At 41.5% G+C, this 230,686-nt stretch carries 207 protein-coding genes, 1 tRNA gene, 1 other RNA gene and 1 pseudogene (1 of these 210 running past the window's edge); 53 read left to right on the plus strand and 157 right to left on the minus strand.

Going from position 1 to position 230,686, the window contains the following annotated elements; translation table 11 throughout:
- A protein-coding gene (locus HG263_RS14320; protein WP_171626773.1) for a hypothetical protein crosses the window boundary here: on the minus strand, positions 1-303 show its 5' portion. Its footprint begins 1,056 nt before the window's first position; 303 of the gene's 1,359 nt are visible here — the first part of the coding sequence; its start codon is at positions 301-303; the stop codon falls past the left edge of the window.
- Positions 304-665: 362 nt separating this feature from the next.
- Here HG263_RS14320 and HG263_RS14325 point away from each other — a divergent pair, with 362 nt between their 5' ends.
- From HG263_RS14325 to HG263_RS14340, 4 genes are all read left to right on the plus strand, one after another.
- Positions 666-923 carry a helix-turn-helix domain-containing protein gene (locus HG263_RS14325; RefSeq protein WP_171626774.1) on the plus strand — a complete coding sequence of 86 codons (258 nt, stop codon included), beginning with the start codon at positions 666-668 and terminating at the stop codon, positions 921-923.
- Positions 920-1,219 (plus strand): hypothetical protein, encoded by a 300-nt coding sequence (locus HG263_RS14330; RefSeq protein ID WP_171626775.1) that lies wholly within the window; start codon positions 920-922, stop codon positions 1,217-1,219. The genes HG263_RS14325 and HG263_RS14330 overlap by 4 nt, the downstream gene beginning before the upstream one ends.
- Before the next feature lie 3 nt (positions 1,220-1,222).
- Positions 1,223-1,822: a hypothetical protein gene (locus tag HG263_RS14335; protein WP_171626776.1), complete on the plus strand. Its 600-nt coding sequence runs from the start codon at positions 1,223-1,225 to the stop codon at positions 1,820-1,822.
- 545 nt (positions 1,823-2,367) lie between these two features.
- Complete coding sequence (locus tag HG263_RS14340) at positions 2,368-2,637, plus strand: helix-turn-helix transcriptional regulator (protein ID WP_171626777.1); 270 nt, start codon at positions 2,368-2,370, stop codon at positions 2,635-2,637.
- A gap of 160 nt (positions 2,638-2,797) precedes the next feature.
- Here the strand turns inward: HG263_RS14340 and parC are convergent, their stop codons facing one another.
- Genes parC through nudF form a run of 7 tightly spaced genes read right to left on the minus strand, consistent with a single transcriptional unit; the run spans position 2,798 to position 10,551 of the window.
- Positions 2,798-5,101 carry a DNA topoisomerase IV subunit A gene (gene parC, locus HG263_RS14345; RefSeq protein ID WP_171626778.1) on the minus strand — a complete coding sequence of 768 codons (2,304 nt, stop codon included), beginning with the start codon at positions 5,099-5,101 and terminating at the stop codon, positions 2,798-2,800.
- 8 nt (positions 5,102-5,109) lie between these two features.
- Positions 5,110-6,213 carry a PQQ-dependent sugar dehydrogenase gene (locus HG263_RS14350; protein ID WP_171626779.1) on the minus strand — a complete coding sequence of 368 codons (1,104 nt, stop codon included), beginning with the start codon at positions 6,211-6,213 and terminating at the stop codon, positions 5,110-5,112.
- A 4-nt stretch (positions 6,214-6,217) separates the two neighbouring features.
- A complete protein-coding gene (parE, locus tag HG263_RS14355; RefSeq protein WP_171626780.1) occupies positions 6,218-8,113 on the minus strand; it encodes a DNA topoisomerase IV subunit B in 1,896 nt (631 codons plus the stop codon).
- Positions 8,114-8,145: 32 nt separating this feature from the next.
- Entirely contained in the window at positions 8,146-8,712 is a 567-nt protein-coding gene (locus HG263_RS14360) for a YqiA/YcfP family alpha/beta fold hydrolase (RefSeq protein WP_171626781.1), read from the minus strand.
- Entirely contained in the window at positions 8,697-9,470 is a 774-nt protein-coding gene (locus HG263_RS14365) for a metallophosphoesterase (protein WP_171626782.1), read from the minus strand. The genes HG263_RS14360 and HG263_RS14365 overlap by 16 nt, the downstream gene beginning before the upstream one ends.
- On the minus strand, positions 9,457-9,912 hold the full coding sequence (locus HG263_RS14370) for a DUF1249 domain-containing protein (RefSeq protein ID WP_439331993.1): 456 nt from the start codon (positions 9,910-9,912) through the stop codon (positions 9,457-9,459). The genes HG263_RS14365 and HG263_RS14370 overlap by 14 nt, the downstream gene beginning before the upstream one ends.
- 21 nt (positions 9,913-9,933) lie before the next feature.
- Entirely contained in the window at positions 9,934-10,551 is a 618-nt protein-coding gene (nudF, locus tag HG263_RS14375; protein WP_171626783.1) for an ADP-ribose diphosphatase, read from the minus strand.
- Between the two features lie 221 nt (positions 10,552-10,772).
- Between nudF and tolC the strand changes: the two genes are divergently transcribed.
- From tolC to HG263_RS14390, 3 genes are all read left to right on the plus strand, one after another.
- A complete protein-coding gene (gene tolC / locus HG263_RS14380; RefSeq protein WP_171626784.1) occupies positions 10,773-12,122 on the plus strand; it encodes an outer membrane channel protein TolC in 1,350 nt (449 codons plus the stop codon).
- A gap of 105 nt (positions 12,123-12,227) precedes the next feature.
- A complete protein-coding gene (gene lpxL / locus HG263_RS14385; protein WP_171626966.1) occupies positions 12,228-13,154 on the plus strand; it encodes an LpxL/LpxP family Kdo(2)-lipid IV(A) lauroyl/palmitoleoyl acyltransferase in 927 nt (308 codons plus the stop codon).
- A gap of 14 nt (positions 13,155-13,168) precedes the next feature.
- The gene (locus HG263_RS14390) at positions 13,169-13,840 is read left to right on the plus strand and encodes a TcpQ domain-containing protein (RefSeq protein ID WP_171626785.1); all 672 of its coding nucleotides are present in this window, start codon (positions 13,169-13,171) and stop codon (positions 13,838-13,840) included.
- Positions 13,841-13,900: 60 nt separating this feature from the next.
- Here HG263_RS14390 and glnE read toward each other — a convergent pair whose 3' ends face one another.
- Positions 13,901-16,705 carry a bifunctional [glutamate--ammonia ligase]-adenylyl-L-tyrosine phosphorylase/[glutamate--ammonia-ligase] adenylyltransferase gene (gene glnE / locus HG263_RS14395; RefSeq protein WP_171626786.1) on the minus strand — a complete coding sequence of 935 codons (2,805 nt, stop codon included), beginning with the start codon at positions 16,703-16,705 and terminating at the stop codon, positions 13,901-13,903.
- Between the two features lie 81 nt (positions 16,706-16,786).
- On the opposite strand from glnE, the gene HG263_RS14400 reads away from it, so the two are divergent.
- The 6 genes from HG263_RS14400 (at position 16,787) to ruvX (ending at position 21,065) form a co-directional block, all read left to right on the plus strand.
- A complete protein-coding gene (locus HG263_RS14400; RefSeq protein ID WP_171626787.1) occupies positions 16,787-17,680 on the plus strand; it encodes a DUF350 domain-containing protein in 894 nt (297 codons plus the stop codon).
- A 30-nt stretch (positions 17,681-17,710) separates the two neighbouring features.
- On the plus strand, positions 17,711-18,184 hold the full coding sequence (locus tag HG263_RS14405) for a hypothetical protein (RefSeq protein WP_171626788.1): 474 nt from the start codon (positions 17,711-17,713) through the stop codon (positions 18,182-18,184).
- A 104-nt stretch (positions 18,185-18,288) separates the two neighbouring features.
- Positions 18,289-19,023 (plus strand): 16S rRNA (uracil(1498)-N(3))-methyltransferase, encoded by a 735-nt coding sequence (gene rsmE, locus HG263_RS14410; RefSeq protein ID WP_171626789.1) that lies wholly within the window; start codon positions 18,289-18,291, stop codon positions 19,021-19,023.
- 50 nt (positions 19,024-19,073) lie between these two features.
- Entirely contained in the window at positions 19,074-20,030 is a 957-nt protein-coding gene (gene gshB, locus HG263_RS14415) for a glutathione synthase (RefSeq protein ID WP_171626790.1), read from the plus strand.
- Positions 20,031-20,052: 22 nt separating this feature from the next.
- On the plus strand, positions 20,053-20,610 hold the full coding sequence (locus HG263_RS14420) for a YqgE/AlgH family protein (protein WP_171626791.1): 558 nt from the start codon (positions 20,053-20,055) through the stop codon (positions 20,608-20,610).
- An 8-nt stretch (positions 20,611-20,618) separates the two neighbouring features.
- Complete coding sequence (ruvX, locus tag HG263_RS14425) at positions 20,619-21,065, plus strand: Holliday junction resolvase RuvX (protein ID WP_171626792.1); 447 nt, start codon at positions 20,619-20,621, stop codon at positions 21,063-21,065.
- 1 nt (position 21,066) lies between these two features.
- Here the strand turns inward: ruvX and HG263_RS14430 are convergent, their stop codons facing one another.
- The 3 genes from HG263_RS14430 to HG263_RS14440 are packed head-to-tail and all read right to left on the minus strand — an operon-like array spanning position 21,067 to position 24,097.
- A complete protein-coding gene (locus HG263_RS14430) occupies positions 21,067-21,945 on the minus strand; it encodes a hypothetical protein (RefSeq protein WP_246239976.1) in 879 nt (292 codons plus the stop codon).
- The gene (locus HG263_RS14435; protein WP_171626793.1) at positions 21,926-23,041 is read right to left on the minus strand and encodes a PilT/PilU family type 4a pilus ATPase; all 1,116 of its coding nucleotides are present in this window, start codon (positions 23,039-23,041) and stop codon (positions 21,926-21,928) included. The genes HG263_RS14430 and HG263_RS14435 overlap by 20 nt, the downstream gene beginning before the upstream one ends.
- A 12-nt stretch (positions 23,042-23,053) precedes the next feature.
- Entirely contained in the window at positions 23,054-24,097 is a 1,044-nt protein-coding gene (locus tag HG263_RS14440; protein WP_171626794.1) for a type IV pilus twitching motility protein PilT, read from the minus strand.
- Between the two features lie 30 nt (positions 24,098-24,127).
- Between HG263_RS14440 and HG263_RS14445 the strand changes: the two genes are divergently transcribed.
- From HG263_RS14445 to HG263_RS14475, 7 genes are all read left to right on the plus strand, one after another.
- Positions 24,128-24,823, plus strand: coding sequence for a YggS family pyridoxal phosphate-dependent enzyme (locus HG263_RS14445; protein ID WP_171626795.1), 696 nt, complete (start codon positions 24,128-24,130; stop codon positions 24,821-24,823).
- A gap of 14 nt (positions 24,824-24,837) precedes the next feature.
- On the plus strand, positions 24,838-25,659 hold the full coding sequence (proC, locus tag HG263_RS14450; protein WP_171626796.1) for a pyrroline-5-carboxylate reductase: 822 nt from the start codon (positions 24,838-24,840) through the stop codon (positions 25,657-25,659).
- A 10-nt stretch (positions 25,660-25,669) separates the two neighbouring features.
- Positions 25,670-26,203: a YggT family protein gene (locus HG263_RS14455; protein ID WP_171626797.1), complete on the plus strand. Its 534-nt coding sequence runs from the start codon at positions 25,670-25,672 to the stop codon at positions 26,201-26,203.
- 12 nt (positions 26,204-26,215) lie between these two features.
- Positions 26,216-26,653 (plus strand): DUF4426 domain-containing protein, encoded by a 438-nt coding sequence (locus tag HG263_RS14460; protein WP_439331995.1) that lies wholly within the window; start codon positions 26,216-26,218, stop codon positions 26,651-26,653.
- 6 nt (positions 26,654-26,659) lie between these two features.
- Positions 26,660-27,253, plus strand: coding sequence for an XTP/dITP diphosphatase (locus tag HG263_RS14465; RefSeq protein ID WP_171626799.1), 594 nt, complete (start codon positions 26,660-26,662; stop codon positions 27,251-27,253).
- Entirely contained in the window at positions 27,250-28,386 is a 1,137-nt protein-coding gene (hemW, locus tag HG263_RS14470) for a radical SAM family heme chaperone HemW (RefSeq protein WP_171626800.1), read from the plus strand. Before HG263_RS14465 ends, hemW begins: the two co-directional genes overlap by 4 nt.
- 79 nt (positions 28,387-28,465) lie before the next feature.
- Positions 28,466-30,295, plus strand: coding sequence for a DUF885 domain-containing protein (locus HG263_RS14475; protein WP_171626801.1), 1,830 nt, complete (start codon positions 28,466-28,468; stop codon positions 30,293-30,295).
- 88 nt (positions 30,296-30,383) lie between these two features.
- On the opposite strand, the gene HG263_RS14480 is transcribed toward HG263_RS14475, so the two are convergent.
- Positions 30,384-31,829, minus strand: coding sequence for a sensor histidine kinase (locus HG263_RS14480; RefSeq protein ID WP_171626802.1), 1,446 nt, complete (start codon positions 31,827-31,829; stop codon positions 30,384-30,386).
- A 198-nt stretch (positions 31,830-32,027) separates the two neighbouring features.
- Here HG263_RS14480 and HG263_RS14485 point away from each other — a divergent pair, with 198 nt between their 5' ends.
- Entirely contained in the window at positions 32,028-33,074 is a 1,047-nt protein-coding gene (locus tag HG263_RS14485; RefSeq protein ID WP_171626803.1) for a TRAP transporter substrate-binding protein, read from the plus strand.
- Positions 33,075-33,135: 61 nt separating this feature from the next.
- Here HG263_RS14485 and HG263_RS14490 read toward each other — a convergent pair whose 3' ends face one another.
- On the minus strand, positions 33,136-35,316 hold the full coding sequence (locus tag HG263_RS14490; protein WP_171626804.1) for a YgiQ family radical SAM protein: 2,181 nt from the start codon (positions 35,314-35,316) through the stop codon (positions 33,136-33,138).
- Between the two features lie 177 nt (positions 35,317-35,493).
- Positions 35,494-37,698, minus strand: a complete 2,205-nt coding sequence (locus tag HG263_RS14495; protein WP_171626805.1) for a bifunctional diguanylate cyclase/phosphodiesterase — start codon at positions 37,696-37,698, stop codon at positions 35,494-35,496.
- A gap of 247 nt (positions 37,699-37,945) precedes the next feature.
- Between HG263_RS14495 and HG263_RS14500 the strand changes: the two genes are divergently transcribed.
- Entirely contained in the window at positions 37,946-38,419 is a 474-nt protein-coding gene (locus HG263_RS14500; RefSeq protein ID WP_171626806.1) for an SRPBCC family protein, read from the plus strand.
- On the plus strand, positions 38,416-39,294 hold the full coding sequence (locus tag HG263_RS14505) for a TIGR03899 family protein (protein WP_171626807.1): 879 nt from the start codon (positions 38,416-38,418) through the stop codon (positions 39,292-39,294). Before HG263_RS14500 ends, HG263_RS14505 begins: the two co-directional genes overlap by 4 nt.
- 51 nt (positions 39,295-39,345) lie before the next feature.
- Here the strand turns inward: HG263_RS14505 and HG263_RS14510 are convergent, their stop codons facing one another.
- From HG263_RS14510 to dusA, 7 genes are all read right to left on the minus strand, one after another.
- The gene (locus HG263_RS14510) at positions 39,346-40,107 is read right to left on the minus strand and encodes a TIGR04219 family outer membrane beta-barrel protein (protein WP_171626808.1); all 762 of its coding nucleotides are present in this window, start codon (positions 40,105-40,107) and stop codon (positions 39,346-39,348) included.
- A gap of 3 nt (positions 40,108-40,110) precedes the next feature.
- Positions 40,111-41,097: a DUF2333 family protein gene (locus HG263_RS14515; protein ID WP_171626809.1), complete on the minus strand. Its 987-nt coding sequence runs from the start codon at positions 41,095-41,097 to the stop codon at positions 40,111-40,113.
- A gap of 8 nt (positions 41,098-41,105) precedes the next feature.
- Entirely contained in the window at positions 41,106-41,615 is a 510-nt protein-coding gene (locus HG263_RS14520) for a copper chaperone PCu(A)C (RefSeq protein ID WP_171626810.1), read from the minus strand.
- Between the two features lie 85 nt (positions 41,616-41,700).
- Positions 41,701-42,024: a hypothetical protein gene (locus HG263_RS14525; protein ID WP_171626811.1), complete on the minus strand. Its 324-nt coding sequence runs from the start codon at positions 42,022-42,024 to the stop codon at positions 41,701-41,703.
- Between the two features lie 14 nt (positions 42,025-42,038).
- Complete coding sequence (locus HG263_RS14530) at positions 42,039-42,242, minus strand: PspC domain-containing protein (RefSeq protein ID WP_171626812.1); 204 nt, start codon at positions 42,240-42,242, stop codon at positions 42,039-42,041.
- A 10-nt stretch (positions 42,243-42,252) separates the two neighbouring features.
- On the minus strand, positions 42,253-42,930 hold the full coding sequence (locus tag HG263_RS14535) for a PspA/IM30 family protein (RefSeq protein WP_171626813.1): 678 nt from the start codon (positions 42,928-42,930) through the stop codon (positions 42,253-42,255).
- Between the two features lie 212 nt (positions 42,931-43,142).
- Positions 43,143-44,120 carry a tRNA dihydrouridine(20/20a) synthase DusA gene (gene dusA, locus HG263_RS14540; protein ID WP_171626814.1) on the minus strand — a complete coding sequence of 326 codons (978 nt, stop codon included), beginning with the start codon at positions 44,118-44,120 and terminating at the stop codon, positions 43,143-43,145.
- A 182-nt stretch (positions 44,121-44,302) separates the two neighbouring features.
- Here dusA and HG263_RS14545 point away from each other — a divergent pair, with 182 nt between their 5' ends.
- On the plus strand, positions 44,303-44,980 hold the full coding sequence (locus HG263_RS14545) for a site-specific integrase (protein ID WP_171626815.1): 678 nt from the start codon (positions 44,303-44,305) through the stop codon (positions 44,978-44,980).
- Between the two features lie 148 nt (positions 44,981-45,128).
- Here the strand turns inward: HG263_RS14545 and HG263_RS14550 are convergent, their stop codons facing one another.
- The 40 genes from HG263_RS14550 to HG263_RS14745 form a co-directional block, all read right to left on the minus strand.
- A complete protein-coding gene (locus HG263_RS14550) occupies positions 45,129-46,748 on the minus strand; it encodes a hypothetical protein (protein ID WP_171626816.1) in 1,620 nt (539 codons plus the stop codon).
- Positions 46,749-47,156: 408 nt separating this feature from the next.
- A complete protein-coding gene (locus HG263_RS14555) occupies positions 47,157-49,268 on the minus strand; it encodes a YjbH domain-containing protein (protein ID WP_171626817.1) in 2,112 nt (703 codons plus the stop codon).
- Between the two features lie 212 nt (positions 49,269-49,480).
- Complete coding sequence (locus HG263_RS14560) at positions 49,481-51,442, minus strand: polysaccharide biosynthesis protein (protein WP_171626818.1); 1,962 nt, start codon at positions 51,440-51,442, stop codon at positions 49,481-49,483.
- 140 nt (positions 51,443-51,582) lie between these two features.
- On the minus strand, positions 51,583-52,137 hold the full coding sequence (locus HG263_RS14565; RefSeq protein WP_171626819.1) for a sugar transferase: 555 nt from the start codon (positions 52,135-52,137) through the stop codon (positions 51,583-51,585).
- A gap of 30 nt (positions 52,138-52,167) precedes the next feature.
- Positions 52,168-52,986: an NAD-dependent epimerase/dehydratase family protein gene (locus tag HG263_RS14570; RefSeq protein WP_171626820.1), complete on the minus strand. Its 819-nt coding sequence runs from the start codon at positions 52,984-52,986 to the stop codon at positions 52,168-52,170.
- A 3-nt stretch (positions 52,987-52,989) separates the two neighbouring features.
- Positions 52,990-53,808 carry a glycosyltransferase gene (locus HG263_RS14575; protein ID WP_171626821.1) on the minus strand — a complete coding sequence of 273 codons (819 nt, stop codon included), beginning with the start codon at positions 53,806-53,808 and terminating at the stop codon, positions 52,990-52,992.
- A gap of 178 nt (positions 53,809-53,986) precedes the next feature.
- Positions 53,987-55,192, minus strand: a complete 1,206-nt coding sequence (locus HG263_RS14580; protein WP_171626822.1) for an O-antigen ligase family protein — start codon at positions 55,190-55,192, stop codon at positions 53,987-53,989.
- 3 nt (positions 55,193-55,195) lie between these two features.
- Positions 55,196-56,410, minus strand: coding sequence for a glycosyltransferase family protein (locus tag HG263_RS14585; protein ID WP_171626823.1), 1,215 nt, complete (start codon positions 56,408-56,410; stop codon positions 55,196-55,198).
- Positions 56,407-57,093, minus strand: coding sequence for an acylneuraminate cytidylyltransferase family protein (locus tag HG263_RS14590; protein ID WP_171626824.1), 687 nt, complete (start codon positions 57,091-57,093; stop codon positions 56,407-56,409). The genes HG263_RS14585 and HG263_RS14590 overlap by 4 nt, the downstream gene beginning before the upstream one ends.
- A 2-nt stretch (positions 57,094-57,095) precedes the next feature.
- Entirely contained in the window at positions 57,096-58,250 is a 1,155-nt protein-coding gene (gene neuC / locus HG263_RS14595; RefSeq protein ID WP_171626825.1) for a UDP-N-acetylglucosamine 2-epimerase, read from the minus strand.
- Positions 58,247-59,251: an N-acetylneuraminate synthase family protein gene (locus HG263_RS14600; RefSeq protein ID WP_171626826.1), complete on the minus strand. Its 1,005-nt coding sequence runs from the start codon at positions 59,249-59,251 to the stop codon at positions 58,247-58,249. Before HG263_RS14600 ends, neuC (HG263_RS14595) begins: the two co-directional genes overlap by 4 nt.
- Positions 59,248-60,675 carry a lipopolysaccharide biosynthesis protein gene (locus HG263_RS14605; RefSeq protein ID WP_171626827.1) on the minus strand — a complete coding sequence of 476 codons (1,428 nt, stop codon included), beginning with the start codon at positions 60,673-60,675 and terminating at the stop codon, positions 59,248-59,250. The genes HG263_RS14600 and HG263_RS14605 overlap by 4 nt, the downstream gene beginning before the upstream one ends.
- Positions 60,676-60,772: 97 nt before the next feature.
- Positions 60,773-62,113 (minus strand): polysialyltransferase family glycosyltransferase, encoded by a 1,341-nt coding sequence (locus HG263_RS14610; RefSeq protein ID WP_171626828.1) that lies wholly within the window; start codon positions 62,111-62,113, stop codon positions 60,773-60,775.
- A gap of 154 nt (positions 62,114-62,267) precedes the next feature.
- Positions 62,268-63,038, minus strand: coding sequence for an oxidoreductase (locus HG263_RS14615; RefSeq protein ID WP_171626829.1), 771 nt, complete (start codon positions 63,036-63,038; stop codon positions 62,268-62,270).
- Entirely contained in the window at positions 63,028-63,726 is a 699-nt protein-coding gene (locus tag HG263_RS14620; protein ID WP_171626830.1) for an acylneuraminate cytidylyltransferase family protein, read from the minus strand. The genes HG263_RS14615 and HG263_RS14620 overlap by 11 nt, the downstream gene beginning before the upstream one ends.
- A 12-nt stretch (positions 63,727-63,738) precedes the next feature.
- Positions 63,739-64,734 (minus strand): Gfo/Idh/MocA family protein, encoded by a 996-nt coding sequence (locus tag HG263_RS14625; protein WP_171626831.1) that lies wholly within the window; start codon positions 64,732-64,734, stop codon positions 63,739-63,741.
- Positions 64,734-65,828, minus strand: a complete 1,095-nt coding sequence (locus HG263_RS14630; RefSeq protein ID WP_439331994.1) for a nucleotidyltransferase family protein — start codon at positions 65,826-65,828, stop codon at positions 64,734-64,736. Before HG263_RS14630 ends, HG263_RS14625 begins: the two co-directional genes overlap by 1 nt.
- Positions 65,785-66,438 (minus strand): acetyltransferase, encoded by a 654-nt coding sequence (locus tag HG263_RS14635; RefSeq protein ID WP_171626832.1) that lies wholly within the window; start codon positions 66,436-66,438, stop codon positions 65,785-65,787. Before HG263_RS14635 ends, HG263_RS14630 begins: the two co-directional genes overlap by 44 nt.
- On the minus strand, positions 66,431-67,501 hold the full coding sequence (neuB, locus tag HG263_RS14640) for an N-acetylneuraminate synthase (protein WP_171626833.1): 1,071 nt from the start codon (positions 67,499-67,501) through the stop codon (positions 66,431-66,433). Before neuB ends, HG263_RS14635 begins: the two co-directional genes overlap by 8 nt.
- Entirely contained in the window at positions 67,501-68,169 is a 669-nt protein-coding gene (locus HG263_RS14645; RefSeq protein WP_171626834.1) for a PIG-L family deacetylase, read from the minus strand. The genes neuB and HG263_RS14645 overlap by 1 nt, the downstream gene beginning before the upstream one ends.
- The gene (locus HG263_RS14650; RefSeq protein ID WP_171626835.1) at positions 68,166-69,053 is read right to left on the minus strand and encodes a formyltransferase family protein; all 888 of its coding nucleotides are present in this window, start codon (positions 69,051-69,053) and stop codon (positions 68,166-68,168) included. Before HG263_RS14650 ends, HG263_RS14645 begins: the two co-directional genes overlap by 4 nt.
- 11 nt (positions 69,054-69,064) lie before the next feature.
- Positions 69,065-70,222: a UDP-N-acetylglucosamine 2-epimerase gene (gene neuC, locus HG263_RS14655; protein ID WP_128728734.1), complete on the minus strand. Its 1,158-nt coding sequence runs from the start codon at positions 70,220-70,222 to the stop codon at positions 69,065-69,067.
- Complete coding sequence (locus HG263_RS14660) at positions 70,219-71,370, minus strand: LegC family aminotransferase (protein ID WP_171626836.1); 1,152 nt, start codon at positions 71,368-71,370, stop codon at positions 70,219-70,221. The genes neuC (HG263_RS14655) and HG263_RS14660 overlap by 4 nt, the downstream gene beginning before the upstream one ends.
- Positions 71,371-71,379: 9 nt before the next feature.
- Positions 71,380-72,570, minus strand: coding sequence for a UDP-N-acetylglucosamine 4,6-dehydratase (locus tag HG263_RS14665; protein ID WP_171626837.1), 1,191 nt, complete (start codon positions 72,568-72,570; stop codon positions 71,380-71,382).
- Positions 72,571-73,833 carry a UDP-N-acetyl-D-mannosamine dehydrogenase gene (gene wecC / locus HG263_RS14670; RefSeq protein WP_171626838.1) on the minus strand — a complete coding sequence of 421 codons (1,263 nt, stop codon included), beginning with the start codon at positions 73,831-73,833 and terminating at the stop codon, positions 72,571-72,573. It lies immediately after the preceding gene.
- Between the two features lie 44 nt (positions 73,834-73,877).
- On the minus strand, positions 73,878-74,993 hold the full coding sequence (wecB, locus tag HG263_RS14675; RefSeq protein ID WP_171626839.1) for a non-hydrolyzing UDP-N-acetylglucosamine 2-epimerase: 1,116 nt from the start codon (positions 74,991-74,993) through the stop codon (positions 73,878-73,880).
- A gap of 335 nt (positions 74,994-75,328) precedes the next feature.
- Positions 75,329-77,563, minus strand: a complete 2,235-nt coding sequence (locus HG263_RS14680) for a polysaccharide biosynthesis tyrosine autokinase (RefSeq protein WP_171626840.1) — start codon at positions 77,561-77,563, stop codon at positions 75,329-75,331.
- A gap of 14 nt (positions 77,564-77,577) precedes the next feature.
- Positions 77,578-78,012 (minus strand): low molecular weight protein-tyrosine-phosphatase, encoded by a 435-nt coding sequence (locus tag HG263_RS14685; RefSeq protein WP_171626841.1) that lies wholly within the window; start codon positions 78,010-78,012, stop codon positions 77,578-77,580.
- Between the two features lie 11 nt (positions 78,013-78,023).
- A complete protein-coding gene (locus HG263_RS14690) occupies positions 78,024-79,139 on the minus strand; it encodes a polysaccharide export protein (protein WP_171626842.1) in 1,116 nt (371 codons plus the stop codon).
- Positions 79,140-79,655: 516 nt separating this feature from the next.
- Positions 79,656-80,135 (minus strand): transcription/translation regulatory transformer protein RfaH, encoded by a 480-nt coding sequence (gene rfaH / locus HG263_RS14695; protein WP_171626843.1) that lies wholly within the window; start codon positions 80,133-80,135, stop codon positions 79,656-79,658.
- A 109-nt stretch (positions 80,136-80,244) separates the two neighbouring features.
- Positions 80,245-81,681, minus strand: coding sequence for a phosphomannomutase (locus tag HG263_RS14700; protein WP_171626844.1), 1,437 nt, complete (start codon positions 81,679-81,681; stop codon positions 80,245-80,247).
- A gap of 25 nt (positions 81,682-81,706) precedes the next feature.
- The gene (locus HG263_RS14705) at positions 81,707-83,125 is read right to left on the minus strand and encodes a mannose-1-phosphate guanylyltransferase/mannose-6-phosphate isomerase (RefSeq protein ID WP_171626845.1); all 1,419 of its coding nucleotides are present in this window, start codon (positions 83,123-83,125) and stop codon (positions 81,707-81,709) included.
- A gap of 26 nt (positions 83,126-83,151) precedes the next feature.
- Positions 83,152-83,862, minus strand: a complete 711-nt coding sequence (locus HG263_RS14710) for a WecB/TagA/CpsF family glycosyltransferase (RefSeq protein WP_171626846.1) — start codon at positions 83,860-83,862, stop codon at positions 83,152-83,154.
- Positions 83,863-84,014: 152 nt separating this feature from the next.
- Positions 84,015-85,181, minus strand: coding sequence for a nucleotide sugar dehydrogenase (locus tag HG263_RS14715; protein ID WP_171626847.1), 1,167 nt, complete (start codon positions 85,179-85,181; stop codon positions 84,015-84,017).
- The gene (locus tag HG263_RS22705; protein ID WP_171626848.1) at positions 85,178-86,275 is read right to left on the minus strand and encodes a glycosyltransferase; all 1,098 of its coding nucleotides are present in this window, start codon (positions 86,273-86,275) and stop codon (positions 85,178-85,180) included. Before HG263_RS22705 ends, HG263_RS14715 begins: the two co-directional genes overlap by 4 nt.
- Position 86,276: 1 nt before the next feature.
- Positions 86,277-87,155, minus strand: a complete 879-nt coding sequence (locus HG263_RS14725; RefSeq protein WP_171626849.1) for a glycosyltransferase — start codon at positions 87,153-87,155, stop codon at positions 86,277-86,279.
- Positions 87,152-88,429, minus strand: coding sequence for an O-antigen ligase family protein (locus HG263_RS14730; RefSeq protein WP_171626850.1), 1,278 nt, complete (start codon positions 88,427-88,429; stop codon positions 87,152-87,154). Before HG263_RS14730 ends, HG263_RS14725 begins: the two co-directional genes overlap by 4 nt.
- Positions 88,429-88,974 (minus strand): acyltransferase, encoded by a 546-nt coding sequence (locus tag HG263_RS22605; protein ID WP_171626851.1) that lies wholly within the window; start codon positions 88,972-88,974, stop codon positions 88,429-88,431. The genes HG263_RS14730 and HG263_RS22605 overlap by 1 nt, the downstream gene beginning before the upstream one ends.
- Complete coding sequence (locus HG263_RS14740) at positions 88,967-90,169, minus strand: glycosyltransferase family 4 protein (protein WP_171626852.1); 1,203 nt, start codon at positions 90,167-90,169, stop codon at positions 88,967-88,969. The genes HG263_RS22605 and HG263_RS14740 overlap by 8 nt, the downstream gene beginning before the upstream one ends.
- Positions 90,166-91,092 (minus strand): GumC domain-containing protein, encoded by a 927-nt coding sequence (locus tag HG263_RS14745; RefSeq protein ID WP_171626853.1) that lies wholly within the window; start codon positions 91,090-91,092, stop codon positions 90,166-90,168. Before HG263_RS14745 ends, HG263_RS14740 begins: the two co-directional genes overlap by 4 nt.
- A gap of 375 nt (positions 91,093-91,467) precedes the next feature.
- On the opposite strand from HG263_RS14745, the gene wecA (HG263_RS14750) reads away from it, so the two are divergent.
- On the plus strand, positions 91,468-92,562 hold the full coding sequence (wecA, locus tag HG263_RS14750) for a UDP-N-acetylglucosamine--undecaprenyl-phosphate N-acetylglucosaminephosphotransferase (RefSeq protein ID WP_343044000.1): 1,095 nt from the start codon (positions 91,468-91,470) through the stop codon (positions 92,560-92,562).
- Positions 92,563-92,640: 78 nt separating this feature from the next.
- On the opposite strand, the gene HG263_RS14755 is transcribed toward wecA (HG263_RS14750), so the two are convergent.
- From HG263_RS14755 to wecA (HG263_RS14765), 3 genes are read right to left on the minus strand one after another with little or no spacing between them, the layout of a single operon-like run.
- Positions 92,641-93,789 (minus strand): glycosyltransferase family 4 protein, encoded by a 1,149-nt coding sequence (locus tag HG263_RS14755; protein WP_281358291.1) that lies wholly within the window; start codon positions 93,787-93,789, stop codon positions 92,641-92,643.
- Positions 93,764-95,041, minus strand: a complete 1,278-nt coding sequence (locus HG263_RS14760) for an oligosaccharide flippase family protein (RefSeq protein ID WP_171626856.1) — start codon at positions 95,039-95,041, stop codon at positions 93,764-93,766. Before HG263_RS14760 ends, HG263_RS14755 begins: the two co-directional genes overlap by 26 nt.
- A gap of 54 nt (positions 95,042-95,095) precedes the next feature.
- A complete protein-coding gene (gene wecA, locus HG263_RS14765) occupies positions 95,096-96,190 on the minus strand; it encodes a UDP-N-acetylglucosamine--undecaprenyl-phosphate N-acetylglucosaminephosphotransferase (protein ID WP_343043996.1) in 1,095 nt (364 codons plus the stop codon).
- A 313-nt stretch (positions 96,191-96,503) separates the two neighbouring features.
- Between wecA (HG263_RS14765) and HG263_RS14770 the strand changes: the two genes are divergently transcribed.
- Together HG263_RS14770 and HG263_RS14775 are read left to right on the plus strand one after the other, a co-directional pair.
- Positions 96,504-97,385, plus strand: coding sequence for a sulfotransferase family 2 domain-containing protein (locus HG263_RS14770; RefSeq protein WP_171626857.1), 882 nt, complete (start codon positions 96,504-96,506; stop codon positions 97,383-97,385).
- Complete coding sequence (locus tag HG263_RS14775; protein ID WP_171626858.1) at positions 97,382-98,656, plus strand: oligosaccharide flippase family protein; 1,275 nt, start codon at positions 97,382-97,384, stop codon at positions 98,654-98,656. The genes HG263_RS14770 and HG263_RS14775 overlap by 4 nt, the downstream gene beginning before the upstream one ends.
- On the opposite strand, the gene HG263_RS14780 is transcribed toward HG263_RS14775, so the two are convergent.
- The 19 genes and pseudogenes from HG263_RS14780 to HG263_RS14865 form a co-directional block, all read right to left on the minus strand.
- Positions 98,646-99,194: a hypothetical protein gene (locus tag HG263_RS14780; RefSeq protein ID WP_171626859.1), complete on the minus strand. Its 549-nt coding sequence runs from the start codon at positions 99,192-99,194 to the stop codon at positions 98,646-98,648. The two genes, HG263_RS14775 and HG263_RS14780, sit on opposite strands and share 11 nt — an antisense overlap.
- 112 nt (positions 99,195-99,306) lie before the next feature.
- Positions 99,307-100,716, minus strand: coding sequence for a Slr4 family S-layer protein (locus HG263_RS14785; RefSeq protein WP_171626860.1), 1,410 nt, complete (start codon positions 100,714-100,716; stop codon positions 99,307-99,309).
- A 301-nt stretch (positions 100,717-101,017) separates the two neighbouring features.
- Positions 101,018-103,111, minus strand: coding sequence for a secretin GspD/PilQ domain-containing protein (locus tag HG263_RS14790; protein WP_171626861.1), 2,094 nt, complete (start codon positions 103,109-103,111; stop codon positions 101,018-101,020).
- Positions 103,095-103,577: a hypothetical protein gene (locus HG263_RS14795; RefSeq protein ID WP_171626862.1), complete on the minus strand. Its 483-nt coding sequence runs from the start codon at positions 103,575-103,577 to the stop codon at positions 103,095-103,097. Before HG263_RS14795 ends, HG263_RS14790 begins: the two co-directional genes overlap by 17 nt.
- Entirely contained in the window at positions 103,577-104,128 is a 552-nt protein-coding gene (locus HG263_RS14800) for a hypothetical protein (protein WP_171626863.1), read from the minus strand. Before HG263_RS14800 ends, HG263_RS14795 begins: the two co-directional genes overlap by 1 nt.
- Complete coding sequence (locus HG263_RS14805; protein ID WP_171626864.1) at positions 104,125-105,219, minus strand: hypothetical protein; 1,095 nt, start codon at positions 105,217-105,219, stop codon at positions 104,125-104,127. Before HG263_RS14805 ends, HG263_RS14800 begins: the two co-directional genes overlap by 4 nt.
- A gap of 2 nt (positions 105,220-105,221) precedes the next feature.
- A complete protein-coding gene (locus tag HG263_RS14810) occupies positions 105,222-106,079 on the minus strand; it encodes a type II secretion system protein GspK (protein ID WP_171626865.1) in 858 nt (285 codons plus the stop codon).
- 38 nt (positions 106,080-106,117) lie between these two features.
- Positions 106,118-106,669, minus strand: a complete 552-nt coding sequence (locus HG263_RS14815; protein ID WP_246239977.1) for a hypothetical protein — start codon at positions 106,667-106,669, stop codon at positions 106,118-106,120.
- Between the two features lie 84 nt (positions 106,670-106,753).
- A pseudogene (locus tag HG263_RS22765) lies at positions 106,754-106,831 on the minus strand (prepilin-type N-terminal cleavage/methylation domain-containing protein); the annotation flags it as partial.
- A complete protein-coding gene (locus HG263_RS14820; RefSeq protein ID WP_171626867.1) occupies positions 106,822-107,238 on the minus strand; it encodes a prepilin-type N-terminal cleavage/methylation domain-containing protein in 417 nt (138 codons plus the stop codon). The pseudogene HG263_RS22765 and the gene HG263_RS14820, both read right to left, overlap by 10 nt.
- Positions 107,231-107,641 carry a type II secretion system protein gene (locus tag HG263_RS14825; RefSeq protein ID WP_171626868.1) on the minus strand — a complete coding sequence of 137 codons (411 nt, stop codon included), beginning with the start codon at positions 107,639-107,641 and terminating at the stop codon, positions 107,231-107,233. The genes HG263_RS14820 and HG263_RS14825 overlap by 8 nt, the downstream gene beginning before the upstream one ends.
- Entirely contained in the window at positions 107,625-108,824 is a 1,200-nt protein-coding gene (locus HG263_RS14830) for a type II secretion system F family protein (protein ID WP_171626869.1), read from the minus strand. Before HG263_RS14830 ends, HG263_RS14825 begins: the two co-directional genes overlap by 17 nt.
- Positions 108,824-110,482 carry a GspE/PulE family protein gene (locus HG263_RS14835; RefSeq protein ID WP_171626970.1) on the minus strand — a complete coding sequence of 553 codons (1,659 nt, stop codon included), beginning with the start codon at positions 110,480-110,482 and terminating at the stop codon, positions 108,824-108,826. Before HG263_RS14835 ends, HG263_RS14830 begins: the two co-directional genes overlap by 1 nt.
- Complete coding sequence (gene gspG, locus HG263_RS14840) at positions 110,482-110,877, minus strand: type II secretion system major pseudopilin GspG (RefSeq protein ID WP_171626870.1); 396 nt, start codon at positions 110,875-110,877, stop codon at positions 110,482-110,484. Before gspG (HG263_RS14840) ends, HG263_RS14835 begins: the two co-directional genes overlap by 1 nt.
- A gap of 50 nt (positions 110,878-110,927) precedes the next feature.
- Entirely contained in the window at positions 110,928-112,097 is a 1,170-nt protein-coding gene (locus HG263_RS14845) for a polysaccharide pyruvyl transferase family protein (protein ID WP_171626871.1), read from the minus strand.
- A complete protein-coding gene (locus tag HG263_RS14850) occupies positions 112,090-113,139 on the minus strand; it encodes a nitroreductase family protein (protein WP_171626872.1) in 1,050 nt (349 codons plus the stop codon). The genes HG263_RS14845 and HG263_RS14850 overlap by 8 nt, the downstream gene beginning before the upstream one ends.
- Positions 113,140-113,198: 59 nt before the next feature.
- Positions 113,199-115,868, minus strand: a complete 2,670-nt coding sequence (locus tag HG263_RS14855; RefSeq protein WP_343043997.1) for an SLBB domain-containing protein — start codon at positions 115,866-115,868, stop codon at positions 113,199-113,201.
- A gap of 108 nt (positions 115,869-115,976) precedes the next feature.
- Positions 115,977-116,762 (minus strand): DUF481 domain-containing protein, encoded by a 786-nt coding sequence (locus tag HG263_RS14860; RefSeq protein ID WP_171626873.1) that lies wholly within the window; start codon positions 116,760-116,762, stop codon positions 115,977-115,979.
- A 21-nt stretch (positions 116,763-116,783) separates the two neighbouring features.
- Positions 116,784-117,599, minus strand: a complete 816-nt coding sequence (locus HG263_RS14865; RefSeq protein ID WP_171626874.1) for a mechanosensitive ion channel family protein — start codon at positions 117,597-117,599, stop codon at positions 116,784-116,786.
- Between the two features lie 181 nt (positions 117,600-117,780).
- Here HG263_RS14865 and HG263_RS14870 point away from each other — a divergent pair.
- Positions 117,781-117,856: transfer RNA gene (locus HG263_RS14870), tRNA-His, on the plus strand.
- 181 nt (positions 117,857-118,037) lie between these two features.
- Here the strand turns inward: HG263_RS14870 and nagP are convergent.
- The 5 genes from nagP to secA form a co-directional block, all read right to left on the minus strand.
- Positions 118,038-119,339 carry an N-acetylglucosamine MFS transporter NagP gene (nagP, locus tag HG263_RS14875; RefSeq protein ID WP_171626875.1) on the minus strand — a complete coding sequence of 434 codons (1,302 nt, stop codon included), beginning with the start codon at positions 119,337-119,339 and terminating at the stop codon, positions 118,038-118,040.
- A gap of 236 nt (positions 119,340-119,575) precedes the next feature.
- Complete coding sequence (locus HG263_RS14880; protein WP_171626876.1) at positions 119,576-122,158, minus strand: beta-N-acetylhexosaminidase; 2,583 nt, start codon at positions 122,156-122,158, stop codon at positions 119,576-119,578.
- Between the two features lie 209 nt (positions 122,159-122,367).
- Complete coding sequence (locus tag HG263_RS14885) at positions 122,368-124,434, minus strand: M13 family metallopeptidase (protein ID WP_171626877.1); 2,067 nt, start codon at positions 124,432-124,434, stop codon at positions 122,368-122,370.
- A gap of 113 nt (positions 124,435-124,547) precedes the next feature.
- Positions 124,548-124,943 carry an 8-oxo-dGTP diphosphatase MutT gene (gene mutT / locus HG263_RS14890; RefSeq protein WP_171626878.1) on the minus strand — a complete coding sequence of 132 codons (396 nt, stop codon included), beginning with the start codon at positions 124,941-124,943 and terminating at the stop codon, positions 124,548-124,550.
- 65 nt (positions 124,944-125,008) lie between these two features.
- Entirely contained in the window at positions 125,009-127,717 is a 2,709-nt protein-coding gene (gene secA, locus HG263_RS14895) for a preprotein translocase subunit SecA (protein ID WP_171626879.1), read from the minus strand.
- Positions 127,718-128,082: 365 nt separating this feature from the next.
- On the opposite strand from secA, the gene HG263_RS14900 reads away from it, so the two are divergent.
- Positions 128,083-128,616 (plus strand): DUF721 domain-containing protein, encoded by a 534-nt coding sequence (locus HG263_RS14900; RefSeq protein WP_246239978.1) that lies wholly within the window; start codon positions 128,083-128,085, stop codon positions 128,614-128,616.
- A gap of 28 nt (positions 128,617-128,644) precedes the next feature.
- Here HG263_RS14900 and lpxC read toward each other — a convergent pair whose 3' ends face one another.
- From lpxC to mraZ, 16 genes are all read right to left on the minus strand, one after another.
- Positions 128,645-129,556, minus strand: coding sequence for a UDP-3-O-acyl-N-acetylglucosamine deacetylase (lpxC, locus tag HG263_RS14905; protein WP_171626880.1), 912 nt, complete (start codon positions 129,554-129,556; stop codon positions 128,645-128,647).
- Between the two features lie 85 nt (positions 129,557-129,641).
- Positions 129,642-130,886, minus strand: coding sequence for a cell division protein FtsZ (gene ftsZ / locus HG263_RS14910; RefSeq protein WP_171626881.1), 1,245 nt, complete (start codon positions 130,884-130,886; stop codon positions 129,642-129,644).
- A 21-nt stretch (positions 130,887-130,907) separates the two neighbouring features.
- Positions 130,908-132,140 (minus strand): cell division protein FtsA, encoded by a 1,233-nt coding sequence (gene ftsA / locus HG263_RS14915; protein ID WP_171626882.1) that lies wholly within the window; start codon positions 132,138-132,140, stop codon positions 130,908-130,910.
- Complete coding sequence (locus HG263_RS14920) at positions 132,137-132,916, minus strand: cell division protein FtsQ/DivIB (RefSeq protein WP_171626883.1); 780 nt, start codon at positions 132,914-132,916, stop codon at positions 132,137-132,139. Before HG263_RS14920 ends, ftsA begins: the two co-directional genes overlap by 4 nt.
- Before the next feature lies 1 nt (position 132,917).
- Positions 132,918-133,826 carry a D-alanine--D-alanine ligase gene (locus HG263_RS14925; protein WP_171626884.1) on the minus strand — a complete coding sequence of 303 codons (909 nt, stop codon included), beginning with the start codon at positions 133,824-133,826 and terminating at the stop codon, positions 132,918-132,920.
- Positions 133,823-135,232: a UDP-N-acetylmuramate--L-alanine ligase gene (gene murC / locus HG263_RS14930; RefSeq protein WP_171626973.1), complete on the minus strand. Its 1,410-nt coding sequence runs from the start codon at positions 135,230-135,232 to the stop codon at positions 133,823-133,825. The genes HG263_RS14925 and murC overlap by 4 nt, the downstream gene beginning before the upstream one ends.
- Positions 135,233-135,283: 51 nt before the next feature.
- Positions 135,284-136,354 carry an undecaprenyldiphospho-muramoylpentapeptide beta-N-acetylglucosaminyltransferase gene (gene murG, locus HG263_RS14935; protein WP_171626885.1) on the minus strand — a complete coding sequence of 357 codons (1,071 nt, stop codon included), beginning with the start codon at positions 136,352-136,354 and terminating at the stop codon, positions 135,284-135,286.
- Positions 136,351-137,538, minus strand: a complete 1,188-nt coding sequence (ftsW, locus tag HG263_RS14940) for a cell division protein FtsW (RefSeq protein WP_171626886.1) — start codon at positions 137,536-137,538, stop codon at positions 136,351-136,353. Before ftsW ends, murG begins: the two co-directional genes overlap by 4 nt.
- Positions 137,532-138,860 carry a UDP-N-acetylmuramoyl-L-alanine--D-glutamate ligase gene (gene murD / locus HG263_RS14945; protein ID WP_171626887.1) on the minus strand — a complete coding sequence of 443 codons (1,329 nt, stop codon included), beginning with the start codon at positions 138,858-138,860 and terminating at the stop codon, positions 137,532-137,534. Before murD ends, ftsW begins: the two co-directional genes overlap by 7 nt.
- Positions 138,860-139,942 (minus strand): phospho-N-acetylmuramoyl-pentapeptide-transferase, encoded by a 1,083-nt coding sequence (mraY, locus tag HG263_RS14950; protein ID WP_171626888.1) that lies wholly within the window; start codon positions 139,940-139,942, stop codon positions 138,860-138,862. The genes murD and mraY overlap by 1 nt, the downstream gene beginning before the upstream one ends.
- On the minus strand, positions 139,936-141,327 hold the full coding sequence (locus HG263_RS14955) for a UDP-N-acetylmuramoyl-tripeptide--D-alanyl-D-alanine ligase (RefSeq protein WP_171626889.1): 1,392 nt from the start codon (positions 141,325-141,327) through the stop codon (positions 139,936-139,938). The genes mraY and HG263_RS14955 overlap by 7 nt, the downstream gene beginning before the upstream one ends.
- Positions 141,324-142,790 carry a UDP-N-acetylmuramoyl-L-alanyl-D-glutamate--2,6-diaminopimelate ligase gene (locus HG263_RS14960; RefSeq protein WP_171626890.1) on the minus strand — a complete coding sequence of 489 codons (1,467 nt, stop codon included), beginning with the start codon at positions 142,788-142,790 and terminating at the stop codon, positions 141,324-141,326. Before HG263_RS14960 ends, HG263_RS14955 begins: the two co-directional genes overlap by 4 nt.
- Complete coding sequence (locus tag HG263_RS14965; protein WP_171626891.1) at positions 142,780-144,591, minus strand: peptidoglycan D,D-transpeptidase FtsI family protein; 1,812 nt, start codon at positions 144,589-144,591, stop codon at positions 142,780-142,782. Before HG263_RS14965 ends, HG263_RS14960 begins: the two co-directional genes overlap by 11 nt.
- Positions 144,588-144,911 carry a cell division protein FtsL gene (gene ftsL / locus HG263_RS14970; protein ID WP_171626892.1) on the minus strand — a complete coding sequence of 108 codons (324 nt, stop codon included), beginning with the start codon at positions 144,909-144,911 and terminating at the stop codon, positions 144,588-144,590. Before ftsL ends, HG263_RS14965 begins: the two co-directional genes overlap by 4 nt.
- Positions 144,911-145,846: a 16S rRNA (cytosine(1402)-N(4))-methyltransferase RsmH gene (gene rsmH / locus HG263_RS14975; RefSeq protein ID WP_171626893.1), complete on the minus strand. Its 936-nt coding sequence runs from the start codon at positions 145,844-145,846 to the stop codon at positions 144,911-144,913. Before rsmH ends, ftsL begins: the two co-directional genes overlap by 1 nt.
- Before the next feature lie 24 nt (positions 145,847-145,870).
- A complete protein-coding gene (gene mraZ / locus HG263_RS14980) occupies positions 145,871-146,329 on the minus strand; it encodes a division/cell wall cluster transcriptional repressor MraZ (protein ID WP_171626894.1) in 459 nt (152 codons plus the stop codon).
- A 399-nt stretch (positions 146,330-146,728) separates the two neighbouring features.
- On the opposite strand from mraZ, the gene HG263_RS14985 reads away from it, so the two are divergent.
- A complete protein-coding gene (locus HG263_RS14985; RefSeq protein ID WP_343043998.1) occupies positions 146,729-149,776 on the plus strand; it encodes a bifunctional diguanylate cyclase/phosphodiesterase in 3,048 nt (1,015 codons plus the stop codon).
- Positions 149,777-149,851: 75 nt separating this feature from the next.
- On the opposite strand, the gene HG263_RS14990 is transcribed toward HG263_RS14985, so the two are convergent.
- From HG263_RS14990 to HG263_RS15000, 3 genes are all read right to left on the minus strand, one after another.
- On the minus strand, positions 149,852-151,510 hold the full coding sequence (locus tag HG263_RS14990; protein ID WP_171626895.1) for an alkaline phosphatase: 1,659 nt from the start codon (positions 151,508-151,510) through the stop codon (positions 149,852-149,854).
- Positions 151,511-151,735: 225 nt separating this feature from the next.
- Positions 151,736-152,938 carry a cation:proton antiporter gene (locus tag HG263_RS14995; protein ID WP_171626896.1) on the minus strand — a complete coding sequence of 401 codons (1,203 nt, stop codon included), beginning with the start codon at positions 152,936-152,938 and terminating at the stop codon, positions 151,736-151,738.
- Positions 152,939-153,040: 102 nt separating this feature from the next.
- Complete coding sequence (locus tag HG263_RS15000) at positions 153,041-154,420, minus strand: DEAD/DEAH box helicase (protein ID WP_171626897.1); 1,380 nt, start codon at positions 154,418-154,420, stop codon at positions 153,041-153,043.
- 310 nt (positions 154,421-154,730) lie between these two features.
- On the opposite strand from HG263_RS15000, the gene HG263_RS15005 reads away from it, so the two are divergent.
- Positions 154,731-157,277, plus strand: coding sequence for an Ig-like domain-containing protein (locus HG263_RS15005; RefSeq protein ID WP_171626898.1), 2,547 nt, complete (start codon positions 154,731-154,733; stop codon positions 157,275-157,277).
- A 107-nt stretch (positions 157,278-157,384) separates the two neighbouring features.
- On the opposite strand, the gene HG263_RS15010 is transcribed toward HG263_RS15005, so the two are convergent.
- The 4 genes from HG263_RS15010 to rsmI all read right to left on the minus strand — a co-directional run bounded on the left by HG263_RS15010 (position 157,385) and on the right by rsmI (position 161,995).
- Positions 157,385-158,857, minus strand: a complete 1,473-nt coding sequence (locus HG263_RS15010; protein ID WP_171626899.1) for a serine hydrolase domain-containing protein — start codon at positions 158,855-158,857, stop codon at positions 157,385-157,387.
- 265 nt (positions 158,858-159,122) lie between these two features.
- Entirely contained in the window at positions 159,123-160,526 is a 1,404-nt protein-coding gene (locus HG263_RS15015) for an MBL fold metallo-hydrolase RNA specificity domain-containing protein (protein WP_171626900.1), read from the minus strand.
- 214 nt (positions 160,527-160,740) lie between these two features.
- Positions 160,741-161,092: RNase P RNA component class A (gene rnpB, locus HG263_RS15020), an RNA gene on the minus strand.
- A gap of 42 nt (positions 161,093-161,134) precedes the next feature.
- Complete coding sequence (gene rsmI, locus HG263_RS15025) at positions 161,135-161,995, minus strand: 16S rRNA (cytidine(1402)-2'-O)-methyltransferase (protein WP_171626901.1); 861 nt, start codon at positions 161,993-161,995, stop codon at positions 161,135-161,137.
- Positions 161,996-162,057: 62 nt separating this feature from the next.
- Between rsmI and HG263_RS15030 the strand changes: the two genes are divergently transcribed.
- From HG263_RS15030 to dolP, 4 genes are read left to right on the plus strand one after another with little or no spacing between them, the layout of a single operon-like run.
- Positions 162,058-163,944, plus strand: coding sequence for a penicillin-binding protein activator (locus tag HG263_RS15030; RefSeq protein WP_171626902.1), 1,887 nt, complete (start codon positions 162,058-162,060; stop codon positions 163,942-163,944).
- Positions 163,945-163,956: 12 nt separating this feature from the next.
- Entirely contained in the window at positions 163,957-164,322 is a 366-nt protein-coding gene (locus tag HG263_RS15035; protein ID WP_171626903.1) for a YraN family protein, read from the plus strand.
- A gap of 1 nt (position 164,323) precedes the next feature.
- Positions 164,324-164,911, plus strand: a complete 588-nt coding sequence (locus tag HG263_RS15040; protein ID WP_171626904.1) for an SIS domain-containing protein — start codon at positions 164,324-164,326, stop codon at positions 164,909-164,911.
- 2 nt (positions 164,912-164,913) lie between these two features.
- A complete protein-coding gene (dolP, locus tag HG263_RS15045; protein ID WP_171626905.1) occupies positions 164,914-165,480 on the plus strand; it encodes a division/outer membrane stress-associated lipid-binding lipoprotein in 567 nt (188 codons plus the stop codon).
- A gap of 71 nt (positions 165,481-165,551) precedes the next feature.
- Here the strand turns inward: dolP and HG263_RS15050 are convergent, their stop codons facing one another.
- From HG263_RS15050 to zapE, 8 genes are all read right to left on the minus strand, one after another.
- Positions 165,552-165,968, minus strand: coding sequence for a ClpXP protease specificity-enhancing factor (locus HG263_RS15050; RefSeq protein WP_171626906.1), 417 nt, complete (start codon positions 165,966-165,968; stop codon positions 165,552-165,554).
- Positions 165,968-166,594 (minus strand): stringent starvation protein SspA, encoded by a 627-nt coding sequence (sspA, locus tag HG263_RS15055; RefSeq protein ID WP_171626907.1) that lies wholly within the window; start codon positions 166,592-166,594, stop codon positions 165,968-165,970. The genes HG263_RS15050 and sspA overlap by 1 nt, the downstream gene beginning before the upstream one ends.
- Before the next feature lie 98 nt (positions 166,595-166,692).
- The gene (locus HG263_RS15060) at positions 166,693-167,430 is read right to left on the minus strand and encodes a cytochrome c1 (RefSeq protein WP_171626908.1); all 738 of its coding nucleotides are present in this window, start codon (positions 167,428-167,430) and stop codon (positions 166,693-166,695) included.
- A complete protein-coding gene (locus tag HG263_RS15065) occupies positions 167,427-168,692 on the minus strand; it encodes a cytochrome b (protein ID WP_171626909.1) in 1,266 nt (421 codons plus the stop codon). Before HG263_RS15065 ends, HG263_RS15060 begins: the two co-directional genes overlap by 4 nt.
- The gene (petA, locus tag HG263_RS15070; RefSeq protein ID WP_171626910.1) at positions 168,692-169,282 is read right to left on the minus strand and encodes a ubiquinol-cytochrome c reductase iron-sulfur subunit; all 591 of its coding nucleotides are present in this window, start codon (positions 169,280-169,282) and stop codon (positions 168,692-168,694) included. The genes HG263_RS15065 and petA overlap by 1 nt, the downstream gene beginning before the upstream one ends.
- 517 nt (positions 169,283-169,799) lie before the next feature.
- A complete protein-coding gene (rpsI, locus tag HG263_RS15075; protein WP_171626911.1) occupies positions 169,800-170,189 on the minus strand; it encodes a 30S ribosomal protein S9 in 390 nt (129 codons plus the stop codon).
- 11 nt (positions 170,190-170,200) lie between these two features.
- Positions 170,201-170,629, minus strand: a complete 429-nt coding sequence (gene rplM / locus HG263_RS15080; RefSeq protein WP_152084769.1) for a 50S ribosomal protein L13 — start codon at positions 170,627-170,629, stop codon at positions 170,201-170,203.
- Between the two features lie 261 nt (positions 170,630-170,890).
- Complete coding sequence (gene zapE / locus HG263_RS15085) at positions 170,891-171,979, minus strand: cell division protein ZapE (RefSeq protein WP_171626912.1); 1,089 nt, start codon at positions 171,977-171,979, stop codon at positions 170,891-170,893.
- A gap of 155 nt (positions 171,980-172,134) precedes the next feature.
- Here zapE and HG263_RS15090 point away from each other — a divergent pair, with 155 nt between their 5' ends.
- The 3 genes from HG263_RS15090 (at position 172,135) to HG263_RS15100 (ending at position 175,253) form a co-directional block, all read left to right on the plus strand.
- Positions 172,135-172,593, plus strand: coding sequence for a Z-ring associated ZapG family protein (locus tag HG263_RS15090; RefSeq protein ID WP_171626913.1), 459 nt, complete (start codon positions 172,135-172,137; stop codon positions 172,591-172,593).
- 125 nt (positions 172,594-172,718) lie between these two features.
- On the plus strand, positions 172,719-174,071 hold the full coding sequence (locus HG263_RS15095) for a DegQ family serine endoprotease (protein ID WP_171626914.1): 1,353 nt from the start codon (positions 172,719-172,721) through the stop codon (positions 174,069-174,071).
- A gap of 96 nt (positions 174,072-174,167) precedes the next feature.
- The gene (locus tag HG263_RS15100) at positions 174,168-175,253 is read left to right on the plus strand and encodes a trypsin-like peptidase domain-containing protein (protein ID WP_171626915.1); all 1,086 of its coding nucleotides are present in this window, start codon (positions 174,168-174,170) and stop codon (positions 175,251-175,253) included.
- 62 nt (positions 175,254-175,315) lie between these two features.
- Here HG263_RS15100 and HG263_RS15105 read toward each other — a convergent pair whose 3' ends face one another.
- The 4 genes from HG263_RS15105 to ccoG all read right to left on the minus strand — a co-directional run bounded on the left by HG263_RS15105 (position 175,316) and on the right by ccoG (position 179,079).
- Positions 175,316-175,948, minus strand: coding sequence for a thiol:disulfide interchange protein DsbA/DsbL (locus HG263_RS15105; RefSeq protein WP_171626916.1), 633 nt, complete (start codon positions 175,946-175,948; stop codon positions 175,316-175,318).
- Between the two features lie 15 nt (positions 175,949-175,963).
- Positions 175,964-176,596, minus strand: coding sequence for a thiol:disulfide interchange protein DsbA/DsbL (locus HG263_RS15110; protein ID WP_171626917.1), 633 nt, complete (start codon positions 176,594-176,596; stop codon positions 175,964-175,966).
- A 16-nt stretch (positions 176,597-176,612) separates the two neighbouring features.
- The gene (locus HG263_RS15115; RefSeq protein WP_171626918.1) at positions 176,613-177,587 is read right to left on the minus strand and encodes a serine/threonine protein kinase; all 975 of its coding nucleotides are present in this window, start codon (positions 177,585-177,587) and stop codon (positions 176,613-176,615) included.
- 64 nt (positions 177,588-177,651) lie between these two features.
- Positions 177,652-179,079, minus strand: a complete 1,428-nt coding sequence (ccoG, locus tag HG263_RS15120) for a cytochrome c oxidase accessory protein CcoG (RefSeq protein ID WP_171626919.1) — start codon at positions 179,077-179,079, stop codon at positions 177,652-177,654.
- Positions 179,080-179,318: 239 nt separating this feature from the next.
- Here ccoG and HG263_RS15125 point away from each other — a divergent pair, with 239 nt between their 5' ends.
- Together HG263_RS15125 and HG263_RS15130 are read left to right on the plus strand one after the other, a co-directional pair.
- On the plus strand, positions 179,319-179,678 hold the full coding sequence (locus HG263_RS15125) for a hypothetical protein (protein ID WP_171626920.1): 360 nt from the start codon (positions 179,319-179,321) through the stop codon (positions 179,676-179,678).
- The gene (locus tag HG263_RS15130; protein ID WP_171626921.1) at positions 179,678-179,881 is read left to right on the plus strand and encodes a hypothetical protein; all 204 of its coding nucleotides are present in this window, start codon (positions 179,678-179,680) and stop codon (positions 179,879-179,881) included. Before HG263_RS15125 ends, HG263_RS15130 begins: the two co-directional genes overlap by 1 nt.
- On the opposite strand, the gene HG263_RS15135 is transcribed toward HG263_RS15130, so the two are convergent.
- The 13 genes from HG263_RS15135 to gspC form a co-directional block, all read right to left on the minus strand.
- On the minus strand, positions 179,878-180,465 hold the full coding sequence (locus tag HG263_RS15135; protein ID WP_171626922.1) for a UPF0149 family protein: 588 nt from the start codon (positions 180,463-180,465) through the stop codon (positions 179,878-179,880). The two genes, HG263_RS15130 and HG263_RS15135, sit on opposite strands and share 4 nt — an antisense overlap.
- A gap of 8 nt (positions 180,466-180,473) precedes the next feature.
- Complete coding sequence (locus tag HG263_RS15140) at positions 180,474-181,232, minus strand: type II secretion system protein N (protein ID WP_171626923.1); 759 nt, start codon at positions 181,230-181,232, stop codon at positions 180,474-180,476.
- 1 nt (position 181,233) lies between these two features.
- Positions 181,234-181,710: a type II secretion system protein M gene (locus HG263_RS15145; protein ID WP_171626924.1), complete on the minus strand. Its 477-nt coding sequence runs from the start codon at positions 181,708-181,710 to the stop codon at positions 181,234-181,236.
- Entirely contained in the window at positions 181,707-182,915 is a 1,209-nt protein-coding gene (gene gspL / locus HG263_RS15150) for a type II secretion system protein GspL (protein ID WP_171626925.1), read from the minus strand. Before gspL ends, HG263_RS15145 begins: the two co-directional genes overlap by 4 nt.
- Positions 182,912-183,895: a type II secretion system minor pseudopilin GspK gene (gene gspK / locus HG263_RS15155; RefSeq protein WP_171626926.1), complete on the minus strand. Its 984-nt coding sequence runs from the start codon at positions 183,893-183,895 to the stop codon at positions 182,912-182,914. The genes gspL and gspK overlap by 4 nt, the downstream gene beginning before the upstream one ends.
- Positions 183,892-184,584, minus strand: coding sequence for a type II secretion system minor pseudopilin GspJ (gene gspJ / locus HG263_RS15160; RefSeq protein WP_171626927.1), 693 nt, complete (start codon positions 184,582-184,584; stop codon positions 183,892-183,894). The genes gspK and gspJ overlap by 4 nt, the downstream gene beginning before the upstream one ends.
- Positions 184,584-184,958, minus strand: a complete 375-nt coding sequence (gene gspI, locus HG263_RS15165; protein ID WP_171626975.1) for a type II secretion system minor pseudopilin GspI — start codon at positions 184,956-184,958, stop codon at positions 184,584-184,586. The genes gspJ and gspI overlap by 1 nt, the downstream gene beginning before the upstream one ends.
- 2 nt (positions 184,959-184,960) lie before the next feature.
- On the minus strand, positions 184,961-185,554 hold the full coding sequence (locus tag HG263_RS15170; RefSeq protein WP_171626928.1) for a prepilin-type N-terminal cleavage/methylation domain-containing protein: 594 nt from the start codon (positions 185,552-185,554) through the stop codon (positions 184,961-184,963).
- A gap of 13 nt (positions 185,555-185,567) precedes the next feature.
- Entirely contained in the window at positions 185,568-185,987 is a 420-nt protein-coding gene (gspG, locus tag HG263_RS15175) for a type II secretion system major pseudopilin GspG (protein ID WP_171626929.1), read from the minus strand.
- A 66-nt stretch (positions 185,988-186,053) separates the two neighbouring features.
- Entirely contained in the window at positions 186,054-187,280 is a 1,227-nt protein-coding gene (gspF, locus tag HG263_RS15180; RefSeq protein WP_171626930.1) for a type II secretion system inner membrane protein GspF, read from the minus strand.
- 2 nt (positions 187,281-187,282) lie between these two features.
- The gene (gspE, locus tag HG263_RS15185; RefSeq protein ID WP_281358297.1) at positions 187,283-188,794 is read right to left on the minus strand and encodes a type II secretion system ATPase GspE; all 1,512 of its coding nucleotides are present in this window, start codon (positions 188,792-188,794) and stop codon (positions 187,283-187,285) included.
- A gap of 55 nt (positions 188,795-188,849) precedes the next feature.
- A complete protein-coding gene (gene gspD / locus HG263_RS15190) occupies positions 188,850-190,916 on the minus strand; it encodes a type II secretion system secretin GspD (RefSeq protein ID WP_171626931.1) in 2,067 nt (688 codons plus the stop codon).
- Positions 190,917-190,943: 27 nt separating this feature from the next.
- Positions 190,944-191,831: a type II secretion system protein GspC gene (gspC, locus tag HG263_RS15195; protein ID WP_171626932.1), complete on the minus strand. Its 888-nt coding sequence runs from the start codon at positions 191,829-191,831 to the stop codon at positions 190,944-190,946.
- Positions 191,832-192,041: 210 nt separating this feature from the next.
- Here gspC and hslR point away from each other — a divergent pair, with 210 nt between their 5' ends.
- The 5 genes from hslR to hemN all read left to right on the plus strand — a co-directional run bounded on the left by hslR (position 192,042) and on the right by hemN (position 198,883).
- Positions 192,042-192,452 (plus strand): ribosome-associated heat shock protein Hsp15, encoded by a 411-nt coding sequence (hslR, locus tag HG263_RS15200; RefSeq protein WP_171626933.1) that lies wholly within the window; start codon positions 192,042-192,044, stop codon positions 192,450-192,452.
- Between the two features lie 10 nt (positions 192,453-192,462).
- Complete coding sequence (gene hslO / locus HG263_RS15205) at positions 192,463-193,308, plus strand: Hsp33 family molecular chaperone HslO (RefSeq protein ID WP_171626934.1); 846 nt, start codon at positions 192,463-192,465, stop codon at positions 193,306-193,308.
- Between the two features lie 261 nt (positions 193,309-193,569).
- Positions 193,570-195,108 (plus strand): phosphoenolpyruvate carboxykinase, encoded by a 1,539-nt coding sequence (locus HG263_RS15210; protein ID WP_171626935.1) that lies wholly within the window; start codon positions 193,570-193,572, stop codon positions 195,106-195,108.
- Positions 195,109-195,362: 254 nt separating this feature from the next.
- Entirely contained in the window at positions 195,363-197,393 is a 2,031-nt protein-coding gene (locus HG263_RS15215; RefSeq protein WP_171626936.1) for a methyl-accepting chemotaxis protein, read from the plus strand.
- Positions 197,394-197,512: 119 nt separating this feature from the next.
- Positions 197,513-198,883 carry an oxygen-independent coproporphyrinogen III oxidase gene (hemN, locus tag HG263_RS15220; RefSeq protein ID WP_171626977.1) on the plus strand — a complete coding sequence of 457 codons (1,371 nt, stop codon included), beginning with the start codon at positions 197,513-197,515 and terminating at the stop codon, positions 198,881-198,883.
- A 134-nt stretch (positions 198,884-199,017) separates the two neighbouring features.
- Here the strand turns inward: hemN and HG263_RS15225 are convergent, their stop codons facing one another.
- On the minus strand, positions 199,018-199,470 hold the full coding sequence (locus HG263_RS15225) for a tellurite resistance TerB family protein (protein WP_171626937.1): 453 nt from the start codon (positions 199,468-199,470) through the stop codon (positions 199,018-199,020).
- Between the two features lie 63 nt (positions 199,471-199,533).
- Between HG263_RS15225 and HG263_RS15230 the strand changes: the two genes are divergently transcribed.
- The gene (locus HG263_RS15230) at positions 199,534-199,911 is read left to right on the plus strand and encodes a hypothetical protein (RefSeq protein WP_246239979.1); all 378 of its coding nucleotides are present in this window, start codon (positions 199,534-199,536) and stop codon (positions 199,909-199,911) included.
- 236 nt (positions 199,912-200,147) lie between these two features.
- On the opposite strand, the gene HG263_RS15235 is transcribed toward HG263_RS15230, so the two are convergent.
- The 13 genes from HG263_RS15235 to fabR all read right to left on the minus strand — a co-directional run bounded on the left by HG263_RS15235 (position 200,148) and on the right by fabR (position 217,570).
- On the minus strand, positions 200,148-200,564 hold the full coding sequence (locus tag HG263_RS15235; RefSeq protein ID WP_171626938.1) for a globin family protein: 417 nt from the start codon (positions 200,562-200,564) through the stop codon (positions 200,148-200,150).
- Positions 200,565-200,702: 138 nt separating this feature from the next.
- Positions 200,703-201,296, minus strand: coding sequence for a hypothetical protein (locus tag HG263_RS15240; RefSeq protein WP_171626939.1), 594 nt, complete (start codon positions 201,294-201,296; stop codon positions 200,703-200,705).
- A 109-nt stretch (positions 201,297-201,405) separates the two neighbouring features.
- Entirely contained in the window at positions 201,406-202,005 is a 600-nt protein-coding gene (gene leuD / locus HG263_RS15245; protein ID WP_171626940.1) for a 3-isopropylmalate dehydratase small subunit, read from the minus strand.
- Complete coding sequence (leuC, locus tag HG263_RS15250; protein ID WP_171626941.1) at positions 202,005-203,405, minus strand: 3-isopropylmalate dehydratase large subunit; 1,401 nt, start codon at positions 203,403-203,405, stop codon at positions 202,005-202,007. Before leuC ends, leuD begins: the two co-directional genes overlap by 1 nt.
- 55 nt (positions 203,406-203,460) lie before the next feature.
- Positions 203,461-204,537, minus strand: coding sequence for a 3-isopropylmalate dehydrogenase (gene leuB / locus HG263_RS15255; RefSeq protein WP_171626942.1), 1,077 nt, complete (start codon positions 204,535-204,537; stop codon positions 203,461-203,463).
- The gene (gene leuA / locus HG263_RS15260) at positions 204,534-206,081 is read right to left on the minus strand and encodes a 2-isopropylmalate synthase (protein WP_171626943.1); all 1,548 of its coding nucleotides are present in this window, start codon (positions 206,079-206,081) and stop codon (positions 204,534-204,536) included. Before leuA ends, leuB begins: the two co-directional genes overlap by 4 nt.
- 403 nt (positions 206,082-206,484) lie before the next feature.
- Positions 206,485-207,537, minus strand: coding sequence for a hypothetical protein (locus tag HG263_RS15265; RefSeq protein ID WP_171626944.1), 1,053 nt, complete (start codon positions 207,535-207,537; stop codon positions 206,485-206,487).
- 65 nt (positions 207,538-207,602) lie between these two features.
- Positions 207,603-209,084: an internalin gene (locus HG263_RS15270; RefSeq protein WP_171626945.1), complete on the minus strand. Its 1,482-nt coding sequence runs from the start codon at positions 209,082-209,084 to the stop codon at positions 207,603-207,605.
- A 10-nt stretch (positions 209,085-209,094) separates the two neighbouring features.
- Complete coding sequence (locus tag HG263_RS15275; RefSeq protein WP_171626946.1) at positions 209,095-209,940, minus strand: GEVED domain-containing protein; 846 nt, start codon at positions 209,938-209,940, stop codon at positions 209,095-209,097.
- A gap of 10 nt (positions 209,941-209,950) precedes the next feature.
- Entirely contained in the window at positions 209,951-211,186 is a 1,236-nt protein-coding gene (locus HG263_RS15280) for a hypothetical protein (RefSeq protein ID WP_171626947.1), read from the minus strand.
- A 38-nt stretch (positions 211,187-211,224) separates the two neighbouring features.
- Positions 211,225-213,207, minus strand: a complete 1,983-nt coding sequence (locus HG263_RS15285) for a Hint domain-containing protein (protein WP_171626948.1) — start codon at positions 213,205-213,207, stop codon at positions 211,225-211,227.
- A 107-nt stretch (positions 213,208-213,314) separates the two neighbouring features.
- Positions 213,315-216,590 carry a M4 family metallopeptidase gene (locus tag HG263_RS15290; protein WP_171626949.1) on the minus strand — a complete coding sequence of 1,092 codons (3,276 nt, stop codon included), beginning with the start codon at positions 216,588-216,590 and terminating at the stop codon, positions 213,315-213,317.
- Between the two features lie 377 nt (positions 216,591-216,967).
- Positions 216,968-217,570, minus strand: coding sequence for an HTH-type transcriptional repressor FabR (gene fabR / locus HG263_RS15295; RefSeq protein ID WP_171626950.1), 603 nt, complete (start codon positions 217,568-217,570; stop codon positions 216,968-216,970).
- 108 nt (positions 217,571-217,678) lie between these two features.
- Here fabR and HG263_RS15300 point away from each other — a divergent pair, with 108 nt between their 5' ends.
- Together HG263_RS15300 and sthA are read left to right on the plus strand one after the other, a co-directional pair.
- Positions 217,679-218,824, plus strand: a complete 1,146-nt coding sequence (locus HG263_RS15300; RefSeq protein ID WP_171626951.1) for an acyl-CoA desaturase — start codon at positions 217,679-217,681, stop codon at positions 218,822-218,824.
- A gap of 36 nt (positions 218,825-218,860) precedes the next feature.
- On the plus strand, positions 218,861-220,306 hold the full coding sequence (gene sthA, locus HG263_RS15305; protein WP_343043999.1) for a Si-specific NAD(P)(+) transhydrogenase: 1,446 nt from the start codon (positions 218,861-218,863) through the stop codon (positions 220,304-220,306).
- A 47-nt stretch (positions 220,307-220,353) separates the two neighbouring features.
- On the opposite strand, the gene HG263_RS15310 is transcribed toward sthA, so the two are convergent.
- Together HG263_RS15310 and HG263_RS15315 are read right to left on the minus strand one after the other, a co-directional pair.
- Entirely contained in the window at positions 220,354-221,601 is a 1,248-nt protein-coding gene (locus tag HG263_RS15310) for a hypothetical protein (protein WP_246239980.1), read from the minus strand.
- The gene (locus HG263_RS15315) at positions 221,579-222,217 is read right to left on the minus strand and encodes a methylamine utilization protein (protein WP_171626952.1); all 639 of its coding nucleotides are present in this window, start codon (positions 222,215-222,217) and stop codon (positions 221,579-221,581) included. The genes HG263_RS15310 and HG263_RS15315 overlap by 23 nt, the downstream gene beginning before the upstream one ends.
- 188 nt (positions 222,218-222,405) lie before the next feature.
- Here HG263_RS15315 and HG263_RS15320 point away from each other — a divergent pair, with 188 nt between their 5' ends.
- Together HG263_RS15320 and HG263_RS15325 are read left to right on the plus strand one after the other, a co-directional pair.
- Positions 222,406-224,448 (plus strand): glycoside hydrolase family 97 protein, encoded by a 2,043-nt coding sequence (locus HG263_RS15320; protein WP_171626953.1) that lies wholly within the window; start codon positions 222,406-222,408, stop codon positions 224,446-224,448.
- A 234-nt stretch (positions 224,449-224,682) separates the two neighbouring features.
- Positions 224,683-225,354 carry a LiaF domain-containing protein gene (locus HG263_RS15325; protein WP_171626954.1) on the plus strand — a complete coding sequence of 224 codons (672 nt, stop codon included), beginning with the start codon at positions 224,683-224,685 and terminating at the stop codon, positions 225,352-225,354.
- A gap of 33 nt (positions 225,355-225,387) precedes the next feature.
- Here the strand turns inward: HG263_RS15325 and HG263_RS15330 are convergent, their stop codons facing one another.
- Both HG263_RS15330 and HG263_RS15335 read right to left on the minus strand, forming a co-directional pair.
- Entirely contained in the window at positions 225,388-225,909 is a 522-nt protein-coding gene (locus HG263_RS15330; RefSeq protein WP_171626955.1) for a GNAT family N-acetyltransferase, read from the minus strand.
- A gap of 13 nt (positions 225,910-225,922) precedes the next feature.
- Positions 225,923-226,249, minus strand: a complete 327-nt coding sequence (locus HG263_RS15335; protein WP_171626729.1) for a hypothetical protein — start codon at positions 226,247-226,249, stop codon at positions 225,923-225,925.
- Between the two features lie 34 nt (positions 226,250-226,283).
- On the opposite strand from HG263_RS15335, the gene HG263_RS22435 reads away from it, so the two are divergent.
- Positions 226,284-226,571, plus strand: a complete 288-nt coding sequence (locus HG263_RS22435; RefSeq protein ID WP_343044001.1) for a LysR substrate-binding domain-containing protein — start codon at positions 226,284-226,286, stop codon at positions 226,569-226,571.
- 91 nt (positions 226,572-226,662) lie between these two features.
- Here HG263_RS22435 and HG263_RS15345 read toward each other — a convergent pair whose 3' ends face one another.
- Positions 226,663-227,841: an MFS transporter gene (locus HG263_RS15345; RefSeq protein ID WP_171626956.1), complete on the minus strand. Its 1,179-nt coding sequence runs from the start codon at positions 227,839-227,841 to the stop codon at positions 226,663-226,665.
- Positions 227,842-227,917: 76 nt separating this feature from the next.
- On the opposite strand from HG263_RS15345, the gene HG263_RS15350 reads away from it, so the two are divergent.
- Together HG263_RS15350 and HG263_RS15355 are read left to right on the plus strand one after the other, a co-directional pair.
- Complete coding sequence (locus HG263_RS15350; protein ID WP_171626957.1) at positions 227,918-228,724, plus strand: AraC family transcriptional regulator; 807 nt, start codon at positions 227,918-227,920, stop codon at positions 228,722-228,724.
- A 99-nt stretch (positions 228,725-228,823) separates the two neighbouring features.
- Positions 228,824-229,564, plus strand: coding sequence for a substrate-binding periplasmic protein (locus tag HG263_RS15355; RefSeq protein ID WP_171626958.1), 741 nt, complete (start codon positions 228,824-228,826; stop codon positions 229,562-229,564).
- Positions 229,565-229,636: 72 nt separating this feature from the next.
- Here the strand turns inward: HG263_RS15355 and HG263_RS15360 are convergent, their stop codons facing one another.
- Positions 229,637-230,530, minus strand: coding sequence for a bifunctional GNAT family N-acetyltransferase/hotdog fold thioesterase (locus tag HG263_RS15360; protein WP_171626959.1), 894 nt, complete (start codon positions 230,528-230,530; stop codon positions 229,637-229,639).
- Positions 230,531-230,686 lie beyond the last annotated feature (156 nt).

The following is a 230,686-nucleotide window of genomic DNA, read 5'->3' on the forward strand; positions in this document are numbered from 1 at the left end:
ACTTGGGTCTAAGGCTATCGTTTCTAACTGGGCTTTAGATAAATGCTCAAATTCCCACTTAGCTAAGTCAACCTCTTTGCGACTGAGCTGTGTATGTGTGGCAGCTTTACTTTGTGGCCAAGAAAGCGCTGTTTGATCTACCTGCTCAATAGCGCTTTGTGCCTTGCTCAGCTTTAGCGCTAAAGACGATACCGATGCGTTTGTATCACTTGCCTTAAATTGGCTTGAAACAGATAGAGGCCGCGGAGAGTTTTTTAAGACTGCACCTGTATTTGAGTATCCATTTGCCTGTGTTATATCCATACGCCTCACTCCTTTGTAAAACTAATATCAGTCCTTAACTCACCAAAAAGCAAACTAATTCATTGTTTAGTTGGAAGTTATACTATGTTTCCAATTCAATTCCAAGTTATGTAATTGACCAAGCTTACACCTCTATCTTTTTGAAATTGCGACGACAAACCAGCCTCAATTGTAAATGAAAAGTTGATCTTTTGTTTCTTTTAAAATATCTTGTATCTTGTTACTTCGTAGGGCTGAAATATTTAACTTTCAGCTACTGACAACGCTGACATTTTATTTTTGTATTGATACAGCCGTTCAATTGTTAACATTATATTTTTAGGTGTGGCGCACTCTCCTCATTAAACTAAAAGGACAAGGACGTGATAAATGGTGATGATTTAAGAGCAATGAGGGTTAATGCCGGTATTTCCCAAGAAGCCATGGCTAAAAAACTCAAATGCGATAGAAAAACCATCATTAATTATGAGCTAGGCGTAAGTGATATTCGTTCCAAACAACTTTTCATGTGGCTTGTATATTGTAAGATAGATTCAGGATCGTTATTAAATGAAATAAAACAGATCCGCGATCAGGTTAACGGCAAACAAAAACCAAACTTACAGGATGACGAACAATGACACAGTTAAGCCCTCTTAGTATTTTTAAGCGCATGAATTTATTTATAAAGCCTGAAACTCAAAACATTGATGAGCTCTCTAAAAGTGACTGTGTATGTGCAGGTAATAGCGCAGCAAAGCCCCCAAGAGCGATACCAGCCACCACAGAAGCCATAATTTTTTCTCAGCCGACTAAAATTTCCACCGAATGCTGTATCTTAGTATCTGGTGGTACCGGAGCTTATAAGCCCCCAAGAGTCGCACATGCTGGTAGCAACTTCTTCCCCATAGTGCCTACAGATGTTTCACAAGGATAAATAATGAAACTTTCCAACCTAATTTTGCTCAGTATTGCATCCGTTGCTTTTTTTTACATTCAACTTTGGGATGTTCGCTTTGTTACTCCACTCTATTTATCTCTGTTAGGGATATGCATAGCTTATGGAGCATATACAAAAAATGTTAATATGACTCATATTGCAGGCTTTATTTTCATTTTAACCGCTTTGTCTCCAGTTCTTTTTGAAACAGGATTAATCAACTACCTAACACCTGAAGAAAACAAGCTATTACAAGGTACAATAATCTATGGCGTGCAATTTCTACTTAGTCTTACCACCGTATTCATATTAGTCTTTAGAATTCAGTTATCCCGTTTAATATCAAATTCATCCAACATAGAATTGACTCACTTTGATGGCATTTTCCACTGGTTGTATATCTATACTTCACTTGTATATTTACTGGGCATGCTAGAAAACATCGCTTGGTCTTATTTCGAAATGAAATCTTGGACCCTAATCTACGATAACTTTGAAGGACTAATCTACATTGCATGGGCATTGTGCTGCGGCGCGCTGTTAACCATGATGATTTGCTCACCTAGAGAAAATAATAAAACTGAGGTTAACTCTTTATAATAGGTTACTCTGCAAAAGCGTTAGCTAGGCCCAAGACTCTAAACAGCGGCCGACTTGTTGAGCCTCACTTTTTTGCCTGTAAGAATAAGCTGGGTGGTTATTATAGCTACCCTATTCTTTATTAACGCTAATTGCGTTACACCTTCAGCTAGACCTTCTACTAACTGCGCCTAACAAACCGGTGTCATCGGCTATTTTCTTTATGCACAAACCCAAACGATATTTTTATAAATTTATTTTTCGGATGGGGAGATTTTTTCACACTGAATACCAGATGATGTTAACACCAAGTAAAGAGATGTGGGTAAACCATACAAGGACCCTATTGCATTTGTTTGGAAGATCCTGACCTTCGTCAGGATGACGGTAAAGATTTGTGTAGAAGCTCCTGACAAAAGTCAGGTGGACGGTATGAACACTAAAACAGGGACCACGGTGTTTTGATGGTGTAAGTGATCAAGCTAACGTACAACCCGTTGAGCAAGGGCGTATCACTTGGGTTTGTAGTCCTAGCCATTAATGCGGTTCTACTCTAGGAGAACAATATGAAAAACAATTTAGCAGTTAGAAAAGCACAAGTAGATAAGTTTAAGGGTGAGCTGCAAGTAGGCATACGTACCTTACGCAAAGAGCGCGGGTTAACACAAAAGCAGTTCGGTGCAATTCTTGGTGTCGATCAGGCCACCATAAGCAATTTTGAAAGCGGTAAAACGGTGATGAGTATACTGCAAGCTTACGAGGTGGCATTGGTGTTTGGTAAAGATTTCACGGCACCACGCCTCACGATGTCGAATCAACTCAGTTCGGCTCGCTAATTAACCTAAATTCGGGGTCTACAAGTTGATATGATTAGCTTTGTTATATCCGTTACTGTGAGTTTAATTTTACGATTCTCTTAAGTTTTATTCCAAGATGTTCCGCAAAACAAAACGGCGCTTACTGCGCCGTTTTTATGATTAAAAGCCGCTTTAAGCGCTACTGTTCATTTTGCTCAGGCGCTGCCTCTGCATCTTCAGGTGCGACAGCTTTACTCTCAATCTCGTATTCATCTACACGTTGCAGGCCACGTGGTAGTTTATTGCCTCGTCGACCTCGCTCGCCATAGTAATGTTCTAAATCACTTGGCTTAAGAGTAAGTTTGCGCTTACCTGCGTGCAGGGTAACGGCGCTTCCCTCGGGCACACATGCCAGTACTTTTACAAACTCTTCGCGGGCTTGAACTTTAGCGCTTGGAATCGAAATAATTTTGTTTCCTTTTCCTTTACCAAGTTTAGGTAAATCGCGTAGTGGGAACAGCAGCATACGACCTTCGTTAGAGATTGCCATACACATATCGGTCGCGACATCATTGACCGTAATAGGCGCCATAAGTTGCGCACCTTTTGGCACACTCACAAGCGCCTTACCGTTTTTGTTCTTACTCACTAAATCGTTAAATTCAGTAATAAAACCATAACCACCATCGGTTGCCATCAGATACAGGGTTTTCTCATCCCCCATTACCACGTGCTCAAAAATACACCCAGGCCCTAGATTAAAGCGCCCTGTCATTGGCTCACCTTGGCTGCGGGCAGATGGTAAGCTATGCGCTTCAGTAGCAAAGGCCCGACCCGAGGTATCTAAAAATACCGCAGGTTGATTACTGCGCCCTTTGGCTGACGCCTTGTAGCTGTCACCAGAGCGATAGCTTAAGCCCTCGGCATCAATGTCATGACCTTTGGCGACACGTGCCCATCCTTTGTCAGATAGTACAACCGTTACTGACTCTGATGGGATCAAATCTTTTTCACTTAGCGCTTTGGCTTCAGAACGCTCAATCACCGGTGAACGGCGCTCATCACCATATAACTCTGCGGCTTCTTGAATTTCTTTTTTCATCAGCGTCGACATACGACGCTCTGAGCCTAATGTGAGTTCTAATTTATCACGCTCGATACTGAGTTCATCTTGCTCACCACGAATTTTAACTTCTTCTAATTTGGCTAAGTGACGTAGTTTTAAATCAAGAATCGCTTCAGCTTGCTTATCCGATAGATTAAAGCGCGCCATCAGTTCGTCTTTTGGCTTATCTTCAGTACGGATAATTTCTATTACTTCGTCGATATTTAAAAAGGCAACCATTAAACCTTCTAAAATATGCAAACGCGCCAATACTTTATCTAAACGATATTGCAAACGACGGCGTACCGTTTCGCGGCGGAATATTAACCACTCAGATAAAATCTGAAGTAAGTCTTTCACCTTTGGACGACCATCCAAACCAATCATATTCAGGTTAACGCGATAACTTTTTTCGAGATCGGTGGTGGCAAATAAGTGCGCCATTAATGGCTCAAGCTTCACCCGGTTTGAACGCGGTACAATCACAATACGCGTTGGATTTTCGTGATCCGACTCATCGCGTAAGTCTGCTACCATAGGCAGCTTTTTCGCGGTCATTTGCGCAGCAATTTGCTCCAGCACTTTGGCCCCTGAACACTGGTGCGGTAGGGCTGTGATCACAATATCACCCTGCTCTTCAGTATACACTGCACGCATTTTGATAGAGCCACGGCCTGTGGTGTAAATCTTTTGGATTTCAGATTTAGCCGTGATTATCTCAGCATCTGTTGGATAGTCAGGTGCCTGTACTACTTCTAGCAGTTCTTCTAACGAGGTTTTTGGTTGGTCAAGCAACATGCAACACGCCGTTGCCAACTCTTTTACGTTGTGTGGGGGTATATCGGTCGCCATACCAACCGCTATGCCCGTTACCCCGTTGAGTAAAATATGCGGTAAACGTGATGGTAATACCTTGGGTTCATCCATGGTGCCATCAAAGTTTGGTGTCCAATCTACAGTACCTTGGCCTAGCTCTTTAAGTAACACTTCAGAGAACTTAGACAAACGCGCTTCGGTGTAACGCATTGCAGCAAATGACTTAGGATCGTCAGCTGCCCCCCAGTTACCTTGGCCATCGACCAATGGATAACGGTAAGAGAAAGGTTGCGCCATTAATACCATGGCTTCGTAACAAGCGCTGTCGCCGTGAGGGTGATATTTACCGAGTACGTCACCCACAGTACGGGCTGATTTTTTATATTTAGCGGCGGCCGATAAGCCCAATTCGCTCATGGCATACACGATACGACGCTGTACCGGCTTTAAGCCATCACCAATGTGTGGCAATGCCCGGTCCATGATCACATACATGGAATAATTTAAGTAGGCGTCTTCGGTAAAACGCCCCATCGTTTGTTGTTCAATCCCCTGTAAAGACAAGGTTTGAGGATCAGTCATGTAACACCCTATTTATTGTTATAACGAACGCGATAAATCGCATTCGCAAAATCGTCCGACACTAACAAGCTGCCATCAGCAAGCTCGGCAAATGCAACCGGTCGACCCAAGGTTTGTTCTTTATCTAAAAAGCCACTAATGAAAGGCTCATAGGCGGTGATTTCGCCTTCTTTGATGGTGACCATCATCACTTTGTAGCCCACTTTACTACTGCGATTCCAAGAGCCATGCTCTGCCACTAGCAGTTTATTATGCATATGTTTGGCAAACTGTTTGCCACGATAAAAATGGATACCCAAAGGCGCTACATGGGCCTGTAACGCCAATTTTGGCGCCACATATTTTTGCATGTCTGCAAGGCTCATATCTTTGGCGTACTCTGGGTCTAACACGCTGCCGCCATGCACGTAAGGAAAACCAAAATGTTCGCCATCAACACTCACTCGGTTTATTTCATCGGGTGGAATGTCATCCCCCATCATGTCGCGACCATTATCAGAAAACCACAAAGCGCCACTTTGTGGGTTAATATCAAAGCCAACCGAGTTGCGCACTCCCTGAGCTATGGTGGTGAGCTTTTTAGTTTGTAAATTAAGCGAAAAAATACGACCAAAGCGCTCATTTTCAGCGCATACATTACAAGGCACACCAACAGGTACTAATAATTCGCCTTCGTCGGTAAAGCGAATAAACTTCCAGCCATGATGACGCTCAGTAGGCAGCTCATCAAACACCACTTCAAAACTGGGTTTTGAGAGTTGTTTGTCAACATTTTTAAAACGGATAATGCGGTGTACTTCGGCTACATATAAATCGCCATTATACAAAGCAATGCCAGAGGGCATATTTAACCCTTGCGCTAGTACGATTTTTCTATCTGCAACGCCATCTTGATTGTTATCAATTAACGCATAGAGATTGCCGGCCTTACGTGAACCTGCATACACCACCCCTGATTTAGATACTGCCAACTGCCTTGCATTGTCTACGTTTTTTGCAAAATAGCTGATCTCATACCCTTTAGGTAAGGTTAATCGCTCAAGTAATTCATCAGCAGCAGCACTGAACGTTGAGCAAATTAAACTAGCGGTAAAAAGTGCGTAGCGAAGCATAGAGTTACACCTCAACCTGTGCTTTATCACCATGGTTTTCAAGCCACACTTTACGGTCGCTAGAGCGTTTTTTAGCAAGTAACATATCCATCATTTCCATGGTGTGTTCTTGCTCTTCTAAAGTCAGTTGTACTAAGCGACGCGTGTTTGGGTCCATGGTGGTTTCACGAAGTTGCAGAGGGTTCATTTCACCCAATCCCTTAAAGCGTTGTACATTGACTTTGCCGCGTTTGTTCTCAGCTTCAATTCTATCTAACACGCCTTTTTTCTCATCTTCATCCAAAGCGTAATATACTTCTTTACCCACATCGATTCTAAACAACGGCGGCATGGCTACATACACGTGCCCTTGTTTAACCAAAGTCGGGAAGTGACGAACAAATAGCGCGCACAACAACGTTGCAATGTGCAATCCATCCGAGTCCGCATCAGCAAGAATACAAATTTTGCCATAACGCAGGCCCGATAGGTCGTCGGAGTCTGGGTCAATCCCCAAGGCAACCGAAATATCGTGTACTTCTTGAGACGCAAGGATCTGACCCGATTCAACTTCCCAAGTGTTTAATATCTTGCCTCGCAAAGGCATGATGGCCTGAAACTCACGATCACGCGCTTGTTTAGCCGAGCCGCCTGCAGAGTCACCCTCTACCAAAAACAGCTCTGAGCGCTCAGTTTCACTGCCTGAACAGTCGGTCAGTTTCCCCGGCAACGCAGGGCCTGAGGTTACTTTTTTACGCACTACTTTTTTCGCCGCACGCAGTCGTTTTTGCGCGTTACTGATACACAGCTCAGCCAATAACTCTGCCGTATCTGTGTGTTCATTCAGCCATAAACTAAATGCATCTTTTACGATGCCAGAAACAAAAGTAGCGCATGAGCGCGAAGATAGTTTTTCTTTGGTTTGCCCAGCAAACTGTGGGTCTTGCATTTTTACAGATAATACGTAGCTACATTTATCCCAAATATCATCCGGGGTTAGTTTGATGCCTCTGGGTAATAAATTGCGAAACTCACAAAACTCACGCATTGCTTCAAGTAGGCCTTGTCTTAGGCCATTCACATGCGTACCACCTTGCGCGGTAGGAATTAAGTTAACATAGCTTTCGGTGATTGACTCGCCGCCTTCAGGCAGCCAATGTAGTGCCCAATCAACCCCTTCTGTAGAACCACTAAAGCTACCCGTAAACGGCGCTTTTGGCAGCACTTCGTAACCTTCGGCGCTGTCTTTTAAATAATCTTCAAGTCCCGCTTCGTAATACCACTCTTGCGTTTCTTTGGTTTGTTTGTTGAGAAAACGAATACGCAGGCCTGGGCATAATACCGCTTTGGCTTTTAACACATGATTAAGCTTAGTAAGAGAAAAATTGGCAGAGTCAAAATAACTTGCGTCTGGCCAAAAATGCACTGACGTGCCCGTATTACGCTTGCCTACCGTGCCGGTTACTTCGAGGTCTTGCACTTTATCGCCATGCTCAAATGCCATTTCATACACTTGACCATCACGTTTAACCGTGATCTCCACGCGTTTCGATAACGCGTTAACAACCGAAATACCCACGCCGTGCAAACCACCAGAAAACTGATAGTTTTTGTTCGAAAATTTACCACCTGCGTGAAGCTTAGTGAGGATCAATTCAACCCCAGGTACGCCCTCTTCGGGGTGAATGTCAACGGGCATACCACGACCATCGTCAATTACTTCCAAGGAGTTGTCTTCATGCAAAATCACATCAATTTTAGTTGCATGACCGGCGAGCGCCTCATCCACACTGTTATCAATAACCTCTTGGCCCAAATGGTTTGGTCGAGTGGTGTCAGTGTACATGCCAGGACGACGTTTTACCGGCTCTAAACCATTTAAAACCTCAATGGCTTCGGCGTTATAATTTTGCTCGCTCATAGGTAGATTCTTTTTATTTAATTCGTTCTGTTTTACGTGATTTTAAGAAAATTGACAACCGTGTCAAAGTAACGTTGAAAGTCCATAAAACTATGATCGCCAGCAAAATCTATCCGTTGCTGGCACGCTTGATAATATTGCAGCGCTTGCTGATAAGGGAGAACTTCATCGCCCATTTGCTGCAAAAGCATCAATAATTCTGGTTTTGTTAAATACGCCACATATAACTGTTTTAGCGCATGCACGTGTTCGTGCCCTAAATGATAATGTATCTGCTGGTAAGGATTATACTGCGCTCCCAAATAATCCGCCAATAATTCAAAAGGTCGCACTGCTGGGTTGATCACCACGGCTGGAATATTGTACTGCTGTGATAGATAGGTGGCATAAAAACCACCTAAAGAACTGCCAAGTAACACCGTTTGATCATTGATTAGCGACTCCAACTGCATAATTGCAATGCGCGGATCAAAGTGTAGCCGAGGTGTTATATATTCACACGATAATGGTTGCTGCCCTAACCAAGCACCAAACTGCTGGGCTTTGGCTGATAACTCTGAACTATTAAAACCATGAATATAAATTACCCTTTTAACCATATCACCTCAGTAGCCAATGTGTCGCCATCAATATTAATAAGTCGCCACGCTGGCCCCAAGTCTTGTTGCTGCCAATGCGCTGTTGCTTTAGCAAACTGGATAGATGTTGCTGGTGTGGCAAAAATATCAAGTCCTCTAAAGTGTTGATGGTAGTCATTGTGCACATGGCCATGAAAAAGCGCGATTACACTATCACTTTCTACCAGCATATTGAGTAGCTGAGGGCCATTTTCTAGCATGTGCTTATCTAGATAACCTTGAATAGGTACTGGGTGATGATGGCAAAATACCAAGGCATTTTTTACCGAGCTATTTAAAACGTCCTTTGCGCACGCTAAATGATGTTCGTCACACCATCCTGCGGGCGTTTGCCCTTTTGAATTGAGCAATAAAATATCAACATGCTCGGTATAAAGATGTTTTGCACTGTGTATTTGGCCGTTGCTAATTTGATTAAGCAGCTCGATTTCATCATGATTTCCAGGCATCCAAAACACCGGACAAGTTAAACTCGACTCGCCAATTAACCGTGCAAATAATGAATAAGAAGCCACCGTATGATCTTGAGTCAAATCACCGCCGAATATCACCCCATCCAGTTTCTCTGTGGCAAGCTGCGATAAAACACGACGCAAGTATTGCGCAGTATTCACTTCAAAATAGAGCCCATTGGTATCTGAAAAAAGGTGGCAGTCGGTGATATGCGCAAGCCTCAATGCAGGCTGTTTAAATGCATACTTTTGCTTAAACCAAGCCATTATTTACATCCCAATTAAGCGGCACTTTACCACTTTCAAGACAGGCCATTAACCACTCAGCCAAAAATGCATTCACTTGATATTTTTCATCTTTTTGATGCATTTTAGGATTTGGATAACGATAAGATGGCTTTATACGTTGGTGATAATCATGATGCACCACTTCAGCTACTTTAGCATCGTGATATAAGCGTACTTCAAGGTGTAAACTCGGAAAAAACACACTGCCGTTGGACGTTTGCTTAATCGCGATGTCTGTGGTGTATTTGGCACAGCCTTGCACTTCAATAACATAATGCACATTTGCCAGCTCTATCGCTCTTTGCGCGCCATGTTCTTCAGGCGGCAACAACTTAAGGGCGCGCAGATAATTACGCTCACACAAAGTTATGTACTTAGGTAAGGACTGAACATAATCACGAGCTAGGGCCATATCACTCAAAGTTATACCTCAACTTATTTACTACACCCACTGAGCGAGCACTTTGTCTTTATTAAGTGCTAACCATTGTAAACTAATCACTGTTGCCGCGTTATCAATTTCACCGCTTTGCAAAAAGTCGATTGCTTGCGCATAGGGTATCACATGACTTTTAATATCTTCACCTTCGCTTTCTAAACCAAAAATACCACCCGCTTGCGACAAATCGGCCTTAGCTAAATATAAGTAAAGGCGCTCAGTTGTGCCACCAGGGCTGGATAGGTACGACGTCATGTATTGTAATTCCCCCAGCTCTAGCCCTGCCTCTTCCAAAGCCTCTTTACGTGCCACCTCTTCATATTGCTCGCTGCCCTCAGCCATACCCGCAATGCATTCTAACAACCAAGGAGATGACCTACTCGCCATGGCACCAATACGAATTTGCTCAATGAGCAAGACTGAATCTGTTTTAGGGTCATAGGGCAAAACCGCAACAGCATGGCCTCGCTCTAAAATCTCTCGGCAAATCGTTTGCGACATTCCTCCTGCAAATAAAGCATGGCGAAACTGATAGAGCTGTATTTTAAAAAAACCATTAAAAACGGTCTCGACCGACTCCACTGTTACATTTTGATTATCAAAGCATGTGATTGACGACATTATTTACATCCTAATTTTTTACAGGGGGGGTTTAAATTGTAATCAACTACCCCCATGATAGTGGCTCTGACTATTCTCAAATACCTTTATCATCAGATAAAGGCTTGTATTATATTCTGTTACATTTGTTGGTGATGTTTTACGTTTAAACTTTTTCGTTCTGAAAAAAAACAAGGTAACATGCGTTTAATACAAAAAGTTGTCTAAGGACTGAACGAACGATGAAAAAAAGCTTATTATCTCTGTTAGTTGGCCTATCATGTGCGCTAACTTCTAATCTGTCGCACGCCGAAGATTTACTTCAAGTATACGACATTGCAACTGCAAACGATCCTACTGTGTTAAAAGCAAAAGCACAGGCTGACGCGCAAAAGTTTGCGCAAGAGCAAGCTTTAGGTGTTTTACTTCCGCAACTTGGCTTTGAAGCAGGTTATAGCCAAATAGATGTTGATGGCCATGGCATTGGCAATGAAAGTGATGCAACTGGCTACACATCTTACAGTGCTTTCGAAGATACTTTTAGTCGCTCAATCGCTTTGCAACAAACGATTTTTAATATGTCTTCATGGCAAACTTTAGACATTGCTAAAAAGCAAGCTATGCAAGCGATGACGCAATATGAGCTAACTCAGCAAGAACTCGTAGTACGTATTGCTCAGGGCTACTTTGATGTACTTAGTGCGTTAGATAACCTTGAATTTGTACAAGCCGAAAAACGTGCCATTGAGCGCCAACTAGAGCAAACTAAACAACGCTACGAAGTAGGTCTAACTGCGATCACCGATGTACACGAAGCACAAGCACAGTTTGACCAATCAGTAGCCAATGAAATTGTGGCTAAAAACGACGTTGAAACAGCACGTGAAGCACTACGTACCATCACCGGTAAGTATCACACGAAGCTAGATTCACTCAATACCACAACATTCTCAACCGTATCGCCTAACAAGCAAGCGACTGACTTTGTTACCGTAGCAAAAGAGAAAAACCTTTCTCTTGCGCTGGCAAAGGCGAGCCTTGATATTGCTGAAGATCAAATTGAGTTAGCCAAAGCGGGACATTACCCAACGCTCAATTTGAATGCATCTTATGCTGACTCATTACAAGACTCTAATGGATCATTACTGAAGCCTCGTGGTGATAGAACGAGTGTTAGCCTCACATTAAACGTACCTATCTACTCAGGTGGTCAAACTATGGCGGCAACTGAACAGGCTCGCGCGTTGTATGTGGGTGCAAGCCAAGATTTAGAAGCAAGCATGCGTGAAGTAACGCGCTCGGTTATAACTTCATATAATCAGGTTATGTCTAATGTGGCAACTTACCGTGCATTAGAGCAAGCCGTGGTTTCTGCCGAAAGTGCGTTGCAAGCTACTGAAGCTGGTTTTGAAGTAGGCACACGTACTATCGTGGACGTACTGGTTAGCACGCAAAATCTATATAACGCTAAGCGAAACCTTGCTAACTTACGTTATCAATATGTGCTGTCTTCACTGCGCTTGAAGCAAGCAACAGGCACACTATCTCGTAGCGATTTAGAAGCAATCAACAAGGGCTTAGTGCAAAGCTAACCTTCATCATGCTGATAAATGTAAAAAGCCGGCTTTATGTCGGCTTTTTGTATTTTTAAGCACTTGCGATAAACTAACGCCATTATGTAGTAAGAGATGATGTTTGTGGTAACAGCCCCTACTTTTAAATGGTCGTTTTTAGCGCCTCGTTATTGGTTAACTTGGATTGGTGTCTTGTGTTTATACCTCATATCTTGGTTGCCTCAGCGGATACAGTTTTTCTTGGGAAAATTACTTGGCCGTTTAGTACATAGGTTTGTTAAAAAACGCCGCCACATAGCACAAGTAAATGTGGCTTTGTGTTTTCCGCATTTAAACGAACAACAACGCGCCGACATGGTCTTAAAGAACATGGAAAATACCGGAATAGCAACACTCGAAACCGGCATGGCGTGGTGGTGGCCACAATGGCGAGTAAACAAAGTCATTGGCTCAATTGAGGGCGTAGAGCTAGTAGAAGAGGTTCAACGTCAAGGCAAGGGCGTGCTGCTGCTGGTACCACATATGCTACACTTAGAAATGCTTGGTCGAATATTAGGTTGCAAACAACAAGGTATTGGCTTTTACCGACCACATAATAATCCGCTTATGGAATATTTTATGACCAAGGGACGTTTGCGCTCAAACGAAACCTTGATCACCAAACGCGATGTTAAAGGCCTATTACAAGCACTTAAAAATAAAAAAATGTGCTATTACCTGCCAGATCAAGATTATGGACGTAACCGTTGCGAGTTTACGTCATTTTTTGCTGTACCTGACGCAGCCACAACCACTGGCACGTTGTTATTTTCATCGAGTAAAAATTGTGAAACACTCAGCTTAAGTGGCACAAGAGATGCTAGCGGTAAGTATCATTTAAAAATTTACCCTGCATTAACTGATTTTCCAAGTGAAGATGCAAAGCAGGATGTAACACGTGTAAATCAACGTATGGAGCAATCCATCATGTTGGCGCCAGAGCAGTATATGTGGTTACACAGACGTTTTAAAACTCGGCCCAATGAAAATGCGCCATCTTATTACAGCTAAGTCTATTTATGGTTATGAAAAAAAATAAAAGAAGTCGACCTACGCGCCAAGCAGCGCCACCGCCGCCGCCACCTGTGCGAAGAAAAAAAGCAGCTAAACAAGTGTCTGCGGCTTGGTTTTGGGTCAAACATTTATCATTGGCGTTCATTCTTATTTTGTCTGCGTACTACTTTTTGTTTGGCGCTATGCCAAAAATGAGTGTCAGCACAACCGCAAATGTCGCAGCTCAAGGGTTTTCACAATTTTATGAAAGCTTTCGTAACAGTACCTCAAGCAGAGATACTGAGCGTGCTAAGTTTGTTATTGAGCTTGGCGACCCATCGTTTCGCATTGATGAAGCACTCAAAGATAGAGAGCGAGTTGTAAAAGCATCAAGCCAACGCTGGACAGGCGAATATCAGCCTAGACGTTTCGAGTCCGGTGATACTTTAAAAAGTGTGTTAGCAGACTACGCGCGCAAAGAAAATGTAGAGCTTTTTTGGTATTTAGATAAAGATTATGTTGTAAAACAGAACTTTCGTGTCGACAGTGACTTTTTATCTGCACTGTACCAAGTGGGTCGAGCCATTAACGATGACTTTGAATTTGAGATTTACACCTTTTTCTGTCATCGCCAACGAGCTGCGGTGATCACTGAAAAGCCAACACGTTTTGTTCGTGATAATTGCCGAAAACTAACCAACTAGTTTTTTGCTAGTCGTGACCTTTGAGGTCACGACATTGGCATGTTCAATACAGCTGCCGTGCTAATTTGCTAGCGTTGCCTCAAAGATCTCAGTCACTTTCTCTGTCATTTCCTGTATTTGCTTATCCTTTGCTACACACTTTCCTTGGCGATTTAAACTCTGATTGTGATAAAGCTCACGGAAAAAACAATACGCGTCACTAAGCACAGACTGCTCCAGCTCACTCAATATGCCTAACTTACTTGCACATGCTAAAATGCGCACATTGTCTGTATGCTCGACCATTTCAGGATAACGCTCGGCGTAGTTTAAAACCAGATATTGCACAATAAACTCGATATCCGTCATGCCCCCAAGGCCTTGTTTTAAATCAAACAACTCTGCGCTGTCTTTACTCAGGTGGTTACGCATTTTTTCACGCATTGAGGTCACATCGGTTAATAATTTAACGTGCTCTCTTGGTAGTTTTAAAACGTTAGCGCGTATTTGCATAAACCGCTCACGCATGTCTTGCTGCCCATATACTATCCTTGCCCTAACAATGGCTTGATGTTCCCACGTCCAAGCCTGTTGCAATTGATATTGGTAATAACTTTCTAAATTAATAGCCAATAAACCCGAGTTTCCTTCAGGGCGTAAACGCGTATCGAGTTCATACAAAATGCCTGAAGCGGTTCTGGTGTTAAACAAATGCATTAAACGCTGTGCCAACTTAAGATAGAACTGCCTTGAAGAAATTGCTTTTTCTGCGTCGGTATAACTATCACCATCACGATTGTGGACAAAGACAAGATCTAAATCAGAATCATAGCCAAGCTCCCACCCCCCCGCTTTTCCATAGGCGATCACGGCAAAGCCTTTGGCATCTTCATGACTGCCTTGTGGTTGCCCGTAGCGCGCTGTCATTTGTTGCCACGCCAAATTCACTGACTGTTCGATGATAGCTTCAGCCAATGCGGTTAGATGATCACTGACTTTCATAATGCTAAGCACATTGGTAGCATCAGCCGCGGCAATACGTAATTGATGCGTCTGTTTAAATTGCCTTAACGCTTCCATTTGCTGCTCAAGATCATGCTGCTCTATACGCAAAAAATATTGTCTTATCTCTAGCTTGTACGCATTTAACGGAAGCGGCTTATAAAGCGCTGCGGGGTCTAATAATTCGTCCAGCAGAATAGGGTATTTGGCAATATGCTCGGCAATCCATTGGCTATGTGAGGTTAAAAAGAGTAACTGCTTTAACGCTCCTTGATTTTCATACAAGAGCTCAAGATAAGCCGTTCTGGATACCACGGTTACAATGATGTTTAAAACTCTGATCAGCACATTGCCACTTAAACCGAGCTCTGCTGCTTGTTGTAATAAACAAGGCATTAACTTATCAAGAATATCTGCACCCCGAGCGCCAACTTGGCGTTTCGTCAATGCGCCTTTAAACTCCTTCAGCGCCTCCTTCCAAGGCACGAGTTGTGACTCATCAACTTTACCGAGTAGTTGCTCTGTGTCTCCCTCAAGCCACATATAAGTATATGCTTCATCTGATTGAGTATGCTCTAAAGGTTCATCGCCAATGACTTGGCTAAATTCATCACGAATATTAGTCATCCGTTTTTGCAATATAGCTAAACAATCATCAAAGCTTTTAGCTTTCATTAAGAAGGCTAATCTATCTTGAGATACGCCAATATCGGGCAAAGTTTGCGTTTGCTGATCGTCAAATGCCTGCAAATATTGCTCTATTTTTCTAAGATACAAATAGTTGTCTTGCAATGAGTCAACGATATCAGGCGGGATCACTTCTAGCGCTTTTAATTGCTTTAACGCATTGAGGGTTGAAGGTGTTTGTAAACTGATGTCTCGGCCACCGCGGATCATCTGCAATGCTTGCACAATAAACTCAACTTCTCGAATACCACCAGCACCTAGTTTAATATTATTGACAAGTCCTTTTCTCCTCACTTCTTGGGCTATCATATGCTTCATTTTTCTCAGTGAATCAATCACCGAAAAATCAATGTAGCGTCGATATACAAAAGGCCGTAGCATAGTGTAAAACGCTTGCCAATGCGGGGTTTGCTGCCCAAGTAAACGGGCTTTTAGCATTGCATATCGTTCCCACTCACGTCCTTGGTCTTGATAGTAATCTTCCATCGCCGATAAGCTCATAACCAAAGGCCCACTGTCACCAAAAGGGCGTAAGCGCATATCGACCCTAAATACTTGACCATCAGCGGTAACCTGGTTGAGTGCACAGATCAGTTTTTGCGCGACTTTAGTATAAAAAACTTGAGCTTCAATACTTTTACGCCCTCCCTGTGTTGACACATTGCGCGGATAGCAAAAAATCAAATCGATATCTGATGAAAAGTTTAGTTCTGCACCTCCAAGCTTGCCCATTCCGATAACCATCATCTTCAACGCTTCACCTGATTCATCTAATGGCGTACCACATTGCTTCACTGTTTGTGCAAATGCCCAGCAGTTAGCGGCATCAATCAATCGCTCAGACAGTGCAGAAATATAACGGATGCTGTCTTCGATATCATTGCCCTTGACCAAATCGAGCCACATCACCTTTAACCAATAACGTTGCCTATATTTTCGAAGTCGCCCAAAACAGTCGTGTTCACTTAAAGCGGTTAAATCGTCAGGTAAAGGGTTGGGTATATCTCGATTTTTCATTTGCTCATCGTCAAGCAACCCATCAGCTAGCTCTGGTGATTGCTGCAACACTCGATAAGCAAAATCACTCATCGCCAGCAAACGTAACAATTCAGGCTTTGCAACTTGCTCAGGGTATAAAGTTTGCCAGCGGTCTTGAGCTAGTTGAGCCAAGTTAGTGGGTAAAGCGACATCATGCATAAAAAATCTCCATTGCTATATGGCTCAAAGAGTTGGGAGTCGTTATAGTAACAATATCTAAAATTTACCAGTAGAGCGAATATGACTTATTTGTCGTTGGCTAACATTAACTTTTTTGCTATTTTTTCGGGTTTTGTTGTTATTTGTCTTGTTGTTACTCTTTTGCGCCTACAAGTTCAGTTCCGAGCAAAACAAGCTTTACAAGAAGAGCTGGCCAAACGAGATAACTTTGCGCTGGGTATAAGTTACGCGTCCCAAATTTCAGTGATAGCATTTAGTGTTGCGTATTTTTTTAACGACATAAAATACGCCAGCGCTATTGCGCAGCCGCTGCGCGCTCTATTTGTGTTGTCGCTCATTCTGATGTTTATTTGTTTTGGTCAATATATACATCGAAAATGGATTTTGTATCAGTTCAATGAAGAGCAAGCCATTCTAAAACAAAATATTTGTGCAGCTTTAGTTGACTCAGGCATGCTCATTGCCAACGGTATTTTAGTGCTTGGCTTATACCATTGGGTACACCCACAAGGTATTAGTGACTTGCTTGTGGTTTGCTCGAGTTTTTTACTACTACAGGGGTTATTTGCACTTGATAGTAAGTTTAGAGAAAGTCGTTTTGCCAGGTTTAACCAAGGCGCTTCGCTGCAGCAAAACTTTAGTTTAGACAATATATCCATCGGCATTCGATACGCAGGCAAAACCATAGGCCTAGCCCTTGCTATCTACGCGGGCTTACACAGCGCTCAATATCATGGCGCAATGATAGTCGAGAACCTGTTTTCAGTTGTATTACACTGTGGCCTGATGTGGATATTACTGTATACAGGAAGCTTTGCGCTTTTATATCTATCGTTGCCTAAAGTTGACATTGGCCTTGAAGTTGACCATCAAGATAATATCGGAATTGCTTGCATAGAATTTGCGATTTTCGCATCAATGGGCTATCTACTTATTAATACATTTTCTGTGTAGCTATTGGATAAGGCTACACAAGGTGGAGCCATGTCTCTCAAGCTTGATAACTTTCTTTTAGTTGACAGTAACAAAGAGTTCAGCCGGGATTATGCTGAATATCTAAAAAAGCACTCACACAATAAAGAGAGCCAGTTAATTGCGGCTGGAGATAACACACGTCACCTGCTAAAAATGATGTTTGATAATTTAATTAAGGACTATTGTTATTGCGATTTTGCAAATGAAATCAGTGTTTCTGAGCTATCCACTTACCTTAATGAACATCATAAAGTAAGTGGTGTACTTATTCCTCATGTTGACTACGAGTTAGCAAGTAAAGAGCAACAATTTATTTTTAATTCACTCCATCCCGTGCGCTACCTTTTGAAGCAATCACAAGATGGTACTTTCACGTACAAGAAAATAACCGACAAAGCGAATATCAATCATCTCTCTTGCAGTGGTGCCCTACCCGCTGTTGGAGAAAATATAGAAGCTTCACTGTGCAAATTAGATACATAAAAGCGATTTTATTGCTCAAACCGACCTTCTCTTGCTATTAGAAACTAGACGCTGAGTAAGCAAAACCTTACTATTGCAACATTGCTATTTCTTGTAGGCCAGTTATGCGTATACCTCATATTTACCAATCTTCAGAGCTCACTTTAAACACGCCAGTTACTTTAGACGACGATGCTGCAGGCCATATTGCCCGAGTATTGAGAATGCAAGTTGGTGACAAAGTCTCGCTGTTTAATGGTAAAGGGGGCGAGTACTTAAGTGATATTGTTGAAGTTTCGAAAAAAAAAGTAGTTGTTCAGCCTCTAGAGTTTGTTGCTCATGACTGCGAGTCACCGCTCAAAATTCACCTTGGGCAGGGGATTTCTCGTGGTGATAAAATGGACTTTACTATTCAAAAGTCTGTAGAGCTGGGCATAAGCGAAATCACACCATTATTCACGACGCGCTGCGGTGTTAAACTTTCAGGAGAAAGATTGGCCAAAAAGCATGCGCAGTGGCAAAAAATCGCCATAGCCGCTGCCGAACAATCTGGTCGCAACACCATTACCGTGATACATCCACCTGTAGATATAAGCGCTTGGCTAACACAACCTTCAGATGAGTTAAAATTAACCTTACACCCGCGCGCTGAACATAGTATCAAAACTTTACCAGCCCCTCACAGCGGAGTGCGCTTTATTGTTGGCCCAGAAGGCGGGTTTACTGACGAAGAAATGCAGGCAACCAGTGAACAAGGCTTTATTGATGTGCGTTTAGGTCCACGTGTTCTAAGAACAGAAACAGCCGCGTTGACCGTGTTAAGTGCTTTACAGCTACAGTTTGGTGATTTAGCCCTTTAATTTCCAAAGCACGGCCCCCATAGTTAATAAAAACAGTATAAAGGTGATGCATGACTATAAAATTAGGGATCATTAGCGATCCGATTAATGGGTTCAACATAAAAAAAGACACCGGATTTGCGATGATGATGGCTGCCCAACAGCGTGGCTATGAATTGTATTACATGGAGATAGGTGACCTATTTTTATATCAAGGTAACGCCAAAGCGACTGCAGCAAAAGCCACAGTGTTTGATGATGCAAACCATTGGTATGAACTGGAGCAGAAACAATCCATTGATTTATCTGATTTAGATGTCATCTTAATGCGCAAAGATCCCCCTTTTGATACTGAATATATTTACGCAACCTATATTTTGGAACGTGCTGAGCAAGCTGGCAGCCTTGTTGTAAACAAACCACAGAGTCTGCGAGATGCCAATGAAAAACTATTTACAGCTTGGTTTAGTGAACACACGCCAGACACCCTAGTAACACGTTCGCAAGCGCAAATTAGGGAGTTTTTAGCAAAACATCAAGATATTATCCTTAAACCTCTAGATGGAATGGGCGGAGCATCTATTTTTAGGGTCAAACAAGATGATCCAAATATTGGTGTGATCTGTGAAACACTCACCGAACATGGTCAACGCTTTGCAATGGCACAACAATATATCCCCGAGATAAAGCAAGGCGATAAGCGTGTTTTAGTCGTAGATGGTGAAGTGGTACCTTACTGTTTAGCGCGTATTCCTCAAGGCGGTGAAACGCGTGGTAACCTTGCAGCAGGCGGACGCGGTGAAGCTCGTCCGATTAGTGAGGACGACTTACGTATAGCTCAGGCCGTTGCGCCCACTTTAAAAGAAAAAGGTTTGCTGTTTGTTGGTCTTGATATTATCGGTAACAAACTCACTGAAATAAACGTGACCGCCCCGACATGTGTTAAAGAAATAGAAACAGCATACGATATTTCAATTATGGACATGTTTTATGATGCGATAGAAGCAAAACTCGCCCATACTAAGTAAAACAATTTTGGGGTCTATATATATGCAATCATTAGAAAATCACTTTTTAATTGCAATGCCTAGCTTGCAAGACCCATTTTTTAAGCACACTGTGACTTATATTTGTGAGCACAATGAAGATGGAGCCATGGGGCTGGTGGTTAACCACCCCATTGATGTCACCGTTGGAGAACTATTAGATAAAATAGAAATCGACAACGATAAAAGTACCTCAGCAGCTGCTGAGCAAGTATTTGCTGGCGGACCCGTGCATACCGATAGAGGGTTTGTACTGCATACGCCAAAACTTGGTTACTCCTCTAGCCAAGAGCTTAGCTCTAACATTATGATCACCACCTCTAAAGATGTACTCGCTTCGTTAACTTCAAATGCCCGTCCAGAGTCCTTTCTCATCACCTTGGGCTACGCCGGTTGGGAGCGCGGCCAATTAGAAAAAGAACTGTTGGAGAATTCTTGGTTGGTCATTGAAGCAGACCCTACAATCATATTTAACACACCTCCTGAACAACGCTGGGAAAAAGCCGTGCAAATGCTCGGTATTGATGCGACTCAATTAAGCTCTCAGGCAGGACACGCTTAGAAGTAGTTATGACTAAAAAAGAACCAGCTCGCCCAGGCGAGCGCACTGTAATGGGTTTTGACTTTGGGACCAAAAGTATCGGTATTGCCGTAGGGCAAGAACTCACCGGCACAGCCACCAGTCTAGGTGCAGTTAAAGCCAGAGATGGCATTCCAAATTGGCCAGATATAGCAATACACATTGAACAATGGCAACCAGACTTACTCGTGGTAGGCTTGCCGCTCAACATGGATGGAACAAATCAACAGGTTACATTCTCAGCTAAAAAGTTTGCTAACCGATTGCACAACAACTATCGATTACCAGTTGAAACTCAGGACGAACGTCTCACTACAGCTGATGCAAAAGCAAGACTATTTGAACAAGGCGGCTATAGAAACCTTGGTAAAGGTAATGTTGATAGTATGTCAGCAGTGATCATTCTAGAAAGCTTCTTTGAGAGCTTATGGCAATAATCTAATGGGCAGGTTTAAGAACCTGCATTTTTGACCAGTCTGGTGCAAACCCAGCTTGTTCATATGCACGTTTGATCTGCCCCAAAGCCCTTAATTTAGCAAGACCAATCTGCAAAGCAGCAAAAGCACGCTCCCCATCGGGATGGCGTTTCGAGACAACAAAATGGCGACTGCCATCGAGTAACACCACCCACTTTGGATGGGCAATAAGGTGGATACCTTCCAGTATGTACTCATTCTTTTTATCTGGCATCAATGGCATCAACATAAAATCAACCCACTGCATACTCACCATGCGCGCTTGCGCTATCCACTCATGCTCAATGACATGACTTTTCAAAGGAAGCTTTTGTAGCGTATCCCAATCGGTTCGCCATCGTGGTGTGCTCACAGCACTAAGCTCTTTTAACGCATCAAACCCGGATAATGCTGTAACTTTTGTGTTATCTGGTGAATGGTAAAGCCCGGCGTAATATTCACCTTGACGGATCACTGGATCACTAATGAACAGGGCATGCTGTAATGGTTGCGCATCAGCTAACCAATAGCTGTCAAAGCTAAGTAATAACTTACCTTGCTCAAGTAGCTTGGTGTTTCTAAAATTGACATTGCCTACTTGATATTCAAATGACTTATTAAAACCACCTAATATCAATGCTTTTTGCACCAAAATCATATCAACAACATCACGACGAATATAATCGCTGCTAAAGCTGTCTACCTCCATGACCGTTCGGCCATTCAAAAAACGTAGGTAATCTGCATACACATCATCGCGGATAAACATTTGCACCAGATCTTTTGCTGCAAGATTAAGCGGTGCCAGCAAGCACACGCTCATTAACAAAGCACAAAAAAATCTATTTTTTGTCGAGCCCATCAACTGTAACTCCTTGCAAAAAACCAGCACCTTGTTGCTCATTGTTTTGCAACTTGATCATCAACCTTAAATCATTTGGGGAGTCTGCGTGATGGAGTGCATCTGCATAGTTGATACGTTGCTGCTTGTACAGTTCAAATAGTGCTTGATCAAAGGTCTGCATTCCCATTTCTTTAGATTTTGCCATGGCCTCTTTGATAGATCCCACATCGCCTTTCTTAATTAATTCTGCAACCAACGGAGTATTAAGTAAGATTTCAATGGCAGCCTCTCGCCCTTCACCTTTAGACGAGGGTATAAGTTGTTGCGCCACGATGGCTCGCAAATTGAGTGCCAAATCATACTTTAGCTTGTCATGTTTTTCTTTGGGCACTAAATGCATAATGCGGTCAATCGCTTGGTTAGCATTGTTAGCATGCAAGGTCGCAACACACAAATGCCCTGTTTCTGCAAAGCTTAAAGCATATTCCATGGTTTCTTGAGAGCGAATTTCACCAATCAAAATCACATCTGGCGCTTGGCGTAATGAGCTTTTTAATGCTGATTCAAATGTTTCGGTGTCTATACCTACTTCGCGTTGAGTAATGATGCTTTTTTTGTGTTCATGAACAAATTCAATAGGGTCTTCAATGGTAAGAATATGTCCACGCTGATTTCGATTCCGATAACCCAACAAAGCCGCCAAAGAAGTTGATTTACCAGTACCTGTACCGCCAACAAATAACACCAATCCTCTTTTTGACATAATGACATCGGTTAATACCGACGGTAAGCCAAGTTCTTGAACGTCAGGAATTTGAGTGATGATCCGGCGGATCACCATACCTGCACAATCTCTTTGCCAAAAAGCGGAAACACGAAAACGTCCCAAGGCGGTGACTATCGCAAAATTACATTCCTTGTGTTCATGAAATTGTGTTTTTTGCTTGTCAGTCATAATCGATTCAACTAACGCGAGCGATTTAGCCGCGTCTATCGGATCATCTTCTAGTGGTCGCAGCTCTCCATCAACTTTAGCACTGATAGCCAAACCCGCAGATACGAAAAGATCAGATGCTTGCTTATCAACCATCAGCTGCAAATATTTATCCAACATCTCCAGTACTCCTTAAAAATTCCGCTGATTAAGATCTTCGTGCGCTTTACCGGGAATATCTTGTTGCGATATTACGCCTCTGTTGACCAAGTTGCTGAGGCATTGATCCATTGTCTGCATCCCATGAATGGCGCCGGTTTGGATAGTTGAATACATTTGTGGAATTTTATCTTCACGAATTAGGTTACGGATCGCAGGTGTACCTAACATAATTTCATGCGCGGCGACCCGACCGCCATTAACTTTTCTGACCAATGTTTGCGAAATAACCGCTTGTAATGATTCTGAAAGCATCGAGCGAACCATGTCTTTTTCTTCACCCGGAAACACGTCAATAATACGGTCTACCGTTTTTGGTGCTGATGTAGTGTGCAACGTCCCAAATACCAAATGTCCCGTTTCAGCAGCGGTCATGGCCAAACGTATGGTTTCCAAATCTCGCAATTCGCCCACTAAAATAACATCGGGGTCTTCGCGCAAAGCACTCCTAAGTGCAGCATTAAAACTACGTGTATCTCGATGAACTTCTCTTTGGTTAATCAGGCTTTTTTGATTTTTATGCACAAATTCGATGGGGTCTTCAATGGTCAAAATATGATAGTGTTGCGTGGCATTAATATGATCAACCAAAGCGGCTAAAGTGGTCGACTTACCAGAGCCTGTCGGGCCTGTTACCAACACTAACCCTTTTCTATATTCGGCAATCTTGCGAAAGATATCGGGCGCTCCTAGGTCATCTAAACTAAGCACCGTGGATGGAATGGTACGAAATACCGCTGCAGGGCCACGGTTGGTGTTGAACGCATTGACACGAAAGCGCGCTAAATTAGGGACCTCAAAAGAAAAATCTACCTCAAGATTTTGCTCATAGTCTCTGCGCTGGTTATCATTCATGATATCGTATACCAGATTGTTAACGTCCTTCGCTTCAAGCGCAGGAATATTAACGCGGCGTACGTCGCCATCAACGCGGATCATCGGCGAAACGCCAGACGATAAATGTAAATCGGAGGCTTGGTGTTGCACACTAAAAGCCAATAACTCAGTAATATCCATGTATGACTCCACTACGAGCGTAATAATAATATGGTTACAATAGCAGAACGACTTGACTTGGCCTACGCCCGAGTAGAAAAAGCCGCCCAACAGCGTAAATTTGCACATTCAGATGATCATCCAGTTACTATTTTAGCAGTTTCTAAAACAAAACCTGTTGAACTGATTGAACAAGCCTATCAACACGGACAGCGCCAGTTTGGTGAGTCATATGTGCAAGAAGCGGTAGATAAAATTCTTCACCTGAAAGAGAGAAAAGATATCGAATGGCACTTTATTGGTCCAATTCAATCTAATAAATCACGTTTAGTTGCTGAACACTTCGGTTGGGTGCAAAGTGTCGACAGGCTAAAAATAGCCAGACGTTTAAATGAGCAGCGCCCCAACAACCTAATGCCTTTAAACGTACTGATCCAAGTGAATATCAGTGCCGATGAAAACAAGTCAGGTTGTCGCTTAGAGGAACTTGATGAACTTGCAGACTTTATTCACAACAGCCGTCAACTTAACCTCAGAGGGCTTATGACAATCACCGAACAAACCGATGATAAAAATAAACAATTACAATATTTCCAGCAAATGAAAGCTTGCTTTGATAGACTAAAGGACCAATATCCTCAGCTAGATACCTTGTCGATGGGTATGAGTGGTGATTTAGAGCCAGCGGTAATCGCTGGCGCCACGATGGTACGCATTGGCACTGATATTTTTGGCTCAAGAAAATAAGGTAAGTACTCGCTATGTCTAATAAAACAATTGCATTCATCGGCACTGGCAACATGAGCTATGCAATCATCGGCGGCATGATTAAAAATGGCTTTGCCCCAAAAAGCATTATTGCCACCAACCGCAACCAAGACAAGCTTGCTAAAGTGGCTGCCGACTTCCAAGTACAAACCACCTCAGATAATAATCAAGCACTGCGTGATGCTGATGTGATTGTGTTGTCTGTCAAACCACAAATGATGGCCGAGCTGTGTCAAAGCTTTATTGACTCTGATATCGATTTTAGTGACAAGCTATTTATTTCTGTTGCAGCAGGCATCACGGTTTCTCGATTAAGAGAAATGCTGGGTAAAAAAGTAAAAATGGTGCGTTGCATGCCCAATACACCGTGCCTGTTGGGTAGAGGCGTGTGTGGCTTATATGGTGCAGATATCAGCAGCGATGAGCAAAACTACGTTGAACAAGTATTTTCTGCCACAGGCATTGCAACATGGGTAGAGCAAGAAGCACAAATCAATGACATTATTGCAGTGACGGGTTCCTCCCCTGCTTACTTCTTTTTATTTATGGAAGCAATCGAAGAGAAAGCCAAAGCACTTGGCTTTAGCGATCAGCAAGCGCGCCAATTAGTCCAACAAACAGCGTTAGGTGCAGCTGAAATGGCGGTATCACAAAGCGATATCAGCATTGCTCAGTTACGTGCCAATGTGACTTCTAAAGGTGGAACAACCCATGCTGCGGTTGAGCACTTAAAATCACACAATTTATACTCGACGGTAGCCGGTGCAATGGATGCTTGTATTGCCCGCGCTGAAGAAATGGAAAAAGAACTTTAAAGGTTAATTTATGAACGCCATGCACTTTTTAATTGGGATCGTTTTTGATCTATTTTTAATGGTTGTACTGTTAAGATTTTGGTTACAACTTGTTCGAGCTGATTTTTACAACCCATTAAGTCAAACAGTTGTAAAAGTGACCTCTTTTGCGGTAAACCCGCTTCGAAAAATCATCCCTGGTGCGGGCGGTTTTGACCTTGCGTCTTTATTGCTGGCGTTCATAGTAGGCTTTGCTAAAGTATCCTTACTGATGGTGCTTTTTTACGGCGGTTGGAATCCTCTTGGTGCATTTATCCAAGGAGCTATAACTGTACTGAAAGAAGCATTTTCACTTATATTTTGGATCCTTATCATACGGGCAATTTTAAGTTGGGTTGCTCAAGGTTATAACCCAATCGCAGCCGTATTCGATCAACTCACAGAGCCCATGCTAAGACCAATTCGCAAAGTCATTCCTCCGTTAGGTGGTTTAGACTTATCAATTTTGGTGTTGCTCATCGGCATGCAGTTTTTACAACTGTTGGTGATGGACTTACTCAGTTAGGAGCAATACATGATGAAAAAGTATATCTCACTTGCCTTGCTGGTATTAATGTGTGCGTTTGCACAAGCAAGTACAGAGCAAGGTGGTCAATTTAAAAACTTGGGTCCATGGCAAGTGCATTACATCGCTTTTCCATCGACCTTTATTCAACCAACTATTGCTAAAGCGTATGATTTGGAACGCAGTAACTATAAAGCCGTTGTAAATATTTCAGTGTTAAAAAACAATGCTGAAAAAACTGCACAAAAAGCGGTCTTAACAGGTGAAGCGCGTAACTTAATCGGTAATAAACAAGAGTTGGAATTTAAAGAAGTCGTCGATGGTGACGCCATCTATTACTTAGCGCAAATTGATTTTAGCAACGAAGAAACGTATCGCTTCACCATCAATATTACGCAAGGTAAAAACCAACAAGTGTTAAAGTTTCAGCAAAAATTTTATGTGGATTAACTTAGTATGACCCAACAAATTGTCTTAGCAACGGGTAACCAAGGCAAAGTAAAGGAGCTCGCAAGCATGCTTAGCGAGCTCAATATTGAGGTGTTACCTCAAAGTCAGTTTAATGTGTCAGATGTGCCAGAAACTGGCACCACCTTCGTAGAAAATGCCATTATCAAAGCTCGTCATGCGGCTAAGGTGACAGGGTTGCCTGCAATTGCAGATGACTCAGGCTTAGAAGTAGATGCACTTGGTGGTGCCCCGGGTGTTTACTCTGCTCGATACGCGGGTATTGATGCTAATGATCAAGACAATATCGACAAGTTACTCGAAGCCCTTGAAGGACAGACCAAGCGAACCGCTCGATTTTGGTGTGTACTCGTTTATATGCGCCACGCCGATGACCCAACACCATTGATTTGCCAGGCTAGCTGGGAAGGTGAAATCACGACCCAACAACAAGGCCGAGAAGGCTTTGGTTATGATCCTGTGTTTTTTATAAAAGAACTTAACTGTACCAGTGCCGAATTGTCAAAAGAGCAAAAGAATGCCATCAGTCATAGAGGACAAGCATTAAGCATGCTCGTTAAGCAATTGCAGGACCGTACGTGAAGTTACCGCCGTTAAGTTTATATATTCACGTTCCTTGGTGCGTGCAAAAATGTCCATACTGCGATTTCAATAGCCACAGTTTAAAAGGCAATATTCCTGAACAAGAGTATGTGCAACATTTGCTCAATGATTTAAAAGCCGATCTTCACCTAGTACAAAAAAGAACACTGCACAGCATTTTTATTGGTGGTGGAACCCCCAGTCTGCTCTCAGCAGATGCCTATGATTATTTGCTTAAAGAGATAAATAAGCTCATTGAGTTTGAACATGATATCGAGATCACGCTTGAAGCAAACCCTGGTACTGTAGAAACAGACCGTTTTAAGCACTACGTTAGCGCTGGCATTAATCGCATTTCGATTGGTGTGCAAAGTCTACAGGGCGATAAGCTAAAATCTCTTGGTCGTATTCATGGTGAGCAAGAGGCCATCAATGCAGCACATGAAGCTAAACAAGCAGGTTTAAAATCGTTTAACATGGATCTAATGCACGGTTTACCGGATCAAACCGTAGCTGACGCCTTAAGTGACTTACAACGTGTTATTGACTTAGCGCCCCCCCATATTTCTTGGTATCAGTTGACGATAGAGCCGAATACGCAATTTGCTTCTAAACCACCGGTGCTCCCTGAAGATGAAACATTGTGGGATATTCAAGAACAAGGCCAAGCTATGCTCGCTCAAGCAGGTTACCAGCAGTATGAAATATCCGGCTATGCAAAAACTGACTATCAATGTAAGCACAACTTAAATTATTGGCAGTTTGGCGATTATCTCGGGATTGGCTGTGGTGCTCATGGCAAAATTACTCAGCCAAGTAGCGCATCTATTATCCGTACGGTTAAAGTAAAACACCCTAGAGGGTACATGGATTTAACCAAGCCTTATTTATACGAAAGTTGGCAAGTAGAACCGCAAGATAGGCCCTTTGAATTTGCTATGAATTGCTTTCGTTTACAACAGCCCTGTTTAAAACAAGCGTTCGTTGACTATACAGGCCTTACGCTTGCAGATATTGAAAGCCAGATAAATCAGGCACAAAAAAATGGGCTGTTACTTGATCAAGGTGATTCATGGTTAGTTACAAATAAGGGCCACAGATATTTAAACGACCTGCTACAATTATTCGTTTAGATTAAGTCTATTAATCGCCGACTATCTAACAACTTTAAGACTGAGCCTCAGGCTCCCAAATAACAACAAAGGTAAAACAATGCGTAAACTCACTGTTATTGCTGCAGCTATCAGCGTAGCGTTATTAGGTGGTTGCCAGCAAACTGCTGAAAAACCAGCTCCTACACAACAAGTTCAACAAGTCGAACAAAGTGAAGTAGAAAAAGCCAATGCTTTTTTTGAAGAAGTGTTTATGCGCGGTGTCATGCGTAGCCCCGTTTATCAAACCTATATGGGTATTAAACAAGACTACGATAAGTGGGACGACGAGAGCGAAGCACGTAAACTTGAAGATTTAGAACTGACCAAAAAAGACTTAGCAACTTTAAAAGCCATCGATCGCAATAAATTAGATGCTGCAACCCAAGTTAGCTACGACTTAATGCAGCAGAATTTAGAAAATGAAATTGCCGATTTTAAATGGCGTTACCACAGCTACCCTGTGAACCAAATGTATGGTACACACTCTATGGTACCAGCATTTTTAATCAACCAGCATCAAATCACTGATGTAAAAGACGCTAAAGCGTATATTTCGCGTTTAAATGGTGTACCTAAAGTATTTGATCAACTTATTGATGGTCTAAAGATCAGAGCAGACAAAGGCATTATTGCACCTAAGTTTGTTTTCCCACATGTGATTGAATCAAGCAAAAACATCATCGTTGGTGCGCCGTTTGATAATGGTAAAGATTCTACTTTATTGGCTGACTTTAAACGTAAAGTTGAAAAGCTAAGTATTGATGACAGCGAAAAATCAGCACTGATTGACCAAGCAACTGACGCACTAAAAGTGGCGGTTAAGCCAGCTTATAGCAAGCTTATTAGCTATCTTGCACAGCTAGAGAAACGCGCAGACGACCGTGACGGTGCGTGGAAATTCCCTGATGGTGAAGCGTACTTCAATAATGCGCTTGCTCGTACAACAACCACAGCTTTAACGGCAAAAGAAATTCACGAAATTGGGTTATCTGAAGTTGCTCGCATCCATGATGAAATGCGTGCAATCAAAGATAAGGTTGGCTTTAAAGGTGACTTAAAAGCATTCATGGAATTCATGAAAACCGACAAACAGTTTTACCTGCCAAATACAGATGAAGGCAAAGAGCAATACCTAAGTGAAGCCACTGCACTTATCAATAATATGAAGTCTCGTCTTGATGAGCTATTTATTGTTAAGCCGAAAGCTGACATGATTGTTAAACGCGTTGAAGCATTTAGAGAAAAAGCCGCTGGTAAAGCTTTCTATCAACAACCAGCACCAGATGGCTCTCGTCCAGGTATCTATTATGCAAACCTATACGACATGGAAGCTATGCCAACTTACCAAATGGAAGCACTGGCTTACCACGAAGGTATTCCAGGACACCACATGCAAATTGCAATTGCACAAGAGCTTGAAGGTGTTCCTAAGTTCCGTAAATTTGGTGGTTATACCGCTTATATTGAGGGATGGGGTTTGTATTCTGAGCTCGTGCCTAAAGAAATGGGCCTGTACGAAGACCCTTACTCTGACTTTGGCCGTTTGGCAATGGAACTTTGGCGCGCTTGTCGTCTAGTAGTAGACACTGGTATTCACGCAATGAAATGGACTCGCCAAGAAGGTATTGATTACTACGTAAATAACACACCTAATGCAAAGTCTGATGGCGTGAAAATGGTTGAACGTCACATCGTTATGCCATCTCAAGCAACAGCTTATAAAATCGGTATGTTAAAGATCTTAGAGCTGAGAGAAGCTGCTAGAAAAGAACTGGGTGATAAGTTTGATATTCGCCAGTTCCACGATGTAGTGCTTAAAAATGGTCCTGTGCCATTGAATGTATTAGAGCGCTTTGTTGACGAATGGGTCGCGAGCAAAAAAGCATAATAACTTGATTTTTTCAAAGTTAAAAAGGCTGCTAATCGCAGCCTTTTTTCTTTTAAAAGAAAAATCTACACCGTCTACTGAGCTTGTGTTAGTGCACCTTTGCCTTACGACAAGGGGATGCCAGCTCGAACCGAGTCTTTTCTAATACAATGTGAATACAAGCGCCACCATGCGCTGGGCTTTGGATCTTGAACTCACCATGAAGTTTATCTGTTACCAAGTGATGAATAACACTTAGCCCTAAACCATGCTTTCCAAAGTTTTGTCTAGCGTTTAAAGTGGGTTCAGCCAGTATTGGCAATAACTCGCTATCAATCCCTACCCCATCATCTTTAAAATATAGATGTAGGTAATCATTAATAACCATCGCAGATACAACAATGTGCAACACTTTATCACTGCATTTTGCGTGTTTAATACTATTACTGATGCAGTGATGATATATTTGCTCAAACACGGCAGGCGCACTTTGTAGCTGTAAGTTGTCAGGGATCTCATAACTGACATGGAACTGTTCTTGTACCAGTGCTTGGCTATGACGTGAAAACACCGCCTCAACGAGTTCTTTAAGGTTAAATTCAACTTCAATATCAAACTGATGAAAATTAGATATTTGCTCAAAATCAGCCAAAAGGTCATAAACATTTGCCAGCTCAATATCTAATTGGCTCAATATCTGACGAGATTTGTTGTGTAATTGCACCTGTTGCTCTTCACTAATTTGACCATTAGTTAACTTATTTACGATTGTGGTGAGGCGTTTTTGATGTGTTGCTGCATGCTCAATGATTTGTAGTAAAGATTTTGAAAACCCTTGACTCATACTTCCTAACGTTGCTTCTTGGGCTTCTTCAATAAAACGAGAGTGTACTTCATCTAGCCTTGTTGATAGCACATCAATAAAACTAAGCAACTCAATTAATTGAGGCTCAGCAGCCAAATGACCATAAAAGTGCTCTGGTACTTTGTATGAATGTGAGTTTTTAGCGTTATGTAGTACTTGCGCTGTCAATTCAATACTACGTGTCAAATTTCGATAAAGGCAATATAGTAAAAAGCCCCACAAAATCATCGCCACCAGCAGCAATAACCACCATTTAAAATCATCTTGCCAAGTAGCCACAAGGTTATCAGCCGCCACAGTAGAAAATGTCAACAATAAAGCATTGTGTTGTTGTTGCACCTTATTATTATCAAGCCAAGTATTACTATCCAAGTTTGCTAAAAGTGCGATTTGCTTTTCAAGTTGCGCTAAAAAGATATCATCAAAAGCTAACAGGTTACGGTTTTCTTGCAAAGCGTCTCTAAACTGCTTTAGTGCTTTTGTGTACACTGACAATCCTTCAAGTGAATTAATCGCAGCGGCTCGAGTGTATTGAACATTATGAAACAAATTATGTAAGTGATTTAGACGCTTTTCAGTATTCAAGTTCTGATAAGAAGATGACAATAGCAACCATGTTATAAAAATACATACAACTCCTCCGCCGACAAGCCCCCATTTAAACATTAACTTTGATTGCGAAATTTGCATAAATATACTCTGTACAATAGGTTATGTAACTAAGCTTAGTAAATAAACCGCTTAACACCAATCTGGGCAACATCTCTGCTAAGCTTACATAACTACCTCATTGATGCTGTAAGTAGTATGACCCTAAATAAAGACAAGTATTGCAACAGGATTAATAAAACTCGTCGGACATTTTCAAAAAAATTAGCCTTGCTGGGCATGGGGCTCACATTACCTATGCCTATTTGGGCAAAAGAGCAATGTGATAAACTGCAAGACTCTGAGTTTGATAAATGCAATAACGCCTACGTAAACATGGTGTTTGCTTCACCTTATGACACAAGTCAATGGCGCTCGTCTCCTCACATGCACCAACAACTCAAGAAAAATATTGAACAAGTGAGTGACGGTAAAATCTACTTTGATATATACCACAACGGTATACTCGGTGTTGGAACCGAACTAGCTGCTTTGGTTGCCAGAGGCTCTGTTCACGGGGCACTTGTTTCTGTATCAAATCTAACCCCAATACTAAGCACATTAGATATTTTAAACATCCCATTTTGGTGCTCAGAAAGGCATAACTATCTGAAGCTAATTACTTCGCAAATTTGGCAAACGCACATCATCGACAAAATTCATCGACAAGGTAAACTGCAAATTCTGATGCATTATCTGCCCGGCACACGCACGGTGACATCGACTAAACAATATGGCAAAACGATAAAAACTCCCAACGATATGCGTGATATCGTGTTTCGCATCCCAGCCAGTAAAGGTTTACAGCAATTCTATGACCTCTGTGATACCTCGCCTGTTAGAGTACCTTGGAAAAAAACCGCAACCTTGGCACAAGGGGGACGAATAGAAGCGCTAGACCCTTCTATTGTCGGTTTGTTTAATGGTCCAAATAATCTCAAAGAGCATCTAGGTGTCGTTTCGAGAATCAAAAGTGTACAAGACGGTTGGCTATTCGTTGTAAACCAAAACTGGTTTAATAGCTTACCTACGAAATTAAGGCATGCGTTACATGAAGCAACACAACAAACCTTTGCACAACATCTAGCACAGATCCCTCGTGTGGAGCATTATTGCGAACTTGGTTTAAAACAACTTGGTACTCAAATCTACACGCCTTCAGTTGATGAAATGGCGCAGTGGCATGCCAAAGCGGGCCATCAACACCCTCAATGGCGGCCATTCAAGCAAGCCTTACTGGGAGATGAAGCCTTGTTTGGAAAATTTTTCGATGCAGCGCACCATTAAAAATACAAAAGGGCTCTGCGGCCCTTTTATTTATGTGTTGTTACAAAATCGAAATTTCAGACTATCGAGGCCTTTGTTTATTACCCGCCACTTTTGGTTTGGTGTTAGCCTTTTTAAATTGGCTAAACCCTGTATGGCGAGTCAATGCGGCTCTTCCCCCCTTCCCTTTATGGTGGCCTTTGCGTTTTTCGTCGCGACCTTCATCCGGTACTAAACAATTTGGACCTTTGCCTATTAGATTCGCTTTACCCATATTACGCAAAGCTTCTCTGATCATTGGCCACCCAGATGGGTCATGATAACGTAAAATAGCTTTGTGCAATCGTCTTTGCCTTGCACCTTTGGGAACACTCACATGCTCTTTATTATTTTTAATGTTGCGTAACGAGTTCATCTCTGTGTGATAGATAGTCGTCGCATTAGCCATTGGCGATGGATAAAAGTTTTGCACCTGATCCAACTTAAAATCGTTGGCTTTTAGCCACAATGCCATATTGACCATATCTTCATCCGTGGTCCCCGGATGAGCTGAAATAAAGTAAGGGATCAGATACTGCTTTTTACCGGCTTCTTTAGAGTACTTATCAAATAAGGCTTTAAACTTATCATAAGTACCCATACCTGGTTTCATCATCTTAGACAATGGTCCCTGCTCAGTGTGTTCAGGTGCAATTTTTAAATAACCACCAACATGGTGGGTAACCAACTCTTTGACATATCGAGGGTCTTCAATCGCTAAGTCATAGCGTACACCCGATGCAATGAGAATTTTTTTCACACCTTCCACATCGCGCGCTTTACGATATAGTTCAATCGTTGGCGTATGATCCGTATCCATGTGTTTACAAATATCAGGATAAACACACGATAAACGCCGACACGTACTCTCGGCTTTTTTACTCTTACAACGCAATTTATACATGTTTGCGGTTGGGCCACCTAAGTCAGAAATAACCCCTGTGAAGCCTGGTACTTTATCGCGGATCTGTTCTATTTCTTCGATAATTGACTGTTCTGAGCGGCTTTGAATAATGCGCCCTTCGTGCTCAGTAATAGAACAAAAACTACATCCACCAAAGCAACCTCGCATAATATTGACCGACGTTTTAATCATCTCATAGGCAGGGATCTTGGCATCTCCATAGCTTGGATGGGGTACGCGTTGATATGGCAAACCAAACACGGCGTCCATTTCTTCTGTTTCCAGAGGAAAAGCGGGTGGATTAACCCACACATAACGGTCGCCATGGCGCTGAAACAGCGCTCTGGCACAACCTGGGTTGGTTTCTTGGTGTAAGATCCGAGAAGCATGTGCATAAAGAGGCTTGTTAACACTCACTTGTTCAAATGCGGGTAATTTTACATACACCTTTTCCCAAGGTTTAAGCCTAGGAGGCTGAACAGTTATAGGTTTTGCAGCCTCTTCTGATAGATCTATTCCAGCCTTGGCAAATTCAGACTTGCTACAGCCAACATCATCAGCACCGTAAGGGTTAGGAATTGGGTCTATTTTGCCAACTTTATCAATCGCTGTGGAGTCACTACCCCGCCACTGTGGCAAAGGAGTTTTGCGAATAACCGCTGTACCACGCACATCTTGAATATCTTCAATGCTGTCTCCTTTCGCTATACGGTGCGCAACCTCCACCAGCGGTCTCTCCGCATTACCGTATATCAAGATATCAGCCTTGGCATCAAAGATAATGCTGCGACGCACTTTTTCCTGCCAATAGTCGTAATGCGCGATACGTCGTAAACTGGCTTCAATTCCACCAATTACTAAAGGCACATCTTTGTATGCCTCTCGACAACGTTGGCTGTATACCACAACAGCTCTATCTGGACGTTTACCCCCTATGTTACCCGGCGTATACGCATCATCATGACGCATACGCTTTTCGGCGGTATAGCGATTAATCATTGAGTCCATATTACCAGCGGTCACACCAAAAAATAAATTGGGTCTACCAAGACTCATAAAGGCATCTTTATTTGACCATTCAGGCTGAGCGATAATACCCACTCTAAAACCCTGAGCTTCAAGCACTCGGCCTATCACTGCCATACCAAAACTGGGGTGATCAACGTAGGCATCACCTGTTACTAATACTATGTCACAGCTATCCCAGCCTAATGCATCCATTTCTTCACGGGTGGTTGGTAAAAAAGGTGCCGTGCCATAACACTCGGCCCAATACTTTGGATACGAGAATAATGGACGCTCAGCTTTGAGTGTACTCATAGTGACTGCCTAGAGGATAAAAAAGAGCCGAATTATAGCTCAAATGCATCTGACCACAAACCATAGATTTTAAAGAGTAGCTAACTAACCTGTACTCTGGATGGGCGAGCTTGCTCATTAAGTCACTTTGCGTTGCTTTCAGTTACCATCGCAAGCAGACTAAACTTGCAATGGAAACTAGCTACCTTTTGGTTTATAGGTTTTCAAAAAAGCCATTAACTCATCACTGGGCATAGGTTTAGCGTACATAAAGCCTTGAACTTCGTCACACCCCATTTTTCTGAGAAAATCGCTTTGCTCTTGTGTTTCAACACCTTCTGCAATGGTTTTTCTACCAAGATGACGTGCTAATGAAATCACCAACTCAGCAATCGCACCTGAGTCACTATGAGGAATATCTTTAATAAACGCCCTATCAATTTTTAAACTTGAAAATGGGAGTGTCTGTAAATAACTCAGTGATGAAAAACCAGTACCAAAGTCATCAATTGCCACTTCTACACCAAAATCTTGCAGCTCACGCAATGTTTCTACGACAGCACCGACTTCATCCATCACAACGCTCTCGGTAACTTCTAGCTCAATAAACCTCGGTTCCACGTGGTATTCAAGCAGTGTATCTTTAACACTTTGTGCATAGTTAGGAACTTTAAACTGTGGAACAGAGACATTGACCGCGATACTGATTTCTTTACCCATTGCGGCAAACTTCTTTTGCTGTTCGCAAGCTTGCTCGAGCACCCATTGACCGATCTCGACAATCAAACCGGCATTTTCTGCCAAAGGAACAAAGATCCCCGGAGAAATATAACGACCATTACCCGATGGCCATCGTAATAACGCTTCGCACCCTACCACTTCAAAGGTTTTGAAACATAGCTGCGGCTGAAACCAGACTTCTAACTTTCGATGCTCAAAGTCTTGTCTAAGCTGGCGGATCAACCCCAACTTCCATGCCATTTTTTCTTCAAGATCGGGGGTATAACGCCCAACAACTCGGTTTTCTTGTTTAGCTTGATTTAACGCAATATAGGCTAACTTAAGTGTATCTAGACCATTGCAGGCAAAGTCATCTTGTTCACACACGCCAACTCGAAAGTGAATTGATAGCACATGTTCGTTTACCTGATAAGGCGTCAATAAGCTATCAACAAACATGCGCTCTTCAAAAGAAACTTTTGGTAGCAACATAGCAAACACATCAGCGCCAATACGCGCTAGAAATTCTGCCTGAGGGAATTCTTGTTGCAAACGAGTCATCACTGCAATTAATAGCTGATTGCCAACTTCTTGACCTAAGCCATTATTAATATCTGAAAACTGCGCAATATCTATCAAAACCAGCAATAGGTCGGCCTGTTTTGATTTGTAGTATTTAGCTATTTGTTCGGTAAAGCAGGCGCGATTGGGTAGTTTCGTTAGCGGGTCTTTGTACGCCACATCACGTAACTCATTGAATAATTTTATGTTATCTAAACCAACACTCACATTAGCAAGAAACACTTCCATTGATTGCAACTGTGATTCGGAGGGTTGTATGTCCAATTCTAAATAAATTGCTGCACTGCGATTTTTACCTTTGAGCAAAACCGTCATATCATGCTCTGTATGCTGATGCTCACCGCTATTAAAGCAATTTTGCACCTGCATAATAACGCGTCCATTATCGAGCTGCTCTAACCCTTCACCAAAAGAGTCTTGAAACTGTGTGGTACCGCCAAGCACCGTAACACGCTTATCATTACCAAGCTGACCACTCACAATGCCATTTGGCTCACTGCCTAAAATTTTTGCAAGATGGGTGACTACCGCCAAGCTAAAAGAGCGAATATCACTGTGGCCTAATATGCCTTTACATGCATCTAAAATAGAATTTAGCGCTAAGCTTTGTGCCTCTAACTCACAAATTTGACGATATGAACGCACCGCAGTCATCATCGAAGTAACTAGCTTACTGCGTGTTAATTCCGTTTTCATTTTGTAATCGTTGATATCGTAGTCTCTGATCACTTGCTCTTCAGGAGCATGACCAGGCTGACCCGTACGTAAAATAATACGTACATTGTTATTTTCTAGCTCTTCGCGTACACGCTTAACAACGATTAACCCAGCATCATCGGTTTCCATCACAACATCGAGTAGCATTACACTGATTTCAGGGTTGTGAATAAGCTTTTCGATTGCTTCTGCACCACTATATGCATGATGAAAAAAAAGCGAACGTCCCCAAAACTCAACACCTGATAACGCGAGCGTTGTTACAGAATGGATTTCAGGATCATCATCCACAATAAGAATGTCCCAAGCGGCGCTTGCAACTTCAACTTCTTGCGTATCTTCATCATGATCTAAAAACAAAAAATCATCTTGCTCAGACGCCATTTTTTACCCTTCAATGCAATACACTATTTTGCTTGTTCTAAGCTTAGGTTTACTAAGTCGTTTACCATCATACGAATTGTGATACATTTTTACTACAAGTTATAAATTTCATTCACACACATGAAATATTATAGACGATGTTCAAACACTTGCGTGTAAGATGTCAGCAATATTGCATTAGGAGATATATATTAAAACCCTCATTATTGTAATAAAGGCCTTACTATTAGCCATTCTTTTATTTGTGGTGACGGGCCTGCTGCTACCTCATAAGTATCAATTAAAGCAACAAACCTCCTATTTAACCACTGATCTGAAGCAGTTTTCTGCTTTACTTGATTTAAAGCGCTGGTCTGAACTAATGGTTTGGCAACGCGTAAGCGACCCCCAAAACATTTACTTTTCTACCCCCAGTAATGGCGTTGGCGCTCATGCATTAATAGAGCATCATTTTGGGAAAATCGAGCTGACAATCACCAAACAAACAGAGCAAGAAATGCAGTTTTCCATGCTCTTTGACAATGAGCATAGCGCTAAAGGCCTGTTACGATTTATTCGGCATGACAACGCAACAGTAGTGCTTTGGCAAATGAGTGGGACAATAAACACCCCCCTTCTGGGTGGCTATGCAGCACTCTATGTAGAGTATTATTTAAAACAGATGATGATTTCAGCATTCAATAATTTACAGACTGAACTTAAATTGCGAGCAGCGATATGAGTGTAAAAAATGCCCAGGCCAAAGCAAGCCTTGCAGCCTTGATAGAAGAAAAACTTGGTTTCACTATGGTTAAAAGCCGAGACTTTGGCGCTCGTAGTGGTTCGGATAATAGTTACAGTGCAAAAGGCACCATGCCGATTAGCTACTCGGTTCGCAGCGAAGACAGCATCTTAAAACGCGCGCTAAAACGCCAGCAGCTTAATAAAATACAACGCCAGCAAAACATTGAGCAGATCACGGCAATCGCATTAAGCGTGTGCCCTGATGTGACAAGCCAAGGGCGTCCCGATCCTGATTGGTTAGAGCACTTTATCAATTTAGCCGAGGATATTACCAATCAGAACATGCAAAAACTGTGGGCTAAGATTTTAGTTGGTGAGACCGTTTCTCCTGGTACATTTTCAATAAAAAGCTTGCAGACTCTTAAACAAATGACCCAAAGAGAAGCATCAGCACTGCAAAAATGCGCAGCTTTGTGTGGTTACCTTGAAAAAGAAGACAGTTATTTGATCTTACTCGGTTATTATAAAAAGCCTTCGTTCTTTGACCTACTCAGAAAAGGAAATAAAGAGTCGCTTAACCTGAGCGTTGCTGGCTTAAGCTTTCCGAATATTCTTACTTTGATGGATATTAACTTGATTTATAGAAAAGAAATCGAGTCGGCCAGCTTAAAGCAGGGGCAACCTTTGCAGTTTTCTTTTCATAGTAAAAAGCTCACACTTGTGCCTAAAAGTAATGAGTTGGTGCTCAGTTACTACAAACTAACCCAAACAGGTGATGAGTTAAAAAAGCTAGTTAGCTCGCCAATTAATAAAAAATACAAACATCAGTTGGAGCAAGCTTTAGCTGAGGAGTTTGAGTGCCAGTGGAGTTAAATACGCCTAAAAAAAGCGGCTCTTGCCGCTTTTTTATAAAAACTTCAATATTTAGAAGTGAATTTCAACCCCTGCAAATGGACCTGATGCATCGATATCCGTTGAAATATCATCAACATCATCAAGCTCTAATACCATTGAGCGGAAACCAGCTTTCACCGACACATCCACCGCCATACTACCAATAACTTCCCAAGCTACTCCCACTTGATAGTCTTGAATTTTGCTGTCATCTATTGCCAGCATGCTACCTTCTGCAAACACACTAAAGCCCGTCATTGGTAAGCCCACTTGCGCTTTTAGATAACCAAGCGGTACCAATCCTGAGAAGTCTCGCATTTCAGTCGTTGCAACACCTTGAGCTGTGCCCGTTAACTTAATAGAACCGTCAAACTGCTTAACGTTGATACCAAAATCGAATGACACTAAGTCGTTATCAAAAATTTCATAATACAAGGTGTAGTCAACATGATTGAGATCTGTGACTGTATTAGCTGCCGTACCTACGGTAAAGTTCTTACCGCCAAATTCAAACGTCTCAGATAATGTTGTTGAACCATCCAACTCAAGCTCTGTATAACGAAGCTTGATATTTGGTACAAGTGGGATCGGATGCTCTAGTGCTGCGTAATAGCTAGAGAACGTTTTATCATCAAAGTTGAAGGTTTGAGCATTGCCCTTTTCAGCAAAGCTACCTGAATTATCTGCTTGCCACCCTTGTGCTCCTAAATACAAACCAAGCAACGTGTCTGCTTGAGCAACGGGTGCAAGACAAGCCATCGACAACGCGGCTGCGATACAGTATTTTTTCATTGTTTATCCTTGCGCTAAAAGTTCACTGAGTTCAATAAGAGCGGCATTAGCTCTTGAGATATAGTTTGCCATTACTAACGAGTGATTAGCAACCAACCCAAAGCCACTACCATTTAATATCATCGGGCTCCACACTGTTTCTTGGGTCGCTTCTAACTCACGAATAATTTGCTGTAAACTCACTGCAGCATTCTTTTTTGCCAAAACATCAGCAAAATCGTGCTCTATCGCTTTTAAAAAGTGTAAAAGTGCCCAGCTTGCGCCTCTAGATTCATAAAATACGTCGTCGATTTTCCACCAAGACGTTTTTATTTCACTGTGACTTGGTGCATAGGTTGCTTGGTTAGCAGCACTGTCTCCCGCGAGATCTGTATTCACTCGGTCTTGGCCAACACTGGCACTCAAGCGCTGACTCAAGCTGCCCAAGCGCTTCTCAGCTTCTTTAAGCCACCCTCTTAAATTATCGGCTCTGGCATAAAACTGACTGTCTCTCTCTGAAAGGCTTGCTATTTTTGAGCGGTACTCTTTTAGATAATCAATGCCAGTTTGATATTCACCTTCAGCGCTTGGCCAAGCCCAAGCGGTTGAGCTGATATTAAATTGCGGTTGTGCCATCTTTAGCGCAGTGTGTTCTGTAGATTGAGACTGCGAACGACTGAAGTCTTTACGCATTGATAAAGCCAAGTCTCTCACCATCTCAATTGCCCCGTATTCCCAAGCAGGCATATTATCCATAAAAACACTTGGCGGTAACATGTCATTTGACAAATAGCCACCAGGTTTATTAAGGAGCGTTTCACTGACACTTATCAATGTATTCGTCGTTACATACCCAGTTACTAACTTCTCGTTGTTTTGCGCAGCTTGCTCTGTTGCTCGCGCAACAACATCAAACTTATCGGGTTCTACACTCCAATATACTGCGAGTAAATAACCTAGGAAGATAAAAGCACCCAGCGCTCCAAAAAATTTTCCTATGTGTTGCTGCATAATGGCTCCTAATGATGATTATGTTGTGAGTGATCATGCCCTTTTTGCTTCATATCATCTTGTAAAGAGACAATGTGCAGAGGGGCCGTTACCTGTTCACCGTTAGCAAAATGTAATGTTAGACTAAGTTGCTCACCTTTTTTCAGCGCTTCAGCAGGTTCAAAAGCCATAAGGTGATACCCTCCTGGCTTAAAATCAATGCTGCTATGCGCGGCAATAGCAATCTCATTGACTTGTTGCATTCGCATCATGCCATTTTGATGGACATGTTCATGCATTTCTACTCGGCCTATTTTTGAAATCAATGCGCTTTTTAATACTCGTTGTTTGTCACTGTGATTGGCTAAAGAAAAATATGCTGCTGTCGATGCCGCTGCGGGTAAAAACTGGCGAATTTTGGCGTGACTTAAATGCAGGTTAGAGTGTTGCTCTTGTGCTTGCGGCTGTTCTGAAAATGCTAAACTTGGGATTAAAATAAGCGTAGCACTAACGAGTGCTCCCAGATATTTTGAAAACATAAACTTTCCTTGACTATAGCAATAACTGCTTAAATCATAACATGAATTAAGCAGTTTCGCGTCAATCAATTGTAGTTAAAAATAACTAATAAGCCGACTTAGGCTCCATGACTAACCAGCCAACTCCCACTAATAGTAACAAAGGGAAGATGATAATAATGGAGTTAAATAGTAATGCTAATACTAGCCCAATGAGCATCACCAATATCGCACCAATCAACCCCATTCCTAGTAGAGCAACAACCGCAATAAATGCAATTATGCCAATAAGTACCGTGAACAACTCCATTCCGACCCAGCTTAACTCCATTACAAAGTCTGGAATGCTTAGCCATACCAAAGGAGAGTTAAGCCATGACAATGTAGAACAGATCAACAGTGCTATAAGAACTAAAAATGCGGTTTTCATTGTGCTAACTCCTATTAAGACTTACTCGGTAATGCGGCGTATGAAATACCGTACGCCATGGCAACCATCAACGGGAATTTTAAAAATAACAGTACAGTTAGCACTCGAGTTAACCAAATTGGTATGTCAAAACGATGCGCAATACCGGCACATACACCCGCTAGTTTTTTGTTTCGTAAATCACGAAAACACGCTTTTCTCTCACGATAAATACTCATAACTTGACTCCTAAGCACTCACTTGAGCACTTTTTTGCTGCATTTGCTGTTTTAAGCTCGCCAGTTCAGCGTCTATCTTTTCATCTCGCTCAAACTGTTCAAATTGCTGTATTGTAGAGCTTTGCCCTAAGTCATAACTGTCTACCTGCGCTTCTATGCGCTCTACTTTATGTTCCAACTGCTCAAAACGAGACAATACACCCTCTACGTCTTGGCTGTGCAAAGTGCTACGCGACTTTAATTGTGCATTTACTGTTCGGTGAGCACGCAATAGTTGCTGCTGTTTAGCTTTGAGTGTCTGAATTTTATTCGATAACGTATCAGCATCGGCTTTCAATTTTGTTAACGTTTCATCTAAAGTAGACTTTTGCAGCTCTAATGCCTGCGAAGCCTCGACCAGTTGCTGCTTTTCTTTAAGCGCTGCTTTAGCTAAGTCTTCGCGGTCTTTACTTAATGCATGTTCAGCTTTTTGCTGCCACATATCGATTTGCTTGCGTTGATTTGCTTGACGACGCTCTAATGCTTTTTGCTCACAAATAATTGCCGCTGCCGTGCTGCGACACTCACTGAGCGCATCGTTTAGATCAATGAGTAACTGCGCTGCCAGTTTTTGTGGATCTTCAGCTTTATCTAAAAACGCATTTACTTCAGATTTAATTAAGTCTTCAATTCGGTTAATTAAGGCCATGTTCTGCTCCTTTGCATTGGCGTTGGTTTAACTTGTTATTCCAATCTTTATGCCAAGATTAAAAAAAATTAAAATTCAATAACTTAACAAATAAAACAAACTTAATTGCCATGTTGAAAAGTTGAGCTGTAGCTTAATAGACTAAAAAATGAGGATTTTGACCAATAAAAAAGCCGCATAAAATGCGGCTGTTTTATTGTGTTTAATGAAGGCTACTCAGGCACAAAACTCAGTGCCTTTTCCATGACGCGCAGATCAGCGTCTTTTTTATGGCCATTTTCAGATAAATGACGCCTAAAGCCCCTTGCACCCGGCTGACCTTGAAAAATACCTAACATATGGCGCGCTATGTGCCAAAAGTTAGCCCCTGATGACATCTGCTGCTCAAAGTAATCATACATGCTACGTACAACCTCATGGCGTGTTTGAGTAAATGCCTCATCGCCATAGATAAGTGCATCAACTTGCGAGAGCATAAATGGGTTACTATACGCTTCACGCCCGACCATTACACCGTCGATATGCGCCAGATGGTGTAGGCTTTCATCAAGCGTTTTAACACCACCATTAATACTGATATGTAGTTCAGGGTAGTCTTTTTTCAACTGATAGACTCGCGGATAATCAAGTGGCGGTACTTCACGGTTTTCTTTTGGGCTCAAGCCTTGCAACCAGGCCTTACGTGCATGAATAATAAAATCATCGCAGCCTACTTTAGCTGAAGCTTCAATCAACGCGGTTAAAAACTCATAAGAGTCTTGCTCGTCAATACCAATGCGCGTTTTAACTGTTACAGGAATATCAACCTGCGCTTTCATTGCCTCAACGCAATCAGCCACTAATTGTGGTTCAGCCATTAAACAGGCACCAAAACGGCCATTTTGTACGCGATCAGACGGGCAACCCACATTAAGGTTAATTTCACTATAGCCATGCTCTCCGGCACGCTTTGCACATTCAGCTAAAGCTGTTGGATCTGAGCCGCCTAGCTGCAATGCAACTGGCATTTCATGTTCACCAAAGCTTAAATAATCACCTTTGCCAAACAAAATCGCGCCCGTTGTGATCATCTCTGTATAAAGCACCGCATGCTTAGTCAACTTTCGATGAAAGGTTCTACAATGTTTATCAGTCCAATCGAGCATGGGTGCCACGCTGAAACGGCGAAAATGTGTATTTGCTAAAGTCATGAAGTGATGCCTTTAAGAGATAAAATAAAGTACAAAGCAAGTTTGGCCGCGTAGTATACCCCAATATCAAATTAGCGGCTATGTTGATTAAAGTGAGTAATAAAATACGCCTGAGACTTTATTTAAGCCATAGTAAAAAGATACACTAAGCACTTAAAAGCTAAATAGGTATAACAACAAGCATGAAATCGCATTTAGGCCGACGGGCTTTTTCTGCTATGGAACTACATACGCTTTTTAATGGTTATATCTACTGCGACGAGCGTCAGCCTAGAGAGCAACCCAAGCACTGGCACTTTTGGCTGCCTCTCATTGCCTATTACACGGGCGCCTATAGCGATGAAATAGGTAACCTTCAGCTAACTGACATTATCAAGATTGATGGCGTTCATGGCTTTAGCTTTACCACCCATGGAAAGATTCAACACCGCTTTGTACCAATACACACAGCCCTTTGGCAGGCAGGGTTTGAGCAGTACATTCAATTTGTGAAAAGGGAAAACCAATCTCGGTTGTTATTCGACTTGCCTTCTAAATCAGGTCGCTATAGTGAAAAAGTGAGGATCTGGTTTTCAGGTGAGGGAGAGCGCTTAGGTTATTTGCAAAAGTGTGGCCTACCCAATATAGATCAGCAAGGGCATAAAACAGCCATAAGCAGTTTGCGATTGAACTTTGAGCAGCAAGTTCGTATTGCCGCCATTCAACGCGCTAATAAGCCCGCCTTTCATTATCTTATGGGATTAAAAGATGAGCAGCTCACTCAATCACCCGTTCCAAATTTACTTAAGCAGATTATCGCCCCAATCAGAGTGATAAACAGCAATGTGCATTGGCAAAGATTTATTGAGCGACATAGCTAATCTCCTGCGTAATAGATTACGAAAAAATGCTACTTTTGGCTGCGATTATTTTTCGGGGGGATTACCGGATACTGATTGTATTTTATCAAGTATAAAAAAACGCCACCTAATTAAGGTGGCGTTCTTTCACTTTGACAAGTCAGTGGTATTAACCACCTGTTACAACTCGCGTTTCACACGTTAAGGTAACTGCTTGAGAGATAGGACTCGTAGCTGCACCTGTAGTTGTATTAGTCACAACAGATTGACCACCGCTAGCAACTTGTGCACCACGAACTGTTGTGCGTATCGTATATTCAGCATTAGCTTCTAAACCAGATAATCTGAATGTTGAGTTACCTAAAGAAGCGGCAACTGAAGCAGCCTTACCATTTTTAGCATAAGTTACCACTGAACCAGATAAATCAACAGCAACAGTACCATTTGAAGTATCTGCACAGGTTCCCGCTAATGTAAAGTCAGCATCAAACGTTTGAACTGGGTTGCCTAAAGTAACTGGAATAGAACCACACACATTCACTTCGCCATTTGAGTTGTACCAATCATTACCCGAGTAATCATACACTCTAACATTAGCTGTTGCAGTTGCACTAATACCATATCTTGCAGTTGCGCTGCCAGATATAATCTGCTTTGAATTACCGCGTAAGTAACTACCAATTGAACCATCAGAAGACGTAATTGAAACAGCTAAACCACGAGGAGGCACAGTGCCACTTGTAACGTTAATCGAAACGCCGTTTTGACACACTGGCGCACTCTGGTTCACTGAGAAGAAAGTTAAGTGGTTTGTTTTAAACTGTGCAGCAAACGTACCATCTGCATTTTGCGCGGTTACTGTTGCTTTGTTAGTTTCGCTCTGCCACTCACCTGTGTCTTCATCGTGAGATGCAACATCCAGCACGTCTCCCACTGTTACACCGCTACTTGCTGGTAGCGTTGTGGTTAGTGTAATAGGCTTATTAAATTGCTTAATTTTTGTTGTACCAGCTTGCATATTAACGTTAGTTACACCAACAGGTGTTGCCACTTGCGTAGCGCCAGCGGCATTTAAACCTTCAGGAATAATTGCACCAACACTATTATCATTTGAGTCAGCAGCTAATACGCTTAATGATACATCGCCACCACTTACAGGGGCTCCTGTTGCATCTCTTAGCTCAGTGCTTGCATCAATAGCTACCCCAGTACCGCCTTTACCACTTTCAGTTTTTGCTTCAACTGTTACCTGAGCGGTAGTCACAGCGCCATCAACCGCAACAGCTTCTGTCGTTTCTTTTAAGTTATCACCAGCAATTTTAACTAGGGCAAACTGTAAAGGCACATCCTTAGCACCTTCATCCGCTTCAGCGTCTAGGTCCACAATAAAGCTCTTTGCAGCATAACCTGTTTTCGTTACCACTGCTGTTACTTCACCAGATGCGCCTTCTTTACTTAAAAAAGTAAAGCTGCCTGATGCATCAACAACCACCGAAGTTAAGTCGGCACCGTTAACATCAGTTAAGCTTGTTGCGGCAGCACCATCTACTAAAAATTTAACTGTTGCCTCTTCCAATACATCAGCATTAGCAGAGTCGATAACACTCGCAGCAAACACTTTCGCAGGCTGTTCAGTTACAAGATCTGAAGGAGGCACTACCTCTGTAACTGGTTCCGTAGGCGTTGGTGGTGTAACCTTAACATTATTGTCGTTGTCGCTAAAACAACCCGTTAACGTTAGCGAAGCAGCAATAGAGACTGCCAAGAGAGATTTTTTATTAGCAAGCATGATTAGTCCTTGTTCCATTTTTTCGCAAGAGCCCAAACAACTCCCGCACAGTTTGTAATTCAAAATTATACTATAGGAAACTTTGCATTTATTTCCAATTCTTCCTATTGTTATTTTTCAACGGTGCCAATTTCACCCCACAATGTAGGACTGACCGCTCCATATTCTTTATTGACAATAAAAAACATGTTCGTTGATTTTACCTCACTAACCACTGAGGCTACATCATTATCGCCACCCACAATACTACAAAAGGCATACGCAATAAAATATAGTTAAACAAAAAGTAGGGTAAAGCAGTTGATAAATTATACAAGCACTACTTTAGAAAAACTACCGCAACTTTTAACTTTTCATAAACTTATCTAATATTAAAGTTACGTTACCAACCCTTCAAAACACAGTCGTCTAACGATGAGTCAAGTAAACCTCACGTAAACGTGCCAAATTTGCGTAAATATAGCTACTTGACAGCCTACCTTGATTGAGCAATGTGTTAGTAACATTGATTGGTGTTTCGATTTGTTTTGCTCGACCAATTGTTACATTATTATGAGACTCACCTATACGGGTACTGACACTATGGCGCCAAGCTGCATTGCCTTTGATTTGACCATAGCTTGTAGTTACCATATCTTTACGTGGCGTGAGTGGAATACTGAATGATACCCCTGCTAGCTGTACGTCGGTATCTTGTGCAAACACTGATATGTAGCTGTCTCCAAACCAAAAACGAGCTTCAACCTTTACGCCACTATCGTCATAAAAAAAGCGCCCTGCGGAGGCATGAAAACTGACATCTTTTTCTATCCAATTATAGCGATAAGACAAGGCTTGATAATCTCGGTCTGTATCGTAGTCTTGATACTCTAAGTAGCCAATATCTGCTTTAAATTGGTGGCGACCATTCTCGCTTAGCCAAACTGTTTCATTTTTTATACCAGTAAAATCTTGGTTAAACTCTCTAAAAAAGCCGACATGGGTTTGGTTATAAATACCGTAAGGCAGTGCAAAACTTTGGTATAGCGTGGCTTGAGTTATACCGTCTTTTTCAGCGAGTCGGCCAAACGCTTTTCCCGTTTCATAATCGTCAGTTTTTGCAAGCTCAGATTGAGCGCTAATACTTAAGCCCCCTCCATACCACATGGGTAAGTCTAAATCGGCTTTTACAGCCAGCGAGAAATCATACACGCCAAGTTCTGTTGCTGTACGTTGATTTAATGCAGGCCCTATGGTTAAACGAGGCCTAAAATAAGGGCTATTGGCATTTGGCATACCTACCCAAGACACACTGCCGAGCGGCTCCATTTCGCCGCGGCGTATATCCATATCTGGTGTGGTGCTGGTATTGATAAACTCACGGTAGTTATCTACGTTACCGCGCACAAATAACATTGGCATGCCACGATTTAAAAGCTGAATACTGTATTTTGCATCTGGCTCATCAATGTGCTCTGCAATACGCCCTAACACTAGCCCGATTGCGTCAATGTCATTTCGATTAAATACAAAGTTCTCAAAACTTACAACGATATGGGGCTCTCGGTTAAAGCCAACACTTACCGCCTCAAAACCATCGTCAATTAACGCATTTTTAAGTTCGCGAGTTTGCAAAGTGAGCGACTTGCTAAACTTATCACGCTCAGAGACTTCTTGCTTTGCTTCTTCTAATGGCTTTTGCGCAAGTTCTCGCTGCTTTTGATAATGCGCTTTAAATGCTGCTTCTCGTTTATTATGGTTATCTAAAATAGGCGCAGGTGCAGCTTCTGTTGGATCATTGAGTGTCGCTTGCTCAAACAAAGGCATTGAGAAGTTTAAGCCCCAGTAGGTATCCTTATCAGCATGATCGGTATTGCTGTAAAACCTACTACTTAGCGTTAATGTGCCCGCATCATAAATCCATTCTTTAGGCACAGTTAAACGTAAGCCTGCATTCACTGCATCTGCATCATGCTCAACCTGCAATGCAAACCAGTCTAATGGCTGCCATTCAATACCTGCAAAAGCCCCATCCATTTGCCCTGTAGTGCGATCGCTGACTGCAAAGCCTGCTGAAAACCTAAAATCATTCCACTCTTTTGAACCCGCTAAATAATAAGTTTCGTAGTTGTTTGCCGCACCGCCTAAATCTTTACCGCCGATAGCTAGGTTAAACCAATTTTTAGGGATAAAAGGGAGTTGGTATTTAAGATTAAAAGAAAGGTCTCGCGTTTGACCTTTTTTTTCAAACATATTGTCATGCATTGTGGTCGATGCTATCTGACCACTCACTTCAAGGCCATCATAAACGCCAGCAGAAAAGATGAAGTTATGCCCATCGATATATTCTGCTCCACGTAAATCAAGTTGATTGTTATAGCTAAAATCAACAACACCTTTTTCTAATATTTCAGCATTTGGGGTATTAAAGAGGCCAGTATAACCAGCAAATGAAGAATAGCTTGTAATTTGACTATCTGCTAAAACAGGCGCACTAGCAAGAACAACGCTAACTGCAAAGATCTTATTTATTTTTGACATGTACACAGACCAATTTATAGTTTTAAATTCTTGGTTCAATTGAGATAGAGACAGGCAACTACCTCTACCACTAGAGTTACTAAGCTATCGTACAACTAAGTATAGAAAAACCCAAGCTATTGACCTCTAATAGATACAAAGGCAATTTAGCTTAAGCTTCAATAAACGCATCAGTTGAACCTTTTCACTGTTAAGCTATGGCTCACTAGATGTTAAAGTTTTCTAAAGTTAACAACTTTTTTCTCGTCTTCTTGCGGAGCATTCAGCACCTGATGTTTTTCATTCCACACCAAATCACAAATACCATCTGTAGGATTAAACCCTGTAGGTGCCTCTAACAACAATTTACGGATAAGCTCATGATCAAAGTTGTGACACGCCGTATCCATTGCGTTCATAAAAGATTCCAGCTCTGCCATTGGTAATTTTACTTCATTGGCCGTCATGATCCGCGGGTGTGAAGTCTCTTCAACATTGTCACCTATCAATAACTCTTCATATAACTTTTCACCAGGGCGCAAGCCGGTACATTCAATTTCAATATCACCATGAGGGTTTGACTCTGATTTGACCTCTAAGCCAGAAAGATGCACCATTTTGGTTGCTAAGTCTTTAATCTTAACAGACTCCCCCATATCCAATACAAATACGTCACCGCCCTTACCCATGGCTCCCGCCTGGATCACTAACTGGGCGGCTTCTGGTATGGTCATAAAAAATCGAGTGATATCTTTGTGGGTTAACGTGATTGGGCCACCTTCTTTAATCTGCTTACGGAATAGAGGTACAACTGAACCACTAGAACCAAGCACATTACCAAAACGTACCATGCAAAAACGGGTATTTTTAGACGTTACTTTACTTTCAGCCAAGGCTTGTAACACTAACTCTGCCATACGCTTGGTTGCACCCATTACATTGGTAGGGCGCACCGCTTTATCTGTAGAGATTAATACAAAGGTCTCTACTCCTGCGTTAATAGCGGCTTTAGCTGTGTAATATGTACCAAATACATTATTACGAACACCCTCAACCACATTTTGCTCTACAAGCGGTACATGTTTATAAGCCGCAGCATGATATACGGTATGCACACCAAAGGCTTTCATACAAGTTTCAATACGGTTGACTCGTTGCACCGACCCGATCACTGGTACTATTTCCAACGATACGCCTTTATTCAATGCAAGCTGATTCAGCTCTTTCTCGATGCTATATAAACCAAACTCCGACACTTCAAAAAGCACTAACTTGTTAGGTCCACTTAATATAATTTGCCTACATAGTTCAGAGCCTATAGAGCCACCAGCACCAGTCACCATAACAACTTTGTCTTTGATATTTGCTGCCATCAGCTCTGGTTTAGGTGTTACTGGGTCTCTGCCCAATAGGTCTTCAATTTCAACTTCTTTGATTTCATCCAATTGTGCTTTACCATCGATGACATCAGCCATACCTGGCACTGTCATCACCTCAAGTGGCAGCTTTTCTAACTTAGTGAGTATTTCTTTGCGGCGAGAGCGCGGTACACTAGGCAATGCCAGCAACACCTTTTTAACTCTTTTTTTGTCGATTAAATTATAAATCTCGTTAAAAGGAATAACGGGGATCCCTTGAATAATAGCTCCATGCTTACCACTATCATCATCTAGGTAAGCAGTTACGTAATAATCAGGTCCAGTCGCGAGCGCCGTAGCTAGCTGGCGGCCTGCATCACCAGCACCGTAAATCACTACTGGCGTTTTAGTCACCGCAGATAAACGCCAAATAAGCGCCCTCACCAAAATACGCGAACCACCTAGCGATAACACCATCAACCAGCCGTAAATAATAGGCATAGTGCGGGGAATTGTAGTTTGAGTAAAAAACGCCGCCATGACCAACACCACTGTACTAACAAGGGTACCAAGAACTACCGCCCCAACGGCATTAGCACCAACATAGCGCAGAACAGCACGATAAAGCCCTAAGCGGACAAAAACAAACAAACTTACTGGTAAAAGAATAGCCAATAACAGCCAATTTTTGGTGACAGTTAAAGGAGCAATACTATCGAGCCTAACAATCAGCGCTAACCAAAATGCCGTGACTATAAATACAGAATCTAAAACAAGCGTGAGAAGCCGCTTTTGGTTGCGAGAAGCGCCAAGCAAGGCGCGAAACCAACTATCCATTGTGTTCCCTTTTTATTCCAATCCGAACTAAAACCGCAGACGAACTAAAGCATAGTACATGCTGCAGTATACACAAAAGTAGCAAAAATGTATGAGGAAAATATGAAGAAGCTTGAGTTTAGAACAGAGAATATCTTACACTAATGTCTACCAACTCTATCTCCTGAACCACTACCAGTTACCGTCATTGCTATATATTTAAAATAATTAGCCACAGTCAAAGTATCAATCATTTTCCTATCTGTTGTCGCAAGTAATTCAGGGGTAGACATATCGATTTCATTCACCTGCGCGAGACCAGTGATTCCAGGCCTAACCGAATATATGCCTTTCGCTTCTCTTGCATATGTGAGCTCTTCTTGATTGTAAAGACCTGGGCGCGGACCTACCAAGCTCATTTCACCTTTTAGTACATTCCAAAGTTGTGGAAGTTCGTCTAATTTTGTTTTGCGAAGAAAATGCCCAAATGGTGTAATCGAAGAAGAACTTGCAAGGTGACTTGCAACGGAAGCAGTATCTACTTTCATTGTTCTAAACTTAACTAAAATAAATGGCTTTTTATTTCTACCTACACGCTCTTGAGTAAAGATTGGTGAGCCAGTATCAAATAAACCAATAACATATATCACAACTAAAAAAGGAAAGGTAACTAACAAACCAAATAAGGCGAATAAAAAATCGAGTAAGCGTATCATTTATGAATCCATTAATTTTATTTATATAAGTTATTTGAAGCAACGACGAATACCTTCGTCTAAAGTTATTGGAGGCACCCAATTTAAAGTTTTCTTTGTATGTTCAATATCAACCGTAAGTGATTTAGAAAGCCGCTCTACTTCAGATTTCTTACCAACCAAGCGAGCAAAAAACAGCAGCAATGATACGGGAAATGGAATTAATCTTGGTGTATTACCAGCGGAAGAGATCAGCTCACTTAGAAATTCAGTTGTAGAAACATCCTGATCATCACTTACATAAAAAATTGAGGCTGACGATTCCTGACATTCAACACATAAAATAATCAAATCAATTAAATTATCTACACTAACAAAGCTACGCTTATTATTTATAGAACCTAAAGGGAGTGGTAAATTCTTAGAGGCTATTCTCATAAGTGATGCAAAGTTACCTGGTGCCCCTTTACCATACACGAGAGGTGCACGAATAATAAATAGGTTTACATTATTTGCATTACAAAGTTCTAGTAAGCTATCTTCTGCTTCTTTCTTTGTTTTCGTAGCGATATCATTAGGTAAGATACCAGCCTCTGCCCAAGTTACATTCATTGAGCTGATATATACTATCCTTTTAACACCTGAAGCAATAGCATTCCTAGCAACATTTTTAGTTAAATCAACATTTATGAACTTATACTCACTTTCTGTAAACACTCTGTGTGAAGCACCCACTAAGTGTATTAATGTTTCGCAACCAAAAAAGTTCCAATCATTTTCTGGCTTCCTCAAATCCACTGCTCTAAAATCTTCTGGAAGGTGACTACCTATAAAACCCGTTTTTCCAGTTACGGCTACTTGTTTTCCCATTAATTAACTTCTCATTTTTTTATATATTACGCTAAGTATTTTTCTTGGTAATAACCTTAAAAAAATCCTGGGTAAAAGATATCTACAAAAATCAAAGAAGTTAAAGTATAAAATCTCCTTACATTTTTTAGCAAAAGCAAACTCAAGCTTTAGATAATCAAACCCTTTTCGACGTCCGATAAGATCATTTCCAACTCTCACGTCAACGAAAACATCATGCACATTGGCCATATTTAAGTTTGCCATAATTAACTTAACCCAGAGGTAATAGTCTTCGTGAAATAATACAGACTCATAATTACCAACTGCTAGAATTGATTCTTTGCGCATGCATACCGTAACGTGATTCATCGGGTTTCTATTTTTACCGTAACGAATTATTTCATCCTTAGATATAGGGACTTCTCTGTAGCGCTTTAAATCCCCCGGCACAGAGTAAAATTCCTCTATGCTCGACCCAAAAACATCAACATCAGGATTTTCTTTGATAAATTTTAGAGTTTTTTCTATCCTAGTAGGTCTTGATATATCATCACTATCCATTCTAATAATATATTTTTGAGAACAATGTTTAATCCCCTCTCTTAAAGCTAATCCTAACCCAACATTACATTCCAGTTTAACAAGTACAAATTTAACATTCATGCTTGACAACTTACTACCAATAGCTTCGATCTCTGAAAAGTAATTTTGGTTCAAAGGGCCATCGCACACTAAAACAAATTCTTCAGGTAAAATAGTTTGCTTTACTACACTTTCCACAGCATCTCTAAAGAAAAAGATCTCATCATTCTTATAAACGCTCATTAAAACCGAAAACATGTTTCACTCCCCATGCTATAAAAGTTCAAAACCAAGAAGCCACTGCTTTTAAAGAATACCTGCAAACTCTTTTGTAAGTGCTTAAACTTGTCAGTAAAATCATGCTGTCTCATATTAAAAATGTTACTTTATCCATAATACTGAAAACAGCATTTTGACCTCAATGATAGTTAAATTCTTACTTTTCGATATTGGTTCTTTTTGAAACTAAAGGCAAAAGTAAAGTAAAATAAAAAGACATTCCAATTGTGTAACCATAAAGAGCTGGGGTAAAAAATCCAACAATAAAAAATGCACTTAACAGCCCCATTAACCTCCGATCATAAGCATAGTATTTTTTAACTGCACTAAAAGTTAAAGAAAGCAAAAAAACCAAACCTATGATGCCAATTTCAGCTAACACCTGAATGAAAAAGCTCTCTGTTGAACCATAGAGCAACTGATAGTTTAATAGGCTCTGAGAGCCTCGAGAAAAAACGCCCACCCCATGTCCAAAAATGACTTCTGGGAATTGAATTGCATACTTAAATGAATCTGACCATATAATGAACGCAGAATATGACTCTATATTCTCTAAAATATTGATCATTTCAAACACTCGACCTAAATGCTCTTTAAAAAAAAGCAAGATAGTAAAAAATAAAACCACACTAAAAAATAGCTTTATTATTTTTCTTGGTGACAAATAAGAAAATAAAATGTAAAAGAAAATAAAAACGAAGAACACTTTACTTACAGTCAACACACCAGCAAAGAAAAGAAGACCTCTTGTAAAATATTTTAAGCTTTGCCTCCTCCAGTCATAACTAAAGCTCAAGCAAAGGCAAAAAGATAAAAAAAGCGCCAAGGATTGTGGAGATGATATAAATGAAACAGCTCGAACATTTACGTTTTCATTTGCTAAAACCTGTTCATTGGTATAAACACCGTGACTCACTAAGCCAAATAGGTCTATAGAAATAGTTGACTGTATAATAGCACCAACAGCATTCACCCCTCCTATTATAAGGAAAAGCCCTGCAAACTTTTGAATATTATCCTCCATATTTCTATAGCTAAGCAAAACGAGCCAAAAGACTACAAGAAAGACCAAATTGGTGAGACCAATAAACCCACCAAAATAGCTGCCATATTCAGAACTCAACGGAGTAATAAGAAACGCCAGAAAACAATAAACTATATAAAAGAAGACTGTTTTTCTATGGCCATAAACTTGCCTTCTAAAAATCAAAAATATAAATGCAGGTAGTAGTATAATAGTAGAAACAATTACTAAATCTGCTACCACACTACCTAAAATCACACCTATTGTTGTTCTGAAGTAAATAAGCGTGATAATTAATAAGCCAAGATGAGTAAGCTTTTTCTCAAGTGATGTTTCCATATATTACTCTACAGGAAAGAAGTAATCTCGTTGTAGGCCTTTCCCTACTCCCATTCCGTTTAACCTATTCATGCTAAACACCCGGAACTTAGCTCTAGCTCTATAACTAAAATTAATTATTTCAGAATATATATCCGATTTAATTTCTTTCTCATATAGATGACTCGAGTGGATATCATATAGCCAAGATGAGATCGAGAGGGTGATTTTCCCAACGTCAGAAACATCACCACCCTCACTATTGAGGACCATTTCAAAATCTTCAGGCTCACTAATATTTATGACCAACTTATTCCAAAATGTGTCTAGCCAATCAGGCCTTTCAAACGGAGTAAACAGGAACCCTTTTTTACCAACTTTTTGGGCATCCCATACGGACGTACTCCATGAGCTGCCAACAACCTGAGAGATTGCAATCCATTCTTTAATTGTGTATCTCTTTGTCAGCACCATATTCACAGGGATTGTTAGTCCGTTAACGGTAAATTTCTCAACATATTGCTCTACTGAAATTGACGGGTGGGGTCGAACAACAAATGTGCTCTTAGGGTATAAAGCACACAGTTTAGTTATGAAATATGTAAATGCATTCAAACAACGTAACGCGTAGTCCCTATACTCGTATGCGACCTCAGAGTCATACCCCATTGCGATTTTGGCTTTAATTTTGTCATCACTAAAAAATGCCCAGCCATAGTTCATTGGAAAAAAATACAGCTCAGAGCTTTTTTCAATTCCAAACTCAGCACGTAATTTACCGTCATACAATGATGAGTTATATAAATCTTCCATCAGTAATTCATGTAAGGGGTTTCCTATCACACGTATGTTGTCACTTTTAGAACCACTATCCTTGAGAAACTCTTTAAAGTTATCTTCCCATGCTAAGTGATAAAAATGCTCCTGGATGAACCGCGACTTGGGCTTTTTAAAGTCTTGATTAGACTTGCTTAAAAGTTGCTCCCAATTTAAGCTGATAAAGTTACATTTTTTAAACTTTTGCCGTTTAAAAGCCCTAATAGGCCAAGTTGCATCATCAATAGCGTAAGGAAACACAATATTTCTTGCATTAAATTGATTAAACAAGTGAGCATGAAATTCCGTAGACAATATGATGCAACTACACCCTTTCATCTCCAACTCACTTTTCAATCGTTTAACAGAAGACATTTCTCGGTCTTCATGTTCAACCAAAAAAAGAAAATCAACCTGAATCACAGTGGTAACCTCACTTTATTTCTTTCCACCAAAAACTTCAGATATTCAAAATCTTCTTCCGAGTCTATATTCACAAAGCGTTCAACCACATAAGGAACTGTTTTATTTGAGAAAAAAGATTTTTCATTAAGTAGGTGTTCTTTTTTTGTAACGTAGATAGCTCCCGTAAGTGCGTATGCCTCTTGCAAGCTTTGTCGATTAACTTCTGATGTTGTCCCATCAATAAATGCCTGCAAGGCACCATTAACTATTTTTTTCATTTTAAAAGGGTGAGGATCATCCACCCGAGCAACCGATACGACCGACTCCCCCGTCATATTAGCAATAGACAGACATTCATCAATTTCTTTTCCCGTCCTTAGTGGGGAGGTAGGTTGGAGCAACACAATATTTTCGACATTAGCAAACTGTTCTTGACAAAGTAAATTAGTCACAACATCTACAGTTTTTGAATTATCTCCAGATAACGATTTAGACCTAAGCCCAAAACTTTCTGCTCCTGCATCAACGGCAATTTTTTCGTACGATGCTGAATCTGTTGAAATAACAACCCGTTCTATTTTTTTGGCGGACATAGCACTGGCAATAGCGTATTCGATGAGAGTCTTTCCATTGAGACGCGCAATGTTTTTATCTCTGAACCCTTTGGAACCAGACCTTGCTGGTATAATTGCTATATTCATAATCAATACGTAAGTGGTTTTAATAAGTTAGGTTTTAACGAAGGAATAATCTCTGCAATTCTTTTTCCTGCATCACCATTACCGAAAACTCTCCCTTGAGGATATTTTCCATGTTCTATCTGCTTATTTAAACCATTAAAAATAGCCTCCTCATCATATCCTGTGAAAATTACATTACTGCCGCATTCTCTTAAATTTTGTCTGTCTCCAACAACTACAGCCGGAACCCCCAAAAATTCACCTTCACGCAGAAAAGAAGATGAGTTACCAACAGCACATGTCGCGTTATTTAATACACGGATGAAGTCTTCTGCGGAGAAATTTTTATAGAAGTGGAAGTTATCCGACATATGATGTTCTCGAAAAGTTCTTATCCCTTTTGCGACATCCTCGCCCCCTGCATCTGCATTTGGCCAAAGTACAACCTTTTGGATATGCTCGATCCGATATAAAGCATTCAGAGTATTCTCTACTTGAGTAAACCCTTCACCGTAGCTAGTTGTTACGGGATGTTGAATCATAAGAATATATGGCTTATTCCAGTCGACCTCTGAACCTACTCCGCCATATTTTTTCATATGTTCATTCGAGATAGATTTATCACAATTTGCAATAACATCCATTGCAGGGCATCCAAGATTAAAAACAGAAGATTCCTTCTCCCCCATTTTAATTACTCGCTCTCTACTTTTTTCAGTTGCTACGAAATGAAAATCCGCTAATTTGGTGATTGCATGTCTAACTCTATCGTCAATGTTCCCGCTAACTTCACCTCCTTGCAGGTGAATTAGAGGAATATTCATGTATGTTGCTGAGATCGCCGTCGCCATAGTTTCATACCTATCGGCGATAGTTACAACATAATCGGGTGCCAACTCACCAAATGCGGTTGCTAATTCTATCACTCCCATTCCCGTTGATTTAGCTTGAGTAATTAATGTTTCACCTTCCACTGTATAGTAAATTGCTTTATTTGGTTCAAAGCCGTCTTGTTTCATGACATTAATAGCTTTGCCAAAGCGCTCTAAAAGCAAAGATGCACCAACTAATATTTGTAACTCAATTTCAGTGTGCTCTTGCAACGCTTTTAACAAAAACTTGACTCGACCATAGTTAGCGCGGCTTGCAACTACAACGCACACCTTTATCTTTTTCATATCACGTCATCCTTCGTTAAAAATGCCCATTGATTCATATTTTTATTCAGTACCTTTCCTAACACGGTTTTAAAATCTGACGCGGAAATTCCATACCCTGCCGGCTTTTTGGTTTCCAAATCATCAATAGTGAGTACATGCCCCTCAGGTAAAGCTTTCCTAACCGCCAGAGATTTACCAAACATTTTTTTAAGTTCTTGTTTTTCTGAAATATCATTTTTATCAATTGGATTTGACAACATTTTAGAAATATCACGCACCCCCTGCATGAGCATTTCAAACTCATCAATTGTTAATGACGAAGTCGAGTCTGGACCAAACATTCTTTTGTCAAAAACCACATGTGCTTCAAGCATAGAGGCACCTAAACTAACGGCAGCCAGAGCTGGAAAAATCGTGCCCGAGTGGTCAGATAGGCCAACGTCAACCCCGTAACGTTGCTTCATCTCGCTAATAACATTTAAACCAACATCCTCTGGCTGAGTAGGGTACCGCGTGGTACATTGCAAAAGCGTCAATTTATTTCCATGTTCTTGGACAAAGCTAACTGCTCTATCTAACTCATTGAAACAACTCATGCCACTAGACAAAATGATGTCTTTACCCGTTTTACAAACTTTTTCTAACATGAGCATATTTGATATTTCACCAGAACCAAATTTATACTTCTGAACACCAAGCTCTTCTAGTAATTCCACAGCACTGATAGAAAAAGGGCTGCTAACAAATTCAAGCCCAACATCATCACAATGCTGTTTTATGCCCTTCCACTGTTCTTTGGTGAAAGACATTCTTGCCCAATAATCTTGCCTTGTCTTGTCAACGTAAGAAAAATTCACCCTAAATTTCTCAAATTCACTGCTTTCAGCTTCAGCAATATGCGTTTGAAACTTAATTGCATCTACGCCTGTTTCAGCAACGGCATCGATATATGAGTGCAATATCCCTAAACTGCCATCGTGAGCTTGTCCGACTTCTGCAATTGTAAAAACCTTATTCATTTATATAACCTTAAAGAGTCAAAGCTCTCCCTTACATGAAACAAATTAAATTTATAGACGATAGAAACTGCTGCCAAACATTGCGCAATGCTTGTCATAAAAACAATTATAAACCCGGCATCTAACACAAATAGTGCTGGCAGGTTGAATAATAAAATCACGCATGTCATCAATAGCAAGGATCCGAAACGAAAATTAATCACTTCAACCTTTTTTGATTCAAAAAGCGATAGTAAAAAATTAATAAGAAAAACGCTGAAGACGGCAATGGCTGCACCGACAAACCCAAATTTTGAGACAAATACATAGTTTACAAGGAGTGATAATATACCAGTCACAAGCGTCACTTTGGGAACTATCATAGTTTTTTTATAGAAAAATATCGGAGCCATACAAAAACAATACAACCCTCGAAATAGATATGCCATTGACATTATTAAAATGACGACAAGTAAATCTTTATACTCACTTCCCATAAATTCAACCATGAATGACTGTGCAACAACAGCAAAATTAACTATAAGTAAGTTAACAAAAAAATACCAAACAGGTAGTGTTTTTTCGAAAAACTCAGCCCCTCCCTTATTTTTAGTCACAGAACTTTTATTATAAATTGGCATAAGAATATTATTAATAGAATTAACTATAGCTTTTATGATTTGAGTAAATTTATCAACAATAAAAAACAACCCAACCATTGAAAGAGTTAAAAAACTTTCAATAAAAAAGGTCGTACTATACATAAATAATACGCCACCAACAGAATGAAAAATCAAAGGAAACGAATACTTTACTGCCATATCTGCATAGTTGAAATTAAAAGAATCTGCCAAGTAATGCCGGCAGTGTCTTAATGAAAATAACACCATAGCGGAGTAATAGACTACGCTTGATATCAGAAACCCCATATAAGACATGCCGAAATATAAGATAAGAATAACACCGACAAAAACAGATAAACCTTGCGCAACTATACTTCTCATTAAGATTAGGGAACCTTTCTGTTCATTGATCAACAGACGCTCAAAAACCGTATTTAAGATAGACAAAAAAATGAGAAACACACCAATATATAGTACTTGAGTGCTAATACCATTAAATATATTAGAAAAGTAACCTTGGCTAATTAAAAAAGCATAAATAAGACAGAAAAAAGATGAGCAACCAAGAGTTAAAAAAATCACGGTTGAAGTAAAAGACTTTAGTTCATCTGCTTCATAATCAAAAAAGTACCTGGAAATGGCACTGGAAAACTGAAACCCTGTCCAAGATGTCGCTATGATCACTCCCGACATCATAAGCCCAATAATTCCAAATTGTTCTGCGGATATATACTCACTATATAAAGGTAAAGTAATAAAGTTAATAAAATACGGGAGTAAACCAACGACAGAAAAACTCAATAGGTTTTTTATCATTTTCATTCACTAATCCTAGTCAGTTAATTGCGGAGCAATACAACTCTATATTGAGCGTTATTTGCCTTAGTAGAAAACTAGATTCAGAAAACATTTCCTATAATTATTCAAGTGTTGAATTATTGAATGCTTGAAAAATTCTCACTGAAGATTTGCCATCAAACTCTCCCAGCTGCTCTATACTCTCGAAGTTACAACCTCTGCTTTGTTTAGGGCCAGTTAAGAATTTGATTATTTCTTCATTACTTTTACAAACAGGAATATCAAACTCGCTCAAAAAATCTTGATAATTTAAGTTAGGGTGATCAACTATCACACATTCAACATGACACATAAGCGCCCAGCACATCGTTGATGTATATGTCCCCATAAAGATATCCGCGATAGCTATTATGTTTGTCAAAGAACAATCTATTATTTTAATGTTCGGGGAGCACTCATTAATCCATTGATAATCATCCCTATCTGATTTTGGGTGAAGAGAAACGAAAATTGAATAATTTAAAACTGCTAATTTTTCAAACAAATCTTTAAAAATTTCAATATGTTGCTCCTTTCCCATTAACTTATGTTCGAAGTATTGTGGTAAAGAGATTATCAGAATTGGTCTGTCTGTACTGAAGTTTGCATTGTTCAGCAACGTTTTCTTTATACTTGCTTTATTGTTGTAGCAATGAAGTACTTCATCTTGTGCAGCAGTTCCTGTAACTTGATATTTAGTTTCTACACCACCATATGATGCAAGTCTGCTTTTTTCCCTTTTACTATCCAATAAAACACTGTCTGCGACGCCTCCACCCAACACCCATGGATTCTCTGGATGAATACCAAGCTCATGTAACATTAGGCTTTCAAATGGGCGATAAAACCCTTTGTCACCGTAAATAGCACAACGTTTTATATTTTGGGGCACTTGGCTATATTTAGCATGATAGATCTTCATTGTTCTTAATTTGTAACTAGATTCATAAGTCGCAGAATACGCAAAAGCTGGAATGATTATTTTCACATCAAGCTTTTTTGCCGCATAGCATGCTGCCGCTTCTATACCTGAAGATCGATCACTTGAAATCACTAAATCAGTGATATTCTCTGCAACCATTAGGCTTGTTAATTTTTCTGCATTATCAAGTACCCTATTCTTTGCTTTATTCGCTAAACGAGACAAAAGTAGATCACTTTGCAAATAGCAACCTAACGTCGTATTATCAAAAAAATACTTGAGTAAATTAGCTACCCAGCTATTTTTATTAGTGGTATTCAAAGGGTGAGAAACATCGTTAATGACATGCCAATGTGTATTTAACAATTCCACTAATTTTTTACTGTGATAAGTGATATAAAAAATGGGGTTGAGCTCTCCATTCAACCGTTTAAATAGCCTCACATACTCAACCAAGGATGCATCATGGCTAGGAATCACTAACACATTTTTTTTATTCATAAAACCTGTACCAAATTCAAAACAAAAGTTTTCAACGTCATTCTTAGGCAGTCCATTCTAGGTCTAATTGATTTCTGAATCAGTATAAAGCCGCAGTTCTGTTTTAATAACACGTCATTTAATTATAGCGTGTCTAACGAATTAAGCTCTTACTTCATAAGCTGAAGCCATCGTCAACGACGATATTTTGCCCCGTCACATATTTAGCATCATCGGAGATTAAAAATAAAACCCCGCCAGTAATTTGCTCTACGTCCAACATACCAGCTCCGCATGTTTGAGCTTTATAAGCATTTAAAAAGTTGTCAGGCTGTTTGTCAAAGATCCCTCCAGGACTCACGCAGTTGCTCCTAAAGCGACTGTCTTTTATATATGAAACAAAGTATTTGCTGAGGTGTAATATCGCAGACTTTATCGCGGCATATTCGACTGGCATGGTCATTGAGGTATTTGCATAAACCTCAAATTTGGGGGCAATCAAGCCATAAATGGAAGAAATATTGACTACAGAAAGTGGAGATTTGTGCTTCTGGAAGTATATTGCACTTTGTTGCATGACAAGAAAAGAGCTGCCCAAATGCAATGATAAGTTGTCATTAAACCCAGATAAAGTGACATCTAGTACGTTCTTACCATATTCACTATTACGTGGGTATGTTGCATTCACAATTCCATCAAGCTTGATATCACTGGAGAATAGCTCTTTAACTTGCTTTTCATTCGTAACGTCTAAACTCATTAAACTTAACTTGGCGCTCTCCTTAAGGCTCCATTGCTTTTCTAGCCGCTCCGCCATTTTGTCAACATCGATATCGGCGGCTATAACACTAGCCCCTTTCTTTAGCGCAGCAGAGATTATGGCACCTCCCAACAATCCACCGCCACCTAGTACTAATATAAATTTATGTTCTAAGTTATAAGACATTTGCTTCCCCTCGTAAGATGCTTTCCGCTAATAAAAAGTCATAGATATCATCTATATCAACAGCTCTTTCTCTAGGGACAGTTACAGATGTAACTTTGCCGTCAAAAATACCCGTATTTTCTTTTATAAAATCAGGTTTTGCGACATAAACGACGGTCGTAATATCAAAAACTTCAGGGGCATCTTGCCTTCTCGCGATATTCCTTGGTGGCTTGTTCACAAGCTCAACAAACCCTTCTAGATTATTTTTTACCATGTTAAAAAATGGGCTTCTATTAGCTGGTGTTACCGAGATACAAATGTCTGCAGATGTATCGTTAAGTTTAGCAATTGCTCTTTCAACATCATCGACAGCTCTCAAAGGGCTAGTTGCAGGCAAACTTACTAGCGTATCAATCCTACCATACCGTTCTGTAACCCAGTCAATGGCATGCCTCCAAGATAGCCATTCAGGGCTGCTATCAGAAGCAAGCTCACTTGGTCTCTCAATAACTTCGGCGCCTGCAGACAAAGCAACTGCTGCAATAGCTTCGTCATCGGTAGAGACGAACACACGATCAATAGAAGGCGCAGAAAGAGCCGTATCTATAGAATATTTTAATAATGGTTTTCCTAATAATGGTCGAATATTTTTTCCCGGTAATCCTTTCGAACCACCTCGAGCAAAGATAAATGCATAGCTTTTCATTGAAGCTCCATTTTACTGTACACCAGCTCTAATAACTTTTTTTATTGGAAACTTAGATTTAGCATTTTCTATTAAAGCGACCGTTTTTGAAGCTTCAGAAACGCTAACAGCTTGACTATCATCTCCATTAATTAGAGATAGAAAATCAGTTAGCATATCTAAGTACATTTGATTTGGTTCCCAAGAGGGATCGCTAAATAGTAACTTCTCACTTCCATTTGTACATATTCTAATTTCATTCGCGACTAGATCCCAATCAACAACTCCCGCGTGGGAGATAATTTTGCATCTACGGCTTACTTTTTGCTGTAAGAAATCTAAATGAACATTCAAACATACTCCATGTTTTGCTAGAAAAAGAAGATCAGCACTATCCTCTACATCAATCTCAAGCTCTCCAGAATTTTTAAGCAATGCGTACTGCAAATCTAGTTCGCCAAATATCCACTGAGCATAATCCAATTCATGACTGAGCTCTAACAGTACGCCACCTCCTAATTTACTCTGTGCAGATACCGTTTCTCGGTAGTCTTTATGCGGACGCCAATCTGGTAAATACTGACCCATATCTATTGAACAATGATAAATTTTACCAAACATACCTGATAGGATATATTCCTTCATTTTCCTCGCAGATGACAAATATCTGATACAGTACCCAACAGCAACTGGTGTACTAAAGTTTGCTATCGCGCTTTCTAGCTCTTGCGTATCTTGTTCATTGGTACAAACTGGCTTTTCAATTAGTACAGGAATACCTGCTTGGATCAGTGGTATCGCGTGAGAGCTATGAAAGGGAGCAGGCGAAGCTATAATTATAAGCTCAACTTTTAATTCGATGAGCTCTGAAACTGACTCAACGATATAATCGACATCAGCGGGTACAGCTTCAGGCTTACGACCGCTTGATGACATTGCGTAGATAACTGCTTTTGGAAAAAATGACCTGAGATTTCTACGGTGGCGAGTTGCTATATTACCAAACCCGATAACTGCGACTCTATCCATTAGTCTAGACCTAAAGTTTGAATATCAGACTGTGCTCGACGAAAATCATCCATTCGTCCAATATCAAGCCAATACTCATGGATAGGGAACATAAGCACTCGCCCCTCACCATTAAAATACATCTCCAATAAACTTGGCATGTCAACACGGTAGTTTTTTGGTACTAAGCTTACAATTTTTTGAGAAATAACATAAATACCAGCATTAATGAAATAGCGCTGAGTTGGCTTTTCTTCTATACCACTCACTTTCATTCCATTGCCTTTTACAACGCCGTAAGGGATCTGATAGTCGTATTCTCTTACGCACATAGTTGCATCAGCATCATTCGTTTCATGAAAGTCGAGTAATCGTTCATAATCAACATTAGTTAATATATCCCCATTAATCATAATAATGGGTAGATTTTCAGGTAAGTCCTTTGGTAGAAGCCCCAGCGCACCACCTGTTCCTAAAGGCTCACTCTCATGGACGTAAGTGATATTTACACCTAACGAGGAGCCATCACCAAAGTACTGTTCGATGATTTCTGGCATATAATGCGTTGATATATAAAAATTTAAAAAGCCTGCTTTGATAAAGTTTTGTATTGTGACTTCTAATATTGGTTTGTCGCCAACTTTCAGCATCGGCTTAGGACAGTTATCAGTTAAAGGTCTTAATCTAGTACCAAAACCACCTGCCATGATAAAAACAGGGTTATTTCGTTTTTCAACCAAGAAAGTATCGTACAATGTTTTAAGCCCAACAACTCGACCTTCATCATCAACGATAGGCAATGATAAGATTTCTGATTCCTTCATCATTTTCTGTAGCTCATTACTGCTTAATGAGGCGCTGGCTGTAATAGGATTACGGTTCATAATCTCTTCAACAACACATGATAGTTCAGTGCCTTTTAGTATCGCCCTTCTTATATCTCCATCTGTTACCACACCCTTTATAACTCCATTTTCAGCAACAATAGCCACACGTAGGGCTTCTTTATCAATGACGGAAAGTGCTGTTTTGAGCGAGTCATCAGGTCTAATTATTATATTTTCCCAGTTTTTAATACTCATCATCTCGTCCTTTGCAAAAATTTTTTGCTCCATATACCACTTTCCCAGAAGGAATAGACTGCGTTACATTCGCACCTACTCCAATGATACTCCCAACGCCGACCGTCACATTGTTTATAACGCTAGCACCAGTAGCAACATGAACATATTTTTCTAATTTCACCTGTCCGCTTAGCGTAGCCCCCGGTGCTATATGGCAATGTTCACCAATATCACAATCATGCTCCACTGTTGCGGACGTATTAACAATACTGTTTTCGCCTATTCTCGAGCCGATGTTAATAACCGCACTTTGCATCACTTGAGCTCCAGCTTCTAACACCGCATGTTCTGATACGATGGCTGAGTCAGCAACGATAGTAGCAAATGAATACCCCAAATCTCGATAGCGATTATAGAGTAAACGCCTCAATGACTTCCTAGGCATCGCCCCGATACCATTGACTAGCAATACGTCTTTAGGATTAAAATCTAATACCGCATCGTCACTATCAAAGTGGCGAACACTTGTAAAAATACCATGCCCTGCAACTACTTCTGGGGCAACGACACCAACTAACTCTTTTCCTTGTGAATACAGAATATCCGCAAGAACAGCAGCATGCCCGCCAGCCCCTAACATCAGGTAACTGATCTTACTCATCGATTAAATCACCAGCCTCGTACCCTTTACTACTTTCTTTGCCCAGATAGCTCCAGTATTTTGACGGCTCAATGCCGTGACCAGGCCTTTTGATCGTTAAGTTGTTAGAGGTAAAGCTTTCCCCAACTGAAATTGCTTTTGCAGCAACAAGGCTCTTTCTAGCGACCACTTTATTCTTTATTTCTGTTGGTCTAGGCCCTTTGATGCCATCACCTAATACTTTCTCAACAGTACGAATACCACCCACCATTGACGCAAGTTCCTCAGGGTCTAACGATGCTTTATGATCGGGCCCTGGTAATGACTTATCTAACGTGAAGTGCTTTTCTATTAACACTGCACCCTTTGCCACTGCAGATATCGGTACAATAATACCTTCACTATGGTCAGAATATCCCACAGCAAGTTTAAAGCTATTTGCAATAGTATCCATTGCGTTCAAGTTTATATCTTCGAAAGGAGCTGGGTATTCCGTTGTACAATGAAGTACAATTACTTTTTCTTTCAAAAGCTTTTTTCCTTCATCTGAAAAATATGCCGCCTGCACTTTTTCATCTGTAGGGCTGTCCTCTTGATTCATGTAGCCAAACACAATCATTCCTAAAGCAGCTTCAATTTCTGCCAATGTTGCCATCCCCGTTGACACTATTAAATCACAACCTGTACGGGCATGTTCAAGTACCAAAGGAGCGTTAGTTAACTCACCTGATGGTAACTTCAAACGTTTTAAGCCTAAATCATTCACTAAGAAGTTTAAACTTTCTGAATCAAACGCAGTAGATAAAAACTCAATGCCAAGATTATTACAGTACTCCACCAATTGATGGTGTACCTCATAGCTTAGTTCTAACCGTTTAAGCATACTAAACTGTGACTCTTGGATACCGGTATTTGCTACCTGATACTCAGCTTGCTGTGCTGACTCCGTCACCAAATTTTTGGCTTTGAAAGTTTGAAACTTAACGATATCAGCACCCGCTTTATGCGCAGCATCAACTAATGCAAAGGCTAGCTCTTCATTGCCATTATGATTTACTCCAGCTTCAGCAATTATCAATGTCATTATATTATCTCCTTAATTAGCATAAACGCTTCAGCTGCTTCAGAGTTGCACTGAACTCCCCTAACTCTTGCAAGAGATTCAAGAGCCAAACGTGACCTAGGGAATGGGAATTCCCCAACTTCTGATTCAAATATTTCCAGTATATTGAGTTTTTCATCTAGGAATGCAGAAATATCCACATAAGTTGTGGCTTTAAAGCCACAACTTTCAGGCTTTAGCCCAAAATCTGTTTCTGACATCGTTTCATATGCTAAAACTCTTTTTACGAATGGGTATCGAAATGACTTGGTCGCAGACATAACTGCATCATAGACGATCTCATGGTCACTATGTGCATCATTCCTATACGGCGTAAACACAATCTCAGGCTTCACCTGTGACACTACCTGCGCGATAGGTCCAATAACATCACCCTTAGCCAACACATCCAGCTTTGCTGGGGGTAACATAAGCTCGTGTACATTGGTAAAGTTATAGCACTGAGCTACTTTAAGCATTTCTTCTTGTCTTTTAGCAATTTGAGCTTCTGAAAAGCCTGCTTCTTTAGTCATGCCCGTCACTACGAGCCAATGAACTTGATAACCTTGCTCACTTAACTTTAATATTGTGCCACCACAACCCAACGTTTCATCATCTGCATGGGGAGCCACAACTAAAACACTTTTCACAAATAATCTCCCACATCTATATTCTCTAAAACCGCGTCATGAAGCCAAATAGCTTGTGTTCCAGCGGCCTTAACCAAAATGCTATTCCCTCTTTTCTCCAGTACTTTTCCTGGTTCGATATTTGCGGGAACAGTCTGTTGTAGTATTTCTGAACGGCGTACTTGCACTAGATTTTCTTTGCATAAAAACTCAGCGCATGGATAAGGAGGTGCAAGAGCACGTACCAGATTATGGATCGACTCAGCCGACATTCTAAAATCAATCAGTCCATCTTTACGTGAGCGCTTCCGCCAATATGTTGCACTTTGCTGGTCTTGTTCAGCAAATACGGCAGAGCCTTCCAAAAGACTCTTTGTAAAGTCTTTGATTTGTTGTTGTGCCGTATGCAGAATTTTATCGTATAAAGACTGTGCATTTTCATCCATATCAATCTTTATCGGCTCCTGACTAATAATCGGACCAGAATCAGCCCCGCTATCCATTTTAAAAAATGTCGATGCAGTCTCGCTCAGTCCTAATGCCAATGCCCATATGATTGGATGGCGACCTCTATTTTGCGGTAGCTTTGCAGGGTGGAACCCAATAATGCCTTGTTTAGGCATTGCTAATAACTCTTCATCAAGCAAATAACTCCAACCAACACAATAAATAATATCCAAATCGAAGTTGCTTAAAAATGCTTTAGATGCAGTCTTATTTTTTGAATCTTCATAATGAAAGGGTATATTTCTGTCACCGCAAACAGAAGACAAGTCGCAAAAATCAGCATTCACAGCTGAGTTTTTTTTAGTCACTACGGCACATACTTCAATACCTTCAATACTTAGTAATGTCTCTAGTGCCATCCTGCTTGAGTGAACACATCCAATAAAGCCAACTCGCATGGTGCCTCTAATTATAAATCGTAGAATGTTTTGTAAACTAAATTTTCTATAGGAAAACTAAGTAGTTGCGAAAGTATTTTGTTTGAGCTGTCACCATCACCATATGGGTTAATAGCTGTTGCACATTGCTTTTTAAACTTCTTAGAAGTTGCCACTTCCAAACTGTGGAGAATTGCATTCTTATCATCAGTACAATGCAAAACTGTATCTCCCGATATACGCCCTTTTTGTCTGTCGCCAATATTTATTGTCGGAACATTGAACGTAGGAGCCTCAATTAAACCACTTGAAGAATTGCCTATAACTAAATCACAATGTTTCAACAAGCTTAAATAACGCAGCTGTCCTAAAGATTGAACCAACAATACTCTTGTAGAATGCTTTTCTTTGAACTCATTCAATAAAGAGATCAGAGCTCGGCCATGTGTATCTGCGTTGGGGTATGAAATAATTAACTTATAATCGTTGTATTCTTCAAGCGCACTAAGCAAGTTTTCCAAGCCTTGTGAAGCCCCACTTTTATCAAGAGTTACGGGGTGATATGTGACAACAATATAAGAACTAGAGGAGACATCAAAATCAATTGCCCGCGATAAAGCTTCTCTATCCAACAACTCAAGCGACTTGATGCTATCGATTCCAGGAGCACCATAGTTAAATACCTTGTTTGGATCCTCTCCTAGTTGGATGACCCGCTTTCTATATGTTTCTGTGGCTGTAAAATGAAGATGCGACATTTTGGTAAGTGAGTGCCTAACGGCTTCATCAATTAGCCCCTCGGTAGTTTCACCACCATGTATATGTGCGACCGGGATCTGTGCGACCATGGCAGCCTGAGTAATAGCCATTGACTCGAACCGGTCACCAAGCACTACTAACAAATCTGGCTGATTTCTTTCAAATGCTTCTGAAGCACTTATAAGTGCAAGCCCCATTGATTTAGAAATGCCCACAGGGCTGTCAGAAGATAATAAAAACTCAAGTCTTTCTGATACGTCAAAACCATCATTTTCTATTTGATTTATTGTCTTGCCAAACTCTGGAGATAAGTGCATCCCTCCAACAATTAGCTGAAGCTCTGCCCGTTCAGACTCATGAAGCCCTTTAATAATCCAATATAGAAGCCCATATTCAGCTCGAGTGCCGGTAAATACAGCTATTTTTCTCATATACTTCTCACTACAGGTGTACTTGGAATATTAATAAGGTGCGCCTCTAAATACTCTGAATTCGTCAAATCGCCTCTTAGAGCATTCTCAAACATAGGTAAACGATGCATCAATTGCCAAACAGGCCTAGTCATCACACCAGCCTTGTTTGCATACTTGAGTATCTCATTGCGCTTCTCTACATCAGGGCAAACAATTGCATTTAACCAGTAGTTCGACTTAGCGTACTCAGGCTCAGTAACAAACTTTACATCGCTACCTGCAAAAAATTCCTTATAGTGACAAGCAAGCTTGCGTTTTTGCTCCAAAAACGTATCAATCACTTCCATTTGCGCACACCCCAAGGCCGCGTTGATATTTGGCATGCGATAATTAAATCCCGGCTCATCATGGAAAAATTCGTAAGAGTGAGGAACCTTTGCGGTAGTCGTTATGTACTTAGTTCGCTGCCCACCTTCCTCGTTTGCACACAGCACCATTCCACCACCACCTGTTGTGATAATTTTGTTTCCATTGAAGCTTACTGCGCTATAATCACCAAAAGTGCCTGTATGCCTGCCTTTGTAGTAAGAGCCTAAACTCTCTGCAGCATCTTCGACTAACGTAATCCCCCATTTTCTGCATACAAATATAAGCTCATCTAATTCAGTAGGGTGCCCAAAAGTATGCATTGGAACAATAGCCTTAATGCGCTGGCCCGTTAACTTATGATGACAACCATTTTCTGTTACTTCTGCATTTTCAGCTAAATAGTTCTCAACAGCAATAGGGCACAGGCTCAAACTTACATGAGACACATCAACAAATATTGGTTCTGCGCCCATATGGTAAAGAGCATTACAAGTTGCAACAAACGTTAGTGCTTGCGTAATAACCAAGTCACCTCGTTCTACCCCTGCCATATATAACGCAGTGTGTAATGCGGCAGTACCATTTACAGTAGCAACAGCTTTCACCGCACCAGTAAAAGCTTCTATTTTACGCTCAAAGTCATCAACAAACTTGCCAACACTAGAAACAAAAGTGCTATCAATTGTTTCCTTTACGTACTTATTTTCATTACCGCTAAAAGTAGGTGCATGAAGTGGAATAAATTCGTTGGTTGAGTATGTATCCCGCACAAAGTCAACAAAGCTGTTACAATCCATATATTTCACCTACATTTTACCGTCTAGGTATTTACCAGTTTCTTTGTGACCAAAGTCAGGAATCATCTTGAAGAAAAGTTCAACAATTTGCTCTTTATTCCAGACGCGAGCGGCCTTCATTTGTGCAATTTGCTCTTCAAATAAAGTCAACAGCTCTTTTTGGTAGAGTGGCTCATTTTTGATTATTCCTAAATTCTCAAAACGTGCCATGTCCAACACTTCTTTGTCAGTGAAGAATTCTTCAAAGTCTTTTTCGCCAGTGGTATCACTCTCGGTGAATAAACATGGCCACTTGCCTTCTTCTGGTAATGTTTTTGCTAAGGTACGTGCTTCATCTTCACTGTCACAAATATAAGGTACAAACCCTTTCGTTTTGAGGTACTCAATTGCGATTTCGGCAAATGTGATCAAATGTAGAGATTCACTCAATTTAGGAAAGAAAATATCTCTGTTTTCACCGAAAATACATGACATTAAACAAAGTTCACCTGATTCTTGTGGAATTACAAAATACCTTTTAATATCTCTAGGTGCGACTATGGGCTGCTTTTTCTCAATTCGCTGATTAAATCCATGCAGCAAAGAGCCGTCTGAAAATGCAACATTTGCGAAGCGCGCAGTCGAAATATCAATTTGCTTACTGCGGCGCATTAAAAACATTTCCATAATACGCTTTGAAGCTCCCATCATGTTTACCGGATTTGCCGCTTTATCAGTAGATACGCAAAAGTACTTCTTTACTCCTTTCTTGATTGATTGTTGAATAGTTTTGTCAGTGTTAAAAATATTAACATCAATCATTCGCATGAGTGTATATGGGTCTTTCTCACTGCGCACATGTTTTAAAGCCGACAGGTTAAGCACATAATCATATTCACCATCGGCGTCGATAAAGGCATCATATTCAATTGAGCCAATATCTAACGCAAAGGTCTGAAAATCACCTTCAATATATCCAAAGGAGCTACGAATATCACGAACCAATTCGACCATATTATTTTCGCTGATATCGACTACGTGCAACTTTTTAGGATTGCGTTTAAAGATTTCTTTAGTCACTGCCTGACCAATAGAGCCGGCTCCACCTAGAACAATAAACCTAGACTCTGAAACTATACGTTTGAGCTCTTCATTATGTATTGTAATGTCATGTGTAAAAAGCGCTTGTGTGCGCCCAATAAGAGGGAGTATGTTGCTCATTTACCAAATCCCTTTAGTATCGATTATATATTTAGCACTGAACTTAGTTGCTTTAAAGTCACTGTGATCTACTAAAACAAGATGAATATCAGCGCGCGATTGAGCGGCATTCAACGACGTTAACTCAATAGAGGAAGAAATCCCGTTAAGGCTACTGATATTTGGCTCCACGGCAAGAACAGCACCAGCATGAAACTCAGCTAAATTTTTGGCAATATTTAGCGCTGGACTTTCGCGTAAATCATCAATATCGGGTTTGAATGCTAACCCATAACACGCAATTGTAATTTCTTGCACTGTCTTATCAGGGTTTGCTTGAAGAAACTCTGCAATTGCTATTTTTACCTTATTAATAACCCATTCTGGCTTTGCATTATTTACGCTTCTCGCGGTATGTATGATCTTAGCTAATTCTGGTGTTTTACTGACTATAAACCACGGATCTACTGCAATACAGTGTCCACCAACTCCAGGGCCTGGTTGTAAAATATTAATGCGAGGGTGACGGTTAGCCAAAGAGATAAGCTCCCAAACATCAATTTCTAGCTTGTCACAAATGAGCGACAACTCATTGGCAAAAGCGATTTGTACATCTCGACACGAGTTTTCTGTTAGTTTTGCCATTTCAGCAGTACGAGCATTAGTTATTACACATTCACCTTGTACAAAGGTTTTATACAACTCTACAGCTCGAGCAGAACAATGAGTTGTCATACCTCCAATTACGCGGTCATTTTCTACCAACTCACGAACTACATGTCCAGGCAATACACGCTCTGGGCAGTGAGCAATATTTACGTCAGCATTTTCTCCCGCTTGCTGCGGGAAACTTAAATCAGGGCGGGCCGCGGCTAGCCAACCTGCCATTTGCTCAGTAGCACCAACTGGCGAGGTAGATTCAAGAATAACTAAATCTCCTTTCTTTAGTACTGGTGCAATTGCTTCACTGGCTTTATGAATATATGTTAAATCGGGTTCTGGAATTTGTGAGTCGTTATTTTTAAATGGTGTTGGTACGGCAATTAAAAAGGCATCAGCTTGCTCTGGTGAAAGCGTTGCTTTGAGATAACCTTCTTTTACGGCTGCATGAACAATCATATCTAGCTCAGGTTCAACGATATAGATTTCACCTCGATTGATTGTGTCTACGGCATGCTGATTAACATCCACACCAATTACTTTCTTTTTGCGAGAGGCAAACATCGCTGCTGTTGGCAATCCAATGTAACCCAAGCCAACGACCGAAATTGTATTAAATGACATACTTTCCCTTTGAAATCTTGAAGTTTAAAACTGCTTACTTTTGTTTATTTAGCTAAAACATCGCAGATTCTTTTGCATGCGTTTCCATCACCATAAGGGTTATGGGCTCTGCTCATTTGCTCGTAGCTTTTCTCATTAATTAGCAGTTGTTCTAAAGAAGTGGTGATTGCTGCTACATCAGTCCCGACTAACTTTACTGTCCCAGCTTCTATTGCTTCAGGACGCTCAGTGGTATCGCGCATAACTAGAACTGGCTTGCCTAGGCTGGGTGCCTCTTCTTGAATACCGCCAGAATCTGTTAAAATAACATGTGCTCTATTCATTAAATAAACAAAAGGCAAATATTGCTGAGGTTCTATTAAGTGAACATTGTCTATACCGCTTAAAATACGATTAACTGGCTCTTGCACATTTGGATTTAAATGCACAGGATACAGGATTTGACAGCTTGGGTGCGCTTTTGCAGTCTTAGCCAGAGCCTCACAAATACGCTCAAATCCACCACCAAAGCTTTCTCTTCGGTGACCTGTAACTAAGATAAGCTTTTTGCTCTCATCCAACATGGGGAATTGTGCAGCTAGAGTATTGCTTAGATCCGAGTCTGTTTCTATTTGATCCTTAACCATTAACAAAGCATCGATCACTGTGTTACCCGTAACAAATATATTTTCATCATGGTAACTTTCAACTAGCAAGTTTTGTTTAGAGGTCTCAGTGGGAGCAAAGTGGTATCTGGTAAGCGCCCCTGTAAGCTTGCGATTTGCTTCTTCTGGCCATGGAGAGTATATATTGCCTGTACGCAACCCTGCTTCGACATGACCAACTGAAATTTGCTCATAATAAGCTGCTAAGCTTGCTGCAAATGTGGTTGCAGTATCGCCATGTACTAAGACCACATCAGGCTTAAACTCTTTAAGTACTGGTGTAAGCTCTAATAAAATTCGGCTTGTCACTTCTGGTAGCGTCTGCCCGGCTTTCATTAGGTTTAAATCATAGTCAGGTGTAATTTTGAATAACTCTAATACCTGATCTAACATCTCTCTGTGCTGTGCTGTAACACATACTTTGGCATCGAAGCGTACATCTTGCTTTAGAGCGTGTACTAAAGGCGCCATTTTAATTGCTTCAGGTCTTGTTCCGAATACGGTAAGTACTTTCACAGAGTGTCCCTTTATTTTTTCTACTGGTTTATTTAGAAATGCCGATTGGATTTTAGGAAGTTTGACTTGTCTTATTCAGTCTCCCTATTCATAACGCCCTATATCTTCATGCAGAGCTATTACTCAACGAATTAAAATCGCAATTGAGTAACCTTGATTGGTTATCTTTCAATCTCAACATAATGCCACTTTATAAACATTGATTTGTTATGTTGCATCAACTCCAGCTTGCCCTGCGTCTCACAATAACGACTCATCTCATAGGTCGTAACGTAAAGTCGTTGCTACGGGTCGCGACATAAAGTCGCTGCTACCGGTTACAGCGACATAACCCGCTATGCTTTATCTGATTTGTACTCGTAGTTGTAGTAGCCGTAGTAACCATAGGCATTGGTTGATTTACGAACAACACCGTTGAATACCACCCCTTTTACATCAATACCATTTTGCTCAAAACGATTTCGTGTAATTTCTAGCTCTTTTGCATGGTTTTGACCAAAACGGGTTACTAGTAATGTTGTACCGGCATGCGCACTTACAATAGCAGGGTCTGTTACTGCTAAGATTGGTGGTGTATCGATAATCACCAAATCGTATATTTTACTGACCTCATCAACTAACTTGGTAAAATTTTGGTGCATTAAAAGCTCTGATGGATTAGGTGGTATTTGACCACGGGTCATTACATCTAACCCTTCTACTTGCGTGTGCTTAACGGTTTGAGTTAAGTTTAGACGACCTGACAAGTAATCGCTTAAACCATTATCCCATTTCATACCAAACTGGGTCTGCAAATACCCTTTGCGCATATCGGCATCAACTACAAGCACTTTTTTACCACTTTGCGCCAGCACGGTTGCAAGGTTTACCGTAATAAATGATTTACCTACACCAGGGCTTGGACCAGAGATAGCAATAACATTGTTTTTTGCCTCTAGCATAGCAAAATGCAAGCTAGTACGAAGGCTACGTAGCGCTTCAACTGAGAGGTCAGCTGGATTATCAATGGCTAATATTGATTTAGCTTTTGCTGTTTTACCTTTGCGTGCTTTGGCAAAACCAGTCAGTTTTACTTGATAATCTGAGAAGGGCACGCTTGCATATACAGGCAAGCCTAGCGCTTCAATTTCCGCCGGGTCTTCAATGCCTTTATGTAGTGCTTTTTGAATAAGTACGATTGCAATGGCTAACATTCCACCAAGCATGGTTGCCATCATAACAATGAGTGCTTTTTTAGGTTTGACTGGTTGCGTTGTATTTACCTCTGCATAATCGACTATACGCACATTACCTACCGTACCGGCGCGCACAATATCTAACTCTTGAGTTTTCCCAAGTAAGAGGGTGTAGATTTCGTTGTTTACTTCTACATCTCGCTTTAAACGTAACAGTTCACGCTGGGTTTCTGGCAGGCCTTGTACTTCACCAGCCAACTCATTGCGTTGACGTTTTACGGTTTCTATTTGTTCAACTACACCACGATACGAAGGGTGCTCGCGTTTAAATTTACGACCGAGCTCTAATCGTTTTAAGTCTAGCTCTTGCAGTTTTGTTTCCAGTATTACAATTTGCTCAAGTACTGCTTGCGTCTCTAAGCTTATATCGATAGATTCTTGTCGGATTTGATATTCATTAAAGGCCTTTTCGGCACGCTCTAAGTTGCGCTTAACATCTGGCAGCTGTACTTCTAAAAACTCTAAAGATTGTTGTGCCTCAGCACTATTACGCTCAACATTACGGCGTACATAAATACCAGCCACTTTGTCTAGTACTTTTTCTGCGTATGCTGGACTTTTATCTTGCAATGCAAGGTTGATAATGCCTGAATCCTTACCTTTTTCAGATGCAGAAATAGCACTTTGCAAGTCTAGTATAGTTTGTAATCTATTACGCTTTACGATTGAAAATTCAGTACCAGGGCGCGCAATAAGCGTTTTGATTGTTAATTCAAATTGACCAGCTTTGACTTCTTGCCCCACTTTACCCGCAAGCACCACTTCATCGTTTGCATTTAATAAAGCAAAATTATCATCAGTTTGTGCTTGTAGAGTGAACTCTACTCCCTCTGTGCTTTTAGGGACTCTAAAGCGGTGTATTTCAATTTGCTCACCACCCCATGCATAAGAGCTTGCGCCAAAACTTGGCTCGGCTACTTCGCCTTCATTTTGTGCTACAAATTTACGGAAACTGCGGCCACCAAATAATGGAAATAGCTTGGGTTCAACGACTGTATCTAGGTTCAGTGTGTCTACGGCTTCACCAATCACACTTCTTGATTTGAGTAGTTCTATTTCAGTTACCGCGGCAGAGGTGCTTTCAAACATGCCAGACATATCATCAAAGCCTGGTACTGAACCGCCCTTTTCTTCTACCTGTACCATGGCAGTAGCTTGGTAGATTGGCGTGCTAAATATCGCGTAGGCTACGCCCAACAGCATAAATAACGCAGTAACGCCAACAATAAACCATTTTGCATCAAGCAAGGCGCCAAATAGCGCCAGTAAATCGATTTCTTGTGCGTCGTCTTTTTGGGACTTTTGTGGAGTGATTAGATTTGGCTGAGCATTCATATACTCACAATTCCTTATAAATACTGTTGCCAAGCGCCACAGGCGCTATCGATAAGCTCATATACGTGTTCAAACGCTTCTTTAGATTGGCGATAAGGATCGGGGATTTCTTTATCGCCAATCCACTTACCAAGTAAAAAGGTTTTACCGCGAGCTTGGGGGTAACGGCTACATAAGTCATCAAGGTGCCTATGTTCCATTACTAAGATGAGACTATTTTGCGCAACAAGCGCACCACTGAGCTGGCGCCCTTGGTGAGGGCTCATGTTAATCCCCTGCGCTGTAGCGAGCTCTTGCGCCATTGCGTCGGCCGATTTACCTTCTAACGCAGTTAAACCCGCTGATGACACTTGAACATTCTTACCCGCCAATTTGCTTTTTAATACATATTCTGCGGTTGGACTGCGGCAAATATTACCAGCACAAACCATTAACACACTATCAAACATGAGCATTCACACTATTGGTTTTCGATATCTTGAATTGCATCCACTGTAGATAGAGATGGCAATAACAAGCTGATAACTTTGTTCCAACGAGCCAATGGCGCACTGGTTACATACACAATATCTTGAGGCTGCAGTTCAAACTGTTCAGCAAGTACCAGTGATGCAACATTGTTAGCGTGTAGTTGATATACATCTGCAAGCACGCCGTCTTTTTGTAGGTCGCGTTTACGCAATACGAATACACCATTCGCATCGGCTGTTCGCTCATTAAAACCACCCACATCAGTCAATGCCTCAGCAAGACTTAACCCATAGCGATTAACATTCACTTTACCCGCTTTGATAACATCGCCAAGCACATACACGTTGCGCTTATCATTACGGCTTACATGGATAATATCTCCATGCTGAAGCAAGCGGTTTTGCGATATATCGCCGCGAGCATAAAAGTCATCTAGCTGAATAACTTCGGTATTATCACCACGCGTAAATGTTACGGTTTCCCAATCAGCGCTTTCACTCAAGCCGCCCGCGTGATTAATTGCATCAATAAGCGTTACTGGCGTTTCAGTGATTGGATAAACACCTGGTTTGGTTACTTCACCAGTTACATACGCCTTTTGGCTTTTGAAGCCCACTACTTTTACATCAACTTGTGGGTCTTCAATAACACGGCTTAGTCTTTTTGCCAGCTCATCACGCAGCTCAGTGACGGTTTTACCTGCAGCTGGCACTTTAGGAGCATATGCGTAGGTAATCGTGCCATCAGCTTGTATACGAAAGCCATCAAACTCAGCCGTTCTTTGTACAGCCGCCGGAATAGTTAATTCAGGGTGATCCCATACACCTATGGTGATCACATCACCCACCCCTAAACGGTATTCGTAATCAGATACATCAACACCTTCACGCGCTGAGCGGTCTAACTCTTTGGCGCTTTTGATTTTATGCTCTTGAACTAGCTGAGAGTCAATGATGTGAATGTTTACTTTTTCTAAGTCGCGCTCAAGATTTGCAGTTTGTTGACCTGAGCTAATCCCTTCAAAGTGACCACCGGGTACGAGTGTGCAGCCACTCATTGCCAACAAAAGGCTACTAGCAATGATAGTTTTACAGCTTAACGCCATTGTGTCTTCCCAAAAAATGATAATCTTTTCTTTTTATTGCTTTTTATTTAATAGCAACCGAATTTAGTGCGTCAATTAAAGCATGCACGCCTACTGATCGCAAGTAGCGCACTAGGTGCAAAGCAGGTCTTAGGTAAGCTAGCTTAGCCTTAAACCTTTTGAGTGCTTACTTTAAAGTTACTCTTTACTACTGTTTTGCATGTTAAATTTATATATAACTCAGCCACAGTTGTAAGAGGTACAAAGATCCTGAAACAAGTTCAGGATGACAGCTTAGTTTAGGGTTACTACTTAGCTTAGGGCAACACATACCAAATGATACATGCTCTTTTAGATAGTGGACCTCACTCTAGCTTAAGGCCAATTTTGGCACGCTTCCGCCCTTAGGTTGCAGCCCCTAAACGCTGATACTTTTATCTATTTTTGCCCTATTCTTTGCCTTATATAGGTTAAATTTAACCTGCCGCCAAATTATAGGCTATATCACTTTTATTACATTCAACTAAGATAAAAACACTAACTTAGCTTTTGAATGTCATCATTTTGCGCAACAATCTCAACGTATTGATTCAAGAGTTTTATTAACAAAACACTTCGAGTGTCGCCATCGGCCTGCTGATATATCGCATCTATATTCTTGTAACAACCACTGGATAGTGTGACTTGGTCGCCGCTTTTAAAATCGCATTGTTCCTCAACAGGCTGTCCTATACGAAGTTGAGACATGATCTCTTCGGGGACGATTTGAAGACGCTCTCCAAAGCGGACGAAATCACTGACCCCACGCGTGTATTTTATTGCAGAAAAATGAACAGAATATGGATCAATATACACAAATAGGTATCTGGGGAACAAAGGCTGTATGATTTGTTTTGCAGCTGACGTTTTACGTCGTGTAAAAGTTGGGTAAAAAGCCTCAATCCCTTGTTGCATTATGTTTTCGCAAGCCCTGGCTTCTTGTTTGGGTTTACAGTACACCAAATACCAGCTCATCATACTTTAGTCCGTATTATTTATTTCGCTTCAGAAAGTAATAAATTGAGTCATAATATAATGACTCTCCATACAACTGAGTTATTAATGCATATATCCAGACTCAATAGTTCTAATTATTGAACTCGCCAATTAGCATTTTGGTTCCAAGCAGCACTTTAGACAAGAGTTGTGACGCTCTATCAGGTGAATCTGCTTCAACGTAACACCTTAGTTCAGGAGCATTGCCCGAGGGTCTAAAATGCACACAGCCATACTTTCCGAGATCGATTCTCAGTCCATCAATGGTATTGAGTATAATTTCTTTTTCAAAGTTTAGGCCTAACTTTACCAATAACGCTTCTGGTTTTGCTATGCCAAACTCTATTAGCCTATTACTTATCTCTTTGCTGATATTTTGTAACCTATCACTGTGCGTATAACGTGAGGGAAGCTCAGATACTTGTATAGAAAGAGGGGTTACTTTCGCTTTGGCTAATAATATTATTGCAGGTAAAACAGCATCTCTTGTAGGAAGTGCACGTAGCACCTTGTCATTTAAGAGTATATCTGAGCCAAGCAAGAATCCACCATTTGCTTCAAACCCTGCAAATGAGTTGCTCTTTGTACTTAACTGCTCAAAAGCGGCTATAACATAAGGAGAACCAATCTTCGTTCTCAATACTTTGTCAAAAGAACCAGATAACTCAATTGCGCTGTTACAACTAACAGGAACAGCTAACGTTTTGATACTTAACAACCTAGCGCATAGTAGACCTAGAATATCACCGCGCAGCCATAAACCTTTCTCATCAGCTAATAATGGGCGGTCACCATCCCCATCAGTCGAAAACAACGCATCAAGCTGATGTTCTTTGGTCCATTTTTTTGCTAAGCGTTTGTCTTCCTCTGAAACGGCTTCTGTGTCTATTGGCACAAAATTATCGCTTCGTCCAAGCGGGATTACTGTAGCTCCCAAAGCAGAAAACAATTCACTGTAAATATCACGCCCAGCACTCGAATGTTCGTAAATGCCAATTCGAAGGCCAGCCAAAGTGTCAGGGTTAAAAAGTGAAGTATACCTTGTAATGTAGCGTTCTGTTGCAGTAGCTAAAACAGGTAGCTCAGATAAGCTGGAGAGCCTGTTAAAGTTAAAAGATGAAGTTACGATAAGTGATTCATCTTCCTTTGATATTTCGCCATCTGGACGGTAGAATTTTAGGCCATTTCTATCAAAGGGGATATGACTGCCCGTAACCATAATTGCAGGAATTTCGTCTTGCATTGCGCTGTATGCCAATGCCGGCGTAGGTATCACACCGTAATACAATACGGTGATATTAAGCTCTTGCAAAACCTCAGCACATGCTTGTGCCATCGCATAACTACTAGGGCGGTTATCAATAGCTATTGCAACACTGTGGAAGCTAAAGTTACTGCGCATTACATTAATAAAGTTTACGGTAAATGCTGCACAAACATTTGCGTTTAGATCACTAACTAAACCCCGTACGCCACTAGTACCAAACGAAACTCCACTATTAGCAATTACATCTTGAGTGTTTAACATTTACCTAATTCCTTCATAGTGATTGCTAACTTCGACCATACCTATCTTCAAAACGAACGATGTCATCTTCTTCCAAATAGCTACCCGATTGAACTTCAATAAGCTCAAGATCCACCTTGCCTGGGTTCTCAAGAGCATGTACTGCGGTAATAGGTATGTATACAGACTCGTTTTCTGTTAAATATTGCTCAGTGTTATCTATTGTCACTTTGGCAGTGCCCGATACCACAATCCAATGTTCAGCACGATGATGGTGCATTTGTACACTGAGTTTTGCACCTGGTTTAACGGTGATTCGTTTAACCTGAAAACGCTCTCCTGTATCAATCGAGTCATACTTACCCCATGGTCTGTAAACTTCTCTGTGGTACTTAACCTCTTTGCGCTGCTGTGACTTTAACTGACTAACAATTGATTTCACTTGTTGGGCTTTAGCTTTATCTGCCACTAACACCGCATCTTTTGTCGCTATAACAACTAAGTTACTCACACCAATTGTCGCTACTAACTTATTTTCAGACAAGATTAATGATTCATTGGTATCAAGTACCATTACATCGCCACTTAACGCATTACCATTACTGTCTTTTTCTTGTACCTGCCATAGCGCCTCAAAACCGCCTACATCGCTCCACTTAGCATCCATGGGGATCACAATAGCTTCCTTGGTATGCTCCATTACTGCATAATCAATTGACTCGTCAGGGCAATCCGTAAAAGCTTCTCTATCGATGCGAATAAAATCCATATCTACGTTTTGCACTTCGATCGCTTTTTGGCACGCTTCATAAATATCAGGGCGGTGTGTTTTGAGTTCTTCCAAATAACGGCTAGCTTTAAATAAAAACATACCGCTATTCCAGTAGTAATCTCCGGAGTCAATATATTGCTGAGCTGTACGCTCATCTGGCTTTTCAACAAATTCCTTAACTTGATATCCAGATCCTTGCATGGGACCTTTTTGAATATAACCATAACCAGTCTCGGGACTACTTGCGACAATACCAAAAGTCACGAGTTTGTCCGATTTTGCATGTTCTTCTGCGTTGCTTACTGCTTGATGAAATGCATCCACGTCTTCAATTACATGATCTGCAGCAAGCACCAGCAATAAAGGATCTTGGTTATTTTCTATTGCTTTAAAAGCAGCCAATGCAATAGCGGGAGCCGTATTTTTACCTATGGGCTCTAAAAAAATACCGCCGTGTTTTTCCCCTATCTGACGTATCTGTTCAGCCACAATAAAGCGGTGCTCTTCATTGCAAATCAACATAGGAGGCATATGATTCAAGCCCTCTAGACGCAATATGGTTTTTTGCAGCATTGTTTCTGACTGGCCGCCAAGAGATAAAAACTGTTTAGGGTAGTTTCCTCTTGATAGAGGCCATAAACGCGTTCCTGAGCCACCAGCCATAATCACTGGACAAATATTAATTTCTTTCATCGCTAAACTCTTTTTGAAATTGCCAGTTATTTATGAATATATTTAAAAAACTCAAAACTTTTGATAATTCTCATTAGCCTAAACATTTTTGGCTCTTGGAAAAACCTAAAAACACTTTCTAAGCCAAGCCTTTGAGCTAGTTTTGGCGCACGTTTAACATTACCAGATAAAAATGAAATGCTACCGCCACAGCCAACCACCCACTTAACACCCATTAGCTTTAATGATGCTAAATTCTGATGGATCCAAAACTCTTGTTTCTTCGCCCCAAACGCAACAAATAAATAGGTAGGTTTTACTTTTTCTATTTCAGCTAAAATCTTTTCATTTGTACTAGCTGAAAAAGGGAATGGCTCAAAATCGGGGGAGTAGCCATAACAATCCGCATGATATTGCTCTTTAGCTACCGAAACGGCGGCGGCATTATGTTCTGGTTTATCACCAAGCAAAAAAATTCTGTGTTCTGGTCTGGCATTGCTAACAACATTAAAGATCAAGTCTGAGCCACTGATCTTTTCAATTCGCTTGTCCGTTTTCTTTTTTGCAAAATAAAATGGAATTTGCCCATCTAACGTGGCAAAGTTGCTGTTAATAATACACTTAAACTCATCATCTTTGTGTGCGGCTATAATAAACTCGGCATTAACAGTAACGATAAACTTTATGTCGTCAGTTAGGGTTAAAACCTCGTTTAAATCTAAACCCCGAAAGTTCAAACCAAAAAACTGCTCTTCCATTACACATTACCTATACAAAATTTTGCAAAAAACGCATTCAGTCATCAAGTCGACTTAAGCGTTACTTAAATCGAGACCAAACAAATAAAAGGCGCGTATTAAAGCACTCACTCTCAAAAACTACAAGGGTTAAACAGCATTTAGTTTAAGCACTAATCGCTACCAAATAAATCGCGCGTGTACACTTTGTCTTTAACATCAAACAGCTCTTCCACCATTCTATTTGAAACAATAATATCTGCCCTTTCTTTAAACTCAGATAGTTGTGTAATAACTTCTGAATTATAAAACAACTCTTCCTCGAAACTAGGCTCATATACAATAACGGGAATACCTTTAGCCTTGATCCTTTTCATGACGCCTTGAATGGCCGAAGCTCTAAAGTTGTCTGAGCCTGACTTCATAACAAGTCTATAAATGCCTACTACTTTTGGCTGTTTCGCTAAAATAGAGTTTGCAATAAAATCTTTTCTTGTTGTATTTGCCTCTACAATTGCCGCTATCATATTATTTGGTACATCCTGATAATTAGCGAGCAGTTGCTTGGTATCTTTAGGTAAGCAATATCCCCCATATCCAAATGATGGGTTGTTGTAGTGTTTTCCAATACGAGGGTCAAGACCAACCCCTTCAATGATTTGTTTAGAATCTAATCCATGTGTTTCAGCATAGCTATCTAACTCATTGAAATATGCAACACGCATTGCTAGATACGTGTTAGAAAATAGCTTAATCGCTTCAGCTTCGGTCGAATCCGTGAACAAAACATCAATGTTTTCCTTAAAGGCACTTTGACGTAATAAATTGGCAAACGCTTCCGCCCTTTGTGAGCGCTCTCCGACAATTATCCTAGAAGGATACAAGTTGTCATATAACGCTTTACCTTCTCTTAAGAACTCAGGAGAAAAGATGATATTTTTTGTATTGAATCGCTCACGTACTCGTTCAGTATATCCAACAGGCACTGTAGACTTGATCACTATAGCTGCACTTGGATTAAATGCTAGTACGTCTTTGATTACAGACTCAACACTCTTTGTATTAAAGTAGTTAGTCTCAGGGTCGTAATCAGTGGGCGTTGCAACCACAACAAAATCGGCCCCAAGATAAGCCATCGCTCTGTCTGTTGTAGCTGTCAAATTTAACTTTTTAGACGTCAAAAACTCACTGATTTCTTTATCTACAATTGGAGATTGACCGCTATTGATTAAATCAACACGCTGCTGCACTATATCTAAAGCAACCACTTCATTGTGCTGAGCAAGGAGTACAGAGTTGGACAACCCCACATACCCTGTGCCTACTACTACAATTTTCATCGACATGTTTTAAAAATTGACCTTTTTGTTAAGTTTTCATTTAGCGTGCTAATAACATTATTAGACTCATAACACAGCACAGAGCTGCGCGTAGAACGTTTCATTTCTTGATAACGTTCAGGCTTCATATCTATCAACTCAATTATACTTTTAGCAATTGAGTGCTCATTTTTTACGTCAAAAAGTAAACCATTAATACCATGCTTCACGACTTCGTTTACAGGGCTAATGTTAGAGGCTAAAACAGGAGTACCGCAAGCTAAAGCTTCAACGGCAACTAATCCAAAGCTTTCTCTATGCGTTGGGAAGATAAATGCGCTCATAGCATTGTATTGCTCTACAAGTTGACTTTGCGCTAACGCACCATGATAGCGGACTAAAGAGTTAAGCTTTAAACTATCAATCATTTGTCTTAGTTCTTCGACCTGAGCGCCAGTACCATACATATTCAGCTCAAAAGAACTCAAACGCTCAGGTGTTTTTGACTTGATAAGCGCAATGGCCTTAAGTAGCTCTGGCCAGCCTTTCCCCTCATCAATACGCGATACATACCCTAAATTAAATTTGTCTTTGATAACTTCAGATTGAGGTTTAAATAAATCGAAGTCAACGCCAGCAGATTCAGAAACAATAACGTTTTGCTTACTGTACCAAGGATACATGTCTAACAATCTTGTTTTAAAATACTCAGAAGGCACAACAATAGCTGCGCTATGTTTAATCACCCAAGGAGAGCTTAATCCCATTATTTTATGTATAAGTGAAGCACCAACTAAATCATCTCCATGTACATTAATAACATATTTAGGTTTGCTAAAGACCAAGAAGGGTAACAAACAAATTGTTGAATACGTTAGGTAATGTATATAGACGACATCATAGTTGCGCTTTGCTAATGCAAAAATCCCTTGGTAAATAAAGCGAATGTAACAAAGTAACTTGCGTAGCCCCTTTGCCCTATGGTCAATCACAACTTTACTCACAATTTCATGGCCAGTTTCTTCAAATTGAGCATAGTTTTTACCGACAAAACTGCCAAACGAAGGATCCTTTTCAGAAGGGAAAAGGTTAGAAATAAAACAAATTCTACTCACATTAATCTCGTTTAAAGAGTTCTAGGCGCTTTTTCGCCAACAGAGGGAATAAGGTCGCTAGCCAAGCACGTATTAATTTGCCGAAGATCGCGGGAGTGAAATATCGTATTACATCCTTGAAAGTCGTTTTTTTTCCTTCACTATAATGCACCAAAAAATTAAAGCATTTGTGATTGCTTTTAGACATAAGGTGCCCATAGCGATCATAGAATTGATGCAGACCAATTGAACGATTATCAATACTATCCGTGATCCTTGGTTTATCGTGTGCGGTGTGAACTATATAAGTTGCAGTTCCGACTCGTTTCGCAGCCCCATAGCGAATAATCATCCGCGTCCAAAATTCCCAATCCTGCGAAGAGACAATGGTGGTATCAAACATACCTGCTTCTATTAATTTTTGCCGCTTGGTAAATATTTGATTTGAAGCCTGATTAAAATTAAGTTGCTGCTCCAAATTGATAATTAGATCTGAATTCAACAACGACCTACGGATTTTCCCATAGTCCCAAATATAACCACTACAAACAAAGGCGTAATTATCATTATACGCCTCAAATAAATCAGCTATACGCGTTGGTAAAAATTCATCATCGTCATCTATTCCCGTGGCAAACTCCCCTAATGAGTTTTCAATAGCATAGTTCCGCGCCTCGCAAGCACCTAGATTTGTTGGAAAACGATGGTAACGAATCTGGCTATATTTTGCGCTCAGTTGCTCTAGGTATTCAGATGTACCATCGGTCGAACCATTATCAACAATAAACAGCTCTATATTGGGGTATGTCTGAGAAAGAACTGATGCTACGGCTCTTTTCAATAGAGTTAGTCGATTACAAGTCGGCATCCAAATGGACACTAATGGCAGTTCTTCTTTCAAGCCAGCTCCTTTGGTTCTCTATCAACCCATAACAAAGATAAAAAGCAGCCAAGTGCAATACCCAATGTGCCAGACATCCATACATGCCCACTTAATTGAGCTAAGAACAGTAATATAAACGAACCGACAACAACACAAGGGCTATATTTTGATTTAGAATCAACAAATTGCTTTAATGATTTAGTAAATGTAAATAAGTAAAATGCTAGGCACACCAATAGCCCAAAAAAACCAAACCATACCAATGTATCTACCACATCAATTTCAGCGGAATATTTAATGGGTAAAAACTGTGCTATACCTGCGCTCCCCACGCCTATGAACTGTTGCCATGTATCTAAGTATTCGATATACACTACCCATAAGTCATATGCATACATATCTCGCCCAGATAAAATAACTCCAAGGACTCCTTTTTCCGTTAATACCCAAAGAAACTTATCATATAACCCAATAGCCTTTAGTAGATCAGCAATAAGAAGCATAATGATGGTCGCAACAATACAAAGAGGAACTAAGATATATGCTTTTAACTTAGTAAATTTGAAAACCTTTTCTCTCTCATTTGCGAGGGGGATCAAAAATATAAGTAATAATGCGGATAGCATTGCTGTTTTAGTTGCAACCAAAAAGCCAAAAAATAGTGTCACTAGTGAAAAGATAAAGTACCACTTACGCTGATAATTCCAAAACCAGTGCAGAACAAAAGAAAATAAGACGATCATCGTTGCACCAAGCTCATTTGCAGCGTAAATATAACCATTGGAGCCAGCTGTTTCACCATCCCTTAATGAGTAACTGGCACGCCCAAAGCCGAGTGCCCCAATGAGTAAGTTAATGCTCAAAATGAGAAAGTTACTGAGTAAGATCCTCTCAAGCCACTTGACTGTAAAAGCTCTCCAATGCATGGCCAATAACCCAAAGTACACAAAAATAGACATAGGCAATAGCATTTTATAGACGAGTGAAAAGTCAGCAATAAAAAAAGCTAAATCAGCTTTACTTAGTAGCTGTAGGACGGGGCCGATCAGCAAAAAGCCCAGCACACTACACAATACTGTAAAATAATTGGGATTTAGCACAAAGACTAAAGTAAATATCAAAATTGTGAGAGGAAGCTTAAATAGCAGAGAAATCTTTAAATCTACTCCTAACTGTATCACGGTAAAACCCGATGCAATATCAGCCAAAAGGTAAATACTCATCATAAGCACACAAATTTTATGCGCCATAGATGGCTCGGATTGACTACTCGCTACCTGTACTTGTTCCATTAGAAGTTACCAGGCTTTTCATCTAACAATCGACGATATGCTTCTATATATTCTTGAGTCGGTTTTATCACCTTAGCTGGATTTCCTGCTGCAACGTGACCTGCAGGAATATCCCTCGTCACCACACTTCCCGCACCGATAACACAGTCATCGCCGATGTGAACTCCAGGTAGAACAATACTTCCCCAGCCGATAAAGACGTTATTTCCTATCGTAATAGGTGATCTGTAAGAGCGCCTTGATCCCCGGAGATAACTTTGTTCATGAACAATGAGTTCATCCAAAAATAAAGTAGGTGACGCATCATGCCCTAATAGGGTTGCTCCTGTTATAGTACAATTATCACCAATGAAGAATTTATCTCCTTTGCTTGACGATGATAAAGTAGTATTGATAATCACGCAGTTATCCCCAATAGTTGCACCTTGAGACCGATAGCGAGCCATAATACATTGATGGGCTAGTCTATCAGTAAGGTTCTGTAACTTGGAAATGGGCAATAAACGGCTGGCGACTTTGGCACATAAATAAGCAAACCTAATCATATGTCGCTAGCTCCTTAGCCAACTTGAGCCAGCTAAACTTCGATTCAGCTAAATCACGGTTCTCAACTTGGAAAGACTCATAAGCAAGCTCACTGAGCGATATATAGTTTTGCATCGCGGCTGAAAATGCTGTGGGGGAATACTCTTCAAGTAGTATATTTTTCGTTTCTGATAACATTTCACTGGTTGCAGTTATAATACTTGTGCTGGACTTCGCTGCGATGATAGGAAGTCCACACGCTAATGCTTCAAGTATCGTTTGTCCTAGAGGCTCATATGTCGAAGACATAATAAAGAAATCGGCAGCTTGATAATATTTTTCAGGGCAACTTTGACGCCCCAAAAACTTAATTTGCTCACTTACCTGTAGTTCATGAGATAGTTTTTTTAATTCTGCTTCTTCAGGACCTTCGCCCAATAGCCATAGCTGCGCACTACTATCGTTCAATGAATGCAATGCCTTTATTGCTGTATCAAAGCCTTTCGCCTTAACAAATCTACCAATACAGAAAAACACAGGTCCAGCGGTCTTGATTCCCAGACTCTCGCGCCGAATTAATTTTTCGCTACGCTTTAATATAGTAAAACGCGCCAGACTAACACCTGGTTTGCAAATGTAAATTGGCTTAGTACGATTGATTCTTCTTATCTGATCGCGCATATTTTCACTAAAAACAAATAATTTATCAGTGAAAGAAAACGCTAACTTCTGCATTGTTTTATGTAACGCAAAAGAAAGCTTACTTTTTACCAAGCCAATTACACTATTTTGTATTTGTAAACTCGCCCTAGTCTCATTTTCAACTACTCCAGGCACGAGGTATACAATATTTTTGTATCCTACAACTTTGAGTAATACTAAATTAAAGTGAAAACGACATATAGTTACTTGTGGTTGGTACAATTTGAGCAACTTTTTATATAATCGGATAGCGTTGAGCGCATGCTTGGCAAACCCTAAGAAACCAGAGCCCTGCTTAGCTTTATATCTATATATAGTAACGCCATCTTCATCTTCAAACTCACAAAGTTCTTTATTCTCAGGATTCAAATCACTGGCGATAATTACAACTTGATACCCCAAGTTTTTATACTCTTGACCGAGGTGGTACAAAGAGTTTTCTATACCACCAATATTAGGTTTGTACTGGTTGCTAGTAAGAAACACACACGGCTGAGAAGTTTTATTATTCATTGTCCCTTCGCCCTAGAGCTCAAAGCTAATACAAATGTAATTACGAGCGAGAATAAACCACCCAACAACGTAATCCCTAAGCAAATAATCGCGCGTGATGGTCCTGACTTTTCTTCTGGTAAAATAATCGGAGATAATGGTTTTAGTAAATGATAATCCCCTATGGATGATAAGAGTTTAGAACGAGTTTGCTCCGCTATTAACTCATAAAACACGGTTTGCAATTCTGCTATGCTTGTTTCAGATGCTCGATCTTTTAAGTAGTTAATTGCTTCTTCAGCTTCATCTTTATCCTTTTTACGCCAAAACTCGTTAACATCCTCTATTAACCATTGCAAAATTTTCACTGATAACTCTGGGGATACAGTAGTCACTTTGATCTCAACCAAGCCTTTTTTCTTCATATACAAAGCATCAATACTCTTAGTTAAAGCAATATAACCTTCCCAAGGTGTAGGTATCACACTCTTGCCTGGTTGTGCTTTTCTTACCCAAGTCTTAGTCTCAGGGTTGTACTGTTCTAGATCGTAGATATAAGTGTTTGTTTGTTGATCCCATAACTCCAACGCCAGTATTTCGGGTAACAAAGCTCTTTTTTCGATAAATGTATGCAAAAAGCCCCTGCTTTTCATAAATTCTAAGGCTGCATCAATATCGTTACCGTCATTACCTCCTAATGAGATACCAGCCACACTCGCCAATCCACCAAATTGACCAGCGAGTTTTGACAGCCCGCCCCCCTCGTTTGAGTTTGTAGGGACTAAGTAGCTTTTAGCTGTATATAGATTCGGTTGATTAATGGCGATAAATACCGACAGTACCGCAGATAACAAAGTACCTATGATAACGACCCACTTATATTTCAAGATGCGAGCAAAAGTAGAGCTTATATCCTGCTCGATAGCACTATGATTACTATCCATATAGTTTTATAACCAAATAACCAACAAAAATGGCCGACATTATAGCAAAATTGCAGCCCTTTAAAATAGCGTTTATAGGAATCATGCGTTCCTTTATAAAGTTATAAAACAAGCACAGTTAAAAAACGGACCTTATTTACAAAAAAAAACACTTCCTTGGTTACGATTGATGTATTGTGCTAATCATGTAATGTTGTTTGCATTTTTATAAATTGTGACTAATGCTAATTGTTCGACTATGCTCTTTGCTTTATATGGGGACGAGCAATTCTGTACATATTATGCGTATTAACAAAATGATAAGGCGCGTTAGTCGACGTTTCTATTACCAACTCAAACTAGGTATTGTTTAAAGTGATAGTAAATAACTTAAGTGTGTTTCTCGCGGCCTTTGTGAGCCTCTTTCTGTTCCGGAAGTTGGCAAAAGTGATAAACTTAGTTGACACTCCTAATGAAAGAAAGCACCATGTAGGGAAAATTCCTCTGGTCGGAGGACTATCAATTTTCATTATTGTTTTCAGTTACTTATGCGTCTCCCCCTCAACTTTAAGCCATTCAAATCTATACCTGTGTTCTGCGGGTTTTTTACTACTTATTGGAGTTTGGGACGATTTAAAAGATTTGGACTTTAAACTAAGACTCGCAATACAAGCATTTACGTCTTTAGTTATGATGATAGGTGGCGAACTGGTCTTAACCAACTTGGGCTACCTTATCGGTCCATTCGAGTTAAACATCTTTTATATTGGCTACTTTTTGACATTTATTGCAGTAATTGGAGCAATAAATGCCTTCAACATGGTGGACGGTATAGATGGTCTACTTGGAGGTATGGCAACCGTTACTTTTGGTGCTATGTCTGTATTATTTCTCTTGTCTGGGCACACACAACTATTGTCTTTCTCGCTAGTTATTGTGATTGCAACTATCCCTTATATTTTAATGAATATTGGTATTCCTTTTGGTGCTAGGTTTAAGGTTTTTATGGGAGATGCGGGCAGTACGGTGATTGGATTTACGGTAGTCTGGTTACTTATAGAAGGTTCACAAGGACCCTCTCGCTCGTTTGATGCGATAACTGGACTTTGGATAACCGCAGTACCAGTTATGGATGCGCTATCAACGATTTTTAGAAGGCTAAAAAAAGGGCAGTCACCATTTAAACCAGACAGAGAACATTTGCATCATATTCTTATTCGTCTTGGCTTAACACCAAGACTGGCATTACTTGCCATTTGCTTTATCGCTTTCGTGTTCGCCACATTTGGTGTTATCTCAGAGGTAATCGGGATACCTAATTACATTATGTTCTGGGGCTTTATATTAGTTAACTTTGCCTACTTTTATATTATGAGTAGGATCTGGCGCATTACAGTGAGAATTCGCCGTCGTTTTGGGATAAGATCTAACAGTAAACCCCGACAGAGCTATGTAAAAGAAGAGCCTTTGACTAACCCATCTAGAGGATAGTATCTAAATTTATTAACATGAGTAATAGTCATAAAATTATGAATAAAAATAAATATTTAATTTCCCTATGACTCAAGGTTATTTTTGTGACTCTTCGTAAATTTTTACAATACTAGTTACATTTCTCTCATTCGAAAAAGTGTCTTTGATTCTCTCCCTATTTTTCAAAGATTGTAGAGGTTTAGCTTCAAAAAGTACCCTCACAGCTTCCATGAGTCCACGACTATCCTTTTGCTTTACGACTTGTATCGTATCTTTAAGACAAACGCTGGCTAGCTCAGAAAGTCCACCACACTCTGTCACAACTGTAGGTAAGCCCATTGCCATTGCTTCTAGAGCCGCAACACCAAAGGATTCTTCCTGCGCTGTAACATCGTCTTTTATTGACGGTTGTACATAAATATTGTGTTCAGACAGTAAGCTAGGTAATTCATCATGATTAATATAAGATATAATCTTTACTTGATGTTGCATATTCATACTTTTTATCTGTTGAGCCAACTCATTTTCTAAAGCACCACTACCAACTAGTGTCAACTGAGCGCGAGGGTATTGTTCTAATAACATACTAAAAGCTTCGATTAGGAAGATATGCCCTTTGCAAGGAATAAAGCGGCCAACACATATTATTCTCAACTCATCAAATTCAACATTACTTGTATAAGTCGTAAAACAGCGATTGATCGCATTATACACAATCGAAATTTTATCTTTTGGGATAGCTAAGTTTTGGATGGTTTTTTGCCTTAAAAACTTAGATGGTACCGTCCAGAATACGTTCTTCTTTTTGCCAGCTTTAGAAAGTACACGCTGATATTTTTTTCTAATTAAAGGCTCACTATTTACATCTGAGCCATGTAATGAAGCCACCAAAGGAATGTTAAGCCCCAACCTCTCACTTACATGTATACACGTTTTTACCGCATGTCCAGTGTGACAATGGATCACATCTGGCTTAAACTCATCTATCACCATCTCCCAAGCATCATAGTCTATTAGATACGGCAACAACTCAAAACGAAATGCTAAAGCGTGAGTTAAACGCCCATTAAACACTTTTTTAATTGCCGCGACATATACTGTAGAAAATGGGCGATTCGGTTTGTTTACCCTATTGGCTGTAAGTACTGCAGACGTTATCCCCTCTTTTTCGATACTCATTACTTGATCATAAATGAATGTTTCTGTGGTAATGGAAAAATTAGGTATGTAATGTAAGACTCTCATTCGCCTGCTCTGTTAATCGCTTCAAAATCAGTGGAAATTTCCACGCTATAGTTAAAAAGTACTGTAAAAAAATCGCAAGCAATACGCCCCAAAGTTCAATATATGGGCCCAATATAACAATAGCCAAACACAATACTAAATTAGAGATAAGAGTAATATAAAAGAGCTTTTTGACATACCCAAGCGCTAGAAAAACAGGGTGAATGGGCGTAAATGCAGTAGCAACCGCATGCATAATTAAGAATGCGCCAATATGCCATTTATACTCGACTAGTTCCTGCGAAAACATTGCTAGAATCCAATAATCAGCAGTCATGGTGGCAAATAACACAACAACTAATGATGGAACAAGCAAGAATAATATTAGTTTGCTCATAGCATAGCGTACTTTACTATAAGCTTTTTCAGCCAGTAAGTTGCTCACTTCAGGGTATAAAACTTGATTCAAAGGCCCTGTAACTTTTGTTGATATTGTCGCTATTTGTTTTATTACTCTATATGCGCCAGCGGCACCAACAGATACGACAGCGCCAACAAGTATGTTATCTAATTGCTTAACGGGTATATCTGCCAAAGCCGTTAAATGTACAGTGTAGTTAAACTTATTAAAGGTGCCTTTATCTGTATTAGACATTTTTTTACTACATTGAGTACCAAGTAATTGCTTAATTGGCTGTATTGAACATAGCTGAATATATATAACACCAATAGTTAATGATAGCAGGTATGATATGACGTAAAACTCAATACTATAAGACTGCCAGTAACCTACTAAAGCACATACAAAAAATATCACAGCACTAATAACACTCTGCAACGCCAACACAGTATAGCGTTCGTGGTATCTTAAAACACCTATCGCGACACTAGTTTGATTTACAAGTATATAAAGAGAAGAGTATTTTAATAAGTGGGAATATTCACTTAAATCAAAAAAAGATAAATATAAATCCGTAAGACACACAGCAAGTAAAGTGCCCAATACTGCACATAAAAAATCGTAGTAAAGGGTTAACTTTATAAGCGAAGCCTTATCTTTTTCAAGGTGAAGGTAGCGTATTAGCCCTTGCCATGCTTGCGGGTTAAAACACAAACTTATAACCAAAATATAGCTTTGTAGTAGCGTAACAGCACCGAACGACTCTACCCCTAATGCTTTCAATGCCACCGCTACTGATAAAAAGTTCAAGACGGACGCTGAAAGGTTTCCTCCAAGTAAAACACTTGCCTGCTTCATTAATTTACGAAACACTCTGCTGCCTTTTTAGATTGATATTGGCCACCACTTTGCAGTGTAATTTGATATTTAAGAGTCTAAATATTCTTCATCTTTTGGGGTTGCTGAACTTTTTCGGATCCCCAAGATACGGCGCATAACCACCGTGATCCTCCAAATATTAATCATAACTTGATTATAAAGTACTTGGCACAGAAGAAAACTGTAAAACATAATATAATCAGGTACTTGATATAGCTGAGCGATAATACCAACACTTGCGAACAAGCTTGCAATAGTACAAATGACCACAAGGGTCATCTTTGGCCCCACACCTAATCTTTGCAAAATGTGGTGAAGGTGCTCTCGATCGGGTTTGAAAGGCGACATACCTTTTTTAATGCGTCGAGTTATCGTAGAAACTGCATCCATAATGGGTATCGCGGCTATCCATAACCCTGTTACAGGGTCTAAAGCTTTTACATCCCCTTGAGAGCCTTCAAGTAGTAGCCATACGACAGTAAATCCAATCACCGTACTGCCAGCATCACCCATAAAAACTTTAAAGCGCCTACCTAGAGGAATGCCGAGGTTCATTAAAATGTAAGGAAAAGTTGCAACGACAATTACAACTGTCAATGCAAATAGCTGCTCCAGCCCTGAAAGGTAGAAAAGTACCGCCATAGAGCTAAAGGAAACAATAGCTAACCCTCCCAATAGGCCATCAATACCATCAACCATATTAAAGGCATTAATAGCGCCAACTACCACCACTACCGTTGCAAGAACTCCAAAATATCCTATATGCAGCTCAAAAGGCCCGACAAGCATTCCCATATTTGTTAACTTCAGTTCTGCAAATACGATCATAGCCAGAGCCACTACGGCTTGAATGAGTAGCCTTATTTTGAAGGAAACATCCTTAAGATCATCGATAACACCAATAACAAGTAAAGTGCTTGCACATGCTAAATACAACTCAAAGTTATCGATTGGGTTTGATGAAAACCATAGATAAAGAAAGACCACAACAAAAATAGCAAGCCCTCCAACAAGAGGCACTCTCCCCACATGAACTTTGCGCTCACTAGGTGAATCAACTAAATTTACCATTTTTGCTAGCTTTCTAAAAAAAAACAAGCTTACAAAAGCGGTCAAAAAGACCCCTATGTTATCTATTAGCACAAAAACTAAACCCTATCAGAAAAAACATTATGTAGTTACTTGCCTTGTTAGAAAGTCAAGCGGAGGAGGATTATATAATAAGTGCCCTCTTTAGTCACTCACCTATAGAACTACTAATTAAAGCTAAATGTGAAGAATTATAACAGTCATGATGTACCGTTATTTTTAAACGTGCGACGGCCCCTTTCGTTTGGCCTGATTTAGCTTTAAGCCGCCCGTTTATAATTAAAAATATCGGATAAATATAGGCTATTTATGGCTGGTTTCAAAAGTGCTAAGATCTTGAAAATATCCCAGCTCTTTGATTTAACTCATGCTGAAGCAAATTATAAAAAATGCAGTAAACCTGCTTGGTTACGACATATCCATCAACCCAGTAACCAATCGCCCGACTCCCAAGCCAGTGGCTTTTATCCATATTGCAAAATGCGGTGGAGTTTCAATTGATAATGCACTACGACAAAAACTGGCCACAAGTGAAGACCGTCGATTGTGTAGAACAACTAGCATCGCTTCAAGTATTGCAAGCTTTAACCGGCCGATCACGACGCTAGAAGATAGCTGTGACTTTGGAGAGCATCACCTTAAACAACTTCAGGGAACCCTAGACTACTTTCTATCTCTACAACGTCACTACATCAGTGGACACTGGGGAGTAAACGAATATCTGTTAAAAAAGCATGATAATACGAAGTTCATTACAGTGCTAAGAGAACCAATCGCCAGATTAAAATCAAACTATATATTTAATAAACTAACTAATAATCTTGTAATCATGCCACCAAATAAGTTGAACGTAGACAACTTGATTTCGGAAGCTAATGACCTGCTAAATAGTCGCAGAGGCTGGCAAATGGCAAACACACAGACCGCGTTTATTTGTGGACATTACCCAAAAGATCCACAAGAGGCGATATCACTGCAACAGACTTTTTTAGATAATTTAAGTCGGTTTGAAATCGTTGGTTTTCTAAATGATCTCAATGCATTTAGTAAAAAATTTGAGCACAGCTTTCATACTTCCCTCAACATAAAATCTCGTAACTCCACCAACGCACAAACCAGTTCCAGCACTAGAAATGTAGTTGATATACTAACTGAGTACTTTGAATCTAAGCCCGTAAAACAGCGGTTAAACACCCTTTGCTACCAAGAACAGGTAAACTTTGAAATGGCACAGGAAAGGTTTGCGTGACCCGTCTGACTTGGCTTAACAGCTCCTTACTTATTGGCGAGCGTATCATAGTACTGCTGCTTAGCTTTACCAGTGCGCTGCTAATGGCTCGATATGCAGGAGCAGAACTATTCGGTCTGTTCTCAGCAATTGTTTCTCTGGGTTCTTTGTTTTTAATATTTACACAAATGGGCCTCAATAGCGTTGCAAGTAAATATTTTTCTTTATACCCGAATAGTAGCGCCTACTACATGCAAGCGGCTTTACTTATCAGGCTGCTTTTTTCTACCATCGCGATCCCTTTTGCCTTTTTATCTGGGCTGTTCATTTGGGATCTAAATAAAGCAATACTTGTCGCACTGCTGGTTACACTGCAAATTGGTAATGCACTGAACGTGACAGAGTTTTACTTTATCGCCAAGCACTCAGTAATAAAACCTCTCATACCAAGGCTATTAATAAAACTAGTATGCAAAACCGCTTTAATATTAGCTATTATTTTTGAGCTCCCATTGAGTATATGGGTCGCGCTTGTTGGTTTAGAGTATCTATGTATTGCTTTTGCTTACCTTTTGCTTTTACGCCAAAAACAAGTTCACCTTCACAATGTGTTCTCAACGACTAAAAATATACGCCGTGGTATGTATTTACTATTTCATCGAGGAAAGTGGCTTGCTTTATCTAGCCTTGCCGCCATCATTTACCTGAAAATAGATCAAGTAATGTTGGCTACTATGGTTGGTGATAAGGAAGTTGCATACTATGCTGCAGCAGCCAAGCTATCGGAGTTTTGGTATGTTTTGCCTGTATTAGTAAGTAATGTATTAATGCCTAGGCTAGTAGAGCTATATAAGACACAAATAAGTCATTATTGGCACCTACAGCGCTGGCTATACTTTTACTCTACTGTCATTGCGAGCTTAGTCGCAATCTTAATGATGCTGCTCGCTAAGCCTCTTATTATATTACTGTTTACTGATGAGTATCTACCTAGCGTGCCTATATTACAAATCCATATTCTCGGTTGCTTATTTATATTTAGTCGAGCATTTATGAGTAAGTGGCTTGTATTATCTAATCATCACAAACTCAGCCTGTATAGCCATGCTTTTGGAGCTCTAAGTAACATTTTTCTGAATTGGTTTTTAATTCCCATATTTGGGGGGATTGGGGCAGCAATAGCCAGTGTTGTTTCTTATTGCATAGCAAGCATTGGCTTTATGTTCTTCTTTAAATCTACAAGGGAGTACTTATTAAAAATACTCCCTAAGTGTTTCAGACCTAATTCTTAATTTTATTGATCAAGTCTTTGTATTTATCAAAAATCATGTCAACCAAATGAATGTTGCCACTAACTGATACGGTCAGCGCAGTATTGTCAGTCAAGTCAAGCCAAGTAATATTATGCACTATCTGTTGGTTGCCATCAAAATCAGCTTTTATCGAATACTCCTGATGTGGCAGCGTTCCCTTATACACCGCTTTGTCATCACCTATCATGGTTAATTGAATATCATTTGCACTGTTTTTCACAAACCCCTGAGCGATCGAATTTATAAAACCATTCCATTCTTCTTTTGAGCCCGTAAACTTAATGCCTTCCATTTTTTGGCAGGTAATGTTGGTTGCCAATACTGCTGATTTCGGACTTACCGTTTCTTGGATGATCCAACGCTCAATATACATTTTACGCTGTTCACCAAAGGGAATTGTTTGCCTTTGTCCCTCATAATCACCCAGCACCTCTTTAGGTATTTGGCATAAATTAGCAGACGCAAAAAGTGGCAAAACTCCTAGTCCAGAAAGTAAGAAAATTGATGCTTTAGTCACAAAAAACCTCACACTAATCCGAAAAATTCGAATTTTAATATAGGGATACTTATATTTAAAGCAAAAAAAACCCAGCCTAAGCTGGGTTTTCATCAAAAAGGCAAGTATTAAATTACTTGATACCTTTCTGCTGTGAAGTCACTAGAGATTGACGACCTACACCATCTTTCTGAGAGAAAGCATATGCATTAACGTCACCATCGTTAGCATCGATGTTGAAAGTAACACTTAGTTTAGTATTTTCAGGAACAGTGTTGCCTTTGCTGTCTTTAAGCAGAGAGCGAACTGTATCTTGAGATACTTTCAATACTTTCTTAGCAGGTAGGTAATCTACCATGTTTGCAGTTGAGTAAGTAGTACCAGCTTCAGAGATAGCAGTAATAATTACGTCAGCAGCTGCTGAAGACTCGTTCGCAAAGTGTACGCTTGTGTTAATACCACTGAAGCCTACTGGGAAGTAAGGGATGTTGATGATAGTTGCATCAAGTTCCCACTTACCAGCGTCAACTTTAGCTAAAACTTCTTGTGCGTTGTTTGTAGCAGACGTTGTATCAGCATCAACACTTAAAGAAGCAATGAAAGCAGTCGCTTTGATGTCCTGAGCCGCGTTGTCCATAGTGATAGTGTAATCGCCAGCGATACCATCGTTTGCAGCTGTGTCAGTTACAGTGAAGCTGATAGATTTCTTATCATTTGCACGAGCAAGGTTACCTACAGTGTTAGTACCTTGACCTGTGATTGTAAAGTTTGCAGCTAATGTACCAGCATCAAACGCAGTGCTTGAGAAATCACCTTCAATAGTAACTTTAGCTTGCGCATTTACACCATTTGCTGGTGAAAGAAGCGTTTGAGCATCAGCTAGAGTGATAACGATTGTATCAGCATCGGTATTATTAGTTGCAACAGCACCAGATTTGAATATTTTAACGTTATCACGCTGGATTACACCATTCGCTTTAGTCTTGATAGATGCAGAATACTGATCTTTAAGAACGATGAATGAACCATTGTTGTCGCCAGTAGTATCTTTAGCTGCACCAGTTAAGCCTGATTTCGCTGAGTAAGTAACTGTCGCTTCAGCTGCTTTTGCTTTAGCAATGTTAGCGCCACGAACTTGAATTTCGAAAGACGAATCTTTAGTAACTGGGTCACCTGTTTTAACTTCAAGAACAACAGTAGTGATACCAGAAGTCGTAGTTACTGATACAGGTGTAAGCTTGTAAGTACCTGAACCATAAACAAGACCAAGTTGGTTATCAGCAGCAGTAGCAGTAGCGTCGTTATTACCATCAACAGCTACAGATGTTATACCAGTAACACCAGCACCAAAAGTTAGAGTGATTTGATCACCTGCTTCAAGTTGCTCACGAACAATTGCACGTACTGAAGATGCTGGAGCTGCTGCAGCAACCTCAAGACCTTGCTTTGACGTTGATTTAACTGCATCTGTTAAGTCAGCAGCTTGTGCACCCATCGCACCAAAAATAGCCGTAGCTACGAGCGCTTTTTTGAATAGTTTCATTATTTCCATTCTCCTAGTTTCATGAAACAGGCCCATTGATTAGGAAGGATCAATAGGCCAAGAACTTTCTATAATTTTTATCGACTTCCACCGAATGGTGACAATCTAATTTCAACCTGTCAACTTGTCAAGCTATATAACGTAATTTGTAACGATTTTAGGCCTTAAATAGCACTTTATTATAATATAGCCTACATTTGTGACCAATCGATCGAATGTATGTTATCGGTATATGAACAATATAGCTCATCTTACCAATATAATCCCGTTTAAATTAACCATAATTTGCTGGATAATCAAGCTAAAAGACTAAGTTTTCTAAACCTTTTTTAAAGCTTTGTTCAACTTTCAGCCAGTCCTCATCGTTGTGTATTATTTTTGGCGTAACCAACACAACTAATTCCGTTTTATCTGAACTACTCTCGTCGCTTCTAAACAAGTGTCCAAGTAGTGGTAAAGAACCAAATAGCGGAACTGATGTTGCTCCTTGTGAGTTGTTGTGGCTAATTAACCCCCCTAATAATACGGTTTGGCCATCACCAGCAACCACTTCTGTACTTAGGCTACGTTCAAAAATCGCAGGGCTACCAGAGCTCCCTGTTGCCTTATCATTCACACTCGAAATACTTTGCTCAATAGTCATGATGACTGTACCTTGCGCATTAATAGTGGGCGTTACATTTAAGTCTACCCCCGTCTTTCGATACTGAATAGTCGTGGTTTCTCTATCACTATTAATCGGATCTGCAGTCGTACTACCTACCGTTGGAATATCATCACCAACACTGATATTGGCAGAGACGCCATCTCGAACAAGTAACGTTGGTCTTGATAAAACGTTCACTAAACCATTTGACTGGTTGAGATTTACCTTAATGTTACCAGGCATGCCGACAATAGAGTAATTAAAGCCTGTCTCAGAATTAAAATTAAACGTCTCTCTTCTATTATTGGATGAGCCACTTTGTAATGCGTACTGAACACCTTTAGCAAAACTGCCTGTCAGCTTAACTTCAGCAATAACAACTTCCATCATGACTTGTTTTGGCATTACATCTAACTGCTTCAAAATAGGCTGTAACTCTTGATAATACTGACCGGTAGAGTAAAAAATCAAAGCGTTAGCTCTTTGATCAACAACAAGTTTAATTCCATCACTTTCAACGGAAAAGCTACCTGCATTTGAAGGTGCAGACGCTGAATTGTTTGAGTTTGCGTTTGCTCTCGAGCTATTTGAATTTGCTGTTGTACTCGCAGGGCTGTTTTGCCTACTCGCATTGTTCCCAGATAAATTCCCCCCTAATAAAGGGGCCAAGCTTTGACCTAAATCACTCGCTCTTGCGTATTTAGGGTGGTAAATGTAAAAGCTTTGCTCAGATCCAGTTGCAGGTTTATCTAACTGCTTTGCCCAATACTCTACCCTATCAATAATTTCATCCGCAGTTGCGAATACAACAACTTTCCCCAGGTGCTCGATAGGCACAAACTGAATACTTACAGAGTTACGTGCACCTGACTGAACTGGAATTCCCTCATTCTCTAGCAATTCAGACACCTTAGTAATAAAGGTCTGAGAGTCAATATAAGTAAAACTCATTAAGGCAATAGACTTATTGCTCAACGCGGGGCTATCAATGAGGGACAGTAATTCAAGCGCTCTTAGTATTTGTTCTCGCTTACCAATAAGCGTCATCATGCCCTGATTCGGGTCGATAGAAACTTGAGCATCGACTAACCCGGCTACAGAGCTTCTTAATCCTGTTGACACACCATACTTTATTGGCACTAATTGAATTATGTCACTCGATGTTGTAGGTACCGAATCAGCATCGCGTCCAAAACCAAACGCTCGCTCAGATTTACTCCCCGATTGCTCAAAAGGATAGACGTAAAAAACGCCATCATTAAGCGTGATATTGATACTGTTTTGCGCCAATGCTTCTTGAATCAATTGAAACAAACGCTGACCACTCACTTCTTCTTTTAACTCTAGTGTGATAGGTGTTGTTTTTTCTTTCACCGTTGGTTCAATCAAGTATGAAACGTCCAACAGTTCTCCCAAAGTGTAATGGATAAAGTCATTCAGAGGCAGTGCATTTACCGATACTTGAAATTTATCGTCACTCTTAAAACTAGTTGAAAGGTCTATTTCTAATTTTTTGCTCGTATGGGAACTTGCCAAGCTACTTAAACGTTGAAAGCTCCCTTTTTCTTGAGGCATGCTATCACTGACTACAGTGTTGTTACGCGCACTAGCGCTTTCTCCCTTCAGATAAGAGCTTTGTACATTAACTTGTTTAGCTTGCGTGGCCCCATTTGGGTTTAAAATCGTTTGGCACCCTGATACTGCTAACAATGCTGCAAATATAGGGGTAAATCTACTTAGCTTGTTCATCTGTTTGCCACCTGAAAAGTTTAAATTCTTTACTTTGTTGAGCTGTACTTAATATCACACTATTTGCAGTTATTGCTTCTACCTTAATCTCCTGGAACAACATTTGGCCCTGTTTGGCTTTTTCAATTTGTCCCTCTTCTGACTTCAGCAGCACGAAACTGTCGTGTCCTTGTTTAAAAACACCAAGCAACTCAAATGCATTATTCCCTATAGAAATGAGGTTGCCATTTGGAGTCACTGGTTGCTCTGGTGTCTTTGATGCATCAACTTTCTTTTGTTGCTCTTGCGCTTGTAGTTCTTTGTCCCATTGCGTTTCCAGGATAGATTTTTTAGGCACCTTAATTTCACTCAACTCAATTGATGTCCATTGGTTTGAGTTTTTAAGGGAGTCATTAGGTGACTCAAGTAGTACAGATGAAAACCATATGAGTACAATAGAGCATAGTACCACGATTAACTTATTCATTATAACGTTGCCTTTCGCCAAGTTTTGACTGAAATTTCGACTTCAAGATTTTCAGAAATGCGGCCAAACCAGCCTCTGGCTCCAAACGCGTATTTTTCAATTCGAATTATTGGTTTGTGAGCTTCGAGCAAACGCATCGACTTTGCTATACATAATGGCCCACCTGAGAGCTCTATATCGACTACTTTAGCAGACATACCTTCAAGGATCTGAGTTGCATCACTCCAATTCAAGATGTTCAATTTACAGTTGGATTCTGTCAAAATATTCTCTATCGCTTTTTGAACAGTTAACTTGTATTCACCTTCCGTTGCTTGAGTAAATACAAGCTCAGACACTTGCTCTGTTTGCGCTTCTAACACGCCCAGCGCATCAATCAATTGTGATTTGTTGTCCAATAAACTAGAGACTTTGTCTATTCGCGCATTTGATAAGGCTAAAGACTCCGATTGCTGTAGATAAAGGTTCCATAGTGGATCTGTAATATACGTTGCAAATAATATCGCCCCTAGCACAATGAAGTAATGCTTAAACTTAATTAATTCTTTCATCTAGCATCTTGTCCCGTAAGAGAGATGTTCATATTAAATTTATCAAGCTCTTGGCTTTTATTAATTGCACCGCTGTATTCAGCACTTTCAACAAGTGGACTGTCATTAACGCCTCTTAACAGCGCAGTAGAGTCCTTTACTTCTCCATCAATAACCATTCGCCCTCTTTCGTATCGAATAAAGTTAAACTTCACTTGCTTTTCAATCAACAGATTTAAAATATCCCAGTGCTCAGAAACTAGCTGTGCATTGGCTATTTGTTCGTTTACTAATTCAATATCTTTGTTAATCGATTTTACCTTGTTAGATAGGCGCAAAACTTCATTTACTTCATCGCTACTACTGTTTATTTGACCTTCATTTTGACTCAGCGCATGATACTGAAAAGCAACAGTCACCAATAAAGCAGTAGAGAATGTTAGCAAAGGCGCGATATACAAAGCATGTAATGTAGCTAAGCTAAATTTACTTTTTACATTTAGACAAACGGCTTGATGATTCTTTTGTAGTTCTTCGATATATATCCCACTTCTCAAGAATGCAGCGTATTGACTTGTTTCTAACTGAATTTCCTGAATATTATCTGGCAAACCAATACTATGTTTAAAGGTTTCAATAGATCGAATTAACCCTGCGTGATATAAACAGTGAAGAGTACCTAGCATGTATACATACAACTTACCCTTTAACGTATCAATAGATACTAGCTTCCCTTTGAAGCACTGACCTATCAAAAAGCTTTCTGGTATTAGCACCCAGCTCGACGTTGCTTGCTCTTCTGTAATGTCAAATTCGGTTTTGTGAACCTCAAAAGATTCATTATCTCGGCTCTCAATAACGCGATAACTAACGAAGTTTTCACTGGCTTTTTTTTCCAGATCAATAATTGCATAAAGCTCTTTTTTACTTATTGATGTGTAACTTTTTGTCGACTCAATACATTTATTCCTAGCAACTATGCAAATAGCTCTAGTTGCTTGAATTGGTCTAAACTCATCAGGCTCTATACTATAGTGATTGCCATCGAAGTAACTCGCTTTGCTAGACAAATAATTTAATATTGCCCGCTTTAGTTTTGATAGAATATTCAACTCTAGTACCACACTACGTTAAAAATTGTTAGCGCATTTTTTCTAGCGCGAGGGTTTACTTTCAACTTCACTCTCTTCGTAATGAGCACCCCATTTCTCGAAGCGCTCAATTCTACCTCAAGAAACGGCGAAGTTCCAAAAGTAACAAACTCCCCTTCCTCAATCCCCGTCATTTGAAAAAATTGAAATCTAGATAGCTCGCCGCGCGCTCTTGCACTTAACACTTGTTTTACAAGGTTCTCGTCATTTAGAAAAGCATTCAAAGCAGGTTCTGGTGCGTTTAATGGGTTAAAACCCGCTAAGCGCTGTACCGTCACAAAACGATATGCAATTGGCGGTATGATATCTGTTAACTTAAGATGCTCAGCAATTAAGTTAAACTCATTAACATGCTGCAGGTATGTATTACTAGGTGTAACTCCTTTATCATAATCCTGCTTTTCCGCGCCGTTTAACCGTCGCAAATTGTCTTCATCTTTCCAATCCTCCACAGCATCTAGTAGCTGGGGCATCAACTTTTCGTCAACCCAAGGAGAGAAGTAACGTTTTAAAAGGCTTCTTGGGCTCGTATTGAGGTTAATTAAACCCTGAACATCCTGTACCGTTACTTTTACAGAATCGAGATAAAAGGGCTCTCCATGAAAGTTCCATAGTTTAACAATTTCATCTGTGCTGTTTTTGTCTTGATACCGCTGATGTGATAATAAAGATCTGTAAAGCTTTGCTTGCACATTCTCCAATTCCAAACGAACAGATAATCGCTCTTTTGCCAAGGATGCTATCTCAACCTGTTGTTTAATACTTTGCTGAATAAAGATGGCAATGAGCATAAGAACAGCGGTAATTATTAGTACCTGCACCAGCGCAATGCCTTTATTTTTGCTACAAATAAAACGCATCAGTAACTTATATCTCTTGTTATTAGTAGCTCTGGTGAAGCATATAGTGGAAAAACTTGGTCAGATAAAAAATCAGACTCTCGATCTGTGTAACTTATTCTTACTTTCAATGGTGAAAGTCTATTTTTTCTGGCGTCATACGTATCATGCCAGCTTTTTTCTTCAGGCTCATCTGATATCAATAAATCAAACTCTTTAACAGCAAGCGAAGCTTGCAAGTCATTCCACCCATAATATGAAAACTTTGCTGCTCGTAAATTCTCTTTTATGACAACTTCATGCTGCCAATTAATCCGCTCTGGCTGCCACACTAAAACAGGGTTGCTATTAGCTGGATATTCGCTGTAAACGAGCTTGTTCGTTCCATTGCTCTGACGCTTAAATTCCAATTTAACAAACACCAAACCACTTGAAAATAAAGCCCCCTCGGTTATCAGAATGACACGCTCCTGATTTCCTGAAAATGCAATATGCGGCAATCCAGTCTTGTCTTTCTGATTAATGATGTAGGGTACCATTCCTTGAAATACCTCTGTTAACTTAGCTTGCATTACATCCCATTTAGTCAGCTGCCAAAAATGGTTTACTCTCTTATTCCATGAGCTGCTGTAAAGGCTATAACTGTAGTACCCTGCAAACATGATTAAAGACAATAGTGTGGTAGCAATCATTAACTCTATAAGAGAAAAACCTTTCGCTGGCCTCATTCCCATACCACCATATTAAAAGAAAACTGACGTGCTACAGAGACGTTTTTTACACTAACAATCGATACTTTATAGACACAATAACGCTTTGGCTGTTCATATGTATCATCAAAATCCCTAGGAGGCTCAAAGCGCTCCACTAGCTCTGCATGCCAATTAAGTGGTAAGGCGTTTGTTGTCACTTGTCCCTCAACAAAGTCTACTTTCGCTTTTTTATTTAGCTTAGTTCTAAGCTCATCTTTTATCTGGGGAATTGAGCTGTAAACAGTCTGGTAAAAATGACTGGAATTGATAACCTTTTTTGAAGATAAGCTACTTGCGGAAAATAGCTCCCCTACAACTGCGATAGAAGAGAATAAGATAATGGCAGCAATTAAAATTTCGATTAACGTAAATCCACGGGCTCTATTCATCACGCATTAACACACTTTCAATACCGTAAAATCGAGGTTGCTCATGAACAAAAATCCCAAACGAACGTGGTTGTACCAAAAACCTAGTGTCAATGGTATACAAATCAGCAACAAACTGAAGTGTATCAAACTCTATAATTTGTTGATTGCTGTTCGCTTGAGTCGAGATAATTGCTCGGCCATCAATCAGCTGAATCTGAGTATCTTGACCCGAATAATAAGCCCGATAGCTGTAGACTTTGAAAAGGTTTCTTACTTTTTCCAGCTCTACATGACGTTTGTTTTTTTCAAAAATATTGATGACTAAACCGCCAGTTAAACCCATTACGACACTCATAATGGCGAGCACAATCATCAACTCAATGAGTGAAAAGCCAACGTTTGTTTTAAAACGGGACATCATTTATCGAAACCATACTCATCAACATGGTGATCACTATGCCACCGACAAACCCACCCATGAACAAGAGCATGATTGGCTCTAACATTGTGGTAAATTTCTTTATTACTTGCTCTAAATCAGAGCGAGAACGCACCGCCACTTCTTCAAATACTCTCGGTAGTCGGCCGGTTTCCTCTCCAACTTTGATAATAGATAAGAAAAAGTCCGGAAATATTCTCGTCTTCCCTAAAACTTGTCCTAACGGCTGCCCCGATTTTAGCTGTTTTAACGCCTGCTTAGCATCTCGTCGATAGTCTGGGTGTTTTAAAGTATCTGACGTTAACTCTAAAGTTGTATCAAGCTGTAAACCAGCTTCGAGCATCATTGACATAGATTGAGCAAAACGGATGCGTTCAGAAGTCGTTATAATAGCACCAATACCGGGTAACTTAGCCGCTTTTGCATAAAACCAGCTTCTCACTTCAGGTTTTTTGAATCCGTATACTATAGCAGTAATACAAGCTATCATAGCACTCAAAATAACCGCTTGATAATCAATAAAAAACTGACTTACACCAATTATCATCTGGGTATACCAAGGCGCCTGGCTAAGATCTGTAAATATGCCAGCCATTTTCGGCACGATAAAGGTCAAAACAAAGTATACAGCCATGATACACACAAAAAATATCACGCTAGGATACGTCAGAGCAGCACTTACTTGCGATTTTAAATCTTTTTGAAACTTCAAATCAGCCGCGAGTCGACGCAACACCTCCGGTAAATTTCCTGATGTTTCCCCAATTTTTAATAGACTGATGTATAAAGGGCCAAATAGTGCTTCATGCTTTGCAAAAGACTGACTCAACGACTCGCCTTTTTTGAGAGAAGTCGCTATTTGATTAAGTAATCGGTTTAGTGCTGGGTGTGAGTTCGACTGCCTAATAATATCAATACCTTTATCAACCCGAACACCACTTTCTAGCAATAATGACAACTCACTCGTAAAAAACTCAAGCTGTTCTAAATCGACTTTTTGAGAGAAAAGCTCTGATAGCCCTGAAGACTTACCAATAACCTTAAGCTCTATCGGGCTGAGTCCTTGCTCATTTAAACTCTGTTGCGCCTCTTTAGTGTCAAGTGCTTCAATAGTACCTTGATGTCGGGAGCCTTGAGCGTCAATGGCTTTATACTCAAATTCCATTAACCTGCAACCCTTAGCACTTCATCTATTGTTGTTACGCCTGTAATAACCTTATATAAGCCATCTTCAAATAGGTCTCTACGTTTTAAAGCGCGGTTGTGAGATTTTGCTTTACCAATAAACTGGTCATTTTTTGGTATCGCCTTTATCTCATCATCACAACGCAAATATTCATTGATAGCGATTCGACCTTTGAACCCAGTGTTATTACATTTTTCGCAACCATTAGGTTGTTTAAGATTTAACTCACTTACCCCAGCCATATCAGCAATTTCCTGCAATGGATATTTACCTAGCAACTCACTTTGGTTATCAGCGGGTAAAGCACAATGCTGACATAACCTTCTTGCTAAACGTTGGGCTACAACGGATACAAGTGCTGCGTTGAGTAAAAACTCTTCAACACCAAGATCAAGCAGTCGAGTATATGCCCCCGCGGCATCGTTAGTATGAACTGTACTAAATACCAAGTGACCCGTTAATGCCGATTGTAATGCAATCTGTGCTGTTTCCTTATCACGAATTTCCCCGACCATGATAATGTCGGGGTCTTGACGCACTATAGAGCGAAGACCTGCGGCAAAGTCAAAACCAATATCTGAATTAACCTGAACCTGATTAATTCCTTCTAATTGATATTCTACTGGATCCTCTAATGTAATAATTTTTACATCTTGGGTGTTTAATTCATTTAGGAAAGTATATAACGTTGTCGTTTTACCAGAGCCAGTAGGCCCAGTTAGTAAAATCACACCCGTTGTTTTTTTCAAATCTTCACTAATTAGCTTTTGCGTATCCCCTGATAAGCCTAATACAGACATATCGTAACGAATAGAATCCTTCAGTAAGAAACGCAAAACAATACTTTCCCCTTCATTAAGAGGCAAAGCAGAAACACGTATATCAAGTTCTTGATTTGCAATACGCATTTCTATTTTACCGTCTTGCGGGCGACGCTTTTCGGCAATATCCATCCCCGAAAGAATTTTTAGTCGCGTAACTATAGGTAACTGCATTTTCGGGGCTAACGAATCCACTTCATGTAAGACACCGTCAATACGATATCTTACTCTAAAACGTCCTTTATATGGTTCTAGATGCATATCTGAAGCACCTCTAGAAAGCGCCTTTGTAATCAATGAGTTAAGTAAATTAACAGTGGGAGCTTCAGATGCAAGCTCCCTTAATCGAGCTTCTTCTGCGCCTGTTAACTCTTCGTCATTAAAATTGGATTCTGTTTTACTTTGAATCTCATAAAAGAAGCTTTGTAGCTGCGACTCTGTTGCAATGACAACTTCAATATTAACTTCCTGCATGAGTAGATATTGCGATAACTCAGCATCTAGAGGGTCTTTACACGCTACTAACCAGCAATTATTAGATACACTAAGCAATAAGCAGTTAAGCGACTTTAGCTTTTCATAAGACGCAAACGCTACGGATTCATCAGGGCTCCAAGCTGGGTAGTCACTTGGCTCAAATAGCGGGTAACCTAAAAGCTCATGATAAAGCGGTGCTAAATCGTCTTCTGTTAAGCACCCCATATTTATCAGAATGTTTTCCAATCTACCACCGTAGCGTTGCTGATATGCTGTCGCTTTATCTAGATCAGAAGTTGAAACCCGAAAAGAGTTAACCAATAGCGCTTTCACATCCATCATTTATGAATTACATCCTCGTTCTCGCCCTCGCCGCCTTCTTTACCATCAAGGCCGTATGATAAAAGGTCATATGGTCTGTTTTCTTTTCCAGGCACAGTATAAACATAAGGTTTGCCCCAAGGATCTAGCGGTATATCTTTGGGTAAGTATGGTCCATCCCAATTCGGTGAATTACCCACTCTTAATTCTTGTAGCGTTGTAGGCACAGTGCCCATATCAAGACGATAAGTATCAATTGCAGTCTCAAACATTTGCATCTGAGCAATTGCTGTTTTCTTTTTAGAAGAGCTTACTTTAGAAAAAAGCTTTGGTGCCACCAACGAGCCTAATAACCCCAAAATAATAAGTACTATTAATAACTCCATTAAGCTAAAGCCGCGTTGTTTTCTCATTGAATTCTCCCATTTATTTCTGATTACATATCGCTTAGTTTGCCATTTTATCAATTTTTTACTTGAGATTTGTAGTCTTTCACTTCGGTAATGACTTTACGCCACATGTCTTTATTTTCACTTTTGACTTTTTGCGCATGTCGCAAACTGAGTTCTTTTTGCTGTTCAAGCTCGTTGATAAAAATTGCCAGTTGTTTATCTATTACTTCATCACTATCTAGGTAATTCAGTACATTATTTATCAATCCGTATTCTTCGAAAAGCATCTCATACTTGTGACTCCAACTTGTGGCCAAACATGGGATACCTTGGGATAATGCACTCACACAACCATGGAAACGACTGCTGACCAGCGCCTGACAACGACCTATATACTCTTTAATTTCTATGGCCCCTAAGCTATCAACTAATCGAATGTCACATGGTGATTTTGCAATAATCTGTTCACACAAAGCTTTATCCTCAGCACCTTCATGGTTAAGTAATACAACTTCAAACCCTTTACCATTAAAGTAAGCCGCAAGATTGCACCAAAAACCAATATACACATCTGCACTGTTTACTGCATCTTTATGATTATATTTAGAGATCATTTTATTATTTGGAATAAAACAGACCGTCTTTTTCTCAAAAGGTTCAACATGTTCAGGTTCAATCAAAGCCGTAAAGTCAGGACTTCTTATCAAACTACCTTCTTTGTTAAGCTTCTCACATGCATCAAAAGAGGCTTCATCACGCGCGAAAACAAGTCGTGATTTATTTATTAATATTTCGGCAGCTTTTGCATGTCTGGCTTTATCAAACGGCCCCAAAGCTTGAGGTAATACAATGTACGGCTTACCATACTTATTGAAACGTGCGACTTCTTTAGCTGTATTTTCTAAATCATTAACAGGCCATTGGTCACCATATGAAAAGCCACTTGCATTTAAAATTACATCCACATCAGATTCAGTGATAATGCCGTAACGCTTTAATAACTTTTTAAAAGCATTGGGTAGTAAACCGAATAAACCAGTAAAATCAAACGGCCCGCGTCGCAAGCTCAACTTTTGATAAGCGCCCAACACCGCTCGCTTTTTGTAAGGAAGATTGGCTCCAGGCGACAGCACTAGATTATACTCCTCTATTTGCGTATCTAGCTGTTGCAATATAGCAATAAGCATCAATTCAGCGCCTTTGTTAGAAAACTGAACCCCTTTTACCTCAATATTAATCACAATTCTTTTTTCCTGGATAAGTAAGTAGCGCTTGCGGACTTTTTTTGTTGGAAAAGGGTATCTCCCCTTCTTCTAATGCATAACCCACAGCGATAAACATGACGATGCGTTTGTATTGAGGCAGTTCTAATAAATTAGCTGCTCTTTGATCCAACTTATGTAATTCTGGCCAGTTCAAAGCACAGGTTGACAGACCAAGCGTTTCACATGCCAACATAAATTGCATACTCGCAAGTGAGGAATCAATATATATAACATGTCTATCACGTTCAAAAGGGTACGCAGACAAATCCCCTACGACAGCCAATAGAGCCGGAATTTGCTCTGAGAAACCAGCAGTACCACCTGGTAAGTTTGCAGCTTGACGCTTAACCTGCTCATCCTCTATCAGCATAAATTCATACGCCTGCCGATTACACGCACTCGGAGCCTCCGTTGCAGCCCTCAAGGCTTGTAATATCATCTCTTTTGGTACTTCTCGAGACTCAAACCAACGAACCGATCTACGAGATTTGCATAAGCTTATAAGCTGTTCAATATTAATATCATGCTGCACCTTATCCGTGCTTTTATAGGGCAGAGACTGGCAATCAAACGCATGTTCTATTTGCCTATATTGTTCAAAACTGGCTCCCACTATTGGGTGGGCTTGGTCGCATACCTCAAAATAGCGTTTTAATATTGAGTTAGCCCAAACCAAGTCACTGTGTTCTATGTTCGCTTTTTTTACCGCGAGTGAAAAGACATCAACGGTTTCTTTAATGTAGTCTAAAGCGAAAATGGCTCTTCTTGGGCGCATTATCAGTCCCTTTTCGAGCCTATGAATATTACGACGTAAAAGTGAGCTAGAGCTTTGTTGAATACCTTTCCCATTTGCGTATTGTAGCTTTGCTTTTAGAATCGCTTGCTGTTCATAGCCAAAACTGCGGTCAAAAAGGAAATAATATAACCTACTTAACAAGGCCGTTTGAGCAAAGTAAGGGCGTAACAATGTCTGAAATAACTCTATTGCCACTAAAATGAATTTTTTTAGTCGAACCATAAAAACGAAATACGGGAAACGTATGTTTCCCGTACCCTCAATTAATCATCAATAATGACTTAGTCCGTCAAGCGAGCAATTGAAGCTGCCGCTAGACCCAATTGGTAAACAATCTGTGTTGCCGTGCTCCATAATGTCAAGTTATCAATGTGCTGAGAATCAAGAGGAACAACGATAGTGTCGCCAGGTGCTAGCTGTGAAGCTGCATTATTAACCGCAAACCAAGAACTTTGGCTTGGTAACTCAACAGAGCCATTTGCTTTTATTATGTATATCCTTTCATCATCAGCTTTTTGCTTTAACCCACCACTTGCTCGAATATAATCTTCAACTGATTTAGAAGCGTCAAACAGATGCGTTGCAGCTAAGTTAACCTCGCCTATCACGCTCACAGAGTCTTGTATCGCAGGGATATATAACGCATCACCATCTTCAAGTTGGAGCTCCTGAGTTGAACTTTTATCAAGATTGATAACCAAACGACCTAACGCTTCAACTTTGGATAAATCCTTTAAGATCTGATCCATATCTTCATATGGCAGACTCGTGTTTGCAGTCCGGCTCTTTTGGAAAGTGTTAGTAATGATATCGCGTCTTAGTTCTTGAGTTAAGCGCTGAAGTTGAGAAGTTTCTTTACGCTTAATTGATTCACGCGTAAAGATAGCCGCGTCTTTGTGAGCATATTCACTAAAACCACCCGCTCTTTTTAATAAGCTGTCAAGTGTTTCACCACGCTTAATCGTATAGATGCCAGGGAACTTTACTTCACCAACCACTTTCACCTGAAGCCTTTCTTGCCAGTTTGGTGTAGGAAAAACATTGATGGTATCTTTGCTTGTTAATTTAATTGTTGAGTTTTCTAATTCATGCAAACCATCAAATTGAAGGTGCTCTACCAGCTTAGAGTCCGAGTTCTGTACGCGAGTAAGTTCAACTTTTTTAAGATAAGCTGCTTCTAAAAATCCACCTGCTGCCTGAACTGCACTTTTGAAATCAGCATTTTCAGGTAACGGGTAGACACCTGGAAACTTCACTCGCCCATTTACGGCAAATAACTTGCTTGGGTGTGTTGGGGTTGCTTGCCTTTCCAATTTTTTCAAAATTGGTGCAAGTAGCTTGCTACGACTAAAGACAGCTAGGTCTTCTTCTTTTGTGTCTTCAGGCTCTTGAAATAATGCATCAATACTTGTGATAAGTTCAATGTCCTCGTCGAGCTCGAATAGTTCGTCTTCTTTTAGACCAATAAATTTCAGAAACTCATCACGTTCAAATTGCTCCCACAACTTGATATTGTCTCGCAGTTTTAGCTGCTCTTCACTATATGCCATGTCATCAAGCAGTTGTCTTTCTTCTTCTCTCAATTGATAACGACTAAAAACAACAATGGTATCATTCGAATAAAGCTCTATATTTTCATCTTTGCTATCAAAGATATCCTGTAAAGAAAACTGCTGTATTTCGATGTCTCCTTTGAAGTTAACCTCACGAATAATTAGCGAGTAACCGAAATCAGCAATAGGAAGAAGGTCTTCTCTAGGTGACTTAAAAACATCCTTTAGTGTTTTGCCTTTATGCCACTCGTAGTGACCTGGGTTTGTTACAGCGCCAATTAGTGTAACCGTATTTTGTAGCCGTGCAGAGGCAGCATGTACCGATATTTCATCACCATTCATCGGTTTATATGAAGACTTTTTAGTGAAATCAAAATTTAAGGTGATTCGCTTACCGTCTCCATTATAACGTGATACAACAACCTTCGACTTATTCGCACTTGCTTTCAGCCCCCCAGACATAGCAAGCAAGCTATCAAGTGTATCGGTCTCTTTTAATTCAAATATGGCTTGACGATTTACCTCACCTTTTATCTTTATCTTTTTTTCTGCTGGAGGTATAAATACTACGTCACCTGGCTTTAATACGATATCATCAGAGCTATCTCCAAATAGCAGTAAATCGTAAAGATCAAAAGTTGTGATGAGCTTACCTGCTCTTTTTACTTGTACGTGTCGTAAAGAGCCATTATCACTCACTCCCCCTGAAACAAATAGCGCGTGAGTCACCGTTGCGAGAGGAGAGACGGTGTAACTCCCAGGCTTGTATGCTTCACCTACAACCATAATTCGCATCGAATTAAGTTCGCCCATTGATATATAAGCTTGCACACCAATCATCTCTGTCGAGATTTTATTTGATATAAGCCCTTTTAGTTCCTTAAAAGACATACCTATTACGTAAAGTGGGGATAAGTCAGGAATAGCAAGGCGACCCGAACTATCAATCTGGACCTCATACTCTTTATTGCTTTTTCCATACAAATTGACTTTGACAGTATCACCAACCCCCAGCAAATACGTATCGGGTATAGCAGCAAGTTCAACGGGAGAAAATGACATCGGTTCACCTGCGAAAAGTTCATAACCAAATGGTTTTAGCTCTTCTAGCTTAGGTTTATACTTGTCCTCTTCCGAATCTTGAGCAAATTCATTATCTTTTTCTCGTGGCTGCACTGTTGACTCTAATTCTGAGCTCACATCTTGTTTTTTCCCTTGCTTGTTCAAGGAATTTAGATCAATCCCATACTTTTGAGCAATTGCTTCTTGCTGAGCTTTAGGCAGCTTTTTAAACTGCTCTATTTGCTGTGGGCTAGGAGACACTGCTTGAGCATTTCCTATATAGGTTGCAAATAATGAGAACAGAACAAAAAAGACAGTTAATTTACTTAACTTCACGTATATACCCTTAAATGAATGCGCAATTTGACCGACGAATGATACAGTATTTCTAATCTAAAAAAAATGGGACCATTGGCCCCATTTATGTATAAAATTGTTAACGCCTTAGAAGCTGTATACTAAAGTTAAAGATGTTTCTGTGTCTGTATTATCTTTTTCTGCTGCAACGTCTGAGTTATGGATAACGTTATATGCGACTTTCATTTGTAGCGAGCCATTTATTTTCGTCATCAATGCTGATTCGGCAGTGGTTTTTGTATTGCTTTCACCATATTCAACAGCAACCAGCTGAGTGAAGCGTGCATTTTCTGAAAGCTGCCAGTTAAAGTCCAACTTACCCACACCTATCACTTCATTTTCTGACTGACCAGCGAGAGAGTTACCATTGTCATCTAACTCAGAGCTATTGTTATGATGTTCAAAGCGCTTAATACCTGGACCTACTTCTGCATTTAAGTACATATCGTCGCGGTTCAACAATCTTAAGCCGTAACCTGCAGATACAACCGCTTCATTTCTATATGCCCCAAAGTAATCTGACACATATGAGCCATAAATAAACAAGTGGCTATGATCTTCTCTTAACTTATAGTTTCCCTGCGTTGATAGTGAGTACTTTTCGTTTGTACGCTCAGTAACTCGCACTCCTGCATCGTTTTCTATCTCGTCTTCTTTATAAATGCCGCTAAGCTTATACTCGTTGTGCCAGTTCTCGAGGTTATGCTTGGCTTTAATACCACCTTTGAGCGTTGTGGTTTTAGTATTACCGCTTGTGATGATAGCACCTACTTCACTACTCACATCCCAAGTTTTCTTTACATCTGCAGTCGTTGCATACGCGCTATTTACAGTGGCTGCAAAAACACACAGAGATAAAAGCTTTAGTTTCATTTCTCAATAACCTTTCAATAATTAATCTTTATGAAGATGAACATCCATTTGCGGGAATGGAATGGCAATGCCAGCTTCATCTAAGGAAATTTTTATATTTTCGACCAGTTCAAAATATACAGGCCAATAGTCAGAGGTGTTAACCCAAGGACGAACCACAAAGTTAACGCTTGAGTCTGCTAACTCTAATACCGCGACATTATAAGCTGGTTCTTTTAAAATGCGTTCTTCTTTATCCAGAACAGATTTTAAAACTTGCTTAGCTTGCTTTAAATCAGCGTCGTAACCTACACCAATTACCAAATCAATACGGCGTGTTTTTTCTCTAGAAAAATTAACAATTGCGCCCGACATAATCGATGAGTTCGGCATAATTATAACTTTGTTGTCAGGTGTTTTTAATTCAGTTGAGAAAATTTCTATTTTTTGAACACTGCCAGCTTTACCGCCGGCTTCAATATAGTCTCCCGCTTTAAACGGGCGTAAGATGATAATTAACACACCTGAAGCGAAGTTTGACAAAGAGCCTTGCAATGCCAAACCAATAGCTAGGCCAGCGGCACCTAAGATAGCGATAAAAGAGGTTGTTTCTACACCAACTTGAGACAGTGCCATCAACACCGTAGCTGCAAACACAGCTGCATATACGATATTAGCAACAAAACCTGCGACAGCTTTGTCTATTTTGCGTTTCTCAAAAGCCTTTACAGTTAATTTATCGCACGTTTTAGCGACCTTTAAACCAACAAAAAGGATCAATAAGGCTATGACAGCCTGTATCGAGAAATGAAGTAACATATCAGAGTTATCATTTAGCCATTGTATAGCTGTATCCATAAGGCCTCCTAGGCACGGTTTTTGATTTTGAGCGGATCATACATAGATTATATGAATATTGCCTGTATGTAAGGATTTTTTTATTTCTAACTTTTTTCACTAAAAATAGAAATTTCTCTTTGCAAGTACAAGATATTTATGTATTATGCGCGCCACACACCAACGAGGTGTTGTTATTGCGGCGGCTGTAGCTCAGTTGGTAGAGCCCTGGATTGTGATTCCGGTTGTCGTGGGTTCAAGTCCCATCAGTCGCCCCATCTCTTCCTGTTTGAACTTAGGTTCAATATCAAATATTTGTCTGTAATTTTTCCTATTTCTTTCCTAACATTTTTATTCTGTTGTTTTTCTTCCTGGTACTTTGACAAATTTAAGACAAAAAAATGCCACCTTTCGGTGGCATTACACACGGGATTATTTCTACGTATAGATAGAAATTCTTTACTTCCAGCTTCTCATTTTGTGCCCTTTGACAGCATAAAAGAGAATAAATAAGTAGCTGGGGATCATTAAACTATATGCGCCTTGCGCGCCTAAACCAGCTGCGTTACCAATACCTATCAATAATGGTCCTAGAGCACCGCCAGCAATACCCATAATTAATAGGCCTGAAGCTGTACCGGTTAAACGTCCTAAACCATCCAACGCAAGCGGCCAAATTGCAGGCCATACCATCGCGTTGGCAAATCCTAGCAGCGCAATACACAATAACGGATCTGGAAGCTGGGGTCCACCAAATGGGACAAGCAACATGTTTGAAAGCAAAAATGAGTTGTTGCTACCAAGCACAACAGCCAATACAGTTACAATACCTGCAATACCTGACATCATCAAGGCACTTTGTTGCGACATAAAGCGAGGTATAAGCGCTATACCTATCGCATAGCCAATAAGCATACACCCCATTGTATATGATGTCATTACAGAATAATCAGCAATCCCTAATTGCAGTGCATACGACCCGATTGTATCAGCAGCGATAACTTCAACCGCAACATACAAAGCGATACCTATAACACCCAGTACTAAATGAGGATGCGATAGCGTTTCTTTAATTTCCCCTTTACTGGTTTTACTTTCTTCATTAAATACCAAGTCAGGTAACGGAGAAAACTTAGCAAATAAGGCAAAAATAAAAATTAACCCAGCTATAGCGATATAAGGTGTAATTAGGCTATTTGCCATTATATCTTTTTGCTCTTGAGTCAACTTAGCGCCACCTTCTACCAAACCACTCACGACAACCGCTGCGAAAATGATCGGAACAATAACGCCAGCTGATTTGTTCAGTAGACCCATGATGCAAACGCGAACCGCAGCTGACTTTTCTGAGCCCATTTTTACTACATATGGGTTCACTGCTGTTTGTAATACTGTTTGCCCTATGCCAATCATCAACTGGGCAAATAGAAAGATCTCGATCATTTGCATTTTTGCTGCGGGGATATACATCAAAGCAGAACCCGCCATGATCATACAGCCAATTGCCATACCATTTTTATAGCCAACACGCTTAATAAGTATGGCTGATGGAATGCCAGCAACGGTTACAGCGATGTAAAACGATGAGATGATAAAAGAGGCCTGTAAAGGTGTTAATTCGAGCATTTGCTGTAAAAACGGCGTTATTGCACCGTTTAACCAAGTGATACAGCCCAAAATGAAAAACATTGAACCGGCTAATACCATCGGCAACCAGATACTCTGCTTGTCTTTACTTTCAATATCCACGATTGCTTCCATAAGTTTCTTCTTGTTGCTAGTTAATATCATTATTTTAATAGCCATCCAATTAAAATTGCTTTATTAAGAAGCTTCAACTCACAGCTAAACAGCTTAATAAAACAAAAATGACAGCGCTGACATTTAACTTTACGTTAAAATTACATCTTTGACTAGTCAGTTTTTAAACACAAACGTAACTAAAATTGAAACAAACTTCCAATTCTAGTTACGTATTACTTATTCTTAATAGCGTTTTACAAAGATAGCTCAGTAGTGCGGCTAACATTACTGCTGCCGTGACGAGTCCTCAGTAATATGCTCTGAGTGTCTTCTACTTTGGCAGGGCCAGAATATACTTGCCAAGACTGACCGTCATCAAAGGAGTACTCTATGGCTAAAAATGGAAATGCGCTATTGGCATGTAATTTTCCATCTTTAATCACACCTCCGGGTACGGGCAGATGTGCTTTTACTCCTCGCTTCTCTAGTTTTGCCAGCTCCTTAACGGACAGTGCTGCAGCAAACTTTAGCCAGTCGTTTGTAAAGTTTTTGCTACTTAAGCCTGAAGCTTCCCACGAAGCCTTGTGCCAAGCACGCTCAGCAACACTCAGAATACGCGGGAAGATCATACTCAACACCTGCTCTTCAGTACGGATTGTCTCGCTCCAAACTTGCCCTTGTATACCAAGAATATTTTCCGGTTTCTCCAACTTGGGCAGTTCACGGCCAACTAATGCCTCTAAATTAACGATAGGCTCTCGGTTTCTGGTAAAATCTGCATTAGCGTATACATCGTCAGGCATATAACCAAATGTTTTTTTGGTATCAATGTAACGTGTTGCCCAATAGTAACCTCGTGCTTCTGGATGCGCTTCGTAGGGGTGATCAAAGTATAAATGGGTGCCGTGTGAAAGAATGACCTGATAACCATCGTTGGCTAAACGATGTGCTCTGTCAGCGACTCCCCACTCCCAAATGTTATCCCATACATTTGCAGTAACATTTTTATTTGGGAATGATGCTCGATTAAAAGGGTTCACTTTGTCATACATTAAACCATCTTCCCAAGCCCCAGGGGTAATTCCTCGCTTGTTTAAAAGACCCGCTACCCGTTGAGTAAAGTAAGGTTTTAAATCTGTAACACCCGCGACGCCATTGTTAGGGTCAGAAAATAATGCTTGGCATGCCTTTGAGCCTGTCCACGAGCCACTGCCGACTTCATCACCACCAAAATGTAAATTGGTTAGTCTGGTGCCAGCTTCGCGATACATACTTTGTAACTCATAGGTCACTTTATCTATAAAGGCGTAAGTAGAGTCTAAGCATACATTGATTGAGTTATCTGTATAATTTTGAACAGTTAAATACTCTGATGTGTCTCCTGGCTCACTGAGTAAGTAAGCACTTGCAGCCTTTTTATCGCCTTGTTCTAAAAGCTTATTGTATCTGGCTTCCATGGCTTTAATTGACGCTCGTGCGTGCCCCGGACCTTCTATTTCAGGAATGATTTTAATGTGTCGAGCAGTTGCAAACTTAAGTAGCTCAATAAAGTCTTTACGCGATAAGTAGCCATTTCCTGAACCTGATTTAAACGGCCCAGTGCCAAGCTGTGTGAGCAAACAGCTTTGTTCACTTAAGTCAAAGCAACGGTAACCACCAATTTCACTGAGCTCTGGTAAGCCAGGTATTTCTAAGCGCCAACCTTCATCTTCAGAGAAGTGCCAATGTAATACATTCATTTTATAGCGGCCCATTTGTTCCACTAATTTAAACATGGCATCTTTACCATGGTAATTACGACCGTTGTCGTAATGCATACCACGCCAAGCAAACCTTGGACTATCCTCAATTTCTACGTTGGGTAGTTCAATATTATTTTTAGATTCAGGCCCGAACAACGCTAGCAAGCTTTGCATACCATAAAAAACACCCGCATTATCAGAACCGACGATAATGATTTGCTCATCATCAATTTCTAAGCGATAACTTTGGGCTTTTCCGCTGGCAATAGTGTCATCCACTTTGAGCGTGATAGTTGGCTGATTATCCGACTTGATATGATCTGGTTGAGCATCAAGTTGAAGGCCATAGTCAGCTAAATCTTTTACAAACACGTTCACTTCTGATTTGAGTCGTCCTGCGTAACGAATTTGCCACTGTTCATTTACCTGCGTAGTACCACGGTTAAAATCAACACTGCTAGGTTTAGGGATAATACGCTTTAGTGCATCTTGTTTATCCACTGACAATGATGTTGCATTTCTTTCATAACGCAGCGCTGCATTGGCAATTTTGGTGTGATCTATCGGTTTATTATAACGTTTTAGCTGATTTTCACGCTCTATGGGCGCTACGAACTGTGTAAAGTCTTCGGTATCGGTATTGGCAAAAATAGCTGGCTTATGACCGTTTGCCACCATAAAAGCGCGGGGCATAAAGTCGCTGTATGCAGCAATCCAAGCACTTGCGCCAAATTCTACTTTTAAGCTTTCTCCGGGCGCTAACCCCGCAAAATCTTCAGTAGGTACCAAACGGTTCAAATCCCCGTTAATATGCTCTATTTTTAATCCTGCGGCTTGTTCTGTCTGAATTTTTCTAATTGAATGTATATAGAGTTGCCAGTCACTTTTACCCTTTGGCAAAGCAATATCAGAGTCATTTTTTAAATTGATAGACGCGAGCACGCTACCTTCGCCTTTACTAAAGTTATCCTCCACAGCAAACATCAACTCAGTGCCTTGGGTAAAGCGCTGTAGCTCATTTTGTGTAAGCGCAGCATTGGCAACTAAAGGCATTGCCAGTATCGCACTGGCGAGTAAAGTGTGTTTAAAGTTCATCCTAGGCTCCTTTATAAAGCGGTAGTGTCTTCGCTTAATGTCATTATTTTAAGTGCGATTTGATTAATAAATAGCTTAGTTATGCACTTTCATCATATAGAAACAAAAATGACAGCGCTATCATTATTTTTTCATTTTGCTGCAATGAAACTACGCTAAGCATAAAAAAGCCCGCTAATTGCGGGCTACTCAATATTAAAAATTTAACGCTACCAAATTTTGACGCGTTGCTCAGGTGTTAAATACATCTTATCACCCTCTTTAACATCAAATGCCTTATAGAACTCAGGCATGTTTGGTAGAACACCAATAACACGATAGTGACTAGGTGAGTGTGAATCTGTTACTAAGCGATTGCGAAGCTCTTCGTCACGATATTTTCTGCGCCAAATTTGTGCCCAGCCCATAAAGAATCGCTGTTCACCAGTATAACCATCAATAACTGGCGCGGTTTGTTCACCAAGTGAAATTTGATACGCCTTGTATGCAACCGTTAGGCCGCCTAAGTCACCAATGTTTTCACCTAGCGTAAGCTCGCCATTTACATTAACATCTTCAAACGGTTTAAATTGATTAAACTGTTGAACGAGTTTTTTGCCACGAGCTTCAAACTGTGACAAGTCAGACTCACTCCACCAATTACGTAAATTACCTTCACCATCGTACTTAGCGCCTTGGTCATCGAAACCATGTCCTAGCTCATGCCCGATGACCGCGCCAATTGCACCATAATTTACAGCATCATCGGCCGCTAGGTTGAAAAATGGAGGTTGTAAAATAGCTGCAGGGAAGACAATTTCATTATTCACGGGGTTGTAGTAAGCATTCACAGTCTGGGGAGTCATAAACCACTCAGAACGATCTACTGGCTTACCAAGTTTATTAATCATGTCTTGATAGGACCACTGGTTGTATCGTACAACATTACCCAATAAGTCATCACGATTGATTTCCAGTGCAGAGTAATCCTTCCACTTGTCTGGGTAACCTATCTTAGGAGTGAATTTACTCAGCTTATCTTTGGCCGCCACTTTTGTTTCAGCGCTCATCCATTCTAGATCATCTATTGCTTGATCAAACCCCTTGATTAAATTTGCAACCAGCTGCTCCATTTTAGCTTTCGCTTCAGGTGGAAAGTATTGCTTAACGTAGATCTTACCCAATAGTTCACCAAGCACTTCATTGCTTGCATCTACTGCTTTTTTCCAAGTTGGAGCTTGCTCTTCCACACCACGTAATTTCTTACCAAAGAAATTAAACTTCAACTCCACCATATCTTTGTTTAGCAACTGTGCATGATTATTAACAAAGTGGAATGTCAGATACTGCTGCCAAGTTTCAAGCGGTGTTTGGGCAAAAATATCTGATAAGTTCTCGAGATAAGATGGCTGATTGATAACAACCTCTTGCAGGTCAATACCCAGCGCCTGAAAGTAAGCTGACAGGTCAAAGTCAGGCATAAGCTGGTTTGCTTCGGCCATTGTCATTTTATTATATGTTTTCGTTGCATCTCTACTTTGCACTCGAGTCCACATAACTGCTGACATTGCTTTTTCAAGTTCAAAAATGTTAGTAGCACGTTGTTTTGCATCTTCAAAGCCTAAGCGACCAAACACTTGCGTAATATATTCGACATATTGCTTTCTTATAGCCTCATATTTTTCAGTGTCTTCTAAGTAATAATCTAGGTCAGGAAGGCCAAGACCAGACTGATAAAGATACAGGGCTTGTTCACTTGAACTTTTAGCATCATTATTTACATACCAAGCAAATGGGCTAGCTCCACCTTTTGTCAGCATGTTGGCCATTAGTACAGGGAGATCTTTTTTATCTTTGATACTATTAATATCTGATAAATAAGTTTTAAGTGGCGATAACCCTAGCTCCTCACGAGCAGTCTCATCCATATAGCTGGCGTAGAATGCGCCGAGTTTGTACTCATCGCTTCCCGGTTTTGCCTGAGCATTAGCTTTCGCATTTTCTAATACTGTTTTTAGTGCTTTTTGCGACTCATCATACAACTGAGTGAAAGATCCATAATTTGACTTATCAGCAGGTATTTGAGTTTTCTCTAGCCATTTACCATTTACATGATAATAAAAGTCATCTTGAGCTTTTACGCTGCGATCGATATTGTTTAAATTAATACCCGATGCCAATGCTGATTGCGCTGATTCTTGTGACGCTTTACTCGTATTATTTGCCGGCTCGCTACATCCTAACAAGCCCAAAGTAAGTGCAACACTTGCTGCAATTAAAGTTATTTTTTTATTCATTATGATATGCCCTATCAAAGATACCCAGCCATATTAAACGTCCTACTTCCCTAAAACAAACCAAGAGTTGAGTTAAACGAAAAGGAAAAGTAACAAATCATGTCTTAGTTAGTTTAAAATTCAGCTTGCAGCTTAGTCACAATACCTTGATTGGCTGCAGGAAAATCGAGAGTATGTAATTTATCTACCTCTACCCACTGACACTGTTGACCTTCTAACCCTTTGGCTTCTCCAGAAAAATCTGTCACCAAATGAATGTCAAGGCACACTTGCTTGTCACCATAGTCATGCTCTATGAGCATAAATGGCTGTGATTTATGCGTTACTATGTTGACCTCTTCTTGCAGCTCCCTTTTCAACGCATCTGTAACGCTCTCTCCAAGCTCAACTTTACCGCCAGGAAACTCCCATAGTCCGCCCTGATGCTGGTGCTCACTGCGTTTGCTAACAAAAATTTTTCGCTGTTGCATAATTACACCTACAGCAACATGAACTCGTTTCTTTGTCATCATATTCTCCTGAAAAAAAAGCGACCTTATAGGTCGCTTTTCTGATTTTATTTGTTGCGCATTGTTTATTTTAACTTACCACAACACTGCTTATACTTTTTACCCGATTGGCAAGGACAAGGCTCGTTACGCCCCACTTTTTGTTCAGCCTTTACTGCAACAGCAGCCCCTTCAGGCACTTCACCACCAACATGTTCAGCTTCAGCATGCTGGTACTCTCTAGGTGCTTGTTCACTGCGGCGATGTTGCTGTTCAACCTTTTCAACGTCTTCTTCAGCACGCACTTGTACCTTACTAAGAATACCAACAACATCTACTTTTAAGTTCTCTAACATTTCAGAAAACAACTCAAAAGACTCACGCTTGTATTCCTGCTTTGGATTTTTCTGAGCATAACCACGCAAGTGAATGCCCTGACGTAAGTGGTCCATAGCCGCTAAATGATCTTTCCAATGCTGATCTAAGCTCTGTAACATCACTGCTTTTTCAAATTGACGCAACACGTCTGGACCAACCATAAGCTCTTTTTGCTTATAAGCTGATTCAACTTCTTCGATAATGCGATCGCGAAGTTTTTCTTCATAGAGTTTTTGATCTTCTTCAAGCCATTTTGCAATGGGTAATTCAAGTAAGAAGTCAGCTTTTATGCGCTCTTCCAGTCCAGAGATATCCCACATTTCTGCTAAGCTTTGCGGCGGAATAAACTGATCTATCGTATTGCTTAGTACATCACTGCGGATCGCCGTGATGGTTTCAGAAATGTCGCCTTCTTCAAGTAGCTCGTTACGCTGTTCGTACACAACACGACGCTGATCGTTTGCAACATCATCGTATTCAAGTAGCTGCTTACGAATGTCAAAGTTACGTGCTTCAACTTTACGTTGTGCATTTTCTATAGCACGGTTAACCCATGGATGCTCAATCGCCTCTCCGCGTTGCATTCCGAGCTTACGCATCATATTAGTCATGCGCTCACCTGCGAAAATACGCATTAACGCATCATCCATTGATAAATAGAAACGGCTTGAACCTGCATCACCTTGACGGCCTGAACGACCACGTAACTGGTTATCTATACGGCGTGATTCATGACGCTCAGTACCAATAATGTGCAATCCCCCAGCTGCAATAACTTCGTCATGGGTCTGCTTCCATTTTGCTTTTATGTCAGCAATCTGCTCGTCAGTTGGGTTGTCTAGCTTAGCCACTTGTGCTTGCCAATTACCACCTAGTACAATATCGGTACCACGCCCAGCCATGTTGGTTGCAATCGTTACTTTACCTGGCAAACCTGCATCAGCAACAATATCTGCTTCTTGAGCGTGGAATTTTGCATTCAATACGTTATGCTCAATTTTCTCTTTCGTTAAAAAGTGTGAAAGGTACTCTGAGCTTTCAATTGAAATAGTACCAACAAGTACTGGCTGACCGCGTTTTTGACAATCACGAATATCTTCTAAAATCGCTTCAAACTTTTCTTCTTGAGTTAGATAAACTAGGTCTGCGCGATCATCACGGATCATTGGCTTGTTGGTTGGGATAACAACAGTATCTAAGCCATAGATTGATTGAAACTCAAATGCTTCGGTATCGGCAGTACCCGTCATACCCGCTAACTTTTCATAGATACGGAAATAGTTTTGGAAGGTAATAGATGCCAACGTTTGGTTTTCATTTTGAATGCGTACACCTTCTTTTGCTTCTACAGCTTGGTGTAAACCTTCAGACCAACGACGTCCTTCCATGGTGCGCCCTGTATGCTCATCAACAATAATTACTTCGTTGTCTTTTACAACGTAATCTACATCTTTTTGGTAAAGCTTGTGGGCACGCAACGCCGCATAAACGTGGCTTAATAAAGTGATATTGCCCGCAGAGTATAATGAGTCACCTTCCTCGATTAAGCCGTGCTCAATCAATAGTTCTTCAACTTTAAGCTGACCACGTTCTGTTAGATGAACCTGCTTAGACTTTTCATCAAGCGTGAAGTCGCCATCACCTTCAACACCTTCTTCATCTTCTTTTTCTTGTAGCTCTAGTAAAGGAACTAAAGTATTTACTTTCGTATACAGCTCTGAGCTGTCTTCTGCAGGGCCAGAAATAATCAATGGCGTACGCGCTTCATCAATCAAAATTGAGTCAACTTCATCCACTACTGCGTAATAAAGAGGACGTTGTACGCGTTCTTCAATGCTAAACGCCATATTATCGCGTAAATAATCGAAGCCAAATTCATTGTTTGTCCCGTACGTGATATCTGCTGCGTATGCTGCCTTTTTCTGCTGCGGCATCATACCTGGTACGTTGCACCCAACAGTTAACCCTAAAAATTCAAATAATGGGCGGTTGGTCTCTGCATCACGTTTAGCAAGATAGTCATTCACCGTAATAACATGTACACCTTTACCAGTTAAACCGTTTAGGTAGGCTGGTAGTGTCGCAGTCAATGTTTTACCTTCACCCGTACGCATCTCAGAAATGCGGCCTTCGTGTAAAACCACCCCACCAATCATCTGAACATCAAAGTGGCGCATATTAAAGACGCGCTTAGACGCCTCACGCACTGTGGCAAATGCTTCAGGTAGAAGGTCATCTAGACTAGTACCTTGCTCAAAGCGCTGCCTAAATTCAGCCGTTTTTGCTTTTAATTCTTCGTCTGAAAGTGCACTGTACTGCTCTTCAAGGGCATTGATTAACGCGACCGTTTTTCTTATGTTTTTAATAGTGCGGTCGTTGCGACTACCAAAAATCTTGGTAAATAAATTAGCTATCATGTTAAAACCGTTTCACTCTTGTGATGGCTGACCTACGCCACATCCATATACTCTTTGGCAGGTGAGGTCGCACTGCTTCGCTTTGGCAACAAATGAAGTTACATTTGTTGTACTGCCTATAATGTAAAATTATGCCCTATCATACCAGACTCAGCGACAGTGCAAACCACTGAAGTGAAATCAACCCATTTTTGTGTCAATTTAGAGCAACATAGCTGCTCATTTTTACAACATCTCATTTTTGGGTTTAGCCAAAAGGCCTATGAAGATAGTCTCTAAGTGTGATAAGGGAGATGGGTACGAAAAAGCATAATTCAAGAGCAGCAATAAAACTTCTGTTGTGTTTAAGAGAACGTTATACTCCAATGAGCGACATTTACGAGGCTAAGCATTACATGGCAAAGAACCGCTACGATCCAAAACAGCTCAATGAACTGATGGGTAAGTGGTCAGATAAGCTGCTCAATTACTCAGACAAATCAAAAAAGATGGCTGAACTGCAAGCCTGTTTAGAACGGGCAATAGGGCCTATTTTGAGTAAAAAGTCTCGCGTCGCCAATTACAGAGACGGTATTTTGATTATTGAGGCCGCCTCAGCAACGCTGGCAACCCGACTAAATTATTTAAAAATGGATATACTTTCGCAATTTCGTCAGTCAGGTATGATCGAGTGCTCTCAGGTAAAGGTCACAACCAACCCTGAAGCGCAACAACGGCTCTCTTCGAGTCATAATCCGGGTAAGCAATCTCAAAGTAAAGAACCAAGCGGTCGTATCATGAGCGAACATACTGCAGCTCAGTTGAAAGAGCTAGCCAGCAACGCACCACCCAGCTTACAAGCAAAACTATTAAAGCTCGCAGCGCATGCACAAAAATCAGCCAAAAAAAATGACGCTTGATGCGTCATTTTTTTCGTTGCTTTTTATCTCAGGCCGTTGCGATTTCAAGTCCTGGCGCAGGCATTGCAACTGGCTCGTCGAATGTTGCCCATTCCCAAGCTGACTCGGTAGCCATAATTTTACGAAGTAAGGCATTGTTCAAGCCGTGACCCGATTTATAGCAAGTGATCTTACCAAGAATGTTATGACCTGCCATAAACATATCACCCACGCAGTCTAGGATTTTGTGCTTAACAAATTCATCATCATAACGCAGACCATTGGGGTTCAATACTTTATAATCGTCCAATACAACGGCATTATCCATACTACCGCCTAATGCTAAGTTATTGGCATGCATGTATTCAATGTCTTTCATAAAACCGAAAGTTCTAGCCCGGCTGATCTGCTCTGTAAAGCTCTGTGCTGTAATATCCAACGCAATGCGCTGGCGACTATCATTAATTGCAGGGTGATCAAAAGCAATTTCAAAATCAATATGAAAACCATCATAAGGGGTAATTTCTGCCCACTTATCACCGTCTTCAACGCGCACTTTTTCTTTAATGCGGATAAAACGCTTGGCAACGTTTTGTTCTTTGATCCCGCCTTTTTGCAATAAATAAATGAATGGTAATGCACTCCCATCCATAATTGGCACTTCTGCGCTATCAAGCTCTACAATAAGGTTATCAATACCCATCGCGGCTACAGCGGCAATTAAGTGCTCAGTGGTCGAAAGACGAATACCATCTTTGTTAGTTAAACAAGTACACAATTGCGTATCACCAACAGCTTCTGGCGTAGTTTCAAAATCGACGACTGGATCAAGATCCACACGACGAAACACCACTCCGGTGTTTTCGCTCGCAGGTCGGAGAGTGATCGTGACCTTTTCGCCCTTATGAAGCCCTACACCCGTTGCTTTTACAACTTCGGCAATTGTACGTTGTCTAATCATAGCTTCGCCCACTTTTATTACACATAGACGGCGGATTGTATCACAGATACGACCTGCTGCCAATTGTTTAATCTATAACCAGATGTTAATCTGATTGCTTGCGCAAAAATGCCGGAATATCAAAGTAATTATCTTTGTCTTTCTCTGCTTCTTTACTGCTCTTTTTAGCTGTTTCAGAACTTGTACTTTGCGAGTTGCTTGGTGCAGAGCTACTTGTATTTGAAACAGTTTCTTGGCTTACTTCTGTTTGCGGCTGTGTAAAACTTGGCACAAACATACCCGCCGATTGCGTATTCTCTTGGCTTGCAGTACCAGCGTCAGAACCAACCACTTTCTTAAAACCATTATCCACAATACCAAACTGCGGACGACGCTCACCACCTAAACCTGTTGCTACAACAGTTACACGTAGTTCATCGCTCATTTCAGGGTCAATAACAGCACCCACAACAACAGTCGCGTTTTCTGAGGCGAGTGCTTTAACATGGTTACCAACAATCTCAAATTCTTCAATTGTAATATCCATACCTGCTGTGATGTTAACCAAGATCCCCTTAGCACCTGTTAAATCTACATCTTCTAACAATGGACTAGAGATAGCGGCTTCGGCTGCTTCTTGTGCTCTATCAGGGCCCGATGCAGAAGCGGTTCCCATCATGGCGGTGCCCATCGCAGACATCACTGTTCTTACGTCAGCAAAGTCAACGTTGATCAAACCTGAGCGAGTAATTAACTCTGCAATACCTTGTACAGCGCCAAATAAAACATCATTTGCTTTTGCAAACGCATCTAGGAGTGTAGTGCCTTTACCCAAGACTTTAAGTAATTTGTTGTTGGGAATTGTAATAAGTGAATCTACAATTTCTGACAATTCCCCAATCCCTTGATCAGCGGCAGCCATACGTTTTTTCCCTTCCAAATCAAATGGACGGGTAACCACTGCAACCGTTAAAATTCCAAGCTCTTTAGCGACACGCGCAACAACAGGTGCAGCACCAGTACCTGTACCGCCACCCATACCAGCGGCAATAAATACCATATCTGCACCTTCTAGAGCAGTTTTAATGGACTCAATGTCTTCTTCTGCAGACTTACGACCCACTTCAGGGTTAGCTCCAGCACCTAAGCCAGAAGTTATCTGCGTGCCTAATTGCACTGTCACATCTGCTGAAGACTTACGAAGTGCCTGCGCATCGGTATTAGCTGCAATAAAACGCACACCTTCAATTTCTTGTTTCACCATGTGTTCAACGGCATTACCACCACCGCCACCAACACCAATGACTTTAATTACAGCTTCTTCGCTGTGCTGTTCCATAATATCAAACATCTTTCACTCTCCGACTTGAGCTTAAAACTCGCCTTGGAACCATTTTGTAATGCGGCTCCACCAGCTTCCTTCCGACTCTGCTTTCGACTTTTGTGCATTCATCGATTGCAGCGTTCGGCCATATTGTAACAAACCTACAGCAGTTGCATATGCAGGATCGTCAACATAATCTGTTAAACCAGTAATTCCAATAGGCTTACCTATTCTCACTGGCATTTGACAAATATCTTCGGCTACCTCTAAAGCGCCGGCCATTTTGCCGCTGCCACCTGTAATCACCAGGCCAGCAGCTATTTGATCTTCAAACCCCGAGCGGCGAATTTCTTCCAGCGCCAGCTCTAATAATTCTCTAAAACGTGGCTCAACCACCTCGGACAAGGTGTGTCTTGACATCAAACGAGCAGGGCGTCCACCTACGCTTGGCACTTCAATGGTATCTTCGCTACTGGCCATTTGACTACTTGCACAGGCATATTGCACTTTTAATGATTCAGCATGAGAAATTGGGGTACGGAATATTTTTGCAATATCTCCCGTCACTTGATTACCCGCAACAGGGATCACCGCAGAATGACGCAATGCACCATTTAGATAAATTGCTATGTCCATGGTACCACCACCAATATCAACAACCGCAACCCCAAGCTCTTTCTCATCATCTGTGAGCACTGAATAACAAGACGCCAACGCGCTAAACGTTAATTGGTCAACTTGTAGACCACATCGTTCAACACATTTTTCTAAGTTTTTAGCCATATCATTTGAGCATGTAATGATATGTGCTTTTGCTTCCATACGAACACCGCTCATACCTAAAGGGTTTTTAATCCCCTCTTGCATATCTATGCTGTATTCTTGCGGCAACGAATGAAGCATTTTACGCTCTGCAGAAATGGGCACTGAGCGCGCAATGTGGATCACATTTGCAATATCATCATCACTCACTTCGGCATTGTTAATTGCCACGACACCGCTTTCATTCTGACACTGAATATGCTTGCCTGAAATACCCAAGTAAACCGAGCTAATTCGGCAATCAGCCATCAGCTCAGCTTCATCGATCGCACGACGAATGGACTCAGAGACCAGATTAAGGTCATTGACTCCACCTTTATCCATACCATGGGACACTTGGTTACCCACGCCCACAATACTAAGTTGATTGTCCGCAGTAATTTCTCCTACGGTTGCAACCACTTTTGAAGTCCCTACATCCAACCCTATTACCAGGTTTCTTTCTGCTGACTTGGTCATGCTTCACTCTTACTTTGTTGTTCTTGTATTTGCGGATATTTCCAGCTAATTGCCAGTCCCGTATCATAACGTAGGTCTATCACATCAATGGCTGCACCATCTGGCGCTTGCATTTTTGGATAGACATCAATAAACCTTTGTACTCGTTTGGCTATTTTTTCTCGGCCTAAATTTAAGCGAATGCCACTATCTAGCCATAATTGCCAAGCAAAACGCTCAGAGAGCGCTAAACTCACAAGCTTAAAGTCATTAACTTTGAGCATGTCTTTAAATTGTAAAAATGTTCGCCATGCTTCTTGCTCACTGCCCTCTGGGCCATACAGTTGCGGCAGCTCTGTACTAAGTAAGTCGCTTTTGGCTTGAAAAACATCCCCGTGCTGGTTCAGCAATAAGTCACTATTCCAAACTGCAACAGGTCTATGTTCCACCACATATACTTGTAGCTGATCAGGCCATTGCTTACGTACTGACACATGCGCCACCCATGGCAATGCCTGCACTTTGCTATGAACCAACTTAACATCCAACTCAAAGTAGCTACTGAGGTCCACTTCTTTTATGGCCGCTATAATATCCGCTTCTTTTGTATAATATGGCTTGCCAAGTACAGTTAACTGCTTGATTTGAGCATCTTTATGCTCAACCAACCAATCGCTAACCCAATAAGTTCCTCTTACTACGCTCACCATCACAAACACGAAAAAGCTCGCACCTAAAATCAACGACCAATTAAGGCGTTGGTTTAGTTTTTGGGCTTTTTCGAAAAGTGCACGCATCTTAAAGGGTTTGCTCCAAAATGCGAACAACTAATTGTTCAAAACTTATCCCTTGCGCTTTAGCAGCCATGGGAACTAACGACTTCTCTGTCATTCCTGGGACCGTGTTCACTTCAAGCAAATAAAACTGTCCATTTTCATCTTGCATCGCATCCACACGACCCCAACCTTTAGCCCCGACTAAATCAAAAGCATGCTTAGCCATTATTTGTAGTTGCGACGTATACGCCTGTGAAATATCGGCAGGGCAAAAATACTGCGTACTATTTACTTGATACTTTGCCTCGTAGTCGTAAAACCCTCGAGGTGTTTTCATTTCAATGACTGGTAACGCTTCGTCTGCAAGCATTGCTACTGTAAATTCTCGACCGGTGATCCATTGTTCAACTAAAACGTGTTCATCGAATTTGAATGCATTATTTAACGCTTCGGTTAATTCTTGCGCTGTACATGCCTGAGCCATACCAATACTTGAACCTTCATGAGAAGGTTTCACCATCACTTTCCCAAATTCGCTAATAATAGCTTGCGCATTAAAACCGATGCTGGCATCCACCACGGCATAAGGTGCGGTGCTCAGTTTTGCAGATTGAAAAAGGTGTTTACAGCGCACTTTGTCCATTGCCAATGCGCTGCCCAACACCCCACTGCCTGTATAAGGTATACCCATATACTCAAGCGCACCTTGGATTGTGCCATCCTCACCACCACGACCATGTAACGCGATAAACACACGTTCAACTTCTAAACTTTTCAATTCCCAAAGGTTTCTCTGAGCGGGATCAAATGCAATCGCATCAACACCTGCGCTTAGCAACGCATTTAAGACAGCTTCACCCGATTTAAGCGAAACTTCACGTTCAGCAGAACTACCGCCTAACAATACTGCTACTTTACCAAACTGATTCATGCGTCACCTTGTTGTAATGCTGCTAGCGACATTTTGCTGGCAGCCAATTGTTTTACGATTTGACCTATGTTGCCTGCCCCTTGAGTAATAACAAGATCGTTATCTTGCATTGCTTCAGCAAGTACCATTGACAGCTCACTGTGGTCACCAACATGAATCGGCTCAATACCGCGCTGCCTTAAACTACGGCATAGGCTTTTACTATCAGCGCCAACAATCGGAGCCTCTCCAGCACTGTATACATCCAACAAAATAAGTTGATCTACTTCAGATAGTACTTTTACGAAATCTTCATACAGATCCCGAGTACGCGTGTAACGATGGGGTTGATAAATCATCACCAAACGCTTATCTGGCCACCCAGCGCGTGCTGCTTGAATCGTTACCGCTACTTCAGAAGGGTGGTGGCCGTAATCATCGACCAACATGACTTTGCCACGCTCATTTTCAAATTCACCATAATGTTGAAAACGTCTACCAATGCCTTCAAATTGCTCCAATGCAGCTAAAATAGCTGTATTATCGATGTTATGATCCTTAGCTACTGCTATGGCAGCTGTCGCATTGAGTGCATTGTGCTTACCTGGCATATTGAGCTTAACGACTATTGATTCACCCTTTTTAGTTACTACGGTAAACTCACTGCTGTTTACCGTTTGCTTAAAATCTTGCATTCGATAGTCTGCATGCTGTGATTCACCATAAGTAATAGTCGGGCGCGCAAAACGAGGAATAAGGTCGGCTGCCACTTGCGAATCAATGCATACCACAGCTAAACCATAAAAGGGGAGATTGTGAATAAAGTCTACATAGGTATCCTTCATTTTTTCGAAATCACCCTCATAGGTATCCATGTGGTCTGCTTCAATATTCGTAATAACCGATACCATTGGCTGTAAATGTAAGAACGAAGCATCACTCTCATCGGCTTCAGCAATCAGTATATCTCCAGTTCCCAATCTGGCATTGGTGCCAGCACTGTTCAACAAGCCACCAATAACAAAGGTCGGGTCTTGCTGAGCTTGAGCAAAAATACTGGCTATCAAACTTGTAGTGGTGGTTTTACCATGTGTGCCCGCAATCGCGATGCCATGGCGAAAACGCATCAACTCGGCCAACATTTCGGCACGTCTAACAATCGGAATACGCGCAGCCTTAGCTGCTTTTATCTCAGGGTTTTGTTCATCTATAGCGCTAGATACAACCACCACGTTAGCATCTTTAATATTGTTTTCATGGTGCCCAATAAATACTTCCGCACCGGCTTTTAATAACCGCTCTGTCATCGCATTATTAGCAATATCCGACCCTGTGATCCGATAGCCTTCATATGCTAAAACCTCCGCTATGCCGCCCATACCAGCGCCACCAATACCAATAAAGTGTATGGTGTTAATTCTTCTCATAGCTCGACGATTAGTGGTCTCTTTCACGCGTTACTCTTTTATATCTAATATTCAAATTGGTGAGCTAATTTGCTCACATACTTTTGCGACGTTCGCCGTAGCGTCTAACTTCGCATATTGCTTAGCTCGCGTTGCCAATTGCATGATCTGCTCTGGCTCCTTTAGATAAGGGAGTAGCAGTTCGTACATCGCCTGCTCGTTAAATTTATCTTGTGGCAACAGCAATGCTGCTTTTTCATTCACCAAATACCCAGCATTTGCCGTTTGATGGTCATCAACCGCATGCGGATATGGCACAAATACCGCCATTTTACCCGCGGCTGCAATTTCACTTACAGTCAATGCGCCAGCACGACAAATTACAATATCAGCCCAATCGTAAGCAGCATCCATATCATCAATAAATTCAACAACTGACGCCTCAAGACCGACAGCGGCATAACCCGCTTGTAACTGTGCTTTGTGACCCTTACCGCTTTGATGACGTATCGCCAGCGGTAAAGATGTATCTTTACTTAACAAGGCAAATGCTTTAGGCAGCGTATCATTGAGTACTTTGGCACCCAGTGAACCACCGACAACCAAACAATTTACCTGTTGTACCGCTCTTTTTGGCATCAAGCGGGCTACCGAATGTCTTATTGGATTTCCCACTACTTGCGTTTTGTGATTGACAAACGCACCGGGAAATGCGGCCAGCACTTTGTTGGCTATTTTAGCCAACAGTTTGTTACTCAAGCCAGCTACGGCATTTTGCTCATGGATCACCAAAGGAGTACCGGTTAACTTTGCAGCTATTCCCACTGGACCTGTGACATACCCCCCCATGGCTAATACCACATCTGGGCGGTGGCGTATTATAAGCGTTCGGGCCGCAATAATGGCTTTTAAAACCATCAAAGGTGCTTTAACTAGGCGTTTAATACCATTACCACGTACACCTTGGACATCGATAAAATCAATCTCGAAACCATTTTTTGGCACTACCTGAGCTTCCATTCTATCTGCGGTGCCAACCCAAGACACTTGCCAGCCTTGTGCTTGAAGCTCGTTCGCAACCGCGATGCCAGGGAAGATGTGTCCGCCAGTACCACCAGCAACCACCATTAAACGCTTCATCATCTGCGACCTCCTCGGGAACCACTTCGAGACGTAGCCTGTTTAGTTGCCATTTTGGTTTCAAAGTCCACGCGCTGTAGTACACCTGCTGCCACTATCATGACGAGTAAACTGGAACCACCATACGAGACAAATGGCAATGTTAATCCTTTGGTAGGCAAAATACCTGCACTTGCACCAATGTTGACTACGGTCTGAAAGGCAAACCAAATACCAATTGCAAAAGCAAAATAGCCTTCATATTCTTTGCCACATTTCAGCGCTCGCTGCCCTATTAGCAAAGCTCTAAAGACCAAAGTGCCTAACAACATAATGATGCTCACCACGCCAACAAACCCGAGTTCTTCAGCGACTACCGCAAAAATAAAATCATTGTGTGCTTCAGGTAAATACTGCAACTTTTGCACGCTATTACCTAAACCTTGGCCAAACCAGCCCCCTTGGCCATAAGCCATCAGAGACTGAACAAGCTGGTATCCTTTACCAAATGGGTCGTCCCAAGGCTCCAAAAAGCCAACAACACGAGCCATTCGATAAGGTTCAAAAATAATCAGCAGCACCACCAGTAAAATACCCGTGAGGATCAATGCAAAAAATTGCCATAACTTTGCGCCAGCCAAAAATAATAACCCAACAGTGGTAACAAACATCACCACAACAGTACCCAAGTCAGGTTGCATCAAGATTAAAAAAGCATACACAGCAAATACCGCAATAGGCTTGGCAAACCCTTTTAAATTCTCTTGTACTTCCTCACGTTTACGCACCAAATAACCCGCGATATAACTAAAGAAAAACAATTTCGCAAGCTCAGCTGCTTGGATTCCTACAGGCCCAACAGGGATCCAGCGCTTAGATCCATTCACTTCTCGTCCAATCACCAGTACTAAAACTAAAAGGCCCAACCCGAACAACAAGAGATAAGGATTGCAGCGTTTCCACCAAGACATAGGTGCACTGGTAGTAATCCAAAACAGCACAAACCCCATACATAAAAATGCCGCATGGCGAATGGTGATGTGGTATGGGTTATTAAACAACCTTTCAGCTACTGGCATAGAAGCACTTGTTACCATCACAAATCCAACACCGAGTAAGCACAGCATGGCGTAAAGCAAAGGCACATCATACAGCGCATTTGATTGTCTAACGTTAAAGTTCAGCCTTAGCTGTGACAAAGCTAGCATTGCGTGATCTCATCCACTAATCGGCAAAACTCTTCGCCTCTTGCCATATAATTTGGATACATATCGATGCTGGCACATGCTGGTGCTAACAAAATACAATCACCATTACTTGCAATAGCTTGAGCTTGTTTAACCGCATCCTCTAAGGTGGATACAAGATGGCTATTGCGATGCAAAGATAAAAATAACGAGCCATCTTTACCGAAACCGTAAATTGCCTTGCAATACTTAGCCATAGGTTCTGCAAGTGGCGTTAGATCGGCATCTTTTGCATCTCCACCAACAATCAAAATTATCTTACCATGGCCTGCCGATAGACTTTCTAGAGCGGCAACAGTGGCACCTACATTTGTCGCTTTAGAGTCATTGAAGTATTTAATACCATGATAATCAGCGACCAACTGGCAACGATGTGGTAAACCTTTAAACTGAGCAAACGCCCTTTCAAACGCCTTAATAGGCAGCGAAATGGGAGCCAGCAAGGCCATAACCGCCAAAGCATTAAACTGATTATGCTTACCTTCAAGGGCCATAATGGATACAGGTAATAATGGCTGTTCGTGTGCGCTAAAGAAAAGCTCCCCCTGATGCATCATTAATTGATAGTCTGCATTACTCAAACCAACACTCACACCTTGCTGGTCACTACAAAAAGTATTTGCATCAGAGGCGTTATACACTAAATGTTCGGTATGTTTATAAATACGCTGTTTGGCCGCGCAGTACGCAGCAAAATCAGGGTAACGATCCATGTGATCTTCTGTAATGTTTAAGATCATTGCACTTGTGCAATATAGGCTATGCGTGGTCTCTAATTGAAAACTAGAAAGTTCTAATACAAATACATCGTAGTCATTGCTAAGCAAGTCTAATGCAGCAGTCCCAATATTACCGCCAAGCCCCACTTTCATACCTGCTTCGCGCAGCACATCAGCAGCCAAAGTCACTACCGTTGACTTACCGTTTGACCCCGTTACTGCAATCACAGGCTTGTCATTTAATCTGGCGAATAGTTCAATATCACCGATGACTTCAACACCATCTGCAATCGCTTGGGCAACGGTTACTTCATATAACGCTAACCCGGGGCTAATAATGATCATATCAGCACTGGATAAGCTTGCCTCTGCAAGAGGGCCAAATACTGCTTCACATTGAGGCTCGTTGTCGGCTAACCATTGGGCACCTGGTGGTACCGGGCGGCTATCAACAATTCGTGGCACTATGTTATGAGATAACAAAAAGCGCACAATGCCCAGACCAGTAACACCCAGCCCGAGCACAGTTATCTTTTTGTTTTTTAACTCGTTTAAATACTGCATTACCTAATCTTCAATGTTGCCAAGCCAGCGAGTACTAAAACAATAGAGATGATCCAAAATCGCACTATCACTCTAGGTTCAGGCCAACCCTTTAATTCATAATGGTGATGAATTGGCGCCATACGGAAAATACGTTGACCACGCAACTTATAAGATCCCACTTGTAAGATCACTGAAAGAGCTTCCATAACAAAAACGCCTCCCATAATCACCAATACTAATTCTTGGCGCACTAAAATTGCGATGATCCCAAGCGCCCCACCCAAAGCAAGCGATCCTACATCACCCATAAAGACTTGCGCTGGATAAGTGTTAAACCATAAAAATCCAAGTCCGGCACCAACAATGGCAGTACACACAACCACCAGTTCGCTCGCCAACGGAATATGCGGAATATGCAGGTAGCTTGAGAAGTTCACATTACCTGTTAAGTAAGCAATGATAGCCAGTGCAGATGCCACTAAAATAGTAGGCACAATGGCTAAGCCATCCAAGCCATCAGTTAGATTTACCGCATTAGACGTGCCGACAATAACGAAGTAGCACATCACCAAATAGAACAACCCTAACTGCGGCATAACCTCTTTTAAAAATGGGACAACCAAAGTCGTTTCTGCTGCAGAGTTGGAGGTAAAGTACATGAAGCTGGCAACTGATATAGCAATAACGGACTGCCAAAAATATTTCCATCGTGCAATTAACCCTTTACTGTCTTTGCGGATCACTTTGCGATAATCATCGATAAACCCCACAATTCCAAGGCTACCAACCACAAAAAGCGTTACCCAGACGTATTTGTTATCTAAGTCTCCCCACATCAAAGTGCTGGTAAAAATAGAGGCTAAGATAAGTAACCCCCCCATGGTCGGGGTACCAGACTTAGATAAATGTGACTGAGGTCCATCATCACGCACTGTTTGTCCAATTTGCATTTTCTGCAATGCGCGTATCAACTTGGGCCCAAAGTATAAAGAAATAAACAGTGCCGTTAGGATCCCCAAAATTGCTCTTAAAGTTAGATAAGAGAAAACATTAAAACCACTGTGATATTGCGTTAAATATTCCGCTAACCAAACTAACATTTTGAGGCCTCATCAGTGCCAGATGTATGGCTACTGCTCACTAAATCTTCAACTAATAATTCCATACGTGAGCTGCGAGAGCCCTTAACAAGCACAGTGCATACTCCATCTTGTGCCTTCAGTTCATTTTGTAGTGCTTTTAGCAAATGTTCTCGGGTGGAAAAGTGTCGCTCGGGCTTTGCGAATACATCACTGCTATAGCGACTTAGTACGCCAAGAGAAAACAATGCATCAACCCCTCTTTGCTGTGCGTATTCACCCACATCTTGGTGGTATTCTCTAGCTTGTTCGCCAAGCTCTCCCATATCACCTAAGGCCAAAATGCGATAACCAGGCATGTTCATCAGCAGATCAATGCCAGCTTTTACTGAACGTACATTGGCATTGTATGTATCATCAATGACATTTAATTTCGCATTTGCTGCAATTAAATTAACTCGGCCTTTAACTGCCGCCATACCTTCCAAGCCAGAAGCAATATCACTGAGCGTTGCCCCAAGCTCGCTGGTAAGCGCCGCAGCGATAATGGCATTAGTGACATTATGTTCACCTGGCAGCGCCAGTCGTACTGGTACTTTTTCATCACGGGTACACAACATAAAGCTTGCATGTGCGGTGTCACTTAACCTGATGTCTTCAGCCCACACATCTAGTTTTTGATTGCTAGAAAAGCACTTAGTGCGTACATCACCAAGCGTGCTTTGCCACATCCCTACAAATTCACAATCGCAGTTTAAAACTGCCATGCCACCCTTTTTTAACCCAGAGAAAATCTCACCTTTGGCTTGTCCAACCCCTTCAATTGAGCCAAACCCCTCAATATGAGCAGGTGCGACGTTGCATACAACAGCAACATCAGGACTTGTTAATGCCGTGGTGTAGGCTATCTCGCCAATATGATTTGCGCCCAGCTCAATGACGGCAAATTCGTCATCTTCTTGTAACCGCAATAGGGTTAATGGCACACCGATGTCATTGTTAAAATTGCCTTTTGTGGCAAGCACTTTGCCCTTTCGAGCCAAAATGGCGGCACACATTTCTTTAACGGTGGTTTTACCTACACTCCCCGTGATAGCAATGGTTTTGGGTGCCACTTTATCAATCACGGCTTTACCAATTTTGCCAAGTGCTAGACGCGTGTCTTTCACAACAAGTTGTGTAATATCACATGCGACAGGTGTATCTACAATGGCCGCTATGGCGCCCTTTTCTTTTGCTTGAGCAACAAACTGATGCCCATCAAAATTTGGCCCTCGTAGCGCTAAAAACACCTCGTTATTTGTTATTGTTCGGGTGTCAGTATTTACATTGGCGATTGCCAAATTTTCCCCATTTAAAGGAGTATCAAGTACCGCTGCAAGCCAAGCTAAATCTGCTTTGATCATGCACTTACCTCCTGCAAAACTGTTTCAACAAAGCGCCTATCACAAAAATCCAGACGCTTATCTCCTATAATTTGATAGTCCTCATGGCCTTTACCTGCAATGAGCACCACTGCATTTTTAGGCGCATGCTCAATGGCATAGCGGATCGCTTGCGCTCTATCAATTTTGCACACAGCATACTCAGGGTTGCTGAGTCCAGCCTTAACATCATCAATAATATTTTGTGGATCTTCGCTACGAGGATTATCACTGGTGATCACGAGCAGATCTGCGTTGCGCTCAGCAGCTTGTGCCATTAACGCTCGCTTGCCTTTATCTCTGTCACCACCACAACCAAATACACAGACAACATTGCCAGGCACATGTTGCTGCAACGCTTGCAGAGCCAGTTCTAACGCATCTGGAGTATGGGCATAATCTACAACACAAGTGGGTTTATTTGGTGCGCTGAACGCCTGCATACGCCCAGCTACGGGCTTAAGGTGTTCAGCAGCTTTAAGCAATGTTGTAAATGCATATCCTTGGGTGAGTAATGTTGCCAACGCTGCAGCTAAGTTATAAACATTGAACAAACCAAACAGTGGCGTATTTAATTGTCCTTGTCCCCAGCTACTATCAATCGTAACTTTCATACCGTGTTGATCACACACGACCTCATCAAACCATACATAGTTTTCAAAAGTACTCTGTAGTGGTTTTTTACCATACACAATGAGGTTGTCGAAATGATGTGTATTTAGCCATTGCAGTGCGCACTCATCATCAATGTTGAGTACGCTGTACTGAGGCTTATATTTTTGGAACAACGTCAGCTTTGCAAGTGCGTATTGCGCCATATCTCCGTGATAATCTAGGTGATCCCTCGACAGGTTGGTAAACACCGCTGCATCAAAGTGAGTTTCGTCTAAGCGCCCTTGCACTAAACCATGAGAAGACACTTCCATTGCCACTAAGCTACTTTGTTCACTTAGTTCTGCAAGAATACGTTGCAAATCAACATTTGATGGCGTTGTGTTTGCAAGTTCTGTTAATTGGTTGGGATGACCATAACCTAATGTACCAATCACAGCAGAGGGCGTGCCACAGTGCTGCGCTAAATTCGCAATCATAGTGGTGGTGGTCGATTTGCCATTGGTGCCAGTAACACCAATGGTCGCTATTTTCTCACTTGGATGTTGGTAAAAAAGAGCGGCTATCTTTGCTGCGTTTTCACTTAGCTGAGGAACCGAAATAAAGCGTGGATGAGTCGAGCACTGAGCACTTTGCGCATCAATCAGAACACATGCGGCCCCTTTTTCGAGTGCAGATAACGCATAGTCTTCGCCATTTTGTTGGTGCCCACGAATTGCAATAAATACATCTCCGGCTTTTATGTGTCGGCTATCTACACGTAAATTAGCCACTGCTAGCGAGTCGCAGTAGACTCCCAACTTTTCAAGAACAGCACTGATATCACGATTCATTGCTAGACTCCGAAATATACGCAACGCGATCTTTATCTGGTGCTACGTTAAGAATACGTAGTGCATTTGACATGATCTCAGCAAAAGCAGGTCCCGAGGTGTGACCTCCATAATACACATCGCCACCTGGTTCATTAACCATAACCACAACCGCTAAGCGAGGGTCACTAACAGGCGCGACTCCAGCGAAATAGCCAACGTATTCATCACCATATCCCCCTGCTATCGCTTTCTCAGAAGTACCCGTTTTGCCAGCCGCACGATAACCATCAACCTTGACATTTGCAGCCGTACCGCCTTTTTCAAATACCGACTCCATCATTTCTACAACAGCATGAACATCTTCTTGTTTGAAAATACGCTCTCCCGGTGGCGGCGTTTTTTGTTTTAAAATAGTGAGTGGTCGTAGCACACCACCCGAACCAAATACAGAATAAAGACGTGCTATTTGTGCTGTACTCGCTGACACTGCATAACCGTATGCCAATGTAGCAATTTCAAAGTCTGACCAGCGACGATTTGGATAGAACAATCCGCTGCTTTCACCAACCATCATGGTGCCGGTGTCTTCCCCGAAACCAACTTTTTGATACAAGCCAACCATGTAGTCCTTAGGCAGCATTTGACTGATTTTAGCAACCCCCATATTACTGGAGATCTTTAAAATTTCGCGCAACGTCATATCGCCATGGTTTACGGTATCTTGAACCAAACTGCCTCCCAAACGCATCCAGCCAGGGTAGGTATCAATAATCGAGTCGGCTTCTATCGCACCATAATTGAGGCCAGCTAATACGGCTAAAGGCTTCAGTGTTGAACCAGGTTCAAATAAATCGGTTATTGCTCGATTACGACGTTTATAAGGCGCCGCATCACTCATATCATTAGGATTAAAGCTTGGGCTATTAACCATAGCTAACACTTCACCGGTCTTAACATCAACCACCATTGCTGAACCTGAGGTTGCTTTATAACTTAGTACGGCACTTTTCAGCGCTCTGTATGCAATCGCTTGAATACGTAAGTCAATACTCAACTCAATATTTTCAGGCTCAACTCGCTGCTCTTCAGAAAGCACCTGAATTTCTCGACCTCTGGCATCTTTGCGAACAGTGCGTTTTCCCTCAGCGCCAGTGAGCGCAGTTTCAAATAATCGCTCTATGCCTTCAATTCCCTTGCCATCAATGTCAGTAAAGCCGAGGATATGCGCTGTGACTTCACCGCTGGGATAAAAACGTTTCGACTCATCAAGTAAATGAATACCAGGCAACCTTAGTTGGCGAATATAATTGGCAACAGCCGGTGTTACTTGGCGCTTTAAATAGACAAAGCGTCGGCTCGGGTCATGACGTAAACGGCTATCCACTTCTTCATTTTTTATTTGCAGTACATCTGCCAACTCTCGCCAACGTAGCTCGTTATCATACCAAGCTTGCTTGCGGCGCGTCATTTCGCTCTCATTTTCAGCAAGTGCTTGGTAATCTTCGCCTTTTTTACGGGCCGCTTTGAGTACTTTTTTGGCTATGGATTTATCAAGTGCTTTGGGATCAGCATAAACACTGACCACAGGAACGCTTACGGCGAGTTCTTTGCCGTTTCGGTCAAAGATCATGCCGCGCTGCACTTTTAGTTTCTCAACTCGAACAGTACGTTTGGCGTTTTCTTCCCGTGCTCTATCAGGCTCGATCACCTGCAAGTAAGCAGCGCGAGCAACTAAGGTTAAAAACACCATCACTAGCAGCACACATACCAGTGCAAAACGCCAAGTGATAAGACTTGTGACTACTTTGGACTTGTTCATTGTAACACCACCACCTGCTCATCTTTAGAGGTTGGGCGTTTCATGTTGAGCTGAGTTTTTGCTATCTCTTCGATACGGGCATGCTGTGAATAAAACTCCTCTTCCACCAACAAGTAACGCCACTCTAAATCAAGTTCATCTCGCTGCTGTAATAACTCATCTTGAGCGATTAGCTGTTGGCGCGTTAAATGAGTCACTTGCACTACCGCCAATGCGGTGATAAAAATCAACAACAGCAAAAACGCAGTAAACTTGTTAGCAAACAAGCCCTGCATAATTTCTACAAATAGTTTTGGCTGTCTATCGATATTTTTGCTCATTACAGTTTTTGCGCCACCCTAAGTACTGAGCTTCTTGCTCTTGGATTAGCAGCTATTTCTTCTGCGCTTGGCTTAATAGCTTTGCCCACAGCCTTTAACGTCAAGTTTTGTTTAAGTTGTGCATCCGTTAAAGGCAGACCTCTGGGCATCGCTTCTCCCTTACTCTGCTTCTTAATAAACTGCTTAACAATGCGATCTTCTAACGAATGAAATGAGATCACGACTAAGCGTCCACCGGGCTTTAATACCTCTAAAGACGCCTGTAATGCAGTTTGAATTTCTTCCAACTCACTGTTGATGTAAATGCGAATAGCCTGAAATGTGCGCGTTGCGGGGTGTTTGTGTTTATCCTTTACAGGTACAGCTTCGTCAACCAAATCAGCAAGCTGTTTCGTTGTGGTAATTGGCGTATGTGCACGCGTTTCAATTACTTTGTGAGCAATACGACGGCCGAATTTTTCTTCACCGTATTTTTTTATCACAAAGGTAATATCTTCAAGATCAGCCTCAGCCAGCCATTGTGCTGCACTACGTCCAGTCGTTGGGTCCATTCGCATATCAAGCGGGCCATCATGCATAAAACTAAAGCCACGCTGAGCATCGTCTAATTGTGGTGAAGACACCCCAATATCTAATAAAATACCATCCACTTTACCAAGCAAGCCTGCTTGTTGAGCAACTTCTTTAATATTTGAAAAACGTGTGTGCGCTATCGAAAAGCGATCGTCTTCAGCATATCTCTTTGCTGCTTCTATCGCTTGCGGATCCTGATCGATTGCCTGTAAACGTCCTTGAGAGTCTAAACGTGACAAAATTTGTCCCGAATGACCACCTCGACCAAATGTGCCATCTATGTATATGCCTTGCGGGTTGATAGCGAGTGCGTCTAACGTTTCTGCCATCAACACTGACACATGTTGAAATTGCGCCGTCATGCTCAAACTTTGCCTTACTTTCTGTTACAGCGAGAAATTATCAAGTTCTGGAGAAGCTTCAAACTCGCCACCTCGCTCAAGCTCAGTATCAAGTTGCATCTGTTGATGCCAACGATCTTCATCCCAGATCTCAAACTTATTTAATAGCCCTACCAGCATGATCTTCTTATTCAACCCTGCATGGGTACGAAGAGAAGGTGCCAATAAGATACGGCCATTTTTATCAAGTTGATATTCAGTAGCGTGACCCAACAACATACGCTGTAAACGTCTAGCTCTGGGGTTCATATTGGATAGTTTTTGCAAGCGAGCTTCTATTTCATACCATTCGCTCATAGGATACAGCCATAGGCATGGTTCATTAATAGCAATAGTACAGATCATTTCACCGTGATCTTCAGACATGAGCTGCTGCCGGTACTTTGTCGGTACCGCAAAACGCCCTTTGTCATCTAAGCTCAGTGAGCTTGCACCTTTGAACATTAAAAAACCAACCTCAACCCCGCTTAGCGCTCAAGATCCAATTTGATCCACTAAAAACCACTTTTTACCACAATAGTACAGTCTAGGGCTTGACAGGCCTTTCTGTCAAGCAAATATAAGGATTGGTATTGCTTTTGAGCCCAGAAAAAATGCGGGTTTAGCCAAAGTACATGAATTAGGTGGAAAAAAGTGGAACAGGCCTAAAAACACAACTTCCTTACGGAAAAATTACAGTAAATTATCAGCAAGGAAAATAAATAATTCTCAGTTAAGGCGCTGTAACAACATGCAATAAGGGTTCAATATCTGTGTAAATAAATACTAAAAAACTCTCAATTACTTGGCGTAAATAGTCGTTGTTTAGTACTATACGAGGTCGTTCTATTGGCGCATTCAGGTGTGATTATTTCTAATTTATCAATACCACAACGTTTCTACCGATTGTTGTTTCTTATTTGCATCCCAGGCCTGCTGGTTATATTTACACAACTATTGGATGAGCGCTCAGAAATATTGGAGCAAAGTGAGCACCATGCATTGTTACTTGCCAAGCATATTGTTGCGGTACAAAGCACTGAGATTAGCGATACCAAAGCGCTACTCAAGACACTTGCAGAAAACCCGAGTATCCGTGAGTTCAAAAATGGCCCATGTCCGATTTTGCTTTCACACGCACAACTGCTTTTTGCGGATATGGCTAACATGGGTATTGTCGCGCCAAACGGAGAAGTAATATGTTCGCTTACGACAGGCAATCGCGCTATCAATATTCAAGATCGCGAGTATTTTCAAACTGCCTTATCAACTAAGCAATTTGCCATCGGTCAGTTTCAACAAGATCGCTCAGTTCACCGTGCAACCGTCAATTTTGCAACGCCCATTTTTGCTACAGACGGTACAATTAGATCGGTACTTGTGGCAGTAAAACCGCTTGATAAGTGGAGCCAAACCTTAGCAAAACTTCCCCTACCACAGGGCAGTCAAGTAATGCTCAGTGATATTAATGACAATATTATTGCTTTATCACCCTTTAACAAGAAAATATTGGGAAGCCCTCACAGTAAACACTGGCCAGAAATTAGCGCCAACCAAGCACACATTTTAGAAGACAACAAAGGCCAGCGACGAATTTATTTTACACTGCCACTCAAATCGAATAATACGCTTAACGTGCTCAAGGTTCATGTCTCATTACCGTTCGAACAGGCAATCGTACAAGCCAATAAAGAAGTTGCTATGACGCTCGCTTTATTCGTGTTAGCCATTGCACTGCTTATTTGGCAAGCGCGCTGGAGTTTACAACGCGTCATTCTGAAGCCATTAAAAAACTTACTCAATGCAATAGAAGATTTGTCGCAAGGACAACCTGTACGTTGGTCGCAAAAATCTCAAACTCCTGAGTTTAATGCCATCGCATTACGTTTTGAGCAAATGGCTAATATTCGTCTTAACGTTGAATCGGCATTATCACATAAGCACGCTGAGTTAAGCGCGTTGCTCGCATCATTACCTGATAGTTATCTAAGGTTAGACAAACAGGGCAATATCTTAATGCGACATGGTCAGTTTGCTAAAAGAGCACCAAAATTGCCGCACATTTTTCCAGAGCATATCTATCAACGTTTGCTAAAGCAGTTGGCCAATCTAAATGAGGACTCTCATTGCCAATTGGAATTTTCGCTCGAAGAAAACAATAAACGCCATGTCTATGAATGTCGGCTCAGCCCGATAACTGATCATCCACAAGCAATTTTAATGATCCGCGATATTAGCCAACGTAAAAAGCAGGAAGAGGCAATAAACCTAGCTGCATTAGTCTACAACAATAGCAGCGAAGGCATGGTGATCACAGATGCCAATGGTTACATTCTCGATACAAACCCAGCATTCAGCCATGTAACTGGTTATAAGCGCTCAGAAGTGATCGGTAAAACCACTGCCATTTTGGCATCCGGCCAACATGAAGAAGTGTTTTATAACCACATGTGGCAGCAGCTAGAAGAACAAGGAAAATGGCAAGGCGAAATCATTAACCGTCGTAAGAATGGTGAGTTGTTTACAGAATGGCTTACCATCAATAGCGTGTATGACTCGAATGGCGCCCCCTATCGACGCGTTGCTATTTTCACAGATATTACAGAGAAAAAACAACAAGATGAATTAATTTGGCGCCAAGCACATTATGATCAACTTACACAGCTGGCTAATCGAACTCAATTAAAGCGTCATCTAAAAAGCCGCTTGACACAAGGCTCTCAGCAATTAGCCATATTACTGCTAGATCTCGATCATTTTAAAGATATTAACGATACGCTCGGCCACTTTTACGGCGACCAATTACTCACCGAAGTTGCCAATAGATTAAATCAACTTAGTCCAATTTGTAGTTTGGTTTCGCGTATTGGTGGCGATGAATTTGTTTTGGTGACCCATTATTTTGGAGATGACAGCGCTCTGGCTGAACTTGCCGACAAAGTGCTGGCTCAATTACAACCCAAAATCAACATTGGGAATGAGTCTTTTCACATGAGTGCGAGTATCGGCATAGCTAGAACTCCAGATGATGGAACAAGTAGTGAACACTTACTTAAAGCTGCCGATCAAGCCATGTATCAAGCAAAACAGCAAGGACGCAGTGGCTACGCCTTTTTCAGTAGTGACATGCGTGAGCAAGCAGAGAGCCGTATGCGTTTACTCAAAGATCTACGCATTGCCCAACAAGAACACCAGTTTTGCTTATATTACCAGCCGATTATTTCGCTAAAAACACAAAAGATTGAAAAAGCGGAGGCACTCATTCGCTGGCAGCATCCTGAAAAAGGCCTCATCCGTCCCGATGAGTTCATCCCACTTGCAGAGGAAACGCAACTAATACACAAAATGGGAGAATTTATATTTACCAGTGCCTGCGATACGCTACGTAAAGTTAAAGATTCAGGTAAACATATGCAGTTAAGCATTAATGTATCTCCAGTGCAGTTTACTTCAAAACACTGTTATCTAAGTAAATGGCACAAACAACTACAAACCCTAAATTTAAACGCGCAAGACATCGTTATTGAAATTACTGAAGGTTTGATGATGAATGCTCAACCTCGTACCCAAAAGCGTTTAACTACGCTGACAGCCCAAGGGTTTGCGCTTGCATTGGATGACTTTGGTACAGGTTACTCATCTTTAGCCTACTTAAAGCAAATGGACACCGACTACATCAAAATAGACAAACGCTTTGTTGATGGGATTGCCGACAACCAAGACGACTTGGCATTGTGTGAAGCGATGATAATGATGGCTCATCAACTTGGCTTACAAGTGATTGCTGAGGGTATTGAAACATACGAACAACATGAATTATTACTGCAAGCTGGATGTGATTTTGGACAAGGTTACTATTACGCCAAACCCATGCCACAAGAGGCTTTACTCACATTACTTACCGATAATTAAATATAAAAAGCCACCTAATGGTGGCTTTGCTTCAAAGTCTCAGGGTTGTGCTTTCTAATATATTGGTCTGCACAATTACTCTTCGATTAGACCAAGCGCTCTCATCATTTTATTTGAGATATCAACATGGTGCTGCATCGTTGAAAACTGTTTTGTAACTCCTTCAGGTCCAAACGCATAGACTGGAACAGGTGCCGCTGTGTGAGTACCCGTTCCCCATACTACGTTTTGCTGTTTGGCAAGTACACGCGCAATTTTGCCAGTGAAGTCTTCTGTTTCATATACATAGAAGTCAGAGAAATCTTCAAACTTTGGCAGTGGATAACCATCGCCGTTTACACCTTCCGCCGCATTCACTTTTTGCGCTTCGTCATACGAAATAACGTAAGGCGTATATTTCTCAATTGCTGCTTTCCACTGCGCATCTGTTGCACTTGAGTAATCGTAGTTGCCGTTTACTTCACCAAGCACATCAAAGAAAGTACCTTCTTGAGCATAAAGCGTATCAAGTAGTGCCAAGCCACCAAAGTTAAACTTAGGCTTGTAATCTTTGCCTCTCATACCATCGCCAGGCAATGTAACCGCTTCAGGCTTATTGTGGCTTGAATAACTAAAACCAAAGCTACCTGTTTCATGGTCTGCAGTAACAACCACAAGTGTATCAGTGCGCTCTTTAGCCCACTCATGAACGGCTTCAACAGCTTCATCAAACTTCAATAACTCATTAAGCATCCAACCAGCATCGTTCGCATGGCCTGCCCAGTCAATTTGACCCCCCTCAATCATCAAAAAGAAACCGTCTTCATCTTTAGACAAAATATCGAGTGCTTTAACTGTCATTTCTTTTAATGAAGGCTGGGTACAGCTGTTATCCGCTTTACACGCTTTATACGCTATGCCATCTGCCATGCCAGAGTTGGCGAACAAGCCAAGTATTTTGTTAGATTCATTGCTTGCCAATTGCGCTTTATCAAACGCAAGTGAGTAACCGTGCTGCTCTTTTGCTTCAACTACCAGATTTCGGTCGTCGCTACGCTTTGATTTCTTATAAACACTTTGCGGCGCACCGAGCTCTGCCATGATTTTTCTATCAGCTTCATCGGTTTTGATATCGGATGGCATAAAGACACGTGCACCACCTGATAACAATACATCAACCATGCCGCTTTCAATTAACTGCTCAGCAATTTCCGGCTCATAAGAACGGTGTGGTTGGTGAGCTGCAAAAGCTGCTGGCGTTGCGTGTGTGATACGAGTATCAGATACTAATCCGGTGGCTTTACCCGCTTTTTTTGCTTTTTCTAAAATGGTTTCTACGATATTGCCTTGGTTATCCAAACCGATCATTTCTGAACCTGCAGCAATACCAGTTGCAAGTTGAGTTGCTGAACATGCTGAGTCCGTTACCAAACTACCATTCGCGCCGTGGGGGGCATTCAATGATAATCCTAAGTGTCCACTGTTAGCTAACTTAGACAGTGCTGTTTGATTGCCACGACCATTGTACGTTGAATTAGGTGCACGCATTGCGTACTCTTCAAGTAGGCCAACTTGTTGAGGGCCCATACCGTCACCGATCATTAAGATCACGTTTTTAACAGAAGTCACTGACTTCGCAGGCACTTCTTTAATCACTTCAACTTCTTTAATGACCTCAACTGTTTTAGTATCGTTGTCATTACATGCGGTTAGTAACACAGCCGATACAGCGACTGCCAGCAACTTTTTATTCATGGTTAATTTCCTGTAACGTGAGCACTCAGTTGCCAAAATCGCAACTGATTAAATTGCGGCACAGTTTAGGGACGGTTCATGACTTTTTGATTGCAATAAAATGACAGTTTGAGTTCAAACTCTATTTATGAAAAAAGAAGATGATAAGGTTTAATTTAGTTATTTCAGTACATTAATCTATATAGCTAGAAAACCATTATTTCATTTAACGTGACGATAGAATCATTATTTAGCTTCTTTGTTTCTTTTAAAAAAACGCAACGCGATTGGCCGCGTACTGATCCCATGTAAAAACACACTCAGCAAAATAGTATAAGCAGCAACATGAGCGATCAGCTCAGTGCCTTCAATATTTGCTTGTAATAACATTAAAGTCAGTATAACTGATGCCAGTCCCTTAGGACCAAACCAAGCTAATGTTAGCTTTCCTTCGAGGCCTATCTGACTGGGTATCAAACTTAATAAAACAGGAATAATACGGATCACGCTCACAGCTAAAAGCGCATATAACCACTCATATAGATTACCATTGAAGTTCAATGTTTGACTCACCACCATGCCAAACAGTACCCAGATAAGCAGTGATGCAAAATCAGCTATATGCTCGCTATCTTCGATCAAGTTTTCTTTAAAGCTGTGTTGATAAAATTTATCAAACAGTAAGCCACTCACAAACACCGCAATAAACCCGCTGCCGTGCAATGACTCCGTCAGTGAAAAAATAGCGATGACAATACCAATAAAAAGAAATGGGCTCGAATTTAAAGCAAATAAATGTCGACGGTGAGCCGCTTTTATTGCAGCGATTGCTAAGGCTGTAATCAAAGCGGCAACTAGCAGTGCGATCCCCACTTCCTTACAAAATAGTCCCAGTAACCCAAGCCAGCTTGACTGAGCTTGCCCATCAGCGACCGCTAGCAGAAACACAAATACAGGAATACACAAGCCATCGTTGAGACCACTTTCAATATTGATTGCTTCACGTAAATTTGCAGGTGCTTTTTTTTGTGTGATAAACCCTTTACACAAATCCGCATCAGTCGGGCTAATAATAACCGCTAATAAAGCAGCATAAAGCCAACTTAGTGCCAGTAACCAATGAGCAAGCAGTGCGCCAAGCAACATAGTGATTGGCAACGCAACCAACAACATCAGTAAGGGTAATTGATATGAATGAAATAATACTCGCAAGCGCGTTTTTGCAGCGTCAGTGAACAGCACAATGGCAAGTGTTAGTTCAATAATTGGTAACACAATTTCACTGTCTTGAATTTGAAAGTGCCAACCATCTGCAAACCACCAGCCCAACAATGCTCCTAATGATACAAACCAGATAGGGCCTGTTAGTTCTGCACGTTTAATCTGCCGTACACTAATTGAATAAATAAAAATAGCAACGCCTACACAGGCTAACGCGTAGTCAGTCATATTATTCCCTTTCAGAGCGAAAAAAACCGCTGCCTAGCAACGGTTTAGTCGATATCTCTAGAATGGGTCAAATTGTTCAATAACACAATGCCCAATCAAACATTATTGAGCATTAGCTTGCTTTGGTTTGAAGCGGCGACGTTTAGGCTTAGCATTCGTTGGATTATCAATCGCCGATTTTACACGCTGCTGTTTACCTTTATTTGCTGAGTTTGGCTTCGCGTTTTTAGCGCTGCTGTTTTGCTGACGCTTGGAATGATCCACAGCTTGATGCTCTTGATGAACTTTCGGCTTTTTCGGCTTTTTTGGTTTAACTGGGCGCGTGTCTAATGCCTTCTCTGGGACAGGGTGTTGTGGTTCAAAACCTGGCTCTTGCGCCCTTGGGATCAAGGCACCAATAAATCGCTCTATTCCGTATAAATCATCAGCTTCATCTACTGTGACAAAAGATACCGCAACTCCATCACTTCCTGCTCGTCCCGTTCTGCCAATACGGTGCACGTAGTCTTCATACACATTCGGCAGGTCATAATTGACTACATAAGGCAGCTCAGCGATATCCAGTCCCCTTGCCACAATATCCGTGGCAACCAGTACCGAGATCTCACCAGATTTAAATCCATTGAGCGCTTTAACCCGCGCTGATTGCGATTTATTTCCATGAATTGCAGCGCCAGAAATCTTATCGCGCTCAAGCTGAGTGACTAAGCGATTAGCACCGTGTTTGGTGCGACAAAACACCAATACTTGCTGCCATTTTTTGCTTTGGATCAAATGACTTAGTAGTTTGGTCTTTTTAGATTTATCAATACCATAAACAAACTGCGTTACTGTTTTAGATGCGGTATTTTTTGGTGAAACCGAAATTTCTAACGGATCAATGATTAAGCCTTTAGCGAGTGCTTGAATTTGCTCTGAAAAGGTTGCCGAAAACAGTAAGTTTTGGCGCTTACTGGGAAGCTGCTTAATGATCTTCTTAATGTCGTGGATAAAGCCCATATCAAGCATACGGTCAGCTTCATCAAGCACGAGGGTTTGCAGTTGATTAAATTTAACCGCGTTTTGGCTGAACAAATCAAGTAATCTGCCCGGCGTTGCAATAAGAATATCAACGCCTTTACGAAGCTGCATCATTTGTGGGTTAATTTTCACGCCGCCATATACCACAGCACTGCGCAGACGCGTACCTTGGCTATATGCTTCTACATTTTCGGCAATCTGCAATGCCAACTCTCTTGTGGGCGCAAGAACCAAAGCCAACGCTTGATTTGCACGAGGTCGTTCATGCTGAAGGAGCTGCTCTATGATGGGGAGTGTAAAAGCAGCGGTTTTACCAGTACCCGTCTGTGCGGCAGCCATAACATCTCGCCCACTCAAAACAGCGGGGATCCCTTTTGCTTGAATTGGTGTCGGAACAGTGTAGCCTTTTTCATTGATGGTTTTAACAATAGCGGGAGATAACCCCAAATCAGAAAATGTCATTTAAACTCTCATGTGTTGGGGCTTATCATCAACAAAAGATAGGATATCTACAGTGGCATAAGCCCGAGCAAACAATGTGTTATTTTACTCAGCCAACTGCACTCACTCGACGCGTGTTATCGCTATCTGCAATCAAGCAAGATTAGTAGTATAACAGATAGCAGCTATAACCCCTATCATGACTTTAATCGTAAGCATTATGCTCAAATATCGATCACTTATAACGAAAACACAATTGCCTAACATGTACCTAGGTTATATGCTGGAATTTGCCTTGTGCAAAATTAATACAACTGTAAAGGATATAATCATGAAGCTATCTACACGAATAATACTGCCCCACGCCTTGTTAGGCCTGGCAACATTACCGCTGAGTGCTTTGGCATATGACTGCCAAGGGCTATCCACTTGGTCAAACTCTTTGGTTTACACCAAAGGTGATTTAGTCACACAGCAAAATGCAGCCTTTGAAGCACAGTGGTGGACACTTAATCAATCACCCGCTGACAATTCTGCACCTTATTCTGTCTGGAAAAACCTCGGGCAATGTGGTGGTAACCAAGCACCGAATGTGGCACTTACCAGCCCTGCTGATGGTTCTGTTTTGCCTGTAAATGACAGCGCTGTTTTTAGTGCGAATGCGTCAGACCCTGATGGGCAGGTAACACAAGTTGAATTTTTCTTAGATTCGCAGTCTATCGGCGCTGCAAGCCAGGCTCCTTATAAAGTAACGTGGCAAACAGTTGCAGGACAATACGTTGTCAGTGCGGTAGCAACAGATGATAAAGGTGCAACTAAAACCAGCGCACTTGTGCAGCTGACTGTGCTCGATGGTATAGAAAACTTACCACCGACTGTCGAGTTACTAAGCCCAGCAAATAATGCGCAGTTTAAAAAAGGAGAGACAGTGCGTATTAGCGCTGACGCAAAGGACCGTGATGGTGAAATAAAATCTGTCGAGTTCTGGCTTAACAACACAAAACTTGCAACCGACACAGTGTCGCCTTATGAGTATGATTGGCTTGCAACCATCGGTAAGCACCAGCTAAAAGCCATTGCAACCGACGACAAAGCCGCTGTAGCCGTCGCACTTGTTGAGGTTGATGTAACAGAGCCAAGTTCAGGGGGATGTGCCAATATTCCTGCATATCAGGCCTCAGGCAATTATAGCGCTGGTGATTTGGTATCTCACAACAATCATAAATATCACTGTGACATTGGCCCTTGGTGCAGCTCTAGTGCGCTTTGGGCATATGAACCGGGCGTTGGGCAATACTGGCAAGACGCTTGGACTGACCAAGGTATTTGTGCCATTGCCCCACAAGTGAGCTTTGTATCACCGGCACCAAATAGTACCCTTCTCAAAGGCAACCAATACGATGTCACTGTACAGGCACAAGACGCCGACGGACAAATATCTCAAGTTGACCTATATGCCAATGACACGTTACTGGCAAGCCTCACACAAGCGCCATATTCAGTCACATGGCAAGCTCAGCAACTCGGTGCTATCGCACTAAAAGCAGTAGCAACAGACAACGAAGGAAACACGGGTAACAGTGCGCAGATGGTTACCGTGACCGATAAACCACTGGTTGCATCAATAACATCACCAAGTGCAGGTACACAGATCACTTTAGGTAATTCTGTGCAAATTGCAGCTGAAGCATCCGCTTTACAGGGACAAGTCACACAAGTTAGTTTTTCAATTGATGGGGTTGTAATTGCAACTGACACTAGCGCCCCTTATTCAACAACTTACACGCCTGCAAGCCTTGGCATGAAAACCATCACTGCAACAGCGAAAGATAACCTAGGCAATGAGGCACAAAGTGACGGGGTCAGTTTAAAAGTGATAGATAAACCACTTGGCAAAACCCATAAACTGATCGGCTATTGGCATAACTTTGTTAATCCAGCTGGCTGCCCCATTCCTTTAAATCAAATCTCTGATGCATGGGATATAATCGATATCGCGTTTGCCGATAACGATAGAAACTCTAATGGCACAGTGCACTTTAATTTGTTTGAAAAAGACATTCACTCAAATTGTCCAGCGGTTGACCCAGTGCAATTTAAGCAAGATATGAAAAACCTACAGGCGCAAGGTAAAGTATTTGTACTGAGCTTAGGTGGCGCTGAGGGCACTATCACTCTTAATACCGATACTGATGAAGCTAACTTTGTATCGAGCCTGACGGATATTATCAATGAATGGGGCTTCGATGGGTTGGATATTGACCTCGAAAGTGGTTCAAATTTGGTACATGGCTCGCAAATTCAAGCCCGTTTACCGCGCGCACTAAAGCAAATTGAACAAAATATTGGAGGTGATATGGTGCTCACTATGGCCCCTGAACATCCATATGTGCATGGTGGTATGATTGCCTACTCTGGTATTTGGGGCGCGTATATTCCACTAATTAATGAGCTTAGGGATACCTTAGATTTACTTCACGTTCAGCTTTATAACAATGGCGGTTTACCTAATCCATATGAGCCAGGTAGTGCCCCTGAAGGCTCAGTGAACATGATGGTAGCCCACGCGAAAATGCTGGTTGAAGGGTTTGACCTTGCTGATGGTTCGCGCTTTATGCCACTGCGTGATGACCAAGTCGCGATAGGTTTGCCATCAGGACCGAAGTCAGCCAACTCAGGGCAAGCACCTATTGGTAACATCACTGCCGCACTTGATTGCTTAGTCAAAGGTACTAACTGCTCGTCAATCGTGCCAAGCAAACAATACCCTAACTTTGGCGGGGTAATGACTTGGTCGATTAACTGGGATAAGTACGACGGCTACAACTTCTCAAAACCAGTTGGGGATAAGTTAACACAGCTTAATCAGCAAAAATAACTTCGCTAGATAAATGGCTTGGCATATTTGCCAAGCCATTTATTACCCAATACAAATTTAATTACTTGAGCAATGAATAACACGCACTCGATTACATACTCGGTGATTTATAAATACTTGTTTATAGAGTCAACTTTATCGCTGGCATACTGATTATAAGGGTCTACTTCCAACATTCGCTGATAATATTTAAGGGCTAATTGGTACTGCTCAGTTGCCTCATACGCTTCAGCCAGAGCGCTCAAATAATATGTTTGCTCATCGTTCATCGACAGTGCAAATTTAAATATTGCAATCCCTTGTTGAACTTTACCTTCTTTGACTAATTGCTCGCCCCATTCAGTCACTATCTCTAGATCATACATCACACCAGTATCAGCTTGAGCTTGCGCAAAAGTGGCAGAAAAGTTTTCAAAGCCCTGTTTATTAGTTAATTGCTTTAAATAAGCCATTGGATGATAGGATTTTTGTTTGATTTCGCTATTAAAATCAGGAATATAGTGAGCCGCGATATCATCAACAAACTCTATTGGTAGCCCCCCTAACAAATTGGTTAATACAACAATTGACACATTATCTTTAGGGTAGGTAATAAGCGTAACCGCATTGGCACCACTGGCACTAACAGCGGGGTGATATTTGCGTTGAATAACTTGCCAACCTAGTGCGTAGCCATTTTCAAAATTATTAAATCCTTCGGTACGCCCATTATTTAGCCTAACTGGTGTCCAAAGGGTATCTAAGTCTTTTACAAGCTTGCCTTGTTGCAATGACACGATGTACTTAGCTAGCTCTTCTGCTGTTGAACTCATTCCTGCCGCAGTTCTGAGCATATAGGGAAACTCACCATAAAAGTTTTTATATTTACCATCACCTACATGGATATATTGACGGGCTTGATGAGGTACCACCAATTCTAAATAATCAAACCCTGCCTGCGCTGTTTGCGTCATTCCCACAGGGTTAAACTGCTTCTTGGTAATATAGCTCGTAAATCCTTCTGGCACGTACTTATCTATAAGCTTACCTAATATCACATAGCCTGTTTGATTGTAGCGAAAGCGGGAATTCGGCGTAAACTGCAAAGGGCGCTTTTTCACCTCTTCCCATGATGCTTCAGCATCTCTTGGAACAATGGTGTCTACCGTTTCGTATGAAGAGAGGATTCTAGGCAGCCCTGTGCTATGTCCCATCAACTGATTAATTCTTAATGACTTCCAAGCGCTTGGTAGGTCTGGTAAATGTTTACCTATTTCATCGTCTACACGAATATATCCTTGTTCTGCAAGTTGCAAAACTGCGACACCAGTGAAAGCTTTGGTCATAGAGTTAATAGGAAATAACGTGTCTTTTGTCACCGCAACTTTGTGCTGTAAGTCTGCAAAGCCATAACTGCCTTGCTTTACCAGCTCACCATTTTTAACAACAGCCAACTGCAGACCTGGTATATGCTTCTGCTGCATCTTCGTTTTAATTAACTGATCAATCGGATCCACGTCAACATTAGATGCTGCTGCAGCAAAACACATAAGCGTGCTCCCCAAAAATGTTGCTAAAACTGAGATTTTTTTCTTACCCATGATATATCCTTTACCGATTTATATTTCAACAGATAGTTACTCCTAATCAACTATCGTGCCAGAATAAAATATGTCTAATTTTAAGCACTTACAAGAAATCCTAGCAATATATAAAAGCGTACCGCAAAGATAGTGGTGAAAAAAGTAAATAAATAGTGAATTTCACAAATACATTATCACACAAAGACAACACCAAAGTTTTAACCACTTTGTAACAAAGTATAAACTCCATCACAGCAGAAAGATCGCTAACGATTGTGCTCCTTTAAAACTCAATCATGTCACCTAAAATTGGAATATCTGCTTGTATGTTATGCATTTGTTCAAGCTTGCAGGCAAGTGCTTCTAAAGCATCTGGCTCGCCATGAACTAATACCACTTTAGGGTTTGTTTTAAAGTGGCTAACCCATTCTATTAATGCTGCTTGCCCCGCATGCGCTGAAAAGCCATTTAATGTTTCGATATTTGCTTTGACAATAATATCTTCACCAAATAATTTCACATGCCGCGCGCCATCGACCAATATTCTGCCAAGCGTACCATTAGCCTGATAGCCAACAAAAATGACGGTGTTACGGCTATCCCAAATACGATGCTTAAAATGATGTGTGATCCGTCCTCCTGTACACATGCCACTACCGGCGATGATCAACGCACCTTTACTGATTTTGTTAATAGCCATAGAGTCCTCTGCATCAACCATCAAATGCAACGTAGAAAGAAAGTTCTTTAACAGTGTTTGCTCACCTGTACACAAGGTTTTTATTCCCTCGCAGTCTAAGTTGGGTAACCATTGGTCATAAACTGAAGTGACCTCAATGGCCATTGGGCTATCGAGAAAAATTTGCCAATTATCAAGCAACCCTGCTTGCTGTAGTTTTCCTAAATAGAGTAACAACTCTTGCGTACGCCCCACCGCAAAGGCAGGGATCATCACATTACCTCCCCTTGCAAAGGCATTACTCAGGATTTCTTGCAGTTGCTTTTGCGTATCTCCCAAAGTTTTGTGCTCACGATCCCCATAGGTCCCTTCCATCAGCACAATGTCTGCAGTATCCAAATGTACAGGATCGTTCATCAGTAACGTGTCGGTATTACCCAGATCACCAGAGAAAACTAACTTTTTCTGTTTTCCATGATCATCCAATGTAAGTTCAACGATGGCAGAACCAAGTATGTGCCCCGCATCATAAAAACGTACCAAAGCACCGTTGCCAATATCTACCTGTTGTTTGTATGGAAATGGCTTAAGGCACTCTAAAACGTTTAATACATCTTCTTTATTGTACTGAGCGCTAATATCAGCGAGCCCCTTACGTGAGCGTTTGCGATTTTCTCTTCTTAAATCATTTTCATACAAGCTCAAAGCATCGAACAACATAATCGGTAATAACTGCGCAGTCGCCTCTGTACAATAAATTGGGCCAACAAACCCTTCATGCACCAAACAAGGCAACCTGCCGCTGTGATCTAAGTGTGCATGAGATAAAATAACCATGTCGATACTGGCGGGGTTAAAAGAAAATTGCTCTTTGGAGATCAGGTGTTTTGCTCTCATACCTTGGTGCATACCGCAATCAAGCAGCACATCACCCAAAGAAGAGGAACTAATCAAATGACATGACCCCGTTACTTCTTGTGCAGCACCATAAAATGTAATTGTTGGCATTGGTTTCACTCACATTCATTTACGGATAAAAAATCCACGTAATTTCTGTAAGTTTAGTTAGAAAATTGCAGTCAGTTACAACGACAGGATATTTATCCAAGTAATTAGCAAAATATTGCCGCTATGTACCAATGATATGTTGTTTTGCAGATTGATGGTTTGATGGTTTAGAAAACCGCTTGACTTACATAAGCAAATCAAGCGGCTACTAAAATTTCTGAGTCAGCCAATAAGCCGGGTTCTGTCGTGGATAATCATTCGTCTAGGCCATAAATTGCTCTATGGCTCAAGCAACCTACCCGGTTCCAACGTGGGCCACGCCATAAGGAACCCTATTTGGTCTTGCTCCGGGTGGAGTTTACCTTGCAACCAACTGTTACCAGTGGCCCGGTGCGCTCTTACCGCACCCTTTCACCCTTACCAACCGAAGTTGGCGGTCTCCTCTCTGCTGCACTTGTCGTAGGCTCGCGCCCCCCAGCCGTTAGCTGGCACCCTGCCCTGTGGAGCCCGGACTTTCCTCCCCCTGCGCATTTTCGTTGCAGGCAGCGATTATCTCGGCTGACTCAGGGGCGGGATAATACAGGATTATCATCAAAAGCTCACGCTTTTTACGCGTCTTTTTCGGCAATCGCCGCTTTATACAAGGCGTTTTTCTTTAAGTTAAAGTAGTCCGCAACAACGCCACAGGCTTTTTTCAAAGGCATCTCACTTTCAAGTAACGACAACATACGTTTAGCATCCGCTGGGATTTCTTCTTGTTGCTTTGGTTTACCTGGTAGCATCAGTACGAGTTCGCCTCGTTGTTTTTCCGGCTCTCCTGTCAAAAACTCGATCAATTTCGCTACTGTACCACTAAAAAATGTTTCGTATGTTTTAGTGAGTTCTTTGGCAAACACAACTTGTTGCTCCTCACCTAGCGCGGTTTGCAAATCGTTAAGGCTCGCCATTATTCGGTGCGTACTCTCATACATAATACTGGTGATACCACTTTCATATGCAGCTACAAAAAACTGCTGTCTAGCTTGGCTCTTTGCTGGGGTAAAACCAACAAATTGAAAACGATCCGTTGGCAAGCCAGAACAACAAAGCGCGGTAATCGCGGCACAAGCCCCGGGTACTGGCGTGACATGAGCGCCTTGTTCGCGGCAGAGGTTTACAACGGCATAGCCTGGGTCACTAATTAAAGGCGTCCCCGCATCCGATACCAAAGCGATATCTAACCCCTCATTGAGCCAATCAACAACTTGCTGCGCTTTTTGTTTTTCATTGTGATCATGCAAGGCAAAGGTTTTAGCTTTGATGTTAAAGTGGCTCAGTAATTTACCAGTATGTCGTGTATCTTCAGCTGCGATTAAGTCGACATTGGATAACGTTGTTAGAGCTCGCTCGCTGATGTCGGCAAGATTGCCAATTGGCGTGGCTACCACATAAAGGGTGCCTATTTTATCTGTGTTCTGTGCTTTTATCATTGAGCTCTCCCAGTTCAGTCAGTAAGATAGCCCCTAGAAAATAAATCAACTAGGGCGTTGTTGTGCGACTGAAAATAATTAGTCTTGTAATCGCTATATTGTCGGGGTTATCAGCCTGTAGTACAACTGAAAAAGTACCAACAGCTAACTCCAAGCCACAAAATAAGCAATCCAAGCACACTTTAGATTATTCTGATGCGCTTGCCTTGTTTGAAAAAGCCCAATCTAAGTCCGGCGTGGATAGAATCCAGTTACTTTATTATGCAAGAGATGCGGCGATTAGTAGCAAAGAGTGGCAACTTCTTGAACAAATTTGTTTCGCCTTAGAGAGTAAGGTCAGTGTTGATCACGTCCAAAATAAATTATATATCGCGTTGGCACGCAAAAATCAGCAACGTGCTAGTGCAGCCTTGGCAATTCTTAATTCACTTGAAGATCAACTTTCTTTGCCTGAACACAAAGCTTGGCATCAATATTTAACTGGCAGTATTTACGCCTCAGAAGGACTACCTAATCAAGCGCTCAGCTACTTTTTTAATGCCGCCAATATAAGTACTCAAAGCAACGTCACCATTGCTAATCTTAATGATGATATCTGGCAGGCGCTTCAGCAACTATCGTCTTATGCTTTGGAAAAGCTAGATACCGGCACTGTTATTCAACAAGGTTGGGTGAAGCTTGCTAAATATCAACTTGTTTATCTTGGTGCTGGTGTACAACTTCATCAGGCTCTCAATAACTGGCAACGTCGTTTTGTAAGTCATCCTGCTAGCTACTTATTACCCAAAGAAGTGGCAACATCAGTGAACTTAGTACCCTATGATACGAAACGATTAGCAATTTTACTGCCGCAATCAGGGAGCAGTGAGCGGTTTGGCATTGCCCTAAAAAACGGCTTTTTAGCCGCTTTGGACAAACAAAGTATCGATGAGGTTTTCTTTATCGATGAAGCTCAAAGCCCCCAAGAAATTGAACAAGCGATTGTGCGTCATCAAATCGATTTTGTGATTGGTCCATTGCTGAAAAATAATATTGATAAACTTGCTGCGAGTGACGTACTCTCTGCTTTACCAACGATATATTTAAATACTCCGAGCCAACTTAATCTTAATACACAGCATTATTACTTTGCCCTCAACCCTGAGCATGAGGTTGAACAAGCCTTGGTTCACTTCTTGGCAAAAGAATATCAAAAGCCTATGCTATTGGCCCCAGATAATAACTCTGGGCACCGACTCATCAATCATTTTCAACAGCAATGGCAAAGATTCAGTGAGGCTCAACCAGAAGTAGGTTTTTATACCGACAGCAAAAATATGGCTAAAGTCGTAGCGAATTTGCTCGAAGTTGATGAATCAAAGCAACGTATTAAAACAATAAAATCTTTATTCCGCCAAGAAGTTGAAAGCGAAACCCGCTCCCGTGGAGACATAGATGTGATCTATATTTTGGGTGACACGATTGAAACTCGACTACTAAAACCTTACTTGGATGTTAATGTAAGCACTTTTGCTGAGCGCATCCCTTTATATGCGACATCTAAAAGCTACAGTCGACGCATAGACTCCACAGACAAAGGTGATTTAGAAGGCTTATATTTTACAGAGCAGCCGTGGATGCTGCCTGGGGCCGTACAACAAAACGGCTTACGAGAAAAGTATTTAACACTGTGGCCTGAGCAAGCTGATATAGAGCAGCGACTATTTGCAATGGCATACGATTCTCTAAATTTGATCCCACAGATAAAACAACTCGCACATATACCCGGTAAAGAGTTTTCTGGTTTAACAGGACAAATTAGTATAAAGCGCGATAACATCCTTACCAGGACTTTAAGCTGGGCGCAATACAGGCAGAACAAGGTCCGTTTAGTGAAGCTTGATGAAACCCCACCTGCCCCACTTTATATGCGCCAGACACAAAAGACAGACGAGCAAGTTCTGAACTAAGGCAGGATGCCAATGTTTAAAGGATTATTCAAAAACACCAGAGATAAAGGTGAGCATTACGAACGCCTAGCCAAATCATATTTGCAAAAACAAGGGCTAGAGTATGTACAGAGCAATTATTATTGCCCGTACGGTGAAATAGATTTGATCATGCGTGATAGTAACTGTTGGGTCTTCATAGAAGTGAAATATCGACAGTCAAACCGCTTTGGTGGTGCACTGGCAGCACTCGGTCACGCAAAACAACAAAAGCTAATACGTAGCATTTATCACTACTTGGGCGCACAACAGTTGCATAATGTACCAGTGCGCGTAGACTTTATTGCGATTGAGGGCAAAAACCCTCCTAATATACAATGGATTAAGAGCGTTTTTTAGTATGCAAGAATCTATTAAAAGCATTTTTACTGAAAGTATTCAGGCACAAATTGCAGCCGGGGAAGTACTACCCGATGCACTGGAATCAGCAGCATTCACAATTGTGCAAGGGTTAATAAACGGCAACAAACTGTTGTGCTGCGGCGCAGATAACTGCCATATGCTTGCTGAACATATGGCCGGATTACTGGTCAATTTTTACGAAACTGAGCGTCCTTGTTTACCCGCAGTCGCACTCGCACAAACCTCAGTTCACTTAGGACAGTCTACAACCTCTGATGATGCAGATCGCTTTTCAAGACAAGTAAGAGCATTTGCTCAGCAAGGCGATTTACTGTTAGTCATTGCCGTTAACGGCAATGAGAAAGACATTGTCAGTGCAGCTGAGGCTGCACTGACAAAAGATATGAAAGTCATCGCGCTGGTTGGAGATGACGGCGGTGAATTAACTGGGCTATTAGGCCCCAGTGATGTAGAGATCCGTGTACCTAGTAAACGCCCTAGCCGCATAGTCGAGTCTCACTTGTTCATTATACACTGCCTTAGTCAGTTGATTGACAATGCTTTATTCCCACAAGGAGAGCAGTAACAATGTTGGTAAAACCTATCGCGCTGCTATTGAGTCTTGCGCTGTTACAAGGTTGTGCAGCGGCAGTCGTCGCTGGCACTGCAGGTGCTATTTCTGCGGCAGACGATCGTCGCACAATAGGCTCTCAGCTTGATGATAACAATATAGAAATCAAGGGAATGATTGCAATTCGAAATATTGAGCGCTTAAAAGAACATGCCAATATCAGCCTAATTAGTGTCAACGGTGTTGTTTTAATGGTTGGGCAAGTCGCCAATATAGAGATGAAAGAGCAAGCGCAAAAAGCACTACAGGGTATTGCGGCTATTCGTCAAATTCATAATCAATTGAGAATTAGCAGCAACATCGGCGTGGCAACGCAAACTTATGATGTTTGGCTAACCTCAAAAGTAAAAACCAAACTACTCGCCGCAGATGATGTCAGTGGCAATAATATAAAAGTGGTTACTGAGAATAGCGAAGTATTTTTGATGGGCCTAGTAAGCCAAGAAGAAGCCAATAGAGCAGTCGAAATTGCTCGCCATATCAATGGTGTAGCTCGAGTTGTAAAAGCTTTCGAATATTTGTAGTGTTAATTTATATCACACATAAAAAAACCTGCTAGGAGCAGGTTTTTTTATTTCAGAAGTAATGCAGCGCATTACTTGATCACTCTAAGGTGTGATCCTTTTGGCTTTTCAGGTTCAGCTTTTTCTGACTCTGCTGATTGTGTTTCACGCGTTTCTTGAACATCCTCATCATCAGGAAACTCCTCTTGCGTAAAGACGGTTCCTTCACCATTTTCACGTGCATAGATAGCCAATACCGCAGCAATAGGCACATACACTTGCATAGGCTGACCACCAAAGCGAGCATTAAAGCTCAATTGATGATTATCCATTGCAAATTGCGTGACGGCTGATGGGCTGATATTCAACACAATCTGCCCATCTTGTACAAACTGTGTAGGCACTTGAACAGCTGGATACTCAGCATTAACAACAAGATGTGGTGTACATTCGTTATCAATGATCCAATCAAAAAAGGCTCTCAGTAAATATGGGCGATTTGGAGTCATTATGCTCTGATCTCACGCTCTGCTTCAGTCAATGAAGCTTGGAAAGAGTCACGTTCAAATAAACGTAACATATAGTCTTTCAACTCTTTCGCACCAGCGCCACTGAGCTCAATACCGAATTGCGGTAAACGCCAAAGTAGTGGTGCTAAATAGCAATCAACCAAACTGAATTCTTCGCTCATGAAATAAGGCGCTTCATTGAAAATTGCCGCAACCGCTAAAAGAGCCTCTGTTAACTCCTTACGTGCTTGCGCTTCTTCAGCACCACCATCCATAATTTTAGCTGCTAGGCTGTACCAGTCAGTATCAATTCGGTGCATCATAAGACGACTACGGCCGCGCATTACTGGGTAGACAGGCATTAAAGGTGGATGTGGAAAACGCTCATCAAGGTACTCATTGATAATGTCCGCTTGGTATAAACCCAACTCACGGTCAATTAAAGTAGGGACCGTACCATAAGGGTTTATCTCATGTAGAGCCTCTGGCAGGTTATCCTTCTCTGCTAGGTGAATATCAACACTTACCCCTTTCTCAGCCAGTACAATACGCACTTGGTGGCTATACATGCAGTTTGCACCAGAGAAAAGAGTCATTACAGGGCGCTTATTGGCAGCAACGGCCATGCCTACCTCCATTAATAATTACAAAAAGTAATAAATCACTTTAAACAGCAATAGGGGCTAAAGCCCCTATTACAAAAATCACCTTAGATATGACCAACTTAGTGGACATCTCTCCAGTATTCTTTCTTCAAGAAGAACGCAAGGATAAATAGAATAACTAAAAATCCTAGTACTTTATAACCAATCGCTTCTGACTCTAGACGAGAAGGCTCACCTACATATGCCAAGAAATTGGTTATATCACGCGCTGCTTGATCATATTCATCAGTACTTAGCTCACCAGAACCATCAGTTTGAGTGCCTACTACTTTAGTTACGGTATGGCCATGCTCATCTACTTGTTCAGTAATTGGCGTTGGTAAACCTTGTAACTCTTGTAATACGTGTGGCATCCCCACTGAAGGGAAGATGATGTTATTTACACCAAATGGACGAGACTCATCTTTGTAGAAAGATTTAAGATAAGTATAAATCCAATCAGTACCACGAACACGTGCAACCAAAGTTAGATCCGGTGGCGCAGCACCAAACCACTTAGCCGCGTCTTCTTTTTTGATTGAGTTCTTGATATGACTACCCACTTTTGAGCCGTCAAAAATCAATTGCTGCTGACCGATATCAGTTGGAATACCGATATCTCTAAAAGTACGCTCATAACGCTGATACTGCATTTGGTGACAACCAAGACAGTAATTCATAAACAACTTAGCACCACGTTGCAATGACGCCTTGTCTGTTAAATCATTGCCCGCTTCCATCAGTGGTACTGATGGACCCGCTGCCATAGCAAACGTTGGCAACAATGCGAATAAACCGATAATTAGCTTTTTCATCATTTCGTCAACCTCGTTGGCAATGGTTTTGTCTTTTCATTCTTCGAGTACACAAACAGTAATACGAAGAACATGAAGTATGTCACGGTAGTAATTTGCGACAACAATGTCTTGAAGTCTGTTTGTGGTGTAGCACCAATCCAGCCAAGAATAACAAACGTCACAACAAACTGTGCAATGTTAATTTTGTGGAAGCCACAGCGATAACGAATAGACTTCACTTTACCACGGTCAATCCAAGGTAGCAGAGCTAGTACAACGATTGATGCGCCCATTGCCACGACACCTAATAGCTTATTAGGAATAGCACGTAAGATTGCGTAGAACGGCGTAAAGTACCATACAGGGAAAATATGCTCTGGCGTTTTCAGTGGGTTAGCGGCTTCAAAGTTAGGCGCTTCTAAGAAGAAACCATTCATCTCAGGAACAAAGAATACAACCCAGCAGAACAAAATTAAGAAACCAGCCACACCTAACACATCTTTTACTGTGTAGTAAGGGTGGAATGGAATAGCATCCACGATATCTTTTTTGCTTGTATAATATTCATGGAACTTGAATTTTGGCTTATCTTCCTCTGCAACAGTGCCTTTCTTACGCTTGATTTCAACACCATCTGGGTTATTTGAACCCACTTCGTGTAGAGCAACGATGTGTAAGAACACAAGAATGACTAATACCAACGGCAGTGCAATAACGTGTAATGCAAAGAAGCGGTTTAATGTTGCGCCTGAGATTACATAGTCACCACGGATCCAAAGTGTTAAATCGTCACCAATCACTGGGATAGCACCAAACAGCGAGATAATTACCTGAGCACCCCAAAAAGACATTTGCCCCCAAGGTAACAAGTAACCCATAAATGCTTCAGCCATTAATGCTAAGAAAATGAACATACCAAATAGCCACAGAAGCTCACGTGGTTTTTGGTAAGAACCGTAGATCATGCCACGGAACATGTGCAAGTACACAACAATAAAGAATGCAGATGCACCAGTAGAGTGCAAATAACGTAGTAACCAGCCGTACTCAACATCACGCATGATGTATTCAACTGAAGCAAATGCGCCCTCAGCCGAAGGTACAAAGTTCATCGTTAACCAAATACCAGTAATAATTTGGTTAACCAATACTAAAATGGCAAGTGAGCCAAATAGGTACCAAAAGTTAAAGTTTTTTGGCGCAGGATATTGAGCAATGTGCATATTCCAAACGCGAGTCATTGGAATACGTTCATCGATCCAGTTGATAATATTACCAAACATTACGCAACCCCTTCTTCTTCACCAACCAAAATGGTTGTGTCATCAATAAAGGTATACGGTGGGATCTCAAGGTTTAATGGTGCTGGAACCGATTGAAATACACGGCCAGCCATATCAAACTTAGAACCATGACATGGGCAGAAGAAACCATCATCAGTGCCTTCTACTTTCTCACCAAATCCACCTTGTAAGAAACCAGGTGAACATCCTAAGTGAGTACAGATACCAACCGCCACAAATATTTCTGGACGCTTAGAACGATATGGGTTTTTCGCTGAATCTAGCTGTTGAGGCTCTTCAGATGCTGGATCACGAAGCATATCTTCATGAGCTTTCATTTGCTCAAGCATCTTAGGCGTACGAGATACAACCCATACAGGTTTGCCTCGCCACTCAACACGAATTAATTGTCCAGGCTCAAGCTTGCTGATATCTACTTCTACAGGCGCACCTGCAGATTTAGCTCGCTCACTTGGATTCCAAGACGCAATAAAAGGAACAGCAGCCCCAGCCGCACCAACACCACCAACAACAGAGGTAGCTATGGTTAAAAAGCGACGTCGGCCATTGTCTACAGGCGCATTGCTCATCCACTTATCTCCACTATGATTCTCAACACTTGCTATATTGAGAACATCAGTTACAGCAGGTTAATTTTAAGAAACTACAAAATAGAAGCGATCATAAATAAATCCCTTGATTAAAACAAGGTTATTACAGACTCATGCCCTAATAAACCCAAGCTAAATTAGCTAGGTTACTTTGAGCATGAGGCCGATGGCCTATGATACGCTATTCTAAAAAACAATATACTGACCAAGATCAACCTCAACTGAGGCTAGAGAACCACCGAATGCAGGGTTGAAACTCGCTCACTTTACTTGCCATGCAATTGTAGCAAAAAAATACGCCGAGTTATCGTCAGATTTGCACTAAATCCCTAAATATTGCACTTTTTTTATCAGAAAATCTGAGGATTAGGAAAAATGCCTACTAATTAAGCAGAAATAAAAATTGTTCGAACTGAATTTAAAAGGCAGGTAAGAATAAAGCAAAAACAAAAAACCCAGCAGATGCTGGGTTTTTGAATTCCTGAAACGTAAAAAATTAACGTTTTGAGAACTGTGTCTTCTTACGTGCTTTCTTAAGACCAACTTTCTTACGCTCAACTTTACGAGCGTCGCGAGTAACAAAGCCAGCTTTACGAAGTGAAGGACGAAGTGACTCGTCAAATTCCATAAGTGCACGCGTGATACCGTGGCGGATTGCGCCAGCTTGACCAGTCATACCACCACCTTCAACAGTGATGTAAAGGTCAAACTTCTCTGTCATTTCAACTAGCTCTAGAGGCTGACGAACAACCATGCGAGAAGTTTCACGACCGAAGTACTCTTCGATAGAACGCTGATTAATTACGATGCTGCCAGTGCCTGGGCGTAAGAATACGCGAGCACTTGAACTTTTACGACGACCTGTACCGTAGTATTGATTTGCCATGAGTGTGCTCCTTAAATGTCTAGAACCTGCGGCTGTTGTGCCGCGTGGTTGTGCTCGTTACCAGCGTAAACTTTAAGTTTACGGTACATTTCACGACCTAGAGGACCGCGAGGTAACATGCCCTTAACCGCTTTTTCGATGATCATTTCAGGCTTTTTAGCTTGAAGTTTCTCGAAGTTCACAGACTTAAGACCGCCAGGGAAGCCAGTGTGAGCGTAGTACATTTTGTCCTGAGTTTTGTTACCAGTTACAGTAACTTTTTCAGCGTTGATAACGATGATGTAATCACCAGTATCTACATGAGGAGTGTACTCAGCTTTATGCTTACCGCGAAGGCGACGAGCGATTTCAGTAGCGATGCGACCTAAAGTTTTACCTTCAGCGTCAACTACGTACCAGTCACGTTTTACAGTTTCTGGTTTAGCAACAAACGTTTTCATTTAAAAATCCAATGTTTTTCTATTTAAAACCACAGGTAATCAAAAGATTACCGCTTACTATATGAGTGCTTTAACCCCTTCGAGTTTAAGACTTTTTTGCCGCTCAAGTCAGTGGCTAAGCCGACGAGGGCAATAGAACGCAACGTGGCAGGCCGCGGATTATAGCAACTCTATTTATACTTGACTAGCGTGAGATTGTTTTTTCTACAAAAAACTTTTTGCATCACGCTCTCCTATTTTGATAGAACAATAAACCAGCAATCATGCAAGATGTTCTCTTGCAAGGTATTCCAGTGACTGCATTTCTTGTAACCGACTGACACAGCGCTTAAATTCGAAGTTCAAAGTACCTTGGGTATACAGCTCAGTGATTGGCGCTGCAGCAGAGATAATCAAAGTGACATTACGCTCGTAAAATTCGTCGACTAGTGCAATAAAACGCCTTGCCGCATCATCGTTATGTTGTCCCAACTGCTTCACATTAGACAAAATGACTGTGTTGTATAGTCGACTTATTTCCATGTAATCAACTTGCGATCGCGCCGTTTCACACAAGGCTGAAAAGTCAAACATCACGATGCAATCGGAGACTTTACGGGTTTGGATTAAACGTCCCTCTATTTCAATTTTTTCATCTAAACGGCCAGGTTCGGGTGAAAGTTTATCAAAGTACTCAAATAAATTTTGATCCGCTTGCTCATCCAGTGGACTGTGGAAAATCTCCGCTTGCTCAAGTGTTCGTAACCGATAATCGATACCCGAATCAACATTCACCACTTCGGTATTTTCATTCACTAATTCTATAGCTGGTAAAAAACGTGCTCGCTGCAGACCATTTCGATACAGTTCATCAGGAACAATATTAGAAGTTGCCACCAACACGATATCTCTGGCAAACAATGCTTGCATCAAACCACCTAACAGCATTGCATCGGTAATGTCCTGCACAAAGAATTCATCAAAACAGATTATGTCCGTTTGTGCTTTGAATTTGTCAGCAACTGTTTCTAGCGGATTTTTAACGTCTTTCAAAAGCTTTAGTTCATCATGCACTCGATGCATAAAACGATGAAAGTGCACTCGCATTTTTCTTTCTGTTGGTAATGTTTCGTAGAAGGTGTCAACTAAATAAGTTTTACCCCGCCCAACTCCTCCCCAAAAGTATAAACCTTTGACTTTTTGTGGCTTAGGCTTGCCAAACCACTTAGCGAACAACCCCTTTTTGGGTTCTGGGGCTGCAGCTAAATCATCATATAGCCTTTGTAAATGCTTTACGGCATTCTCTTGAGCACTATCGTATTGAAAGTCTTCTCGCTGTAAATCTTGCTGATATTTTTCCCACGGTGTCATAGTCAGTTACATAGTTCTACGTTTTTATTTGCGTATTATATTAACACGCATCGATTCTAGGCGTATATTTAGCTTATCATTAGATTTTATCATTAGTCGCAAACTCGCCCAGTTTTCAAAGCTTATGCGCTTCGCGATGTTATTAGGAGAGATATATGACCTCATTTGCCTGGATTGGCCTTATCGTAATCGTTGCCATTGCTGCCTTTTTTATTGGCTCTGTATGGACTAAAAAGCAATTTAAACACAGTGATCTTGAGCAGCAAGCTCAACAAGCAAAGCATGAACTTGAGCAATACCGCCAAGAAGTTGCTGACCACCTTGCCAGTACCAAAAAGCTAATGGGCAAAATGCAAGATAGCTATAGTCAACTACTAAACCATGTAGAGGAAACAAATCAGGTACTCTTAGCGGAAAAACCAAGTCACCCTAGCGAGCCATTTTTCTCAAAAGAAACAACGGAGCAATTACACGCTTCATTGAAGAGTCGACCTGAACGCCGCCGCAGCGATAGAGCGAGCGAAGGCTTTTCACAGCCAACCGACTATGTTGATGGTGAAAGTGGTCTTTTCTCAGGTGAACGGTTAGAAGTTGAGCAATCAAAAGCCTCTTGATGAACTTTTTTTTGACCCCATAGTCAGTAGATATAGTTTTTCACAATAGCGAAACGGCAAGCACCCATAGATTTTAGTACTTGCCTTTTCAATGCATTAACGCTTTTGCGGAGTATTTACTAACTATGAAATTGAAACACTCGTTATTAACAGCAGCTATTTTATCAACCGCCCTACTTATTAGCCCAAATGCTGCTTTAGCTAAGCTTCCAATGGCAGTAGATGGCCAAGCTATGCCAACACTTGCACCAATGCTAGAGCGTGTGACACCTGGTGTGGTCAGTATTCAAGTTTCAGGTGCAAAAGAAGTAAGGCGTCGTGTTGACCCTTTCGATTATTTCTTTGGTAACCCTCAGCCACGCAGTCAAAAGCGTCAATTCAGTGGTCTAGGCTCCGGTGTAATTATCGATGCTGATGAAGGTTATGTAGTTACCAACAACCATGTAATAGCAGATGCTGAGAAAATTGTTGTAACTCTAGAAGATGGTCGAGAGTTTGAAGCTAAACTCGTCGGTACTGATAAAGAGTCAGATATTGCATTACTAGAAATCGATGGCAATGATTTAACTGAGGTTAAACTGGCTGATTCTGACAAGCTTCGTGTCGGTGACTTTTCTGTCGCCATTGGTAATCCATTTGGTCTGAGCCACACCGTTACTTCAGGAATTATCAGTGCGCTGGGACGTAGCGGCTTAAATATTGAAGGTTATGAAGACTTTATTCAAACTGATGCAGCAATAAACCAAGGTAACTCAGGTGGCGCACTGGTGAACTTAAGAGGCGAGCTGATTGGTATTAACACCGCTATCTTAGGGGCTTCAGGCGGCAATGTGGGGATCGGCTTTGCAATTCCCTCGAATATGATGAAAAACCTAGTGGATCAAATCATTGAGTTTGGTCAGGTTCGCCGCGGGTCATTAGGAATAGAGGGTCGCACGCTTGATGCGGGTATTGCTAAGGCACAAGGGTTCGACGTTAAGCAAGGTGCCTATGTTGCACGTGTTGTCAAAGAGTCTGCAGCTGCAGAAGCCGGCATTTTAGCCAACGACGTTATTATCAGTGTTAACGGTGACGATATTCACAGCTTTGCAGAGCTAGCCAGTAAAATTGCAACAATTGGCGAAGGCAGAACCGTAGAGCTTGGTGTTTATCGAGATGGTCGTAAACGCACCATAGAAGTAACACTTAAAGGTCAAGGTGAAGCTCAAGCTCCAGCTGACAAAGTGCACCCAATGCTGCGCGGCGCTGTGCTTGAAAGCGGTGAGCGCAATGGCAATAAAGGTGTGGTTGTCACGTCTGTTGAACCTCGCTCTCCTGCAGCACGAGTTGGTTTAGAAGAAGGCGATGTGATCATGCAAGTTAACCGTAAACGAGTTGATAGCATTCGTGATATGAGCAGCCTAATCGATGATATTCAGGGTAACATTGTGCTTGGTATCAAACGCGGTCGAGACTCGGTCTTCTTACTTATTCAATAATATAAGTATAAGTTTGTATTAAAAAACACAGTGGCACTTGCCGCTGTGTTTTTCTTTGTGCATGATAAAACCTTTAGAACTAATAAGACTGCGCTTGTGCTTAAACTAATTCGCTTTTTACTCCCTCCCTTTGTGGCAGGACTTTGTATCGCTTTTCTAATTATTTGGTTTTCTCCAAACTTAAAAAGCGCTGTACTGCCAAAGTTTGACGTAACCGGACACTATACCAATAGCCACATGAGCTTTGCTGATGCTGTTGAAAAAGCAGCACCTGCGGTTGTTACTATCTTCTCTGAAAGCATTTCATCTGTGCCTCGTTACATGCGCGCAAACACCACTCAAGAGCTTGGTTCAGGTGTGCTCATGTCTCATGATGGCTATATTCTGACTAACTACCATGTTGTCAATGATGCCGACCAAATCATGGTCATACTGACGGATGGACGCCGCTTTAATGATGTACAAGTCATTGGCTTTGATACGATCACAGATTTAGCATTACTAAAAATCGATGCGCAACATCTTCCTGTGATCCCCATTGATGATAGTTTTAATCCTCGCGTTGGTGATGTTGTACTTGCTATAGGTAACCCGCTTAATTTGGGTCAAACCATTACTCAAGGTGTTGTCAGCGCAACAGGCAAGCAATCTCTCACTGATAGCCCTTACAATAACCTATTACAAATGGATGCAGCGGTGAATGTTGGCAACTCTGGTGGTGCGCTTGTTAACTCCAATGGCGTACTCGTAGGTATCACATCAGCACAATTTCGTACTCGCTACAATATCGACATCCAAGGGATTTCATTTGCCGTACCCTACCAACTCGCTAAAGAAGTTATGCAAAAGCTCATTGTAGATGGTCGGGTAGTACGTGGTTATTTGGGTTTCAGGGGAGCAGCAGTTGATAGCACTGGTAAAGAAGTTACCGATTTATACACCCGTATAGTTGGTCTCAGAGTCAGTGATTTAGACCCTCTAGGACCCGCATGGCAAGCCGGTATGCAAGAAAACGACATTATCGTAAAAGTGGCAGGAGAACCAGTCACCAATCCACAGCGCACTCTCAAATTCATCGGTAATACTCGCCCTGGCACTCGACTCGAATTTGAGGTGTATAGAGGCGACGAGCTACGTACATTCACTTTAGTCGTTGCTGAGCTCGAAACCAGAGCCAACTAAACTTAAAACTACAAAACAAAAAAGCCTCTTTCGAGGCTTTTTTGTTACAAACTAAATTACGATTACTTGGTTGCTAAATAATTGATCAACGCACTGATCTGTTCAGGTGTTGTCGTCTTCGATTCACGTAATAATAGCTTGTATTTACCATTAACGATAAACGTTGGTACGCCTGTTAATGCGCCCTTATCTTGTAATTGTTCTTGCATACGTGTCATACGAGAAGCTTTTGTACGCACAGAGAAGCTTTTATACAACTTATCAAACTTATCTGCATCTACGCCTTGTGACACAAAAATATCTTTAATATCAGCTAGCTCGTTTATCTTGCCACGTTTTGTGTGAATATGAGAAAACAGCGCAGAAACAATGGCATCTTTTTGCGGTAATACAGCTGCAGTGGCTAATGCATTAGCCATCATCTTTTGCTTTTCTGGGTCACGTGGACCGACAAAGTTAACATGGCTCTTTTTAAACTTCACACTTTTGTCTAACTTTGGCTTAAACTCAGTAATTAATGGCTCAAAAGCATTACAGGCAGGACAATAAAATGAAAAGTATTCTGTCACTTCAGGCTTTTTAGTGCCTCGCTCAGAAACCACTTCATAGTGTACACCTTCTTCATACTGCTGCGCAGCATTCGCCAGCATTGGTAACATAAGCGCCACAGCCGCTGCTTTAATAAACTTCAACATATATTTCTCCAATTCTTATTTTTCTAGCAAATATTTTACCAGTGATTCCAATTCAGCTTGGCTTTTCAGCTCTCGCACATTTATTTTGTACTTATCATTCACTATAAAAGTAGGTACGCCTGTTAATGCACCTAATTTTCCAAACAGTTCTTGCTGCTCTTGCATTTTCTTCTCAGCGGCAATAACCAACATGCTACTCATGCTTTGGTCAAACTCTTTTTCACTTATGCCATTTAGTTCAAGCAGCTTTTTCACATCTTTGATTTCTGCTAGGTTTGCTTTTTTCTTGTGAATACTATCAAAAATCTGCGCAGCAACCTGTTTGCCCTTTCCAGCTTGTTGCGCAATGATATAGGCATAGCTCAGATTACTTTGTACTTGTGCAGGCAGTCCGCCCAAGAAATTTACATGACTTTTCTCAAACTCAGCACCCTCTGGCAAGCTATTTTCCAGTGCGATGGCAATGGGCTCAAATTGGTAACAATGTGGGCAGTAAAAAGAGAAAAACTCAGTTACTTTTGGGGTCTCGCTTTTGGCGTTCTCGATAGTCTGATAATGCTTACCATCAGTAAAATCAGCAGCATTCACAGCAAAGGTTAACAAGGGTATAACCAGTAGCAGAAGGGATTGTTTTATTGTTTTAAACATGGATCTCTCTCAATTTTTATGGAATTAATCTCAGCGCAGGTTCATGTAACGTGGCAAATTGTTCTTTTAGTGCCAATATCTGTTGTTCCCAGTATTTGTCAGTTGCAAACCACGAAAAGTTCCGTGGAAAAGCAGGATCTTGCCAGCGAGTTGCTATCCAACCCATGTAGTGCACCATACGCATGGCACGCAGCGGTTCAATTAAATTTAACTGACGCTGCTCAAACGTATTAAATTCTTCATAACCCGATAACAGTGTATCAAGTTGTACTAACTGTTCTTGCCTATCGCCATTTAACATCATCCAAAGGTCTTGGATCAAAGGGCCTTGACGGCAATCATCTAGGTCAACCAACATCAAATGCTCACCAGACCAGAGAATATTGCCAGCATGGCAGTCGCCATGCAAACGGATCTGCTCAACTTGCTGATATTCTTGTTCTGTTTTTTCTATTAAGTGTTCGAGAATCGTGACAAAAGGCGTTTCCAAATGCATCGGAAGCAGCTGACTTTTAAGCAATGCATCCTTTGCATTATACAAATAGTCTTGGCAATTAATGGTGGGGCGATGTTTAAATTGTTGTGTACCGGCAACTCTGTGCATACGGCCAATATAGCGCCCTAATATTTCTAGTTGATCTAAGTTGTCCATCTCGAACTGACGTCCGCCTACACTTGGAAATAATGCGAAGCGATAGCCCTGATAGTGGAATAGACTGTCACCACCACGCTTAATTGGCGCAACCATTGGCACTTCAGCTTCTTGCAAACTAAATGCAAACTGATGTTCCTCTAAAATTTGCTCGTCACTCCAACGATATGGCCGATAGAATTTAGCGACATAGCGAAAGTTATCATCAGCCTTAAACTGATACACCCTATTCTCATAGCTGTTTAGTGCCAGTAAACCTGACTCTGGATATATGCCAACACTCTCAATGGCATCTAAAATGAAATCGGGGGTTAGATTTGCAAAGCTAAATTCGCTCATAAGTCTCTCTGTTATAAAAAAAGCGGGTTAACCCGCTTTTATCTGTCAGCTGTAGTGTACTGAACTATTTACCTTTAAAAAAGTTCGTCTGTTGCGTTAAGCGACTGTCGGGCTCGTCAACAGGATAAATTGAAAACTCGAACTCCGTTACCGGCTTTTTCAAATCATATGGGTCAATAACTATCGATAAGGGAACGTCCATCGAACGCCCGGCTTCAACAGTTATTTGCTGCTTCCCTAAAAACTTAAAGTTACTCAAGCCCACAACATCAATATGATATGTATTAGGTACTTGTGCCTTGTTAATTATCTTTAAGGTGTACGTGTTTTCAACCAGCCCATCAAAGTTGACCCGATAAAGTTGGTTTCTATCACGAATAATATCTAATTCCATTGGCTTTCGCATGGTGATGTTAGCAACAAGCGCACCGCAAAGAACCAGCAAAATACATAAATAACCAATTAATTTTCCACGCACTGGTTTGGTCTTTTCGGCAGATGCTTCTAAGTTACGCTCAGTGGTATAAGAGATGAGCCCTCTTGGATAATTCATTTTATCCATAACACCATCGCAGGCATCGATACATGCCCCGCAGTTAATGCATTCGTATTGCAAGCCGTTGCGAATATCGATACCAGTAGGGCACACTTGAACACATAAATTACAATCAATGCAATCCCCTAACCCCAGTTCGTTAGGATCCTGTTTACGAGAGCGAGGACCTCTGGACTCACCGCGTTTTGTATCATAACTTACGGTAAAGGTATCTTTATCAAACATGGCGGACTGAAAGCGCGAGTATGGGCAGATGTGTAAGCACATGATCTCGCGCATCCAACCTGCATTACCATAGGTACATATAGCAAATACTAAAATGCTGATTGTGGCATAACCGCTAGCAGAAAAAGTAAGTAAGTTAGGCACTAACTCACGTATTGGAGTGAAATACCCCACAAAAGTGAGTGCGGTATATAACGAAAACAACATCCAACTACTATGTTTTGCCGTTTTCCGCCAAAATTTATCAAAATCCATATCTCGTTGATCGAGCTTTTTGCGCTGATTAGCGGTGCCTTCAAATTTTTCTTCAAACCAAATAAAGATAAACGTCCAAACCGTCTGTGGACAGGTGTAGCCGCACCAAACTCGGCCATAAAATGTGGTTACTAAAAATAACGCAAAGGCTGCGATCATCAATATAAACGCTAAGATAGTTAAATCTTGCGGTAATAGTGTCAGACCGAATATATTGAATTTTTGCTCAAATAAATCAAACAACACCGCTTGCTGACCATTAAAGCTAAGCCATGGTAAGAGCATAAAAGCCAACATACCAACAAAGCCTATCCGCTTTCGCAGCAATTGATGTAGCCCTTGAACAGCTCGCACATAAATACGATTTCTGGGATTAAACCTATCCGGCTGCAAATTATCCGGCTTTTGAATTTTTACCTCTGAAGGGATATTTTTGACTTTTATTTGCTTGTCCATCGAAGCTCCTTAAGCCGCCATGATCGAGCGTTACTTGCTACAGTAACCTTAACTAGAATAGGGATATTATACGCAAGCTTGCAAGGTGATTGATACCATAGAAGTCATTATTGACCAATAAAACAAACTGTTGCTTTTTATATTGAGCTAGCAGTTCGCTATCTTAACTTGCTTTTCCTTAAACTATTTTATTACACTCCTCAGGATATAGCCCTATCGAGATCAAAGTTGCCGTCATTATGAAGAAGTTTTTAATTTTTGTGCTGCTTATCGTTGCACTATTCACAACTGATATTGAAATGATCAAACAGCCAAGACAGCAGTTTCTCGAAAAGAGTATCGCCATGCTCAGTGAGTCCACTAAAGTGCAGCGACCAACTGCCGCAGCAAGGGCCCGTACTCGCATAGATCAGCAAATCCAACTAACGGACAAACAAGCCGCACATTTAGATGAAGAGCTCGCTAACGATCTAACAATGAAAAAGTTTTTTCAACAATACTGTATTGAAAGAGAAATGAGCTTGTATTTTTTCACTGACAAGCTAGAAAATATTTGCGACATTATAGAAAGCGCGATGCAAAGAACAGGATCACTATAATGGACTTTAACCAATTAAATAAACAACGAGCCGCATCCTTTAATCAACAAAAGCAATTGTTAAAGAAACTCAGTGCTGGACAAACCATACTATGTGAAACATGCCACAAACCATTGAAGCTCAATTTAGCTGTGGAAGCAGCGCAAAAGGGACAAGTCTGTTGTGAAAAAGGCTGTACTCAAATTGAGCTAGAAATAGCTTAAAAGCCTTCTTCATCATCATACAAACCGCTTTGCAGTGCAACTGTCTCAATGAGCTGCGCATAACCTTGGGCAAACTCTTGGGCCAATTGTGCTTGTTGATTTACAAATGCAGACTCATCGCATTGGTTCTGTGCGCAGTATTGCGAAATTTGGCTATGCTCCAGCGAAAAGAATGCCAGCTGCTCAGTGGCCATTTGCAAGGCATCTTTAAGCTCAGCACTAAGCTCATTTGAAGCTTGCAGCTGCTCAAAGTAACCTTGCACACCGTTTAAGAAACCCATACTCCAGAGCTGACAGACAGCATACTCAATATCATTGAGCCATGGCAGTTGATAAGCACCGGTAAAAACCTGTTCAGTGATCTGGTGATGCAATGCCATATAAGCGAACACTACAGACTCATCGATATCGTTATCATGAGCAGTGATCTCGGCTAACCACTGCTCTACCTCTACGGCATCAGGTCCGCAAATAGAGGCAAACAAATAGCCCTGCACCCAACTCAAAGGCATAGCTCCATTTCTATGGTTAATGTAGCGCTCTAAAAGCTGGCGATGTTCAGACGTAAAACTAAATTCAAGCATAATTCATATTATAAGTTAACTGGGTAACGACCTTCACTATCAGGACGCCCTAAAAACTTAACGGCATCGTGTACTTCTTTTGGTAAAGAGGCTTCGGGCTTAATATTGCCAGCGACACGAAACTGAAAGTTATCAGCGAGCACCGCATCAGCCTGTAAACCTAAACGGTTATCAGGGTCGACCAATACAGCTATATCTCCTGATTTACAGCTCAGCTCGCCACCAAGCTGACCGATATCAAACCATCCAGTAAGTCCTTCGACGGCAATACCTGGGCTTCTGATCTCACCTTTGAGGGCCTCACAGTAAGGAGCACCACTGTGGTAATTATCAATATCTAACAGGACTCTTCCTTTTGCTTTTACAGGTAAGGGTAGAGTCACTTGTGACATCGCTTGCTCTACGCTAAAACGCACTGACGTATCGGATAACCAAATACTCTGGTCCACCAAACCAAGCGTAAAGTTACCCCGGCCAGAAATATCAGATTTATCTTTCACGCTGCCAAAGCGCACATTGCCTTGCATATTTCCAAGCAGTAAGGCTGGCGCCTCGATCTTCCAGCGAACATTATTTAATTGTATGTTGCTAGCTCGAATTTCACTGACTTGTCCCTGCCATAACGTGCCGCTCACTGCCCCTATTTGCAAGCTTGGCGGCAATTGTTTACCCAGTAATTGTAATGCCACGGAAGCGGGCATGTTGTATACCGTGAATAAAGCAAAAGCGACGATAAAAATAACGATTAAACTAATTGTTTTTTTCATATTAATTCTCTAACAACAGACGGCTCACACGCACATAGCCGGGCGCACTATCTTGTGCCAGATCTAGGCTATCTATTTTCACACCATGTTTATTACTTAACTCATCTAACCAAGCAACCAACTTATTAAACTCCACTGAATCAATCGTGAGTCTTAATGCATTATCACTAGGCTGCATTTTACTAATGTTAATTTGATATTGGCCACGAGTGCGGTTAACAAGTACTGATAAATTACTCGTACTAGCGACTTGGTGCGTTGATGCGCTGCTTTTTATCTTTACGACACTGTTATTAACCCAAGTCACAAGCGCTTGGTAACGCGCTTTATCACTTTGCGCTTTGTCCACTGCGGCATTGAGTGGTTTAAATACACCCATGATTAAAAAGAATATAACAAATACAATAGCAGCAACAATGAGTAGCTTCTGTTCTTGCTCTTTAAGTGATTGCCAATATTTTAATGCTTGTTCTTTCATGCATCACCTCGTAGTCGGATCTCACCAATCACTACATCACCGTCATTGTTTAATGACCCTTGTTGCACCTCTAAGCCTCGCTGCTCCAAAATTGCTTTAACTTGCCCAAATACTTGGAAGCCGCTCGCACGTGCACGAATTCTCAACTCATTTCTGCGACGATCGTAGCGCAATGTTTCAGGCGTAAAATTCTCAACTTCACCAAACACTGCGACTAAATGGTTGGTCAACTTTAGGAATCCACCTTGCTCTGCACTACCAAGCCCTGCAAGCTCTCCCTCTATTTGCTTTTTCAGCAGATGTGGACGTACTACTTTTCCAGGAAAGGCTTGCTGATAAACGGCTACAGCCTGTGTTTTGAAGTCGTCAGCTTGCTTTTGTAACACCACCAACTGAACACCTTTCACCACGACAAAACAGCCAACTGCAATACTTGCCGCCAGTAAGCCACTGCGCCAATCTCGCCACCATTGTGGTTGCTTTTTCTTTGCAGCAAACACCCCTTGTCGCAAATTAAATGAGACATTTCCTAATTGCTTTGCAAAAAGCGCTAGAGGTAAATCATATTCAGCTTCTTTTGCTTCTTTTGGTGCCACATCAGGGATTCCCTCAGCAGGACTGTAATGAACAATTCTACTTGGCTGTAACGCGTATAGATAATCCGCTCCCCAGCTTTTTTCTATCGCACTGATATGCCAGTGCCCTAAACGGCAAAGCCACTGCTGACCAAGCTCAATCATAGATAATGCATTGTCTTGTTGCTCTGGCAATAGCAATGCATCTGGTATTACGCGTGTTAGCTCAATATCCAGTTCACTGAATAACGTTAACCAGCCTTTCAACCATTGCTTATTACAAATGGCGACTTCGATACAGTGCTTTTCACCATCCATTACAGGCTGTCCAACGGCAATGAACAGCTCATCAACATCACACGCGATTTGTTCTTCAAGCATAAATGGCAGTGCTTGCTCTAGCTTTCGGTTCCACTTAGTCGGCAAGACCACACGCTTTAACTGCACTTGAGAAGCACTCAGCAATAGCGTTACCTCTCGACTAGCCGCTTTTTCTGATAGCTGCTCAAGTTGTTCTGCATTGTCTAATTCACCACTGGCAATGATTTGTTCATCCGCAGATGAAAATACTAACCAATGAATCGGTTTTTGGTGTGACTGATCCACTCGGATCACTAATTTTTCTGTCACTGTACGCCTCCAAATTTTCGCGCCAGTATAGTTGCTTGACCTTGATTTATTTGAATAATTGAGGTCATTGAAAAGCGTCTATCATCAAATAGTGCTTTTGCGCGTAACTTAAAATAATTACTATTTACGGTAAATAATTCGTTGCTTTGCTTATCAACTTTAGCGCCTTGATCCCTTGCCTCGACAAAAAAATCTTCAACATTATCAAACCCTTTCTCTGGCCTCGCTGCGATGATAGCTTCTGCACCAGAGGCACTTAGGCCTTCTAATAAGCCACTTAACAATAAGGCTTGTTCCGTTTTGATTGTATTTACATTGATTTTTAACTCAGTGTTACCTGGGATGACACACACATAAGGTAATAACTTTTCCATCACCAAGGGATTAAACCCTTTGATTACTCTGAGCTCTGACTCAGACGCCATTAAATTATTGGCACTCAAATAAGGTGTGGTTCTGGACATATACTCATCTTCTTCTGCACCGGAGCGAAACGTGATGCTGTCTTCATCAAGCCAGTCATAAACACTATCAGCCAACGCTTCTTCGCTTTCTTCTACAGGTAAGTCTTCAATGTTGTTCAACAACGACAACAACGCCTTGTGAGCTGGATTGGTATCGTCCACACTACCACTTTGCTTTTTCTCGGCTCTAAGGGCGTTTAAATTTAAGCATGCTTGCAAGTCAGTTACTTCGCCACTTAGCGTGCCATGATCCACGGGATATGGCACATCACTCAAGGCCCAAGGTTGCCCAAGGTGTACTTTTTCTGGCTCTTCTTTTTTACTCTCCAAAAGTACTTTTTTAACAAGCTCTTCAGCACCATAGCTATACCATTTAGCTTGTTGGTGCGTTTGAATGTTTTGCGCGCGCTGTACTTGCACCATTAAATTGCCAGCCATTTCAGCAGCAACCGTTGCTGCCAAAGCGACGATAAATAATACGATGATTAGTGCCGCACCGTGTTGTTTTTTTATCATCTACGGCCCCCAACAGCTGAACGCTCATTTTGGGTGTTATCAAAAGAACCCCCCCTGACTTGGCCACTTTCACTTTGAGCTTGTTGCTCTTTGCCATCACCTGGGGTTAAAAATAGACGACGAATAGGTGCTGCACCTTTAACTTGTAACGTAACCGCAACAGCGACAGGTAAGGCTTTCTTTTTCCAATCTTCTTGCCACTTTTGCTTGTCATCCATAAACTCAAATTTAAGCTCTTCAACGTCTTCAATGACAACTTGCGAACGAGGCTCTGCGCCATCAAGTTCATCTACATAAATACGATATATACGTTCTAGGTTATCATCAACAACCCGGTAGCCGACCGCTTGTAGCTCAGAACGAGGCAGTAAGCTGATAGGGTTTGTCCAACCATCACGGACAAACGCAATACCATCAAACTGGCTTTGTAATTCATAGCGTCCGTGTAATATATAGGTAGGATTAACATCTCCGGCCTCATTGCGGACTTCACGTTTGGTCATTTGACTAAAATCTTGATCCATCAATCGAAAAGTGGTCTGCAATGCTTCAAGTTCTGCAATGGTCGACTCCGATGCATCTTTCGCTTTGAGGGTTGAGTCTAAAATTTGGTGAGTCGCCATAACCACAAACGCTAAGATGCCCAGAGCAACCATGACTTCAAGCAATGTAAAACCACGTTGGCGCATTATGATTTATCCTTGAGAATAAACGTGGTTAAGTCATAGACCGAGTGCTTTAACGCTTCATCGCTAAACACTTCCACGGTCACTTTGACAAAGCTGGGGTCTGCCGTTGCAGTGACTTTTTGCTGCCAGTACCATGTTCGTTCAGCTAGTTCTTCTTCGCCTTTTTGATTATTGGTGCCAGACCACTTTTCGCCGCTAGCGCGCATTTCTACGAGGCGATTTTCAGCAACCCATGAGGCATAGGTTTGCTCTTCAAGCGTTGATATGTGTGTAATATGTTCGCCAGTTGCTTGCATGGCGGCAATGCCCGCCATAGCACATATACTCATAGCGACCATCACTTCTAATAATGTAAAGCCACGATTATTGCGCATCATCATTCAGGCTCCATACGCAAGTTAACCGGCGCCATAAATTCACCTTCGATAAAATAAACTGGCTCATTTTGCTCAGCCAATTCAATCGTTATCTGAAAAGCACTGACTTCTCCAGAAGATAGAATCAATACCTGTGGTACTTTAAGCTTTTTTAGCTCTAATAAGCTCTCATCGGCATCAGTACCCATCAGTTCACGCCAATTAGATTGCTCTAGCAAGTTATCCTGCGACCAAGCTAAATCTTCGATGTTCAACTCAACTCGGTACTGATCACTAAACTCGATGGGTTTGTATAACTCTTCTGACTCTAGAGGCGTCCATTTGTCACCATCAAACACTAACAGTTCAAGTACGTTCTTATCTAAATGTAAGCCCAACTCAACCTGATTTAGCACGGCAAATTCAGAAGCCATGTTAAGCACACTGTGAGTGCGCAATGCCTTTTTTTCTAGCTCTTCTTCCATATCGCCACCAAAGCTATAAGTAACCATTTTGGTTGCAAATGCAATGATCACAATCACCACGAGGATTTCAATCAAGCTAAATCCTTGCGGGTGGTTTGCTGTGCTATGCCGAGGTGACAAGTTGCTCATATGAGATTAATCGCTACTTCTCTTCGTCCCAGTTACCAATGTCATCTTCAGTACCAACTTCGCCATCTGGACCCATTGAGAAGATGTCAATTTTACCCATTTCACCTGGGCTTACTAATTGGTATGGATTACCCCAAGGATCTTCAGGTAGCTTTGAAATAAAACCACCATCAGGAAAACGTTTTGGTACTGGATCGATTGTAGTTTGGGTAACTAACGCTTCTAAACCTTGCTCTGTTGTGGGGAACGCTTTGTTTTTTAGCTTGTACATATTCATTGCATCTTCTAGCTGCTGAATATCTAAATGCGCTTTATCAATTGCGGCCTCTTCTTGTGAACCCATAATATTTGGCGCAACGATAGACATGATCATACCTATGATCACCAATACCACCATTACCTCTAATAATGAAAAACCTGATTGTTTATTCACGATATTTTCCCTCAAAGTTAATTACTTAATACGCATGAGAATGACATGCTCAAGTGTTATGTTTGACTATAATCCAACCGCTTTGTTCATAGCCATAATAGGTTGCAAGATAGCCATTACGATGAACAGCACGATCACTGCCATGCTGGCTATCATTGCCGGTTCTAAAAGCTTAAGTGACACACTCACCATGCTTTCAAACTCTCTATCTTGGTTATTTGCAGCTCGTTCTAGCATCTGTTCAAGCTCACCTGATTTTTCACCGCTGGCAATCATATGAAGCATCATTGGTGGGAATAGCTTGGTTTGATGCAAAGCAGCACGCAAACTTGCGCCTTCACTTACGCGTGTTGCAGCTTCAGCAACAGCCGCCTTAATTTTCTCGTTTTCAAGCACCTGCCCGGCTATCTTCATCCCCTCAAGCAATGGGACTGAACTTGAAGATAAAATACTTAAGGTGCGCGCAAATCTTGCAGTATTAATACCTCTGCTCACCTTGCCTATACCTGGCAAAACTAACAGCTTACTATCGAACCAAAAACGCACCTTGGGCTGCTGTAAAGAACGTTTCATCAAAACCATACTGCCAGTAATCACAACAAGACTGACGAGCCAATAGCTTTGCACAAAGTTACTTGCCGCCATCACCCACTCGGTAGTCCAAGGTAGAACCTGATTAGATTTCTCAAATGTTTTCAGTATCTTTGGCACGACTGTCCCAAGTAAGACTGAGACAATGGCAATCGCAAAAACCACCAAAATTGTGGGATAAACCATTGCTTGAGTAATTTGGCTACGCATATGTTGGCGCTGTTCGGTGTAATCAGCCAATCGATTTAATACTTGATCTAAATGACCTGACTTTTCACCCGCTGCCACCATTGAACGGTATAAATTATCAAATACATGTGGGAACTCAGACATACCGTCTGCCAATGTATAGCCCTCAACCACTTTAGAACGTACCGACATCAGCATTCGTTTTAAGCGAGGCTTTTCACATTGCTCTGCCACAGCCATCACCGCAGCTTCAACCGGTAATGCAGATTGGATCAAAGTTGCAAGCTGACGTGTTATCAAAGCCAAGTCGGCAACGGATGGCTTATAGCCTTGAAACAGCTTAAACCCACCACCTGATTGTTGCTTGTCTCGCTCTGCAGCAGGCGATACTTCAAGTGGCATCATGGCTTTTTCACGTAGCATTTGCCTGACTTGTTTAGCGGTATCAGCCTCTAAAATACCAGACTTTTCCTTGCCTTTTGCGTCTAAAGCGCGATACTCAAACGCCGCCATAACTACCCTTCCTCACGCGTCACGCGTAATACTTCTTCCAAAGTAGTTTGGCCTTTAAGTACACGAGCTAGGCCATCTTGACGAATGCTTGGGCTGTGCTTGCGAATATACTTTTCTACCGCCTGCTCTCCCTTACCATTGTGAATAAGCTCACGAATAGTCTCATCAACCACCAGTAACTCATGGATACCAGTACGCCCTTTATAACCATTAAAGTTACACTCTTCACAGCCTACAGCACGATAAATCGTAGGTGCTTTATCAAACGGTTGACTTAGAAGTTCACACTCTCGCTCATCCGCAAGATGTGCTTCTTTACAGTTTGGACAAAGTGTTCTTACTAAGCGTTGTGACAACACACCTAATAGTGAAGAAGACAGTAAGAACGGTTCAACCCCCATATCTTCCATACGCGTGATGGCACCAGCAGCGGTGTTAGTATGCAGCGTTGACATCACCAAGTGACCTGTCAAAGATGCTTGCACTGCGATTTGGCCTGTTTCTAAATCACGTATCTCCCCCACCATTACCACATCAGGATCCTGACGTAGGATGGCGCGTAAGCCTCGAGCAAAAGTCATATCTACTTTGGTATTTACTTGCGTCTGACCGATACCTGGAATTTCGTATTCAATCGGATCTTCAACAGTAAGGATGTTACGGTCTTTTGAGTTTATTTGGCTCATACCCGCATACAAAGTGGTACTTTTACCAGAACCCGTAGGACCTGTTACAAGAATAATACCGTGTGGCTTACTGATGATATCAGCAAATAGTTCTCTGTTTCGCTCGGTCATGCCTAAATCTTCTAGATTTAGACGTGCGTTGTTTTTATCTAGTAGACGCAATACAACACGTTCACCAAAACTTGATGGCATGGTTGAAACACGTACGTCAACGGCACGCCCAGCAATACGTAAACTGATACGACCATCTTGTGGAATACGCTTTTCAGCGATATCCAGCTTTGCCATAACCTTAATACGCGATACTAATAACGACGCTAACTTGCGGTTTGGTTTAAGCACTTCTTTAAGCACACCGTCAACTCGAAAACGGATAACTAGGTCTTGCTCAAAAGTCTCGATGTGAATATCTGACGCACCTTCTTTGATAGCCTCACTCAGCATTGCATTGATTAGCTTGATAATCGGCGCATCGTCATCGGCAGCAAGTAAGTCTTCTGTTTGTGGTAGCTCTTCGGCTAATGAAAACAAATCCACTTCATTACCAATATCTTCCATCATTTGCTGAGTTTCAGAGCTATCACGCTGATAAGACGCCTCAAGAAGCAGTTCAAACTTGTCATCATCTAAGTGTTCAAGCTTAAATGCTTCACCTGCGGTGCGGCGTACTTCCAACAAGGTTTCTACCTTTAGTTCACCGCGATAGTAAACGACCAGCCCGTCCGCTTGTTGGCTCATTAACATACCTTCTCGGCGAGCATAACCAAATGGCAAACGCACAGGCGATTGTGCTATTTGTTCAGACTGTTCGAGGACTTCGGCAGGCATATCAGTTACGGATAGCTCACTAACCGACATCTCAGTGACCGCTTCTACCTTACTCTCAGTCATCATTACCGCGCTCTTTATTATTTTGTTCGTTTAAAAACTCTTCGTACGTTGGTGGTAATACCAATGCATCGTTCCACTCTGGTAATACCGGTGTGGCTTCAAACGGCATCAAATCGATACCATCGTCTTGTTGGATCTGCTGCTCAGTACGAATAAAGTTATATTTAGAGTGGCTTAGCTCATTCATGCTACGACTATCACGAATAATGGTCGGGCGAATAAATACCAATAAGTTACGCTTACGCTTGGTGGTACCCGTTGATTTGAATAGATGCCCTATGACAGGAATATCACCTAACAGTGGTACTTTTGAGACACTTTCTTGTACATCTTCGTCAATCAAGCCGCCTAAAATTACCATACCACCATCATCTGCAATTACGGTGGTATTGATAGCTCGTTTATTTACTGAAATATCAACCGCTGTTGCACCACTCACACTCGACACTTCTTGCTCAATGGTAAGTTGCACTGCGGAGCCGTCATTAATTTGCGGCGTCACTTTTAGCTTAATACCCACTTCTTGACGGTCAACTGTTTGGAATGGATTAGAATTATTGTCACCCGATGTAGAGCCAGTAATAATAGGTACTTCTTGACCCACGATCATAGAGGCTTCTTCATTGTCCATGGTAGTGACGGAAGGCGTCGCTAGGATATTTGATTTGGTGTCAGTTGAAATTGCCTGAACAATTGCACCCCAATCGTTTTTGATAATACCCATCGCCAGGCCATTTACACCACCAAGCAACTGACCGAGTGGTCCTAAGTCACCTTCTACCGTTTTAACCGTATTTGATACTGCATTGTCATCTGTACCAACAATAGTCCCTTTGACTTCTTTATCACGCGCTTGCTCAGCCGCTACGGCTAAAGACCCAACAGGTACGGTGCTACCGTTGTTAAACTGCAGCATCCCCCCTTGCTCTGAGATCCACTGCAGACCAAAGTTAATACCATCACTTTCGAAGACTTCAACAACAATCGCTTCTACCAATACTTGAGCTCGGCGAATATCTAGCTTATCAATCACTTGAGATAATGAACGCATGGTATCTGGCTGTGCGGTAATAACCAGTGAGTTTGAGTCTGGATGCGCTTCAATACTGGTTTCATTTTTATTCCTGCTGCGGGTTTTATTACCACCACCTTGTGCGTCTTCTTGCAGTGTTTTGCTCACACCTTGCAGCACTTTTACCAAGTCTTCAGCTTTGGCATAGTTAAGATAAAAAACTTTAGTGTTGCCTTGGTTTTCTAGCTCATTGTCTAAGCGCTTAATTAAATCAGTTGCTCTGCTTCGGGCTTGTGACTCGCCGCTAACAATGACGCTATTAGTGCGGCTGTCAGCAACGACTTTTGGAATGAGAAAATCGGGAATAGCACCCTTACCGCTATCTTTATAAATACTCTCAACGACCGACACAACATCATCCGCTGTGGCATGATTTAGCTTAACGATATCTACACGCTTGTCGCCTGCTTGGTCTACTGACTTGATGATATCCACCAAACGATTAACCGATGCCGCATGACCTGTGAGCATCATTACGTTGGCAGAGTTTAGGTTAGTCACGTGACCACCATCTTTTTGGTCACTAAATTGGCGAATGAGTGGACCTAGCTCTTGTACGCTTACATTTTTCACACGTACAACTCGGGTGATCATCACATCACCATTCCCCGCTTCCTCGCCTTCAACCAATGGCACATTGCCTTTTTTGCCGTCAGAGCTACGCACAACCTTCAATACGCCGCTGTCCATTTCCGTCACAGAGTAACCATACACTTCGAGTACGTTTAAAAAGAATTGATAGTACAGAGATTCATCCATCAACTCATAGCTACGCACGTTAATGTTGCCGCGTACATTGGGGTCGATGATGATGGTTTTATTTAGATTCTTACCAACGATATTAATAAATTCGTTAATATCAGTGCCTTTGAAGTTGGCAGCATACTCAACAGCAGACACAGAAAGCGACAAACCAGCTGCTAACATCAGAGCTGCATATCTAGCTAACCCTTTTTTGATTTTTGTGAGGTGTAGCTTTTTACCCATTATTTTTAAACTCCAAATTTAGTATCGTTACAGGCTAAATTGCACGCTCATGACCTGACCATCACGCTCAACCGTAATAGTGGCGTCAGTGCTATTTCTTAGCTCGTTCATGGCAGCCATGGCCTGTTTCATATCCGTGAGTTGATAACCGTTGATTGCAACAGCCAAATCATTGTTTTTTAACCCCATTTTGTTAAACAAAGCAGGGTCTTTACCCGGGCTCAAGCGATAGCCCAAAAGCTCTCCTGAACTTCTGTAAGGCGTAATGCGAATATAATCGAGTAATTTGCCTGGATCTTTTAATAATTCTTCTTTTTTCTCTACTAATTCACTGGGGACCGTTGTACGCACAAGTCCTCCGCTTTTGGTTGGCACTTTAGGCGCGACTGGCATAGCAACATTTTTTGAATATTCCAAACCATCAAGCATCAACGTCTCAAAACGGCCACTCACATCTAAAATAACTCGATCTGGTAATACTTGGGCAAGTTTGGCGCGCGTGCCTTCAACCGCTTCTTGCACCTCATAAGTCGCTTGACGGCCCTGAGATTCAATAATCGCAAGTCCCGCTTTATCATTGAGACTCACAGCAACTATCCCAGTCAAACGAACATTCAATGCTGTTTGAGGCGCATCAGAAACAATAGCTTGTGGCTGTTCAACAGGCTTGCTTTGCGCATCACCAAATAGATTCTGTTGAATAATTGCTTGGCTGTTAACCGCTGAGCTGCTGGACGCATACACGGCAGACATTGAGGGCAAAGGCGCAGTAACCGGTTTAGGCCATAGCAACCAAAACAATTGAGATAATAAATAAGCAATAAAAACAACAGACAAATAAACCACTAAACGGCTAAGTTTGGCATGAGGCAGCGCAAGTAATGTTTTTTGTAACTGTTGTAATTGTAGTTCCATATCCGTCTATTCTTATTCTGTTGAGCGACCCAGTGTACCTTTTCGGTGAAAATACAACAAGCGCACTAATATGACAGTTTACGTATCCTGTCTAATCTTGTGGCTAGCCCTTCGAACACTAAACGTCGCAAGAGTTCCACATGCTTTTTTTGAATGTGGAAATATGCTAAATTTGCATCATTATCGCACGTTCTTCATGGTTAATAAATTGTGACAAAGAAATCCCCCGAAAAACCCAAGCAAAATGAGACTATTAGGCTAGACAAATGGCTATGGGCAGCACGGTTTTACAAGACCCGAGCACTCGCTCGAGAAATGATACAAGGGGGTAAAGTACACTATAACGGGCAACGCTGTAAACCCAGTAAATGTGTTGAAGTTGGTGCAAAGGTTAAGCTAGCACAAGGGGTTGATGAAAAAGAAGTAACCATTTTGAAGTTACTCGACAGACGTCAATCCGCTACGATTGCCCAGCAATCATACCTTGAATCGGAACAAAGTATTGAAAAGCGTGAACAAAACGCAATAGCACGCAAAAACAACAGCTTTTTTGCACCACATCCTGTTAACAAACCGGATAAAAAGCAAAGACGCGAATTACTCAAATTGAAATCAAGCTAGGATTTAATAAATGCAACCTGATTTACTACACCGCTATATTTTCGAAAAACTCGATGTACGCGGCGAGCTGGTACAAATCGATCAAACCTTTAACGAGATCATTGCAGGACACAACTATCCGCAAGCAGTTCAAGCACTGCTCGGCGAGTTGTTGGTTGCGACCAGTTTATTAACGGCCACTTTGAAATTTGAAGGCGACATTGCAGTACAATTGCAAGGTGATGGCCCCGTCAAGTATGCCGTTATTAATGGCGATCACGAACAAAACATGCGTGGCGTTGCAAGATTACAAGGTGAAATCAGTGGCTCCACCATCCCTGAGTTAATGGGTAAAGGCTATATGGTCATTACTATTACGCCAATAAAAGGCGAACGTTATCAAGGTATCGTGCCGCTAACATCAGACTCACTTGCAGCTTGTTTAGAAGATTACTTCACCCAGTCAGAGCAATTAAAAACGCGCTTGTGGTTTGCTACTCGTACCAGCGGAGAACGCGTTAAAGCAGCAGGCTTGTTTTTGCAAGTACTTCCTGTTGATAAAGAAAAGTCAATTGAAGACTTTGTACATCTAGAAGCTTTGAGTAATACCATCAAAGATGAAGAGTTACTCGACTTAGATGCACAAACAGTGCTGACGCGTTTGTACCACGAAGACAACCCTCAGCTTTTTGAACCACAGCAAATCAATTTTGTATGTGGATGCAGCCGTGAAAAAACCATTAATGCACTCGTTAATGTTGGTCAAGAAGCACTACTTGAAGATCTTAAAGAGCAAGGGGAGATCAATATTAGCTGTCACTATTGTCTAAAAAACTACACTTTTAATGAAGACGAGATCAAAGCAATTTTTAACTAAAATAGCCTTAGTGTCCGTTTCTAATATCAAGCCGTCAAAATGACGGCTTTTTTGTTGGTAAAAAATGACACCGGTATCACTAATTTAGTAATTTTCATGACACCGGTATCATTGAAATTATTTAAGTTTTTTGACATTTTTATGCCTTTTTAGGCCCTCCAAAAGCTCGAATATCTCAAAACCATCTGGTAAGATAAATTCAGCTTAAGGTTAGTCAGAACTTCAGAGCTATCCCGTTCAATCTCACATTTAGGTAATAACATGACTTCAAGCGCTACTCGTTTTGTCGATTTAACTGCAGCCGAACTTGTCGAACACGCCATTAGCCGTGGCGAAGGCACTTTAGCCGCAAATGGAGCTTTCGTTGCAAAAACTGGCCGTCGTACAGGCCGTTCACCTAGTGACCGTTTTATCGTAAAAGAGCCAAGCACTGAAAATGACATCCAATGGGGTAATGTAAACCGTCCATTCGATGCCGAAAAATTTAATGCATTATGGGCTCGTGTTGAAGCACACGTACAAAGTAAAGACCACTTCGTCTCTCACCTTGAAGTGGGCGCAGATCCTGAACACTACTTACCAGTAGTGGTTACTACAGAAACTGCATGGCACCATATTTTTGCAAAAAACATGTTTATTGAACCTGTTCATTACAACGCCTCAGACTTACCTCAGTGGCAAGTGATGAATGTACCTTCATTTGTTTGCGACCCAGAGCGTGATGGCACCAACAGCGATGGTACTGTGATCATCAATTTTGCTGAGCGAAAAGTGCTACTTGCGGGTATGCATTACGCAGGCGAAATGAAAAAATCAATGTTCTCGGTACAGAACTTCTTATTACCAGCCAAAGGCGTATTACCTATGCACTGTAGTGCAAACGTAGGTGAAGCGGGTGATACAGCATTATTTTTCGGTTTATCTGGCACTGGTAAAACAACACTTTCAGCAGATCCAACACGTTTCTTAATCGGTGATGACGAACACGGCTGGGCACCTGGCAGCGTATTTAACATTGAAGGTGGTTGTTACGCTAAATGTATCGACCTGTCACAAAAGAATGAGCCTGTGATCTGGAATGCCATTAAATTTGGCACCATCTTAGAAAACGTTGTGTTAGATGAAAACCGCGTACCTGACTTTAAAGATACGAGCTTAACGCAAAATACCCGTGCAGCTTACCCATTAGAGCACGTTGAAAAGCGCAAACTAGAAAACCGTGCTGGCGAACCTAAAGCAGTTGTATTTTTAACATGCGATGTAAGTGGCGTGTTACCACCGGTTTCTATTCTTTCAGAAGAAGCGGCAGCATATCACTTCCTAAGCGGTTACACAGCTAAAGTTGGTTCAACTGAAATTGGTTCAACGTCTGACATTGAGTCAACATTCTCAACGTGTTTTGGCGCGCCTTTCTTCCCTCGCCCAGCAGGTGTATATGCAGAGCTTCTAATGAAGCGTGTACGCGAGTTTGGTGCAAAAGTATACCTAGTGAACACAGGTTGGACTGGCGGACCTTACGGTATTGGTAAGCGTTTTGATATCCCAACTACACGTGCTGTTGTTGATGCAATTGTATCAGGTAAGCTGGTTAACGTTGAAACAACACACATTGAGTCGTTAAACTTAGATGTACCTGTATCAGTTCCTGGTGTCGATAGCGAGCTTCTTAACCCAATTAATACTTGGGAAGACAAGGCTAAATATGCTGAATACGCAGCAAAACTGGCTGCCGACTTCCAAGAGAACTTTGCTAAGTATGATGTCTCAGATGCCATCAAACAGGCAGGTCCGCGCGGCTAATTAACCCGCTCGGTAAACCAATTCCTTTATCAAAAGCGCCCCTCGTTGGGCGTTTTTTTGTGCCCCTTGTCACATCCCAAGTAAGAACATCAACCTAAATGTGTGCCACATAACTACGACATAAAGCGTATTACGATGAAAAAAATACAATTTTCGACCATACTTGTTTAACATCGCTTGGCGCAAACGGTAGCAAAGCTGGGATAGATATGGTTTGATTACCTCTTGCGCATTACCAAGAAAAAGAACAGACCATGCTTGAAAATTTATCTTTGAGAAAAAAAATCCTCCTACTCATAGGTGGCACGATTTCCGTGCTCCTGATCATAGCCTCTAGCTATTTCGTCAATCATATTGCGTCATTATCGCGACAGGGTGTCGAGAGAGAAGCGCAAAGCTATATACTGAGTGAAAAGTTATCGATGGAGTCATTTTTCGCTCAATATGGTAAATTGGTAAAATCCTTTATTACCAGCCCACATATGATTGAGTTTTTTGAGCGATACGATACCAGAGAAGCCGACTTATCCACTTTAGATGGTTATGACAACATTAATAAAGACTTCAATCGTATTAGCAGCAATGACGAAAACGTGTTGTCGGCATTTTTTGGTTCAGCTAAAACCGGCGAATATTTTAAAGAAAATGAACGCACATCGAAGTTTGCCGATGGACAACCCTACTACACCTATAAACGTGGTTGGTGGCAAGACGCCCTAAGCAAAAACGGGCTGTATGTCGGCACACCAACCGTCGATATCAATACTGGGGCAGTATCCGCCGTTGTGCAGCAACCTGTACACAACAGCCGTGGTGAACTGGTTGGTATTGGTGGTGTCGATTTACAAATTAACCGCATCAGCGCCATGGTTGAAGATATTCGCTTTCATGGTCAAGGCTATGGCTTTTTGCTCGACAGTAATCTAAAAGTTGTTCACCTTTCCAAACAAACAGGTCATGACCTATCTATCACAGATGAAGGTCCAAATGGCAAAGAAGGTTTAGAAGCTTTAGAAGGTCGCTTTGCAAACACGCAAGGGTTTACCGCGCTCAACCAAAAGATTAAGACTAATCAGTCTGGAACAGCTAAAGTCACCCTTAAAGGTAAAGAATACTACGTCGTTTTTAATAGGGTTAAGTTAGACACGCCCATTCTAGATTGGCATGTGGGTATTTTAATTCCAACAAGCCTAATTGAAGAGCCTGTTGAGCAAGCCGTTATGACAACGGTCAGTTCGGTTATCGTTATCCTTGGTATTGTTGTTGCGATGATTTGGTGGGCGACACATATGATTGCAAAACCAATTACCAAACTCACCTATATTATGCGGGATATTGCCTCGGGTGATGGCGACTTGACTCAGCGCATAGACATCAATAGCCATGACGAAGTGGGCCAACTGGCGCACCATATGAACACCTTTATTGATAAGCTGCGCGCAATGATGCTCGATACCGCCGCACAAGCTTCACAACTAGGTAATGCCTCTGCGCAATTAAGCGACGTCTCCTCCAATACTAATCATGAAATTCAGCAAGAAAAAGAACAGGTCGATAGCGTTAGCGCCGCTGTGACAGAAATGGCCGCTACGGTCACCGAGATCTCACGCAACGCACAAGAAACCAACCAAGCAGCAGAAACCGTACAGCGTATGACGCAAGATGGTGCAGCGCGTTCAAACCAAGCACAGCAAGTGATGGTTGAACTATCTGTACATATCGGCGAAGCCGCTAAAGTTGTTTCTGGCCTTGAACAAGAGACCAGTAACATAGGCGCGGTCATTGATGTGATCAACGGCATTGCAGAGCAAACTAATTTGCTGGCACTTAATGCCGCAATTGAGGCTGCTCGTGCGGGTGAACAAGGCAGAGGGTTTGCGGTGGTTGCAGACGAAGTTCGCTCATTGGCAAGCAGGACGCAAGAGTCTACCGATGACATTCGTAATATGATCTCTCGCTTACAGCAGATAGCCCAGCAAGCATCCACCATGATGCAACAAGGGCAAGAACAAGCGCAAAGTACCGTTGAACAAACCCAAGGCGTATTAGATTCTCTTAAAGAAATTGCAGAGTCAGTGGTGACGGTACAAGATCAAAGCCACCAAATTGCCACATCGACAGAAGAGCAAACGGTGGTTGCTGAAGATATTAACAATAGCCTCAACACCATCAATGACTTGGTTAATAGCACGGCACATCATGCCCAAACTCTGGCAAGTGAAGCACGTGACTTAAACGATCTTGCCAAAGCTCTCAATGGTACCGTGAATCAATTTAAACTCTAACAACCGGTGAGCCACATGTCTGTGGCTCACCTCTTTTTGCCCTAGATCAATACCGCAGTTGATGAAGATCGATACACTATCGCAATCAAAATTGTAAGCAGACTGTGCGAGTGCGTATCGTGATTAATTTACCTACATGGGATGATTCCCTAATCAAAAAATATAATGTCTCGGGCCCGAGATATACTTCTTACCCTACCGCTTTATCTTTAGCACCAGGATATGATGATACTGCGTTGCGAACTGCCATTGGAGCCTCTGATAGTGACGTACTTTCACTTTACGTCCATATCCCATTTTGCCATCAACTTTGCTATTACTGCGGTTGTAACAAAATCGTCACTCGTCACCAGCACAAGGCTGATACTTATTTAGATAATCTAGAGTTAGAAATACAATCTAAAGCACCTTTATTTAAACATTACACGGTAGAGCAACTTCACTTAGGTGGAGGAACGCCAACGTTCTTAACCACCGAGCAAATGACGCGTCTAATCACCATGCTAGAGCGACATTTTAAATTTAATAATCAAGCGCAACGCAGCATAGAAATAGATCCAAGATCGCTGGCAGATAACATGTTGGCGCACTTACACGTACTAGGCTTTAATCGTGTTTCATTTGGTGTGCAAGATTTTAATGACCAAGTACAAGAAGCGGTTAATCGACCACAACATATGGATGATGTGATTGCCCTACTTAAGCACGCACGAGAATTAGGGTTTAAGTCTATCAATGCTGATATGATCTATGGCCTGCCTCATCAGACACCTGATAGCTTTGCGCAAAGTATTGAACAGCTCATCGCACTGAGTCCTGATAGAGTGTCGGTATTCAACTACGCACACCTCCCTGATAAATTTGCGGCGCAGCGTAAACTCAAAGAAGCAGACATGCCGACGCCACAGCAAAAGCTCACCATGTTCAAAAATACCTTGCAACAAATGAGTCAAGCTGGATATCAATTTATTGGTATGGACCACTTTGCGAAAAAACAAGATGAATTAGCCATTGCTCAGCAGCATGGACAATTACACCGTAACTTCCAAGGTTATACAACTCATGGAGACTGTGATTTACTGGGGCTAGGCGTGTCTTCAATCTCGCAAATTGGTAATGCTATTTTACAAAACGAAAAAGAGTTAAAAACCTATTATGACGCCGTCAATCAACACGGCTTTGCCATTAGCAAAGGCATGCAACTCAATGCAGAAGATCTGTTACGAGCACAGGTGATCAAGCAACTAATTTGCCATTTCGAATTAGATATCACCGAATTTGAGGCACACTATAATATCGAGTTTAAAAGCCACTTTGCTGACGCTTTAAGTGCACTCACCCCTTTGGCCCAAGATGGGTTAGTTGAGATATCAGACAACAAGATAGAAGTGACAAGCAGAGGGAACCTGTTTATTCGCATCATCTGCATGTGTTTTGATGAATATTTACAACAACAACTTAAAACGGCGCGTTTTTCACGTGTTATTTAATAGCTCGATCACATGACATGAAAACACCACGGTATACCCTTACTCCAAAGTGGTATTTAATATTTTTCATCGCCTATGCCTTGCCTTAAATAGCCCTCAAAAGAGGGCTTAGCAATAATGAATGATTGATATTATTACTTAGCAGCAGATTCTTGTGCAGCAAGTTTTGCACTAATAAAATCAGGGTGTGCAACGTAAAGCAACCCTGATATTTTGCGAATTATATGATCTTCATGACTATCTAAATGCCCATCAGCAAACGCGACATGCCACAGCAGCTCAATAATATCGATTCTTTCAATGTCAGAGGTATGTTGATTGATTTGCTTCACAAATGCAAAAAGGTCAATGGCGTGCTCTACTAGTTTTTGCGCTTTATCAATCAGTGCTGTCGTTTGCTCTGCGCTAAGTTGGCAACGCTGCGTTAAAATGTGACTAATTTTGTCAAACTCACTATCTAACAGCTTGCCATCGGCACGCATCACTTCAACCAATAAAGCTGCCAATGCGGTATTAAAATCTAAAACTTCATGTCCAACCGTTTTGGGGGTGTTACTTTGCAATAGCTTTTTCAGGTGATTTAACAAGTAAACTTCTCCATTGTGTTAAACTAATAACTTATGAAATACTTTTCGTGCCAAGGAGTTTATATGCACAACGTATATCAAGGTAGAGCCAACTTTAGAAAGTACCTAAAGCAGTTCCTGATGATTCTTCCCCTCGTCGCTGCAAATTTTGCATCTGCCGAAGATGTAAAGTCCGAAAAACTCTATGACTTTGATCACAAGGTGCACTACGAACAAACTAAGTATAATAATGAGCATTACTTATTAAAGATAAAATCTGACAGTTACGAGCATTTTTTGCAACAAAGTGTGTTCTTACTCCGCCACAGTGCTAGATTATGCCAAGCGCGTACCCCCCAGCTCACCATACTCAAAGGTGTACAGCGCTATGAAAAGCTGCCAACAACACCTAGACCCTATCAAAGCGACTTACAGGTTGATCTCAAATGTATTAGCCAATAAGCAATACAACCGTAAGTGTTTAATTTGGATCGATTTTAGTTAATCTCAGCTGCGGCTAAGGGTTTTTATGGCTCACAATGGAGACATTGTAACCTTTTCAATATCAAATGATGATATTTCGCTCAATATCAAGGCATTTTCGCGAAGTAATAGCGTGCTATTACAAGTGAAAATAACGAAGAGAGTGTGCGAAATAGCTTTATTGGGCAAATTCGCCTATGTGCAGCTGAGGTTAGTTACTTTGCAAATGCGTGCGCCTTCATCACATCCGCCACGATATGAATTGTGTCGACCCATGCTTGGCGCAGCTCATCATTCCACTGCTCCCCTAGTCCCACTTTTAGTGTATGTAGTAAAGCATTTCCAACCGGAGTAAAATCTTTCGCTTTCACACCATATCCCACGTGACGCTCAGCGAGACTTTGCAAAACAGGAACGAGTTTATCCAAATCATCTAGCCCCGCCACAGCAAGCTTTAGTGTTGCCATTAACTTTTGCCCTTGACTCTTGATGCTATTTTTAAACAATGGCCTTAATGCAGGGTCGTACTCAAATAACGTGCTGTAAAAAATTTCAGCGGCTTGCTCTGCGATCGGTTCAACTTTAGCAAAACTTTGTTGTACCAGCTGCTTTTGTCGCTCTGTTATCGCCATAACGGTTCCTTTTTTAAGCGCCGATAATAGTCGGCTTTTTAATGACCTATTAAAAATAGCCAGCAAAATACGTTAATGCGAATTATAGTGCTGTTGGGCTTTGAATAAATTCCTATCTTAATTCAAAGCACCAACCATCTAGTCTTTATATCCCCAAGGTGCTGCAGGTGTTTTAATTGGCTGAGTAAGATCAAAATCTACTCGAAATTCTCTGCCTTCTCGTACCATACGGTAGCTAAACGACTCATCGTAAATAAACATCTGCCAAGTGTTACCCATTGACTGTGGGATCCCTTGGCGGACAAAAAGCTCTTTTGAATACTGATCGGCAGGAAATGATTGTACATTGGCAAACCCAGCATCAAGAGTATGACCACCGTACATGGTTGACGCATCATCGCTGCCATCTTCATGGCGATGATCATGTTTTAAACTTAAACCACTCCCTGTTTTGGTAATGATCCAAGTACGTGAGGCATCATCACCAACATGAAAAGGTACCTGAAGTTGGCGCTCATCACATCGGCGAACATGCATAATAAGTTTTTTACCTGCAAATGAACTAGGACCCGGTGCATTATCAACAACAACTTCCCCTTCAAAAGCTTTACCACAGTGCGCAGCAATCTGATTAAAAAATGCATCGTGTGTTGGAATAGACACCAAAGGCGCTGGACGTGCCAATGCAAGCGAACTGAAAAGCGCTAAAGCGCTCAATGCGGTAAATTTCATAGACGGTGTTCCTAACAGCCAGAGACAAAAAACCAAAGGGTAATCGACCCTTTGGTTTGTTGCAATTATTTAGGCTAAAGCGCTTTTCCAGCCAGTGCCATCAATAAAGCTACTGCCAAGGACGTTGGGATTTCAAATGCTGCTCAAAGTCACTGATCTTATCGTTTAACTGCTCTGTTTCACCAATAAAATCTAAACCACTTAATAGACGCGCTTTAATATCAGCGCGCACATCAAAATCAATAGCATCGAAATACTGACTTCTTAACTGCTGATTAGCCAAGTCCACTTCAACATGAATATCGCTATGCTGCTGGGTCAATTGAAACAACTGTTCAAGCACTTCAGCTGGTAAAGCAATGCACAGCATTTGGTTGTTACCACAATTGTTAAAAAAGATATCAGCAAAGCTTTGTGCCAAAATCACACTAAAGCCATATTGCTTAAGTGCCCATGGCGCATGTTCACGTGAAGAACCACAGCCAAAATTGTCACGCGTCAATAATATAGAAGCTCCTTGGTAACACGCTTCATTAAGCACAAAGTCAGGGTTCTGTGAGCCATCTTCCAGATAGCGCCAATCATAAAATAACGCCTTATCAAATCCATCTCTGCTGGTTGATGTTAAAAACTGCTTAGGGATGATTTGGTCGGTATCCACATTGTTTTTATCTAATGGTGCCAACAACCCTTGATGATAACAACTCATTAGACTTCTCCTCGAATATCAGTAAAGTGACCTGCAATTGCCGCAGCCGCTGCCATTGCAGGGCTAACAAGGTGGGTACGACCACCGCGACCTTGACGACCTTCAAAATTGCGATTTGACGTTGAAGCACAGCGCTTACCCGCGCCGAGACGGTCATCATTCATCGCCAAACACATCGAACAACCTGGCTCACGCCATTCAAACCCTGCCGCTTTAAAAACATCAGCAAGTCCTTCTTGTTCTGCTTGTTGTTTTACTAGGCCAGAGCCTGGCACAATTAACGCTTCGACCCCTTTTGCAACTTGCTTACCTTTAACAATATCAGCAGCAGCACGTAAGTCCTCAATACGACTGTTAGTACACGACCCAATAAACACGGTGTCTACCTTCGCATCTGACAACTTTTGTCCAGCCTGCAGACCCATGTATTGTAGGGCGCTGCGAATAGCTTGTGCTTTAATCAGATTAGGCTCTTGCTCTGGGTCTGGCACCAACTCATCAATGCCTATCACTTGTTCGGGGCTCGTGCCCCACGTCACTTGTGGTTGGATATCTTGGGCATCAAGCTCTACCACACTATCAAACTGAGCACCCTCATCTGAGCAAAGTGTCTGCCAATAGGCAACAGCCGCATCAAAGTCATCCCCTTTAGGTGCAAAAGGGCGCCCTTTTAAATATGCATAAGTCGTTTTGTCAGGTGCAATAAGCCCCGCTTTTGCGCCCATTTCAATACTCATATTGCACAAGGTCATACGCGCTTCCATCGACAATGCTTCAATCGCCGAGCCACAGAACTCAGCAACATAACCTGTACCACCCGCCGTGCCCAACTTTCCTATTACCGCCATGATCAAGTCTTTTGCAGTTACAGTTGGGCGCAATAAACCATTGACCTGAATTTTTAATGATTTGGCCTTTTTTTGCTGCAATGTTTGCGTTGCCAATACATGTTCAACTTCTGACGTGCCAATACCATGCGCCAACGCGCCAAATGCGCCATGGGTCGAGGTATGGCTATCGCCACATACAATGGTTGCACCCGGTAAAGTGATCCCTTGCTCAGGGCCCATTACATGAACAATGCCTTGATTAATGGAGTTTAAGTCGTAAAGCACAATCCCAAACTCTTCACAGTTCTTAGCAAGCGCCATTAGCTGGTTTTTTGATACCTCACTGGCTGCATCCAATGAACGGCTTTTGGTTGATACATTGTGATCCATTGTCGCAAAGGTTTTTTCTGGGCATCTCACTGCACGGTTTTTTTCTCTTAAACCAGAAAATGCCTGCGGCGACGTTACTTCGTGTACTAAGTGCCTATCAATGTATAGTAAATCGGTTTGTTCATTAATTTTTGCAACCACATGAGATTGCCAAATTTTATCGTATAAGGTTTGTGCCACTTGCTACATCCTCAGCTAAAACAGCAGCCTGACGGAAGACTGCTATCAAAATAGGTTAAATTCTCGCTACAATCGCTTGTGCGACATCTTGTGTGGTATAGCCCGCTTGTGGGAAGATATCAGGTGTACCCACCCCTGCGGCTACTGCTTCTGCGACTGCCTTTTCGATACTTCGAGCAGCTTCATCTTGGCCAAGCGAATATCGCAGCATCAACGCAGCACTTAGAATTTGTGCAATTGGGTTAGCAATACCTTTACCAGCAATATCAGGTGCAGATCCCCCTGCAGGCTCATATAAACCAAACCCAGATTGATTCAAACTGGCCGATGGAAGTAGACCCATAGAGCCCGTGATCATGGCGCATTCATCAGATAAAATATCACCAAACAAATTATCACATAACAGCACATCAAACTGCTGAGGCTGCTTAACTAGCTGCATCGCTGCATTGTCTACATAGATATAGTCAAGCTTAACCTCTGGATAATCTTTACTAACTTCAGTAACCACTTCTCGCCAAAGTACACTTGATGCCAATACGTTTGCTTTATCTACTGATGTCACATGATTGTGACGTAATTTGGCCGCTTCAAAAGCAAAGCGCGCGATGCGCTGTATCTCATGACGAGAATATCGCTGAGTATCAAAAGCCGATTCATCTTGCCCTGCGCCCTCTCTGCCTTTTTCACCGAAATAAATGCCTCCTGTCAGCTCTCGAACACATAAAATATCAAAGCCTTGTTCACTGATGTCGGCACGAAGTGGCGACGCCGCGCTTAGTGCAGGTAGCAGTTGCGCAGGGCGCAAGTTACAAAACAACCCAAAGTGCTTGCGAAGTGGTAACAAAGAAGCCCGTTCCGGTTGTTGTTCTGGCGGTAGGTTTTCCCATTTTGGACCACCTACCGAGCCAAATAAAATAGCATCGGCAGCTTCACAAGCTGCAAGCGTTGAGGCGGGGAGTGCTTGGCCATACTCATCTATGGCTGCGCCACCAATGGCATATTCTGCACGTGTTATTTTAAAATTGAACTTGTCACTTACAGCGTCTAACACATTCAGTGCCGCCGCCATCACTTCAGGGCCAATGCCATCTCCGGGAAGTACGGCTACTTGGTAACTTGCTTGGCTCATCCTGCTTTCCTTTGTTGTTTTAAACTTGAGACTTTTTGTGCTCTATCGATAAGATTGTAAACGCGGATCATCGCCCGCACAGACGCTTCAACAATGTCGGCGGCAAGGCCTGCGCCGTGATATTGTCGACCGTTATATTTTGCGATAATGTCAACTTGGCCAAGAGAGCTGGCACCTTGTCCCGTTGCATCTAAATTGTATTCAATAACTTCCACCGCCATGCCGGTAATTCGTTCAAGCGCCAAAAATGACGCTTCAACCGGACCATTACCCGTGGCGGCTTCTTGTTTTGACTGCTCACCGACTGTCATACCAATGGTCGAGCTGGCTACCGATTGAGAATTTGAGGTAGAGTTAACAAACTCTAATTTATAATGGTCATCTTCATCGTTGATTTGGTTAAAGTAAATCATCGCTTCAAGGTCATAATCGTACACGGTGCCTTTTTGGTCAGCCAACGCTAAGAAACTCTCATACAGCTTATCCATATCATAATCAGACTTTTGGTAGCCAAGTTCCATTAAACGGTGTTCGATAACATGGCGGCCAGAGCGTGAAGTCATATTCAATTGGTTATTTGGCACACCAACACTTTCAGGAGACATGATCTCGTAGGTGTTTTGTGCTTTAAGCACGCCATCTTGGTGAATACCTGAACTGTGTGCAAAGGCATTTTCACCCACAATAGCCTTGTTCGGTTGCACCGCCATGTTGCATATTTTGGCCACTTGGCGAGACGCACGATAAATTTCTTCACTATGGATATCTGTATGTACTTTTAAGTGGTCCTGGCGCATTTTCATGATCATCGCCACTTCTTCTAACGAACAGTTGCCCGCTCGTTCACCTATGCCGTTGATAGTGCACTCGATTTGCCTTGCCCCTGCTTGTACGGCTGCAATCGAGTTAGCCACAGCCAAGCCTAAATCGTTATGACAATGCACACTCAGACGTGCTTTATCAATATTAGGCACATTGTTCATCAAATGATGGATCATCGCCGCATATTCGTCTGGCGTGACATAGCCAACAGTATCAGGCAAGTTAATAGTAGAAGCACCTGCGTTTATCGCCGCCTCTACGATGCGGCACAGATCAGCATGGGGTGTACGTCCTGCATCTTCACATGAAAACTCAACGTCATCTGTGTAATTTCGCGCAAGCTTTATTGACTTAACAGCCATGGCCGTTGCATCATCCAAACTCATACGTAGCTTATGCTCTAGGTGCAGCGGGCTCGTTGCAATAAAGGTATGAATGCGACTTTGCAGTGCTGGTTTTAGCGCTTCACCACACGCCTCAATATCTTTACTCACCGCTCGGGCTAAACCACAAATAATCGGGTTTCTGACTTCAGTTGCAATTCGCTGTACCGCTCTAAAGTCTGCTGGACTAGACACAGGAAATCCAACTTCCATTACGTCAACATTTAGGCGGCTAATTGCATGAGCTAACTGAACTTTATCGTTTTCTGTCAGGCTGGCTTTTAGCGCTTGCTCACCATCACGCAATGTCGTATCAAAAATCCACACTTTATCCTGCATAACTTATTCCTCATCCCCAAAAATAAAAAAACCCCGCTAGTGCGGGGTTAAAGTAGTAGCTCTATTTACGCGCACTACACCCCACTGAAACAATTAATCAGTAAGAGGTTAAGCAGTAGTGACAAAAGCGTGATGTTTTTCATAGAGCAAAATTGTCCTGTTGATGGATTGGCTATGTTGTAACATGGGTTACAAAGCAAGATCAAGCATAAAAAAACCCCAGCAAAGAATAAAACCTCACCCTAAAAGAAAAACAAACCCACAAAAAACAAATTTAAGGGAAAATATATACCACCCAAACCTTATCAATGGATGAAAATATAACAGCTCGATAGTTACGTGCTTAGAATTACTTTTTAAAACAAAAATTCAATTTCGTGCTTTTCTGGCTACTTTTCATACATCACTGACATTGCCCTAACCAAGGCTGTACAAGGCAGGTACTGCGCAATACTTGCAATTGGCTTAGTTGTTGCTGCGACATATCATACTCCGCTTGAGCACTAGCTTGTTCTTGCTCGGTTGCAACAGCTAAGAATGCTTCAGCTCGTCGATGACGCCGAACAGCTTCGCCATAACGTTTTTCTATATCGCGCCATATGGGTTCATATTGCTCTGTACTCACCACTGATACATCATTGCTTACGTCAAAGTGACCTGATTCCTCATATGTTTTAGTGATAATACTACGTGGCAATTTTGGCAAAGCCCCCAAGTCATCACTCAATTGCCCTCCAAAGGTATAATCAGCTAGAGCCTGCAAAGTATTTAAACAGGGTGATATGTTGCTGCCTCGGCAGTGTTTAGGGTTAGAGTTCATTATTTGTTGCAGCCTAGGAGGCAAAGAGCCACTAGAGTTAGCATCTATGGTCAGCACTGCATTTTGCGCAAACTTTTCAATCTCTTTAACTTTGGTTTTGGTCTTTTTGAAAAACAGCAATCTAATTTTTATTTTCGTTACAAACTTTTTGTAATCGGCTTCAGAGCGAAAATGCAAGCGTGTATTGATAAACAGATCTCGTCCGTAATTAACTTGATAAATGAATTGATCACCGCAGTACTCAGCGTCTTTAAGCACCTGACGGCTTTCTATCGTACTGTGCCCTTGTGACAACTTTAAATGTAGTTGCGACGTTAAGGTTAAATTATCAGTTGCGTTGGTGTGAGTAATGGAGGTTGATACGCTGCCGGCTACAATAAATAAATTCACTCCTCCATGCACTTCGCCAAAAGTGCGACGCCTTATTTGGGTTTCGTTTAAGCGCTGTAAATAATCCAGTTGCCCTGCACTTTGTTGGTGATGCTCAACAGTCCCTGTTAAACACGTCTCAGATGCCCGGTGTAGCTCGGTATCAAACGCCTTGCCTAAGTCTTGCTCGCTAAATTGCTCACTATAATACTGCTTTGCCGAGATATTAAACGCCAATAACAGCATGAACCCTGCTATTAATTTCATGATAGCTCCTTTAGCAGAAGGCCAAGATGCACTAGGGGATGCACCTTGGCCAGCTCTGGGGGTGTTTAAAGCGTGTTAAACGCGTTACCGTAGCTGCCTAAAGCACCTTCACATAAGCGCCAGTTCAAAATACCAATGGCAGGTGCATTGATGTTGATGAAAGTAGGTGCCCAACGCATATTACGATATTTCACACTATCATCTTCACTCACCACTCCTGCGCGCACAGCCTCTTGGCGTGCCAATTCACACTGCTTCCAATCTAAACGATCTGATTGTGGCAGCTGCAACTGAGTCACATCATAGCTAGCTGGGCATACTTTGCCGCGACGTGCACAATCGTCTTTCATTTTTTGTACTTCGTCTTCACACGCTGTACCAAATGGGTTGTCACGACAAAACTGTGCTGCATTGAATAAAAACCAAGCATTGTCATAGGCGAGGTTTTGAATCGTCTCTACAGCACTGCGCTGTGCCTCCGGTAGGTAAGCGTAATAGCTAGTCAGCAATTTAGAAGCGCGCTGCTCGTCAAGTACCGCTTGCTTAAAGTCATCCTCTAATTCGCTGATCAACCACTTGGTCGCATTACGAATGGTTTGATAATCAGCCACTAAGGGACGTAATGCCAAAGATGCACTGTCATAACGCGTGGTGTAATAACGCACTACGTTATAATCACTGAGTGAATTTAACTGCGAACCAAAGCCCGTTTTAGCGTATTGCACCGCTTCGTAAAACATGTCAAAGCACGGTTTGGGATTGTCCAATGAACAGGTAATAATGTTATTTGGAATAATGCTTAATAACTGCTTAGGGTCGCCACCATTTTGAATAGCACGCACGGTAATTTTCACCGATGACTTAGTATCATCTTGCAGGTATTTCAGTTGTCCACCCACATTGAATACCCCACCGTATAAGTCCACATCGAGATAGCCACCGATTTCTGACTTATCTTTATTGCTGCCGTAATCTATCTTCAGGTTCACCATGATATTGGCACCATATTCGATTGCCGACACAAACTCATCACCAGCAAGCTGCTGCAACTTAGCCTGATGTTTATTCGCTATTTCTTCACCGGCTTGTGACAAGGTATAACCAATGTTACTGTCTTGCGGTAAGAACAAACGTTTTTTAGGCGTGCTTCGAGCGCTAAACGTGTATGAGCTTGAATACGTACTTGAAGCCATTTCTTTAGCAAGAGACGCCCCTGCTGATACACGCACCACAGGGAAGTTAACATCTAAGTCAACGCTACCATTGAGTGTACTGAGCAAATCATCGTAGCTCATATCAATGCCTGTTTTAAACGTCACTTCACTGTTGCCGTATGTCTCATCAATCCGACCTGCTACAGGTTGCACATTCAAAAAGCGTTTTGTTTGGCTGTCGTAGGCCGTACCTATGGCAATATGGTCATTGATTAAGCCAGAAATAGACGAACCTGAATTAATCGTTTCTTTTGCTATTGCATCGTTGTGCTTCGCCATTGCAGAGCTTGTGCATAGCCCCACCAATAGCATTGTTGAATAAATTGGTTTCATTGTTTTGTCCTTAACGAATTGTCACCAGGTAGTCTTCCACCTCACCATACTGAACGCGCTTGCATGCGTTATCAGAGCCGCCACCAGCATCGCTGGCTATACGCATCAAGGTGACACCATCTGGCACCTCTGCAGGTACTTCAAAAGTAAATTGGAAAGGTGCATCCGACGCTGATTTATGAACCATCTCTGAATCACTCATCACCCCGTCCTGATCCCAATCAATCCATACTCGCATTGCGACATACGATGGGTACTGGGGCTCTTTATTACCGGGGGTTACGGACATTTTTACCGCTCTACCAGCGGGTAAACTGATCACTTTACCGGTAATTGCACTGTAGCTGTGGCTTTGAGATTCGTGACTAAACTCTTCCACCGTCACTTTTTCAATCCATTCCCACTCATTATCGTAGCTTTGGTTCTCACAATATTGATTTTTCAATAATGTAGTTTGCAAAGCCACTGGCACATATTCAGGCGGCATGGTGCTACACGCATCATTCACACTGTTACCCGCACGCCATTGATACGGATTACTAAAATCGCTATTTGCAAAGGTGAGATAATTGACCCGGCCTTGCGCTACTTTATCTGCTGATAGCCAAAGGGTTCTTAGCTGCTTAAGCTTTTCTTCCTTGCTAATAATTTGCGTGGTGTCGTGAGATCTTTCCCAAATCTCGACGAGCAATCCGTCGTAACACTTTTCCAGCCACGCAAAGCGCCCTTGTGCTTGCTCAACAGTTAAGAACTCTCCAACTTCATTATAATTGGCTTGTTGTTCAAGCTCTGTTGCCGCTTGCACTTGTGTTGCTGCACACATCACCGATGTGGCAATAAATAGTGGTTTCATCATGGTCGTTTCCTTACTTCAAAACATCGCTGTAGCTACTGTAGTCGGTGTAATAAACTAAATTCGCCGCTTCATATTCAGTGCAATAATTCCCTTCTGGGTTTTGCTCGCAGTAATCAACCATATCGGCAAATAAATTAGCATTATTGCGACTCGCTGATTCAATATTACTAAGTTGATTTAATTGCTCGTTGCTAAATTGCGATGCATAGTAACGCTGTAGGTTTTTAGCACGACGATAGGTCAAACGCTCAGCAATCCAACGAGCTGTGAGTTCTTTTACAACTAACTTAGTTAAGTAATTTGCACCTTCATATCCTTGTGCAGGTACTAGCGCTTGCAAAGCGGGACCTGAGTCTTGATATTCGGCGATGTAGGCTTCGGTTACATTGTAGTCATCGAGTGAATCAAATTGATTAATGTAATCATTTTTCAAATAGTTAATCGCTGACTCAAAAAGTTCAAAGCAAGGCTCTGGATTGAGTAACGTACAACGCATAATGCCGTTAGGTATAATGTTTAATAAGCGGTTTGGATCGCCACCACTTTGATAACCACTGATGGTGATCTTTACCGATTGACGTTTAGTATCATCAAGCTTTTGCAGCTGACCGTCCACTTTGACTTTGCCAATCCAGTCAACACTCAAATAGCCGCCAATTGAGCGCTTGTCTTCTTCATTGCGATAATCAATTTTCATATTGATAACCACGTTAGAACCATAAGCAAAGCCATGTACAAAGCCATCACCTAAGTTGTTTTCGCGATTACCAGGCTGCGCTTGAGCCAAATCAAGTGCCGCCTGGGTCGGTTCATAACCCACCATACCACTTGGCATCAACATACGAGATTTTGGTTTCATCGACGAATAAACGGTATAAGTTCCTGTGTATTTGTCAGCGCTGATATCTTTGGCATAGTTTGCCCCGGCATCGACTCTTACAGCAGGAAATTTAAAGCCAGCATCCACCTTACCGTCAATCAGCTTAAGCGCTTGCTCATAACCTAAATCAACACCAACGCGAAAATCGATTTTGCTGTTGCCCAAATGCTCTGCTTGTACACCTTTTACCGACTGCAAGCCAAGGTAGTTTTCGCCTTTGCTGTGGTAAGCCGTCCCCAATGGCACGGCATCAATGCTGCTGGGCTTAATTAAATTTTGCTTAGCATCATCAGATTCACCCATAGCAAAAGCTGACGTTGAGCATAGCGCTGCGACTAACACGTTTAGTTTTATAAATTTATTCATAATTCACTCCGTGAGATGGCCCTTTCAGGCCATTCCTGTTACTTAATGCTATAAAGGTAATCTTTGTGCCAAGGCTCTGGTAAGCGATTCAAAACATCCTGTTCTGTCTCAACTTTATCCTTAAACTCATTGTTACTTTGCATCGCCAGATCCCCGACTTGAACACCGTTAGCAAACATACTGAAGGTTTCGCCTTCTAAGTAGTTAGGATCGTCTTTGCTACGCGACAAACGCAAGTTGTAAACCTTGTCTTTAAATTTCACTTCTTTGATTTTGCTTACAAACTCAACACCATCTTGGGTATGAATGCGATCGCCTAATTGTACTTCGTTAGCCCAAATAGACTCGCCCGATTGCATGATTACAGGGTGAGATTCAGTCAACAGTAACTTTTTGCCTGATTTGGTTTTAATTTCAATCATTGGAATTGCTTCAACTCCAACTGAAATATCTTTGATCTCAAGCGCTAAACGGCTAGCAGAATTATATTGGCTAGCACCCAGTACTTGGTCACCAACTGAAAGCTTTTCAATTGGCATCTGAGAACCATCGGGCAAGGTAATTAAACTTCCTTCAGCAAGGCAGCTATACACAATTTGCATTTGTGGGTAGTCGATATCTTCCCATGAACCAAGACCTGCAGAGCCAATAACGACGGTTTCAGCACGCGGTGTTTGACCCGGGCGCGGTTCATTATCAACAGCTATATTCATGATCCAGTTTGCATCTTGGTAGCGACCATACAAGGTTGCATCACCAAACACACCTTGGTTACGGGTGATATTCCAAGATAATTTGGTCTTAGTACGGCGGCCAAATGGGATGTATTCCACTTGAATATTATCAGCGAAGAAGTTTTGAATATCGTTATATTGATCACCTGAAATCGAAGTGGCGCCACCACCTTCTTTGGTTTGAATAAAGATATTAGAACCAAAGTCGATCACGTCAGGCTTTTGTACCTGAGGGCCACTTTTAAGAGTCGTACTGCCATCGCCATTATCGACTACATCAATGACAGTCCAATCAGGTCGATAGATACGCGTCACTTTACCCATCATGATGTATTCACCCACAAATGGGATCTTTAACTTTAACTGGTCATTAGGGGTATTTGCTGGGTAGATATTCTCGTAGTCACAATCGCCATAGTTACGGTTTAAACAAACGATAATTTTATTGTCTAACTGCCCTGCTTCTTTAGAGCGCAGATCTTTAGGATGAGATAGCGTTGAACCAAAGTCAGTGGTTAATGTACCAACATTGTGTACTGATGAAATTGGCGTGCCGCTTTGTGCTTCTGGGGTTATTAGGCCTAATTCACCTAATAAAGTATCTTTAGAGTATTCAACTTTAGAATTTCTATCCTCTACCACTTCGTTGCCATTTGCATCGGTATATACCACCGTCACCCAAGCATCTGCGTATATTTGCTCAGCGTTTTGCAACTTAGCCAAAGCATCACTTAAGCGTGCTGATGAGTAAATTGACTTACGCTTTTTCTCTTCTTCGCCATCGCCGAAAAACTCTGCATAGCGTGGTAGAGTGATCGATTGACCTTTTTCGTTCACTAGCGTGATGTCAATAAACGTATAGTTGGTAGGCTTCTTCTCGCTATTGAGTGCAGATACCACGAGATATTCTTCGTTGGTACCAGGTAAAGTAGCAATTTCAATACCCATGTGCTTGAAAAATGAACATAAACTTGAATTATGTGCATTACAATCATTTGCCGTACTGACATTAGACATGGCTAAGCTCGGTGCAGCTAAGCTACGCGTATACTGTTTATCAATCACGTTAAACAAGTGAGGTCTATTTTGCTTGTTTAGCCCATATTTGTTTAAACGCTGCTTTAACGCTTGTATGTTTTGCTTGCTTGTTAAATCAGACTTTACAAATCCTTGCTTAATTTCAAGTACAGGTGAACTGGCATTGGCCTTCACAACATCACTTTGTGCTTGCGCGATTGACGTAGCCGCACCTAATGCAAGCGCGACAGATAAACTGAGTAATTTCATCTTGATTCCCTATGTTATATTTTACCTTTATTGGTGTTTTTTGAGCACGAGCTCAGGAACCTTGTATCAATTGATACAAGGACCCTTACTACAAAAAGATGTGTTGTTTACCAGCCAGTGACTGAGAACTTGATGTCGGAAACTTCACCGTAATGGAAGTTATTACAACCGTCTTGCCCTTTACTTGCTTGAGGTTGCTCTTCTAGGCGCGCACGGATCACATAGTCCTTCTCTTCCCACCAGCGCACATAAGGTAAGAACAATGACTGACTGGCTTTGATACGACAGCGACCATTGCTGCATTCCTTGAGATAGTTACTATTGATGTCGCTAAAGTTTTCTTCACCGAATTCAAACTTCTTATCTCCATCTTTATCCAGCCAAACGGTGAAGCGCAGTTCATTTTCTCGATTGTTCAAAAGGCGTTCAGCTGTAAATTCACTGATCTCGTTACTGACAATATCTACGGTGAGCTCTTGTGAGCGAGTAAAGCTAAAGTTAGGCTTATGTAGCACATAACCGCTACTATTGGTCCCTTGCGCGCCCGTAACCGATAAGCGGTCATTAATCGATGTCCACATCATGATTTGGTCGATATAAAAGGCACTTGCGTTATTTGAGTCACTGATCCCAACCACACACTGCTGAGGTGCTGATAATGAGATATCTTTACTAAACGTGTCTGATTCACCGCTGCCATCTTGGTAACTGACCGACAAGGTAATCGTGTAATTGCCTGCCACTTTAGGGTAATCAATAATGCCAGGGTTTTGCGCAGAGCTAGTGCGGCCATCAAACCCAAATTGCCATTGATACTTAGGCTGACGTAATACATTAGCCTGTGAAGTGTTGGTAAATTCAACGCGATTATCCGCTAGAATTTGATAGTCAAATCCAGCCTTAATTGGAAGTTCAGGAACATCTATGTCCGCTTTTAAATCAACCACCTGAGCAAGCTTTGTATGTCCACAAGTATCGTAGAAGTTATATTCACTACCGATAGCCATACGCAACATCGTCGTGCCAGCAAAGAGCGTTTCGGGCAATGTAAAATTCACTACACCACTGCCAATTAATTGGTTGTTTAAGATCATTTCATCGGCTGAAAACAAGCCATTGCGATTACTGTCAACCAACAGTGTTAAACGCTTGTCACTTAGCGATGATGGCAAGGTTAAGGTATGTTCGTTGTGCCGATTAAATGACACCGCACTGGCTAACAAACTTTGATAACGTGTACTACTCAATGTAAGCGCAGCGCCGTTAACACTCACATCCGTGGTGTGTACTTGACCTTGGTTAAAGTAAGGCTCACAAGAGGCGCCAACAGCTCGACTATAAAAATGGCGGTAGCCCACTTTTTGTTGCCCATCTTTGAGCGTCACCATCAGCTTAAAGCGCACTAAATCATCCACATTAACTTGGCGTGAGCGTTCGAGGTAATCATAAATATTGCTTGAGTCCCCCTCTTGCCAAGTTTCCTCTGTGCCATCTCCCCAATCAACATCAAGCCTTGCGATATCGTGTACAGGTACACTTGTCACACGATAATTCACCGTGTCGTAATTAATACTGCTGGTAAAATCCAGTGTTGAAATGTCTGAGCTACGTGCAACAATCCCTACAGAATGTAAAGTTTCATCAATGTCAGCTTTTAACTCAGTTTCGCTGCCTAAATACGTGAAATTGCCCGCTTGAGAGAGTATGCACTGCCCCGCATCGGCAATGCTGGCGTCAGGGAAAAAACACTCTATGTTGGCGCGTAAAAACAGTTTAAAGGCATCTTCTATAGACCAATGGTGGGTTTTTACGAGCTCATAAAATGCCTTTCTTAATACGCCACCAGTATGATAGGTGGATAATCCTGTTTGATAGTCTTTAAAATGATCAATACTGCGACCATCCCATGATGGCATCTCAAAGAATCTGGCCCCTTTGTCTTCGTACATAACATCCCAACCGTACCACCATTTACGGTTTTTCTGATGATTTTGGGCACTGTCGCTAATTTGCTGTAAATAGGCTGCTGATTGACTATAGGCACCAGACACGTTCGCCTGTAAGTAATCCAATACTGCTACGCTTGCAATATCAGAAAATGCTTCGTTGATCGCACCATCTTGATCCGCGGCACCTAACTGGCTGTTCCAAAATGTGACCGCATGGCTTGCCTCATGTGCCACAACATCTAAAGTGGTATGAAAATAATGAGTACCGCCGTAGTTTCCTGTACCGTAATTTACGTGAGAGTCATCCCAATTAGCTTGCGTATTACCATACGTGTTATTACCCACATTTTGTTTAAGCTGCTTTAGGCAAAATCCATTCGGCTCACAATCTGTGCTTTGTTGTGGATACATTTGCTTGAGCAAAGTATGGTAATACTGCATCACAACACCCGCATTAAAATGCGCTTCATTCACCGCTAAATAGCTGTAATAGTCATAATACTGATCATCAATACGCTGCTTATCAAAGTGTTCGTTAGTACTGCCGCATTGGTAGCTCGCTGCTACCGACTTATCGCCCATATAATCAATGGTTTTAACATACGGATTTTCTAGTGTGCAGGTATCATTAAGCTTAGTGACAATAAACGGATACCCCGAAAACGCCTGAAATATTGCTCCATCTTGAACTTGGAACAACAGCTCTTGCCCTGTTGGATCGCTTGCGTCAAATCGATAGTTTAAACAGTTATTCATGCTCTGTGGCTGAGGTGAGTAGCAAATTGCACCAAGTTTTTCATTCCCACCAATGCCACCACCTGCAACCAAGTTATCGTTTAATGCATCCAAGTCTTGCTTGCGACTGATAACTTGTAATGTTCTAGCATCAATAACGTAGCGATAAAGCTGCTTATCAACACGACCTTTAAGCACGATAACAGGGTTTAGTTGCTCATTGCTCACCTCATAAGCACGCGTCAGCTCAGCATCCTGTACGATTATATTCAGCTGCTTGGCGATATCAGCTAACAACTGCTCGTCAGACTGTAAAAAGCGCTTAGGGGTTGAATAACCCAACGTCTCTTTTGCTAAAACGGTTTTTCCCAGTCCTTGTTTAACCTGCCCATCTCCATTATTTATCAGCACAAAGCGCGCGCCCAATACTGGCCACTGGCCCAAATAGGTCTGATAATGGCGATATTCTTTTTGCTTTCCTGCTCGCTTGATTAATCGATAGGTGAATACATCCCTATATCCGTCTGTCATATTGTGGATGTTAGATTGCTCAGTATTGTCAAGCTGTTGCTGAGCTATTGATTGCTCCAGAACTTGCCACACGTGCGCCTGATTGAGCAAACTGTGGCTCTGTATAGCTTGAGCATCAGAGGTTATGCCGAATACTCCAATGGCAAAGAAAACCGATAACTTGTTCATTTCAATTCCTTGTTGAATTTAGTCACAACACCTTGTTGATCTAAAGGTGGTTAATTACGATATAGAGTAATGCATCAAAATTAACAATTAAATAACAAAAAAGAATGAATGAAATTCACAAAGAACCTAAGTGATTGACTCAAAAACAAAACACAACGTAAACTTTTTTATAACAAGGTAGAATAGAGCAAAGGAATAATATATTCCTTTGCAAGCTCATTGGTAAATTAGGTACAAATGTAGTAAAAATGGTTGATTCTTAAACTATGAGAGTTAGAAATAACTCGCTGTTAGCCGCCATTTAATCGCTAAATGGCAACACTTGAGTAATCCATTCGATGAAGAAAACAAAACATTGAAAGTAAATTGCAGCCAAATTATGACCCGTAATGATTAGCACCCCGGGCGATATAACGTAACTGCCAAATTAACCTTTCGGTGAGCTCTGTCCTTTGTTGCGCATCTTGATCTAACGCTTCAGCACCCGCATTAAAAACCAGCGTAACCATGGCCTCAGCCTGCATATATGCATGCTGTTTGTCACAAGGCGTTTCGCTTTCAAGATAATGGGCAAGCTCTAAAATAAAATGTTTAATTTCTCTGGCAACTGCGGCTCTAAAAGCTTTTGACGTGCCGGAGCGCTCCCTCAGTAGCAACCGGAATTGGTTGCTTGAAGTATCAATAAACTCCATAAAGGTTTCAACAGAGGTAATGATCACACTGCCACCACTGGCAATTCGCCTACGAGCTTGACGCATAAGCTGACGGAGCGTAAGACCAGCTTCATCCACCATGGTTAGTCCAAGCTCGTTCATGTCTTTAAAATGGCGATAAAATGAAGTAGGTGCGATACCTGCTTCACGCGCGACTTCACGTAGGCTTAGGTTTGAAAAACTGTGTTCTGCACTAAGCTGATTGAATGCAGCTTCAATCAGTGCTTGCCTTGTTTTTTGTTTTTGTTGTGCGCGAACACCCGACATTTTCAGCTCCAATAGCAATTTTTTTAAAACGATCTCAAGTCTAATACTTGACGGCAACAGAATGAAATATTATTTTAGCGTACAAGTGTACGCTGAAATTAACTGATCATGAAAAAACCACCGATTATTTGGACCAATGTTATATTTTTTAGTCTGTCATTCTTGGCTGCTATCACGCTAGTGCCTTGGTATGGCTTTACCTATGGATACAGCACAACTCATTGGGTTGTGTTTGTCTGCTGTATGTTCTACGCAGGCTTATCAATTACCGCCGGATATCATCGACTATGGGCACACAAAGCTTACGATGCACATCCAGCCGTGCAATGGATATTTGCTATCGGTGGCGCTTTTGCCCTGCAAAATAGTGCCCTACACTGGAGTAGTGATCATCGCATTCATCATGGACAAGTTGACGACCCAATTAAAGACCCTTATGCAGCAACGAATGGCTTTTGGTACAGTCATATAGGTTGGATGCTCCGCGACTACCAAGGCGATAGCTATGGTAATTACGCCAATGCACGAGATCTGCAGCGCAATAAGATTGTGATGTTTCAGCACCGTCATTACTTAACACTGGTTTTGCTTACTAATATCGGTATTCCGCTTTTACTAGGCTTGCTGTTTTCTAACACTTGGTTTGAAGTCTTGGGCATGCTGCTTTTGTCAGGCGTACTTAGGCTCGTGCTAAGTCAGCACTTTACCTTCTTTATCAATTCACTGGCGCACATTTGGGGTTCTCGTCCATATACCGAAAAAAATACTGCACGTGACAATGGCTTTTTAGCGCTATTTACCTATGGCGAAGGCTATCATAACTTTCATCATATTTTTGCCAGTGACTATCGCAATGGAATTCGCTGGTATCACTACGATCCAACCAAATGGATTATCCGCACAATGGCGGCTTTAGGGCTTGCATCTAAGCTCAAACGCACTCCGATTGAGCGAATAGAAAAAGCCAAAGCAGAAACTTTACTACTGAAAACAAAAGTACGTCTTGCAAAATTGCCTTTAGCGCAAGATAAGCTTACATTGTTACATCAAGAGTATGAATTGCTTCTGAAAAAACTTCAGACCTTTTGTAGCGTGCAAAAGCAACTAATCGAAGCAAAAAAAGATTCCATGCTAGAGCACTGTGAAAAGTCCGCATTGATGAAACAATATCAAGAATTAGAAGCGGCTTGGCAAACTCAAAAACAAGCATGGTTAGCATTAAATGCGAGGCTGCTAAAACCGTCTTTTAGCTAAAGTATGGCGGCCTCTTAGATAGAATGAGGAGAGGCCGTGGCTAAGCCAAAAAATAAACCAGCAGCGCTAAACGATACAGATTCTGAGGTGTATCAATACGACGCAATCATCATTGGTACAGGCCCCGGAGGTGAAGGGGCCGCGATGAACTTATCTAAAAGTCAGAAGAAAGTCGCCGTCATTGAAAGGCAGCAAGCCGTTGGTGGTGGATGTGTACACTGGGGCACCATTCCATCTAAGGCCTTGCGTCACTCTGTGAGTCGATTAATAGAGTACAAAGCCAACCCTTTATACCGATTTACTGAAAAGCCGCAACGTCATACCTTCCAAGATATTTTGAATCATGCCAGTACAGTGATTTCAAAACAGTCTAATTTACGTAGTAGCTTTTATGAGCGTAATCGCATTCATTTGTATCAAGGTAATGCCAGCTTCGTTGACCAACACACGATTAAAGTAGAACATATTGATGGGTCACAAGAGCTGATCACCGCGCAAACAATCGTGATTGCAACAGGGTCACGTCCTTATCGTCCACCTGAAGTGGACTTTGCTCACCCTCGAATTTACGACAGCGACACAATTCTAAGCTTAAAGCATAACCCGCAACGGGTCTTGATCTACGGCGCGGGTGTAATTGGTTGTGAATATGCCTCTATTTTTAAAGGCTTAGGCGCGAAAGTTGACTTGGTTAATACCCGCGACAGGCTACTGGCGTTTATGGATGCGGAGATCTCTGATGCGCTTAGCTATCACTTTTGGAATAGCGGTATTGTCATTCGTCATAATGAAGATTTTGCGCGCGTTGAAACCCGAGACGATTGCGTGATTTTACATTTAAAATCAGGTAAACGTGTAAAAGCAGACTGTATTTTATTCGCTAACGGACGTACCGGTAACACAGATGATCTTAATTTAGCCGCTATAGGCTTAAAAGCAGATGGTCGTGGGCAGTTAAAAGTAAACGAAAATTATCAAACCGAGGTAAAGAATGTTTACGCGGTGGGTGATGTCATCGGTTACCCAAGTTTGGCCAGCGCCGCCTTTGATCAAGGCCGTATTGCTGCTGATGCGATTGCCCATGGTGAGTGTGCAGATAAATTAATTATTGATATTCCTGCGGGGATTTATACCATCCCAGAAATGAGCTCTGTCGGTAAAACAGAGCAACAACTCACTGCCGCAAAAATTCCATACGAAGTGGGCCGTGCGCAATTTAAACACCTAGCTCGCGCGCAAATCACCGGCACGGAAGTTGGCAGCCTCAAATTGCTGTTTCACGCCGAAACAAAAGAGCTACTTGGCGTACACTGCTTTGGCGAACGTGCCTCTGAAATTGTGCATATAGGCCAAGCCATTATGGAGCAAAAAGGGGCTGGCAATAACGTTGAATACTTCGTCAATACCACCTTTAACTACCCAACTATGGCTGAGGCATACCGAGTCGCAGCATTAAATGGTTTAAACCGGTTGTGTGATTAAGGTCTCTATACACACTAATAAAAAAGCGCCAAATTGGCGCTTTTTTATTAAAATTGATATTGCGCACTCAAGCGCCAAATTTGTTCATCTTGCCCTTTCGCTCTGCCGACTGCTGATCTCGAATCGGCCTCATAATCGATAAGTTGCAGCTCAGCGCCTAATCGCCATTGTTGCGACAGTGACTTTTGTACATTTACCGTCACTCCCTTAGTAAAACTGGCATTTTCATCAAATTGCCAATGGTCTTTATCTATTACTTTGGATTGCTCAGCTCTTAAACTCACTCGGTAATCTGCAAACGTGTGGCTAAACATGACAAACCAACTATAAAAATCATTATCTACACCGCGTGTAGGTCCCATCGCAGTATTACCTACCATCGCCTGTGCGATCAGTTGAGATTGCGCATTAAACTTTGTTCGCCACGCTAGGCTCCAAAACTTTGTATCCCATGCGTATTGCTTAGTTACGTAATTTATCGCACGGGGATCACCGTTGTTATCGTACCAATATAAGCGTAGGGTATGCCGTTTCAAGTAGCTCCAATGAGTACCTAAGTAAAAGCCAAACCGTCCATCTACTTCTGTGAAAGGTTCTACATACTGCCCTTGGCGGCTCAATTGCGCTGTGGACAGAGATTTTAACGGCGCAAACCCTATACGTTCATTAAAAACCGATTGTCTATCATGGGGTACAAACCCCCGCCACGCAATCAATGTTCCTGCCGGATCATTGCCCTTAAATACAGACCCGATCATGCTTATATCATGCTTGGAGCGAAATCGGCGCGCAGCGCGTTTAAGCTCAAACTCTGCACCAAAGGTACGTACTTCCTCCCCCAGCCACGCGTTTAATCCCGAGAAGTGGTAAGTGTAGGGAGATGACCACCCAAGCGCGGGGTTTTCTAAAGACATACGCGGATAAAACCCACCAAAGCGCGCACTAAATTGATAACCTTGTGCTAAAGGTTGATATTGGGCATACGCTTCTGTAAGCCCAATTTTATCATTTGGATCTGGGACATATTGAGCAACTGCGTGTGCCGACCATGCCGAACTAATATCTAATCGCGTACTTAATGCCAATCGACTGATATTGAGGCGCTGGTTATCATCAGAGAACCTCGAAATACCCCAGCCATATTGATGCCAAGCTACTGTATTGCTGGGGTTAGTTAAAGAGATACTTACATTCCCTTTAACCTGAGCTGACATATCTTGTGCCGTAACGTGCTGGCTAATTATTAGCGAACCAACTAATACGCCAAACTGTTTACTCGTAATCATCGGTCTCATCTGTAAGGAACTCCAATTTATCGAGCAGAGGTTGTTTAATTTGATACTGCACCTGTTGTGATACTTCAGTGATAGTGAGTGGCAGGCTTTCAGGCTTATCCAAATTTTCAAATCGCTCATGCCAAATATTCAGTTGCGCATTTCCCAACTGAGAACTTTCAATAGCCAAGGATACTTTACCTTTTGCGTCGCTTAGCCCATAAACACCCGAATTAACAACCAAAATATACCCTAACATCCAATCGTGTATATTACAGCCAAGCTCAACGACACCCGCTTGCGAAAACTGAACAGGCGCGAGCGGTTTGTCTCTATACAGTTTTAGTTCAAATGACTTGGCCTGAGAAAATGAATACACGTGGTGAAGAATGGAATCAAAATTAGGAAACTCAACTTGGCTATTACTCGGCACTATCAAGGTATGTGGGGTAAAGGCTCGGTCTTTTTGCCCCATACTATAAGTTTTTTGCTGTTGTAACTGACTTGCTTGCCAAGATTTTCCCGTCAACCAAACCGCTGTTCCTGCAACTGGCTTGCCTAGCTCATCTGTAATTGTTATTTCAAGCGCATGGCTTGCGCCGCCTAACAACCCTAGTAATAAGAGTAATTTATTCATCCAGCATTCCGTACAAGTTATTAGATAATCAGTATAGAGCACGTATGCTCACAATGATGCCTCCTGTAATAGACCCAAGATACGCCTTTGTGCATTCAAAATGAATACGTATGCAGATATTTCAGTGTTTTAGGCCATGAGCAGTATGCTAGTAAAATACCATTCATGACAACAAATTAGGGAACATCATGCGCTTAATCAGCACTCTAACACTGTGCGGCAGCTTCTTTTGCTCGGCAATTCAAGCGGCTAGCTACTCTGTGAGCTCTCCCGATGGCGGCATCAAGTTCACGGTTGATGATAACCACGCTCAACCTCAATATCAGGTTCAATTTAACAATAAGCCGTTACTTAACGGCTCTAAATTGGGCTTCGAGTTTCAACGTGCCGCCCCGATGAAAGACAACGTCGAAATCTCTAAATCAGCCACCAGCAGTCATCATAGCAGTTGGCAGCAACCATGGGGTGAAGCACGTATCATTGAAGATAAGCACAATGAGTTAGAAGTGCAGCTGCGTGATAAAGGCAGCAAAGAACCAGCCTATACACTGCGTGTTAGGGTGTTTAATGATGGCCTTGGATTTCGCTATGAAGTAAATAAAAACCATGCGCTATACATTACCAAAGAACTCACGGAATTTAATTTTGCAGATAGCCAAAATAGCACCGCATGGTGGATCCCCGCGCGAGGTTGGAATCGTTATGAATACACGTATAACACCACCAGTTTGCACGATGCAGCACATGTACATACGCCCTTCACGCTAAAAAATGCCGACGGTGTGCATATTAGTGTGCATGAGGCCGCATTAGTTGATTATGCTGCAATGACTTTAAATCAACGTCGCCCAGGTACCTTTGTTGCAGATTTAACACCTTGGTCTGACGGCATAAAAGTAAAAACCAATGGGCAATTTAAAACCCCATGGCGCACCTTGCAAATTGGTGATAAAGCCACTGATTTACTTAATTCACATCTGATATTAAACCTTAACGAACCCAATAAATTAACGGATACATCATGGATCGAGCCGGGTAAATATTTAGGTATTTGGTGGGGCATGCATATTGGTAAAAACACATGGGGTAGCGGCGAAAAACATGGTGCTACTACCGAGCTCACTAAAGAGTATTTAAGTTTTGCAGCAGAGCACGGCTTTGATGGCGTATTAGTTGAAGGGTGGAACACTGGCTGGGATGGAGACTGGTTTTACAATGGTGACGTATTTAGCTTTACACAAGCCTACCCTGATTTTGATATTAAAGCGATTAGCGAACATGGTGCGAAGGTCGGCGCACGTCTTATTGGGCATCACGAAACGTCTGGTAATGTGAGTAACTATCGCAATCAAATGGATGATGCTTTTAAGCTTTACCAGCACTCGGGTGTGCGTCAGGTTAAAACAGGTTATGTTGCTGATGGCGGTAATATTAAACGGATAGACGAGCGAGGACTACCGCGCTTCGAATGGCATGATGGTCAATTTATGGTTAACGAGTATCTGGATAACGTTAAACTTGCCGCCCAATATCAAATTAGCATTAATACCCATGAGCCAATCAAAGACACCGGGTTACGTCGTACTTATCCCAACTGGTTAAGTCGTGAGGGCGCCAGAGGCCAAGAGTTTAACGCGTGGGGAACGCCCCCCAACCCACCTGAACATACACCGATGTTAGCATTTACGCGTATGCTCGCGGGGCCGATGGATTTTACACCAGGCATTTTTGACATGAGTTTTAATGGATTAGGTGATAAAACTAACCGTCCACAAACTACGCTAGCAAAACAATTGGCTTTGTATGTCGTGTTATACAGCCCAATTCAAATGGCTGCTGATTTACCAGAAAACTATCTTGCCAAAGCCGATGCATTCCAATTTATCAAAGATGTCCCTACAGACTGGGAACACAGTATCGCGCTCTCAGGTGAAGTTGGTGATTATGTAGTGTTTGCAAGAAAAGAAAGACAAAGAGGCAAGTACTCGGGCAACGATTGGTATTTAGGTGCTATCACTGATGAGCAAACGCGCTCAATCGACGTACCGCTACACTTTTTAGAGGCAGATAAAAAGTTCGAAGCACAAATCTACCAAGACGGAAAAGATGCACAGTGGAAAAACAATCCATATGAGATACACATCAGCAAACGAATTGTTACGGCAAAGGACACATTAACATTAAAACTGGCCACCAGCGGTGGTACTGCTATTCGCTTTAAAGCGCTTTAATACAATCATGATCGATACCTAGAGGTATCGATCTGTCATTTATTACATATCGCTTCTACTCACTCTATTTGTTATAAATACGCTTAATTGGTGAAATTACCTACTCTTTCGCCTTTATCACCAATATACGATCATTAATAAAAATTAACCTATTGATAAATAATGATTAAATTTTTGGCCCACTCATTGCTTTAATATTCAGAACAATGAATATGCAAGATAGGGATAATTAAGATGCCAGTACCAGTAAGCGATAGACCCATTGACACAGTAAGAGATGAAGTGATCGATCAATTAATCCTAAATTACAGCCATGGTGAGATCTCTGCCGATGCCTTTGAGCGACGTTTAGATAGTGCATACAACACAAATGATGCCGAACGGCTTCAGGCTCTAGCTGCCGACTTGCCACTGCAATCCGATCCTCGCTATCACAGCGAAAAGCAAGCGCGAATGCAACCGAATTTTACCGCATCGGCCGATCATCCCGACACACTCAACATCACTTCTATCTTAAGCTCTGATCAACGCAGTGGAGAGTGGGTCGTCCCAAAACATATTAAATTAAATAATTATTTAGGCAGCATAGAATTAGATTTTAGAAACGCCGTTTTTACTCACCCCGAGGTGACCATAGAAGTAAACTGTATCAGTGGTAGTGATGAAATTATTGTCCCTGAAAACATTGATGTTATAACAAGTACAACTAACATCCTAGGTCATGTGAGTAACAACCGTACTGGTCTTTCGTCCAATGGCTACAACATTCAACGTCCAAAGCTCTATATTCAAGGTAAGGTGATCTTGGGGAGTGTTGACATCACCGTTAAAAAGACGATGCAAGAAAAAGTTAAGCAGTTCGCTGATAGCCTTAAATCACTATTTGATGAAGGTAAAAAGTTATAACTCATCACTGACATGCAGCACTCCCCTAGCTTGTCAGTCTCGACACAAACCATAGTAATAGGCATCTGCGCGTTCATCACCTAATTTAAAATGACTGCGCAAATGTCCTTCCCTTTGCATTCCTAACTTTTCCATTAGCCTCCAAGATGCCGTATTTTCAGTAGCACATAACGCGATAATCTTCATCACAGGTAACTGTTCAAACAGTTTTTTAACGAATGCATCAACAGCTTCAAAGGCATACCCTTGGCCAATAAAGTCTTTATGTAACCGGTAACCTATCTCACCAATTAAGCTTTCTTTATTCACATATTTAAACATCAGCTCACCGATCAACTTGTCGCTGTTGTGTAATGTAATCGCCAGAGCTAAACGCTGATGCTCCTCGGCTAACCAAGGTTTGCATCCTTCTAGTAATCTCGCTTTGGCTTGTTCAAATGTTGCCGGCTCGCCAATATAACGAGATGTTAGCGAGCAACTACGATGCTCATAACTTGCTTGTAAATCCTCTGCTGTGATTAAGCGAATTGCTAACCTTGGTGTACTAAAATGCATTAACGACTCCTTTTTATTGTTTTGATTCAATGTTACTAATGACATCTAACTTACTATTTTTAATAAACAATGTTCCCCACGCCCATCCCAATAACATGGCGACGCCTAAAATAAGCCAAGCAATATCACTCGGTGTGCTGATAAAGTAGGCGTTACAGGCAACTGCAAGTAACGTAAATAGCAATAATTCTATTGCCCCGATTAGGGCGTTGGCCGTTCCTGCCTGCTCATGAAAATAAGTAGTTACAAGGCCCATATAAAGAGAAAAATAGCCACCAAAAACAACCATGACTAGGCCATACCCAAACAACGCACTTGCTAATGTAAAAGGTAAAGCCATAAAGCATAAAGCGCTTAGCAACAAGTAAGGCCATATTGTTTTAAGCGACGGGAGTAAGTTTAACTTTGCACACTATAACTTTGTATCCGATCATCTCGATGCGATGCTAGAAGCAGCCGTGCAAGGCATGGGCTTAATGTTCATTTCAGCAAGTTATATCCACAAACAACTGCAAGCTGGTACCTTAACAGCCGTTTTGCCAGCTATTCAATCAGCGAAAAAGCAACTGTGGGCTTACTACCCTAAAAGCGCGTTTACGCCGTTAAAAACTCGCATGTTTATTGATCATTTAAAACAGCAGTTAGCCACTGAACAACTGTGAGTTTATGACTGAAATAGGCAATACGATTGCAGTAGCAAATCAGCCATCTAAACAATCATATTGCACCTTTCCAGTCACAGCTACATTGATATTACACAGTAGGTAGCTGCGCTTGGCGACGTTGTAAATGCCAACCAATAAACTGACTTAATATGAGCGAACAAGCAGCCAAACCAGCGCCAAAGTAAAATACCAATGAATTGTCGTAAAGCCACACAATACCAAAGCTTGCAGGAATAATAACCGCCGCAATATGATTGATAGTAAAGCTAACACCCGCTGTAGAAGCGATATCTTCAGGTCTGGCTATTTTTTGAAAGTATGTTTTAAGCGCAATCGCCATAGCAAAGAATAAATGATCCACAACATAAAGTACGGCGGCCAAATTGGCTGACTCAACGAGTGCATATCCGGTAAAGACAAGTATTAGGCCTGCATATTCAATAGTAAGCGCCTTCTGTTCGCCTATTTTTCCTATCATTTTACCGATTGCTGGCGCTGCGAAAATATTGATTACATGGTTAAGCATATAAAGCATCGTTATTTGCGCCACGTCGAAGCCAAACTTCTCAACCATTAAGAAGCCAGCAAACACCATAAAGATTTGTCTTCGTGCACCAGAGAAAAACAGCAGCACATAATACAAACTGTATTCTTTGCGTAGTATGAGCTTTTTGTGTTGCGTGCTTTTTGCTGCAAAGTGTGGAAAAGCACTGATCATAAATAGCGTCAATAATAAGCCTGTCCCACCTAATACAAGATATAACCATTCATAATTTTTGGTTACAAAAGTGACACACAACCAAATGAGTGCAAAGGTGACAAGTGAAGCCATCGATTTTATCGACATGAGCTGTCCAAGTTTTTGTGGTGCCTCGTCTTTATTAAACCATTGCAAACTCAATGATTGATTAAGCGTTTCAAAATAATGAAAGCCAATCGACATCAGTACTGTCGTCGCATACAGTCCATAAATGGTGGGAAATAATCCAGTGACTGCAACTCCAATTGACAGCAAGCACAAACTTACCAAAGCAAATGTTTGTTCTTTTAAAACTAATAAGATAAAAACAGCGGTAAAGGCTAAAAAGCCGGGGATCTCTCTTAACGATTGCAGCATTCCCATATGAGCCCCGGTAAATTGGGCTGCTTCTACGGCAAAGTTATTGAGTAATGCAGTCCACGCAGCAAACGTGACTGCCATTACCACGGTCGCCAATGCTAAAAATCCGAATGGGGTTTTCCATTTTTGAGCAGGTACATCTTCCATTGTCTCTCCTATAAGCACATTGATTGTATTTCTTGCTCATTGTATGCTCACTTTGAGATGACCAAAATATAACACTATGACAGAAAACTTATCAGATCAGACAACTTCTAGCTGGATCAGCATTAAAACTCGATTCAATTTAAAAACGCTCGGTAAACCGGTCTACCCAAGAGCGAGTACCATGCCACCTTGGCAGCATGTACAAACTCACCAACATACTTGGGGACAGCTTGCCTACACCAGTAATGGTGTAATGAGCATAAATACACCAGCGGGCAATTTTGTTATCCCGCCCGACCAAGCGCTGTGGTTGCCGCCTAATTTACCGCATGAAACATTTTGTCGTTACGGCGGACACTTTCGCAGTGTTTATATTGATGGCGACTACATTGATGTTTTGGGCTCCCAAGCCAAGCTACTGCACGTTGACGAGCTGTTGAAGGCTATTATTTTAGAGATCTGCCAATGGGATCCGGACTATACACTTGATGAGAAAAAACTTCGTTTTATCGATGTCTTTATCGACAGGTTAGAATCCGCTCCAACCAGTGCTTTTTTTATGCCAACCGCACAAGACACGAGGCTTCTTCCTATTATCAGTGAGTTACATGCCAATCCAGGCTGTAATAAAACACTACAGCAATGGGGTGAACAAGTGGGTGCCTCAACCCGCACGCTCAATCGCTTATTTAATAAAAGTTTTGCTATGAATTTTAGTCAGTGGAAGCAAAAGCTGCGAGGCTTAAGAGCCGTAGAAATGATTGAAGCGGGTTACAGTCAACAAGTTATCGCTGAGCAACTGGGGTTCGAATCAAGCTCAGCGTTTAACACCGCCTTTAAAAAAGTATTTTACTGCACACCGGGGCAATATTTGCGTAAATAGAGAAAAACATCATAGAAATGCACGCTAGCTATCAATTAGCGGCGTCATCTTCTAAAGTTAATGCATAATAATATAGCTCTATGAGTGTGAGGACGAGCGATGAAGTTATGCCTATTAGTATTCCTCTTAGTCGCAACAAACGCTTTTGCAAAAACGATTAAGGTTGCAGCCATTGATTGGTGTCCACAAATTTGCCCTGAGCAAGGGGAAAAAGGCTATGTTGTCGACCTCGTAGAAGAGATTTATCGCGATTCAGACTATCAGCTGCAAGTTGATTACTTTCCATGGTCCAGAGCGATAAAGTACGTTTTGGCGGGAAAGTATCATGCACTACTTTCACCAGCCAAAGCAGAAGCACCTCAGTTACGCTACCCAGTTTTAGCCGTTGGACAACAAGAAATGTGTTTTTTCACAACATTAGAGAATCAATGGCAATACAGAGGGATTGATTCCCTTCGTAAGATGCAAATTGGTATTGCAATCGACACGTCAATAGAAGAGCTCAATCACTATGTGTCTAGCCATATAGATCAGTTTGTTTTTCAGCCGTACCATGAAAGATATATCAAGCAGAGTGCGCTAATGTTAACTAAAAACCGCATCGATGCTTTTTTGTTCACAAAAAATTCTACATTGTATGAACTAAAACAAGCCAAAATGTGGCAAGACTATAAAATAGCAGGGTGCGTCAGTCGCACAGATATATTTATGGCCTTCACTCCCAATGCTAAAGACCAAAATGCTATTGATGATATGATGCTAACGTTCGACACTAGGGCCAAACAGCTCAACATTCAACTAATTCTCGAGCAATTATTAATAAAGTATAACTTGCAATAATCAGTGGACTTTTTAAGGGTACCAAAGCCCACTGGACAGTTTTAGGAAGCAGTTCTGGATATTCAGCGGCATTTATCTCAAAACAACAAATGAACCTTCAAAAGTTGCGACCAATATATCACCATCATACACTTTCACTGGTACATGATATTTCGCTTTGCCCTCGCTTGTTAACGCACCTAGCTCACCTTCACAATCAGCGATTGATACAATTGCACTGGGTGCGGTAGTGAGGGGTTTCAAATATTTAATATTGGCATCTGCAAGCACAATATTTCCTTCAAGGTTACGCTCTTTCAACGCTAAATATGTTGCGCCCCACCCAGTTAATGTTGCCATGCTGTAGATAGATCCGGCAAACATTGAGTTGTGAAGATTTAAGTTTGCTTTTAGGTCAGCACGAGTTGAAAACTGCCAATCGGTGTAACTCTCAACTTTGATGCCCATAGCATCACTAATAGGGATAGATTCTCGCCATGTATCTTGCAAGACTTGTGTCCAGTCTGGGTGGCGAAACCAACCCGGCTCTGTGGGCTTTTGTTTTACCATTTTCCAATGCTGAATATCATTGTATGCAAGGTGTGCTTTTTCAACCATCTGATAGCCATGGCGCTCGTAAAAAGCAAGTGCTCGCTCACGTGCAAACAACACTAGCTCCTCAGCATCTTGTCGCCATGCGCTTTTTTCTAGCTCATGCAGCAAACGACTTCCCAAATTCTGCCCTCTGTGCGCTTCTGATACAGCCATATAGCGAACTTGCGCTTGTTGTTGATTGTTAAAGTGCAGACGCGCCACAGCCAGTATCTGTCCTTCGTTGTTTTTGATGCAAAGATGTTCAGACTCTTGCTCTAAGTCATCCTGTTCAGATCCCCTAGGCTGGCCCCATGGTGCGCGAAGTACTTGCCAACGTAATTGATAATAAGCTTGCCAGTCTTCACTACTTTGGGGTGAACTAACCTTAAACATACATACTCCTGTTATTCATTTTTCTTGGCTATAAGCAATAGACCATACAAGAATTAGCAGTATCTGAACATAGTCTATTGGTAGAAGTCACTTTTAGACTGTAAAAAATACCGCACAAAATATGCATTATAAAAAACCTGAGCTATGCTCATGTTA

The sequence above is a fragment of the Pseudoalteromonas caenipelagi genome (genome assembly GCF_013140855.1).
Classification (GTDB): domain Bacteria; phylum Pseudomonadota; class Gammaproteobacteria; order Enterobacterales; family Alteromonadaceae; genus Pseudoalteromonas; species Pseudoalteromonas caenipelagi.

Coding starts and splice junctions, on each gene's coding strand:
- HG263_RS14330 (WP_171626775.1), top strand. CDS start 920: ATGACACAGTTAAGCCCTCTTAGTATTTTTAAGCGCATGAATTTATTT.
- HG263_RS14335 (WP_171626776.1), top strand. CDS start 1,223: ATGAAACTTTCCAACCTAATTTTGCTCAGTATTGCATCCGTTGCTTTT.
- HG263_RS14340 (WP_171626777.1), top strand. CDS start 2,368: ATGAAAAACAATTTAGCAGTTAGAAAAGCACAAGTAGATAAGTTTAAG.
- parC (WP_171626778.1), bottom strand. CDS start 5,101: ATGACTGATCCTCAAACCTTGTCTTTACAGGGGATTGAACAACAAACG.
- HG263_RS14350 (WP_171626779.1), bottom strand. CDS start 6,213: ATGCTTCGCTACGCACTTTTTACCGCTAGTTTAATTTGCTCAACGTTC.
- parE (WP_171626780.1), bottom strand. CDS start 8,113: ATGAGCGAGCAAAATTATAACGCCGAAGCCATTGAGGTTTTAAATGGT.
- HG263_RS14360 (WP_171626781.1), bottom strand. CDS start 8,712: ATGGTTAAAAGGGTAATTTATATTCATGGTTTTAATAGTTCAGAGTTA.
- HG263_RS14365 (WP_171626782.1), bottom strand. CDS start 9,470: ATGGCTTGGTTTAAGCAAAAGTATGCATTTAAACAGCCTGCATTGAGG.
- nudF (WP_171626783.1), bottom strand. CDS start 10,551: ATGTCGTCAATCACATGCTTTGATAATCAAAATGTAACAGTGGAGTCG.
- tolC (WP_171626784.1), top strand. CDS start 10,773: ATGAAAAAAAGCTTATTATCTCTGTTAGTTGGCCTATCATGTGCGCTA.
- HG263_RS14390 (WP_171626785.1), top strand. CDS start 13,169: ATGAAAAAAAATAAAAGAAGTCGACCTACGCGCCAAGCAGCGCCACCG.
- glnE (WP_171626786.1), bottom strand. CDS start 16,705: ATGCATGATGTCGCTTTACCCACTAACTTGGCTCAACTAGCTCAAGAC.
- HG263_RS14400 (WP_171626787.1), top strand. CDS start 16,787: ATGACTTATTTGTCGTTGGCTAACATTAACTTTTTTGCTATTTTTTCG.
- HG263_RS14405 (WP_171626788.1), top strand. CDS start 17,711: ATGTCTCTCAAGCTTGATAACTTTCTTTTAGTTGACAGTAACAAAGAG.
- rsmE (WP_171626789.1), top strand. CDS start 18,289: ATGCGTATACCTCATATTTACCAATCTTCAGAGCTCACTTTAAACACG.
- gshB (WP_171626790.1), top strand. CDS start 19,074: ATGACTATAAAATTAGGGATCATTAGCGATCCGATTAATGGGTTCAAC.
- HG263_RS14420 (WP_171626791.1), top strand. CDS start 20,053: ATGCAATCATTAGAAAATCACTTTTTAATTGCAATGCCTAGCTTGCAA.
- ruvX (WP_171626792.1), top strand. CDS start 20,619: ATGACTAAAAAAGAACCAGCTCGCCCAGGCGAGCGCACTGTAATGGGT.
- HG263_RS14430 (WP_246239976.1), bottom strand. CDS start 21,945: ATGGGCTCGACAAAAAATAGATTTTTTTGTGCTTTGTTAATGAGCGTG.
- HG263_RS14435 (WP_171626793.1), bottom strand. CDS start 23,041: ATGTTGGATAAATATTTGCAGCTGATGGTTGATAAGCAAGCATCTGAT.
- HG263_RS14440 (WP_171626794.1), bottom strand. CDS start 24,097: ATGGATATTACTGAGTTATTGGCTTTTAGTGTGCAACACCAAGCCTCC.
- HG263_RS14445 (WP_171626795.1), top strand. CDS start 24,128: ATGGTTACAATAGCAGAACGACTTGACTTGGCCTACGCCCGAGTAGAA.
- proC (WP_171626796.1), top strand. CDS start 24,838: ATGTCTAATAAAACAATTGCATTCATCGGCACTGGCAACATGAGCTAT.
- HG263_RS14455 (WP_171626797.1), top strand. CDS start 25,670: ATGAACGCCATGCACTTTTTAATTGGGATCGTTTTTGATCTATTTTTA.
- HG263_RS14460 (WP_439331995.1), top strand. CDS start 26,216: ATGAAAAAGTATATCTCACTTGCCTTGCTGGTATTAATGTGTGCGTTT.
- HG263_RS14465 (WP_171626799.1), top strand. CDS start 26,660: ATGACCCAACAAATTGTCTTAGCAACGGGTAACCAAGGCAAAGTAAAG.
- HG263_RS14475 (WP_171626801.1), top strand. CDS start 28,466: ATGCGTAAACTCACTGTTATTGCTGCAGCTATCAGCGTAGCGTTATTA.
- HG263_RS14480 (WP_171626802.1), bottom strand. CDS start 31,829: ATGCAAATTTCGCAATCAAAGTTAATGTTTAAATGGGGGCTTGTCGGC.
- HG263_RS14485 (WP_171626803.1), top strand. CDS start 32,028: ATGGGGCTCACATTACCTATGCCTATTTGGGCAAAAGAGCAATGTGAT.
- HG263_RS14490 (WP_171626804.1), bottom strand. CDS start 35,316: ATGAGTACACTCAAAGCTGAGCGTCCATTATTCTCGTATCCAAAGTAT.
- HG263_RS14495 (WP_171626805.1), bottom strand. CDS start 37,698: ATGGCGTCTGAGCAAGATGATTTTTTGTTTTTAGATCATGATGAAGAT.
- HG263_RS14505 (WP_171626807.1), top strand. CDS start 38,416: ATGAGTGTAAAAAATGCCCAGGCCAAAGCAAGCCTTGCAGCCTTGATA.
- HG263_RS14510 (WP_171626808.1), bottom strand. CDS start 40,107: ATGAAAAAATACTGTATCGCAGCCGCGTTGTCGATGGCTTGTCTTGCA.
- HG263_RS14515 (WP_171626809.1), bottom strand. CDS start 41,097: ATGCAGCAACACATAGGAAAATTTTTTGGAGCGCTGGGTGCTTTTATC.
- HG263_RS14520 (WP_171626810.1), bottom strand. CDS start 41,615: ATGTTTTCAAAATATCTGGGAGCACTCGTTAGTGCTACGCTTATTTTA.
- HG263_RS14525 (WP_171626811.1), bottom strand. CDS start 42,024: ATGAAAACCGCATTTTTAGTTCTTATAGCACTGTTGATCTGTTCTACA.
- HG263_RS14530 (WP_171626812.1), bottom strand. CDS start 42,242: ATGAGTATTTATCGTGAGAGAAAAGCGTGTTTTCGTGATTTACGAAAC.
- HG263_RS14535 (WP_171626813.1), bottom strand. CDS start 42,930: ATGGCCTTAATTAACCGAATTGAAGACTTAATTAAATCTGAAGTAAAT.
- dusA (WP_171626814.1), bottom strand. CDS start 44,120: ATGACTTTAGCAAATACACATTTTCGCCGTTTCAGCGTGGCACCCATG.
- HG263_RS14545 (WP_171626815.1), top strand. CDS start 44,303: ATGAAATCGCATTTAGGCCGACGGGCTTTTTCTGCTATGGAACTACAT.
- HG263_RS14550 (WP_171626816.1), bottom strand. CDS start 46,748: ATGCTTGCTAATAAAAAATCTCTCTTGGCAGTCTCTATTGCTGCTTCG.
- HG263_RS14555 (WP_171626817.1), bottom strand. CDS start 49,268: ATGTCAAAAATAAATAAGATCTTTGCAGTTAGCGTTGTTCTTGCTAGT.
- HG263_RS14560 (WP_171626818.1), bottom strand. CDS start 51,442: ATGGATAGTTGGTTTCGCGCCTTGCTTGGCGCTTCTCGCAACCAAAAG.
- HG263_RS14565 (WP_171626819.1), bottom strand. CDS start 52,137: ATGATACGCTTACTCGATTTTTTATTCGCCTTATTTGGTTTGTTAGTT.
- HG263_RS14570 (WP_171626820.1), bottom strand. CDS start 52,986: ATGGGAAAACAAGTAGCCGTAACTGGAAAAACGGGTTTTATAGGTAGT.
- HG263_RS14575 (WP_171626821.1), bottom strand. CDS start 53,808: ATGTTTTCGGTTTTAATGAGCGTTTATAAGAATGATGAGATCTTTTTC.
- HG263_RS14580 (WP_171626822.1), bottom strand. CDS start 55,192: ATGGAAACATCACTTGAGAAAAAGCTTACTCATCTTGGCTTATTAATT.
- HG263_RS14590 (WP_171626824.1), bottom strand. CDS start 57,093: ATGAATATAGCAATTATACCAGCAAGGTCTGGTTCCAAAGGGTTCAGA.
- neuC (WP_171626825.1), bottom strand. CDS start 58,250: ATGAAAAAGATAAAGGTGTGCGTTGTAGTTGCAAGCCGCGCTAACTAT.
- HG263_RS14600 (WP_171626826.1), bottom strand. CDS start 59,251: ATGAATAAGGTTTTTACAATTGCAGAAGTCGGACAAGCTCACGATGGC.
- HG263_RS14605 (WP_171626827.1), bottom strand. CDS start 60,675: ATGAAAATGATAAAAAACCTATTGAGTTTTTCTGTCGTTGGTTTACTC.
- HG263_RS14610 (WP_171626828.1), bottom strand. CDS start 62,113: ATGAATAAAAAAAATGTGTTAGTGATTCCTAGCCATGATGCATCCTTG.
- HG263_RS14615 (WP_171626829.1), bottom strand. CDS start 63,038: ATGTCTTATAACTTAGAACATAAATTTATATTAGTACTAGGTGGCGGT.
- HG263_RS14620 (WP_171626830.1), bottom strand. CDS start 63,726: ATGAAAAGCTATGCATTTATCTTTGCTCGAGGTGGTTCGAAAGGATTA.
- HG263_RS14625 (WP_171626831.1), bottom strand. CDS start 64,734: ATGGATAGAGTCGCAGTTATCGGGTTTGGTAATATAGCAACTCGCCAC.
- HG263_RS14630 (WP_439331994.1), bottom strand. CDS start 65,828: ATGGAGCAAAAAATTTTTGCAAAGGACGAGATGATGAGTATTAAAAAC.
- HG263_RS14635 (WP_171626832.1), bottom strand. CDS start 66,438: ATGAGTAAGATCAGTTACCTGATGTTAGGGGCTGGCGGGCATGCTGCT.
- neuB (WP_171626833.1), bottom strand. CDS start 67,501: ATGACATTGATAATTGCTGAAGCTGGAGTAAATCATAATGGCAATGAA.
- HG263_RS14650 (WP_171626835.1), bottom strand. CDS start 69,053: ATGCGAGTTGGCTTTATTGGATGTGTTCACTCAAGCAGGATGGCACTA.
- neuC (WP_128728734.1), bottom strand. CDS start 70,222: ATGAGAAAAATAGCTGTATTTACCGGCACTCGAGCTGAATATGGGCTT.
- HG263_RS14660 (WP_171626836.1), bottom strand. CDS start 71,370: ATGGATTGTAACAGCTTTGTTGACTTTGTGCGGGATACATACTCAACC.
- HG263_RS14665 (WP_171626837.1), bottom strand. CDS start 72,570: ATGAGCAACATACTCCCTCTTATTGGGCGCACACAAGCGCTTTTTACA.
- wecC (WP_171626838.1), bottom strand. CDS start 73,833: ATGTCATTTAATACAATTTCGGTCGTTGGCTTGGGTTACATTGGATTG.
- HG263_RS14680 (WP_171626840.1), bottom strand. CDS start 77,563: ATGAATGCTCAGCCAAATCTAATCACTCCACAAAAGTCCCAAAAAGAC.
- HG263_RS14685 (WP_171626841.1), bottom strand. CDS start 78,012: ATGTTTGATAGTGTGTTAATGGTTTGTGCTGGTAATATTTGCCGCAGT.
- HG263_RS14690 (WP_171626842.1), bottom strand. CDS start 79,139: ATGGCGTTAAGCTGTAAAACTATCATTGCTAGTAGCCTTTTGTTGGCA.
- rfaH (WP_171626843.1), bottom strand. CDS start 80,135: ATGATGAGCTGGTATTTGGTGTACTGTAAACCCAAACAAGAAGCCAGG.
- HG263_RS14700 (WP_171626844.1), bottom strand. CDS start 81,681: ATGTTAAACACTCAAGATGTAATTGCTAATAGTGGAGTTTCGTTTGGT.
- HG263_RS14705 (WP_171626845.1), bottom strand. CDS start 83,125: ATGAAAGAAATTAATATTTGTCCAGTGATTATGGCTGGTGGCTCAGGA.
- HG263_RS14710 (WP_171626846.1), bottom strand. CDS start 83,862: ATGGAAGAGCAGTTTTTTGGTTTGAACTTTCGGGGTTTAGATTTAAAC.
- HG263_RS14715 (WP_171626847.1), bottom strand. CDS start 85,181: ATGAAAATTGTAGTAGTAGGCACAGGGTATGTGGGGTTGTCCAACTCT.
- HG263_RS14730 (WP_171626850.1), bottom strand. CDS start 88,429: ATGGAACAAGTACAGGTAGCGAGTAGTCAATCCGAGCCATCTATGGCG.
- HG263_RS22605 (WP_171626851.1), bottom strand. CDS start 88,974: ATGATTAGGTTTGCTTATTTATGTGCCAAAGTCGCCAGCCGTTTATTG.
- HG263_RS14740 (WP_171626852.1), bottom strand. CDS start 90,169: ATGAATAATAAAACTTCTCAGCCGTGTGTGTTTCTTACTAGCAACCAG.
- HG263_RS14745 (WP_171626853.1), bottom strand. CDS start 91,092: ATGGATAGTAATCATAGTGCTATCGAGCAGGATATAAGCTCTACTTTT.
- HG263_RS14755 (WP_281358291.1), bottom strand. CDS start 93,789: ATGAGAGTCTTACATTACATACCTAATTTTTCCATTACCACAGAAACA.
- HG263_RS14770 (WP_171626857.1), top strand. CDS start 96,504: ATGCTGAAGCAAATTATAAAAAATGCAGTAAACCTGCTTGGTTACGAC.
- HG263_RS14785 (WP_171626860.1), bottom strand. CDS start 100,716: ATGAAACTATTCAAAAAAGCGCTCGTAGCTACGGCTATTTTTGGTGCG.
- HG263_RS14790 (WP_171626861.1), bottom strand. CDS start 103,111: ATGAACAAGCTAAGTAGATTTACCCCTATATTTGCAGCATTGTTAGCA.
- HG263_RS14795 (WP_171626862.1), bottom strand. CDS start 103,577: ATGAATAAGTTAATCGTGGTACTATGCTCTATTGTACTCATATGGTTT.
- HG263_RS14800 (WP_171626863.1), bottom strand. CDS start 104,128: ATGAAAGAATTAATTAAGTTTAAGCATTACTTCATTGTGCTAGGGGCG.
- HG263_RS14815 (WP_246239977.1), bottom strand. CDS start 106,669: ATGCAAGCTAAGTTAACAGAGGTATTTCAAGGAATGGTACCCTACATC.
- HG263_RS14820 (WP_171626867.1), bottom strand. CDS start 107,238: ATGAATAGAGCCCGTGGATTTACGTTAATCGAAATTTTAATTGCTGCC.
- HG263_RS14825 (WP_171626868.1), bottom strand. CDS start 107,641: ATGATGTCCCGTTTTAAAACAAACGTTGGCTTTTCACTCATTGAGTTG.
- HG263_RS14830 (WP_171626869.1), bottom strand. CDS start 108,824: ATGGAATTTGAGTATAAAGCCATTGACGCTCAAGGCTCCCGACATCAA.
- HG263_RS14835 (WP_171626970.1), bottom strand. CDS start 110,482: ATGGATGTGAAAGCGCTATTGGTTAACTCTTTTCGGGTTTCAACTTCT.
- gspG (WP_171626870.1), bottom strand. CDS start 110,877: ATGAGAAAACAACGCGGCTTTAGCTTAATGGAGTTATTAATAGTACTT.
- HG263_RS14850 (WP_171626872.1), bottom strand. CDS start 113,139: ATGGTTCGACTAAAAAAATTCATTTTAGTGGCAATAGAGTTATTTCAG.
- HG263_RS14860 (WP_171626873.1), bottom strand. CDS start 116,762: ATGAAACTAAAGCTTTTATCTCTGTGTGTTTTTGCAGCCACTGTAAAT.
- HG263_RS14865 (WP_171626874.1), bottom strand. CDS start 117,599: ATGGATACAGCTATACAATGGCTAAATGATAACTCTGATATGTTACTT.
- nagP (WP_171626875.1), bottom strand. CDS start 119,339: ATGGAAGCAATCGTGGATATTGAAAGTAAAGACAAGCAGAGTATCTGG.
- HG263_RS14880 (WP_171626876.1), bottom strand. CDS start 122,158: ATGAACTTTAAACACACTTTACTCGCCAGTGCGATACTGGCAATGCCT.
- HG263_RS14885 (WP_171626877.1), bottom strand. CDS start 124,434: ATGAATAAAAAAATAACTTTAATTGCAGCAAGTGTTGCACTTACTTTG.
- mutT (WP_171626878.1), bottom strand. CDS start 124,943: ATGACAAAGAAACGAGTTCATGTTGCTGTAGGTGTAATTATGCAACAG.
- secA (WP_171626879.1), bottom strand. CDS start 127,717: ATGATAGCTAATTTATTTACCAAGATTTTTGGTAGTCGCAACGACCGC.
- HG263_RS14900 (WP_246239978.1), top strand. CDS start 128,083: ATGAGCGACATTTACGAGGCTAAGCATTACATGGCAAAGAACCGCTAC.
- lpxC (WP_171626880.1), bottom strand. CDS start 129,556: ATGATTAGACAACGTACAATTGCCGAAGTTGTAAAAGCAACGGGTGTA.
- ftsZ (WP_171626881.1), bottom strand. CDS start 130,886: ATGTTTGATATTATGGAACAGCACAGCGAAGAAGCTGTAATTAAAGTC.
- ftsA (WP_171626882.1), bottom strand. CDS start 132,140: ATGACCAAGTCAGCAGAAAGAAACCTGGTAATAGGGTTGGATGTAGGG.
- HG263_RS14920 (WP_171626883.1), bottom strand. CDS start 132,916: ATGCGTGCACTTTTCGAAAAAGCCCAAAAACTAAACCAACGCCTTAAT.
- HG263_RS14925 (WP_171626884.1), bottom strand. CDS start 133,826: ATGAATCAGTTTGGTAAAGTAGCAGTATTGTTAGGCGGTAGTTCTGCT.
- murC (WP_171626973.1), bottom strand. CDS start 135,232: ATGAGAAGAATTAACACCATACACTTTATTGGTATTGGTGGCGCTGGT.
- murG (WP_171626885.1), bottom strand. CDS start 136,354: ATGATGAAGCGTTTAATGGTGGTTGCTGGTGGTACTGGCGGACACATC.
- ftsW (WP_171626886.1), bottom strand. CDS start 137,538: ATGCTAGCTTTGTCACAGCTAAGGCTGAACTTTAACGTTAGACAATCA.
- murD (WP_171626887.1), bottom strand. CDS start 138,860: ATGCAGTATTTAAACGAGTTAAAAAACAAAAAGATAACTGTGCTCGGG.
- mraY (WP_171626888.1), bottom strand. CDS start 139,942: ATGTTAGTTTGGTTAGCGGAATATTTAACGCAATATCACAGTGGTTTT.
- HG263_RS14955 (WP_171626889.1), bottom strand. CDS start 141,327: ATGATCAAAGCAGATTTAGCTTGGCTTGCAGCGGTACTTGATACTCCT.
- HG263_RS14960 (WP_171626890.1), bottom strand. CDS start 142,790: ATGAATCGTGATATCAGTGCTGTTCTTGAAAAGTTGGGAGTCTACTGC.
- HG263_RS14965 (WP_171626891.1), bottom strand. CDS start 144,591: ATGAACAAGTCCAAAGTAGTCACAAGTCTTATCACTTGGCGTTTTGCA.
- ftsL (WP_171626892.1), bottom strand. CDS start 144,911: ATGAGCAAAAATATCGATAGACAGCCAAAACTATTTGTAGAAATTATG.
- rsmH (WP_171626893.1), bottom strand. CDS start 145,846: ATGACGGCGCAATTTCAACATGTGTCAGTGTTGATGGCAGAAACGTTA.
- mraZ (WP_171626894.1), bottom strand. CDS start 146,329: ATGTTCAAAGGTGCAAGCTCACTGAGCTTAGATGACAAAGGGCGTTTT.
- HG263_RS14990 (WP_171626895.1), bottom strand. CDS start 151,510: ATGAATAAAAAGTTGCTGGCAGTCGCTGTATCGGCTGTGTTACTAACC.
- HG263_RS14995 (WP_171626896.1), bottom strand. CDS start 152,938: ATGACTGACTACGCGTTAGCCTGTGTAGGCGTTGCTATTTTTATTTAT.
- HG263_RS15000 (WP_171626897.1), bottom strand. CDS start 154,420: ATGACATTTTCTGATTTGGGGTTATCTCCCGCTATTGTTAAAACCATC.
- HG263_RS15005 (WP_171626898.1), top strand. CDS start 154,731: ATGAAGCTATCTACACGAATAATACTGCCCCACGCCTTGTTAGGCCTG.
- HG263_RS15010 (WP_171626899.1), bottom strand. CDS start 158,857: ATGGGTAAGAAAAAAATCTCAGTTTTAGCAACATTTTTGGGGAGCACG.
- HG263_RS15015 (WP_171626900.1), bottom strand. CDS start 160,526: ATGCCAACAATTACATTTTATGGTGCTGCACAAGAAGTAACGGGGTCA.
- rsmI (WP_171626901.1), bottom strand. CDS start 161,995: ATGATAAAAGCACAGAACACAGATAAAATAGGCACCCTTTATGTGGTA.
- HG263_RS15035 (WP_171626903.1), top strand. CDS start 163,957: ATGTTTAAAGGATTATTCAAAAACACCAGAGATAAAGGTGAGCATTAC.
- HG263_RS15040 (WP_171626904.1), top strand. CDS start 164,324: ATGCAAGAATCTATTAAAAGCATTTTTACTGAAAGTATTCAGGCACAA.
- dolP (WP_171626905.1), top strand. CDS start 164,914: ATGTTGGTAAAACCTATCGCGCTGCTATTGAGTCTTGCGCTGTTACAA.
- HG263_RS15050 (WP_171626906.1), bottom strand. CDS start 165,968: ATGACTCCAAATCGCCCATATTTACTGAGAGCCTTTTTTGATTGGATC.
- sspA (WP_171626907.1), bottom strand. CDS start 166,594: ATGGCCGTTGCTGCCAATAAGCGCCCTGTAATGACTCTTTTCTCTGGT.
- HG263_RS15060 (WP_171626908.1), bottom strand. CDS start 167,430: ATGATGAAAAAGCTAATTATCGGTTTATTCGCATTGTTGCCAACGTTT.
- HG263_RS15065 (WP_171626909.1), bottom strand. CDS start 168,692: ATGTTTGGTAATATTATCAACTGGATCGATGAACGTATTCCAATGACT.
- petA (WP_171626910.1), bottom strand. CDS start 169,282: ATGAGCAATGCGCCTGTAGACAATGGCCGACGTCGCTTTTTAACCATA.
- rpsI (WP_171626911.1), bottom strand. CDS start 170,189: ATGGCAAATCAATACTACGGTACAGGTCGTCGTAAAAGTTCAAGTGCT.
- rplM (WP_152084769.1), bottom strand. CDS start 170,629: ATGAAAACGTTTGTTGCTAAACCAGAAACTGTAAAACGTGACTGGTAC.
- zapE (WP_171626912.1), bottom strand. CDS start 171,979: ATGACACCGTGGGAAAAATATCAGCAAGATTTACAGCGAGAAGACTTT.
- HG263_RS15090 (WP_171626913.1), top strand. CDS start 172,135: ATGACCTCATTTGCCTGGATTGGCCTTATCGTAATCGTTGCCATTGCT.
- HG263_RS15095 (WP_171626914.1), top strand. CDS start 172,719: ATGAAATTGAAACACTCGTTATTAACAGCAGCTATTTTATCAACCGCC.
- HG263_RS15105 (WP_171626916.1), bottom strand. CDS start 175,948: ATGTTGAAGTTTATTAAAGCAGCGGCTGTGGCGCTTATGTTACCAATG.
- HG263_RS15110 (WP_171626917.1), bottom strand. CDS start 176,596: ATGTTTAAAACAATAAAACAATCCCTTCTGCTACTGGTTATACCCTTG.
- HG263_RS15115 (WP_171626918.1), bottom strand. CDS start 177,587: ATGAGCGAATTTAGCTTTGCAAATCTAACCCCCGATTTCATTTTAGAT.
- ccoG (WP_171626919.1), bottom strand. CDS start 179,079: ATGGACAAGCAAATAAAAGTCAAAAATATCCCTTCAGAGGTAAAAATT.
- HG263_RS15125 (WP_171626920.1), top strand. CDS start 179,319: ATGAAGAAGTTTTTAATTTTTGTGCTGCTTATCGTTGCACTATTCACA.
- HG263_RS15130 (WP_171626921.1), top strand. CDS start 179,678: ATGGACTTTAACCAATTAAATAAACAACGAGCCGCATCCTTTAATCAA.
- HG263_RS15135 (WP_171626922.1), bottom strand. CDS start 180,465: ATGCTTGAATTTAGTTTTACGTCTGAACATCGCCAGCTTTTAGAGCGC.
- HG263_RS15140 (WP_171626923.1), bottom strand. CDS start 181,232: ATGAAAAAAACAATTAGTTTAATCGTTATTTTTATCGTCGCTTTTGCT.
- HG263_RS15145 (WP_171626924.1), bottom strand. CDS start 181,710: ATGAAAGAACAAGCATTAAAATATTGGCAATCACTTAAAGAGCAAGAA.
- gspK (WP_171626926.1), bottom strand. CDS start 183,895: ATGATAAAAAAACAACACGGTGCGGCACTAATCATCGTATTATTTATC.
- gspJ (WP_171626927.1), bottom strand. CDS start 184,584: ATGCGCCAACGTGGTTTTACATTGCTTGAAGTCATGGTTGCTCTGGGC.
- gspI (WP_171626975.1), bottom strand. CDS start 184,958: ATGCGCAATAATCGTGGCTTTACATTATTAGAAGTGATGGTCGCTATG.
- HG263_RS15170 (WP_171626928.1), bottom strand. CDS start 185,554: ATGAGCAACTTGTCACCTCGGCATAGCACAGCAAACCACCCGCAAGGA.
- gspF (WP_171626930.1), bottom strand. CDS start 187,280: ATGGCGGCGTTTGAGTATCGCGCTTTAGACGCAAAAGGCAAGGAAAAG.
- gspE (WP_281358297.1), bottom strand. CDS start 188,794: ATGCCTGCCGAAGTCCTCGAACAGTCTGAACAAATAGCACAATCGCCT.
- gspD (WP_171626931.1), bottom strand. CDS start 190,916: ATGGGTAAAAAGCTACACCTCACAAAAATCAAAAAAGGGTTAGCTAGA.
- gspC (WP_171626932.1), bottom strand. CDS start 191,831: ATGGAACTACAATTACAACAGTTACAAAAAACATTACTTGCGCTGCCT.
- hslO (WP_171626934.1), top strand. CDS start 192,463: ATGCAACCTGATTTACTACACCGCTATATTTTCGAAAAACTCGATGTA.
- HG263_RS15210 (WP_171626935.1), top strand. CDS start 193,570: ATGACTTCAAGCGCTACTCGTTTTGTCGATTTAACTGCAGCCGAACTT.
- HG263_RS15215 (WP_171626936.1), top strand. CDS start 195,363: ATGCTTGAAAATTTATCTTTGAGAAAAAAAATCCTCCTACTCATAGGT.
- HG263_RS15230 (WP_246239979.1), top strand. CDS start 199,534: ATGCACAACGTATATCAAGGTAGAGCCAACTTTAGAAAGTACCTAAAG.
- HG263_RS15235 (WP_171626938.1), bottom strand. CDS start 200,564: ATGGCGATAACAGAGCGACAAAAGCAGCTGGTACAACAAAGTTTTGCT.
- HG263_RS15240 (WP_171626939.1), bottom strand. CDS start 201,296: ATGAAATTTACCGCATTGAGCGCTTTAGCGCTTTTCAGTTCGCTTGCA.
- leuD (WP_171626940.1), bottom strand. CDS start 202,005: ATGAGTTGTTATCATCAAGGGTTGTTGGCACCATTAGATAAAAACAAT.
- leuB (WP_171626942.1), bottom strand. CDS start 204,537: ATGAGCCAAGCAAGTTACCAAGTAGCCGTACTTCCCGGAGATGGCATT.
- leuA (WP_171626943.1), bottom strand. CDS start 206,081: ATGCAGGATAAAGTGTGGATTTTTGATACGACATTGCGTGATGGTGAG.
- HG263_RS15265 (WP_171626944.1), bottom strand. CDS start 207,537: ATGAAATTAATAGCAGGGTTCATGCTGTTATTGGCGTTTAATATCTCG.
- HG263_RS15270 (WP_171626945.1), bottom strand. CDS start 209,084: ATGAAACCAATTTATTCAACAATGCTATTGGTGGGGCTATGCACAAGC.
- HG263_RS15275 (WP_171626946.1), bottom strand. CDS start 209,940: ATGATGAAACCACTATTTATTGCCACATCGGTGATGTGTGCAGCAACA.
- HG263_RS15280 (WP_171626947.1), bottom strand. CDS start 211,186: ATGAATAAATTTATAAAACTAAACGTGTTAGTCGCAGCGCTATGCTCA.
- HG263_RS15285 (WP_171626948.1), bottom strand. CDS start 213,207: ATGAAATTACTCAGTTTATCTGTCGCGCTTGCATTAGGTGCGGCTACG.
- HG263_RS15290 (WP_171626949.1), bottom strand. CDS start 216,590: ATGAACAAGTTATCGGTTTTCTTTGCCATTGGAGTATTCGGCATAACC.
- fabR (WP_171626950.1), bottom strand. CDS start 217,570: ATGTCGGGTGTTCGCGCACAACAAAAACAAAAAACAAGGCAAGCACTG.
- HG263_RS15300 (WP_171626951.1), top strand. CDS start 217,679: ATGAAAAAACCACCGATTATTTGGACCAATGTTATATTTTTTAGTCTG.
- HG263_RS15310 (WP_246239980.1), bottom strand. CDS start 221,601: ATGAGACCGATGATTACGAGTAAACAGTTTGGCGTATTAGTTGGTTCG.
- HG263_RS15315 (WP_171626952.1), bottom strand. CDS start 222,217: ATGAATAAATTACTCTTATTACTAGGGTTGTTAGGCGGCGCAAGCCAT.
- HG263_RS15320 (WP_171626953.1), top strand. CDS start 222,406: ATGCGCTTAATCAGCACTCTAACACTGTGCGGCAGCTTCTTTTGCTCG.
- HG263_RS15325 (WP_171626954.1), top strand. CDS start 224,683: ATGCCAGTACCAGTAAGCGATAGACCCATTGACACAGTAAGAGATGAA.
- HG263_RS15330 (WP_171626955.1), bottom strand. CDS start 225,909: ATGCATTTTAGTACACCAAGGTTAGCAATTCGCTTAATCACAGCAGAG.
- HG263_RS15335 (WP_171626729.1), bottom strand. CDS start 226,249: ATGGCTTTACCTTTTACATTAGCAAGTGCGTTGTTTGGGTATGGCCTA.
- HG263_RS15345 (WP_171626956.1), bottom strand. CDS start 227,841: ATGGAAGATGTACCTGCTCAAAAATGGAAAACCCCATTCGGATTTTTA.
- HG263_RS15350 (WP_171626957.1), top strand. CDS start 227,918: ATGACAGAAAACTTATCAGATCAGACAACTTCTAGCTGGATCAGCATT.
- HG263_RS15355 (WP_171626958.1), top strand. CDS start 228,824: ATGAAGTTATGCCTATTAGTATTCCTCTTAGTCGCAACAAACGCTTTT.
- HG263_RS15360 (WP_171626959.1), bottom strand. CDS start 230,530: ATGTTTAAGGTTAGTTCACCCCAAAGTAGTGAAGACTGGCAAGCTTAT.